The sequence below is a fragment of the Acinetobacter sp. WU_MDCI_Abxc222 genome (assembly GCF_025514755.1).
GTDB classification, from domain to species: Bacteria; Pseudomonadota; Gammaproteobacteria; order Pseudomonadales; family Moraxellaceae; genus Acinetobacter; species Acinetobacter geminorum.
Map to the genome: position 1 here is coordinate 1 of NZ_JAHPVG010000001.1, position 230686 is coordinate 230686.

Sequence of the window (230686 nt, forward strand, 5' to 3'; positions counted from 1 at the left end):
ACCAATTCTAACTTAACCATTGACCCAAAAGTTTATAGTTTAAAAGCGGTGGGTGATATTGAACTTGTTTCTAAAACTGGCACTTTAACTTTAAAAGGCTATGGAGGAACAACTGGTAATGGATCGGAACAATTTGTTAAGTTGGATACAGCAAATGGCGGTATCAATTTAGAAGGTGCTAAAGTTGATATTCAAGGTTCACAGTTAATTGCACAAAAAGATATTAAGATCGTTTCAAGTAAAGATGATGTGTTAGTTGATGGAGTAAAAAATAGTCTAGAAAATATTAGAAGTTTAAAATATAAAGAAGACTTTATAAAAGAATTATATAGTTTAAGAGCAGTATTGGAAAAAGAAGAAATTAATTTGGTAAATAAACCCCGTTATAATGAATATAAAAATGAACTAGATGAAATTCTTAAAGGTAGAAAAAAAATCGAAGAAATGATGAAATATTCATTGACTAGGTCGGTAGGTCAAAAATTATTACAGGAATCAATAAAAAAACAAAATCAACTTGAAGAAAAATATCCAGAAATTAATGGATTATCAAATAAAATAAAATTATCAATTAAAGATGTTGAAGATAATTTAAAATATTTTGAAGAAGAAGTTGAGGGTTCTGAACATTCAGAAGTTGGTTTTAGTGTCTTATCAGGAAATATAAATATTACTTCTGCTAAAGGTTTATCTATTAGTGGTGGAAATATTTCTGCTCAATCGGGGCAGGTTAATTTAGAAGCAAGTGGAGTTTTATCTGAACAGTATAAATCTTCAATTAGTACTGGGGCTAATCAGCCACTAAAATCATTAAATGCAAGTATTATTATTGATGGTCATACAGATTTTTATGAGAAAGGTACTGAAGGTGAAGGGAATTATAGTTTCCGAACACTAGTCAGTCCTACCATTATTAATGGTGATAAAGGAGTTAATATAAGAACGGTGGGTAAAACCAAAGATGATAACTTGGTTTTACAAGCTACTGGTATTACTTCAAAAAATGGTGACGTAAAAATAGAATCAAATAAAAGTATTTTATTTGATGCAGCTATTGAGCAAAGCTATGATCTGACTACGACTACTGAAAAGAAAAAATCATGGGGTGGTTTAAAGAAAAAGTATATTACGACTGTTTCAGAAAATAATGACACCAATGCAGCTTCAGTTGATATTTCTGCAAAGAATATTTCTATTGAGACAAAGAAATTAGATCCATCTGTAGATGCTAAGACACCAGATAATAATATTGATATTTACTCTGGGCGCTTTACTGCCGAGGGCGGAACAATTTCGATTAAATCTGGCGGGAATCTTAACTTTTACACTGTGGAAGAATCTTCTAGCAGTACAGTAGATGTTACAAAGAAAACCTCATATTCTAAACTTATCTCACTTTTGGGCTCATCAAAAACTACTACTAATACAACACGAACTCAGATTAGTGAATTACCTGCAAATTTAAAAGCAGATTATATTAATACGCAAGCAGTTGATAAGACGAAGCTTGTTGGAACAGAGTTTGAATATTTAAAAGGTGCAACGATTGAAACTGGAGGAACACTTGAATTAATAGCCGCTAAGACATCTATTACAGAGCTCTTAAAAAAAGAAAAAAGCTCATTAGCTTGGCAGGCTATGCAGGATAAAGGTTCTATTACTGAAACTGCTCAATTACCGAGTTTTAACGGCCCAGTTTTACCTACCTTTAAAGCAGCAGGTGGTTTGAGTGTACAAGTTCCAATAAGTGAAAAAGATGCTAATAAAGTTGAATTGAGGGATGAAATTCTAAAACTGGCTAATCAGCCAGGAAATACATATCTTAAAGAATTAGTTAACCGAAAAGATGTTGATTGGCAAACAGTTTTATTAACCCAAAAAGATTGGGACTATAAATCACAAGGTTTAACAGGTGCTGGGGCAGCAATTATTGCAATTATTGTTGCCGTTTTAACTTATGGAGCAGGAACAGCATTGATTGGGACTACTGCCGCAGCTGGTGCAGGAACGACCACAGCAGCAGTGGGGACAACAACTGTAGCTGCAGCTGGAGGAGGAACAATTACAACATTTGGAGGGATGACTTTAGCAACTACTACTGCGGCGGGAGTAACGACTTATACCACCACAGGAATAATGGTTAATGCGGCTTTAACTTCTATAGCAACTCAAGCCTCTATCGGCTTAGTAAATAATCAGGGAAATGTTACACAGACACTAAAAGATTTGGGTTCTAAAGATACAGTTAGGAATTTAGCAACAGCCGTGGTGACAGCTGGATTGTTAGATAAAGTTGGTGGTACAGCCACAATGGAGTCTTTGAAAGCTTTAGGTAATACACCTGACGTATTAATGAATCTCGCAGCAAAAACAGCAACGGCAATTATTGAAACAACAATCAGGACAGGAATAAATTCAACTATTACAGGGGAAAGCTTCTCAGATGGTTTAGAGGATTTACTTTATCAGTCATTGGGGACAGCTATTCAAGGAACGATGGCTAATCAGATTCATTTGAACAAAGAAATTATTTCTGATGGATTAATGAAAAATATTTTAAGCCAAGTTGCTCATGCTACAGCAGGTTGTACTGGGGCTGTAATTGGAGGTGGTGAATGTGTTGCTGGTGCAATTGGCGCTGCAGTTGGAGAAAGTGTTGCAGAATATATGAAACAATATTCTAGTGATCAAAAATTAATAACTAATATTAGTAATGCAATGGCTGTTACGATAGCGGCAGCAACAGGATATGATACTGCTATTGCACAGCAAGCCTCAGAAACAGCTGTTACTAATAATGCTTTTTGGGTGCCATTAATTGCTGCAGTAATGATTGCAGATAGAGCTTATAGTGCATACCAAATTTATAGAGATGTACAAGACGTTGTTGATGGTAAAAAATCTTTAGAACAATTAGCTATTGAAAAAGGTACGGCTTATGTTGAGCGTGCCATTCTTGGAAACTTAACAAGTAAAGGTTTGGGAATTGTTTCGGAAGGGGGCAAGAAAGTTATTAAACGTGTGACGTATATTGCACCTGAAAAAGAAATTACAGAGCTTTTTACAAAGACAAACTCAAGAAATACGTTAACAATTGCAGGGTTAGACATTAAAAAAGGCTACAATCCTGTAAATAGTCAGACAACTGTTATATTGGATAGCCAAAAATTAACATCTAATAATATTAAAGAGTATGCGCAGCAATTAGCTGGTACAGTTCCTCTTAAAGCGGTAGGAAATGGTGAAAAACAAATTTATATGGCAAATTTAAGTAATGGCCAACAAATCATTCTGAGAAATATTTCAAGTTCTGCTGCAGCTACAAAGGCTCGATGGACCTTGGAAATAAAAAATAATCCAAGTTTGAAAAGTATTTCAAGTAAGGATAAATATGAAATTAAATTTAGATAAGTGGGCATATCATGAATAATTTTGAATTTAATGATGATCAAATTGACTATATGTTAAATTTTCAAGAAGCCAAATATCATCATTTAGGATGGCTGTGGGATGCAATTGACAGCTTGGAACGAAATATCGGTTTGCCAGTAAGTTTAATAAATAATTTTGCTTTGAAAAAAGAATTTTTTTTCAATATGTTGAGGAAGTTACTTTTAGAAAATAAACTAAAATTAGCTAGAAACAATAAAATACTAGATGATGAAATTTCAGGAGTTTTATCTGAATTTAGCTTAATTTTTCCTATATCCGAAGAGTCTTGTGAGGATATTGGTGGTGTACATGTATGGTTTATGCTTAACAGTGAAGAATATTGCCCTTTTTGGCCAGTTTGGGTAGATAGAGATGAAAAGGGTAATGAAAAATTGTGGTGGGCAGAATAAAAGTAGGCCCTTGTTAAGAGAAAAATTTCTTTTATTGACAAATTTTAATCTTATTAATCTCTGTATTGAATGCGGTATTCCTAAAAAATGAGATACTTGGTTTTATTTGTAAATAAGAATTCATGTATTTTATTGTTTACTAAAATGAATCAAGTATAGAGAAATAAGAGACCATTAATTGGTCTCTTTTTTTTAATTATCAACAATCCGCTTCTCAAGCATCTCCATAAAGGTTTTTAAAATAATATTATGATTTTTGCCCTTGTGAGTAATTAAACAAATAGGTGTGCTGTAATGCATTTTCTCCTTTGAAACAGCTTGCATAACCCCATCTTCAACCCATTTTTTTGCATAGTGGTCGGGTAAAAAACCCAAGAATTTTCCAGTTAAAATCAGAAATGCGATGCCTTCACGGTCACTTGCTGTCGCTTTACAGTCTAAAAGCTGATGCAACTTTGCCGCTTCTGGTGTGATGGCATAATTAGGAAGGATTGCTTGCCATGTTTTTAACTCATCTAGATTCATGTTGCTGCAATGGCTAAACAAGGGATGATTTTTGCCACAATATAAAAATGAACTTTCACTATATAAATCGAAATAGTCTAGACCAGACAAAGGCGTAACAAGTGGAATAACGCCTGCGTGCAAACGGTTATCGAGTACACGGCATTCAATATCTGACAGAGTACTCATACTGATATTAATAATAACCTCGGCATGTTCCTCTGCAAGTTGGGTCAACGTATTGGTGATATAGCCTCTTGGCATCGTCACAAGGTTGTTAATAATTCCGATATTAAACTCACCCTTAAGACGGTTATGCATTTGGTTAACTTTAGAACGGAAGTCTTCAATCGCTGCTGTGAGTACTTCGATATATTCTAAAATTTCCCGTCCTTCGTCGGTGAGGGCAAATCCAGCACGACCACGTTGACATAGTCGAATGCCCAGACGATTTTCTAAATCACTCATATGCAAACTGATTGCAGAACGGCTAATACCTAAAATACTTTCGGCAGATGTAAAGCTATGACAGTCACAAACCGTTTTAAATATTTTGAGTAATTTAATATCAAAATCAGTGACTTGATTTAATTTTTTAGGTTTCATTTAGTTTTGTTTTTTTAAATCTAAACTCAAGATAATTTGAATTTATCAAACTTATCTCGCTATGTACACTCAAACCATAATTTGAAAATAAACAGGAATGGTTATGTTTGATACGGATAAATTCAGCGACTCTGAGCATACTTTGGATGCGGCTCAACCTAATAATAATATGCACATAAATTATCAAGCACACTGGATGCCTTTCTCAGCAAATCGAAACTTTGCTAAAGATCCGCGCATGATTGTGGGCGCAAAAGGATCATACCTAATTGATGATTCGGGCCGTGAAATTTATGACTCACTCTCAGGCCTATGGACTTGTGGTGCTGGTCATACGCTTCCTGAAATTCAACAAGCGGTAAGTGCACAATTAGGTCAGCTTGACTACTCACCAGCTTTTCAGTTTGGTCATCCGTTGTCTTTTAAGTTGGCAGATAAAATTGTTCAGCATATGCCTGAAAAATTACAACATGTTTTCTTTACCAACTCGGGGTCAGAGTCGGCAGATACCGCGATCAAAATGGCACGTGCGTATTGGCGTATTAAAGGTAAACCGAGTAAAACCAAATTGATCGGTCGTGCGCGTGGCTATCATGGTGTAAACGTTGCGGGGACAAGCCTAGGCGGTATTGGTGGCAACCGTAAAATGTTTGGTCAGCTTATGGATGTAGATCATTTACCGCATACCTTGCAGCCGAATTTAACTTTTACTAAAGGCTGTCCAGAAACAGGTGGGGTAGAGCTTGCCAATGAAATGCTTAAGTTAATTGAACTACACGATGCTTCAAATATTGCAGCCGTAATTGTTGAACCTATTTCTGGTTCGGCGGGTTGTATTGTACCTCCAACGGGCTATTTACAACGTTTAAGAGAGATCTGTGATCAGCATGACATCTTGTTAATTTTTGATGAGGTGATTACAGGTTTTGGGCGTTTAGGAACGTGGACAGGGGCAGAATACTTTGGGGTAACACCAGATATTTTGAACTTTGCGAAACAGGTGACCAATGGTGCCATACCTTTAGGTGGCGTGGTGGCAAGCCATGAAATTTACTCTGCCTTTATGCAACAAGACTTGCCGGAACATGCCATTGAATTTACTCACGGTTATACCTATTCGGCGCATCCAGTCGCTTGTGCGGCTGCTTTAGCTGCGCTTGAAGTTTTAGAAAAGAAAAACCTGTTAGCTCAATCTGCGGCGTTAGCACCAACTTTTGAAAAAATGCTGCATGGCTTAAAAGGCGCACCGCACATTTTAGATATTCGTAATTGTGGTTTGATTGGTGCGTTGCAGTTAGCTCCGCGTGATGGCGATGCCACAATCCGAGGCTTCGAGATTGGTATGAAACTTTGGAAAGAAGGATTCTATGTTCGCTTTGGAGGAGACACGCTTCAGTTCGGTCCAATGTTTAACAGTACAGAAGCAGATATAGACCGCTTATTGAATGCCGTTGGCGATGCACTTTATCAAGTGAATTAAGGCTTATAGATATTTTAAGAGCATCGGTAGTGTCTATAGATGCTCAAAAAACTAAATGGAAAATACAGTTTGATCTAAAAACTAATTGTAGTAAGGAGTAACAACAATGACAAATGGCCTAGAAGATTTTAGCTATGAAGAAGTTTCAACTGAAAATAGTACGCATAGTGAACAAGCCAAAAAAGTGCTAGGGCATTTCATTCAAGGAAGAATTGTATCTAAAACGGCAAGAAAACAGCCAGTTTACAATCCTGCGACGGGTGAAATTAGTAAAGAAGTCGAAATTGCAGATGCTCAAACGGTAAATGAAGCAGTTCAGGTAGCCGAGCAAGCATTTCCTGCATGGCGCGATACACCAGTCATTAAACGTGCGCGTGTCATGTTTAAGTTCAAACAATTATTAGAGCAAAATGCCGAAAAGATTTGCGCTTTGATTGGACAAGAGCACGGTAAAATTTCTCATGATGCTCAAGGCGAATTACAACGTGGTATTGAAAATGTTGAATATGCTTGTGGCGCACCAGAGCTTTTAAAAGGGGAATATTCAAAAAATGTCGGTCCAGATATCGACTCATGGAGCGAGTTCCAACCGTTAGGTGTTGTGGCTGGCATTACACCGTTTAACTTCCCAGCCATGGTGGCTTTATGGATGTTCCCAATGGCACTGGTCTGCGGTAACTGCTTTATTTTAAAACCTTCTGAAAAAGCGCCTTCTGTGGTTTTATACCTTGCAGAATTATTAAAACAAGCGGGTTTACCTGACGGCGTGTTTAATGTGGTCAATGGTGACAAAGAAGCGGTAGATGCCTTATTGCATCATCCTCGTATTCAGGCGGTTAGCTTTGTGGGTTCAACACCAATTGCTGAATATATTTACCGTACTGCAACTTCAACAGGTAAACGTTGCCAAGCATTAGGCGGTGCAAAAAACCACGCGATTATTATGCCTGATGCCGATATTGATAACGTAGTCACTTCATTGTTAGGCGCAGCTTTTGGTTCTTCAGGTGAACGTTGTATGGCATTGTCAGTAGCAGTAGCCATTGGTGATGAAGTTGCCGATGTCGTGATTGATAAGCTGACTCAAGAAATGAAAAAGTTGAAGTTTGGTAACTATGCAGATGCAAGCAATGATTTTGGCCCACTGATTACTCAAGCACATAAAGACAAGGTACAAGCCTATATTCAAAGTGCAGAACAGCAAGGCGCAAAAATTGTGGTAGATGGCCGTGATGTAAAACTAGCAGGCTATGAAAAAGGCTTCTTTGTTGGGCCAACTTTAATTGATCAAGTCACACCAAACATGACCAGCTACCAGCAAGAGATTTTTGGTCCTGTGTTGCAAGTTATGCGTGTGAATACTATGCAAGAAGCCATGCAACTCATTAATGACCATGAATATGGTAATGGTACTTGTATCTATACCCGTGATGGGGAAGCAGCACGCTATTTTAGTAGCCATATTCAAGTTGGTATGGTCGGTATTAATGTACCTTTACCGGTACCTGTTGCTTACCATAGCTTTGGTGGTTGGAAGCGTTCATTATTCGGTGATTTACATGCGTATGGTCCAGATGGCGTCCGTTTTTACACACGCCGTAAAACCATTACGCAACGTTGGCCATCTGCTCAGGTCCGTGAAGCAAAACAATTTTCAATGCCAACTTTAAATTAATTATTGCAACAAGGGGAAAACATTAAGTTTTCCCTTTTTCATTACCGTAGGATTTTAAACATGTAATAGATTGTTTTTATAGATATATTTTTAAGGATTGAAATATGAATAATGATACAACAAAAAAATTAGGCGAAGGACTTTCAAATCGCCATATCACAATGATTAGTATTGGCGGTGTTATTGGTGCAGGATTATTTGTCGGTTCATCTTCTGCAATTGCTAAGGCCGGCCCCGCGGTGATTCTTGCATACCTGATTACCAGCATTATGGTATTTCTGGTGATGCGAATGTTGGGTGAAATGGCCGTTTTAGAGCCGGATACTGGCTCATTTTCTACATATGCCCGTAAAGCGATTGGCCCTTGGGCAGGCTTTACGATTGGTTGGTTATATTGGTGGTTTTGGGTGCTTGCGATTCCGGTAGAAGCGATTGCAGGTGCTGAAATTTTACATTCATGGTTTCCAAACGTTTCAGTTTCTATCTATGCGTTCTGTTTTATTGTGTTCTTAAGTTTGGCTAACTTTTTTAGTACCAAAAGTTTTGGTGAGTTTGAGTTCTGGTTTTCTTTGGTCAAAGTGGTGGCCATTATCGGTTTCATTATTATTGGTATTTTGGCAATTTCAGGTATTTGGCCTTTAGCTAAAAATGTTAGCGGTGTTGCCAATTTATACAATAATGCTGGTTTTATGCCGCACGGTATGGGAGGCATTTTATCGGCAATTTTAATTACGGCATTTTCATTCTTTGGTGTAGAAATTGTCTCAATTGCCGCAGCAGAATCATCAAACCCTAAACAGAAAATTAGACGTGCTACCAACTTGGTGCTGTACCGTATTATTCTTTTCTTTGTGGTTTCAATGTTCATTGCCGTTTCACTTGTCGATTGGCGTTCACCGGACTTACAGAAATATGGGACATTCCAATACGTTTTAATGAGCTTGAACGTACCGGGCACTAAACTCATCATTGATACAGTTGTATTTATTGCTGTTGCGAGTTGTATGAATGCCGCAATTTATACGTCCTCCCGTATGCTATTTCGTTTGGGTACTCGTAGTGAAGCCCCACAAGCCGTAACTAAAATCAATTATGCGGGTGTACCTGCAATTGCAGTATTTTCTTCAACTTTTATTGGTTTAGTGTGTTGTATTATCAATTACGTATTCCCCGGAAAAGTATTTGGCTTATTGCTTTCAAGTACAGGGTCAATTGCTTTATTGGTGTACTTAGTTATTGCGTTCTCACAACTACGTTTAAGACATAAGCTCGAGGCAGCTGGAGCGGAAATACCATTTAAAATGTGGTTATTCCCGTGGCTTACTTGGTTTGTGATTATTATTATTTTAAGTGTGTTGGCTTATATGTTCTTCTCGCCGGCCTATAGTTATGAAACGACTTTATCTTTAGGGGTAACTTCGCTTGTGGTTGTTTGTGGGTTGTTCGTCACGCGAAAGCGTAAAGCAACCAGATCGGTTGCCATGAATTTAGATTAATTAAAAAAGAGTTTATAAAGACTTTGTGTAGTGAAATCTTATTCATCTATGCAAAGTCTTTTTGTTTTTATTAGATTTTTAATAATGTCTGTTAAATTTTCTATTCAGAAAAAAGTTCAAAACATACTCTTCTTAACCATTGGTTGCTTGGTGTTTGATGAACTCGCGCATGCCAATGCTGCTTTACGCTATAAGTCGGAAAATGATAAGGAGGTTCTAAAACTTTTAGACCCCCTCTGACTAAAAGCACCTGACTTAAATAATGAGGAATAGTCGCAATCGCGTCTGTGTCTTGAACAACCAAGCCAACTCCTAAATAGCTTGGCAAACGAACCAGAATATTTCGGCTTACTCCCAATTTTTGTAGCTCATGCTCCAGCACGTAGTGCCCGCCCGTTGCAAAAATATCGACATGTAGCTCTTGGCGAAATTCTTGATCTGAAAGCGTTGTACCTGTAAGTCTCGGGTGTTCTTTACTAGCAATGCAAACATAACGTTGTTGGAAAAGCGTTTGTTGATAAAAACCTGCTTCAAGCTGAGGCAAAAAACCAATGGCTAAATCAATCTCTCCATTTGACATCATTACTGGTGTATTGGCATCAATGGGGACAATTTCTAGGCGAATATTGGGGGCATGGGCACGTAAATAATTGATCAGTTTAGGTAATAAAACCAGATGGCTAATATCAGTCATGCTGATTTTAAATTGATAATTTGAAGTCTGTGGATCAAATTCAATATTGTAGTTTTGAACCAGTTTTAGTCGGTTCAGAATTTCTACAATCAGCGGATATATTTGTTTAGATAACTCAGTAGGTTGCATTTTATTTTCAATACGGACAAAAAGTGGGTCCTGAAAATGCTCACGTAATTTATTTAACGCAATACTTAAAGTTGGTTGTCCAATTTCAAGCTGTTCGGCAGCTTTAGACACACTGCTATGTTTATAAATTTCAAAGAAAATTTGCAAAAGCCGAGTATCAAGATCAAACACTTTTATATCCTTGTATTGATTTTATCAATACAGACTATTGTTTTTTGTGCATGGATTCAACAATTTTCGATTGTTACATTGATGATCAAGGAAGAATAGGCCGTAAAAGTACAACGCATTCTTGTACCAATTGGCCGTAAATAGAGGATCTGAAATGGAACAGTTAGCAACGTTAGATGACTTGCCGAAACGTTATCGTGGTCAACTTGAAGAATCAAATTTAGTCCCTTTATGGCCAAGTTTACGTAATGTATTACCTCCGCATAAACCGATGCCGCAGACCGTAGCAACCGCATGGTATTTTCAGAATATTAAACCTTTATTGCTCGAAGCCGGTGAGTTAACACCAATTGAAAAAGCTGAACGCCGTGTATTGGTTTTAGCAAATCCTGGACATGGTCTGGAAAATATGAAAGCCAGTTCGGTGATGTATCTTGGCATGCAGCTTTTGTTGCCAAAAGAGTGGGCACCATCACATCGACATACCCCAAATGCAGTGCGCCTGATTGTTGAAGGTGAAGGTGCGTATACGACTGTTGAAGGTCAAAAATGCATGATGGAGCATGGAGATTTAATCCTTACTCCATCAGGACTTTGGCATGAACATGGACATGATGGCGATGAGCCTGTGATCTGGTTAGATGTACTGGATTTACCTTTGGTTTATTACATGGAGGCTTCTTATGTACAACCGGGTGAAATTCAAAAAGTGACCAGTGCCGGAAATGCCCATTATTATGGTACTGGCATTGTGCCAACTGCACATTTCACCCGTGAAAATACCTCGTATCCGATCATGCGTTACTCTTGGAAAGAAACCAAAAAAGTTTTGCATGCGCTTGCAGATGATAAAAACCATCAAGCCCCAATTCAGGTGACTTACATTAATCCTGAAACTGGTGATGACTGCCAAAATATTATTGGTTACTCAGCTTTAATGCTCAGACCAAATGAAACTTTACAGCTCCAACCGCGCTCTACTGCCCAAATTTTTCATGTGATTGACGGTCAGCTCCAAGTCAAAATTGATCAGAAAGATTTCAATTTAAATAAAGCTGATACGGCATGTGCACCATGTTTTTCTCATATTGATTTAATCAATACCTCAGATCAACCATGTTATTTGTTTATTGCAGATGAAGCACCCTTACAACGGAAACTGGGTTTGTACTCTGTGCGTGAGCGCCAGTAAATAGAATATTTTATAAGGATATAAATCATGTCAAATACTCAACAACCGATATTAATTGCTGGTGGCGGCATTGGTGGGTTTGCAGCTGCACTCGCTTTAGCAAAACAAGGTTTTAAGGTACAAGTTTTTGAACAAGCCCCTGAAATTGGTGAAATCGGTGCTGGAATTCAATTAGGTCCGAACGCATTTCATGCCTTTGATGCGCTGGGAATTGGTGAAATTGCTCGCAGTAAAGCGGTCTATACCGACTATATGGTCATGCATGATGCGATTGATGAATATCAGGTCGGCAAAATTCCAACCGATGAAAAATTCCGTGAACGTTTTGGTAACCCATATGCGGTGATTCACCGTGCCGATATTCATGGTTCATTAGTGGAAGGTGCTAAAAAATACGGCAACTTGGAAATTATCACTAATTGTCATATTCAAAAAGTTGACCAAGGTGATGCTGGCGTAACGATTACTGATCAAAACGGTACGCAATATCATGGTCAGGCACTTATCGGTGCTGACGGTGTTAAATCCGTTGTGCGTGATACCTATGTGGGTGACCCAGCATTGGTTACAGGTCATGTGGTTTACCGTGCTGTTGTACCTGAAAGCGAGTTTCCTGAAGATTTGAAATGGAATGCAGCCAGTATTTGGGTTGGGCCAAATTGCCATCTTGTGCATTATCCACTGCGCGGTGGAAAGGAATATAACGTTGTAGTGACGTTCCATAGCCGTGAGCAAGAACAGTGGGGGGTAACCGATGGTTCTAAAGAAGAAGTGCTGTCTTATTTTAAAGGAATTTGCCCGAAAGCTCGCCAATTGATTGAGTTACCTAAAAGCTGGCGCCGCTGGGCAACTGCAGACCGTGAACCGATTGAAACATGGACTTTTGGCCGTGTGACATTACTTGGTGATGCAGCACATCCAACCACGCAATATATGGCGCAGGGTGCATGTATGGCGATGGAAGACGCCGTAACTTTAGGTGAAGCGTTACGTGTTACCGACCATGACATATTAAAAGCTTTTGATATTTATCAAAAAGCACGTGTGGCACGTACAGCACGCATTGTTTTGTCTTCACGTGAAATGGGCAAAATTTACCATGCCAAAGGTGTGCAACGCTTGGTTCGCAACGATTTGTGGCGTGGACGTCCTACTGAACGTTTTTATGATGCAATGGAATGGTTATATGGCTGGAATGTCAATAACTGCCTTGATGCAGTGAAAAACTATCAAGGGAATGTGGCATGAAACTTTATAGCTTTTTCCGTAGTGGCACATCACATCGAACCCGTATTGTGTTGAACCTAAAGGGTTTGGCTTACGAAGCGACTTATATCTCGCTCGCTAAAAATGAACACCATAAAGCTGCTTTTAAAGCTTTAAATCCGCAAGGGTTTGTACCAGTACTTGAAACTGAATCGGGAAACTTGTTGCAAAGTCCAGCCATTATCGAATGGCTAGAAGAACAATATCCCGAACCTGCTTTATTACCTACAGATGCATTGGGTCGTGAAAAAGTCCGTGCCATTGCTGCTTTAGTTGGTTGCGATGTTCATCCCTTAAATAACAAGCGTGTTCTTGAATATTTACGCCAGAACTTAGGGCTAGATGATGCACAAATCAACGCATGGTGTGCCAAGTGGATTCAGGATGGGTTTACGGCTTTGGAGCATATTTTGGAACAAGACCAGAATCGTGAAAAGTTCTGCTATGGCAAGCAACCGACCATTGCAGATGCCTATTTAGTTCCACAAGTTGTTTCTGCTGAGCGTTTTAAAGTCGATTTATCGGCTTATCCAAACATTAATGAAATTTACCAACATTGCATGACTTTAGAAACATTTCAAAAAGCAGCACCTGAACAGCAGGCCGATGCATTTTAAGTCGTGATTAACTTAATAGAAGGAATTTACATATGTCTTTTATTTTTGAACCAATGACCACTGCGGGTCTATTTATTCACGGCTCAGAGCATAAATTTCCAGTACGCCGTGTGTATTGCGTTGGCCGTAACTACGCTGCTCATGCTCGTGAAATGGGTTTTGACCCAGACCGTGAACCACCATTTTTCTTTTGTAAGCCAAATGATCTTGAGTCGGTTGTTCCGGTAAATACAGATGCGGTCGATATTCCATATCCTTCTGAAACTTCAAATTTTCATTATGAAATCGAGTTGGTCGTTGCAATTGGTAAAGGTGCCAAAAATATATCGGTTGAGGAGGCAGTGAACTATATCTATGGCTATGCCGTTGGTTTAGATATGACACGCCGTGATTTACAGATGGCAATGCGTGAAAAAGGTCGACCATGGGAAGTCGGTAAGGCTTTTGATTTTTCTGCACCAGTTGGCCCAATTCATCCGATTACTCAAACGGGTGAAATCAATAATGCCGATATCCATTTAACGGTAAATGGTAAAACCGAACAGCACAGCGATGTCAGTCATCTGATTTGGTCTGTGGCCGAAACGATTGCCAATTTGTCTACGCTATTTGAACTAAAAGCAGGTGATTTGATTTTTACAGGAACTCCAGAAGGCGTGGGTGCGGTAGTGAAAGGTGATGTTATGCGTGCAGACATTACTGGACTGACTGGAATTACGGTGAATGTGAAATAAATCAAATTGATCTGATTTATTGAAATAGGTGCTCAACCTAAATAAAAAATACAGTTGGGCACCTTTGCTAAGGATTGCATATACGCCAATGTATTGGCTAAAGGAGCTCTCATGTCTCAAAATTCTATAGACGTACAAAGTTTCATTGATGAAATACCGCTATCGTCTTTGCAAAAATTAATCATGTGGTTGTGTTTTTTGATTGTTGCGATTGATGGGTTTGATACCGCAGCAGTTGGATTTATTGCACCTGCTTTAAAGGCAGAATGGGGGTTGCAAGCAACCGATTTAGCACCTTTATTTGGCGCTGGCTTATTTGGACTGATGGCAGGTGCACTCATTTTTGGGCCATTATCCGATAAATTAGGCCGCAAACCGATTTTGATTGGTTCGGTGATTATGTTTGGAATTGCCAGTGTTTTTGCCTCTTTTTCAGCAGATTTACAAACCCTAATTATTTGGAGATTTCTCACTGGTTTGGGTCTAGGTGGGGCTTTACCCAATGCAATTACTCTAACGTCTGAATATGCGCCTACATCTCGTCGCTCTAATCTTGTAACTATGATGTTCTGTGGCTTTACCATTGGTTCTGCTCTTGGTGGTATTTTTTCGGCTCAGCTACTTCCCCATATCGGTTGGCATGGTATTTTGCTTATTGGGGGCGTATTGCCTTTAGCGACTGTACCTTTCTTATATTTTTTATTACCTGAATCTATTCGATTTTTAGTGCTTAAAAAGAAGGGCACTGAGAAAATTGAAAAGATTATTCACCGTATCGCACCGCATTTAAATAGCACTCCTACATTGGTTCCAACAGTCAATGAAGTCGAAAAATCAAGTTTGAAAGATTTGTTTAATAAAGGCTTTGCTCTAGGCACTTTTTTGATTTGGTTTACCTTTTTTATGAGCCTTCTCATTATTTATATGATTTCAAGTTGGATGCCTACTTTACTGACCAATGAGGGCTTTAATTTATCCAATGCGTCATGGCTGACTTCAATTTTCCAAATAGGGGGAACGATTGGTGCCATTGTCTTAGGTCTGCTAATGGATAAGATGGATGCAACCAAAATTTTAAGTACGGCTTATGTTTTTGGTGGTTTTTTCCTGATTTGTTTAGGGTTTGGAATTGAACAGGCAAATACGGCTTTATTGATGTTTGCCATGTTTGGGGTAGGTGCAGGAATTAGTGGTTCGCAAGTGGGAGCAAACGCTTTTGCATCTAGTTTTTATCCAACACATTGTCGTGCAACAGGGGTAAGTTGGGCCAATGCTGTAGGACGCTCAGGGTCGATTGTGGGATCAATTATGGGTGGCTGGTTAATGTCATTAAATCTCTCCAGTTTTGAAATTTTAAGTATTTTAGCGATACCTGCATTTTGTGCCGCGGTTTCGTTGTTGCTCATTAAACGTTTAAAGAAAAATCAGTCACAAGTTTTAGTCGCTTCAAATTGAGAGAAGGCTATCCCAACGAACAAATATATGTCTGTGCCAAAGGATGGCACAGACAATAATTAAAGGATGATTTGTTTCATGAAATATTTAAAAACACCATATTTAAAGTTTTCTACTCTTTTCTTTATCTGTAGCGGTCATTCATTGTTGTGGGCAGCAGATACCACGCAACAAAGCGAAGATGAATGGAAATTCACGCTAAAGAATGCCTATATCAACCGTAATTTTGATAATGATGCACTCAAAGATACTGGCAGTTGGTCTCAGGCAGCGTCATTATTTTATAAATCGAAAATGCATGACACCCCACTGCAAATTGTAGACAAACCCATTACGATTGGTGCCGATGCTTCTGTTCAATACGCTGTGCGCTTAAGTTCAGACAAATATGTTGCGGACACGGTTTTGCCTTTTAATAAGGAAACACAATCTCAAGCATCCGACTTCTTAAAATACGGCGCCACTTTAAAGCTAGGTTATGACAAAACCCTTTTAAGCGTCGGTGAACTCTGGTTAGACTTACCAGTAACGGCTGTGGATGCCAGCCGACAACTACTTGCCTCATATTGGGGAACCAATGTTAAGTCGCAACTTTCAGATCAGCTTTATGCTGAAATTGGTCGGGTTGAAAAAGTCTCTCCACGAAATGAGGAAGACTTTAAAAAGTTTTCTTTCACATCAAATGGAATCACTAAAGAATCCGATGGATTGAATTATATTGACCTACGCTATCAATTTACGCCGTCTTTAAAGGGCGAATATTATTTTGGTAATTTAGAAGATCTCTACAACAAACACTATGTTGGACTTGAGCATAATTGGAAACAACCTAATTTTGCGCTTACGTCTAAGTTTAAATACTTCAATGCAAAAGATGATGGCAATACTTTTGATATTGATGCGCAAAACATTGGGGTGCTAGAGACTCTTAATGTAAAAAACCACACCTTTGGTTTAGGTTATCAACAAATTATGGGTGAGTCGGCTTACCCCTTACCAGATGGTTTTTTACCAGAGACCTATTTCATTAACTGGAATGCAACAGGTTTCTTTAAAGAAGATGAAAAGTCTTATCATGTCATGTATGGCTACGACTTTAAAGATTATGTGCTGGGCTTAAATGCGATGGTGAAATATGTTTATGGCCATGACTTTAAAGCAGCAAATGGTGAGAAAAACCACGAGACTGAGTCGAATGTGATTTTAAACTATGCATTTCAACAGCCGTTCTTAAAAGGCGTGGCCCTGCAATACATTCGTATTGATTACAACGTTAAACATGGCAATGACTTTGGTGAAGATCGCCTGTTTGTAAACTACACCAAAAAGTTTTAAAGACTTTTTAACACTCATCATTAAAAAAGAGACCATAAATGGTCTCTTTTTTCTCTCATATTCCAAGGTTTAGACGAACTATTTAGTCGTATCAATAGAGACTAAAACCGATAAACCTGGGCGTAATAATTTAACGTCTTTTTGATTTTCAATAAGCTTAATTCGTAAAGGAAGGCGCTGAACAATCTTGGTAAAGTTACCAGTCGCGTTAGTCGCCGAGATCGGAGAAAAAAATGCGCCAGTAGAAGGAGAAAAGCTGTCTACCACACCTTTTAATTCAACGTTATAAGCATCTACATAGACATTAACTGGTTGTCCAATCTTGATCTTTTTTAATTCAATTTCACGGAAGTTGGCTTCAACATAAACCTGATCTAAAGGAACAACCACCATGAGTGGATTACCAGCACTCACAAAGTTACCTACATTAGCTGACTTTTGACCAATCATTCCGTCAATAGGTGCACGAACCTCTGTATAGCTCAAATTCAGTTTTGCTTTATCAAGCGCCGCTTGGGCTTGTTTAAGGGCTGCTTGTTTGGCTTGTACCTGAATCTTGTATTGGTTGAGCTGAAACTGTGCATCAATCACTTTTTCTTTACTGCTGTCTAAGTCAGCATATTGTTCAGTCAAAGTAGTCTTAGATTGCTGTGTAATTAATCTAGATTCCGCTCCAAGTGCCTGTAGTTGCTCATAACGCGCCGTATTATCTTTTGTGAGTTTAATTCCAGCTTCTACTTTTCTCAGCTGTGCTTCAGTTTCTCGAATAACAGTGGGTTGTCTATCCACTGCGAGCATTGCTTCACTCAGGTCAGCTTGTGCTTTTGCATAATTAGATTCAGCTTCAGCCAAAGCAGCTTGATAATCACGTGCATCAATCCTTGCTAAAAGTTGGCCTTTTTTTACGGTCTGATGATCTTTAATATAAATTTCCTCAATATTGCCAGATACCTTAGGGGCAATAGTTGAATACTCTACATCTACACGTGCATCGTCTGTTTCAACAACCGAAGAGGGTAAAAATATAAGTTTTAAAACCCATAAAATAGATGCTAAGACAATAATAAGCGCAATAGCCATAACCCAATGCTTTTTGAGAAATTGCACCTTGGTTAACTTGGGTGGTTCGGTATGGGTGGTGTCTTGGGCTTCGAGAGTACTCATAAAGATTTTCCTGAGTTATGACTATTCATTAACTTAATGAGAGCAATACGTGGCGGATAAGTTCGAACTGGCAAAATCAACATCACGATGAATAAAATAGCGGTAAGGCCAGCTAAGATGAGATATTGATCGCTAATAACTAAAACTGATTGTTGCGCTTGAATCGCAGAATTTAGGGCAGATAAACCACCTGAAACACGATCTGCACCATTTGCAGTGAGCACAGGTGGAGTAAGTGGGTTAATAACAGGGCCTTGAATATTTTGGAAAACATGTTGAGCAGTATTTTCAATCAGCCGTGTTGAATGATATTCACCGCGAACTCGATTGACCCAGTCCAAAATACACACACCCAGTACACCGCTAATAGCACGCGGGGTATTAATCATAGGAGATGCATAAATTGCCATGGTTGGGTGAACACTGTTTGTACCCATCATTAAGAGCGAGAGCACGACACAGGTTTGTCCCAGACATGAGATTGCATGCCAAAAATAAAATTGGTCTTGATTCCATGTGGTATCAAGTTGACTTGCACCTAGGCAACCCGCAATGACCAGAAGTAAACCAAACCCGTGTACATATCGGCTATCCACCCAAGCTTGATTTAAAAGCTTCACAACAATAGGAATATAGATAAATTGCAATGCCGCAATTTGTAAGCCAATCCACATGGTCTGAGTGGGTTTATAGCCATGCACAGCACTTAAGTAATTCAGTGGTAATGTGCTGGTGGACATACCAATAATGACAAAGCAAAAGAGAGCAATAACAGCATAAGCAAAATTTCTGATTTCGAGCATTTGCGGTTTAATGAGTGCTGAAGGATAGCGCCATTCATGTATGAAAAACCAAGGTAAAGTAATCGCACTGATTAAGGCCAATACACAAATTAATTGGGAATGGAACCAATCTAAATGATTTCCATGCAACAACATGGTGCTCAGGCTCGCTAAGCTAATAATTGCTAAAATGGCACCCATCCAATCGTAAGTTTTTATTCTTGAATAATTAAGAGGATCTTGGGGAATCCCAAAATACACCAGTGCAGCGCTTAGCGCACAAAAAGGAATGGTTTGGAAAAATATCATTTTCCAGCCAATTACATCTAAATAAAAAGCTGAGAGTGCAGCACTTAAGTTGGGAAAGAACGTCGCAGTTAATGCATAGCAGGCGAGACCCCATAGCCGAATGTCAGGTCCTAAAAATCTAAGCGCACAGGCCATGAGCAAAGGAATGGTTAAACCATTGGCGAGCCCTTGTAAGCCACGCAATAGATAAAAGATTTCGATATTTGGACTAAAAGGAATTAAAACGCTAGAAACAAGGCAAAGTCCTATGGCAAAAAGAAGAACTCTGCGCATAGAAAAAATGACTGCCCAACTCGTAGACAGGATCATTCCAATAATCATTGCACTTGCGTAAATACTGTTAACCCAATAACCCGAGTCGACACTAATGCCCATTGCACCTCGAATGTCGACTAAAGTAATGCTGGTAATTCGGTTATTAAATTCAACAGTCATTGCAGCAAATATTGCACCTGCTAAACCGATGAGTGGCTTTGTATTCATCTTTTACCTTAAATCTTAAACATCAATTCATTGCACGGAGTAGATATTTACTGTACTGTACCGATCGGTACTCTACTCTTTAATTAAATTTCCGTCAATTCTCGATTTTGAACTTTTCGATGGGTTACACTTAGAACGAAATCGCTAAAATTTTTATAAGGTCAATATGTCTGGTTTAACGAAAGCTCATGAAAAAGATCGAAAAATTCTGGATGCAGCAACAAAGTTTTTTTTGATCCACGGCTTTAGTGGCACAACGACAGACATGATTCAAAAGGAAGCGGGGGTTTCAAAAGCTACCATGTATGGTTGCTATAAAAATAAAGAAGCGATGTTTGCAGCGGTGATTGAACGTCAATGTACCAACATGCAAAAACAAATTATTTTAGTTGAGACAAAAGCTGACAATTTACGCTCAGCACTAACTGAAATTGGGAAGACCTATCTGTGTTTTATATTATCGCATTCAGGTTTGGCTTTTTTTAGGGTCTGTATTGCAGAAGCTGTAAGATTCCCTGAGTTATCTGAAAAATTCTTTGAATTGGGTCCAAAGCGTCTGGCAAATATCATTGCAGGATATCTAGAAAAATCCGTTAGACAGGGCGAAATTGAATTAAGCTCTTCTTCAGAAGTTGCTGCGAATATATTTTTATCGTTATTAAGAAGTGATGCTCATCTAAAATGTTTGACGCATCCTGATTATTTAATATCAGAGAATGAAATTAGTACTTGGGTTGAGTATGCGGTTGATTTATTTTTAAAAAATATAAATATTAAAAAAAGTATTTAAAATCACTCTAGGACAAAAAGATCCAAGTGCTGTGAATATTATTCCTCAGTTAAAAACTGATAAATAGAAAAGCCCTCAATATTCAGGGTGTCTCTTATATATTCTTAATATCTACTGACGGAGAAACCCCAAAAAAACGTTTATATTCTCTGGAAAATTGCGACAAACTTTCATAACCGACTTGCATACTGGTAGATGAAATATCATATTCTTCGGTCATTAATAAACGCCGTGCTTCGGTCAACCTCATTCTCTTTTGATATTGTAGGGGACTCATTGAGGTTATATCCCTAAAATGTTGATGAAAACTTGATGCGCTCATCCCCATTGTGCTTGCCAGTTCTTCAACACTAAATGATTTTGCAAAATTTGTTTTCAGCCATTCAATCGCCTTCACAATTCGATGACCTGTAGTGCCTGCCGCTACAATACGTTTAAGTCGATCGCCTTGTGGGCTCATCAATAAACGATAAAAAATTTCCTTAATAATAAGAGGACACAAGATGGGAATGTCTTGTGGCTTATCTAGTAGTTTTATTAACCGTATAAACGCATCATTTAGCTCTGAATTGACTACTCCAACCGCCATTCCTTTTTTCTCAGTATTTACATCTTTAAAAGGAATATGCGCCTCAAGCATGATTTGGGCGAGTACATACGGGTCTAGGCGTAACACGATTGAAAGATAAGGTCGTTCAACTGAAGCTTCAAGAACCTGAGCAATTACAGGCAAATCAATTGCAGTAAAAAGGAAATGGTTAGAGTCGTAAGTATAGGTTTCTTCGCTAAGAATCACCTGTTTTTTCCCTTGAGCAATCATACATAGACTGGCATCCATCATGCTGCTACTTGGTTGGGCCAATGTCTCTGCACGATATAAAGTCAGTCCCATAATAGGTGTTTCGAATGTACCTTTTTCTCGGGTCCATTGATCGACAAGTTGAGCTAATTCTTGATTACTGTCTAGAGACCTATTCGCCATTCAGATTCTACCGATTACCCTCTGTGTTTTTATTGTAGGCATTTCAAATAAGAAAAATAGTGAGAAGTACAACAATTCGGAGGATTAGGCAAATCTGTGAGAGGAATAGAACAACACTCTACAACTTTCATTTTTATACTGAGGAACATGGCAAAAAACTGATTGATTCAATTTTGCTGGATCACCGTTTCCAAAAACGTATTCATGGGTTTTCAAAATCAATAGCCATTAATGAATATCCAGTGAAGGAATCATTTCTATTTAAACATTAAACACGAGAGAAAAAATATGACAACTGAAGTTTTAGGTTATGCTGCGCTGTCATCAGAAACTCCTTTAGTTCCGTTTAAATTTGAACGTAGAACCCCACGTGAAGATGATGTTGTTATTCAAATTGAATATTGTGGTGTTTGCCATTCCGATCTACACCAAGCTAAAAATGATTGGGGATTTAGTGCTTATCCATTAGTTCCGGGCCATGAAATTGTCGGGCGTGTCACCTCAATTGGCCCTAAAGTCACAAAGTATAAAGTGGGGGATTTAGTGGGCATTGGCTGTATGGTCGACTCATGCCGTATTTGTTCTGCTTGTCATTCAGGGTTAGAGCAATATTGTGAAGAAGGTAACATCCAGACTTATGGCGGCGTAGATCGCCATGACCAACGCCCAACTTATGGTGGATATTCACAAAGCATTACCTGTAGCCAAGATTTTGTATTAAAAGTACCTGAAAATCTGGATGCTCAAGCTGTGCCACCACTGCTTTGTGCTGGCATTACCACTTGGTCGCCGCTGCGTCACTGGAATGTTGGCAAGGGTAGTAAAGTCGCTGTAGTGGGGTTAGGTGGTTTAGGGCACATGGCAATTAAACTTGCCAATGCTCTAGGCGCTGAAGTGACATTATTTACCCGCTCAGCAAACAAAGAACAGGATGCAAAACAACTTGGCGCACATCATGTTGTGTTATCAACAGATGACGCTCAAATGAAATCAGTATTAAATCAATTTGATCTAATCGTTGATACTGTGCCTTATGACCATGATTTAAAGCCTTATATTCCAACTTTAGCTTTAAATGGAACCATTGTGTTAGTTGGATACTTAGGTGAAATCAGTGCAAATTCAGTACCTATGATTTTAGGAAGAAAATCAATTGCAGGGTCGGTCATTGGTGGAATTAATGAAACACAAGAGCTCCTCGATTTTTGTGGTGAGCATAATATTGTTTCCGAAGTTGAGATGATTGATATGAAAAATATTAACGGAGCTTTTGAGCGTATGTTAAAGAGCGATGTGAAGTATCGTTTTGTGATTGATATGAAAACATTATCGGAAGATTAATTTAGAGCTTATTTCGGCGGTTGTGCATACTGTTAGTATGCACAACATATGAGGTGAGAACGAATACGGGTGTTATGATTTAGACGGGATGTATTTACGCATAGTAAAGATAAACAGCGTAAATAAAATACTAAAACCAAAAACAGGTAAGCTGAGACCTAACACGAGTCCCCCCAATATTAACGATGTTTTTTGTGAGCCAGTTGCGCGGTTCCAAATTAATAGGCTTTGACCAACGAAGTGAGTTGTCATGAGTTTTAAATTCGAGTTTTTAAACGCAGCCCTATATGCATAAATAATCATAATACACAGTAGAAAGGCATAAAGTGCCAGTACCAATTGATTTATCCAGCCAAATAAAACCCCAATATGCGCATCAACTCCCCAACGAGTGAGTTTTGCCACTAACGAGTAGTCTTTAAACGCAAGTTGATCGATGACTTTGTGTTGTTCCATATCAATGGCGATACTGTCTGCTTGAGTTGGCCATTTACGCTGAATTTCGGCTACAGTCCAAGCTTGATTTCCACTAGTCGGTGGTTTGATTTGTATCTGTGCTGCATCAATACCATGTGCTCTGGCGATTGAAAGAGCAGTATCGTACTCACTTGAGACAATATTTAAATTAAGATTTTCACTATGAGGCATTTCGTGATGTTCATGGTGCATCACTGTAGGTAAATTATCTGTTTGAAGGGAAGTTGCTAATGTTGGTGTTTGCCAGTTAAACCACTGACGAGCAACTCGAATATTATCTCCAGCCCACTCAGACCATGTAAGACCCGTAATGGCAATTAATAATAAAAGTGGAAATAAAGTTAAACCCAACGTGCTATGCCATCTTAATAATCTATTTTTTTGTGTTTGCCTGATTTTAAGATTTTGACGGCGCTTCCACCAATTATAAAGTCCGGTTAAAATCAAAATTGCTAACCAGCTTGCAGCAAGTTCACTATAAAAACGCCCCCATTTTCCTAGTAATAAATTGCTATGTAACTGATCGAGCGTAGTTCGAAATGGCAGAACCCCACTGGTACCATAAACCGCTAGATGACCTTTGGCTTTAAGTGTAAAAGGATCAATAAAAACAGCTTCACTTGTAAAATCGTGGATAGGGTCTGAAAAAATTACACGTGTTGTCTGATCAGAGCTAGGAGTTGGCCTAACTTCAATTACCTGTGCAGACTTAGGCATTACTTGCTTTGCAGCCTCAATTTGCTGGCTCAGCTTATGTGGTGTTTGATTCAGTGGCTCAACATATAGAACATCTTTGTAAATTGCTTGTTCAAGTTGTGGCGTGATGGCATAGAGTAAACCAGTGATTGCTGCGAACAAGATAAATGGTGCAATAAAAATACCGGCATAAATATGAATTAAGCGGTAAAGACTACGCCAGAAAGATGATTGGGTCAGCATCGGAAGATAATGTCTATCAGATTTTGGGCTGGATTATAACGAGTTATTTATTTTAATGTTGATTGAGTGGTAACCACTATTAAATTATTTGATTAGCCACCTTGTAAACTTTTTGGCCTAATAATTAAATAGTTTTTATTACTTGGTAAATTTGGCGTTTTTTTTGCTTACTCTTTAATATCTTAGCTATCTCATTTAATTTGACAGCTGTATTACCCATGATTCAAACTGTCTTGCTCACTTATGGTGTTTTTTCACATGAAAAATGCACCAAATAGGCACATCTTCTTATTATGCACTGTATTTGTGCAAGGCATGCCGTAATGAAGTTATTCACTTCATTACTCACTTTACTAATTCTATGTGGATGTTCTTCATCTGAACAAAGTGGTAAAGCGCAAGAAAAGTTAGCAGCCCATTCGATATGTGTCTTTGATAGTACAAATACAAAAGTCTGTGTAGCCAAACCCGCCCAAAGAATTGTTTCTTTGTTTGAGTCGGGTTTAGATGGCTTATATATGCTAGGGCAAGGTCATAAAGTGATTGGCATACCAGCCGAAGTATACATCCAGCCTTTATTATTTAATGCCTATTCAAAAATAGATAAGCGTATCGCCAATAAGCAGCTTGCGACGCCTTCACAAGGGGCAAATGCAACCAATATTGAAAGTCTTGTGTTGTTAAAACCTGATCTGGTGATTGTAGGGAGCGGGCAGACTCAAACAATTGAACTGTTACGGCAGTTCGGCATTGCTGTATATGTGATGGAGTCCAGTACCTACCAGCAAGTAAAAGAAGAACTTTCTGAAATTGCTATTCTGAGCGGTGCCCAAAAGCGAGCTCAAGAAATTTTAAATTTCTCTGATGAAATTGTGGCGGAGGTCGCAGCCAAAACTGCACGTCAGCCAAATAAACAATCGATTTACTATGCTTGGTCTGGTGGCCGAATTTTTTCTACCTCGGGACGTCAGTCGATTACCAATGATTTTATTGAGCTGGCGGGGGCGTACAACATTGTTAAGACCAATACGAATCAACCCAATGTAAATCCCGAGACTTTAATTGAATGGAACCCCGACAATATTGTGCTTTGGAACACCAACCCCCAACTAATTTATGAACGAAAAGAATTACAGGGTTTAAGCGCTGTGCAAAACCGAAAGGTATTTAATTTGAGTCCTGCATTTATATATAACCCACACACCATCAAAATTATTATTACGGCGATTTATTTGAATCATAGTATTTATCCCGAAAACTCCGATTTACCTGTAAGTGCTTTACAACAGCGCATTTTAACTAAGTTGTATGGTGAGCACCTTGCAAAAACGTTGGTGCAATAAATATGGAAAAACTGAAATATTATTGGTTTTACCCTTTACCTTTCCTCATGATTTTTATCTCGCTGCTTATTGGGCCAACTCAGACCTTGAGTGCATGGGACTATACGCTGTGGGGTGTACAAGCAGTTTTTGGTACACCTTATTTTGATGCAGAACAATTTAGGCTGATGCAAAACATTCTGGTAAATGTCAGATTACCCAGAATTTTACTGACCTTTATGGTGGGAGCTGCATTAGCAACCGCAGGTAATGGCTTGCAGGCCTTGTTTCGTAATCCATTGGTCGATTCTTATGTGCTTGGTATTTCATCTGGTGCGGCGTTTGGTGCAGCTTTAGCACTTTCTTTAAGTTGGCTTTCGCCAAATCTATCCGCCTTTGTTTTTGGCGTTTGTGCTGTTGGCTTAACGTATCTATTTGCACATCAAAAACATGAAAGCCAGACGTCTTTAGTGATGGTAATTTTATCGGGCATGATTGTTTCGGGGCTGTTTTTGGCAGGTCTTACGGTTATTCAATACCTAAGCGATCCATTTAAACTGCAAGCCATTGTGCAATGGACCATGGGCAACTTACATCAGGCGTCTTGGCAAAAGGTCCAATATGCCGTGCTACCGATCTGTATTGGCCTTGCCGGATTATTTGCTATGCGTTGGCGATTAAACTTAATGGCACTTGGTGCTGAAGAAGCGCAGGCTGTGGGTGTTAACCCAAGATGGGAACAACTGCTTTTAATTGCTCTAGTCACAGTATGTACGTCAACTTCTGTAGCCGCTGCAGGCATTATTAGTCTATATGGGCTCTTTATGCCGCATATTGTGAGAATGTTGGTTGGGCCAGATCACCGCTATAGTATTCCTGCCAATATGGTGTTGGGCGGTAGTTTTTTACTGTTGATTGATAACTTTTCTCGGGTTTTACTTACGTTTGAAATACCGATTGGTATTTTTACCATGCTACTTGGCGCGCCATTTTTCTTATTATTAATGAAAACTCAGAGGACTCATTGGGCATGATTCAAATTGATCAGTTAAATTATGCCTATGGGCATAAACAGGTTCTTAAAAATATTCATCTGGAGTTTCCTGAAAATCAGTTTTCCGTCATTTTAGGACGTAATGGCTGCGGAAAATCGACACTTTTTAAGCTGATGGCGGGTCTAGAACCCGTAAAAGATGGATTAATCCGTTACTCTGGAAAACCATTATCGGACTTTAAAGGTAAAGATCGGGCTGCATTGCTCGGCTTTTTACCGCAGTTTCATAAAACCGTATTTCCATTTCTGGTTAAAGATGTAGTGATTACAGGGCGTGCCGCTTTCAGCAGATATAGGCCTTCAAAGTCAGATTGGGAAAGAGTAGACCAAGCTTTGCTTGATTTAGACATCGAGCATTTGCGTGACCGTCCTTATACCGAGTTATCGGGTGGCGAAAGACAATTGGTCATGATTGCCCGTATTTTAGTGCAAGCCCCAAAAGTCATTTTGCTCGATGAGCCAACCAATCATCTCGATGTTTATTACCAGTCTTATTTAATGAAAAAGTTGCGTCAGTTATCGCGGCAAAATTTTACGGTGATTGCGATTATGCATGATCCCAATTTAGCTTTTTTATTTGCAGATCATCTGTTTTTTATGCGCCAACACGAAGTGGTTAAGCCTGAGTCAAAAACACGAATAACTGATCCAAAGTTTTTAAAAAGTGTCTACGATGTTGAGTTTCATGAAGCCATGATTCAAGACAAAACGATTGTGATACCTGATCATTCTTGGCTATGAATATGTTGAATTATCAAGTAGTGGGCAAAGTAGACTATGAGTCTGCGGTAGAGTTTGCACTTTATACAAGACAGTTGTTATTCCCAGAAATCTATCATGGGCAAGTTCCCAAAGATTTACAAAATTTTGAGCAACATTATGTCCATGACCCATTGGGCTGCTTTATTACGGTAAAAGATCAAAACCGCATTATTGGCACCATTGCATATCGAGCTTATGACCATCGTTTTGATTTAAATTTGCCGATTAATACGGTTGAGGTCGTTAAGTTATTTGTATTGCCTGAATACCGACGTAAGGGCATCGCGACCCAGCTATGTGACATATTGTTTAGCCATGCCAAAAACCATGCTATTACTAGTTTGTATTTGCATACCCATCCATTTTTGCCAGCGGCTGAAGAATTTTGGCGGCTCCAAGGCTTTGATTTGATTAAACGTGAGTGGATTGAGACCTATGACACCATTCACATGAGTAAATCTTTATAGTGCTTTATCATGCGCATGAAATCTTTTTTGAAAATGGGTAGGCGGATAACCCATAATTTTACTGAACATTGCGGTAAAAGCTGCCGAGTGTTCATAGCCCAAGCTAAAAGCAATTTCAGTAATTGAGATATTTGCTTTTAACGCATTTAAAGCATAGATGATGCAGACTCGATTACGCCAAGCCTGAAAGGACATGCCAGTTTCAGACTTAAACCAGCGGTGAAAAGTCCGTTCACTTTTATTGTGTTCATGTGCCCAATCTTTAGGACTACTATGAATATCAGGATGCTGCATAAACTCGGCACATTGTTTAGATAGTAAGGTGTTGTGAGGCAATGGAATAAATAGAGGTAGGGCTAGTGCAGCTTCTAACTCATATAACAATAAATCGATAAGAGCGCCGTCACGTCCTGAATGCTGGTAGTCAACAGGTAGCTGATTAGCCTGAATGAGCAGTTGATGAAGTAACGGTGATACTTGTACGACTTCGCAGTAGTTTGCCTGTCTTGGGGCATTACTCACTTCTATATACAAACTATAAGTACTGACTTTAGATAGCCATACCCGATGTGGTTTGCCAGCGGGTATCCATACACCGCTGTACGGTAACACGAGCCACTGTCCATCTTCAGTTTCAACTTTCATCAAGCCTTCGGGTGCATATAAGAACTGGGCACGACGATGGCTATGCGTATCTAATAAGGTATCAGCTGGATAGTCTGATCCTAATGCTAGAACTGCTTGTGGTAGATGGTCTACGTCGTTAACTGGAATATTACGCATATTTTTTTGGCTTAAACAAATAAAAAGATGGCTTTTCTACGTTAGTTTGCCATAGAGCTATTTTATATCATGCCTCTATAAACGTGAGGAAGATAACGATGCTATATGAGCTATTTTTATTTGGACTACTTTCGGGAGTCACCACTTGGTTATTTGGCTTTGGCGGTGGTTTTGTTGCTGTGCCTTTGCTTTACACCGTCATTCTTCAAAAGTGGAGCAACGAAAGTAATGTCGGCATACATGCCATGCAAATCGCCGTAGCCACATCTGCATTTGTCATGTTGTGCTCGGCAAGTTTTGCAACCTTTCGGCACTATCGTTCTGGGCCGATAGATTGGCAAAAGATCCGTTTTTTATGGGGTGGGATCGCACTGGGTGGAGTTGTCGGTGCGGTAATGGCTTCATTGTTTAATGGAAACTGGCTTCGCTGGATATTTATGGGTTATGTGTTCATAACCATTATAGATTGTTATTACCGACCAGGGTTTATGGTGGCATCAGCGCAAAAGCAAAACTATGCTCAAAACAGTGAACTCATTAAAGGTGGAATTATTGGCTGGGTTGCAGCACTTTTAGGTGTTGGAGGAAGCGTAATGACAGTTCCTTTATTACGGCGGCGGGGTAGTTCTATGGCAGAGGCCGCGGCTATGGCAAATATTCTCACCTTACCTTTGACTTTAACCGCAACGCTTACCTATTGTTTATTGTCACTTTGGCAATCTGAATGGACCCCCAACGGATTCATTGGTCTGATCTGGTTTGAAGCTGCATTATTCTTGGTTGTGGGAACATGGATCGGGCTATATTTTTCAGAAAAATTTATTTCAAAACTACCGGATTTATGGCGAGCAAAATTATATCCGCTACTTTTAATCATGGTTCTACTTGTAATGATTTTTGTAAATTAAATATTTATTTTAACAACTTAAATAATGAATTTAATTAAAAACTGAATATCTGATCGCTCTAAAACTGCAAATTTTATGTCTTAAAGGGCTTTGAAAAAAGTTTAAAAATTAGACTTGCAATATATAGTGGCTTTGTGCCACTATATATTCATCGAAGGTCATCAGACAAAAAGAGGATGATATGGCTATCCAGCTTTTAGATGCGGCAAGAAATGCAATTCCAGTGAAATTCACGCAGTTTTCTGGTGGCGAGCGTCATGTTCAAATTGATGAGAAAACATTGAATTCACTATCTGGCAAGGTATTGATCCGTGCAAAGATGGCCTCAAGTCACGATGTGATGGACTATTTGTTACTTGAAAATATATTGCTGACTCAGGGTTTAACCATTGACCTAGAAGTTCCATATTTTCCATATGCACGTCAGGACCGTATTTGTGCAGTAGGCCAAGCGTTCTCGCTTGATGTGATGACGAAGTTACTCAACATCAATGCAGAAAAAAAAGCGGGCAAACAAGGCAAGATCACTGTTTGGGACTGTCATAGTGAAGTAACGGCAGCCTTACTCGCTGCCAATACTTCTTTTAGCGAAGTTGTAAACATCAGTTCAGTCGACATCATCGCAAAGAGTGAAGCGCTAAGCACATTGTTAAAAGATGAAAAAACAGTGCTGGTTTGCCCAGACAAAGGCGCAAAAGCGCGTACACAAATGGTTGCAGATGCTTTTAATCGCGAGCGCAAACAACCCATCACTATTGTTCAGTGTGATAAAAAACGTGATCCAGTGACTGGCAAAATTTTAGGTACGTATGTACATGCGACTGATTTATCAGGTCTAACAGCGGTCATTACCGATGACATTTGTGATGGCGGTGCAACCTTTATTGGTATTGCCAAAGAACTTCGTCGCCTTAATTGTCACAAGGTCGTTCTATATGTGACCCACGGTATTTTTAGTAAAAGTATAGAGGTTTTTGATGGATTGCTTGACCAACTGTTTACCTCGGACAGCTTTCCACAACAACCATCAGACAAAATTTCAGTAATTGCTTTTGCAGCAAAATAAAGAGAATAAAGATGACTATTAAACTTAATCCATTAAACGCTATCGATTTTTATAAAGCTGATCACAGACGTCAGTATCCAGCAGACACAGAGTACGTGTACGCCAACTTTACGCCGCGTTCATCTCGACTCGCAAAAATGTTGCCTGACTTTGACAATAAAGTTGTGTTCTTTGGGCTTCAGGGTTTTATCAAACATTTTTTAATCGATACGTGGAATGAAGGCTTTTTCAAGCAACCTAAAGACAAGGTGGTGGCAGCATATAAACGCCGTATGGATAGTTCATTAGGTGAAGGTGCTGTACCTGTTGATCACATTGAAGCATTACACGACTTGGGCTATTTACCATTACGCATTAAAGCATTGCCAGAAGGTAGCCGCGTCAATATGCGTGTACCTGTGCTTACCGTAATTAATACCGACCCGCGTTTCTTTTGGTTAACGAACTATATTGAAACGGTGTTAAGTGCTGAACTTTGGAAAAGCTGTACTACGGCCACAATTGCCTATGAATACAAACGTTTATTAACACAATATGCCGTAAAAACTGGCGCACCACTCGATTTTGTACCTGTACAAGGACACGATTTTAGTAGCCGTGGTATGAGTGGAATTTATGATGCTGCACAATCTGGCGTTGGCCACTTAACCAGTTTTATTGGAACAGACTCGGTTGCTTCAATTGACTATGCAGAAGAATATTACAATGCCACAGGGGTGATTGGGGTATCTGTACCAGCGACCGAACACAGTGTGATGTGTATGGGCACAGAAGACAGTGAGCTAGAAACATTTAAGCGTTTAATTTGCGAACTTTATCCGTCGGGTGTTGTCAGTGTCGTGTCTGATACTTGGGACTTTTGGCGAGTGATTACCGAGTTTACGGTGGCTTTAAAACCTGAAATTTTGGCAAGACAACCGAATGCTTTAGGTTTAGCTAAATTGGTTTTCCGTCCTGACTCTGGTGACCCTGTCAAAATTATTTGTGGTGACCCAGATGCCGAAGTCGGCAGCCCAGCTTACAAAGGCGCGGTTGAATGTTTATGGGAAGTATTTGGTGGTACAACGACAGACCAAGGCTATAAAGTACTGAATGAACGTGTCGGTTTAATTTATGGTGACTCGATTACTCTAGAGCGTGCGCAGCGAATTTTAGAAGGGTTAGAAACCAAAGGTTTTGCTTCAAACAACTTAGTATTTGGGATCGGCAGCTTTACTTATAATTACTTAACTCGCGATACTTTTGGGTTTGCTGTGAAAGCAACTTGGGGACAAGTGAATGGGGTAGGCCGTGAGTTGTTTAAAGACCCAATTACTGACTCAGGTGTGAAAAAATCTGCGAAAGGTCTGTTACGCATCGAAGAAAGTGAAAATGGCTTTACCTTGTTTGATCAGCAAACAGCCGAGCAAGAACAAGGCGGAGCACTAAAAACCGTCTTTGAAAATGGTAAACTTCAATATGAGTGTACTTTGGATCAAATTCGTGAGCGTTTATCCATCGCATAACTGAGTTTAGATGAGCCGTTGCATGAATATCGGCTCATCATTTTTATTGAGAGGCTGGACGTGACTATTCAAACTGAACAAGAATTCCTTGCCAGTTATGATCGCCGAGATTATGACGCACCTTTACTCACTGTCGATATGGCTATTTTCTCGGTATTTAATGGTCAGTTGCAAGTATTACTCATTAAGCGGCCCAACTTTCCAGCCAAAGACCAATGGGCTTTACCGGGTGGTTTTGCCGATTTAAAGCACGATCAAGATTTGATGGCTACGGCTTATCGTAAGCTGGTCGAAAAAACAGGAATTAGTTCACCTTACTTGGAACAAGTTGCTTCTGTCGGTAACGCGAAACGCGACCCGCGTGGCTGGGCTGTGACGATTTTGTATTTTGCATTAATCGATTTTAATGCCTATCAACACCAAGCTTTGGCTGAGTACAGCGAATGGGTGCCTGTAGCAAAAGCACAAGATTTAGCATTGGCGTTTGATCATAATGAATTGCTCAGCTTAGCTTTAGAGCGTTTAACCAGTAAAACTCGCTATACCGCTTTGCCAGCTAGTCTCATGCCCGAGTTATTTACACTGACCGAGCTACAGACTATTTATGAAATTATTCTTGGGCAATCGTTAGATAAAAAAGCGTTTAGGCGCCGTATGATAGAAGCGGGTGCAGTTGAAGAAACTAACCAAAGTAAAATTGTAGGCAAACGACCAGCTCAGCTTTATCGCTATGCACTCGATTCTTTCGATTTTATATTTCCTCGCTCACTCGAATTACCCAGAAATAAAGAGGGTGAAGATAAGCAAAACAATGAGCTTTCTGACTAGCGCATCTTGATGCACTTTGATTTATAATGCCGCGCTTATGATTGATGTCATGTTTTGATCAGCACTTTGCCTATGTCACACGTTTCTCCCTGCTTCCAACAAAATCAGTTTTTTGTGTTGGTGGAATATCTCACTTCACTGCATGAAATTTATCCTGTGAAACATGAGTTTGCAGGATATCCGGCTGCAATGACATTGGCAGATCGCGTACATTCAGATCATGATATTGCGCCGCTTGAAGCCAGCAAAAGTTACCCTGACTCAATAGAGAAAGTCTTACACTTTTCAGGTAAGGCCCGAGACATACAAGACTTTGAGCGCTTTTTAGAACAAGCTCAAGCAGCTAATATTCAAAACTTGTTGTTGCTTACAGGCGACAAACTCAAAGAACACCATAATGGTCGAGATGGGCAGCCGCGTAGTCGTTACTTAGAGTCTGTAAACGCAGTAATGGCTGCCAAGCAACATGGTGGGTTTCGTAGTGGGGTTGCTTTTAATCCATTTAAATATGTCGAAGCTGAGCGTGATGCACAGTACTTAAAACTGCATAAGAAGATTAAAGCAGGTGCAGACTTTATCATTACGCAATTGGGCTATGACATTGAAGCCTTAAAGCAAGCCAAATCATTTTTAACAAAGCATGCTTATTCGCAGCAAATACTGGCTTGTGTCATGCCACTGACTTTGGGCCGTGCCAATTTTATGGTGAAGCATAAAGTCGCGGGTATTGTGATTACCCCACATATGTTAAAAGTCTTGGCAGATGAAAAACAGGCAGGAAATACAGACCGCGTTTATTTACGCTGTGCTTTACAGATTTTGATGTGTAAACACTTGGGGTTTTCAGGCATTCACTTATCTGCTTGCCATAAGCCAGAAGAGCAAATGCTGCTTGAAAGCTACATCGAGCAATACAGACATCTTAACCTTAAGGCCTTAGAAGAGCTTTGGAATTCACTTTGGCAAGTCACGACAGGCAAAGAGTTTTCACCTGAAATTTCTCATTTTTCGCGTCAGCCATCATCTAAACAATTAATTAAATATCGTCAACTGCATGTTATGCATGAAGCAATGTTTGGATCAAAAATTGCCAAGGGGCTTGGACGCTTTATTTTTAAAGCATCTTTTTGGGAAAATGCTTTGATCGCCAAACTCTTACTTAAAACGGAAGTGCTGAGTAAACATACCCTAGTGGGCTGTGAAAGCTGTGGTCAGTGTCGATTAAGCGATACTTTATATATTTGCCCTGAAACGTGTCCAAAAGGTTTAGCCAACGGGCCTTGTGGCGGTACAACTTTAGACCGCTGTGAATTTGGTGACCGTGAGTGCATTCACTCCGTCAAAGCAAGACTTGCAAAAACAGTTGAACAAACTGAAGTGTTAAAAGAAAAACTCATTCCAACCGTACCTCTTGAAGTGCGTGGCACGAGTTCTTGGAAAAATTGGTATTTAGCGACAGAGGCATAAGTTGTATAACGTCCCTGATTTGATTTTGTTAAAAAATCAAATGGGAGGCTAAAACACGGCGATAATTTAAAAATAACAATTGTTTGTCTTAATTGTGTCCAATCAAGATGACTACTGAGGAGTATACTTAAAGCAAATCTTTTGCGTTAAAAGGAAAGTTGTCTCAATGAAAAAGTTGGTTGTTGTACTTACTGTAATTGTTGTTTTAACTGGATGCGTTTACGACCCTGTTAATTACGACAAAATACACGACCAAGAGTTCCAAGACCACCTCAGGCAAAACGGTTAGTAATGAAAAAACCCACTCAATGAGTGGGTTTTACAATGCTGCAAAGAATCTTTGTGATGAACTCATGCATTACCACTTTGCAGACAGGTTGTAACGTATGTGGTAAATATTAAACACGTGAACAGATAGATTTCTGAAATTCAGGGTCGCTGGTTCGATGCTCGCCGAATGCACCGTACCAATTGAGTGACAAAACAGATTCATACCTTCGCTGAAAAACTCTCACATTACTTTTGCGATGAGTCGATTGAAGAGGTACGTGGGAAAAATAAAATACTGTGTGAAATTACGGATGATGAGGCAAGAGCAGTGCAGCGGCTTATATTAGATGTAATTAACAATACAGATTCGGAAGCTCTACTCGAGTGGTTGGATGTCACCATATGCCGCTACTTCCAGAGACATTCTTGGTCAAAATTACAAACACCAGAAAGAACTGTTATGGAAGCAAAATATGGTATTCGATGTGGGCTTGCTGTATTTCGCTATCGTTATCCATTTATAAAATGTAATAAAGGTCATATTTAAAATAATTTACTAGTCGGTTTAAAATAAACCAATTGGTAAATTTAAAATATCATTTTTGGTGGTTTTAAAACATGGTATTGCTATTTAAATAATCATACTTATTTTATATTAATGAAATTAATTATTTAGATTGTCTTAATTGTTTTGTGTAAGTCTCTATTATTTAATAATAAAAGTTGTCGGTTTTGAAAATCGGGAATATTATGTAAGAGCAGGATAATAATAAATGGAATAAGCTCATGAATAAAAAAATTGTAACAGTAATACTATCGCTTTTAATTACCCACCCAACTACTGCTTTTTCTAAAAATACGAAATGGCCGTGGAAAGATAAGCAGACTATATGTTCGCAAGACAATTCTTCCTGTACTGCAAAAGAGGCTTTTAGTACTTTATCTACCGCTACAGAATATTGCGTAAACCTATATCAGGAGTTCGATAAACATACAGTAAGAGGGAAAAAATATTCCGGAATAATTGGATTCATTGGAACTATTTTCGGGGTTGCGGGTGCAACAACAACTGGTACGGCTAGCACATGGTTTTCAGGACTATCAGGTACTAGTAATGCCTTTCAGGCAAGTACAAATGACATTATGGTGACGAGTGTAACTCAAGCTAGCTTAACTAGCATTCAGGAGATGGTCTATATCTATAACGTGGCGATCCAGCAGCAAATCGAGAAAAAAAATTATGACACTGCAGTTATGACTGCAATGAATATGGCCAGCCAGTGTAGGTTTGCCCCAAGTGTTGTTAGTCAAAGAATGTTAGAAGCGGTAAAGCAAACTTATCCAATGCCTGATGCTCTACGTCCAGCTGCAGATCTTGCAAAACCAGGAGCTCAACCAGGGATAAACCCTGCTGAACAAAAAGAGCCATCCAAAACCATTTTAAAAGATTCTCAACTCCCACCAAGTTTAGGTATTCAAAATAAGTAATACCTACTTTGAAATAGTTTTGAGGAGAGTAAAAATGAAAACATTAAGATTAGGTTCAACTGGTAATCAAGTGAGTAAATGGCAATATTTCCTTAGAGGGCAGGGATATCATTTAGATGTCACGGGAGAATTTGATGAATTAACTGATATTGCTACTAAAAAATTTCAGGGAAAGAATAAGCTTTATATTGATGGAATTGTAGGAAACCAGACTTTTGGTAAGGCAGCTATGCTGGGGTTTCCTATTATTGATGTAAATGATGATTATAATCCAGAATTTCCTAATAAACCTGATTTCAAACCAATTACAGGAACCAAGCTTAGACAGGAAATGTTTGGTCCGCTTGAGTTTGAGCCTGCTCCGACAAAATCTAATCCTGAAGGTTTAAAGATCACTAATAATTTTAGAAATAAAATAGTCCTAGTTGAGATACCCCAATTAATTGGAATTAAAGGTGCACCGAACACAGGTATTATTTACGTTCACATGAAAGTTAAAGATCAGATACAAGAACTTTGGGCAGAGTGGGAAAGGCTGGGGCTTTTAGATCGTATTTTGACTTTTGACGGCGTCTTTAATGCAAGATTTATACGCGGTAAAGCTAAGGAGCAAATATTATCAAATCATGCTTTTGGGACAGCTTTTGATATTAATGCAGCATGGAATCCATATGGAGCAATACCAGCCACAGCAGACCAGAAAGGTTGTGTATATGATCTAGTTAGAATAGCTCATCAATATGGTATGTATTGGGGTGGACACTTTAAGAAACCAGATGGAATGCATTTTGAGATAGCTCAAATACTCTAGTTTAAATTTTATAAATATGAAAAGAGAAGGCTATCAAAATAGCCTTCTTATATTAAGAATTGATTGCAAAAGTTGTACTATTGGATATTTTTCATTGGATCAAATATATCAATATGATCAATGCTTTGTTCAACAGGAATTTTAAATGCTACAAAATAGGGTAACTTCTCTTTATTCTCATATGCTTTTTGATTTAGTGATTTAATCTCATCATTAACTTTGCCGCCCGGGAATTCATACTTATTCGATAAATAGGGATACTTATGCTCACCTTTAAGGGCACATAAAACTTTATCCTGGTGCTGGATGACTGCGGCAACGACTTCTAGAGATTTCATAAGCATTTATAAATAGCTATCTAATAACTATTCTTCATCAAGAAATTAGTGACTATATTTTAGCTCTAAAGGCGTCAATTTATAGTTGAGTCGATATTTAATTCTTAAGGCTTTCGCTACCTTAATGGCATCTAAGACTTCAGTATCTGCTCCAGGATCTTTGACTCCTACAATTTGAGCTTCAACTATAGGTTGATAGGTATCATTTCTTACCCCAGAAGCAATTTGATAGTTTGAGGTCACAAGAGTACCTTGATTCATTTTAGGAATTTTGAAGTAGCGAAAATCGTTTTGCATGACTAACTCCGCACCACGTAGAACTACAAAATCTCTTGCTTGTTCTGGTAAACTACCACGGTCACCTTTATAGCTGACATAGAAGGAGTCTTTACTCACTTGTCCTTCTCTGAAATGTGACATGACCGCACCAGGATTATAAGCGGGAGGAATTAAAACAGCACAGCCTGATAAAGATAATAAAAGGACGGATAGGAAGATTTTATTCATCTATGGAATTCTCTTTATTTGAGTTGATGAAGAGAGTTATTTTTTATCTTCGTAAGTAATTCCTGATTAGTATATCGAAAGCTGATAAATACGTGTTAACGTTTTTGAATCTTTAAGCCTATTTGAACCTTTACATGGTAAATGTTTTTTCCTTCATAGTGGGCGAAGTGTAAATAAAGATCATATAAGATATTTAAAAGTTCATCGAAAGGTGGGCTTTTTATATAATGAACATATAAAAACTAGAAAATTAATATTTTTACGAACAAAATATAGCTATTACCTACCAAATCAAAAAATAGATATGTTATAGAAAAGGATGGGGTTGGTACTAAGCTCAAAGGAAACACTTAACCGATCTTCTTAAAATTCGATGGATTTCGTTATATAGGTAAACGATGACCGCACTTTTAGAAAAGGATTTCAGTCCATCTGAGTTTACATTGTTTTCTGAAATATTATGGAAACTTGGCTCAGGGAAAGGGCACTACAATTTACGTGAAAATATCCTTGCTGATATTGCCATCTTATTACGGGCTGATTTCGCGGCATCTTACATTTGGGATTCAACCAATAACTTATCGAGAGAAGGCGTAATATGGAAAATCGACCCAAAAGCCATGAAGGACTATGAGTGTGTTTGGCAATTTGATGATCCGATTACGGCACAGCTTCGCAAACGTCAAAAACCAACATTTGTAAACGAAGTCATGCCTCTTACTGACCTTAAAAAAACAAGTTATTACAATGAGTTTTTGAGAGCCTATGGTTTATATCACGGCATAAATATTTATTTTGTCCGAAATGGTATAGATATTGGTGATTTACGAATTTGGCGTGCGCAAGATGCGGACATGTTTGGTGAACGTGAAAAAAGAATATTAAATTTACTTGAACCTTATTTTACTCAAGCCTTACCCATTGATTTATCTACACAATATGGTCTGACTCCACGAGAACAAGAAATAGTTCGTTTGGTATCTAAGGGTTTAAGTGACAAACATGTGGCAAATTTACTTGGTATCAGCTTTACCACATTAAGAACTCATCTGAATAACTCTATGAGAAAAATAGGCTGCAATAATCGCACTGAAATGGCTTTACTCATTCAACATTAAAACAAAAACAATCCTCAATTTTAAGGATGCGAATGAATAAGCAATTTGTACTAAGTTCTTAAAATCACAACTTAAATGGATTTTAAGTCACCATGTCAAATGCAGTTGAAAAAAATAATTGGATTGAGTTACAGGGTTTAGCAAATGCTTCAGTTGATGTCATTACTCAATTGATTCATGAAAGAAAAATATCTTGTGAAGAGCTTGTGCATCATTACTTCGATTCTATTGAAAAACAACAGTCTTTAAATGCTTTTATTAGCACTGATAAAGCCTCAGCAATTCAACAAGCTCAATATTGGGATAAATACCTGCTTAGAGGAAAACCATGTCCGGCTTTGATGGGCATTTTAATTGCGGTTAAAGATAACATTCATGTTGCAGGTTTCTCAAATAGTGCAGGTACGCCAGCTTTAGTTGATTTTAAGCCTCAAAGCTCCGCGCCGATTATTCAAAAACTTATTGATCACGGCGCGATTATTGTTGGTAAAACCAATATGCACGAATTGGCGTTTGGGGTAACAGGTTATAATACTGCTATGCATATCGAAGGCGTTGTCGGTACACGAAATGCCGTAAATCCATTGCATATCGCTGGCGGGTCTTCGTCAGGTAGTGCTGTGGCCGTAGCAGCGGGAATGGTTCCAATTTCGATTGGAACAGATACGGGTGCTTCAATACGTTTGCCAAGTGCGTTAAATGGTTGTGTCGGCTTTCGTCCCACGGTAGGACGATATTCACAAGACAGTATGACCCCAATTTCACATACGCGGGATACTGCTGGCCCTATTGCACATACAGTATCTGACATTATCTTAATTGATCAGCTTATTACTCAAGAGCCAAAGAAAGAACCATTACAGCCTCATCAAATTAGGCTCGGTATCCATCCATATTTTTGGAATCATTTAGATGAAGACGTTCATAAACAGGCGCAAATTGCGCTTGGGGTGTTAAAAGATGCGGGAGTCGAAATTATTCCTGTCGAGATGCCGAATTTAGAACAACTCAATCACGCTATTTCATTTCCAGTGGTTGTCTATGAAGGCAAATATGACCTTATTCAATATTTAAAACTTCATCATATAGACCTCGACTTAGAGACTGTAGTTGATCAAATCTCAAGCCCAGATGTTCAGGCAATTTTTAAACAGAATATTCTTCCTCAATTAATTCAAGATCACACGGGTCAACTTGTTCCAGTTTTACCTTTCTATGAAAAGGCTATTAGGGAAGCTCGTCCACAATTGCTTGAACTCTACCAAAACACATTTAAAGCGCATAACTTACATGCTTTATTATTTCCGACATCACCTATTGTTGCGCCGCTCGCAAACGAACAAGCCAATTCAATTGAGAATTTCCAAACACTAATTCGAAATACAGACCCCGGCAGTAATATCGGATTACCTGGGCTGAGTTTACCTATTGGAAAAGGAGTGAAATCGAAACTACCAATTGGGTTGGAAATCGATGGTTTACCTCATCAGGATAGTGAAATACTTGCGATTGGAGTAACTTTAGAAGAAATTTTTAGTGATTTAAATCAGTAAAAAATGATCCGTAAATTGTCTAATTCCTAAATAAAAAAGAGTTAAAAGTAACTCTTTTTTAACATTAATTTTGTTTTTTAATAATATTTGGTTTCTTAGGTGTATGTTGGGTTGGGGCTGGGGGATTCTATATTATTTTACTTAATATAATTAATCAAAAGTTGTCGGAATAGTCTTTTAATAAGCGCTTTTTACTATTTTGAATAAGCCAGAATATTTATATTTTATCCTTCTATTAATATTATAAAATTTATCTATAACTATTTAGTAGTTACATAGATCTTTAAATAATTCTACTTAATTAATACAAATAGAAAGTTAACCTTTAATATTAGTGAAATAAATCTCTTTATATGTAAGATTTTTTTAAATAACTCAAACTGTGGTAATTATTTGAATTTTAATGGTAATTTTTATATATTTGAGCTGTTTTTATAAGCAATTATTTGAAAAAATATAAAATTACATAATTTTTAAACATAGTTTATATAACTTGCTTTATTGACATAAATAGAAAAAATATCTGGCAAAGAGGTCAATGATATTTAATTCACTTAAGAACCATAATTTGCACCAAATTTTACGATGTCACGATTCATTGAATAAAACCAAGTGAAAAGTTACGTAAAAAAGAAATCAATAGTTTTATTGACTTAAATAAAAAATCGAATATTACAAATAAGCGGAATGAATATGGATAACGTAGCTCAGCTAGAAACTGATACTAATTTCCAAAGTCGAAAGAAAATAACTTGGGGTGTTTTTAGTGTCCTGCTGTTATTTTTAGTTGCTGGTATTTTATATTATTTTTTTGTATATCGATTCTATCAATCTACGGATAATGCTTATGTGCAAGCCGATGTCACTTGGGTGATGCCAAAGATTTCAGGCGAGGTGATGGAGTTATTAATTAACGATAATCAAGTAGTAAAAAAAGGGGAAACTTTAGCAGTATTAGATCACCGTGATTATCAAGCTCGTTATGATCAGGCTCATTCAGTAGTCAGCTTGAAAGAAGCTGCACTGGGTGTACAGCAACAAAATGAAAAGTCTGCCAAGTCTTCAATTATTGAAGCTCATAGTGGCGTAGTGGCAGCACAAGCTGATTTAACTCGTTTAAGAAAAGAGTTTGAGCGTTATCAAGATTTATTAAAAGATGGGGTGATTACCCGACAAAACTTTGAAGGGATTCAGTCTCAATATTTAACGGCTCAAGCTCAACTCAGCAAAGCGCAAGCCGCCGTAAATGCGGCAGAAGCTCAGTTGGGGAGTTTACAAGCCAGTCGAGCGCAGCTTCTAGCAGATATTCAAAGTGCCAATGCAAACTTAAACCTGTATCAGGTCGATTTGGCTTCATCAAAAGTGGTCAGTCCTGTAAACGGTAAGATCGGTAGTCTTGCAATCCAGAAAGGTTCACGTGTTTCTCCGCAAACCCGCTTAATGGCGATCATTCCTGAAAATAGTTTGTATGTACAAGCGAACTTCAAAGAAACCCAAATTGAAAAAATGCATATTGGTCAGAAAGTTAAATTAAAACTTGATGCCTACCCAAGCCTGACCTATACCGGAAAAATTGAAAGCTTTTCACCTGCTTCAGGCGCAACTTTTTCACTCATGCCACCAGACAATGCCACAGGCAACTTTAACAAGGTTGTTCAGCGTATTCCTGTGCGTATTGCCATAGATTCAAGCCCACATATTGATTTGATAAAACCCGGAATGTCGGTGAGTGCCACCGTTGACCTAAGAACTTAATAATAAAATTTTAGGTAATAACCAATGAATAAGCACCTTGAGGCCGAGTGGAGATTCCCAGCAAAAACTGCATGGGCAATTTTTGCTGCCATGATTTTTGGCAACTTCATGGCGATTCTTGATATTCAGATTGTGGCGAGTTCTCTAAACGAAGTTCAAGCTGGGATGAGTGCAAGTCGTTATGAAGTCACTTGGGTGCAAACGGTTTATTTAATTGCCGAAATTATTGCAATTCCAATGTCGAGTATTGTCTCACGGGTGCTTTCAACACGGGTGTATTACACCATCTGTGCAATTGGGTTTACGGTCAGTTCTTTACTTTGTGCCTTGGCATGGAACTTAGAAAGTTTATTAGTATTCCGTGGCATACAAGGTTTTATGGGCGGCGGCATGATTCCGACTTCCATGACCGCATTGTATCTACTTTTCCCTGAACCAAAACGTTCATTGCCTTTGGTGATGTTTGGCATGATCAGCACTTTGGGTCCGGCCATTGGCCCAACCATTGGCGGTTGGCTCACTAATAACTTTTCGTGGCACTGGATGTTCCTGATCAATATTATTCCGGGCATCATCATTGCTACGGTCATTTACTCAGGCCCCAATATCGACCGTGCAAACTATTCACTCATCAAAAGTATGGACTGGTTTAGTTTGGTCGGTATGGCCATGTTTTTGGGTGGGCTTGAATATTTCCTTGATGAAGGCGCACGGCATGACTGGCTTGCAGACACAGGCGTTCGGATTGCGTTTATGATCTGCATTGTGGGCGGCATGATTTTCTTCTCTAGAAGTTTTACCCAGCCTAAGCCTTTGCTCGATTTATCCGTATTTAAAAATAAAAATTTTACCTTAAGTGCTATCACGACTTTTGTGATTGGCATGGCGCTCTATGGCTTGGGTTACATGATTCCCGTGTTTCTTGGGCAAGTCCGTGAAATGAACAGTAGCCAGATTGGTCACGTCATGATGGTGACTGGCGTTGTCATGTTCTGTTTTGCACCGTTTCTTGCATGGCTGATTCCTAATTTTGATACCCGAAAAACCGTATTTGTTGGAATGATTTTGGCTGGATTTGGCGTTTGGCTTAATTCACACCTCAGCATTCATAGCGATTACGACTTTATGTTTTGGCCGCAAATTTACCGCGGTATTGGCCTCATGATTTGCCTGATTGTGGTGTCGCATTTAGCCATGAGTACTTTGCCGCTGAGTAAAGTGGCTGATGCCAGCGGTATTTATAACCTGATGCGTAATATTGGCGGCGCGGTTGGACTGGCTCTCATTAACTCATCGTTAGATTGGCTTACTGCGCTTCATGTCACCCAGATTAATCAGGGGATGACACCGCAAAACTGGATTTTTACAGAAAGACTCGACCAACTCACGGCGCAATATCAGGAAGTCGGTGCAAATGCTCAGCAAATCGCGCTGAGTGTGATTTATCGCGACATTCATTTTCAGGCACTGACCTCTAGCTTTAATGATCTATTACGCATGCTCGCAATCATTATGTTTGTGACCGCATTTTTAACCATCTTTATGGATCGGGGGAAGAAAATGAATATGTAGATATTAAAAAATAAAGGCAGCTTTCAAAGAATGAAAAACAATAGGGCATATCAAAACGTATCCCTTCATAGAAAAAGAACATTGATCTGAGTTTTCTAAAATCGGTTGATGAGATCGGGGAACTCACAAATTAGAGGTGGAAGGTTAAAGGATTATGATTAATACAACGTATAAACTAATTTCAAAATTGAACCTGAAAAACACGACTTATGGTCAATATTTTGAAAAAGAGCAAATCGATACTGAGCGATTAAAAGTGATGTATTCCATTTACGAACAGTATTATGAAAATACGAGATTTTCTATTTTCGTAGATGATTTCCAAAATAAAAGCGGTGCGATCTTAATTTTTGATTCGGAAACAAATGAGATTGTCGGTTTCTCGACTGTGGTGGTGCAGCATTTCTACTTAAACGGTAAAGACTACACCGTGTTATTTAGCGGTGATACGGTCATTTTGAAGAAGTTTTGGGGTACGCGTAGTCTGCAAAGTACCATGCTAAAACTGATGATTAAGCTTCGAATCAAATATCCATTTAACGAACTCTATTGGCTCCTCATTTCTAAAGGTTATAAAACCTACTTACTGCTCGCCAATAACTACTATGTCTATTACCCAAATATTAAAGACGAAAACCAACATCTTTCCGAAGTTGTTGAGCACTACTGTGAAAAATTCTTTGGTGAATACTACGACCGCGAAGCGGGCCTTTTAAATTTTGGTGATGACTATCAGCCACTAAAAGGCGAAGTCGCACCGATTACTGCCGAAATGCGAGAAAAGAACCCAAATATTCATTTCTTTGAACAAAAAAATCCGACATGGAAAGCTGGCACAGAACTACCGTGTATTGGTCGTCTTGGATGGAAAGACATAGCCCGTTTCCCTGTGAAACTAATGACTAAACCGACCAGTAAAGGAAAGTTTGAAGCATGCGTAACCCATAAAACAAAACGTAGAGAGGCCATCCAATGAAAACTAATGAATGGCTAACTTTGGGTTCACATCTGATTCTAAAAAAATGGTGTGATGCATCTGACCGTAATTTTCAAAAAAAATTTAATGCCTTAGAGACCACGCAACGTCAAATTTTGCATTCGATATTACAGACTTCTACGTTTGCTAAAGATAAAAAGGTCCAAAATTATGAGCAGTTTGTAAAAGCATTTCCTGCAACACGTTACGGTGCATGGCGAGAAGATATTCAGCGTTACCGTGAACAAAAGCTTTCACTCTCTAGCAGTAAGCTCGTTCGTTTTCAGCCGACCAGTGGTTCGAGTGAACAAATCAAGTTTATTCCATATACCAAGCTGTTTTTAGATGAGCTTGACCATGCAATTGCGCCGTGGATGGCGAGTTTATACCGTAAATGTCCACAGCTCAGTTCGGGTACACATTACTGGTCGGTGTCATGGTTGCCTGAAAGCCAGCGTGAAGTTTTAAAAGACAAAAACCTAAATGACGATAGTGCGCTACTTGGTGTAGGTAAACGTATATTGTCTAAGTTTACCCAAGCGGTTCCAAGTAATGTTGCTTTTGCTGCAAATGCTGACGATGCACTGTTTGCCACCATTTGCTATTTGGTCGCAAACCGTAACTTAGCCATGATTTCAGTGTGGAGTCCAACTTTTGCGTTGCAATTGCTGGAACGTTTGGAGTCACTAAACCAAGACGTGATTGAGGTTTTACAAAGTGGTTCATGGGGTAACCGTGAGGCTTCATTAAAGGAAGTCACTGCACCGCATAGCCCTGAAAGTGCTCAAGCCTTAATTGCAAGTTCAAACGGCACACAGATTGATTTTAAAAAGCTCTGGCCAAAGTTAAGTCTGGTGTCGAGTTGGGACACCGCAGGTTCAAAAGCTTGGGCCGAAAAATTAAAAGAGAAATTACCCAGTGTTCAGTTTGAAGGTAAAGGATTATGGGCGACGGAAGGTGTAGTGACCATTCCCTATAATGACCAATACCCACTCGCATACCAAAGTCACTTCTATGAATTTGAATATTTAGAAGGCGATAAACAAGGGCAAATCATTCCGTCGTGGCAGCTTAAACAAGGTGATGTGGTCAGCCCGCTCATTACTTCGGGTAATGGCTTACTTCGCTACTGTTTGGATGATTGCTTAAAAGTGACTGGCTTTATAGAGCAAATTCCATGTTTTGAGTTCCAAGGCCGCCGTTTTGGTGTAGATCTGGTTGGTGAGAAACTTGCACCTGAAACTGCTCAGCAATTACTGTCTCAGTTAAACGAAACCGAGTCAAAAGCGATTTCTTTACTGGCGATTGATACCCAACAACAAGTTAAACCATTTTATTGCGTGCTTTTTGAAGGTGAAATTCATCACAGCATTAGCAATGAATATATCGATAGTATTTTGCGTCAAAACTTCCACTATGAACTTGCACGAAACTTGGGGCAGCTCGACCAACCTCAAATTCGTCAGGCCAATAATGGTTGGAATGCCTATAAAAAACTGGTCATGTTTGATGGCATTATCGAAGGCAATATCAAGCCTGAGCCACTCAAAAAAGTCACCCTCAATAGTTTGGAACAACTATGAAAGGGATGAAGCCATTTAACTCTCGGTTTTTAACACTTCGACACGCCTTGTATCTAGGCGTGTTGTTGGTGTCGAACACACATGCCATGACTTTAGACGAGGCTTTATATGCCAGTTTAAGGCATGAAAGTCAGCTTGAAGTGAGCCGTTTAAGTGTGAATCAGTCCACCGCTATGCTTGAGCAAGCTAAACAGCGTGATGGACTTAAAGTCAATTTAGTCGGCCAACTTGACTATGAAAGAATAGATACGCCTTCACACGTCCTATTTCCAACCGAAGGAAACCGTAAAGGCCGAAGTTTGCAATTGCAGGCAGATTATCCGATTTATACGTCTGGACGACACCGTTTAGGAATAGATGTTGCCGAAAGTCAGCTTTCTGCACAAAACCAAGGTTTATCAGATCAACGGTCGGAAACCATTTTAAATACCGTGATGGTTTATACCGACGTATTAAAAAAGAAAGCCATTTTAGAACTCAGACAAAAGACTATGGCAAACCTGCAACGGTCTTTATATGAGTCAAAGCGCCGTTTCGACGTGGGTATGATTACCCGTGCAGACTTAGCTCAGGTTTTGGCGCAAGTCGCACAAGGCCAAGCCGATATTACACAGGCCCAATCTAACCTGACCGTAAGTGAAGCGCAGTTTTACCAAGTAACGGGTGTAACGCCTGAAAATCTTGTTGCCATTAAACAGCTACCCGCTATTCCCGCGAGCTTGGATGAAATTTTGGCGCAAACAAAGAACCATCCAGCTCTAATGCGTAGTAAATACGAAAAGCAGGCCGCAGAGAAACAATACGCCTTAACTAAACGCGAACTCTGGCCAACGGTGATGCTCACTAGCCGCGCCGGAAAGCAAGATGAGGCAAGCTATATTGGTTCGGAAAGTAATAACTATATGGTCGGGGTGCAGCTCAATGTACCGCTCTATGATGATGGTTTAAATCGCGCTAACGTCAAAAAAGCACAGGCCGATATTGATTTGGCTCACCAAAAAACACGAAGTCTTGAACTGGATTTGAATAAGCGTACCCGTACGACCTATGCGCAGCTGCAAACCATTCGACAAAATAAAGAAGCATTGGCAAATGCCATAGAGGCTGCGTCTATTGCCTTTGTCTACACACGTAAAGAGTTTGATGTTGGCACCAAAACGACATTTGATTTGCTTAATACAGAGCAAAAGCTACTCGATGTACAAACCCAAAAAACCGTAAATGATCAAGACGAAGTGGTGTTTGTCTATCAGCTACTCGACCAAATGGGACGTTTAAATAGTTTGGTTCCCACACAGACCGCACAACAGGTGAATAATGAATAGAATAAATCCACCACTTGCTGACAATACCCTGATTACCCGTGAAGCGACTTTGGCAGATGATCAGGCTTTGCGAGACTTAATCGCCGTACCCATGACCACCAAAGGCATACAAATTAGCTTTCAGCGTGAACCGAGTTATTTTAGAGCGTCTGATATTGTCTATCGGCATAAATTGCATGTGGTGATTGAAGACCTAGAGAGTCAAAAAAATGTCGCTTGTTATAGCAATGGTTACCGCCCATGTTATGTCGATCGAAACATTCAAAACTTACGCTATGCGGGTGATTTACGGGTAGATCACAACTACCGTGGTAAATCACTGGTTAAGGTTTTAGCAAAGCATGTAAAACAAACCATGCATGAACCGAACTATAGCCAAATGATTATATTTGATGATAACCATGCCGCACGCGCCGCTATACAAACGGGCAAAACGGGAATGCCCGATTATTATGATGAGGGTCTTATCGAGACATTAAGCCTGACTGACTTAGGCTCAAAAAGAAAAATCACGGCTTTTTTAAAGCAAGTTGATAAACAGAGTGATCTTCAAGAGATCCGTAGTTGTGTCGCCGAAGCTCAGCATGTAGAAGCCATGAACCAATTTATTAGCGACATGGCAGAGTTTTATAACTTTATACCTGCCTATAACTTTGAAGAACTGGCTCAAGGTCATCGGTATTTTTCAGGAATAAAACTCTCGGACTTTTCACTTTATTTTAAGGGTGAAAAGCTGGTAGGCATGTTTGGCTTGTGGGATCAGCACAGTATTAAGCAAACCAAGATTCTAAATTATAGTTCCGCTATAGGCGTGCTTAGACCCGTTTATAACTTGCTGACTCCAATTACTAAAGGCATGCGATTGCCTAAACTCGGTGACTCGATTCAGTACCATGTGCTGCATACACTTATGTGCCATCCACAAGATTTGGCTTTACACCATAAAATGCTCGAAGATGCCTATAACAAGTCAAAACAGCAGGGCGTTGGTGTGGTGAGCTTTACGCTTTCACATAAAGACCCGCGCTATCAGTTAAACCAGTTTTATAAAGGTGAACGCTTAACGGGTATGCATGGTTTTATTAGTTATGAAGGCGACCCACGACCACATTTTGATAAAAACTTGATTCCATACTTAGAGGTTGGACGTATTTAATTTAAAGCTTGAAGTGATACTTTTAATGAGGCCCACGAGAGTGGGTTTTGTCATTTTGAATATGAGTGATGAAGTTGAAGATCAGTTTATAAAAGAAAATATTGCAATAATTTATAATATAATTATTTAATTTTTAATGGAAAAGTATTTTAATTTTTATTGATGCGTAGTCACTAAACGTACATATAGCGCAACTACTATACAAATCGAAATTTAAGAACATGGTAGTTAAGTGATGAAAAAAAGTTTATTGGGCGGCCTTATTCTGTCTTTGTGTACAACTCCAGCTTTTGCATTAAATATTTTATTGGTTAACGATGACGGTCTAACCAGCAATGTCAAAGCGCTTTATGATGAATTAAAAGCAAATGGTCATAACGTGCTTGTGTCTGTACCTTGTTCACCACAAAGTGGTCGCGGTGGTGCAATTGTCATGTACAGCTCGACAACGATTTCTGCGGATAACGATAAGCAAATTGCGGCTGAAAATGGTTGTCACAATGGCGCAGCACCCATTGGCGCACCTGCGGCTGGAACCTTTACCAAAGCGGGTTATACCAATGGCGACTGGAACTACGCGCATGGCACACCAGTCATGGCAACAGTTTATGGACTGGATGTGGTTGCACCAAAACGCTGGGGTAAAGCGCCAGACCTAGTTTTATCTGGCCCGAATGAAGGCCAAAATGTCGGAAAGGTCGTTGTACACTCTGGCACGATTGGCAATGTACAGTTTTCGGCAGGACGCGGCATTCCATCTATTGCCTTAAGCGCCGATACCAACACGGTAGATGATAAAACGTTAAACAACCCTAACTCTGCAATTGTGGCAAAACAAACCATAGTGTTATTAAAAGAATTACAAGCTAAGGCGGGTAAGGGCCAATTGTTGCCAAAAGGCATCACGCTAAATGTGAATTTCCCTAAAAATTTAACAACCAGCACACCGTTTGCTTTCTCAAAAATTGGGACCTATGACTTATATAAATTGAAGTTCCAAGTGACGAAAGACAATAAAGGTAACAATCAATTTGGTCTAGGAATAGACGCGGCACCATCGGCACCAACTGCCGCGCAAATGTCGGATGAAAGCGCCGTAATGCAAAGCAAAATTGCTGTGACTGCAATGCAAGTTGCTTACGATCAGCGACCAGCAGCTCAAGAATGGCTCAAAATTCGTTTAAAAAGCTTATTTAACAAGTAAGGAGAAAGACCATGAAACGTTGTTTGTTGGTTTTACTTCTTGGGCTTGGCTTGGCGGCTTGTAATGACAATGATCATGATGACCAAGTCTCGACTGAAAAACCTGCCTTAGCTCCGAGCTTAGACGTCGGTACTTATATTATTAGTACCGAAACTGATGAAGAGTTGCCTATGGCGGGTAAATACTATTCTGGCGCAGATGGTTCTAAATTATTGGTTTTAGATGATGACGAAAACCGTGCCAAGGTTGTGATGAGCTATGATGCAAAGACTAAAGCTTGGCAGAGCAATCAGTCTAACCAAGCGATGACCGTTGAATTGGCGCATTATGAAAAAATTGATGATCAGAAAATTACGCTAAATCAATTGGTCGGTAGCTATGATTTATCTTTTCCAGATGGAACAACGGTAAATGCCGAGGTGAATGCACAAGGCAAAATTGTCTCGAAAGACCCAAATTGTGTGTTTACAGGTGTTATTACTGAAAGTGCTTTAGCGAACACTGCAAATTATCAACTGACCGATAACAAGTGTGATGCGCTAAAAAATAACTCGAAAGGCTATGTTGTGGTAGATGAAGACTTAGAACCTATGAGTTTTAGACTTGTATCTGACACGGTTGCCTCAAAAGACATTTGGGCATTTGCACAATCTTAAAAATAAAAAGGCAACGGATTCATTTCGTTGTCTTTTACCCCAACCTATCTTGCGCCGTTGAAACAGCTAACATGGTTTGAAGATAATAATCTACACGTGATTGATTATTTTCTTTATGTGAGTTGTGCGCATTAAAGGCTGCGTCATGAAGTTTCACAACTCGAGCAATTGGATTTAAACCACAACGAATTAAATATTCTTCGCGCGTTTCACTTTCTCGTTTAGTTAATGCATCAACGGCATCACGGACTTCTTTTCCGAATAAACTTTCGATTTTGGCTAGGGTAAGAGGTGTGTCCTCAACGCTATCGTGTAGAAGGGCTGTAATAATATAGACTTCTGAAAATTGGTGTTCAATTAATGAATTGACCACACCTTTAATATGGTAATCAAAGTAATCATGATGACCATACTTTTGACCTTGATGTGATTCTTTTGATAATTTCTCTGCGAGTTCAACTTGATTTTGAGTCATTTTTTGCTCTTATTACTTTAAGTATATGACACGACCTAATTTGTGAGATGGGACGCTTAAGTCATAATTTTATACTGGATAGCGACTCTTAAAAACATCCCTTAATAACAGTAGTGTCTCTTTTTATTTATTCATTTTTAGTTGAGTTAGGACAATTCAGACTTTAAGTTTTTGAAATTTTAAACTTTAACTTAATGATATAAGGGTAGATTAAAAATATTACTTAAGAATTTCCTTAATTATGTAATTAAATGAAAAACAATAATTATTTAAATAATTTCTAGCCAATTTCACATTGACACTTCAAATATTGGAGATTACCATTTGCGGGCTGGCCTACATTGCCAGGCAGTTTTGACAGACTGCTATACGACCGCATCAGGATTATTTCTTCTGAGGAATAGTCTTATGTGTAAGCTCCTCGTTCCCTCCCGTAGCGGTAGGACGGGAGAGGGACACCCTCGGGTGTGCTGGCGTCGTACCAGTCTGTCAACCCTTTCTCGTTCTGCCACCATAATTCTAATGTCTTGGCAGAACTTCCTATATAAGGAGTTGGCTTTGCACATCCATAATTTCTTGGCAACCATTGCCAAAAGCTATAACAACACAGCTTAAAACATTTAATGCAGCTTGATCGCCGTAAGGCTTTTTCAGGCTTTAGCTCGTTATTACTTAAAACTTAGACAATTAAAACTTGAGATGTGCTGCGCACAGTCTTCATCGCTTTGCTATGCCTTTTTTCTCCCAAAAGGCAGCGGTTTTTATATCTCATTTATATACAACAATAATTTTTATAACGGTAAAAATATGCCAAAAATAGTTCTCCCAACACGTGCAGTACAAGTCGTAAATAAATCAATTGAGTTATTTCACTACAATGGGTTTCATCTGGTCGGCATCGACAGACTTGTGAAAGAGTGTGAAGTGACCAAAGCGACTTTTTATAACTACTTTCACTCTAAAGAACGGTTGATTGAAATCTGCCTGATTGTGCAAAAAGAGCGCCTAAAAGAAAAAGTGGTTTCAGTGGTTGAATATGATCGCAGCACCAACGCAGCCGATAAACTCAAAAAACTCTATCTTTTACACACAGACCTAGATGGGCTGTATTACTTATTATTTAAAGCTATTTTTGAAACAAAACTGACTCATTCAAAAGCGTACATAACCGCCGTGCGATATAGAACTTGGCTTACCAACGAAATCTATAGCCTGCTTAGAGCATTTAACGCCGATGTTTCTTTTACTGATGCCAAACTCTTTCTATATATGATCGAAGGCGCAATTATTCAGCGTTTAAGTTTGAGTGAGGTTGATGAGAGGGTGGTTGAGGTGTTTTTGAGGGGGATGTCGGCAACTAAAATTTAAGCTGTAGAGTACCTTTTAGGTATTTTTGATATAACACTGTATAAAACTTAAAAAGGTAGAAAGACTAAGTTCTCTGATTAGCAAGCTCTACTTAGGAGCCCAAATAATACAGTAACTTATGGTTTACCCCACAAACACCCCAAGCTGGGGTATATTTAATTAAATGCTTTATGATAAATAGGGGATGTAATGTATAGTAAAAACAATGTCTTGCTTCCAAGCAAATCAGCATATTCATTAGAAGAAGCATGTAAAGAATTGAATTTATTTTTCAATCGAGATGATATAGATATTAGATATATATTAGATTTAGTTCATCAAGGGCATATTTGGATGCATGCAAAATTTAGTAAGAATAATTATCTTTTTGCCCTCCCTATGGAGTGGGAATTAGATGAAAATTTTAATAATGAAAATGAAAAGAGAATAGAAGAAATACTTTTTTTTAATAGAATGCTTAATTATCAAAACATTTATAATAAAATGGGGGATTATGATCTATATCTTAAGTTAACTTTAGAGACAGCATTCGATTTGCTTAATAATAAAATTATTATAAAACCATTAATATTAGATATTTATGATCCGTGTGAATATTTTTACCTTTATGATAATTATCTTAAAATTGATTCTGGATATTATTTGGAGTTTAAAAAATATCCTAAAGGGCTTGAAAGAGATGATTATTTTGATACGGTTCTTATAAATCATTCAGAAAAAGAAATTATTAAAAAAATGTCTTTTTTTGAGATATATGATGAAATTTATAATGGTACAGAATTTGCCGATCTATACTACGAGTTTCCTGAGGTAATGGAGATTGTAGAAATACAAAATAGGCATGCAACTGATAGAATAGATAAATTTAAGTGGAAAAAAGGATGGGAAAAGTATTACTGGTACGGCGATAAACAGTTAGAGGATTTTGAAATGGAATATAATTTAGAAGATATTTATATTCTAAAAGAAGACATGGATTTTTTAAAAAGAGGTGAAAGTAGAAAAATTAGGGAAAGGAAAGATTATATGTCACCTCATATTAGAAAGCAGTATGAAAAATTAGATGTAAGATCAAATTATACTAGTAAAAATAGCATTTCTAATAAGTCAATAAATAAAATTATCTATGCTTTGGCTAATATGGCAAATATAGACATCTCCCAACCTCAAGCTGCTTTTTCTCAATTACAATTATATTGTGAAAAAAATAACTTGGAATTACCAAATAAGGATACATGTGGCAAGGCTTTTAAAGATGCTAAGTACTATTTTGATAATTTTAATTCTAAATAGACTCTAAATAGAACAATGCTAAAAAGACTTTACACATACTAGCCTCATCCCCACGATGAGGCTTTTTTATGAGTATTACAGTTTTAAAAAATGATTCATTAACAAATTACTTTTCTGATGACGCGGTAGCAATAGGGCAAATTCAACTGATCGATCCAATGCAATTACTAGCAGATCCAAATCTTTTACGTAATGCTTTACTGACTTATTCAGAAAAAGTGATTGAGCTAGAGCACAAAGTTGAAGTTATGCAACCTACAATGGAAGCATTTGACCGTATTGCTAGAGCCGAGGGAAGTATGTGCCTAACTGATGCTGCTAAAGCTCTACAACAAGAGCCGCAAAAATTTAATAAGTGGCTTCACATGAATGACTGGATTTATAAACGTAATGGCAGCAAACATTGGGTTGCCTATCAAGAGAAAATTAAAGCGGGATATTTAGAACATAAAGTAACGGATATCCAGTTGCCTGATGGAACGATCAAAATCACAGAGCAGGTGAGAGTAACACCAAAGGGATTAACCAAGCTTTCAAAGCTTCTAGGAAACAACAATGCATAATTTAGGCAATAAAAAAGCCCTCTCAGTTCTTGGCGGAATCAAAGGGCTTTGGATTGCTAACACAAGGAGTACTAACAGTGAACAGTATGGTACAAGGGTTTGGGAAAAATCAAGTCTACGATGCCAGTAATGTTGCTGAAGGTCATGGTTTACTAACGAAATATATAGCCAACTTAGAATGCTTAAGTCAGATGCTTCTATTTAAGTTAAAGCTATTTAAAAAGCCCTGAATATTCGGGGCTTTTATAACAATGATCTATTCACATACTTCTACAAAGTTTCGGGCAGTTTTATCTTTACTGTCGCGTAACTTAATAATTTTTTGTCTTTCACTGTATAGGCTGTGAACATCATTTAAGGTTTCATCCTTAAGTTGGCTTTTGTATGGACCTTCAACTTTATTTACGTAGTTTTCCATGAATACCGTCATCCAACATATTGTGTTGAGGTCACCATAGTCATAACCGTTTTTATCTAAGCCTTGAATCCAGTCTGGATATTCTTCATTTAAAAGGCTCCGTGCTGTTTCTAACTTAACATAGGAATTATTAAACAAAGAGTTTTTCAAAGCAGGCTCGTTGTTCACATTCTTATTCGCTTCAATGATCAATCTATAATTGTCAGTAGCATAATTTTTCAGATCTACTTTCACATAGTTATCAATGTCTTCTTTATCTGTCGAAGCCTTACAAGAAGTCAGGAATAAGCAGGAAACTAGCAATATTGGTATTAATGTAATTTTCATAGTGAGAAGTTATTAGGTGGAGAGTAGAGGTACTTCTGAATATATAATGAAACAAGTGCTGTATAGTTTTATGTATCAGAGCGTACAGTCCATACGATCAATAATAATATGATTTAAAAAGATAGGCATAGGTTCTTTAAAAGAAATTTTTATGTCATTCTCTTTAGAGGTTAAATATTTATTCGAGTGACTTTATGAGGATGGTCGGTAAAAATGAAGTCATTCCTTATATATGACTCCTTGATAAAAAGATATGTTTTATTAACTGTAGGGCTAATTGTTATTGCCTTTATGATAGCTATCTTTTTTAAAGGGGAACTTGAAATTGATTTTGCGATTGGAGCTGTTTGCGGCTATTTAAATATTTTTCTATTGTTAAAGAATTATAGATTTCCACTTATTCATGAGATTAAAGAAGATAGTGACGATCTTGTTATGTATGCAAGGGTTAGTCTTCTTATTTTTTTTGTTTTGATAGAATTTGGCTTTTTGCTTGTCGCATTATTTTAAATTTTTATGAATGTATGAGTAAGAATGAATTAGAAATGATTAGAATTTTGCTCTTAATTAAATAAACACAGATATCTCGACAACATCTGGGAACTACAACGGCACCGCGATTTATTATAAAAAGCTCGTTTGATTACCACTAAAACGTATCTATTTGGAAAGCTCCCCCCAATTGAGAAACTTTCCAATATTTGGCTTAAAGATGTTTTTGAAAGAATGGAATAATTTTTTCTAAAGCTTGAGCAACAGACTCAGGTTGGTCATATAAGTCATAGTGGCTAGCGCCTTTAACCACAAAAAGGTTCTTATCTTTAGAAGCCGCTTTGCTATATAGCTTATAACCATCGCGATAAGAACCGAATCCACCCACTATATCACCAATCACAATTTGCAAGGGTTGAGTGAGTAAGTGTTCTGCCAAATGAAACGCATCAAACCCAACAGCAGCCGCTAAACCTGAAAAGCGAAGTTTATTTGGTGAACCTTCTGCCTGACCGCGCGGAGTTTTGTAGTAATCTACAGCTTCTTTAATATCAATATCATGAATGCCAGCTTGCACACGCTCTTGTTGTGAGTTTGGAATGTACTGGGTAATAAACGGTTCGGCACCACGCGCTTCCGCAGTACGCTGTGCTGCAATGGCTTCTAAAGTTTTAATGGCAGCTTCAGGTGTTTGGTCGCCTTCACGCATTAAACGACCATAGTTTGCTGCAACCACAGTTGCGACTGCTTTAAAACGGCGTTCAGTCATAGCAGCATTAACAGCATAACCACCGCCACCACATACGCCTAATACACCAATACGGTTTTCATCAACATAAGCAAGCGTTGTTAAATAGTCGGCTGCACAGCGGAAATCTTCTACACGTGTTGCAGGGTCTTCAAGAAAACGAGGTTCGCCACCGCTAGCACCTTGATACGATGCATCAAATGCTAAAGTGATAAACCCAGCTTCAGTGAGTTTTTCACCATAGATTGCGCCTGCAGTTTGCTCTTTACAACTACTAATTGGATGCGCACATACAATTGCTGCATATGTTTTGTTTTCATCGAAATCTTTTGGAAAACGAATAGTTGCAGAAACATCGATATTTTTATTTTTGAAAGTTACAGTTTTCATCATCTTCTCTCCGAAAGAAGAACTAGGTCGATGAAATTAATATAACCCTAGTGATTTATTATGATAATCCACTATAATCAGATAGCACTTATATTGAATACTTATAAATAATGAAAGAAAATTTAAATGATTTGCATACTTTTATGGTCGTTGCTCAAGAGCGAAGCTTTACCCGTGCAGCCGCAAAACTCAGAACGTCACAGTCAGCCATTAGCCAAACACTCCGTAATTTAGAAGACCGAATTGGCATAAAACTATTATCAAGAACTACCAGAAGTGTCGCACCGACAGAAGCAGGTGAATATCTACTGAATTTGCTTCAACCTGCAATAGAAGAAATAGAAAATGGCATAAATCAAATTAGTGCTTTAAAAAATGATCCAGCAGGAACATTACGTATTAGTGCAGATGAATATGGAATACAAAGTGTTTTATGGCCAGCAGTTGAAAAAGTCATACAACAATTTCCAAAAATAACAGTAGAGATCATATCTGATTATGGTCTTGTCGATATTGTAGAAGGGCGTTTTGATGCAGGACTTAGAAGAGGTGGTTTAGTTTCTAAAGACATGATCGCTTTACAGGTGAGTAAGCCAATACAAATGCTAACTGTTGCAACCAAAGAGTTTTTAGCTCGTTATGGTCACCCAAAGCATCCAAAAGATTTAGTGGAATACCAGTGCATTAATTTAAGATTACCCACACATGGTGAATTCTACCGTTGGCAATTTACCAAACAAGGTAAAACACAAACAATTACTGTTAATGCTAAAGTTATTTTTACAACCTTATCTCCAGTGCTTCAAGCAGTAAGGAGCGGTGTAGGAATCGCTTATCTACCTATTGATATGGTTCAGCCTTATATTGAAAGTGGTGAACTGGAAGAAACGCTGAAGGACTGGCGACATAGCTATGAACCATATCACTTATATTATCCGCATAGACGTGAGCAAGCACCTTTATTAAATATCTTAATCGATGCGTTAAAAGAAAATTTTAATAAAAAATAGCTGCTCATTAAATAAACATGGGTATTTCAGAACATCCGTGTAAGAAAATTGGTTTAAGCTAATGATGAAAGAAGAAGTTTGCTTAATTTATTCATCATTTAACGCGCATTCAAAATTACTTGGGTTTTCTTTACATCTTACTTTTTTCAAAAAATTCATCATTTTAGGGTCGTAGATACCTGCTTTGGTTAGCTGTATACGAGCCTCGCGCATCATTTTCATATAATTTACTTGTTCATTTTTAGGAATATCCATCCAATATTTTGAAGGAATATCACTTTCATATTTAGCAATAATGCCAAATGTTCTATTTAATTGGCTGGCTACCCAAGTTCGCGACTTTTGCCCAAAACCTGCTGGAAACTGGTCTTTACGAATAATAAAGTTTGCTGAAATTTGAGTTAAAGGAAAACGAACGATTGCTCCTTTTTCACCTAAACCTTTGTATAGCTCAAAAGGTTTAAATGCCACAATAGGAGCAGGGACAATATCAATTTCATGGTTATTAAACTTCGCACCTGCATTGGTGACATCTACCGATACTGCCTGACCTCCAACATGTTGCACAAGCTTTGGTTGGGCTTCATCATATTTAAATACTCCAATTTTCTTACCGGCAGCTTTAGCGAGAGTATTTATACTTCTATCATTTACAAACAAATATGCAGGGCCAATAGTCCCTAAACCTGCAATTTCGTAAGGGCCTACCACCATATTTTTGGCGGCCATGGGTGATGACAACAGCTTATAGGCATTAATTGCCGTTTTCATATTTGTTAATGCACCAACTGCATCTAAAGATCCTGTATATTTATTAAATTGACGGCCACGTAAACCGCTAATAATAGCGCCATCACATTTTCCAACTTTTAAATCTTCAGCCGCAACGCGTTCATCAACATATGCTTTTAAAGATAGATCAGCTCCCCAATTTTTTGCTTCAAGTGCATAATCTTTGGCTAAAGCGAAAGCGTCTCCCGATTTACCAATTGGGTCAAACACACAGACGACTTGTTGTTTGGCATAAATAGTTGTTGTTAAACATGTGCTTGTAATCAATAAAATAGTTTTAAAACGATCCATATCTAATTATCCATTATTTAAATTATAAAAATTATTTTATAAATCTTGGTTAGGTTAGATATGGCATTTCAATAAAAATTTAAAGAGAAAAAGTCAAAAGACAGCTTCGAATCAGCAAGTCATTATGAAAAAACTTATAATTTATAAATAAAGCCCTTAAATAGAGAGTTTTTATAATGTTTGAAAAACTACTCAAAACTTAGAGCTCTTAAAAACCGTTACCTCCCACAGAAAAAGTGAGTAACATTAAACACTAGAATACTTATTACGCATCAAAACTATGAAGAAAAATACAAAGCTTGATCAAGATACGCTATTTATTAAATTGCTATTTAAATCTACATCGGAAGTGACAGATGAGGAAATTGAGTACTATCGAAAGTATCCCGATCAAATTGACCAAGTCACTGCACCTCTCAATATTCATAAAATATTCTTGTGGGCTGGTGCACTATTGGGAGTTGTCATAGTTGCCATAGCTAAATTCCTTAAATTTTCAGGCTCATTAGATTTTTTGTCGGAGGGAATGCTAGAGTTTGTTATAGATATTATTTATGAAACGGGTATTGCTTTAATTGGCGCAGCGGTTACAGCTTATATGTTGGGTGTCCTATTAAATAAACAACAAGAAAATGCCACAAAATGGCGAGAAGAAATTCGTAGAAGGATAAAAGAGGGGGAGGAAAAATTTCAAAAGTAAAATTATTCTTAATTCTCCATAGGAATTTTTATGGTGAAAATACTTCTTGAACCTTGATTGCTATATTGAATAGTACCTTTTAGTGCCACAATAATTGCATGTACAACAGCAAGTCCTAAACCTGTACCACCAAATTCTTTATTTCTTGATTCTTCTAATCTAAAAAAGGGTTTAAATAAATCATCTTGAAACTCGGTTGCAATGCCGGGGCCTTCGTCCTCAATTTTTAATATCCAGTTTTGTGATACCAGTTCCGATGAAATTTTAAGTTTGCCCGCATTTGAATAGCGAATAGCATTATCAATTAAAGCAATCAAAACTTGCTTAATACGACGGCGGTCACTAAAAACAGGAGTCGTAGTAAGATTAAGTTCTGGTACGAGGTTAGCTTGTTCCAAGCGATCTTCAAATGCTTTAAGAACCTTTTCAACTACGGGCTTGGAGTCAAATAACTCATAATTTAATCTGAGTTGCTGGTTCTCTACTAAACTTAATGTTCGTAAGTCCTCAACCAAATGAGATAAGCCTTCAACCTGACTTAGAAGGCTTTTAAATAGAGCTTCATCTGGTTTAAAAACGCCGTCGATTATGCCTTGTAAACGACCTTGCAAAATCGTGATGGGGGTTCTTAACTCATGTGCTATGGCGGCATTCCATACTTGTGCATTTTGAACAGAAACTTCTAACTTCTGGGCCATGTCATTAAAGTTATACAAAAGCTCTGACATTTCGGCGGAGTGTATTCTGTTGTCGTAAGCTCTAGCCGAGAGATCACCTTGACTAATTTTTTTTGCTGCTTCAGCTAAAAAGTTAATCGGTACAATAAAACGTTTTGCGAGGTGCATGCCGATCACTAATGAAATCATACAGCCACTGAAAATAACAGTAGCCAACCAAATCCAATCTACAAAATGAAAAGTGGTCCAATCTTCTTGAAGTGAGCTTAAAGAAATCCAGCCTTTTTCAATCGCATAGTTATAAATGACATAACCCAATACAACGGAAAAAAGCGTAACGCTTAAATTAACAATACTTAGGGCAATAAAGAGCTGTTTGCTAATTCCTAACTTACTTTTCATAGAATATTCCCTAGCGATCTTTTTAATATTATTTAGGCATCATCTTTTGCAGCTAGTGGATTATCGAGTCTATATCCTACGCCACGCACATTAATTAACATTTGAAGTATTCCTTGTTCCTCCAATTTCTTTCTAAGCTTGCTCACATGGCTATCTACGGTTCGTTCTAGTGCATCACTATCACTCATGCAATGATTCATGAGCTCACCACGTGTAAATACCTTGTGGGGCTGGTCAATCATGAAGGAAATAATTTTATATTCAGTCAGCGTCAGATTAAGCAATATTTTTTTATTTTCGGATTGAAGATAAACACTATGTGTGTCTGTATCAATTTCAATGTTTTTGTAGATTTTATTTTTAGTGGATGCTTTGTTTGCAAATTGAGTTCTTCTTAGCACTGCCTGAACTCTAGCAACGACTTCATTTGGGTTAAAAGGCTTAACCACAAAGTCATCTGCACCTATACGTAATGCCATAACCTTATCAATATCTTGATCTAGCGCCGTCAGCATAATCACGGGAGTTTGAGCTTTCTGACGTATTTTATTTAACACGTCCCAGCCGTTGAGCTCGGGTAATTTAATATCAAGTAAGATTAAATCGATAGGTTGGCTCGCGTGCAATTCAATTGCTTGCTTTCCATTCATGGCACGAATAACCGTCATTCCTTCACGTTTTAAATAATTTTCAATAATGTCGCCAATGTCATAGTCATCTTCCACAACGAGGATAACTTTATGTTGGTAATCAAAAGAAAAAGAATAATCAAACATAGAAAATCTGGCTATACAGAATGCTTCAACTCATCATACGCTAAATTATCGGTATTTCTCCACACTTACTCCACACTTTAGTGATTATCCCTACACACTCATCAAAAATAATGTCAGCATCAAAAACTCACTAGGTTTGGACAGTATGCAAAAGCATCTTTTATTTCCTTTATTTTTATCTATTGGGCTGGTATTACAGGGGTGTGGTTCAAAAGAAGCGGCTCAAGCTGAACCACCACCAGCTAAAGTCAGTGTCTTAAGTATTCAACCGCAATCGGTTAATTTCAGTGAAAATCTTCCTGCACGGGTACAGGCGTTCCGTACGGCTGAAATACGTCCGCAAGTCGGAGGGATTATTGAAAGGGTTTTATTTAAGCAAGGTAGTGAAGTTAGAGCAGGGCAAGCTCTATATAAAATTAACTCAGAAACTTTTGAGGCAGATGTAAATAGCAATAGAGCTTCACTCAATAAAGCTGAAGCTGAGGTGGCACGATTAAAAGTGCAATTAGAGCGTTATGAGCAGCTTTTACCAAGTAATGCGATTAGCAAGCAGGAAGTAAGTAATGCTCAAGCTCAATATCGTCAGGCCCAAGCTGATGTTGCTCAAATGAAAGCATTGCTGGCTAGACAAAATTTGAATTTGCAATATGCAACTGTTCGGGCACCAATCTCAGGTCGTATTGGGCAGTCTTTTGTCACTGAAGGTGCATTGGTTGGTCAAGGCGATACCAATACCATGGCCACAATCCAACAGATTGATAAAGTCTACGTCGATGTAAAGCAATCGATTAGTGAGTATGAGCGTCTACAAGCTGCTTTAAAAAGTGGTGAGTTATCTGCAAACGGTGAGAAAACTGTCCGTATTTCTAATAGCCACGGACAGCCTTATAACGTCACAGCAAAAATGTTATTTGAAGACATTAATGTTGACCCGGAAACAGGTGATGTCACGTTCCGTATTGAAGTAAACAATACCGAGAGAAAACTACTTCCGGGTATGTATGTACGAGTCAATATTGATCGAGCTTCTATCCCACAAGCTTTATTAGTTCCAGCTCAAGCCATTCAACGCAATATTAATGGTGAGCCTCAGGTATATGTCATCAACGCTAAAGGGTCAGCTGATGTTCGTCCTATTGAAATCGGACAGCAGTATGAACAGTACTATATTGCCAATAAAGGCTTGAAGGTGGGTGACAAAGTCGTTGTTGAGGGTATTGATCGTATTAAGCCAAATCAAAAATTGGCATTGGCAGCATGGAAAGCTCCAGCAGTGGTCAGTCATGCTTCAAGTGTAGAAAAGAAAGCTTCTATAACTGAGGGGGCGCAACCATGATGTCACAATTTTTTATTCGTCGTCCCGTTTTTGCTTGGGTTATTGCGATCTTCATTATTATATTTGGATTGCTAAGTATTCCTAAATTGCCAATTGCACGTTTTCCAAGTGTAGCTCCTCCACAGGTGAATATCAGTGCGGTTTATCCCGGCGCTACAGCTAAAACCATTAACGATAGCGTTGTTACTTTAATTGAACGCGAATTATCGGGTGTAAAAAATCTACTCTACTATAGCGCGACAACAGATACTTCCGGTACAGCACAAATTACTGCCACCTTTAAACCGGGCACAGATGTGGAAATGGCTCAGGTTGATGTCCAGAATAAAATCAAGGCTGTCGAAGCTCGCTTGCCACAAGTTGTACGTCAGCAAGGCTTACAGGTTGAAGCTTCATCGTCCGGATTTTTAATGCTGGTCGGGATTAACTCTCCAAATAATCAATATTCCGAAGTTGATTTAAGTGATTATCTAGTCCGAAATGTTGTAGAAGAGCTAAAACGTGTTGAAGGTGTAGGGAAGGTTCAATCTTTCGGTGCCGAGAAAGCTATGCGTATTTGGGTCGACCCGAATAAGCTTGTTTCTTATGGTTTATCGATTAGTGATGTGAATAATGCAATTCGTGAAAATAATGTCGAAATTGCACCCGGTCGACTTGGTGATTTACCAGCTGAGAAAGGTCAGCTCATTACTATTCCGTTGTCTGCACAAGGGCAATTGTCTAGTCTCGAGCAATTTAAAAATATCAGCTTAAAAAGCAAAACTAACGGTAGCGTAATTCGATTATCTGATGTTGCTACTGTAGAAATAGGTTCACAAGCATATAACTTTGCCATTTTGGAAAATGGTAAACCTGCTACTGCGGCAGCAATTCAGTTAAGCCCTGGAGCGAATGCCGTGAAAACTGCCGAGGGTGTTCGAGCAAAAATTGAAGAATTAAAATTAAATTTACCTGAAGGCATGGAGTTTAGTATTCCTTATGACACGGCGCCGTTTGTCAAAATTTCAATTGAAAAGGTAATTCATACATTACTTGAAGCCATGGTTCTGGTTTTCATTGTGATGTATCTATTTTTACACAATGTCCGTTATACGCTTATTCCTGCAATTGTGGCACCTATTGCTTTACTCGGTACTTTTACCGTGATGCTGCTTGCTGGCTTTTCAATTAACGTACTCACCATGTTCGGTATGGTGCTTGCCATCGGGATTATTGTCGACGATGCGATTGTTGTCGTTGAAAACGTAGAAAGGATTATGGCGACTGAAGGATTATCTCCTAAAGACGCAACGTCTAAAGCAATGAAAGAGATTACCAGCCCGATTATCGGTATTACGCTGGTATTGGCTGCAGTGTTTTTACCTATGGCATTTGCGAGTGGTTCTGTAGGGGTAATCTATAAACAGTTTACCTTGACCATGTCGGTATCTATTTTATTTTCAGCGCTATTGGCACTCATTTTAACACCAGCACTTTGCGCGACGATTTTAAAGCCAATCGATGGGCATCATCAGAAAAAAGGCTTCTTTGCATGGTTTGATCGTAGTTTCGATAAAGTCACTAAAAAGTATGAGTTGATGCTGCTTAAAATCATCAAACATACTGTTCCTATGATGGTGATTTTTTTAGTGATTACCGGTATTACGTTTGCCGGAATGAAATTCTGGCCAACCGCATTTATGCCAGAGGAAGATCAAGGCTGGTTCTTGACCTCGTTCCAGTTGCCTTCAGATGCAACCGCAGAGCGTACCCGAAATGTAGTCAATCAATTTGAAAACAATTTGAAAGACAATCCCGATGTAAAAAGTAATACCACCATTTTGGGATGGGGTTTTAGTGGTGCAGGACAAAACGTAGCTGTGGCTTTTACGACACTTAAAGACTTTAACGAGCGGACTAGCTCTGCATCTAAGATGACAAGCGCCGTTAATACCTCAATGGCAAACAGTACGGAAGGTGAAACTATGGCCGTATTACCACCTGCTATTGATGAGTTGGGTACTTTTTCAGGCTTCAGTTTACGTTTACAAGACCGTGCTAACTTAGGTATGCCTGCTTTACTGGCTGCTCAAGATGAACTTATGGCAATGGCAGCCAAAAATAAGAAGTTCTATATGGTTTGGAATGAAGGGCTACCACAAGGTGACAATATTTCTTTAAAAATTGACCGCGAAAAGCTTAGTGCGCTCGGTGTTAAGTTTTCTGATGTTTCAGACATCATTTCTACATCGATGGGTTCAATGTATATCAATGACTTCCCTAATCAAGGGCGTATGCAACAAGTGATTGTACAAGTTGAGGCTAAATCACGTATGCAACTCAAAGATATCTTGAACTTAAAAGTGATGGGTTCGAGTGGTCAATTAGTTTCGTTATCAGAAGTAGTAACACCTCAATGGAATAAAGCACCGCAACAATATAATCGTTATAACGGACGACCATCTTTGAGTATTGCTGGTATTCCTAACTTCGATACGTCATCGGGTGAAGCAATGCGTGAAATGGAACAACTGATTGCGAAATTACCGAAAGGTATTGGCTACGAGTGGACAGGTATTTCCTTACAGGAAAAACAGTCTGAATCACAAATGACCTTTTTACTTGGTTTATCAATGCTCGTTGTTTTCCTCGTATTGGCTGCACTCTATGAAAGCTGGGCAATTCCACTTTCTGTGATGCTGGTTGTGCCACTCGGTATTTTTGGAGCAATCATTGCCATTATGTCTAGAGGGTTAATGAATGATGTGTTCTTCAAAATCGGGCTAATTACCATTATTGGTCTATCGGCAAAGAATGCAATTTTGATTGTTGAATTTGCGAAAATGCTAAAAGAAGAAGGCATGAGTTTGATTGAAGCCACTGTTGCCGCAGCCAAACTTCGCTTACGACCAATCCTAATGACTTCTCTTGCATTTACGTGTGGTGTAATTCCTTTGGTTATTGCAACAGGTGCAAGTTCAGAAACTCAACATGCTTTAGGTACAGGGGTTTTTGGTGGCATGATTTCAGCAACCATTTTGGCTATTTTCTTTGTTCCCGTGTTTTTTATCTTCATTTTGGGTGCAGTAGAAAAGCTATTTTCCTCTAAGAAAAAAATCTCATCCTAAGTTCAATGCATCAGGGGAATACTTAATTTTCTCTGATGCTTCATATGCTCAAAATTTACTTTATTTGGAGAATACTATGTCTAAATCGGCAATCGTATCTCGTGGACTCATTCTTTCTACACTCTCAGTCACTTTAGTTGCATGTGTCAATATGCAAGCGCCACAGCCTGCAATCACATCTCATATTCCTCAAAATTTTAGTCAAAATCATTCTGGAAAAACGATTGCAGAAAAAAGTTATAAAGAGTTTATTTCTGATCCGAAATTATTACAGGTCATTGAAATCAGTTTAAATAACAATCGTGATTTACGTACTGCTACGCTCAATATTGAACGTGTACAGCAAGAATACCAAATCACTAAAAATAACCAGTTACCTACTATCGGTGTAATGGGCAGTGCAGTACGGCAAGTGAACCCATCTATTAATCCTAATAACCCAGCTTCAACATTTCAGGTGGGTTTAGGAATGACTGCATATGAACTAGACTTTTGGGGCCGTGTACAAAATTTAAAAGATGCGGCATTAAATAATTATCTGGCAACACAAAGTGCGAGCGAAGCAGTTCAAATTAGTTTAATCAGCAATATCACACAAGTTTGGTTAAATTATGCCTTTGCTCAAGCTAATTTAAACCTTGCAGAGCAGACTTTAAAAGCTCAACTTGATTCTTATCATCTTAATAAAAAGCGCTTTGATGTCGGTATTGATAGTGAAGTTCCATTAAAACAAGCGCAAATTTCGGTAGAGACTGCTCGAAATGATGTTGCAACTTATAAAACTCAAATCCAACAGGCAAAAAATTTACTGGATTTGTTAGCAGGTTATCCTGTTCCGCAGAATTTACTTCCGGATCATTCTATTCAAAATATTACCATTGAGAAAAACTTTGCAGCAGGTTTGCCAAGTGATTTATTAAATCATCGACCAGATCTTAAAGTTGCCGAATATGAGTTGCGTGCAGCTGGGGCCAATATTGGGGCTGCGAAAGCACGTATGTTTCCGACTATAAGCCTTACTGGTTCTACAGGGTATGCATCGACTGAACTTAAAGATTTATTTAAAACTGGTAATTTTGCATGGTCAATTGGACCTAGTATCGATCTACCAATTTTTGATTGGGGAACAAGAAAAACGAATATTAAAATTGCAGAAACTGACCAGAAAATTGCGTTAGCTAAATATGAAAAAGCCATTCAATCAGCTTTCCGTGAAGTTAATGATGCGCTTGCTACACATGCACATATTGGTGAACGATTAGATGCTCAACGTCGTTTAGTTTCAGCCACATCTGCAACATATAAACTATCGATGGCATGTTACAGAGCGGGCGTTGATAGTTATTTTACGGTTTTAGATGCCCAACGTTCTGCTTATGCAGCACAGCAGGGTTTACTTGCACTTGAGCAAATGAAACTAAATAACCAGATTGAACTCTATAAAGCTTTAGGGGGAGGAATATCTAAAGGCTAATATAATTTCATTTCGATCTTAAAAAATAAGCTGCTGGATGTTTCCCAATCAGCTTATTTTTTGCTTTAGATGATGAAATATTGTTATGAAATCATGTTATCTAACTCGAGGATGAGCTAAGGCCTTGATTAAAAAATTAATTTTATCATCTAAAATTTTTGTTTGCCACGGTTCATTATAGAAATCAAAATGATCAATCGGATATTCAAGTAATTTAACTTCTCCATTTGCCAAGCGTGCTGATTTGCGAGCAGCCTCAGGTGGAGTGACTTGGTCATTTGAACCCACTTGTACCAATAACGGGCACTTTATTTGATGGGCGAAATTAATTGGCCGATTTCTTGCAACTTCTAAAGCGGTTCGCGCACATACTTCATTTCTCCACGTTGGTCCCGCCATTGCTTTATATGAGACCTCCGAGCCAGGTGTACTAATGATTGCCGCCGTGCCAGGTTGCCCCACGATTGGAATAAGATGCGCTTTTTGGCCTAAAAGTGAATAAGCTAAATCTTTTAGACCATGAGCCACTGCAACGGTTAATTGTTTTATACCACCATAACGACAGATTTGTGAGAGAGCAGCTAAACCATCTGTAGCTGGGTTCATAGAGATGACTGCAGATACTTTCTGATCTTGGGCCGCAGCAACCAAAACGTGTCCTCCAGAATATGACGTCCCCCAAAGCGCTATACGGTTTCGGTCAATATATGGCAAACTTCGTACTGCTGCGATTGCTGCATGATAATCTTCACGTTGATTTTTATATGAAACGTTTTGTCTTGGAAAACCGCCAGATTCTCCAAAACTACGATAATCAAAGATAAATGTATCAAAACCTGCTTTATTGAAAGGCTCTGCGAAATTTAATAAACCAGTATCTTTTGTGCCTCCGAAGCCATTTGCCATGATCACGCATGGTCGTCCTCTAGAGTTCATATATTTATCGGATGTGGCAGGAATATACCACGCTGAGCATGTAATACCTTTACTGATAAATTTAATATTTTCCATAATATTTTGCCCAATGTATTTAGTCTCTTATTTAGGCTCCAGATCTGATAAATAAGAGACTAATATGTTGATTACATGATTAAGCTTTGACTAGCAACTCTTCTGAAGAGTGTTCTGTAACGACAGTCAACTTTGTCTTGGGAACCAATGCAGTGAACTTTAATTCCTTATCAAACACAGGTCCTTTATTGAGCCGCTCAAAGTCAACCTTATAATCATGTTGTAGTGTCCAAGGACCTTCAGTTCCTGCCATTGGGAATTGTGCCAAACCACGCTGAACATAACCCGGGCTCAAATCAACAAAAGGAACCCGTTTCATGGTTTTATTGTGAATAACCGGTGTAAATGTTCCGTATTTATTCTCATCCATATAGTCAAGCAGACGACAGAAATGTTGCCATACCAGATCTACTTTTAAGGTCCATGCAATATTGGTATAACCAAATGCAAAGACAAAATTAGGTATATCTGACAGCATCATAGATTTAAATATTGTCGTGTCTGGATAATTAATTTTCTTACCGTCAATGGCGAGCTGAATCTTGCTAAATGCCAGCATATTTAAGCCGGTTGCGGTAATAATAATATCTGCTTCTAGTACTTTTCCTGACTTCAGCAATATGCCTTCTTTGATAAAACGGTCAATATGATCTGTCACTACTGATGCTTTACCAGATGAAATCGCTTTAAACATATCTCCATCTGGTACAACACATAAACGTTCATCCCAAGGATTATATTTGGGTGAAAAGTGCGTTGAGACATCAAAATCTTTAGGTAATCTGCGCCGTACATCTGCAATGAGTAGATGACGCATCACCTTTGGAAAGCGGTGGCATAGTTTGTAAATCCCGCGGCTAATTGCAATATTTTTACGTCGAATAATTTCATACGCACGCTGTGGTGATAAAACTGTATTTAAAGCAACTGCAATAGGATCGACACTCGGCATAGCGACCACATAGCCAGGTGATCTTTGAAGCATAGTAATATGCTCAACATCTTTTGCCATAGCTGGGATTAGTGTCACTGCTGTAGCACCACTACCAATGACGACTACTTTTTTGCCAGAATAATCTAGATTTTCTGGCCAGTGTTGAGGATGGACAATTTGACCTTGGAAATCTTCTGTGCCCTTAAAATCAGGGGTATATGCATTATTATAGTCATAATAACCTGTACCCATGAGTAAGAAGCGAGAACGCAAAGTGATTAAACTCTTTTGATCTTTTTGTTTAACTTTGACGATCCAAATACCTTCAGCTGATGAAAATTCTGCACTGGTTACATAGCTGCCAAATTGAATATGCTGATCAATGCCGTTTTCTTTAACTGTTTCCTGCAAATAATCACAGATCATTTGCGCACTACCGAAAGTCTTTTTTTGAGTCCAGGGTTTAAAGCCAAAAGCAAAAGACTGCATATCTGAATCTGAGCGGATTCCGGGATAGCGAAATAGGCTCCAAGTCCCGCCAATATCATCACGACCTTCAAGTATGATAAAGGTTGAATTGGGTCTATATTTCTTTAAATGGTAAGCGGCACTGATACCAGCAATCCCTGCACCAATAATAAGAACATCTGCATCTAAAGATTGAAAACTCGCTTTTCTATTCATGATATTCATCCTGCTAATTTTTGAGCTAATGCATGTATGATGCTTGCAGCAGTTTCAATACCAGACTCTAGAGCACCTTCAATACCGCCCATGCTCATTGTTGCAATATCTCCTCCTGCGAAATAGATATTCCCATGAGGTTTACGCATGAATGGAGCCGCATCCGTCAAATGCCCAGGACGATAGTGTACCCATGTCCCTTGTGCATAAGGATCTTTTGTCCAGTTATGTGATACGACGTCAAGCACTTCAATATCGGGCTTAAACATCTGTAAAGCTTTTTGAACAGCTTCAATATCATTGGTATCTATTGTTGACTCGTCTGAAATAAAACAGACTAAAATTGAGTCATCTCCATGTTCATATTCAACGCGAACGGTATTAATCGGGTTTTGCTCAACTGGAGCAAATGCAACAAAGGGTTCGAATTTACCACGTGCCAATACCCATAATTTAGCTGTCTGCATGGGGTGCTTTGCGTCAATCATGTCTTGAACAGGTTTTTTTACGTCTGGTGTAATTTTGACGTCAGCTATAACATTCAAAGGAAGGGCAACCAGTGCTTTTTTTGCTATGATCTTTTCGCCAGATTGCGTGGTAATAACAACTTGCTCACCGTGATCATCTATGTTTGTAACTGGTGTGGAAAGCCGTAATTCAGCACTTGAATCATTATGAATAGCTCTTACTAGTTTTTGCGTTCCACCGGCAATTGGCCAAGAGCCTGCTACTTCAAAGAACGCCCCCCAGTTTCCAAAATAGGTAGCTGCCCAGAATAAGAGCTGTGCGATTCCTTGCTCATCCCAAGAGTGAACAAGTGTTGATAACAAGCCGTCTAAAACGTCACGTTCATAAGTTGATAAATTTAAGGCATCAAGACGATCTCTTAATGTTTGTCGTTCAAGATCACTGGTATCAATAACAGAGATATCATATGGAAGAGGGAACCATTGACGAGCGTCATTAAAGAAAGCTGTTAATAAGGGTTCAATAAGAGTTGCATATTCAACTTGTGTACCGGTGTGTAATTTGCCATCAGCAAACCAAACTACTTTATCAACCTCTGTAGGAGGATTTAATCCAATACTATAGCGCTGTAATTCTCTCCAGATATAAGACTGTGTCCAGTGTGCATAAGCACCTCCAAATTCAACTTGTCGGCCAAATGCTTCACCTGTATAGGTTCGACCACCAATACGGTCACGTGCCTCTAATAAAATAACCTTATGACCTGCATTACTTAAATCCCGTGCTGCAACGACACCTGCACATCCTGCTCCAATTACAGCAACATCATAAATATTTTTACTCATAGTACACACTCCACAATCTCGTCGCGCGGTGTACCTACACGTTCGAGAGCAGTGTAGAAAGCTTCTGGCTCAGCCCAATCTTCTGGGGCGAAACTTCCGCTACGTTTACCTGTTTCATCGAGCGCTAATACCATGAATGCAGCACAAGCTGTTCCTGTAATTGCAGCCATATCACGCATTAAATAGGAGTCTTCACCTGATTTGGCAGTTCTACGGATTGCAACTGCTGGTCTTCCATTTTTAGTTCCATACACTCGAGCGAGTAAACCGCCTTTATATGTATAGGTTTGACCTATAGCAGATTTTGTCAAAAACTCGACCATTGCAGAGAACGAGGATTCTTTACGTTTAACTTGGCCAATCATGCCACTGATTGCAGCTTTCCAGCCTTTGGCTGAACCTAATTTGTTATTAAGTAGATCTTCAAGGAAGTCCACACCTTCTTTTACTGTCATTTCACCATTATGAACAGCTAAGCCAACACCACGTCCTAGTCCATTAAATGGAGCAGGGTGTAAACCACCTAAACAACGGATACGTTGAGCAGTTGGATATTTGCGTGGCAAAGTAACTGGTTCTGGATGGGCTGTTTCATACATTAATATTTCACCCAATCCACCTCCCATAGGTGCAGTGCCTGTTTCTACAAAAGTCTCGTGATTGACACGTTTGCCATTTTCCCAAGTAAGACAATCACCCGCCGTGATATGTAAGAAATGTTCAAGTACGGCACGACCAATACCAGGGCGTTCGTCACCAACCATCCAGCAACAGTCAATGTTTTCAACAGTATCAAGTTCATTTGCCGCATCTACCACTAACACATTTGCCATGCCTGGAGAGGCACCACAACCTACATAGATCGGAATACCGGCTTCTTTTGCTTTTTCATGCAAAGATAATGCATGTTCGGTACTTTCAACGTCATCATCAAAATCTAAATAAGGAACTTTTGCTTCAAGACATGCTTCAATCACAGGAGCTGAAGTTCGAATGTATGGACCCGCTCCAAGTACGACTAAATCAGCACCTTTAACTACGGCTTGTAGATTTTCTTTGTCATACAAATCTAAGAGTTGTGTCGTTGCTAGGCCTTTAGGGAGTTTTTCGACAAGATTTGAAAGTAACTCTGGACGGATGTCACATAGTACAAGTTCCCAATCACCTTCGGCTTTAGCAAAACGTTCGATCGCTAAACGACACATTTCACCTGCTGCACCAATGAATACAATACGGCGACTCATATAAATTCTCCTTAGAACCAGCAACCCATGCCGATTACGATTTTATTTATTTCCATAGTTCCAAAAATCCCTGAAACGAATGCTAATGACGCCTCACTTTGTTGAAATTTGCGAGTAAAAGGGAAACGCCGTTAATTATTTTTAAAACAATAATTACACAATGTCAATGACACAGCGTAATTATTAAATTGCAATTAAATTCAGGAACTTATATTTCTTGTAAATTTAAAAATATGTCATTAAAAATTATTTTTATTTATTAAAATCAAATGGTTGAATAGAGATTGTTAAATATATGGAACACTTTTAAATCTTAAATTTTTGAAAAATATTTTTTAGAATAGGAGCTTGGTTTTTTCATTGACTTGCTTGTTTAGGGGAGAAGGATTGTTCTACACTTACATTGTGTCAATAAAATAATTGGTAATCATGACTGTTAATCGCCGACGTCCTAAACACGACCCGAAAGAATCTGAACGGGAAATCTTAAATGCTGCAGAAAAATTTTTAAGTGAACGTCCATTTCGTGAACTAAACGTAGATGAAGTGATGAAGCTTACTGGACTTAAGCGTCCTGCTTTTTATGTACACTTTAGGGATAAATATGATTTAGCTTTACGTGTTGTTCAGGACATTGGTCAGGAATTATTTACATTAGCCAATCATTGGTTAAAGGGAAATAATTTTCCTGAAGATTCTCTTCACGCATTAAAAGGCATAGTCAATGTTTATCAGAAGCATGGTGCTGTTTTACGGGCTTTATCAGATGCAGCAGGAGCAGATGAGCGGGTTGAGCAAATTTATCGATCTTTAATACAAGATTTTATTACAGCTACAGCACGCCATATATGTGAAGAACAGGAAAATGGGCGTATTAGAATAGAACTGAATGTGGATGAAACTGCTCGTGCATTAGTATGGCTAGAAGAACGCTATTTATCAGAAGCATTTGGCCGTGAACCTCAAGCTGACCCCATAGTTGTTGTACAAGTTTTGCATAATATTTGGATTTCGACTCTGTATGGAAATAATCCTAATTTAAAGAGTTAGGACAATATTTTTAAATTTTCCTTTATAAAAATAATTAATTTTAGACGATCCAGTTCAATTTTTTGAAACTGGATGAGCAGATTTTACAAATTAAAGTTCTCTTTTTGTGAAATAAATAACTGAAAAATATAATTATATTTTTATTTAAAATTAACATGGTTATAATTACATTAAGTCATTGACACAATGTAATTGTAAATGCAGTATATATTTTGCTCACACCGAGAATGGTGAGGAAATGAGCCATATCTAACGAGTAGGAATAATAAAGGTCGTTATAGATAAATTTAGAATATTGGGAATTATAATGGACAAATTTACATGCATGGATTTTGCATTTTCAAAACAAATTATAGCTTTTAAAAATGATTTAAATTCAAGTAATTTTTTGTTTTTAAATAGAATTTACTTTAAAAGCTTATGTGTTTTTATAAGTGCATTTGGTTCATTTGCCAGTACTATGGTTCACGGTTCAGCCTTGGAACAATCGGGCCAATCTATATTGCCATTTCTAGAAAATGGGAATTATGCAGAAGCCAATTTATTTGCAGTCGATTCATCTGTTTCAGGCGTAGTCAACGATAGAGCAGATCTTGTAAGAAATAATCAAAGTCGAGATACAGGTGACATTGCAGAAAGTACGCAATTTTATACTGCTACTATAAAGCTACAACTCACAGATCGTTTAAATTTTGGTGTGCTATATGATCAACCTTTTTCAGCTGACATCAAATATCCTTCACGTTCTAATAATAGTTACTTTGATAATGACATTAGCCATGAGGGAACCTCAGTAAAAGCTGATACACAAAATTTAAGTCTAATATTTGGATATTGTCCATATCAGCATTTTCAAGTTTATGGTGGACCTGTTTATCAAACAGTAAAAGCGAATGTAGCGCTTAGAGGTAATGCATATACACAGGCTTTTAATGGCTATAATGCTAACTTTAAACAACAAGGTGAAGTTGGTTGGTTGTTAGGAGCAAGTTATCAAATTCCTGATATTGCATTGAAAGCAGCAGTCACATATCGGTCCAAAATCAATTATAAACTTCAAGTAGATGAAAGTATTTTTGGTGAGCCATTAAAACTCGTTGAAAATGAGAAAACTAAATTAGAGACTCCAGCATCATTAAATTTTGATTTTCAAACAGGTATTTCTGACCAATCACTTGTTTATATGAATTTAAGATGGGTCAATTGGAAAGATTTCGAGACTCGTCCACCGCAATATGGAGCTCTTTCTGAGATTTTAATGAAAGAAGCAACTGGTGGCGAATACACTCAAGGTTTTAAGCTCGATTCTTATCAAGATGATCAATATAGTGCAACTTTAGGAATAGCCCATCAATTTAGAGAGAAATGGAGCACCTCGACAGATGTAAGTTGGGATTCAGGTACGGGTGATCCAGCTTCAACACTGGGGCCTATAAAAGGTTCATGGTCGCTTGGTTTGAGTATTCAATTCAACCCAGCTAAAAACTACTTTATAGCTGGTGGTATAAAATATTATTGGCTAGGCGATACCAAAACTGAGGATGGGACTTATTACTTGCCAATTGAAGGAATTAAGCCATTCGCAGAACAGGCAGATTTTAAAGACAATCATGCAATCGGGTATGGCATGAAATTTGGATACCGTTTTTAAAAAGGGTTACCATAAAAGCCTTATGCAATTGCAATAATCAATACGGTATAAGGCTCTTACATTTATTAAACGTACCTAAGATACACTTAGCCAAGCTATGATTATTCCGGTGAAGGTGAAGTTTACTAACAATATAAAGAGTAGCGCGAAGCCTTGGTCATGATAAGGTTTCCAAATCTTTTATTTAACATAATATACATTATACGAAGTGTTTTATTATTAACACTTTGATTGATAAAGACTTTTAGATATTAACCTTAGTCACTTTATCAACCTCTTTCTTAAATGCATGTTCAATTTGCTGCTCACTAAGCGTATTCGCATTGAAATCTAACGCCACTAAGACAGCCTTTGGCTGTTTGCCCGTGAAATCCCAATCAAAGATCATTGCAGCCTCGGCTGGCAATTTCTGTCCAATGTAATCGTTAAAGAATTGTGCACCTTGGATCTTATAGTCAGTCGATTTAAAACCGATTGCGCCTTGTTCTTTTTCTTTGTCTGAATAATCTTGAAGTACGGTAACAACCGTAGACGAATATTTAATTTCTTTACCAGTTGCCTGATCCTTGAAATCACCCGCAGCTTTGCGGATGCCTGTAACTGTCATAATTGGATGTTGTGTATTGTTCATTTGCTCACCTTTAAGCTACTGATTTAAATTGCGATACTGGTGGCTCATACCACTCAGGCAATTGTTGTGAAAAGTCGATTTCTACGAGCTTCATAAATGGAATGACGTTTTTAGCCTTGTTGTCATGCAAGTTCTGCAAAAATGCTTTTGAAAAGCCACAATCGCAAAGTTCAGATAAATGTCTATAAAACGTAGGTTTAGGAAGCATTTCTGCTAGCTTCTCTAAGCCATGTTCACGCACTAAACAGTACGTAGAATAAATATTTCGAATACGTGTTTGAGAAACCTTACCGCTATTGGTAACGACAACTGGCGAGTTAGATATGGCTTCCAAGACACTTTCATCATTAATCAATTTCACAGTTTGACCTCTCATGGCATCAAATATTCCGTGCGTTGCTTTAGTCCAAAGTGTTTGAAGTAAATCAGGATTTGCCTTTTGAAATGCTATAAGTTCATAAAGGTTCGTTGGTACTCCATTACGTTCAAGCCAACGTTTTTTTAAACGTGATTCAAAACGTAAAAGCCCGACCGTCCAGTTAATTAACCGTGAGTCAGACATGACATCGACAACTCTTTGAGCTGACTTGTCATTCTTCTTTGCCAGTTGCTTAAGTTCTTCAAACTGGGAAAGAAATTCATCATGCTTTAAATAGCATTTATGGTTTACAAGTCTGGACGTCTGGCCACCCCAATACACAGAGCTATCAAACCGCTTATTGGAAAGTCTAGTTTGACCGCTACTGACATTAGCCAGAAAGTCCAGAATCTTTTTAGCCGTTGTCTGATCTGACAACTTAGCCGAGTAAGTCACATCAATATGTGAAACCCAAGCACGATTCCAATCGAGCATACGGGTAAGAACTGGATAAGCCATGTGTAAGAAGCCGATCATTTCATCAGCACCCTGCTCTATATCATCCGAACCAAAAACGTTATGACCTTGCAATAACTTTGCAGGTGAAGCCTTAATTTGTACGTAAGGCTCATAACTAGCATCGAAAAATACTTTCATTGCCATACCCGTGTAATGAGTTGGCACACTTTCAAATGGATGAAATAAAGCAGCAGCAGAAATTGAACCATCGTCATTTTTATGAACTGATCGTGACGCAAGTGGAATTTCTATGGTGTGGAGATCGATATCTACAAAAAAATAACGCCCTTCCGCATCTACTGAGTAGAAGCTGGATTCAAATGGCGCATTTATGCAAATATGATCTAGCATGGGCTAATTACGCATGTATACAAATAACATTGAGCAGAATTTAATACAATTACACATGAATAGCAAGCACATATAACACATATACAAGTAATATTGTATGCAAGTTAATAACCCTAAAATGTGATCAAAATGGCAGTAACAGTACGTTTAAATGACAAAGAGCAAGAATCTCTTAGAAAGAAGTGTGTAGAGCTCAATAAAATTCTGATCAATAAAAATCTACAGCCCATTAAAGATAGTGAGCTTGTACATATAATTCTTGATCAAGCTATCGATAATGTTGAGATATCAGCAAACGGAAAAGTAGTTGTAAGAAACTCGAAAGACCTCTAAAAATTCCGAAATATCGGAATAGAGTCCACCATTAGAAGTACAAAAAGACGTATAAAATTCTCAAATTTGAGACTAGAGTCCACCATTAGAAGACGTGGACTCCCCGCCTCGGCTTCAAATTCGCATAATGCAGATTGATGTTAAAAAGCCCCGTGAGACTAACAATGTTCTCACTGGGGCTTAGTAACATAATCTGGACATCACATTATGCGAACTTTCAGACATTAATTTTACTGTTTAAATATGCAGCAATAAGACCTCGAGGTGAGGCGAAAATTAAGGGATATATTGATCATCATCTTGTTGATATTTAATCTCGCGAAGAGTTTTTAGAGCAAATTGTATATAGCAAACTACAGCAAGAAGAAAATACAAAAACAGGCCAAAATTATCTTTAATAAATTGCCAAATAAACATCATATAACCCCTTGTCAGAGTGTCTAGACTACGCCTTGAGACACTCAAAAAATACGTTAAATCAATTGTTATACGCGATGTGTCTCAATTCCCCTGAAGACACTCTTTTATTAAGACTACGTTACATCAAATAGACGGTTTTTGTAATCAAAGAGAAGAAATTTAAATTAAGCCTTGCTGTTTTGCAGCCTCGTACTTAGCGATAATTTCAGCCTCTTTATATCGAGATGGGTAATCAGATTGTTGTAGTTGCTGTGGCAATTGCTGTGCCTGCTGTGGTTGCAAAAAACCTTGTGATTGCTGCTTAAAGTAGTTGTATGGACGATCATTATCTTCAATCAGTTTTGCACAGTCTGACTGGCTCACATCATGCAAAATTGTGCCCTGTTCAGTGTAAGCAACATATCTACCTTTTTGCTTCATACAGCCCGCAAATACAGGCTTAGACGTCACTTGATATTCAATCTTTGAAGTATCCATTTCATACGGTCTATTTGGATTGTACTTGACTGCAATTGTCTCCATCCGAACATCATTTTGTTTCTGGAGTTGCTGATTTCTGACTTCTGGATTCTTCAAATCAGCACATTGTTCTGGTGTTAAAGTACCGCACTCAGCTTCATATTTTAATTTGTCAGCCATAGATATTGACTTGTCATCAGCAACTTTAGGACCTGCGGTTAATTTGCTAAATGCATCTTCTTCTTGACCTGTCATTTGCTTAAATGCATGACCAAAGTTTTGAAAAATAGGTATTTTCATAAAACCAATTACGACAATTGCAAAAATTAAAATAAACAAAAGTGAGTAGAAAAAAACTTTGGGAGGAATCCTGAATTTCATGGATGTATGAGAAGAAGCACTGACATACATTCGTTGATATTTCTTTTTATAAACCAACAGGAAATAATCAACATACTTCTTCGGATCACGCAAAGAATCTGCTGCATCACGTGGGCGACTAATGTATTTATCAAACACATAGATACCACAAGCCTGTGGGTTTTGAGGTGGTCTTTTAACGAAATACAACTTATCGATTAACTGTCTAAGTGAATAGTTAAAGTCCTCAGCATCTTGGGTAATTAGCCATACATCCTTATCAGTATGACGAACCTTAGACATTTCTTTAATGATCGGGTCTTCACATACTTTTCGGCCATCCCAGTTGTACGGAGGATGGTCACGGATTTCATCAATATAATGAATCGATCCCATAGGTGTTTTACGCCAATCGAGGCTAGGAAACGGCAGAACACCCTGAATTTTTAATCCATTAATATTTGAGTAAATCTGTCTAACTGGAAGCAAGGCCGTTAATGCAATGCCTTCATCTTTAGTAATTTGCTCGATGTATTTGTTATAAAAAAAGTAATATTCAAAGTATTCAGGGAATTGTTCTGCATCTTCGAGACAATCAAAATATTCGTAGTTTGAGGTTTTCTCAAACTTCTGATTACCAATTTCATAGGTATACGTGAAATCTCGATTTAATAAATCACGTTCCTCTAATAGCTTTCTATTTTCTTCAAAAATAGGTGCATTCTTTTTTAGATTATCTAAATTTTTCTGCTGCTCTTCATACATACGAACTACAGCAAAATATGATTTCCCCTGACCAGGCTTTGCAACGATAGCGTATAACATTATTGTAGTTTCCTAATCGATAATTTGCCCGCGTTCATTGTTATGCGTATTGATACAGCAGACAAAATATAACTAATAGCAACATCAACCCCCGCAAGATCAATTAAATAAAATAGACCTGAAAGTTGCTGAAATTGATTATTTACATAGTTAAGTAAAATTGAAAAAACTGACTGTGAAAGTGCAAATGAAACAATCCCCAAACCTGCACCAGCCAATAATTTTTTAAATGCTGTAGATAAGAATTTCTCACCTACATACATCAATAAAAAGACTAATCCTCTAATCATTGCTAGCACCTCGATAGTGACCAGTAACAATAAAGAATGCCGATAACATGCCAACAAAAATAACCCACGGACGGACTAAAGTTGCGCCATAACAAAATGTCTCATAGCTAAATTGAATCGTATGGGTTTGTATAAGAGTAAAAGTAATCTGCATTGCAGGAGGACAAGTACCAGTAGCATTAATAAGATTTCCATCAAAATTGGTGTCAATTTCGTTTTGAATTACGTTTATCTTTCCGTCTTCTGGATTTGAATTGTCAGCAACGCTCAACCATTCTTTAATACCTTTGAGATGGCCATTTGTTTCTGTTAAATCAACATTTGTTACGCTACCACCGCCAACAGGCTTATTATTAATAGCATTTACTACATCATTTAGCTTGTTAGCAGTCGAATTAGTGTTTGCATCAACCGCACCCTTAACAGCGCTTGTATTCGCATCTACAGCAGTTTTAACCGTAGTTGCATTGGCATCTACAGCAGCCTTAATCTTGTCACCATTCGCGTTAACAGCAGAAGTAGTATCTTTGATTGAAGTATTAACAGTGTCTAACTTTTGGTTAACCGTATCTAACTTAGCATTCGTTCCATCGATCTTTTTAGCAATGTAATTAAGTGAGTTTACTAACTCATTTTTAAGCCATGTCAGTTTGTTATTCACTGCATTTACAGCATCTAAAATAGCCCGCAAAATTGGTCCACTTGTATCTGGAGGAGATGGCGGTGGTGAAGATGCTGGTGGTGGATCGTTCGGATCAGGTGGAGGCGGATCTTCGGGGTCTGGTGGTTGATCAATTGGGTCTGTAGGCGGTGGATTACTATTTTTCACACAGATTTGTTTACCGTTAAAGTTACCCGGAACATAGTTTGAGCCACAACCAGTCGGAGGCATATCACAATACGTAGCGTTATTAGAACAACCAGATTGGATTGGAGGTGGTGGTGTACCCTCAGGGCAATAAATTGAACCGTCAGCCATACGATTACAACCATCATCAGGAGGCTGATAACATCCCCCGTATGGGTCTTTAGGGTCACATGATGATTTAGAAAATTCAGGAGTACACGATGGTGATGGAATACTACTAACAGACGCCAAAATAATAAGTTGCTTTTCACCTAATGAAGTTACAACAGGATTAAGCTTGTTAGCAGCATCATATACGCAGTAAGTACCATCGGCATTAGCTTTACAAACACGAAGCGGAATTGGTGTATTAGCTTCAAAATATGTGGCAACAGGAGAGCCAGAATTAGGGCAAGTAACAGGAGGAACTGTGTCATTTGTATAAACATTAAAATCCCACGGTCCACCATGATTATTAGCTGCATAAACTAAGCATAAGTAAAGCTGATCACTTCGCTTGGTCAATGTATGTGAGTAAGTAGTATTTTGGTTCGGATAAGAAGAAGATACATAGGCCTGAGCTAAAGAACAAACAGCATCAGCAGTAGAACCAGTTTTTATAGTGCCATTAACATTAGCTTCCCATGTGACAGCAAAAGCTTGAACGGAAAATAAACTTATAATTATAAAAATCAAATATTTTAGATGTCTCATTTAAATAATCCCCAATTACTTAAATAAGATAAAACCGCTAACAATGAATAGCAGTAATACGAAGTATGGAAAGATTTCTGACATGGGCTTACCCCTACAAAAAAACAGCTAGCTGCGGGCCCTCGCTTCGCTGTTTTTTCGTAGCTGGTAGCCCACAATCAATTAGAATGCTCGAATGAGCGCTTTAATACCTTTAGCTGCGAGCGGAACCATAATCCAAGCTGCACCAATAGTCGCAACAGCAGCAAGAACAACACCAATAAAAGTGATGATGTCGCCTGTATCAATTGTTGGCATAGTTACGGCTGCATTAGCTCCAGACATCGCCAAAGCAGAACCTAGAGCAACAGGTGCATACTTTGCAGATGTACGGAAACGTTGGAACCATGTTTTTTTATGAGCTTCTTGTTGAATCACCTCAACATTTTGTAAAGCCATAAGTTTTCTCCCTATCTTAAAGTTCTAATAAAGTCCGCTAATAATCGATATGACTTAGCGACTACACAAACCGCCCAAAAACCCCCACCCAAAATTAAGGCTTCATCGAGAGTTAAAGGCGGAAGAATGGACTGATTGATCAGCACCCATTCAAGGCACACTTGCAACCCGTTAGCGTCAGGTTGAGATAATTGGCTACAAACGTGCATTACTGACATATCTTTTTGACCTAATCGATGTGTTTATCACGCATTTTTAGATACATGTTTTTCATGAAGTTGATAGTAAAAATGCATGTTGTCAGCACCCCAATTATGAAAAAGATCCAAACGAGATAAAGCATCTTTACCTCTCCCCCAAATAGGTTACCGACCTGCGATTAACGCCCCCAAAAGTCGGAAAATTCGTTATTTACACTTGTAAAAATGGATGCAGTAAGATGAGTGTTTTGTAAACTCTCTACCGCACTTCTTGCATTTATAAACGTATTCTGCCATAGTTAAATTAACCTAAGTTGTTGATTTAATTGACATATTATACATTATACGAAGTGTTTTATTATTAACACTTTGATTGATAAAGACTTTTAGATATTAACCTTAGTCACTTTATCAACCTCTTTCTTAAATGCATGTTCAATTTGCTGCTCACTAAGCGTATTCGCATTGAAATCTAACGCCACTAAGACAGCCTTTGGCTGTTTGCCCGTGAAATCCCAATCAAAGATCATTGCAGCCTCGGCTGGCAATTTCTGTCCAATGTAATCGTTAAAGAATTGTGCACCTTGGATCTTATAGTCAGTCGATTTAAAACCGATTGCGCCTTGTTCTTTTTCTTTGTCTGAATAATCTTGAAGTACGGTAACAACCGTAGACGAATATTTAATTTCTTTACCAGTTGCCTGATCCTTGAAATCACCCGCAGCTTTGCGGATGCCTGTAACTGTCATAATTGGATGTTGTGTATTGTTCATTTGCTCACCTTTAAGCTACTGATTTAAATTGCGATACTGGTGGCTCATACCACTCAGGCAATTGTTGTGAAAAGTCGATTTCTACGAGCTTCATAAATGGAATGACGTTTTTAGCCTTGTTGTCATGCAAGTTCTGCAAAAATGCTTTTGAAAAGCCACAATCGCAAAGTTCAGATAAATGTCTATAAAACGTAGGTTTAGGAAGCATTTCTGCTAGCTTCTCTAAGCCATGTTCACGCACTAAACAGTACGTAGAATAAATATTTCGAATACGTGTTTGAGAAACCTTACCGCTATTGGTAACGACAACTGGCGAGTTAGATATGGCTTCCAAGACACTTTCATCATTAATCAATTTCACAGTTTGACCTCTCATGGCATCAAATATTCCGTGCGTTGCTTTAGTCCAAAGTGTTTGAAGTAAATCAGGATTTGCCTTTTGAAATGCTATAAGTTCATAAAGGTTCGTTGGTACTCCATTACGTTCAAGCCAACGTTTTTTTAAACGTGATTCAAAACGTAAAAGCCCGACCGTCCAGTTAATTAACCGTGAGTCAGACATGACATCGACAACTCTTTGAGCTGACTTGTCATTCTTCTTTGCCAGTTGCTTAAGTTCTTCAAACTGGGAAAGAAATTCATCATGCTTTAAATAGCATTTATGGTTTACAAGTCTGGACGTCTGGCCACCCCAATACACAGAGCTATCAAACCGCTTATTGGAAAGTCTAGTTTGACCGCTACTGACATTAGCCAGAAAGTCCAGAATCTTTTTAGCCGTTGTCTGATCTGACAACTTAGCCGAGTAAGTCACATCAATATGTGAAACCCAAGCACGATTCCAATCGAGCATACGGGTAAGAACTGGATAAGCCATGTGTAAGAAGCCGATCATTTCATCAGCACCCTGCTCTATATCATCCGAACCAAAAACGTTATGACCTTGCAATAACTTTGCAGGTGAAGCCTTAATTTGTACGTAAGGCTCATAACTAGCATCGAAAAATACTTTCATTGCCATACCCGTGTAATGAGTTGGCACACTTTCAAATGGATGAAATAAAGCAGCAGCAGAAATTGAACCATCGTCATTTTTATGAACTGATCGTGACGCAAGTGGAATTTCTATGGTGTGGAGATCGATATCTACAAAAAAATAACGCCCTTCCGCATCTACTGAGTAGAAGCTGGATTCAAATGGCGCATTTATGCAAATATGATCTAGCATGGGCTAATTACGCATGTATACAAATAACATTGAGCAGAATTTAATACAATTACACATGAATAGCAAGCACATATAACACATATACAAGTAATATTGTATGCAAGTTAATAACCCTAAAATGTGATCAAAATGGCAGTAACAGTACGTTTAAATGACAAAGAGCAAGAATCTCTTAGAAAGAAGTGTGTAGAGCTCAATAAAATTCTGATCAATAAAAATCTACAGCCCATTAAAGATAGTGAGCTTGTACATATAATTCTTGATCAAGCTATCGATAATGTTGAGATATCAGCAAACGGAAAAGTAGTTGTAAGAAACTCGAAAGACCTCTAAAAATTCCGAAATATCGGAATAGAGTCCACCATTAGAAGTACAAAAAGACGTATAAAATTCTCAAATTTGAGACTAGAGTCCACCATTAGAAGACGTGGACTCCCCGCCTCGGCTTCAAATTCGCATAATGCAGATTGATGTTAAAAAGCCCCGTGAGACTAACAATGTTCTCACTGGGGCTTAGTAACATAATCTGGACATCACATTATACGAACAATTATATAATTCAATATTGACCCGTAGCTTGGTAGCTATCCTTCATTTGTTTGTAGTGCTTATTTCTCTTTCTAGCTATTGTGGTACGTTTTAGCTATGTGGAATGAATCTTTATTCTAATTAAATTCAGCACTAGCATCTTCTGACGTTGCTATTGATGCATAATAAATAGTATTCATAAAATCTAATTAAATAGAAATTATGATTAGGTTTGGCTAATAATCGCTTGTTTGATTTTATTGAACTTTTCCCTACCTAAATCCAAAGGAATCTACGAATTATATTTCGTTAGTTCATTTTCCTAAAATATTTAAAGTGTATGCTAAATTCTAATTTATTAGGTCTTATATGCTCAGGTCCGTAATATAAAGCAAATTTAATTACACATTAGCTTAATAATGTATACCTAATCACATTTTCATTAAAATCCATATTTTATTTCTCAGTAATAATTTTGAAACATAAATTATAAATTAAACAAATAAATTAAATTTTTATTAAATATTTAATTATATATCATTTAATTATTCTATGTTTTGTTGTTATCTATTTTTTAAAAATTAATTAAATATCAATGATTTGTATTAATAATTTAATTTTTAATTAATTACATGGATTAATATGGTTTAAGAATTTTAACTATTACATTATTTAAAATCGTTAATGTGATTTATATCACGTGAAAATTAATAATTTTTATTATTTTAAGCTTAATAATTGTTTTTAAATTAAAAATAATGTATCAATTATATATAAGCTATTTTATAAATAGGTATATAAAATGAAAAATAATATATTTAAACTTCTTGTTTTGATGGTGCTTTCCACTTCCCCACTATTCTGTTATGCAAGTAACACTATAATGATAAGAGGAAATATTGTTGAAGATACGTGTTCAAGAGAACATAGTGAGATAGAATGTGTTGATGTAAATAATTTAAATATTAAACTTGATAGTGAATATTTAAATAAAGATAGTCTTTTTAAATTAGCTCAACACACTGAGAAAATGGACACTAGTATTGAAAGTATAGGTTCGAATCACAAGGTTGTACTTATCAATTATCACTAACTTATAACTAGAATATTTGAGCTTATTTCATTAGTAAGCTTGGATAAGAGAGTGATTTATCGAATTCATCGCACATTTTGATGAATTGACGATTGGATCACTCTTTCTTATTAAAAATGACTATTCGTCTATTTTTTCTGTATACATATACATAATTTATTCTATATAATTGTATTCTAAGAGTTTAAGCTTATTTTTCACATAAATTGTTTAATTCTTTTCAATTTGCATAGTGTTCTTATGTAACTTGCTTTTTTACATAGTATCTTTCTTCCATAAAATAAAAAAACTTTTATAAACAACTGCATAGGTTGTAAATACTAGCCCTACATTCAAAATAAATAGCGCGGCACAATTAAAATTATGAAAAAATAATGTGATGTAGTTTGCATTTTGTTTAAGAAGTGTTAATATCGCCGCATTACTTTTCAAGATGTCAAACACTGGAAAAGTAAGGAAATAAACTTTTATCCAGACTTTTGAGAAAACACTATGAAAAAACTTGCTTTGATTGCTGCTCTTTCGGTTGTAGGGATTGCTAATGCTCAAGCTGCTGATGGTACAATTACAATTAATGGTTTAGTTACAGACAAAACTTGTGACATCGTTACCCCTGCTGGTAAAGACTTCACAGTTACTCTTCCAACTGTTTCTAAACAAACTTTAGCTGTTGCTGGGGATGTTGCTGGTCGTACTCCTTTCCAAATCAACTTAGCTAACTGTTCACAAGGTAAAGTAGCTACTTACTTCGAACCAGGTGCAACTGTTGACTTTAATACTGGTCGCTTACTTAACCAAGACGCTACTGGTGCTAAAAACGTTAACGTTCAACTTTTAGGTAGCAACAACAACTTCATCCCAGTACTTGCTGCGGGTGCAAACGGTGCTCAAGCTAACTCTCAATGGGTTGACGTAGCTGATGGCGCAGGTGCTGACCTTAACTACTACGCTGAATACTATGCAACTGGCGCTTCTACTGCTGGTAAAGTAACTACTTCTGTTCAATACACAATTATCTATCAATAATTAATTGATAGCGGGGTTTCTATGTCCGCATGGAAACCCTGTTTTGTGTAACGCTTTCCTGAATCTTTCTTGGTTGAGAACTCGAAAATGAAATTGAACAGTTATAATTTTTTGTTAGGTTTAGCATTTGCTTCAGCAGTTATTGCACCTGCTACTCAAGCAGAAATTGTAATTCATGGCACTCGTGTAATTTACCCGTCAGATGCTAGAGAAGTTACGCTACAAGTTAGCAATAACGGTTCAAAGCCAGCACTTGTCCAAGCTTGGATTGACGAAGGTGACCCAAAAAGTACACCGGACCAATCAAAAGTTCCTTTTATGATTGCTCCTCCTATTTCTCGTGTTGAAGCAACGAAAAGTCAGACTCTTCGTATTACAGCTTTACCAAATGCTTCTCAGTTAAATCAGAAGCAAGAAACAGTTCTGTGGTTGAATATTTTAGATATTCCACCAAGACCTACTTCAAAAAGTGAAGATACGACACCTGATAATTTCTTACAACTTGCAATTCGTTCACGCATTAAATTCTTCTATCGTCCTTCATCGATTAAAGAAGATGCGAATTTAGCATCAGATAAGCTTCAATGGATTAAATCTGGTCAAAATTTAACGGTAAAAAATCCTACCCCTTTTCATATCACAATGACTTCTGTTTACCAAAAGGCAGGTGATAAAAAGGTTGATTTATTACCTCAGGGGCTAATGATTAAGCCTTTCTCTGAAGCGTCAGTTCAGCTTAAGAATGGCAACCTTCAAGATATGAGTTTTATTAACGTCAATGACTATGGTGGTCGCGTTGAGCACCCGATAAAACTTCAGTAATCAGATTTATCTTTTTAATAAATTTAAGCACCTATATGTGTAGGCGGACTTAGCTATGCCAAAAAAAAGGCAAGAATCTTATAAATTATTAAAACGCCATATTTGTTACTACTTGGCTTCTGGTGTTGTCACAATGACAATGCCTGTATTCGTGCATGCTGAAGAAACAACTACGAGTGCTCCAGTAGAGGCTGAATTTGATTCTGCTTTTTTAATTGGGGATGCTCAGAAAGTTGATATTTCTCGTTTTAAATATGGAAACCCTGTTTTACCAGGCGAGTATAACGTTGACGTATATGTAAATGGTCAATGGTTTGGCAAACGTCGTATGGTCTTTAAAGCATTAGACCCTAATAAAAATGCAGTAACCTGTTTCACAGGAACAAACCTACTTGAGTACGGCGTTAAACAAGACATTTTGTCTAAACATACTGCCCTTCAAAAAGAAAATAATAGTTGTTATAAAATTGAAGAGTGGGTTGAAAATGCATTCTATGAGTTTGATACCTCTCGTTTACGTGTAGATATTTCTATTCCGCAAGTTGCTTTGCAAAAAAATGCGCAAGGTTATGTCGACCCAAGCGTATGGGATCGTGGTATCAATGCTGGTTTTCTGTCTTATAGTGGTAGTGCTTATAAAACATTTAATCAGTCGAATGATCAAAGTGAAACAACAAACGCATTTATGGGCGTTACGGCTGGTTTAAATATTGCTGGTTGGCAATTACGTCATAATGGCCAGTGGCAATGGCAAGATACACCTGCTGAAAATCAATCTAAATCAGATTATCAAGAAACAAGTACATACTTACAAAGAGCCTTCCCTAAATACCGTGGTGTTTTAACGCTAGGTGATAGTTTTACAAACGGCGAAGTATTTGACTCTATTGGTTATCGTGGTATCGATTTCTCAAGTGATGACCGAATGCTACCAAATAGTATGTTAGGTTACGCCCCGCGTATTCGTGGTAACGCAAAAACCAATGCAAAAGTTGAAGTTCGTCAACAAGGCCAACTTATCTATCAAACAACTGTTGCACCAGGTAATTTTGAGATTAATGACCTTTACCCTACTGGTTTTGGCGGGGAAATTGAAGTTTCTATTATTGAAGCAAATGGCCAAGTACAAAAATTTTCGGTTCCATATGCTTCAGTTGTACAAATGTTGCGTCCAGGTGTAAACCGTTACTCTTTGACTGTAGGTCAATTCCGAGATCAAGATATCGACCTTAACCCTTGGGTAGTTCAGGGTAAATACCAACAAGGTATTAACAACTACCTAACAGGTTATACGGGCATACAAGCTACAGAAAATTATGCTGCTGTATTGTTAGGTGCTGCTTTTGCTACACCAATTGGTGCTGTTGCATTAGATGTGACGCACTCAGAAGCTGACTTTGAAAAACAGTCATCACAATCTGGGCAAAGTTTCCGTTTAAGTTATAGTAAGTTAATTTCTCCGACTAACACAAACTTAACCCTTGCTGCATATCGTTACTCGACAGAAAACTTCTATAAATTACGTGATGCTCTACTTATTCGCGATTTAGAAGAAAAAGGTGTAAACACTTATGCGGCTGCGGGCCACCAGCGTAGTGAATTCCAAATTACTTTAAACCAAGGACTTCCTGAAGGTTGGGGTAACTTCTATGTAGTGGGTTCGTGGGTTGACTATTGGAACCGTAGCGAAAGTACTAAGCAGTACCAAATTGGTTATAGCAATAACTACCATGGTTTAACTTATGGTTTATCTGCCATTAACCGTAAGGTTGAGTACGGTTCAAATGATGCGACGCATGATACTGAATATTTAATGACGCTTTCATTCCCGATTAACTTTAAGAAGAATTCAGTCAACGTCAACGTTACTGCTTCTGAAGACAGCCGTACTGTTGGTGCAAGTGGGATGGTTGGCGATCGCTTTAGTTATGGTGCCTCTGTTTCGCATCAAGACTATGCAAACCCAACGTTTAACGCTAATGGTCGTTATCGTACGAACTATACAACTGTTGGCGGCTCTTATAGTATTGCTGACTCTTACCAACAAGCAATGGTTAGCTTAAGTGGTAGTGTGGTTGCACATTCAGATGGTATTTTATTTGGACCTGAGCAAGGCCAAACAATGGTACTTGTACATGCACCTGATGCAGCTGGGGCAAAAGTGAATAATACCGTTGGTTTAAGTGTAAATAAGGCTGGTTATGCGGTTATCCCGTATGTAACACCTTACCGCCTAAATGATATTACGCTTGACCCACAAGAGATGTCGAGCCAAGTAGAATTAGAAGAAACAAGTCAACGTATCGCACCTTTTGCTGGTGCAATTGCGAAAGTAGATTTTACGACCAAGACAGGTTATGCAGTCTACATTAATAGTAAAACTGCTGATGGCAACAGTTTACCATTTGGAGCTCAAGTCTTTAATCAAAAAGATGAAGCTGTAGGTATTGTTGCGCAAGGTAGTATGATTTACTTACGTACCCCACTTGCTCAAGATAGTCTCTATGTAAAATGGGGCGACGAAAGCAATGAGCGTTGTTCGGTTGAGTATAACATCAGTAATCAGTTGCAAAATAAGCAACAAAGCATGGTAATGACTGAGGCTGTCTGCAAATGAAAAAATTACTCTTAAACAGTGCATTAGTTGCAGTAGGTTTTTGTATTAATACGGCGACTCAAGCTGCGTGTTCAACTAGTTCGGGCTTCAAAACAATTGATGTTCCTATGAGAGTTGGACGAGTTGTAGTTCGACCAAGCGACCCTGTGGGTAAAGTTTTAGTTAAATCACTTTTTGAGATCAGACCAGATTCTTATACCTACTATACCTGTAGTCTTTCGGATATGTTGACGGCACAGTTATTACAAAATTACCCAATTAGTTCACTTGGGGATAGCATCTATTCAACAAATATCCCAGGAATTGGTATTCGTCTCTATCGTGAAGCATTTAATGCTGGAAATTTCTCTGGTTACTACCCTTATACTCGTCGTGTCCCAAGCAGTCGCTTTTATCTTGCAGAAGGCTATTTCGTTGTAGAAATTGTGAAAACAGCTGAAAATACTGGAGCCGGAACTTTAGTTCCTGGTGTTTATAGTAGTTATTATGCTGGAAACCGAAGTGATCGTCCATTTTTAACCAGTACCGTATATGGTAACGCAATTACTATCGCTTCGTCTTCTTGTGAATGGCGTGGTGCTATTAATAAACAGGTACAACTGCCAACGGTTACAAAGGCAGGGTTTAAAGGTGTTGGTTCAACTCAAGGAGACCAATCCTTCGAACTAAATATTCTGTGTAATGGCGGTATAAACCCAACGGGTTATGAAGAAAAAAACCTTATTAGCTTGAGTTTTGATTATCAACAAGACGGTACTAATACTCAAGTTTTAAAAAATCTTGAACCAAATGCAACTAAAGCAAATGGTGTTGGAGTTCAACTTGTATGGAATTATCAAAATAAGAATCAGGTTATTGGCGTAGGTAATAAACTAGAATTGGGAACCGTACAATCAAATCAAACCATTCAATATGATGTTCCTTTAACAGCTCGATACTATCAAACTGCAGCAAATGTTACGCCTGGTAAAGTTCGTGCAATGGCCACTGTAACTATTGAATATGATTAATCATATTCAATAGTTTATAAACATAATAATTTTAAATATTAATAATAAATTTTAATTTATCAATACGTTATAAAAAGTTAATACTTAATTTGATAGGAATATTTATGAAAAAAATAGGTATGGTTACTCTTAGTGCAGTGACATTATGTTGGGCCATGTATGAAGTGTCTTCTGATAATACCAATACAGTAACGCATAGCGAATCTAACCAAAAAGTCGCATCTCAAAACTTTTCATCAACTGCAAAGAATGAAAAATTAGCGTCTCAAATCCTCTTGGCTCAAACGAATTCCCTTAATTCCTCTGCCCCAGTCTGCCAATACAATTTTGATGCAACTCAAGAAGATTATGATCTTTGGAATAATGAACACTCTGATTATTGGTCTATGAAAAAATTCCCATTGATAATTGGCCAAAAATTTAGTCTTAAAGTGGATCAGCCTATACCAGAAAATGAATATGGTATTGTAGAGTATGTAGCTAAAAGTAAAGCTAGTCTTCATTCATCCAATAACATTGGAGATTTCATATTACCTCACACAGGTATTATTGCATTTGAAATAGAGCTTAAGCTTCCAATCTCAGCTATTGGAAACTCATCATTTGGTAATTCTGCTTATTACTTCTCTGCCATTGGTTTTAATGGCGTAACAAATAATGGCTATACAGTTAGATCCAACTATTGGTTTGATATGGGCACTTATGATCCAGATTTTGGTGAGAATCCTGCTAAATTAAGCTATAATATAGCTTACCGGCTTAGAGATAATAGCGGACCCGACCATCCATACTATAAAGGTCAGAAGCTGGCAAATAATGCAAATGGATACCAAAGATTAGGTGTCTATATTAATCAGAACATTAAGCAAGTTGGCTTTATTATAAATGGTGTTGATCAGGGATATAAATCTACTTTACCCGCTCCACTTGAGAATATAAGCTTTTCTGCTTCAAGTGCTATATCCATAGATGCTGAACAATTATTTGGACAAGAGTTGTCTAGTGAACTCATTACTGACCGTAATGCATTACAGTTTAACTATCCTCAGGGCACAACAGACATGTGTGGTAATGCTATTTAAGATATAAAACTATAAGTGGTAAAAAAGGGCTGAATCACAGCCCTTTTTTTCTTTTATTTAGAAATGAATGACAGTACGAATTGATTTACCTTCGTGCATTAAATCAAAAGCGGTATTAATGTCTTGTAGAGGCATTGTATGCGTTACAAAAGGTTCAAGTTGAATCTCACCTTTCATAGCATCTTCGACCATTTTAGGAAGTTGTGAGCGGCCTTTTACCCCACCAAAAGCAGTACCTAACCATTTACGGCCTGTCACTAGCTGGAATGGACGAGTCGAAATTTCTTGACCTGCACCAGCAACACCAATAATAACGGATTGTCCCCAACCACGATGTGCACACTCTAGAGCCGAACGCATAACCTTGACGTTACCAATACATTCAAATGAATGATCTACGCCCCAACCTGTCATTTCTACAATCACTTGCTGAATAGGTTGGTCATAATCTTTTGGATTTAAGAAATCGGTAGCACCAAACTGTTTAGCAAGTTCAAATTTATCTGGGTTTGTATCTACGACAATAATGCGTCCTGCTTTCGCTTGGCGTGCACCTTGTACAACAGCTAAACCAATACCGCCTAAACCAAATACGGCAACAGAATCACCTTCTTGTACTTTTGCTGTGTTATGCACGGCGCCAATACCAGTTGTCACACCACATCCAAGTAAACAAACTTGTTCGTGATTCGCTTCAGGATTGATTTTAGCCAAAGAGACTTCTGCAACTACCGTATATTCACTAAAGGTTGAACAACCCATGTAATGGTAAATCGGTTCGCCGTTATATGAAAAACGTGTGGTTCCATCCGGCATTACACCTTTACCTTGAGTAGCACGTACCGCAACACATAAGTTGGTTTTTCCAGATTTACAGAATAAACACTCTTTACATTCAGCCGTATAAAGTGGAATCACATGGTCACCAGGTTTAACGCTTGTTACACCCTCACCCACTTCAACCACAACACCTGCGCCTTCATGACCTAAGATGGCAGGAAAAACACCCTCTGGGTCATCGCCAGATAATGTAAAAGCATCGGTATGACATACCCCTGTATGGGTAATTTTTATTAAAACTTCACCCGCTTGAGGTGGTGCAACATCAACTTCAACAATTTCTAAAGGTTTTCCTGGGGCAAAGGCGACAGCTGCACGAGATTTCATCTTTGGGTTTCCTTTAAATCATTCGGTATTTATAGTCGAGCAAAATAGATTATATATCTCTAATACAAGAGCTTAATTTTGCTTAAATTAAAATTGGCTTTCATGACAATCCATCACAGCATAGCCAGTCAGATACATCTAAGCAAGCCTACATTTAAAAAAGAAGAAAACCTCTTACTTGAAGAGGTTTCTTATCAAATCATTATCTTATAAGCAGCTTTTTTTAGTTATAGGTAAATATCTGGTGGATATGGTGTGTTATCACTAATTGGAGAATAAAGCGTATTTTCAACAAAGAAGCCATTTGGAGCTTGAGTGGTATCAATCGTAATTGAATCATACATAACTTGTGGATATGCCCAGATAAATTGCTTCATTAACCCTAAAGAAACATTGTTTTTCATGTCACCAAAAATTCGTTGCCAAATGGGTGTTCGATATGGCTTGGTTTTATCAAAACCATAGATATAAGCAATAGAGGCATCGGGAACAAAACCAGATAAATAAATGACTTTATTGGCAGGATAGCCTAACCCTTGTATAGGTATTTGGGAAACTGCCTGATGTGCCAAGTCTAAGCGAGCTTCTAGCAACCAGTCATAAGCTTCTGTCATCATGTAATCAAAATTAGGATATGAATAATGTTGGCTTGGATAGTTAATATAAGTAGCTAATGTCTGAATTGGGGACTGAATGGAAGGAAAGAAAATAAGAGGACTAACTTTGGCAGTAGAATATTTTGCTTTGATCACGGTACGAATATTTTGACAGGTTTGACCTAATTTATTTCTAAGCCATGTTTTAAACTCATCATATGGCGTTCCTGTTTTATTCATTGCCTCATAAATAGTACCCAAATCTGGTGCATATAATCCTGTATCCGCATTAAAAGCCAATTTTGTTGGGTAGTCATACACACAAGGTAGATTGGTGTCAGTGTTATACCACCACCAAGGTTCACCAATCTGCATATTTACATCGCATCCACCCCCTACCATTGTATCTGCAAACTCAATAAAGACTTTATGTAGATATGCCAAAGCATTCTGATGATTTAAACTAAAAAAATAGCTCGGTGGTTGGTAACCTGTTTTACCTAAATTACTGTTCCAGTCACGCTGTGCCCAATATTCATTGGCGCCCAAGGAATACATTTCAAAGCTGACCCCAAAAATGGGTTGCAAACTGGCGCTATGTAAAGCTTGAGCATATTTCTCATGCCATTTACGAGTGCATGAGTTAACGACCGCCTCGCCTGTCACCAACGTATCAGGTATCTGCCATTTATTAATATCGCTTTTCCATGTCATTTCCGGATAATGCGACATTCCACAATAGTGGTTAACGAAACCCTGGTATCCCAAAGCGACCATATTGTTGACTAGGCGTTGCGGGTTTAAGTCATAGTGGTCATCATAGCTGGTGCAGATGCCATAATTGTGCTGTGGCACAACTACACGGCTCAAATTTAACTTTGCATTTGTTCCAGTTACAACGGAGTTAGTGAGGCGAATGTAGCCATCTTTTGGTTGACTTAAAGGTATAGCGGTTTGACCATTATAGTCACTGGTAAAGCCAGAAAATGAGATTCGCTGAATATTGGTTACCGGAAAGCTATCTGTAGCAGAGAAGCCTGCTTTTACTGTATCCCAATTAATACGAATATGCGCCGTTCGCGAGGAAGGATTATTTGCGTAATTAAATAGAACAACATATGCAATTTTATTTACGCCATTTTCATTATAGTACACCGTTAAAGTGGGCGTTAAACTTGGATTGTTAAGCACTGGCATCGTGGCAGATAACTCAATATCGAAGTCCCAAACCACCCCTGCATAGCTATATTTGGTTTGATACGCTAAAAATTTATGATCTTTAGTGTCATAAGAATCCCAAGTAATTCCTACCAAATCATTTGTCATACGTGATCTAAAAGATGCTTCAAAACCATTTCCATAGTTCGTAATGGCGAAAGACATCGTTTGCGGGCCGTCTATTCTCCAATAAATAGGGCTAAACCGATCAATAAGTGTATTCTGAGTGATTGGGCGAGGTGATGTATTAGTATTATTTTGTACATTTTGTGAGTTAGTTATCATGTCTACATTCTCTTAATGTATTAAGAGGTTTTATATTAAATAATAATTCCTATTTTATTGTTCAGATAAGTAACAATGACGTTTAAATTATTTACAATTTATATTTATCATAAAGTTCAAAATAAAATTAAACATGAAATCTTAATATTATCCTAAAATATTTTTACATTGAGGAGTTAATAAATGACAGCTTTTATACAGCCTATAAATTTTAAAGTTTTGTTTTTATTTACTCCTCTTATATTTGCATTATCAGGTTGTACAGAAACTTTATATTCCAACACAATGTCAACTGCAAAGACCTTTTCGGAAAGTAACGCTTATCCAGAGATCGACACAGTATTAGGAGAAAAGTTACAGCCTAATGAAGAACTAATAGCCCATCACATAGCTCAAGTCATTGAAAAGTCGATTCGTGAACAATATACGGCAGGAAATGCTTTACGTGATGCACATCCTAAGGCGCATGGTTGTGTTCGTGCCGATTTTCATGTCTCAAAAAATATACCAGCTCAGTTTGCTAAAGGAATGTTTATTCCAGATCAAAATTATCAAGCATGGATTCGCTTTTCAAATGCTTCTAATGACGCCTCTAGTGCCGACATAGACAAAGATGCACGCGGAATAGCAATAAAAATTTTAGGTGTATCAGGACAGAAAATTTTAGAAAGTGAAAAACAAGCAACCACGCAAGATTTTATTATGATTAATCATCCGGTCTTTTTTGTGAATGATGCTAAACGATATCTTTCTTTTATGAATGATGTGAATAGCCATAATATGATCAGAAAATTTCATATTCCATTTGCATTAGGTGTTAAAGGAACTATGAATGCACTCGGAGCACGTAATTCACAAATCGCAAACCCACTCTATGCGCGTTACTGGTCTATGGTTCCCTATCAATTAGGGCTAGGTAATGACCGAAAAGCGGTTAAATATTCAGTTCGTGCTTGTTCAATGCAGCCAAATAATCTACCTAAAAATCCTAGTCATGATTTCTTAAGAGAAGCTTTAAAGAATACTTTGCAAAATACCGATGCCTGTATGGAGTTTCTTATTCAGCCACGTACTTCAAGTCAAATGGTGGTAGAAGATGCAATGACAGAATGGGATGAAAATAAAGCTCCTTTTTATCAAGTGGCGACTATTCACATACCAAAGCAAGACTTTGATACACCAGAACAAAACAACTTCTGCGAAAATTTATCTTTTACACCGTGGCATGCTTTACCTGAGCATAAGCCATTAGGCGCAGTAAATAGAATGCGTAAAGTCATTTATGAAAATATAAGCAGAGTTCGACATGATATGAATTCAGCCACTAGACAAGAACCTTAGATGCTTTACCTATTACGATTTGGTGATTGAAAATAAGTTTAAATATGATTGTTCTCAAATACTCTTGCCTGAGCATAAGCTTTCTTTAATGAATACCTTTGCTTGTATCTATAGTGATGCGATCAATAAAGTCTGCCAGCCATAAAATAAAATCATCTTCGCTTTTATGCTTCGGAATCAAGCTCATATCTAATCTAATAGGTAGTTCATTTTTTACACTAACAATAGAACCTTCGAAGTTGACAAAGTTATATAAAAACTTTAGCTCAGTACCTGCAATAGCTTTTTTGATTTCCATAAGGAGGTTATTTAAGTTTTTAAAGTGGTTGTTTGAATAATTACTCTTAATATTTTTATTAATTTTTTCTGCTAATAGTAAGTATTTTGGCATTTTTATCTCCCTATTAATTCTTTATAAAATATGAGTATAGTTTGAAAGTTATAAAAATAAGTTTTTAATTTTTATTAAATTGTTTCTGTATTTTTAATTTTAATTGATAATTTATGTGTAATATAACTATTTATTTTTTTGAAGTGTGATTTATTTTTGGTTTTTATTCTTGATTAAATTGGTTGGTATTTAGCTTTTACTAAAACACTCGAATTTTAAATTTATGTTCAATGTGCTTAATATTTTAATTTGCTAAGGCTGTTTAATATTTACTTGAGACTAAAAGATAATTAAATTTTTTGTAAGAATAAGGTGGGCTAAATTAAAAAACCGCCCCAGTAGGCGGATGCTGAATTTACAGCGAGATATAGAAGTGTAGTGGACGATCACTTCTATATTTTTTATATACTTATTTTTCTTCTTTTATAATTTTAGTAAAAGCATCTGACTTGAAATAATTAATGATCATCTCTCCATCATCCCCTGTAGAAGATGATACTTTGAGGGGTTCTTCATAAGTAAACTTAAAATCTGGAGGAATAAATTTTGAGATTGGTGGAAGCTTTGCCTCACCTCCTGTTGTGATTCTTTCAATAAAACCCGCAAGCCAAAGAATATATTCATCTTTATTTTTATATTTTGGCATCAGGCTCATGTCTAACTTTATGGCACATTCTTCTAATGGCTTGGTTAAGCATTCTTCAAAATCTATAAAATTATATTTAAGTTTAAACTTGGTTCCTTTAATTTCGTTACGGATTGCACCAACTAAATGATTTAAGTTCTCTGCTGAGCTTTCTGAAAATAAATTTTTGTCCTCAATTTTTTTATACACATTCTCAGCGATGATTAAATATTGTGGCATCTCTATTTTCTCCCTTTTATAGTTAAGCTACTCACTCAGCCTTTTAAGGAAGTATGATAGATATCATGTTTTCTAATGTAATTGTTGTACTGCCAATTGTAATTAATGTGTTTTTGTGAAAGCTGCAAGCATAACTATCCGAAAAAATTCAGGATAATGCAAACTAAGTCTCATTTTGTAGATGGAAACTACTTTAACCAAAAAATATTTTTAGTTCATCCAAAGTTGGAAGTTGATTATAAGATTCATCAGCCGCAATTGTATTGGCCCAATTTGACTTTGAAACAATGCAAAAGTTAAGTTTTTTTAGTACGGTAAACTCTTGATCTAAAAGACCTAAAGGGATCCACATAAACTGAGTGCTACCTACTAAGTTAGGTACTGGTGATCCACATTGGCTGCAAAATGAAGATGTGAAGCCTGTTTCTTTTTTATAAGTGCGGACAAGTTCTAAACCTGACAACCACTCAAATTTATCTTTGCTTACTAATGTTGCTGCATTTGCCCCCGTTCCGGTTTGTTTACGGCAAAGACTACAGTGGCAGTGATAGACTGTGTTTATTTCATTAGTAATTGAAAATTTAACTTCATTGCATAGACAAGACCCTATATGACTCATCTCAAGCATCCTTAGAAAAATAATATTAAATATAGCATTAGGTTTAATATGGTTAAATTTAACTTTATATTTTTAAATGGATATGTTTTCTTAGAGCCTCCTATAAATATTATGGAATTGCTGGCGTTGAGGCTTGGCTGATAGTACTTGTAGAGTTTAATATGAATTTTGACATATAAATTGAATATAAAAATGCTGTGATGTGTTTATCTTGGATGCGACTTCAAAGCTTACATGATTAATCAACTCTATCAGCATTACAGTAGTATGGCATTAGATGCTTGGGGCTTTAAAAATACACCATCGTATAAAGGTACATACGACCCTGATGAGAATGATACAGTGACGAATAGCTTTAATTGGTTGAATGATGAGCAAGCTACAAAAAAAACAGAACAAGGACTGACTGCTTTTGTGGCATTAGATGATGCCTTTATCAGTATCGCTTCTCGTATGTATCTCATTAGAAATGCAAAAGAAAAAATCGATTTACAATATTATATTTGGACAAATGATTTTGTTGGAAACTTAATGCTGCACGAGTTACTAACGGCGGCAGATCGTGGTGTAAAAGTTCGGTTACTCATTGACGATCAGAATGGAGTAAAACTTGATGGTGTTCTAAGAAGTCTTCTACACCATCCTAACTTTGAAATTCGATTATTCAATCCCTACAAGTTTAGATATTTAAGAATTTTAGACTATATTTTCCGGTTCAAGAAAGTGAACCATCGCATGCATAATAAATTAATTATTGCAGATGGTGTGATTGCCGTAACGGGTGGTCGAAATATTAGTAGTGAATATTTTGACGCAAGTAGTAAGTTTCAGTTTACAGATCTAGATATTTTATTTTATGGGCATACGGTACAACATGCACAGTCTGTCTTTAATGATTTTTGGCAAAGTGATTTAAGCCAAAATGCTACTGAGCTGGTGGGTACATGTGCCATACATCACTTACAATCGTTACGGCAGCACTACCATGATTTAATTCATGAAAGTGAAAATCATACTCAAACCGAAGATAAGCTTTACGATGCTCAAAGCTATTTAAAAGAACTTTTAGAGCACTACCCAATCCAGTGGTCAAAAGCGCACTTTGTTGCAGATTCGCCTAAAAAAATATTAGGGCTAGCCTCCAAAGAAGAGATGCTCTATGGCCAAGTCATGAAGATTATGGGGGAACCAAAGCAGCATATCGAATTGGCTTCAGCTTATTTTGTTCCTACACAACAAGGCACTTACTACTTAAAACAACTCAAGGTACAAGGTGTTAAAGTCAGAGTTTTAACCAATTCTTTTGCTGCAAATGATGTGGCGATTGTGCATGCTTTTTATAGTCAATATCGAGTTGAAATGCTTAAAAGCGGAGTGGAACTATTTGAGTTTAAGCCATTTTTAGAACGCAGACGCAGAACATGGTATGAAGTGGTGACTGGAAGTGTAATCCCTGCAAAAGGTAAAAATAAATCGAGCTTGCATGCCAAATTTTTTGATGTAGATGGAAAAGTGTTTATTGGTTCGTTTAACTTCGATCCACGTTCAACTTACTTAAATACTGAGGTCGGTCTTGTTATTGAGTCGAGTCAATTACAAGCTCAAATTTCAGTCATGCTTGATCAACATTTACCTCAAGTCGCCTATCAACTTAAGTTAAATAGTGAAGGCAAGATTGTTTGGTTAGACTATCAATCGAATGGAAAAGTGGTTGAATACGAAAAAGACCCAGATACGAGTCTTTTCCAACGTACCATGATTAAGGCAGTTTCATATTTGCCGGTTGAATGGATGATGTGAGAGTAATTTGGTTTTATTTATAGAATACCAATCTCTTTAAAGAACTTTTGATAAGCCTCTGCTTTTTTCTCTAGTGCTAATGGATAGGCTCTAGAAGAAGATGGTAGACGGTATAAATCAATATTTCGTTCAGCAAAGTAAGTAGACGTAGAAGTTCCTATAAGAGGTTTTTCGGTGTGTTCTGGTAAAACTGAAATTAAAGTGTCAGTCGCTTTATCGCCAGTGGTCATAATGGTCTGACAAAGTGGTATCTGTTGTAGCAAAGTAGCAAGATCTGTCGGTGTTACTATTTCAAGAAATTTATCTGCGGCATTACCCTTCAATCGCTTAATTTGATAAGCCGTGTCAAAGATTGCAATACCAGTTTCAATTAAGAAACTTCGAATACGTTCTTCATTAAAATTTTTTTGGTTTTCGCTTAAAAAATAGTTTTTATCTTGTAAAAAGATCAAACCAAAAATACGCCACATGTCATTTTGGAAGTTTGGATAGTAAAAATCCATTTTCCATTTATTACGTGGTGGTGGAAAACTACCCAACATTAATAAACGGGCATTTGGGGGTAAAAATGGTTCAAGTGGATGAGTTTCTATCTCAATTAACATAAAAAATCAGTACATAGTTAAAAACTTCATAAATAAATTAACCTATTCGAAGGCTAATCACGAGTTAAGAAATGCAATTTCTCTCAATTAAATCATATATGTCAGAAAATTAGCTTTCAGTTAATGCATTGAGGCGAAATGTATCTATATTTCGCCTCTATCACTTAGAAATATAAAAGCTTACTTGCTGGCTACGAACCATTAGGAATTAAGGACTTTAAAGACTTTGCCTGTTCTTGGATGAGCAAAGCTATTATCCTGATCTAAATTAATGACCTTATCTGAAATTACAATTTTAGAAAGTGGTAACCAATTCTGCTCTACTGCAGCATCAACAAAGTTTTTTTCATAAATATTTTCATAAATTTGTTCAACAACGATTTCCATACCACACATACTTTTAGCATTCACTTCTTTTAAAATATGGCGTTTTGACATATTAGTCTCCTTTTTTATTATTCGCATCGATAATAATAAAGGCTCGACTGATACATTATGTAAATTTTAACAATCAAAGTGTTTTTTTTGTTTTAATCATACTTTTGTAATAATTAAATGAATAGTTGAGTGATTATTTAATTTAAATATTATCTCTAAGCTAATCTAATTCAAAATAATTATGGCTTTTTATTCTTAATAAAAATAAAAGGGTTCATGGCCTGAACCCTAATTTTATTTAGACCTAAACGTGTACTGCATTATCAAGTGAACCATCATCTTTGTCTTTAGCAGAGTCTTTACTAATCACTGAATCAGTATCGTTATCTCTGTTAAAACTCTTACTGTTCTTTTGCTTTTTCTTGTACATACACATCCCAATCGCAATACCTGTTCCTAAGACTATAATTGACTTTAACATTTTGCACCTCTTCGATTAACGGAGTAACTTTTGAGAAATTAACTTAAATTATTAGCACAAAATTTGTTATTTAAGGGCTTTCATTTGCTCCGGTTTTGTAATGTGTTTAATTTTTATGTTAATTGAATAATCTTATAATCCGTAAAAATAACTTTTGATACAAAGCAAAAAGCCTATTCTGTTTTATGAATAGGCTTTTTGCTGTATTTCAGGATTAAGCAGTATTATGAATTGCTTTAAGCAATCTTATTATCTTTAAATACACTACAAATGTATTTAATGCTGAACTTTTAGTCAAGATAGGATTGAGTGATTTTACTAATAATTGGTAATTCTTGTGATGATCATCACATTATATTATTGGGATAAGAAAAAACCCATTTCTACTTCTCATGAAGAAATGGGTGATGTGAAAACCACAAAAGACCTGAAATACCAAATGTTCTTACATTCAGTAAGGTTGAGTGTAGTGAATATACCGAATGGTTGACAATTAAACTATTTGTATTTTTTTTAGTCATTTCGGCCAATAAAAAAACAGTTATGATTCTGTAGATTAACTCTGTTTAGTCATTCATTATTGACCAAAAATTCTATAAAGTATCCTCACCCAATTATTAAGACATATATTTTCAATCAGTGTTTTAGAATAACCACGCTGTTGCATACGATCAATTAAGCGATGTAGGCCAGACACATCTTCAAGTTCTGTACCAATGAGTGCACCGTCAAAATCAGAACCAAAGCCCACATGTTCTTCGCCCAAATGATCCATTAAATATTCTAAATGTTCCAAAATTACATCTATGGATGTATCTGCATTTCGTTGTCCATCCGATCGTAAAAAAGCGACATCGAAATTAACCCCGACCATCCCTTTACTTTCTCGAATTGCTTTGAGTTGTGGGTCAGTTAAATTACGGGCTTGAGGGCATAAAGCATGTACATTAGAATGGGTTGCTACAATTGGCTGCTGCAATATTTTTACAGTATCCCAAAAAGCTTGTTCATTCATATGTGAAACATCAATCACCATTTTTTTATCAGCACAGCGCTTTACAAAATCTTTGCCATCACTCGTGAGACCTGCTCCTGTGTCGGGTGAGTGAGGAAACGTAGCATTTAAACCATGTCCAAAACGAGTAGGTCTATTCCAGAGGGGACCAATACTACGTATGCCTCTTTCATAAAATACATCGAGTAAATCAGGATTGTGTTGTAAAGCTTCTGCACCTTCCATATGCAATACAATTGCTAGCTTTTGCTCTGCTAAACAATCCTGAATATTTTGAACCGAGGTACAGATTTTAATATTTTTAGAATACTGAGTAAGTTGGTGAGCTAAATCGAGTTGTTCTAAACAAATTTGTTCAATTTGCTGTTGCGTAAAATCAGAAGCATTCGGATCAAATAATTTATTGGGATGATGCTGCTTAACATAGTTGTATGGGGGTAAAAAAATCGCAAACATTCCCCCCATAAAACCAGCTTCTTGACAGCGTTTTAAGTCCAGATGGCCTGATAGGCGTTCATGAACAAAAGCATGTACAGGATCTGGATGATCACTTAGCCATAAGCGTGTTAATGCATCATTATGTCCATCAAAAACTGGAATATGGCTAGGCTTCATGAGTATTCCTTCCTACTTGCTATATATCTGTAATCGTGTGGACTGGAATATTTTGTATGGTGCTTAAAGATTTAGAGTTTCTACTATTACGGAATACTAAATTTTGCAAAGGTGCAGCCAATTGACTTTCTGCCCGTGCTTGTTCAATCATTTGATGATACGGCGATTTCCCACATACAGGATCGGCATTAGCTGCATCTCCAGTCAACATATAGGCCTGACACCGACATCCACCAAAATCTCGGTCTTTATCAGGGCAACTACGGCAACCTTCTGGCATCCATGCATCACCACGAAAATGATTGAATCCAGTTGACTTGTACCATATATCTGACAATTTATGTTCGCGGACATTTGGAAACGAAATTGGCAATTGTCGTGCTGCATGGCAAGGTAGCGCCATACCATCTGGAGCAACTGTAAAGAAGATTTTACCCCAACCATTCATACAGGCTTTCGGTCGCTCTTCATAATAATCAGGCACTACAAAAATGAGTTTGCAAGGATGATTTTGCGCTTTTAATTTTTCTCGATATTCATTGGTAATCCGTTCAGCTCGTGTCAGTTGCTCTCGTGTGGGTAATAAACCTTGGCGGTTTAAAAAAGCCCAGCCGTAAAACTGACAAATTGCCAACTCGACTGTATCAGCATTCAGCTCAAGGCAAAGTTCAATAATTTGTTCAATCTGGTCAATGTTATGTCGATGAATAACAAAGTTAAGCACCATCGGATAATCGTATTTCTTAACCAGTCGACACATTTCATACTTTTGTTCAAAAGCATGCTTTGAACCTGCCAATGCATCATTCACCACAGGATCGCTAGCTTGAAAGCTCACTTGAATGTGGTCTAGGCCCGCTTGTTTTAGATCAGCAATGCGTTGTTCGGTAAGGCCCATACCGGAGGTAATTAAGTTGGTATAAAACCCGTGCTGATGAGCATGTACAACGAGTTGTTCTAAATCCTGACGTACTAGCGGTTCACCACCAGAAAAACCAAGTTGAACAGCACCCATCTGACGCGCCTGATCAAAAACGTCAAACCACTCTTGGGTGGTTAGCTCATTTTTATGCTGAGCATAGTCTAATGGGTTTGAGCAATATGGGCATTGTAGCGGACAACGATAAGTGAGTTCCGCTAATAACCATAAAGGTAGGCCAACACCTTCTGTCATACTAAATCAATCCAGTGTTGCTGCTTTGCGACCAGCATGTAATCCACTACATCTTGATCTATCTCAGCAATATCACCAAATTTTTGCTTTAACTGGGCAATAATTGCAGAAACATTTTGCTGCCCATCAATATATTGTCCGATTGCCCCTGCACTTTCATTTAACTTGATCATGCCTTCAGGATATAAAATCACAAAACCATTTTGAGCTGGCTCGAACTGAAAACGGTAACCTTGTCGCCAGGTTGGTACAAGATTTAAATCAAACTGCTCTTTATTCATTTAAATAGTCCTTTGTGCCAAACTCGTTTGCTTGTCACGCTGTGATACGGTGCTTCATTGTGAACATGTGCAAGTGTTAAAGCATCTAAAATGCTCCATAAAATATCCAGCTTAAACTGTAATATTTCCAGCATTCGTTCTTGTTGCTCAAAAGTTGTAAATGAATCAAGCGTAATTGTTAAACCATGTTCAACATCACGGCGTGCCTGACTTAAACGGGAACGAAAGTACTCATAGCCTTTATCATCAATCCATGGATAGTGCTGTGGCCATGAATCAAGTCGTGACTGATGAATTTGTGGGGCAAAAAGTTCAGTTAAAGAGCTGCTTGCTGCTTCACGCCATGAAGCACGACGTGCAAAATTTACATAGGCATCTACCGCAAAGCGTACACCAGGTAAAACTAACTCTTCGGAAATAACCTCTTCACGACTCAAGCCCACAGCTTCGGCTAACCGTAACCATGCTTCTCGACCACCTCCATCAGGATATTCACCATCTTGATCGATCATGCGTTGAATCCATTCTTGACGAACTCGTTGATCAGGGCAATTTGCCATAATCGCCGCATCTTTAAGCGGAATATTAATTTGATAGTAATAGCGGTTTGCAACCCAAGCCTGAATTTGTTGCTGGGTGGCTTTACCTTCATACATCATCACGTGAAATGGGTGATAAATATGATAATACTGGCCTTTATCGATAATGGCTTGTTTAAATTGTTCGGTTGTTAAAGCTTCAGGTGTTTGAGTCATGTTTCACCTTAGAGTTCAATTTGCATGCCATCATAGGCAACTTCTACACCATTTGCTTTAAGCTCAGCAAACTGGCTAGAGTTTTCATTTAAAATTGGATTGGTATTGTTAATATGAATTAGCACTTTTTTAGGTGTACTCAGCTGGTTTAAATAAGACAGTGAACCACCCTCGCCACTAATATATAAATGCCCCATTTCACGGCCAGTTTTAGTTCCAACCCCTGTTTGCTGCATTTCATCGTCTGTCCAAAGCGTACCATCAATCATGACGCAGTTTGAACTCTGCATAATCTGCATGATTTGATCATCAATTTTTCCAAGACCCGGTGCATAAAACAACTGCTTTTGTGTTTTATGATCTTTGATAATTAAAGCAATATTGTCGCCATCATGTGGGTCATGTCGATGTGGTGAATATGGCGGCGCAGCACTTTTAATAATTAAAGGCACAAACTCTAAATTTTCGAAACCATCAATTTTAAAGGCTTGTTTAGGATTAATTTGGTTGTATTGAAGACCACCATTCCAGTGTTTGAGCATATTAAAAACTGGAAAACCACTCGTTAAATCTTGATGGACCATTTCTGTACACCATACATTCATTGGGCAACCTTCACGTAAGGTTAAAAGCCCAGTCGTATGGTCTAACTGACTGTCCATTAAAATAACGCTTGTTATTCCTGTATCACGCAATTTACGCGCTGGTTGAGCTGCTTTAAATTCGAAGAGTTGCTGACGGATATCAGGTGATGCGTTTAATAAAACCCAATCTGTTCCATTTTCAGAAACAGCAATTGATGATTGAGTACGGGGTTTGGCTTGGATTGTGCCTGTGCGCACACCATGACAATTCGGGCAATTACAATTCCACTGCGGGAATCCGCCTCCAGCAGCTGAACCTAAAACATAAATATACATAAAATTAATATCTTATTAGAAAGAGATAAGCCCTAGAACAAGACTAGGGCTTATGACATATTTGAATGAAGCTGATTAACGTGCTTCAAAGTACATAGTAACTTCAAAACCAATGCGTAAATCAGTAAAAGCTGGTTTAGTCCATTGCATAAATTATCTCCGGTTCATATTAATCTTATGAAATGAATCACTTGATTAAGATTTATAAGGCAATTAAAAATTTATTCTAAATAAAAAAATTGGGTTTGTAGACCACCCCTAGCTAAGATATTGTTCGATAATTGTGTTTTTTGTCCAAATTTTAATATTCCGAACATAGTTGCTTATTGGGTGTTTCATCAAATATTCATACTAAAAGCGTATTTTTTATCCGTCTTAATTGATCAAATGATAAAAAAATGAAAAATTTAACAATACTTTTTAAAGTAACAACACTTTCTCTGGCTGTAGCGTTATTGGCGGGATGTAATGACGATGATGATAATGACACAGCACCACCTGCCCAAAGAAGCAATCAAACCGTAAATATTTTAGCTTTTAATGACTTTCATGGAAATCTTGAGCCCCCTAAGCGTTATATCGAGGCACCAAATCCAAATGATGCTGCTCAATCTGTTCGTATTCCTGTCGGTGGAGTGAGTTACTTTGCAGATGCGATTAAAAAACTTAAAGCAGAAAATCCAAATAATGCTGTAGTTTCGGCGGGTGATTTAATTAGTGCCTCTCCTCTCACTTCTTCTTTATTTTTAGATGAACCAACTATTGAAGTCATGAATGATATTCAAATTGATTTTAATGCTGTGGGTAACCATGAATTTGACCGTGGTACAGATGAATTACGCCGTTTAAAAAACGGTGGATGTCAGCAATATACCAGCACTGTCCCTTGTCAAATTAATAAAAACTTTAGTGGTGCAAAATTTGATTTCCTTGCTGCTAACGTAGCAATGAAAAATGACGCTAGTAAAACAATCTTTCCTGCATATAAAGTCAAAACTTATGGTGGAATTCCAGTCGCATTTATTGGTTTAACCCTTAAAGCGACGCCAAGTATTGTTTCTGCGGCGGGTATTAAAGACGTTGAGTTTCGTGATGAAGCTGATACGGTAAATGCCTTGATTCCTGAGTTACAAAAACAAGGCATTGAAGCAATTGTTGTTGTGGTACATGAAGGCGCAGCGCCGAGTACTAAGTTTAATGAAAAAACTTGTGATGGTTTAAGTGGTCCAATTTTAGGAATTTTGGATAAGCTTAATCCAGCAGTTGATATTGTTGTTTCAGGTCACACACATCAATCTTATATTTGTGACTATGCTACAAAAAATCCGGCAAAACCATTCTTGCTTACCTCAGCTGGACAATATGGCACGCTCATTACTGACATTAAGGTTGAACTTGATGGTAAAACCGGTGATGTGATTAAAAAGGATGCTAAACAGGTTCCTGTACAAAGTGAAGCCTACACATCTGGGACAACCACTGTAAGCCTTACAGATCTCTATCAAAAATTTAGTAAAACGCCAAGCATTGAAGCCATTTTAGATAAATACCGCCAAGCTGTGACTACCATTTCAAGTCGTGTGGTTGGAACTGCAACAGCAGTAATAAGTCGTACTCAAGTCGAAAGTGGTGAAAGTCCGCTAGGTATTATGATTGCCGATGCTCAGCAAGCGGCTGCCTTAAAAGCAAGTAATCAAGGCTCTGATTTTACGCTAATGAATCCAGGCGGTGTGCGTGCTGATCTACTTATTAATAGTAGCAACCAGATTACCTTTGGCGATGTTTTTGCGGTTCAACCATTTGGTAACTCTATTGTGACATTGAGCTTAACTGGCAAACAGATTAGAGATGTGCTTGAACAACAATGGTCTGGTGCAAATGCAAATTCGCCTAGAATTTTACAGCCATCTAAAGAGTTGAGTTATCAATATGCGACAAATACATCTGTTTTACCAAGAGCAAGTAACATCATGATTGCTGGTTCACCGTTGGTTGACACAAAAGTGTATCGCGTGACGGTAAATAGCTTCTTGGCAGATGGTGGTGACAACTTTACGGTATTAAAAGAAGGCCAAAACCGTGTAGGTGGTGGTCAAGATATTGATGCTCTGGAAACTTATGTTGCGGAAAACTCAAAGAATTCCCCATTAACTATTCCAGCTACGACTCGAATTAAAGTCATCAAATAGCAAATTTAATAAAAAGGGACAGTTTAGGCTGTCCTTTTTTCTATCTAAACTTTTTATTCTGTATAGAGATTAAGTTCAATGCTACTGATATTAGTCCCTGTATTTGCAAAAATAACATCTATGACTTCATGCAGTAGTTCTTTCACTTTTTCATGTTCATAGCTAGTTGCTTCTGCGGTTTTTAGACAAATCAAGTTACAGCTCATTTTATCTTTTCTAAGCTTATAAATACTCTTGCTTTTCCCTAGGAATACTCTTTTGATGAGTTTACGGTTTTCAAATTCCGACAAGATTCGATAAATCGTTCCTAGCGTTATTTTATGTTCATTTTTAATTTGCGCATAAATGCTCACCGCGCTTAAGCCTTGTGGATTTTGATTTAAAATTTCAAAAACCTGTATTCTCGATTTTTTTATTGGTAGTCCATTTAATAATGATTTTGAAGTTGCCGTCATGATTAATTAGCCTTAATGTTGAAAAGTATAGAAATTCTTAAAATTATTTTGTCTATACTGCTTTGAAAATTATGGAAATGATTTGATGTATAAATCAGAGCTTATCGCCCTATAAATAAGCTTTGATCTGATTATAAGATTATGAATAATTTAAGATTATTTCTACCCCACTACCTACATGTACGCGCTTGGCGAATAAAAGCATTCTTGAGCTGAACAATATTGCGACGCTCTTCATTAAGTCATTTTTCGACCTCATTCCATATAATGATTAACAGATGATAAATATTATCATTTGTGTTTAGGGGTGTATCATATACTTATGAGTTTTAATATTCAATATTAAGTAATTATCAAATACATAATGATAACCATTATTATTACTAAATAAGTATTCATTTCCACCCATATAAAAAGCAAATCGATGATCTGCTTTTTATATTTTAAATAGAATAAGTTAAATGACTATTATGCTAAAGATAGTGCATCTTGTTCTTGTATCCATGCATGAATCACTTGTTGTGTTGTCATGACTTGAGCGCATCGTGTACTAGCATATTTCAATGCCATATCGTGCTCTTCGCGGCTAAAGTCAGCTAGTGCATCACCACATAAGAATGGTTGGATATTTAGCATAAAAGCTTCAGCAGCACTCATAAGACAACCAATATGTGCATATACCCCGCAGATAATCAGTTGATCGCGACCAGATTCTCGCATGAGTTGTTCGAGAGGTGAAAATTTAAAAACACTATATCTCCACTTGGTAAGAACCGTATCATTTTTTTGAGGTGAAATTTTTGGAAAAATCTGCGTAAAGCTCGGCTCGTTTTTTAAACCAGGTCCCCAAAAATCAGTTAATAACTGTCGATGTTCAGGTGATTGATTGCCCGGTTGTGCTGTATAAACAACGGGAATATTAGACTGATGAGCGGCATCAATTAATGCTTTGGTGTTTTTAATGAGTTCTGGAATAGGTTCTTGAGTCAAGTCATAGAAATCTAAAAAATATTGCTGCATATCATGAACCAATAAAACAGCTCGATTGGTATGCAATGGCCAATTTGTTTTGTTGGGAGTAAATTCATGCGCTTGGGGCATACTGTAACTTGCAATCTTTGGAATACTCATTAGTATTTTCCTTTTCTATCTTTCAAAATATTTTTAATTTCAGATGGTTGTTGTGCGGAAGTAATCTTTAGACCCCAAGTGTAGCTCCCCCATCTACCACTATTTCTTGCATCGTAATTTGGGCGGCTTGGTCCGAAAGTAAAAAGCTCACGGTATTGGCAATATCATCTGGTTGCGCGAGTTTTCTTAAAGGAATACCTGTTCGGTACTGACTCAAATCACCATCAATTACTGCAGGTGGAGGTGTATTATCAGTCCAGAGTTGTTGCTGCATTTGAGTGAGAGTAGATCCAGGTGAAACGATATTCAGCCTGACTTGATAAGGTGCGATTTCAAGTGCCAAATTGCGACAAAAATGACTCAGTGCAGCCTTAGTGGTGGCGTACATACCAAGTTGCATACGTGGCATACGCGCACTATTTGAACTAATAGTGACAATGCTACCCCGCCTTTTTGCACAAAAATGTTTAGCAACTTGTTGACTAATCGCAATAGGTGCCATGACATTGACCGCAAAAAGTGTTTCCCAATCTTCCGTTTTGGCTTCAAGCATGGAGCGCATAATTAATACTCCTGCTGCATTTACTAACCCCGTAATTTCGTATCTTTCTAAAAGCTCTGAAATTAAAGTTTGCGTTTCTTGCTGATGGGTAATGTCTTGTGAGATACCCTGCCATTGTGAAGATTGATCTGGCGTTATTGTTTTGCAGATATCCCATTGTTTAGGATTTTCTTGTCGGTCAATACCAATAACATGATAGCCCTGATCTAGTAGTTGCTTGGCAATAGCCGCTCCTATCCCTCTTGCAGCACCTGTGACCACGATGGTAGAGCGCATGTGGATACTCCAATTTATATTATAAAGAAATCTATAAATATAATTGCAAATAATTATCATTCTTATCAAGAGCAAATTAAGATAAAAGATTAATTTATGATCGTATACAAATGAGTTACAGCTTAGGATTGTGAATTAAAATATTGTTTTATATTGATTTTATTAAATTTAAAGGTCAAGAATATTTTATTATTAATAATCATTTTCAATAAGGCAGGTTTTGATTTATTCGGCTAAAATCAAATTTATGGTTTATCAAACCTAGTAACTTTTTAGAGTTCAATCTCCCGCAGGCCCAGAATGAGTTCTCTATAACTCCGACTCTTGTAAGTTTGGAAATGCATAAAAAAAATGAAAAATTATAAAATCCACATAGTTTCGGTCAGTTGTTTAATCTCTTGAATATCATGACTCACATAAATCATCGGAATTTTTAGTTCCTCTTTTACCTTTTGAAAAAAAGGAATAATTTCAGCTTTATGGTTCGCATCTAATGCTGATAATGGCTCATCAAGCAGTAACAGCTTAGGTGAATATAACAATGCTCGACCTAGTGCCACGCGCTGTTTTTCACCACCTGAGAGTTTGATGGGCATGCGTTGTAATAAATGACCTAACTTTAATAATTCAATAATGTAATCTGCTTCAAAGTGACGTTCTTGTTGAGACAGGTGCTTAAGACCAAACAATAAATTTTGCTTTACCGTTTTATGTGGAAAAAGTTGAGCATCTTGAAAAACCAATCCAACATGCCTCTTTTGCGTGTTTAAATTAATTTTTTGATCTGAATCAAACCATGTTTGGTTTTGTATTTTAATTAGTCCACTACGCGGAGTGTTCAGCCCTGCAATGGCATGTAAAATCGATGTTTTACCTGAACCTGATGCACCAAATAATCCAATAACAGAAGCATCTGACTGAAAACTAGGTTCAATATGAAATTGGCCCATTTGTAGCTGAAAACGGCAATCAATCAACATAACCTTACCGTCCTAAACGCTTCTTTTGATAACGATGAAACCACTGTGCAAACCATAGCGCTAAAAAAGCCACACTTAACGATAAAACAATAAGCCGTTGAATAGCAGCCTCAGTATCGGGTTGTTGCATTAGGCTATACATGGCCAAAGGTAAAGTACGTGTTTCATTTGAAATATTACCCACAAAGGTAATGGTGGCACCAAACTCACCTAAACTGCGGCAAAAACATAAAATAGCACCAATTAAAATACCACTGCTAGCAAGAGGTAAAGTGACATGAAAAAATGCCCCTAAAGATGAAGCACCTAATGTCTTTGCTGCCATTTCTAAACGCTGATCGACCAGTTCAATCGCTAGTCGAATAGATTGTACCAATAGCGGAAAACCCATCACTGCCGAAGCAAGAACTGCGCCTTTCCAGTTAAATGCAAAATCAATTCCGAGTGGCGCCAAATATTGCCCAATAATTCCGCGATTGCCAAAAACTTGCAAAAGTAAATAACCTGGTACAACTGGTGGAAGTACCAAAGGTAAAAATACCAATGTTTCAATGAATGATTTACCCCAGAACTCTTTACGTGCTAGAAACCATCCCACACAAATTGCAGGAATAAGACTGACCACAAGACAACTCGCTGCCACTTTACAAGAAAGTTGTAGCACGCTGAGCTCTTCTGGGGTTAAAGAAAACATCATGGCTTGACTGGAGCTAGCACACTAAAGCCATATTTTTTAAAAACTGCTTTGGCTTGATTGCTTTGTAAAAATTGATAGAACTTCATTGAGTTCGGATTCTTTTTAATTATCCCTACGGGATAAATAATTGGTGAATGCGTATTTTCTGGAAATACACCAACTACCGTTACATCTTTACTAATCGCTGCATCGGTTGCATAGACAATGCCAACCTGACATTCACCTCGCGCAACAAAGTTTAGTGCTGCTCGAACATCTTCTGTTTCGACTAACTTTGACTCAATACGACTCCACCAACCTAAATTGATAAAAGCTTGTTTAGAATATTTGCCTACAGGCACACTTTTAGTGTCGCCTGTACAAATCTTGCCTCTAAACACTTTGTTTGGGTCGGTGGTTTTATCTAGTTTTACATTTAGTGACTGCCCTTTAGGGGTAATTAGAACCAAACGGTTACCTAATAAATTTATACGGTTATTTGCTGCAACTATTTTTTTATTTTGCAGATAATCCATCCACTGGGTATCTGCTGAAATAAAAATATCTGCGGGTGCCCCAGCTTCAATTTGTTTCGCTAAGGTTGATGAACCCGCATATGAAGTTTTTACTTCTACTTTATTTTGTTTTTCGTAAATTTTTTCTAAATCGTTAATCGCATTCGTTAAGCTCGCTGCTGCATAAACGGTAACCGATTCAGCCTTAGTGGGAACATTAAAGACCAATCCTATGCTGAGCACCGAACAGGCTAAAGCCAACTTTTTTATCTTCGTATCACTTACCATTATGCTTTACCTTTTTGTCGTTTTTTTGCAGCGATATATACCCAAGAATATAGCGATAACCATAGACGATGAAAAGTAGAAATTATTTATAAAGATGGATATTTTTTCTGAACAACTGAAAACTATTGGTAGATAAAACTGATTCGCGCTTAAATTCTTTGATTTATAAAGTATTCCTCATCTTATTTCTTTAAATAGCTACTCATAATTTGATAATCATGTTCTAAAGCTTGTCGAGCATTGATTTCCATTTGACGGTAATGCTGTAAGACTTTCTGGCCCAAAGCTGTGACGGCGGCCCCACCGCCATGTGTTCCGCCTGTTTGAGTTTCTACTAAAGCTGTTTCAAAGCACTGATTCATGGTGTCGACCAACTGCCATGCACGGCGGTAGCTCATATTCATCGATTTTGCAGCTTGTGAGATCGAACCCGTTTTCTCAATTGCTTCAAGTAAATCTGCTTTACCCGGACCAAATGCGATGTTTTGCTCTAAAAGAATTCTAATTTGTAATTTTAAGTTTTGTTCTTTCATAGACTTAGTTCACAAAAGTTTATTTTATGCTCGCTAACATTATAGGGAAGTTTAACAAGCTAAGACATATACAAATTTAAATCTCGATTAGCTCTTAAAAAGAGTCTTATTAAAAAATCAAAACTGCACAAAGTGGATAAAGATCTGGAAAAAACGGATAGAGGCTCAGGCCTAATCGCGGTTCAATCAGTTAAAAGCTGATTGATTGGAGGATTGAGCAATGACCTCATCTAATTTAAAACAATGGAATGATTTTATAGATGGATGTATCGACTTCCGTCCTAACGATGGCGTGTTTCGTATTGCACGAAATATGTTTACCGAGCCTGAGCTGTTTGACTTGGAAATGGAACTCATTTTTGAAAAGGTTTGGATTTATGCATGTCACGAAAGTGAGATTCCAAACAATCATGATTTCCTAACAGTTCAAATTGGTCGTCAACCGATGATTGTAAGCCGTGATGGTAAAGGCGAACTACATGCGATGGTGAATGCTTGTGAACACCGCGGTGCGACCTTAACACGCATTGCTAAAGGCAATCAGTCTACATTTACCTGTCCCTTCCATGCTTGGTGCTATAAGTCAGATGGTCGTTTGGTGAAAGTCAAAGCACCTAGCGAATATTGTGAAGATTTTGATAAATCAAGCCGTGGCTTAAAACAAGGTCGTATTGCCAGCTACCGTGGTTTCGTATTTGTCAGCCTTGATACTCAAGCAACAGATTCTCTTGAAGACTTTTTGGGCGATGCAAAACTGTTCCTTGATTTAATGGTTAACCAGTCGCCAACAGGTGAACTCGAAGTATTACAGGGCAAGTCATCTTATACCTTTGCTGGTAACTGGAAGCTACAAAATGAAAATGGCTTAGATGGCTACCATGTCAGCACTGTTCACTATAACTATGTCTCTACAGTTCAACACCGCCAACAAGTAAATGCATCAAAAGGTGAAGAACTCGATACGCTTGACTACAGCAAGTTAGGTGCCGGTGACTCAGAAACTGACGATGGTTGGTTCAGCTTCAAAAATGGCCATAGCGTATTGTTTAGTGATATGCCGAATCCAACAGTTCGTCCGGGTTACAGCACAGTTATGCCGTATATGGTCGAAAAATATGGCGACAAATATGCTGAGTGGGCAATGCATCGTTTAAGAAACTTAAACTTGTACCCTAGCCTATTCTTTATGGACCAAATTAGTTCTCAGCTTCGTATTGTTCGCCCTGTGGCATGGAATAAAACTGAAGTCATTAGTCAATGTATTGGCGTTAAAGGTGAATCTGGTGAAGCGCGCCGTAACCGTATTCGCCAGTTCGAAGATTTCTTTAACGTATCGGGCCTTGGTACACCGGACGATTTAGTTGAATTCCGTGAACAGCAAAAAGGTTTTCAGGCACGGCTGGAACGTTGGAGCGATATTTCGCGTGGTTGTCAATCTTGGGAATATGGCGCGACCAAAAACTCACAAGACTTAGGCATTCAACCCGTCATTACTGGCCGTGAGTTTACCCATGAAGGACTCTATGTAAATCAACATGGACACTGGCAACGTCTAATGCTCGATGGCTTAAATAAGAAAGCGCTGAAAATGCAGGATATTACTTTCGAAAACAATGCTGTAATGGATGAGGTGTAACCATGTCACAAGAACTATATTTTGCTGTATCTCAGTTTTTGTACAAAAAAGCAGAGCTTTGTGATGCTTATGACTGGGATGCCTATCTAGAGCTTTACGATGAAGATAGTGAATATCATATTCCACAGTGGATTGATGACCATAACTATGTTCAAGATCCAAATCAGGGTTTGTCTTATATTTATTATGCAGACCGTACAGGACTTGAAGACCGTGTATTCCGTATTCGTACAGGAAAAGCTGCTTCTGCAACACCGTTACCACGTACGTTACACAACATGAATAACATTCGAGTTAAAACACTGGAAGATGGATTAATTGAAGCAAAAGTTGCATGGCAAACGCTTTATAACCGTCAAGGTTTAGAAGGCTGTTTTTACGGACATGCTACTTATCTTTTACGTCAAACAGCAGATGGTTTCCGCATTCGTCGTCAGCACAGCATTTTGCTTAATGACAAAATTGATTCCGTTTTAGACTTCTATCACGTTTAAGGGGAATGAAAATGGGACATTCAGTTGCACTTAATTTTGCCGATGGCAAAACCTTTTTCATTTCGGTAAATAACGACGAATTGCTGCTTGATGCAGCAGTTCGCCAAGGAATTAACCTACCACTAGACTGCCGTGAAGGTGTTTGTGGTACCTGTCAGGGTCAATGTGAAACTGGTATTTATGAACAAGAATATGTTGATGAAGATGCATTAAGTGAGCGTGATTTGGCCGAGCGAAAAATGTTAGCCTGCCAAACACGAGTGAAATCAGATGCAGCTTTTTATTTCGATCACGATTCAGCAATTTGCAATGCTGGTGATACCTTAAAAATTGAAACCAAAGTGACTGCTGTTGAGCTGGTTTCTGAAACAACAGCAATCTTACATCTTGATGCGAGCAGTCATGCTGAACAGCTTCAGTTTTTGCCGGGTCAATATGCTCGTTTGCAAATTCCAGATACTGAAGATTGGCGCTCATATTCATTTGCAAATAGACCAAATGCAACCAATCAATTGCAATTCTTGATTCGTCTCTTGCCTGATGGCGTGATGAGTAATTATTTGCGTGATCGTTGTCAGGTTGGACAGACCCTACTCATCGAAGCGCCGCTTGGTAGTTTCTACTTACGTGAAGTAGAACGTCCACTGGTTTTTGTGGCGGGTGGAACAGGTTTATCAGCTTTCTTGGGGATGCTTGATAACTTGGTGGATCAAGCAAACTCACCTGCAGTTCAGTTGTACTACGGCGTAAATAATGAAACTGACTTGTGTGAACAACAACGTTTACATGCCTATGCTGAACAGCTACCAAACTTTAGTTATCACCCGATTGTGACTAAAGCAACCGAAGCTTGGCAAGGCAAAGCAGGCTATATTCATGAGCACTTGAATAAAGATCAACTGGCCGAGCAGGCTTTTGATATGTATTTATGTGGCCCACCACCAATGATTGAAGCCGTTAAAAACTGGTTGGATGAGCAAGCTCTGCAAAACTACCGTATTTACAGCGAGAAGTTTTTACAGAGCAGTACCTCACGTTAAAAGTATAAATAATTTAAAAGCCACTGAAACCTAAAATAATTCAATATACTCTTATAATGGGTATATTGAATTTTTGCATTTAAATTAAAAGTTTTTATATATCAATAATATAAAACAATAAATTCCGACAAAATAAATTGACCAGTTCGCTTGGATTTGTTATAAATTTTGATAGATCTTAAGGAATAAGATCATGATGAGATTAACTTATAGCACCTTTTATATTCCCCTATTCTATTTCTCGAATTTACTAAATTGATGGACAAAATCCGAATTAAAAATTTGAGAAAATCACATTAATTAGCGGTTAAATTGGTCTGTATTTTGCTTATATCTCATTGTAATTTGCGAGTAACTTAATTTTTTAAGTACCGTATTTACTTGCTGTACAGCGAAGTTTTAAAGCTTTTACAACACAGGTAAATACAGGAGTGAGCCAAAAGGGATATATATGAACCAAGCCAACTCCCCCGAACTCAGTGGACGTCATTTTCAAAATGAGTCTATCTTTACTAATCATAATTTAGTGTTTGATCACCACGATTTAAGCGAAACCTGCCGAAATGTAGGGCAAATTTTTAAACCGCATAATCTTAAAATTTCTCATCAGAAGCGAGATTTCAGTGCAACCATGCACCATGTTAAAACAGGCGCATTGTCTATTAGTCGCTTGGAATATGGCGCGGATGTCATTATTGAACCAGATCATCTGGATAACTTTTACTTAATTCAAATTCCAACTCAAGGCTACGCAGAAATCGAGTTTGGTTCACAAAAGTTTATTTCTTATTCTCAAGTTGCTTCTCTTATTTCTCCTCAGCAATCTTTACGTATGTGCTGGCATGCAAACTCACCACAGCTCATTCTAAAAGTTTCAAAGGATGATTTTACGTACCATTGCCGTCAGCACATTGCTGATTCAGAAAACAACTTACTCATTTTTGACCCCAAATTAGACTTTTCTACACAAAGTGGAGCCTATTTTTTACAGCTCGTTAGAACATTGATGGATGCTTTAGCATGTGATCAGCACCCGCTTCATCATCCTTTAGCTTTTAAACAATTTGAGTCAAATTTGTTTAATGCACTCATTTATGGTCAACCCAATAATGCATTGCATAAGCTTGAACAATATAAAGAAAAAATAGTCTCTCCTTATTTTGTGAAGCGTACAGAAGCCTACATTAAAGAACATTTACATGAGCCGCTTAATGTCGAAATTTTAGCTGAACATGCAGGCGTGAGCGTAAGAACCTTATTTACTGGTTTTAAAAATTATTTGGGAACCACCCCAATGTCTTATCTTAAAGACTTACGTTTTGAACAGGCTCATTTAGAGCTGATGCACAATGAAAATCTATCGGTTACTGATGTTGCTTTTAAATGGGGATTTACTCACTTAGGTCGTTTTTCTCAAGAGTACAAACGCCGTTATGGTGAGTTACCTTCGTCTACTCGCCGTTCTGGTCACAGTGAAAGCTCAGGCTTAATTACTTCAATTTTTTCGTAAACTAAAAATAGATAAAGCCTTTTATATCAATAAATATAAAAGGCTTTTTTTATGACTTAGAAATGATGAACATAACGAACTTGTAATCGTGTTCCTTCTGGTCGGTTTTCAGCATCTTGCTCAAAATAAGCATTTGCAACCAAGTGATCATTTTTAGAAAAACTATACATCGCCCCCGGACCAATTGCCCAGACTTGCTCACGTCGACCTTTAACTTTTTCACCATCGACTTCGGTGTCAGTGATTTGTTTTAGCCAATAGCCATTTAGTCCTAAACGGAACTGTTCGGTAATGGCATAGTCTGTTGCGAAGTTTGCATGAATTGCTTGCCCTGCCTGCATATCATTTGCTCCAGCAAAGGCATAGCTTGGGTCATCATTTTTAAAGTTATAGAGGTAATGGATACGTGTTGAAGCTGTCCATTTGGGATTAAACCAATATGTTGCAGCCCAATAAGGATCAAATGAAACAGCGTTATTACCTGGATTGATATCTTTTTGCTCGTCATATTCCCCAGTAGGTAAATTCACCTGAAACTCAAAACGATGTACAAACTTCGGTCCTTGTGCACCCATGACTGGATCGAACTGAATAAAAGGTCCGATCATAATGTCCCCAAAGCCGCTTTGGGCCTTAATGGCAGCATTATTCAAGCCATCATCCATGTCCATTTTACTGACAAAAGGAATTAAAAAATTCATGCCTAGACTAGCTTTATCTTTTACTCGGACATTCGATAAATAACTAATCTGCTCAACCAGTACTTGATAATTTAAATCTGTTTTAGGTAGACCTAACTTGTGTCCATTGGTATCGACTAGTTTGTTGCTATCATAATTTTGAAAATAGGTTTGAGCATACCAACCGGGCCCTGCGGGTAATCCGCCATCGAGAAAGCTGGTCATGCCTAAGTTTACGGTCGGTAAATCATAGGCATGTGTAACCAAGGGCAAACCCAACAATGTCCCTGCTAAAAATCCATGCTTAATTAAAGTGCTTTTCATCTTCTTATTTCCTATAAAAAATCACGACCGGATTGATCGTGATTGTGGTCAATTAATGCGCTAATTCTGGATGCTCTGCAGCAATCCGATACTTTCCTGCGTGGAATACCAATGGTTCACCTTGGCGTTGTTGGTACTGTTCAATTTGGCCAATAAAAATCAGGTGATCTCCGCCTTCATACTGATTTACATTGCGGCAAACCAAGGTTGCGAGTGCATCAGTCAAAATTGGAACGCCAGCATTGCATTGTTGATGGGCAATGCCTGCAAATTTATCTTCGGCACCTCGAGCAAAATGCCCCGAAAGCTGATGATGCTCCTGTGCCAACATGTGAATGGCAAAATATTCAGCTTCTACAAAATCAGACAAACTTGGCGCCGTCTTTGAAAGACTCCACAAAATTAATGGCGGATCTAACGACAGTGATGAAAATGAATTGGCTGTCATTCCTATTTTCCGACCATCTTTACCACAAGTTGTAATCACGGTAACGCCAGTTGCAAACTGTCCAAGTAAATTACGGATTTCTCTTGGGTTTTCAGCACTAATCGCTTGTAAAGCTAAAGTTTCAATTGTGTCCATTTTTCATATCTCCCTTTGACTATGACCTAGGCTACTTTTGCTGCAGTTTTTGAGGCCAAGAATGCTTGAGCCTGATCTGCATCAAACCACCAAGGGGCAAAAGAGCGCGGGTCATCAAAGTTATTGGCCATAATTGAAGCAATGCTCTGGTTTTGGCTTGCAGCTGCTAATAGATCAACAACATGAGGCTCTGGTGGTAACAACAAGCTATTGGTCCAAGCCACGACTTTTTCTGCATAAGCCCAATAGCGTTCAAAAGTTTGAACCATCCATTGTTCACTAAAGTTTTGATTATCATTGGCTAAAATGGCATCGAAATAGATCTTGCTACACTTAGCCGCATTGTTTGAGCCTTGACCAGTAATCGGATCATTGACCACTAAGGTATCTGCCATGCCAAAAATCTTCTTGCCAGACGGTAAGGTTAAAACGGGTTTGCGTACTGTAGGTGGGAAACGCCCTGCTAAATATCCACCAGCATCGGTTAACTCAACATTTGCGCAGCGTTCATATTCCCAAGGCACAAATTTCTTGAGTAAGTCGAGACTGCATTGCAGGTGCTGTTCGGGTGTTTTGACATCTTGCCAGCAGTCCATTGACCCATTTGCAATACCTTCAAATACCATGATGTCGCAAGGTCCATTGATGGTCAGTGCCGGAAAAGAAAAGTACTCACCGACTTCTGGAATAATGTTAAAAGTCACACGTGAATAAGGTGAAATTGGCTTCATGTTCTTGACATAGGTCAAAGCCAAAGCACGCTGCGGTTTATCAAAAACACTTCGTACATCATCACGTTCAAATTGTTTAACAACTTCGCCTTTACCAGCCGCGAGTAATACAAGCTCGTAGTCGTTTGCGAGTTGTTCTAACTCTTCTATTCCAACATCCTGAATTACTAATCGACCACCACGGCGTTCAAACTCTTCCATCCAATATGGCATTTTGACGCGTTGATCGACCGATTGAGCGTAGCGCTCAAGACGAGCACTCCATTCAAATGCTTTACCACCATTTTCAGGATTAACTAAAGCTAGCCCAATGCCTTCAACCGCTGGACATTGTTCTTCCCAGAAATTTAATCCCAAGTCACGTTCAGTTTGTAAAGCGGTATGAAACATACACTGGCTTGACATGACTTTACCTTGACGGATTTCATCGGCAGTTCGGTTGGTGATCATTGTCACGTCGTAACCCGTATCTAATAAACCCAAACCAAGCTGTAAACCAGACTGTCCTGCTCCAACAATTGCAATACGGCGCATAATCTTCTCCATAATTTTCTAAATGTGCTTTTAAAACGCTGTGCTATTCGGCTAAACGCGGAATAGAGGGCTGTGATCCTTCAGGGCCCATCACTGAATAGCCACCATCGACCGCGTAATCTGCTCCGGTGACAAAACTCGCAGCAGGTGACAATAAAAACAAAACAACATTGGCGACTTCTTCTGGATGACCCAATCGGCCTAGTAAGTGATAGTCGGCTGCCACGCTATCGGCTTTTTCACGGTTATTGCCACTGACTTCTGCAATGACACGAGACCATGTCCAACCCGGAGAAACCGAATTGACGCGAATATCATCGGCAGCAAAATCCATTGACATGCTTTGTGTGAGTTGACGTATTGCAGCTTTGGAAACTGGATATAACCAGCGTCCTGTTTGCGCCACTTTGGCTGAAATGGAAGTAAAGTTAACAATTGAACCTTGCTGCTTTTTTAGGTCATTGTATAAAGCACGGCTCAGCTCAACTGTAGAGACCAAATTAATATCGAGTGCTTGTAACCAGTCCTGACGTGAAGATTTAAAACCATCATCTAAATAGGTACATGCTAAATTCACCAAGTAACTCACTTCACCTAAATGTTGGTGAATATCCGCCACAGCTTGTTGAATGGCTGCATCACTGGTTAAATCGGTTTGAATAAACATCACATCATGATTAAAGCTTTCTGCAATTGCCTTGCCTTTGGCATCGATATCTAAGATAGCGACATGAGCACCAGCACATACCAAAGCTTGTACAACAGCTTTACCAATGAGTGTTGCGCCGCCGCTCACCACAGCGACTTTTCCTTTTAAATTTATATTCATTGCAGATTCTCCTTAATTGACTGGCTTGCCTTCACTACTTGACCAAGATGGCATCAAAGTATTTGAAGGAAGATCTTCATCAAGAAGTTTTCGAGCGGTCTCTACACCTGCAACTGGCAAACCTTTCGGGTCTAATAAACCAATTTGAACGAGCACCGACGCTTGGTCCCAATAAATATGCTCATGACACAGCTTTGAACCTCGAAACTGAATCACACCCAACATTGGAATCTCGACAGATTTGCCAGTCGGTTTTACACCCGGTAATAACCAGTCAATTTCGGCATCGTGGGTAAAGCTCATAATGAACTCATCGACCACTTGCGTTGAACCAACGGTACGAGAGATCGAAGTGATCTTCATATCTTTCGGGTTTTGATGAACAAAGTGATATTGATAAAAACGGGCAAGCTGGCTTTGACCCACACCACCAGTCAAGGTTGGGATATGGTTGACATACGGTTCTGCGACCATCGTTGCCATAGTTGCTGGCACGTCACGCGTATCGAACTCATGTCGAATATGTTCTTCCCACAAGGCAACTAGGTCATATTTCGGTCCAATCGTTTCATGTAGCGCGGTTACTGTACGCTCGTGGGCAAAGCGTGCTGAAGGTTTGTGGTAATGATTGCTTTTTGGGCGTGCAAAAGCATGATCAACACCTTCATAAACATAAGCTTGTACATTTGAATATTGGTTAGCTGCATCGACAATCGCTTGTCTCACATCTGGCGGTGTAAATTGGTCTAGTTCTGCAATATGTAAAACCAAACGTCCTTTTACGTTAGCTAACTCATCTAATGCTTTTTCGATGCCTACACCGTAATAACCTACGGCACATGCCACGTCAGAAAGTCGGCAGCCTGCTAGATAAGCAAGCTTTCCACCTAAACAATAGCCCACCACGCCGAGGCCAGTAGAAGTGTCACATTCTGGTCGAGTCTTTAAAAAAGATAAGCTGTCTTGAATATCTTCAACACCTAGGTTTTCATCATATTGCTGATAAAGTTCAAAAGCTTTTTGAAAATCTTCTGGTGTATAACTCAGTTCAATATTAGGTGCTACACGCCAAAATAAATCAGGAACTAAAACGGTATAGCCTTCTTCTGCAAGAAATTCTGCTTTTTCTCGCATGGCGGCATTCACTCCAAAGATTTCCTGACAAAGCAGCACTCCAGGTCCTTTTCCTGTTTCTGGTGTCGCTAAATACGCACTGAACTGCTTTCCAGATGCAGTTTTAATTTGAATGGTTTGACCAGCCATAGTGTCAACTCCTAACATTGTTATGGCTTTATCTTCTATCCGAATTTTTTTTTAGACTGTCCAAAAGCTGCAAGCACTATCCAATCTCTGCGCAATTATCAAAATCAATCAAACTGAATAAAAAATTAAAAACAAAGAAACACCTATATTTCAAAACCTTAAATTAAAAATGAAATGAATGTTTTTTATCTAATTTGGAAAAAATGGATGAAGATTAGGACTTATTGGATAGTGACAATTGGCTAAAAATAGTTCAATCAAGTCATGTAATTCGTTTGATTACATAAAAAAAGCCCAGTCATTTTCTAAATTAAGGCGTTTATTTATGCATCGACCATGGCCAATTTATGGACAACAAAAAACGTTAATGCTCATCAATATTTTATGTTGTAGTGCATTTTCTACTCAGGCTTATTCAGCGGATGAAGAATGGAAATTTACATCAAAAAATGCATATATAGACAGAAACTATGACAATCCAGATGTAAAGGACACAGGTAGCTGGTCACAATCAGTTTCTCTATTTTACAACTCAAGTATGCATGATACGCCGTTAGAAATTGGTGGAACCCCAATTCAAATTGGCGCAAATGCTTCAGCACAATATGCAGTTCGTTTAAGCCAAGATAAACATGTTGCAGATACGGTATTGCCTTTTGATAAAACCACGCAGTCCCAAGCACCTGATTATCTAAAATATGGTGCGACCTTAAAATTAGGCTATAACAAGATGCTACTAAGCATTGGTGAACTATGGCTGGATTTACCCGTAACCACTGTAGATGCAAGTCGACAACTCCTGACGTCTTATTGGGGAACTAATCTTAAGAGCCAGCTAAACGACAAACTTTTTGCTGAAATTGGCCGCATTGAAAAAGTATCTCCGCGAAATGAAGAAGACTTTCACAGATTTTCTTTTACTTCAAAAGGTGTGACTGGCTACTCCGATGGACTTAATTATATAGATCTGCGTTATCAATTTACGCCTACATTGAAGGGTGAATATTACTTTGGAAATATGGAGGATTTATATAACAAACATTATGTCGGCATTGACCACCTATGGAAAAACGCTAATTTTTCAGTTAATTCAAAATTCAAATATTTCAATGCCAAAGATAATGGACACCTTTTTGACATCGATGCGCAAAATGTAGGTTTATTAGAAACGCTCAAAATAAAAAATCACAGCTTTGGTGTGGGTTATCAACAAATTATTGGCGAGTCTGCCTACCCACTACCTGATGGTTTCTTGCCTGAAACTTATTTCATTAACTGGAATACGACTGGTTTCTTCAAACAAGATGAAAAGTCTTATCACTTCATTTATGGCTATGACTTTAAAGATCATGTGCCGGGCCTAAATACCACTTTGAAGTATGTATACGGCGATCACTTCAAAACAGCAGATGGCTTAAAAAACAAAGAAAGTGAAGCAAACGTTATTGTCAATTATGCCCTTCAACAGCCTTTTCTCAAAGGTTTAGCTCTTCAGTACATCTTCATCAATTACGACGTTAAGCATGGAAATGATTTCTCAGAAAACCGTTTCTTCGTCAATTACAGCAAAAAATTTTAATGAATAAGGAATACATATGAAAACGATAGATGCAAACACGATTATCAATCGCGAAAAACTGTCTCCATTACAGTGGATGGTTTTTATCCTAGGCTTTTTTGTCTTCTTCTGTGATGGTCTAGATACAGGAATTATTGGTTTTGTTGCTCCAGCATTGCTCGATGATTGGGGAATTACCAAGCCTCAGCTTGCTCCAGTTTTAAGTGCTGCTTTAGTCGGTATGTCGATTGGTGCAATTATTTCTGGGCCTCTGTCCGATAAGTTTGGCCGCAAAGGCGTTATTGTTTTTACAAGCCTTTTATTTTCCATATTTACGATTTTGTGTAGCTTTGCTAATTCAACTCAAGACTTAATGATTTATCGCTTTATTACAGGTGTTGGTTTAGGTGCAGCCATGCCAAACATCAGTACGATTGTTTCTGAGTATATGCCCGTAAAACGTAAAGCATTCCTTACAGGCCTTGCTGGCTGTGGTTTTATGCTGGGTATTTCTTGTGGCGGTGTCCTGTCAGCTTATCTGTTAGAAAGCTATGGCTGGGCCAAAGTGATTATTATTGGCGGAAGCATTCCCCTAATTTTAGTGGTTGCTTTGTTGTTTAAATTACCTGAATCAACTCAATACTTAATCACACGTCATCAACAAGACAAAGCACAGCGTATATTAGAGAATATTCAAGGTCATTCTTTTCAAGAGCCGGTAAAACTTGTTTTAACTCAAGCTGAAACTGCATCAGATGAAAATCCGGTTAAAGTGGTTTTAGGAAAATATCTGTGGGGTTCAAGCATGCTTTGGCTTTGCTGCTTTACCAGTCTTTTGGTGTTCTATCTTTTAACAAGCTGGATGCCAACGATTTTAAAAACAGCAGGTTTTAGTACTCAACAGTTTAGTTTAATTGCTGCGATTTTCCCTTTTGGTGGTGTGATTGGCGCAACCATTATGGGGTGGTATATGGATAAACTGAATCCAACCACAGTCATTAAATATTCATATCTGATTGCCTTCGGCCTATTCATTGTTGCAGGTCTAGTAAGCTCAAATATTTTCTTATTAGGTCTTACTATTTTCTTAATTGGTGCATTACTCGCAGGCGCTCAATCTTCATTACTGCCACTTGCCGCTATGTTCTATCCAGCAGTGTGTCGTGCAGTTGGTGTTTCATGGATGCATGGTATTGGTCGTATCGGTGCAATTTTAGGCGCTTTCTTTGGCTCGCTCATTTTCACTTTTAACTTAAGCTTAAGCGGTATTTTCTTTATTCTCGCACTACCAACCTTCGTCTCATTTATCGCACTTAGCCTGAAAGTGATTTATGAGAAATCTAAAAACAAACAAGTGTTAAAGCTAGAAGAAAGTCTATAAATATCAATCGATAAATAAAAAACTGATTTAGGCAACTAAATCAGTTTTTTTAATGGGAAAATTAAATATCAGAAAATTTTGCCTTTGGTCTCACTTGGATTTTCACCAAACTCTTCACGATATTCTTGAGAAAAACGACTTAAATGGTTAAAGCCCCAGTCATAGGCAAGCTTTGAAATAGAAACCTTTCTATCTGCACCTGTTGTGCTCAGGATTTTGTAAATTTGTTGTAGGCGATATTTTTTCAAATACGACATTGGACTAGTGCCATAGTATTGTTGAAATTCATCATACAATTTTGATTTTGAAACCCCAGCCAGACGCTGCAAGTCTTCTGCACAGATTTCTTCATGTGCATGTTCAATAATAAAATTACGAACCTTACGGATATAAGCAGGCTCATCCTGATGTGAAAGTGACTTTAAAGCTTCAGAATAGTTGTTTTCTTGAGACAACAATAACGCTTTAATTACAAAATTTTCATAGTCTTCAGATAACATCTGCAAACCATAAAAATTACTATATTGCGATTTTAGCTGTAAAAAATTCTGAATATTTTTCCACCACGCACCAATAAGTTGCTCAGAGTCTAAGTGCATTTCAGGATTAAAAATAATGGGAGCTTCTATAGGTTTATTCAGTAGATCTGCAAGAACAATCTGCATACTTCGCTCAGGAATAACCACCTGAAATTTTCTGCAATCTTTATCGATAATCAAATCTTGCTGATCGTTATTAGAAACAATAAGGCCCCTGTTTTCATCAGATTGATAATGAGCGCCACGAATATTAAGAGCTTGTCGACCTTGTATAGGTAAACTAATGCTATACGCTTTTAAATTTGAGATGTTGATGGCAACGTTTGCACCATAACTGATTGTACCGATCGCCATTTTTTTATTAGGCAAACGCATTCCGTCATAGTGAAAATCGAGAGTGTCTTTGTAAATTGTGTCTAGACGGTGTTCACCACAAATTGTGGACATCAAATTCTGCGCAAATTCAGCTTTGCGTGAATAATGATTGAGTTCCATCTGTTGGCTGAGTGATATCATATCCTTTTCACCTAGCTAAATAACTTATTGCTTAAAAAGCAACTTGTATGCCAATTAATATCCTTTAATTGACGAGTTTTCCTGAAAAATATCGAATCAAGAAAGAGAGTAAAGATTACTTTCTCATACTCTATTAAATTTTAAAAATAGAAATAAGTTAAATACCTTTAAAGTATAATTTCATACCTTAACGAATTTATTTTATTAGATTTTTTATAAGCAAATAGAGTAGAGATAAATCATTATTTTGAACAGCAGACTATCGTAAATTTTTAACGAATAAAAAACCGCCTATTTTAAATAAGCGGCTTTTATAAAATACTTAAATTATTGGGCGGTGTAACCACCATCCATAACAACAGCTTGGCCTGTTACCCCACCTGCTTTGCTACTCGCAAGGAAAATCGCATAGTCAGCAATTTCTTCAACAGATAGCAAACGCTTTTGAGGAACCATTGCCAAAATTACATCTTCAAGTGCGCTGTCTAAACTCACATTACGGGTTTTAGCCAAATCTGCAATTTGACCACGGACCAATGGTGTATCTACATACCCCGGACATAAAGCATTTACCGTAATACCATCACGTGCACATTCCAAAGCTGCAACTTTTGTTAGGCCAATTACGCCGTGTTTAGCACTGTTATAACCTGCCTTTCCAGCGAAACCAATCAAGCCATTAATTGAAGCCATATTAATAATACGGCCATATTTTTGAGCTTTCATAATTGGAAGAACATGTTTAATCCCAATAAATGCCCCCGTTAACATGACCTGAACTAGCTTTTGAAATACAGCAGTTGGAAACTCTTCAATAGGCGCAACATGTTGGAACCCAGCATTATTAATTAAAATATCAACTGTACCAAAGGTCTTTTGAGTGAGCTCAATGGCTTGTTCATAAGCATCTTCATCGGTCACATCACATGGTGCAGATAATGCATCAAAACCTTGCTCTTTAAGTGAGTTCGCCGTTTCTTGACACTTTTCAGCATTCATATCAGAAATAACAACTTTGGCACCTTCTTGAGCAAATTTCTTAGCAATCTCTAGACCGATACCACTTGCAGAACCTGTAATAAAAGCGACCTTACCGTCTAAAAGTTTCGTCATTTATTTACTCCTTAATACTTATAACGTGCTGACTTAAACAATACCCGTTACGGTAAAGACCGTAATCACCACAAATACCGCTACCGTTTTAATTACCGTAACTGCAAAAATATCTTTATACGACTGTTTATGGGTTAAACCCGTAACAGCGAGTAAAGTGATAACAGCACCATTATGCGGTAAGGTATCCATACCACCCGATGCCATTGCAACCACACGGTGCATGACTTCTGGTGGAATACCTGCGGCTAAAATCGCGGCGTTATATTGTTCAGCCATCGCACTTAAAGCGATACTCATACCACCAGAAGCGGAACCGGTAATACCTGCTAAAACGGTTGTGGTCACAGCCCCATTCACTAAAGGATTTGTAAAGGTACTGCTCATTGCATGGCTAATCAGAGCAAAGCCTGGTAATGACGCAATGATTGCACCGAAACCATACTCAGAAGCTGTATTCATCACCGCTAAAAGTGAACCACCAATACTGGCATTAATACCTTCTTTGAAGTTCGTCACTACACGCTGATAATCAAATAAAATTGCAGAAATAATCCCGACAATAAGCGCAAGGCCCACCGCCCAGATTGCACCAGTTTTTGTAACATCTACGGTGTAATCAGCAAGACCAACTGCGGCAAAATCAAAACCATTTGGATACCACTCCTTGATTGCTTTAGACAAATATTTGTTCATTACTGCAACAAGAATGAGGGGTACAAATGCTAAAAACTGACGAGCCGTACTTCCATTATTTTGCAAGTTCATATCGGCTTCAATTTCTTGAGACGGCGTATTGTCTACACCAAAACCAGAGTAGCCCTCACCAGCTTTTACAGCTGCACGGCGACGCCATTCCAAGTAAGCCAAACCCATGCATAGAACAAAAATTGCACCAATAATTCCTAGAAATGGTGCAGCATAAATATTAGTACCAAAGAATGTGGTTGGAATTACGTTTTGGATTTGTGGTGTACCCGGCAATGCATCCATGGTAAATGTAAATGCACCAAGCGCGATGGTTCCCGGAATTAAACGTTTTGGAATATTCGCTTGTCTAAAAAGCTGGTTTGCAAAAGGATAAATGGCAAATACAGCAACAAATAAACTTACACCGCTATATGTTAAAATTGCACCTAACAATACAACGGTTAAAATTGCTTTTTTTGCTCCAATCCATCTCACAATGGTTCGTGCAATAGACTCAGCAATTCCTGACATTTCAACAACTTTACCGAAAATTGCCCCGAGTAAAAATACAAGAAAGTAATCTTTAATAAAGTTCACCATTTTGGGCATAAATACACCCGAATAAAACGGTAAGACATTGGCTGGGTTAATGAGTAAAACAGCAAGTAAGGCACAAATTGGTGCCATGAGAATGACAGAAAAGCCCTTGTAAGCTGTATACATTAACAGCCCAAGTGAAAGTAGAATTACAAATAATTCCCACATATATTCTTTCTCCCTAAAGAATAGATATTAGGTTCAATAAAATTACCAAAAGATATTTAAGTTATCCCAAACCTATAATGATAAAAATCACAATATCTATGGATGGCAATAGGTAAATGAGCTTAAAAATAAAATATCACTAAAATATTTAAAAACAATGTAATTTATTTAAATTTTAAAATATACATAAAATACAAATATTTAAGTTGGTCTACTGGTAAAATTTTATTGTTTAAAAGCTATTATTGTTTGATAAAACTTATTAATTATTGAGTAAATTAAATTAATATCCACACATTATTTAATAAAGACAATTAAACAATATATTTTTTAAATTAATTTAATAAATGTACTTCATATTATTCTTTAGAAATATTACGCAGATAATTTTTAATTTTTATGTGAATAAAGCAATTTGAATCTTAATCATCAAAAGATTAGAACAGGAATATAGAGTCGTGTTTTTTAATAATCTCATCTTTACTCAAAAACGGCGTTTGGTTTATCAAAAGTAAAGAAAAAAGCTTATATGAAAATACAACTCTTAGCTTGTTTAATGACTATGAATGTTATCTTGCATGGAAAAGCCTATGATAGCTAATAACAAAGAGGCCTCTATAACTCTTTGACACACTTTAATGAAGCTGCCTTTAAGTCATTATCGGCTTCGTAGATCATATTTGAAGTAGAGGCACTTAAAATTGTTCTCGCTTCGAGTATATCTTTGTTAAGTAACCTAACTTCTAGAACCATACCATTTTGAATGTAAATCATATTATTTGCATACTTAGCTTTGTTTAATACAATATGGCCGCTAGTATCTTCACAAAGTATCCCATTACCATCTGAGTCAAGTCTTATTGTTGATATACTAGGGTCGATGGAAAACGTCCATATACCTGATACCGAAGGTATTGATGGTTGTATTTCACTAAATTTATTATTAATGATTTGAGTTGTTGGGGTTACACACCCACCCAATAAAACTGTCGACACTAAATAAATAATCTTTTTCATAAAATTATCCATTTTAATAATTTGTAAAATTTAACACTTCAGAAAGTTGAAAACTACCTAAACTTAATTTAATTTTTTGAAAAAATAGCATTTATTTAATTTAGATTATTCAATAGAATAACAATGTAAAATCTTGATAAGAAAACAAAATATGATGTGGATTAAATTTATATTGTACCCTTTGGGGATGTTTATACTATGGCAAATTATTTTCATAATTACGCAACTCTCTTTAACATATCTAAATATGCCACAAGTCCTTGTAGCTATACTTTCATTGATCATAAATTGCGGTATGCAAATTTTGATTGGTTATAAAATTCCTCAATTAGTACCGAAATATAAATTTGCAGTGAGTACTACATACATCATCCTCTTTACCTTTTTGTTAGCAATCTATTCAACAACTATTTTATTAGAAGGCTTAAAAGTTGCTCCTCAAGCAATCTGGTTAGGTCATTTATTTTTTCATTTAGTTGGAATGGCTCTATATTTTGCTAATAACACAGATGAGTTCTGTTGGAAAAATTTACTGAAGTAGCTCATCGTATTGCTCTTTATTTCTTTTTCTTAATTTTTTAAAAAAACATCATATTAAACAAATTTTCGTATAAATTACCCTTCTAAGTGAGCTGGGTAATCTAAAGGAAAGAAATGACGCTTAAACAATTAAAAGCTTTTTTAGCCCTTGCGCGTACACTTAACTATGCCAATGCTTCTTTAGAGCTACATCTCAGCCAGTCTGCTTTAAGTCTCACCATCAAAAGCCTAGAAGAAGAATTAGGCGGTAAATTATTTAATCGTAATACACGCCGAGTTGAGCTTACACAGGAAGGCAAATCTCTCATTCCCTATGCTAAAAAGTTACTCGCCAATTGGGATGAAATGGAGAACGACGTTAAACAACGCTTTAAACTCAATCGAGGAACATTAAGTATTGCTTCAATGCCCTTTGTGACTCATGCAATTTTGCCTGAGGTGATTCATCAATTTTTAGAGCTTCATCCCAATCTTAACTTTTCAATTCACGATATCCCTAACGAGACCATTATAGAAAAAGTACAAGATGGTATTTTCGAGCTTGGCATCTGCTTTGAACCAGATCTTACCGAGGGCTTAGAGTTTAGCCCTTTGTTTGAAGAAGATTTCTTGGCTCTATTACCTAAGACTCACCCACTTGCTCAATCATCTTCTATTACATGGTCCGAGCTTTGTTCAAATCCATTCGTGACATTGCAAAAACCTTCAATTGTTCGATATTTAGTTGAACAAAATTGTTTGAGAAATAATATAACGCTCGATTTAAAAGTTGAATGTCATCAAATTTCATCACTATCAAGTTTTGTGGCTTATGGGATTGGGGTAAGCGCAATTCCACGGCACTTTGCTAAGCATATTGATAAAGAACATAACGTATTGATTGAATTAAGGGATGAATCTATTCATAAGACTGTAGGAATTGTTTATAAAAAGAACTTTGAAATTTCAAATATTTCGACTCAATTTATTGAGGCTTTGGTGCAATATAAATTTTAAAAAATTAAAGACTGCATTTTAGGATGTGCTAAGCATACGCTTAAGCCAAGTTTATTAATTATTATAACTTTCAATACATTAATGCAAATTCATGAAGATTTTAGCATTCTATACATCTAATTTTTTGTAGTTAATTTGATAGCATTCATTGAATATACTCATTAATCCTTTAAAAAAATTAACTTCTATAACACAAAATGTGATGCTAAAACTAAGATTACTAAGGGATATAGGATAACAATAGAATGAATAAAGTTTATGCCAATGCAGAGGCAGCACTGAAAGACGTAATTGCAGATAATCAAACACTCGCTGTAGGCGGTTTTGGTTTGTGTGGAATTCCGGAAAAACTAATTGTTGCAGTTAAGCAAAGTGGTGTGACTGGTCTCACATGTATTTCAAATAACGCAGGTGTAGATGATTTTGGTTTAGGTATTTTGCTTCAAACCAAACAGATCAAAAAAATGATCTCTTCTTATGTTGGTGAAAACAAAGAGTTCGAGCGTCAATATTTAAACGGTGAACTTGATGTAGAACTTACACCACAAGGTACTTTAGCAGAAAAGCTACGTGCTGGCGGTGCTGGAATTCCTGCATTTTATACTCAAACAGGCGTCGGTACACTCATTGCAGAAGGTAAAGAAGAACGTACCTTTAATGGCAAAAACTACATTTTAGAAGAATCTTTAACAGCAGATGTTGCGCTTGTTAAAGCGTTTAAGGCGGACAAGGCTGGTAACTTAGTATTCCGTAAAACTGCTCAAAATTTTAACCCTGAATGTGCGATGGCTGGAAAAATTACAATCGCCGAAGTTGAACAGGTTGTTGAAATTGGTGAATTAGATCCGGATGAAATCCATTTAGCGGGTATTTATGTAAACCGCATTGTACTTAATGCGTCACCTGAAAAACGCATTGAGCACAAAACTTTAAGCACGGAGGCAGTATAAAATGGCTTGGTCACGCAATGAAATGGCACAACGTGCTGCAAAAGAACTTGAAGACGGTTTTTATGTCAATTTAGGTATTGGCTTACCTACTCTCGTTGCTAATTATATTCCTGAAAATATTAATGTTTGGCTTCAATCTGAGAATGGCCTATTAGGTATTGGTGAATTCCCGACTGAAGAAACTGTCGATGCCGATTTAATTAACGCCGGTAAACAAACGGTTACAGCTCGCCCTGGTGCTGCTTTTTTCTCAAGTTCAGAATCTTTTGCCATGATCCGTGGTGGTCATGTCAATATTGCAATTTTAGGCGCAATGGAAGTTTCTGAAAATGGTGACTTAGCGAACTGGATGATTCCGGGTAAAAAAGTCAAAGGTATGGGCGGCGCAATGGACTTGGTTGTTGGTGTCCAAAAAGTTGTAGTGCTTATGGAACACTGTGCAAAAGATGGTACGCCAAAGATCGTGAAAAACTGTAGTCTACCTTTAACAGGTAAAGGTGTGGTTCACCGCGTCATTACTGACTTAGGCGTAATGGATATTACCCCGCAAGGCTTAGAGCTGATTGAACTTGCTAAAGATGTCACGCTTGAACAGATTCAAGCTGCTACAGGTGTCGAGTTTTATAAAACCTTAGTTGCGTAAATTCTAATTTTTAGTTAGCCAGATAAGACTTAAGTTACAAAGTTAGCTTAAGTCTTAGCCCTTTAAAGCACCGGATGTGCTGTTTATAAATAAGAACGAGAAGGATTTTTTCAGCTATGGAAAAACAACAAGGAATTTTTGAAAGATTTGCCCTTCGGATTAGTGACTGGTCTGAAAAATGGTTTCCTGATTCATATATTTTTGCATTACTTGGCGTCATTATCGTGTCAGTTGCCTCTTTAGGTATTGGTGCACCTATTCACGATGTCGCGACTTCCTTCGGTAACGGTTTCTGGAGTCTTATTCCCTTTACCCTGCAAATGACGATGCTCATTATTGTGGGTTATGTCGTTTCTGTATCTAAGCCCGTAAAGTTCCTAATCCAAAAAATGGCACGTATTCCAAATTCTGGACGTGGTGCTATTGTTTTAGTTGCAACTGTCAGCTTGTTAATTTCATTAGTCAATTGGGCAGTAAGTACGATTCTTACTGCACTTTTAGTGATTGCATTAGCAAAACGTAAAGAGCTGAACATGGATTACCGTGCAGCAGCGGCGGCGGCAATTATTGGTATGGGAGCAACTTGGGCACTTGGAATTAGCTCTTCGGCAGCACAGCTTCAAGCGAATAAAACTAGTTTACCTGAGTCAATTTATAACCTAACAGGGGTTATTCCATTTACCGAAACGATTTTCCTTTGGCAATCAATTGCGATGACTATTATTTTGGTCATTGTTTCAATCGTCATTGCATATTTTTCAGCTCCAAAAGGCAATAATGTTAAAACGATTGATAGTTTTGATGTGCAGTTTGAAGAAGACAAGCCACATGAGGAAAAATCTAATCGTCCGGGCGATTGGTTAGAAAACTCGCCTATCTTAACGATTATTGTGGTCGCATTAGGGTTAATCTGGATGTTTTTTGAGTTTTCAAAAAGTAATCCAATCATTGCTATTTCAAGTTTAAACACCTACAACTTTGTGTTTTTAATGCTTGGTTTAGCGTTACATGGCACACCACGAAACTTCTTAAATGCTGTTTCAAAGGCAGTTCCAGCTGTATCAGGAATCTTAATTCAGTTTCCCCTTTACGGAAGCATCGCTTTTATTATGACGCAAGCTTTAAACAGTCAAGATTTATCGCTGTCGCATTATATAGCTGAGTTTTTCGTTTCAATCGCCTCAAAAGAAACCTTTGCAATCGTGATGGGGATTTACTCTGCGATTCTGGGGTTTTTTGTACCGTCTGGCGGTGGAAAATGGATTATTGAAGCCCCATATGTCATGCAAGCAGCAAATGATTTGAAAGTTCATTTAGGCTGGTCTGTACAAATTTATAATGCAGCCGAAGCTTTACCGAACTTGATCAATCCATTCTTTATGCTTCCAATGTTAGGCATTCTAAAACTAAAAGCAAAAGATGTGATTGGTTTTACAGTCACTCAGCTCGTTGTGCATTTCCCGTTAGTTTTATTTTTATTATGGTTCTTTGGAAGAACACTTAGCTACACTCCACCTACTTTTTAATTTACTGGCGCCTTTAGTTTCGGCTAAAGGCAAATTTAGCAAATACATCAATAAGAGATATTAAGATGAGTTCAATTGTTATAGTTTCAGGTAGCCGTACTGCAATGGGCGGTTTTCAAGGCAGCCTATCGGCTTTAACTGCACCAGAACTTGGCGCGGCTGTTATCCGTGAATCGATCCAACGTGCAGGTGTTGCACCTGAACAAGTAGATGAAGTTATTTTTGGTTGTGTATTGAGTGCAGGTATTGGTCAAGGCCCTGCTCGTCAGGCGATGCGTAAAGCTGGTGTACCCGATCATGTCGGCGCGGTCACCATTAATAAACTATGTGGCTCTGCAATGAAAGCAGTGTTAATGGCATCAGATACTCTAAAAGCAGGCAGTGCCAATATTATTGTAGCTGGAGGTATGGAATCTATGACCAATGCGCCTTATATTTTACCTAAAGCTCGCGGTGGTTACCGTATGGGTCACGGCGAAATTAAGGACCATATGTTTTTAGATGGTCTTGAAGATGCTGAAACAGGCCGCTTAATGGGTTCTTTTGCTCAAGACATGGCAAATACTAAAGGCTTTACCCGTGAGCAAATGGATAACTTTGCGATTTCTTCATTGAAAAAAGCGCAAACTGCCATTACCGAAGGTTACTTCAAAGAAGAAATTGTTCCTGTTGAAGTCAAAACACGTAAGGGTGTCGAAGTTATCGATCAAGATGAGCAACCATTAAAAGCCAATCTTGAGAAAATTCCGACTTTACGTCCTGCTTTTAGCAAGGACGGGACAATTACAGCTGCAAACTCAAGCTCAATTTCTGATGGTGCTGCTGCTTTAGTACTCACCACTGAAGAATATGCTCAAAGTCATGGTTTAAATACTTTGGCAAAAATTGTTGCAACTTCTACTCACTCACAACATCCAAGCGAATTTACCATTGCTCCAATTAGTGCAATTCAAAAAGTACTTGAGCGCGCTGGCTGGTCTGTTGATGAAGTAGATGCTTGGGAAATTAATGAAGCTTTTGCAATGGTCGCAATGGCACCAATTCATGAACTCGGCATTGATGAGGCAAAAGTAAACGTCCATGGCGGCGCTTGTGCTTTAGGCCATCCAATTGGCGCAACTGGCTCAAGAATTATTCTTTCTCTTATCTATGCTTTAAAACGCCTTGGTAAGAAGAAAGGTGTTGCTGCATTATGTATTGGTGGTGGTGAAGCTACAGCTGTTGCAATTGAAATCTAAAAATTAAATCGCGCAGAAGATGTAAGAGTTTTTCTTACATCTTCTTTTTCTAGACTTTAAAAAGTTCATAACAGGTTTGACGGAACCATTTATGGCTACTTTTATGATGGCAAGACATATGCCAATGTTGTTTAACATCATAAGTTGGAAAGTCTAGAGGTGCCGGTAAAATCTGTAAATTTTCTCTCACCAATAAGACTTGGCTTAAATAATAAGGCACCGTTGCGATCGCATCTGTTTCTTGAACGACTAATCCCACTCCAAGATAGCTCGGTAATCGAATTAAGATATTTCGATCCAATCCTTTGTTCTGTAATTCATTTTTAATATGGTAGTGTCCGATTCCCGCATCAATATCGATATGATACTCGCGCATGTAATCATCTAAAGTAAAATTATTTGGGTCTAAACGAGGATGACTCTTAGAGCTAATCACCACATAGTGCTGTTTAAAAAACTTTTGTTGATAAAAGCCTTCTTCTAACTGCGGTAAAAAGCCAATTGCAAGATCAATCTCACCATTTGCCATTTGATAGCTAGTTTCTGGTGTAATCGGCCGAATATTCAAGCGAATTAAAGGAGCTTTTTCTTTTAAATAGTTGGTTAGTTGCGGTAATAAAACCAGATGAGATACATCTGTCATCGCAATTGTAAAAAGCTGATCTGAAGTTAGCGGATCAAAGTTCACACTAAAGTTATTAATGCTTTCTACTTTATCAATAACTTCACTAATGAGTGGAAAAATCTCCTTTGCTAATTCGGTTGGGATCATCTCATTCCCAACACGAATAAAAAGTGGATCATTAAAATGCTGACGGATTTTGTTCAGTCCATTACTAACACTCGGTTGTGTAAGGCCAATAGCATCAGCAGCCATTGAAACACTTTTAAACCGATAAATATGATAAAAAATATTTAGTAATCTACTATCTAGATCAAACAAAATTGTCTCCGTCTGGATCAAATAATCCATTCAAAAGGAATGAAATCATGTACAGCATATATAAAAATGCCCACTAAATTTCTGAATTATTGATATATGGTCTAAATTAACAAAGAATCTAGACCATGAGCAATGCTTTATAAAGCCTTTCATCACAAAGACAAAGGTATGAGTTATTTAATTGATTACTTTGTATGTAAATATCTTGAAGACATCACATATCATTATGAATTTTAATCATGCTGAGTTTGGAAGCCCTTCCAGATTTGCTGAACAGATTTGTTATCACTCAAATTATTTTTAAAAATATAAATATCCTGTGGCAGACAATATTCGTTATGGTCCAACATAACCAATTTTCCGGTAGCGAGATCTTCCTCTACATTAATTTTTGGAATCCATGCCACACCTAAACCTTGTAATACAAGCTCTTTCAAGTTGGTGGCGTTGTCAGTTTCATATAAGGTTTTATAGATCAGTTTACCTTCAATCAATTGATCGACCAATTTGCGTAAATAAGCATGTTTACTATAAGCAAGTAATGAAAAGTTACTCTGAATTGTATGCTTAGGCGTATGGTCCGCCTCGGTAGCTGACACAGGAACAATTTCTGTTTCGGCGATCTTGATACCACTTAAAATATCATCACCAACTCGATTAATATTAGATCGATCTGCATAACAAATCATAAAATCGCAGGCTCCTTCTTTTAAAAGAGATAAGCCTTCTCCACTATTCGTTGCGACAATTTCGATTTTTAAATCACGCATAAATGTTGGGAATTTCTTTAAAAAAGTGGTCAAAAAACCCGATGCTAATGAATGAACAACACAGAAACGAATCGTAGATTCGGTTTCATTTTTGATATTTTTAATCAGCTTGGCTGTTTCTTCTACCTGCTTCTCAATATTTTTAGACATCACCAGCATAATTCGTCCGATGTCTGTAAATTCAATATTATTTTTATTATTTCGAATAATAACTTCAGCTCCAATCATCTCTTCTATTTGCTGAATTCTACGCGTAAACGCGGATTGACTAATAAATCGTTTTTCGGCTGCTTTTGAAATAGAACGCTCACGCTCTAGTGTTAAAAGGTCTTCTACCCAACGTACTTCTAAGTTCATTTTATGCATTCCCTTTTTATATTTATGTCCTTAATTTGTCTGGTTGGGAAGCTGAATAAATAGCTGAATCGATGAATAAAAATTATAAAACATGGGAGTACCTGCAAAAATGCGATGGAGGATTGGCAAAGCCAAACAATAAAAATAAGTATTGAATAATTCTGACATAGAAACGAGCGTAAGAGAATAAAAGACTTTGATTTAACTCAATAACTCAAACAAATTTAAAATTATTATTCTAAAAATTATTTTAAATCAAATAGTAAGATTAATATAACTCAAGTAAATAACCAACTCCCCCTTAATAAAAAACAGAAATAATCACAAGATTTGCCCCAGTTTTATTTTTAATAAAAAAAGTCCGTACCTTGGGGAAGAATACGGACTGTAAAACAGAAAAATTAATATCTTGTTTATTTCAGGAATTAAGCTCTCTGACTCAATAAATTCATTTAAATCAGAAGACATGCTTGCAGTATAGCTCAATCCAAAAAACCTGACTATTCTACTAAAGTATTTAACTTAAAACTGAATACAGATGAGTTTCTAGTATTCACCAATGAGATAATATAGCTTCCTTGAAATTTCAACCATCATATTAGAAGTATATTGAGTAATTTCAAAAACTTGCTTTTTCTGTGGATTGAACACCATATTGTCCTTTTCATCACTAAAAAAGATATAAGTGGTGTATTTATCCATGTGGTGAATATGCTCTTTTAAGCTTAATTTTTCCCCAGAATTGGGATCATAGGCGATAAACTTCATTCTCATGAGTTTTGTCTCTATACATACAGTCTTTTACCTAAACCTTAAAAAAGTCTAAGTAAAACAATATTTTGATGAAAGATATAAAAGATTAACCTAAGAGCTGTAGCTACTTATAAGATATGGGTACAATACTATTGGCCTTATTTACAGAGGTTTCAGCAGAAGCGATAGATTGCTCTGCTTCTTTAAGCAGACGAGAAGTTTTAGACTCACTTTTCTCTTCACCATGGAAAAGTACATAGTATGTAAAACTTCCCAAGATAATTAATGCGGCTGTGACTTTTAACATAAACTTAAAACTAAGATTTTTTCATATTATAGTTGTTTTTATGTGAAATGCATCACGTTTTTATATAAATTTGTTAGATAAGCTACACTTTAAAAGCTAATAATAAAGATAATTAAGTTGATATTTCACTTAAATTAATCAGTCTTAAATTTTGTAATAAGTTGCTTTTCAAAAATTAGATGACATTTCAATGTATCAAGCAATTTTTTAATTAACCTTATTTTAATATTAAGATATTAATTTAAATAATAAAATTTAAGTTAAATTAATAGTTGTAAGTGAAATCTCCTCGTTAGTTCTCTATAAAATTAAAAATTTGATATGCAAAAAATGCATAATTAACTTGATAAATGCATTAGAAGTGAAGCATTTCGAAATCTAATATGAATTATCTTCTTTACTAATTCGAAGTTTAATGATGAACGCTGAAATTACCACCCGTATTGAGAAGGATCTTATTGGTTATAGAGAGATCAATAATAACGACTACTACGGAGTTCAAACATTACGTGCTTTAGAAAACTTTAATTTAACTCAAAGCAAGGTCGGAAATTTCCCTCACCTTATTAAAGCTTTAGCAATGGTAAAGCTTGCTTGCGCTGAAGCGAACTATAATCTTAAAAGCTTAGATCAGACTAAATTTGAAGCAATTGAATACAGCTGTAATCAGCTGATTCGCGGTAATTTTCATGATCAGTTTCCGATAGATATGATGCAAGGTGGTGCTGGTACTTCAACAAATATGAATGCAAATGAAGTATTAGCAAACGTCGCTTTAGAATATATGGGACATGCAAAAGGCCAATATCAGTATTTGCATCCTAATAACGACATTAACATGTCACAGTCAACAAATGACGTATACCCTACTGCGATTCGCTTAGGTTTGTTATTAAGCTTAGATGAACTAAATCTTCCTTTTAACAATTTAATCTTAAGTTTCCGCAATAAATCTCAAGAATTTGCTCACATCCTAAAAATGGGCCGTACGCAGTTACAAGATGCGGTTCCTATGACATTAGGTCAAGAGTTTGGTGCTTTTGCAGTAACTTTACAAAAAGACCTTGAGCAAATTAATACGCTTATTCCAAATGTTTTAGCGTATATGAACCTTGGTGGTACGGCGATTGGTACGGGAATTACTACTGAATATAGTTACCGTGAACTCGCTATTCAAGCACTTGCAAAAATTTCTGGTAAGAAAATTAAGTCTGCCCCTGATCTAATCGAAGCAACTTCAGATATGGGCGACTTTGTTCTTTTATCTGGTTTATTAAAGCGTACCGCGACTAAACTTTCAAAAATTGCCAATGACTTACGTTTACTTTCAAGTGGTCCACGTACTGGCATTAATGAAATTAATTTAGAAGCTCGCCAACCGGGTAGCTCGATCATGCCGGGTAAAGTAAACCCTGTTATTCCTGAAGCGATGAACCTTGCTTGCTTCCAAATTATTGCAAATGACTTGGCTGTAACTTTAGCTGCTGAAGCTGGCCAATTACAGTTAAACGCAATGGAACCACTTATTGCATTCAAACTGTTTGAATCAATGGACTTACTTGGTAAAGCAATGGCAATGTTCCAAAGTAAGTGTATTGATACAATTACGGCGAACCCTGAGCATTGTAAAGCTTTGGTTGAAAACTCGATTGGTATCGTGACTGCACTTAACCCATATCTAGGTTATGAAACTACAACTCGTATTGCTAAAACAGCAAACGAAACTGGACAAAGCGTATTGGCTTTAGTTCAAAATGAAGGTTTATTATCAGCACAAGTGCTTGATGATATCTTGTCGATTAATAATATGGTTAAACCAAAAATGTCGGCTTAATTCCTGAAATAAAAAAGGAGCTTTAAAAGCTCCTTTTTTATTTGTTCCATAACAACTATTAAAAGCTAAAAGTTGTAGAAAATTGAGCTGTGCGAGGATTACCTAAGAACAGATAGTCATCTCCCATAAATGCGCCTACATCACGCCAATATTTCTTATTAAATAAGTTATCAATATTGAATCTAAAAGTTGTGTCATGCCCAGCAAAATTTGTTTTATAGGCAGCACCAACATTAAAAACGCTATATCCGCCTACTTTTGCAGTTCCCTCTTTGTTTGCATATTTACCGCTACTGTATTGCATGCCACTGAGTAATCTTAATCCTTCAACTGAAGGTACTTTATAAGATAACTGTGCAGTTGCGCGTACTTTCGGTACATTTTGAGTTTGATGACCTTTGTAGCTGTCACTATCAATATCAACTAGACGAGATTTAGTATAGGTAATACCTGAACTTACATCGAGTGTATCGGTTAAGGCACCTGTTAAACCTAATTCAATACCTTGGTTATGTTGTTCGCCTTGTGAAACAAAATCGAAAGTTCCTTCTGCATTTAATTTGCTGTATTGATTGTCTTGTTTTAAATCGAAAACTGCTGCCGTTAATAAGAAGTTTCGAATTTGTTGCTTAATACCAACTTCATATTGTTCAGATTTTTTCGGTGATAAAACTTCTAGAGCATTATTAGCAAACCAAGGTGCTTCACCACCATCTGATAATCCTTTGGCATATGAAGCATAAAGATTCGTCTTAGCAGTTGGGCTATACATGAGAGCTAATTGCGGTAAGAACTTATTTAAATCGGTGTCTCGGCTTTGCTGCCCATCTGACTTATAAGCTTGCTCATCAAGATGAATAAGTTTCCCACCCAATAAAGTTGACCACTGATCGTTAAATTGAACTCGGTCAGATAGAGTAAATGCAGTCTGATCGCTTTCTAGGGCTTTAAAGCGATTGCCTAATTTTTCAGGTGGCATTTTAAAATCTGATGAATCAGTATAAATATTGCCAATTTCATTCTCAATAAGTTGATTACTCGGATCATAACGCTTCAGGTTTTTACGTGTATTTTGCAATTCAAAAGCTACCTGATGCTGAATATTGCCAGTATTGAATTGACCCTCTAACCCAGCAGAAAACTGATTAGTTATACGTGTGTCATCTGGGCTACGATAGTCATAAAGATCATAGTTTCCATCTTTGTCAAATACTGCAAGTGGATTACCCGATGAATAATAACTTCCATAAGGAAACACAATATAATCATCAATCACAACACGGCTTTGCGATGCACTTAAGCTAGCATTCCATTGATCATTAAATGCATATTGATATTTCAAACTTGCATTTACACTGTTATTTACAACCGGTTTACTCCAAGACTGATACCCTAATAAACGGTCTTGATCTACATTTGTTGGTACTTCTTGCCCATCAAGCAGTTGATAGCCTGGTACTGAGCGTTGGCTTTGATGTTGCGCTTCAATATTAAACAGTAGTTTAGAGCGATCATTAATTTTCCAGTCTAAAGTAACTGAACCAAACTCTCGTTTACCATTTGCGTGATCAACATTTGGATGGATGCTTTCATGGGCTAAATTGATTCGATAACCAAAACTATTATTAACAAAGCCGCCAACATCTGTTGCCAGTGTATAGCCGCCTTCTGAATTTGCATCTACAGTAATGTTTTTAACATAGGCTGGTCTTTTGGTTACATAGTTAACCACACCACCCGGCGTCGACATTCCAGATTGAATTGCAGAAATGCCTTTTAAGATTTCAACTTGTTCTTTATTTTCTAAAGCCACGTTTTGTTCGCCACGTATATTATGGCCATTAATGAGATAACTTGAGCCTAAATCAAGCGCAAAACCACGTGCTACAAAATTTGGATAGTAGCCAATCGCAGCATAGCCATCCCCTAAAGAAGAATCGTTTTTAATAACATCAGTTAAAGTTTTTGCGTGTTGGTCTGCTATACGCTCAGAGGTAATGGTTGTAATAGATGCAGGAACTTTCTTTACATCACTAGTTTGAAAACCAGATAAATTAACTTTTTTAGACGTATATAGTGCATCATTATTTTGTGTAGCATTCACAGTAATAGTTGGGAGCTGCGAAACCTCCGCTTCATTTGCATAGACGACAGATGTTATGAGTGCAATAGATGAAGCCAATGCTGTTTTAGAGCATGTCATGAAGTGAAGATTTATCGAACGTCTTTCCATTGAATAACTACCTGCCATACCGTGCATAATTCTAAAGCGCTAGAAATGAGTGCGGAGTCTATTTTTAGCCACGCAAGAATACAGCTACATATATTGAGAAACAATACATTCTGTACTTTTTCGATTAAGTGTATTTGACACAAATTTTATAAACTTATCATTATATAAATTTCATTTATTTTATTAGGAATTGACGCTATAACTTTTTAAGTATTACCAAATATTCAAAATAAACTTAAGCTCGAAATGAAACTTAAAAGGAGAAATAAAATAGAAAAGTACCGTTGTAAATTAGCTCACTGATTTTAAATAGAATTAATTATTAAGTTAAATGAAAGGAAGTGTTCGATCATTGGTAAAATTATCTTTAAATCGAACAAAAGGACGTAATCTTACTAGAAACGAATTTTAAAATTAGAAAAAATGAATGGTTAGGAATTTAAGGAAGTGCTCAGGATTGAGTGATATTTAAAGTTTCATTCTATTTTCTATCCAGCATATCTAAAAATTCCTCATTTTTGTCTGCAAAATGATGGAAGAAATATGACATACACTCAGGAAGAAAAACGTAGCAGAATACGTGGGATTGTAGGCGCAGCCTCTGGTAATTTAGTTGAATGGTTCGACTTTTATATCTATGCAGTATTTGCTGCCTACTTTACACAAGCTCTAACTGCACCAGATATGGATAGTACGACTAAATCTATCTATGTGTGGGGCGTATTCGCTGCAAGCTTTTTTATGCGTCCTATTGGTAGTTGGGTATTTGGACGAATTGCAGACCGGCATGGTCGAAAAAAGTCGATGGTCATCTCAATTTGTCTGATGGCTTTGAGTTCTTTTCTATTTGCAGCCCTACCTACTTATGACCAAGTTGGCTTATTTGCCCCTTTTCTTTTACTGGTAGTGCGCTTACTTCAAGGCTTATCGGTTGGTGGTGAATATGGTGCAGTAGCAACATATATGAGTGAATTAGGCTTAAAAGGTCAACGTGGTTTTTACTCGTCTTTCCAATATGTCACCCTCTCTGGTGGTCAGTTACTCGCAAGCTTACTTGGTGTAATTTTATTAACGTTCTTAAGTGAACAACAATTACATGATGGTGGATGGCGTATTCCGTTTGTTATTGGTGGTATTGCAGCAATTTTTTCTTTGCTTGCACGTAGTCGCTTAGAAGAAACGCTTTCTCATCAAGACAGCGAACGAAAAGAGTCTGGTAGCTTAAGAGAACTCTTTAAGAAACATTGGAAAACCTTTTTATTGGTGGTTGGATACACTTCTGCTGGTTCATTAACGTTTTATGTAGAGACTGTTTATTCAAAAACCTATTTAACCAATTTAGGAATGGATGGAAAAACCGTTGGTTATATCATGACCTTCGCCCTATTTGTCTATATGTGTGCTCAACCTGTATTTGGTGCAATTTCCGACCGTATTGGGCGACGCTCTTCAATGTTGGCCTTTAGCTTATTGTCTGCGATTTTTATATACCCAGTCATGGTGATCGGGATGCGTGCCTATATTGATTCGCCGATCATTATTACCTTGCTACTTATTTTTATGATGATGTTACTCAGTTTCTATACATCTATCAGTGGCTTGGTAAAAGCTGAAATGTTCCCACCTCATGTACGAGCTTTAGGCGTAGGATTTTCTTATGCGGTAGGTAATGCGCTGTTTGGTGGTTCTGCACCTTCAGTTGCCTTACAGTTCAAAGCTGCCGGAATTGAAAATACCTTCTTTATATATGTCATTGTCATGCTGATTATCTGTTTCTTATGTAGCCTTGCGCTTCCGAAAAAACCAGATTATTTAGAACATGATCATTAAAGAACGCCAGATAGATATTCTTCTAAAGATTTTTTAGAAGAATATCTTTTTAAAACAATAAGAAATTCATTTTTATTCTATATGTTATTGCTATACGGTACATCTAACTTATTCAATTAACTACAAATTAGTAGTTTTCAGTATTCTTGATTTGTCTGAATCAATTTTTTTGATGGCTTTCACCTACACAAATGATTGATGGATTGGCCTGAGGTTAAATTGGCTATGACTTTCTTTTAGTTATTTGCTGATTGAATTGACTCCCTAAAATCAAAATCTCTTTAAGGCCGAACAGTCATATTACTGTTCGGCTGTTTATATATTAACCTGCTAACTGTGCGATTTGCGCAGCTGCATTATCTAAGGCAGCTTGACGTGCTTCTGGGCCGAAAGCGATCCCTTCCGCACGCACAAAAGTAATATCAGTAACACCAATAAAATTGAAAAACGCTTTGATATAAGTTTCTTGATAGTCTAAAACTTCGGCTGGTGAACCTTCTGAATACACACCACCACGCGAAGAAGCAATAATGACACGTTTACCTTCTACTAAACCTTGAGGGCCGTTTTCCGTATAACGGAATGTTTTCCCGGCAACAGATAGGCGGTCAAGCCACGCTTTTAACTGTGATGGAAAACTAAAGTTATACATAGGTGCGCCAATTACAACGATATCTGACGATAAGAACTCATCCAAATATTGGGTGTTTTGTGCAACACGTTGCTGCGCTGTTTCATTATTAGGTTCAATTCCTTGCCATGCCAAAAACTCAGCATCAGACAAATGAGGAATGGGTTCTAAAGCAAAATCGTGATGAATAATTTCTGCATTTGGATAAGCTGTGCTGAGCTTTCCAACAACAGATGAGGTGAGTTGGCGGCTAACAGACTGCTCACCTAAAATACTTGTGTCAATTTGAAGTAGTTTCATCGTTTATACCCATAGTATAAAATTGTTACTTGAACTAATTATGTTACTACTATTATTCTTATGCACAAGAAGGCACATTTAGGGAACCAAGTAATATGACTGTAACCATACCTCATGATATCCAGAGTTCAGATTGTCAAAGAGTCAGTCAAGTGTTGGCTAGGGTTGGTGAAAAATGGAGCATCCTCATCGTAATGACACTTGCATCACGCCCACATCGTTTTTCTGAAATAAAGAGAAATATCAATGGAATATCCCAGCGTATGCTTACCTTATGCTTGCGTGGTTTAGAAAGAGATGGATTAGTTAAACGTACAGTTTATCCTGTAGTTCCACCTCATGTTGAATATGAATTAACTCCACTAGGCCATTCACTTACAGAACCTGTAATTGCTTTAGGCCAATGGGCGCAGCAGCATATTGCTGATATTGATGCAGCAAGAGCTGCCTTTGATGCAGCTCAAGAGAAACCAATTACATTAGACACTTAACGTAACTGCGAAGGACTCATGCCATAAAACTGTTTAAAGCGATGACTTAAATGGCTTGCTGAGCTAAACCCACATACTAGCGCAATATCTTGCAAAGAAAGCTGAGATGACTGAATTAGCCCCTTTGCCTTAGTTAAGCGTCTTTGCATGACATATTGGTGAGGCGCCATATTCATTGACTGTTTAAACATATGGGCAAAATGATATTCGCTTAAATTCACAACATTTGCTAAGTCAGACAAAGTCAGTGCTTGGTCTAGATGCCCTTCAATCCAGTCTTGAATATATTTGAGTTTATGAGGCGCCAGCCCACCTTTAATGACGGGTTGCTGCCACTTCACGTTGCTATATCTTCGAATTAAGTGATTCAACAATAAACTTGCTGTTGTACTCATTTGCAAATGATTTGAAGAATCTTTCCAATCACAATCTAGCAAGAAGAATTGATATAACGCTCGAATCCGTTCATCGTCATTAAACACAACTTCGTTTAGTTCAATTTGATTGGGTTCTTTGTCCCATATTTTTTCGGCAACATCACGCAAATGTTGGTCAGTATAATACAAGTGAACGAATTTAAGCCCACCTCGGATATCCCAAGTCGACTCCTGATGTTCAGGCAATAAGCAAAAACGACCCGGCCCGCCACCATTTTTCCAGCCCGCAGGTGTTTTTTGATAGCTTTCATAGCCATCTTGAATATAAAGACTTAAAGTGTGGTGATCGCTACAGACACTTACACGATCTTGCTGATTAGACCAAAATGCAAGTTGCATATTTTCATCAAGCACCACAGTTTCGTGAAGCTTGGCTTTAGATTGCTGTAGCTGTTCTAAAGTTTGATAGGCCATGCAAAATTAAAACGAATATCATTGAGCTTAAGTTAACCATATTCAGCAAAATTCAGCTAGTTCAGTCATATAAAAAACGCAAGATCTTGCATGTACAACACAAGAATATATACGTGAAAAATGAAGCATTCCTAGATACTTAAGCTTGGTAATCGAGGATGAAGTTATGAATATTTTACTCTATGTTGCGGTGGTGTTGATTTGGGGAACAACATGGATTGGAATTGCCGTTCAGGGCCATTATGCAGCACCCGTTGTCGCAATTTTATGGCGTTTTGCCATTTCAGCCCTATTACTTTGGGTTGTTTTACTATTTTCAGGAAAATTGCAGCGAATTGCTTTAAAAGATCATTTGTTTTGTATGCTACAAGGTCTTTGTGTTTTCGGCCTAAACTTTATTTGTTTTTATACCGCAGTTAAATATGTAAACAGCGGTTTAGAGTCCGTTATTTTTTCGATGGCCGTTTTCTTTAATGCTATTAATGCGCTTATCTTTTTTAAGCAAAAACCATCACCAAATTTTACCCCAGCTGCAATTTTAGGACTCATAGGTATTGTTTTACTGTTCTGGCATGACCTGATTAATAGTCAGTTTAATGCACAGTTACTAATGGGTATCGGTCTATGTGCAATAGGCACTTACGGTTTTTCTTTAGGTAATATGATTAGTGTTAGACATCAAAAACGTGGCCTAAATATCTTTTCAACAAACTGTTATGCAATGACCTATGGTGCATTGGTGATGTTAAGTCTAGCGTTATTTACTGGCCAAGATTTAATGCCTCCAATGAATTTCCCATTTTTAAGCTCGGTACTTTACTTGGCTATATTTGGTACTGTTATTGGGTTCTCTGCTTATTTTTCTCTGGTTGGACGTATTGGTGCAGCCAAAGCAGCATATAGCACGTTGCTCTTCCCTTTAGTTGCTTTAACAGTTTCTACTTTCTTTGAAGGATATGTATGGACTTTAAATGCTGTCTTTGGAATTTTATTAATCTTACTCGGTAACTACTTAATGTTTAGTAAGTTTGAAATTGGAAAGAAGTTATTTAATAGTCAAAAAAGTTGTGAGAAGCAGGCATAATAGCCTGCTTTTTTATAAATCATGATTAATTTTAGCAGCCCATTTTTATCATCAACTCAAAATCTTTTAAAGCCGCGGCTGCTGTAGCTAAAGGCGCAGATGCTCCTCCACTTACAACAAGCTCACCCATTTCTTGCGTTAACACCCGAATGCATTTATTAGAACCTTGCAGATGAGCAAAAGGGTGATTTATCGGAACTAAACGTAACTCAACACCAGTTTGAATTTGCTGATTTTTCAGATGAATAAAACCAACCAGACGAGGAATTAAATCTTCTTTTTTCCAATCACGGATATGATCGGCTGTGACATGACTGATTCCTTGTCTTGGAATATCTTGAATTTTTATATCAGCTCCTAAAACAGTATTGGCTAATATCGTAATTTTGGCAGCAGTATCCCATCCATCTACATCGAAAGAACTGTCAGGTTCCGCAATACCTTTTACTTGAGCTTTTTCAAGAGATTCTGCAAACGCACATTCATGTTGCAACATATCATTTAAAATAAAATTTGTGGTGCCCGTAAAAACACCTTCAACTTCTAAAATTTGGCAGCCAGCTAGGTTATATTCAAACAAATCCACAGTTGGTAAGGCCGCAGCTGTCGCACCGCTAAAAAATAATTTTTTCTTGTGTTGATGTGCCAAGTTAATTAATTTTTTGCCTTCTACTACTAAAGCACCTTTCGATACTGCAATCGCATTCATGCTATGTGTTAAAGCATAATCTAAATAAAATAGGCCCTTTCCACCTGTCACATAGTCACTTGGGCCTGTCTCGATAATGACCTCCGCCTGAACCTGTTCTAAAAACTTTTGCTCAGTTAAACCTGCATGATATTGTGTTTTATCTAACCACTTTGCAGCTTGTAAACCTTCTTGATCAATTAAACCTGATGATGAGTTGCAGACACCCACTAAACGGGCATCAATTTGATATTTTTGTTTATAGTAAACAGATCGATTTAAAAGAAGCTCTGCAATTTGTTGCCCAATCCGTCCAAAACCACAAATTGCCACATTAATTCGCTTCATTTCATTTTCTCAAAAATTTAAATGGTTTAAATCAATTTTCCAAAGATGGTTTTAACATCTTGTCTTTGGAAAATTGCTAATTATAGAGATGGTAAAAATACTATATCTCTTAGATATTTGTTAGATTAACAATCTTAATTACCATATAAATTGCGACAGCAAAAACCATTAAAGCAAAGACTTTTTGTACAATTGCAGACGGAATAAAACGAATAGCTTGGCGTCCTAACAACATACCGAATGCACATGCGATTGCGAACGCACTAGTGATTGCTACTGGATAGTGAAAACCCTCTGCAATATGCATAACAATACTTATGCCACTAATGAGAAAAATAATCATAAGTGAGGTTGCAACAATGCTATGCATATCCAAATTTGTGACTTTTCTAAGCGCTGGCACAATTACAAAGCCGCCACCAACACCGAGCATGCCAGTTAAAAGCCCCGCAATAATCCCGATGCTCGCAAGAACGCTTCCCGTTTTAAAATTCCAGATAAAGCGTCCCGTACTTGGATTGACCTGACACGGCGGGTTATGAAAGTCTGATACTCGATTACTAATGAGTCGATAACCCACTGTAAACATGACTAAGCTAAACATTAACATGAGCCAGACAGGTGAAATCATGTTAGCTATTAAAATGCCGATATGTGCCATAGGAGCACCAATTAAAGCAATCCAAATAGCAGCACGATAACGAACTATCTTTTTAAATAAGCCTTCAATGGTTCCAATGAGTGTAGATAGCGCAACTGCCAATAACCCAATCGGTGCAGCTTGCGCCACGCTCCAGCCTTGACTGGTCATTAGCGCAGGTACGGCAAGAATACCGCCACCCGCACCAGTAAGACCAAGTAAAAAGCCAATCACAATGCCTTCAACGACAAGTAGTAACATATCAAAAGCCTAAAATTTCATATACATCGTTTGCAGTAGACTGCTGGTTAATGAGTGAGTTGATCTCGTCTTCTTGCGAAGCTTTAACCGCTTCTCAGGGCAAAGCGTTGCTTTACTTATCCTATTCCACTCGAGCACAGCTCTCGTCTTCTTGCGAAGCTTTAGTCGCTTCTCAGGACAAAGCGGTGCTTTGTTTATCCTCTTAACTCGAACATAGTTCTCGTCTTGCGCTCGGGTAAAGATTATTAATCTTTACTTATCCTCGCTCAGGTTTGACCATCCACTCACGGCCTTTGAGCATGCCTTGCCAATAAATCGGCGGTAAAATCCGCTCTTTAAGCAGCCAAGCCAAACGGGAAGGTTTTTGCCCATCAATTACCCATTTTGGAAAACTTGGAAGTAATTTGCCGCCGTAGCCAAACTCAGCCAGAACGATTTTTCCTCGTTCTACCGTAAGTGGACATGAGCCATAGCCGTTGTACTCGCAGAAGTTTTGCTCACCGTTCAGTTGTGCGAGAACATTTACAGCAACGATCGGAGCTTGTGCCCGTGCCGCAGCAGCAGTTTTGGCATTAGGCGCATTCATCACATCACCTAAAGCAAAAATATTGGCATGCTGGGTGTGTTGTAAGGTTTGAGGATTCACACTCACCCAGCCTGCATCATCAGTGAGTGTACTTGCACGAATAAAATCAGGCGCTTGTTGCGGTGGAACAACATGCAACATATCGAAATCAGTTTCGATCAATGCTGCATTTGCATCATTCACCACCTTAAACCATGCTTTTTTTGCAGGCCCATCTACTTTGACAAGTTGATGGTTAAAGTGTAGTTCTGAACCATATTTTTCGACGTATTGCATTAGTGCAGGTACATATTCCTTCACACCAAATAAAACAGCACCAGTGTTATAAAAATGAATAGTGATATCTTTGAGTTTGCCTTGCTTTAACCAGTAGTCAGCTGAAAGATACATTGCTTTTTGTGGAGCACCCGCACATTTAATCGGCATAGGTGGTTGGGTAAAGATTGCCTTTCCACCGTTTAGCTGTTGCACCAGTTCCCATGTATACGGCGCCAAGTCATATCTATAGTTAGACGTCACCCCATTTTTACCTAAGGTTTCGACTAAACCTTCAATGCCATGCCAATTCAGTTTTAAACCCGGACAAACAACCAAAGCTTTATATTGTATGGGTTGGCATCCTTCCAAAATAACCTGATTATGCTCAGGGTCGAATCCAGCAACAGCTGCTTTCATCCATTTCACTTTTGAAGGAATCACACTTACCATTGACCGTGCGGTTACTTGTGGTTTGAAAATACCCCCACCAACCATGGTCCAGCCCGGTTGATAATAATGTGTATCTGCCGGATCAATAATGACAATATCTAAATGAGGTTCACGACATAAAAGACTAGACGCTACAGAAATTCCTGCTGCTCCAGCGCCCACAATCACAACGCTATAACAAGGAATAGTGGCTGGTTCATGGTCACGTTTTAAAATACGTGGCACCAAGCCTTTCAAATTGAACCCAAGCTTATTACCCGATTCAACTAACAATGTTGCATCTTTTGGGGCAATTTCAGCCAAAGCCCATAAACTGATTGCACGCATACCAGTACGGCAATACGCTAAAACAGGTTTTTGGGCATTCTGATAAAGCTTTTTAAACTCAGCAACTTGTTGATCGGTAATTTTGCCACTGGTAACCGGTTGATAGATTACGTTTAGGCCATATTGTTGAGCTGCTTCTTCAATTTCAATTACATTCGGTTGGTCTGCACCTTCTCCATCTGGACGGTTACATATCAGTGTTTTTATTCCTTGGCCTGCAATTTTTGCGACATCATCGGCAGTAATCTGGCCCGCAACATAAAATTCTTGATTAACTCGTTTAAGTTCCATATTGCCACCTTATAATTGTGAAATTGAGCCGCAAGCCTGATTGGCAGGAAGTGCTTTATCGATTTGTTTTGGATATGGCAGATTTAAGTTATTCATTAATTCAATAAAATCTTCGCGCGAGCGATTCTGACCGAGACGTGAATTATTTAAGCGTTCATAACCAATTGTTGAAGACAGACGACCTTTATAATCGTGTCCCGGATACACAATAGTGTCGTCAGGTAGGCTGAAAAGTTGTTTGTGAATACTGTCATAAAGTGTACCTGCATTACCTTGCTGAAAGTCAGTTCGACCGCATCCATCAATTAATAATGCATCACCAGTGAAAATCATGTTTCCTACCAAATAACTCGTACAAGCATTCGTATGACCTGGTGTGTAACGCGCTTCAATACTGAGGTTGCCAACTTTAAGCATGCAACCATCAGTAATTAAAATATCTCCGCAATTTACATCTGAGTTTCGATGTAAAACCGATTTGCAATGAAAACGTTCACGAAGTAAATTTGCAGCAGTAATATGGTCTGCATGAACATGGGTATCTAAGGTATAGATGAGCGTAAATTGATACCGCTCTAATTCTTTTGTATAAATCTCTATATCTGATGCAACTGGGTCAATTAAAACAGCCTCTTGTGTTTCTTTACACCCAAGCATATATGTATAAGTCGAACTTTCCTGCTCAAAAAACTGCTTAAAGAACATGATTTATACCCTAATAATTTATTTCTTTCCTATATTTTGCAAATAAGATGCCAATTATTTAAAATTAAATAATAAATATAAAAATCAACTATTTAAAATAATAAGTAAAATTAAAGTTAAAAAACAAACGCAGCTTGATGTTCCTTTGAAACTCAAGTATGTTTCAATGAAACGAATGTGAAACGTATGAAATGGCAAAGTTAAATTTTCAGTCAGAACAAGATTTTTTTATTTTATTTGAGCAATTAAAAGCTTTATTCCCAAATGCGAGTCTGTTTTTAGCAGATACAACGACTCAAGCAATTCACTATAAATTTAATACAGATGACATTTCTGTTGAGAGCATGGCAGCGCTTATTCAAGATCATCATAATCAGTATCTTGAAATTAATACTCCTAAAATGAGAAAGCGATTTATCTATCAAGAGCATGATATTTACATTGCCGAGCATCGGATTATCGGGAAACTACATATTTTACAACCCGTTAGCATAGAGAATGATATTGCCGATCAAGTAGAGCTAACAGAACAATTGCAAGACTTGGCTAAAGTTTTCAATAGTTGTTCACCAGAAATGGCCCGTATGTTTTCAATCATTCAAAGAGTGGCTATTACTGAGTTTCCAGTGCTCGTACGCGGTGAATCTGGTAGCGGTAAAGAACTTGTGGCTCAAGCCATTCATGATTATAGCCAACGTAAAAATAAGGTTTTTGTGGCAATTAACTGTGCTGCCCTTAATGCCAATATTCTAGAAAGTGAGCTGTTTGGACATGTGAAAGGTGCTTTTACGGGAGCAATTCGTGACCATAAAGGCGTGTTTGAACGTGCTGCTGGCGGAACGTTGTTTCTGGATGAAATTGCCGAGATTCCTTTAGAACTTCAAGCTAAATTATTACGAGTGTTAGAAACAGGTGAATTTACTCCTGTAGGTGGTGAAAAACCGATTCAAGCCAATGTCCGCATTATTACCGCAACACATAAAGCTTTACGCGAAGAGGCTAAGGCTGGGCGTTTCCGTCACGATTTGCTTTACCGCTTGCGTGTGATTCCAATTTTTATACCACCACTCAGAGAGCGGAAAGTCGATATTCCACTTATTGTCGATCAGATTTTAAAAGAAAGCTCCACTCAACTCGACACCATGCCTCGTCATGTCAATCAAAAAGCCATGCAAGTTCTTTTAAATTATGACTGGCCAGGAAATGTTCGTGAGCTTAAAAACACCCTACTTTATGCGTTAACCATGGCAAATGGTAAGGATGAAATTGAAGTCGAAGACTTACCCAATGAGCTTTTAAATGCAGATGATTACGTTAAATTGCCTGAGACAAATACAGAACTTACCCCTGAAAATGTACAAGCCGCTTTAGAAAAATATAACCATAACTTAAATATGGTCGCGAATATTTTTGGAATTAGCCGTACTACCCTTTGGCGATATAGACAAAAGCATAAGCTTTAGTTAGGTATTTAGCTCGTCTAAGGCGTATCATATTGCACTTGGTTAGGTTCATTAGTTCAAAGGCTTTATATGATTGTTCGTGATAAAAGCAATGTATTTAAACTTTTATTTGCTTGGAAAGGAACAATTTTACCGAAGGTTTTGCCTGCACTGAGTTTTGTTGTCCTTATTTCAGCATGTGTGGTCTGGCTCTCTTATTATCATTGGATTCAAATCCCTACCGTACCCGCGATTGGATTTACAATATTTGGTGTGATTCTTTCGATTTGTACGGGTTTTAGAAATAATGCGTGTTATGACCGATGGTGGGAAGGCCGCAAACTTTGGGGTGCTTTAATTGCCAATGCCAGACATATTGTTAGAGACAGCCATATTCTAACCAATGAACAACGTGAACATTTAATTCATCAGGTCTTAATTTTTAGTAATTTATTGCGTGATCGTTTACGTCAACAAACAGTCGAACCCACAAAATTTCTTGAGCATGCCTATTTAAATAACTCTTCACTTAATTATTTAAATGAGCATATTAATGCACCACAGTTTGTACTCGAAAATATTCAAAAAGATTTAGTTAAAATACTAAAAGACGGCGAAATTAGTGACATTATCTATAGCACGCTAAATAGGCATATTGTTGAGCTAGGCAATATTCAAGCAGGTTGTGACCGTATTGCTGGCACGCCTTTGCCCTATTCATATTCAGTACTTTTACACCGTGCCGTTTATTGTTTCTGTTTCATATTACCGTTTAGCCTTGAAACAGCTCTAGGTATTTGGACACCGCTTATTGTCGGCTTAATTGCTTATATGTTTTTAGGTTTAGATGCCCTAAGTGCTCAAATTGAAGAACCTTTTGGCTTGCAAGAAAATGATTTACCGCTCGATTCTATTGTGCGTTTGATTGAACGTGAGTCTCTAAGCTCTTTAGGGCAGCCATTACCCCCTATTATTGAAGCTCAAAACAACAATTTACTTTAATAAAAAAAGAGCGAATCATCGCTCTTTTTTTATAGGTTTAAGTGGCTATTTATGGATGTACAATAATCTTAACGGCTGACTCATTGTTATGAATTAAGGTTTCAAAACCTTGTGAAATCAAATCATCAAGTTGAATACGCTGCGTAATAAAAGGTTCCAGATTTATTTTACCTTCTTCGACCAGTTTAATGGTTTCTTGATGGTCATTTACATAGGCAATTGTGCCTCGTACATCAAGCTCTTTCATTACCACACTGTGCACATTAATTGATGCTGGGTGACTCCAAATCGAAACAATAACAATAACGCCTGTTGGTTTCACTGCCGCAACCAAAGTATCTAATACCTTGTTAACGCTACTACATTCAAACGCGACATCGACACCATCACCATTAGTGATTTTCATGACCTCAGAAACAACATCAACTTCTGACGGGTCTAAAATATAATCTGCAACACCCGACTCTTTGGCTTTTTCTTTACGTTTTGCACTTAGTTCGGTAATGATGACTTTAAGACCTTTCGCTTTTAAAATTGCCGAAAGCAATAAACCAATTGGCCCCGCACCGCCAACCAGTGCAATATCACCTGCCTTTGCACCACTACGTACGAAAGCATGATGCCCTACCGATAACGGTTCAATTAAGGCTGCCTGATCCAGTGGAATTTTATTGGAAATTGGATGCACCCAACGGCGTTTAACTGCAATTTTTTCCGACAAACCACCGCCACGACCGCCTAAACCAATAAAGTTCATATTTTTGGAAAGATGATAATTATCGCCCGGTCCAGTTGGTACATCATCGGCCACAATATAAGGCTCTACGACCACATGCTGACCAATTTCAATATCATCAACACCTTCACCTACGGCATAGACCACACCTGAAAATTCATGTCCCATGGTAATCGGCGCAGATTCACCTGAAATAGGATGCGGATGTCCACACGGTGGAATAAAAATTGGCCCTTCCATAAACTCATGCAAATCTGTACCACAAATTCCACACCAAGCCACCTTAATACCTACAGTACCGGGAGTGACTTCTGGTTCAGGGATATCTTCAATACGAATATCGCCTCTGTCATAAAAACGTGCTGCTTTCATTATTATCTCCCTCAAATCACGATGTTGTTTTAGCGATAGACTATTCCACCGTCCGTTAAAATGGATTGACCTGTAATATAGTCTGAATCTTCACTTGCCAGAAAAGCAACTAATGCGGCTACATCGTCTGGTGTTTGGGCTCTACCTAAAGCAATGCCTTCCACATACTTTTTATAAGTTTCACCAATTGCTGCACCGGTAATTTCAGCAAAACGTTTATCGATTTCAACCCACATGTCCGTTCCGACAATTCCGGGGCAATATCCATTTACGGTAATACCGTGACTGGCATATTCTTTTGCCGCAGCTTGGGTAAGTGCTCGTACTGCAAATTTGGTTGCCGAGTAAATACCGAGTAAAGCAAAGCCATCATGGCCTGCAATTGAGCAAGCATTAATGATTTTACCTTTATGTTGGCGTTGCTTAAATTTTGCAGCAGCGGCCTGTATTCCCCACAGCACTCCACCAATATTGATATCAACAATTTTTTGAAATTCATCCGGTGTGATATCAGCAATCGCTTGAACTTGTGCAATTCCAGCGTTATTAATCATGACATCAAACCCGCCAAGTGTCTGCTCAGCATGATTTATAGCAGCATACACTTGCTCGCGGTCACTTACATCAGCAATAAATGTGCTCACATTTACACCTAAAGCCTGAATTTCCTGCTGCACATCGTTCAGTCGATCTTGTTTCATATCAACTAATGTAATATGTGCTCCTTCTTGCGCCAAGCGCAGGGCAATCCCACGGCCAATGCCTTGGGCTGCCCCAGTCACTAAAGCGACTTTATTTTTTAATCCCTTAACCATGTTCAACTCCTGTAAATGTAGAATTTCTACATATGAATCGCTCGTTGCATTGAAGCCAAAATGGATTCATGCATGGCTTCGGATAATGTTGGATGCGGGAAAATCACTTGAGCTAAACTTTCATCAGTTGCTTCTAGATATTTGGCAATCGCAAATCCTTGGATATGTTCGGTCACTTCATGACCTACCATATGTGCACCAAGTAATTCACCCGTTTCTGCATGTACCACCGTTTTAACGAAACCTGACGCATCTCCAATTGCTAAAGCTTTACCATTTGCAGTTAAAGAAAACTTGCCAATTCGTATAGGTAGATTCTTAGCTTTTGCTGCATTTTCTGTTAGACCAATACTCGCCACTTGTGGATGCGTAAAAATACAACTGGGTATCTGGCTACGGTCAAGTGAATGTACATTCGCTACACCAGCAATTGTTTCGACACATATCATGGCTTCATGGCTTGCTTTATGGGCAAGACATGGTGCTCCAGCAACATCCCCAATGGCATAAAGTCCTGCTACATTGGTTTTACAATAGTCATCAATTGCCACAAAACCTTGTGGATTGAGTTCTACACCTAAACGTTCTAGTCCTAACCCTGTGGTATTCGGCTGTACACCAATTGCCGAAAGCACACGGTCGAAAATAATCGTTTGAACGTTATTTGCCGTTTCAATTACACAGTGGACTTGATCATTTTCAATTTGAATACTTTGAACGACAGCATCGGTTAAGACTTTCATTCCTTTTTGTTCAAATTGCTTTCTGACAAATTGAGCAACTTCTGCATCTTCAGTCGGTAAAATCTGTTTGGCTAAATCAATAAGCGTGACCTGACAGCCCAAGTCTTGATAAAGGCTAGCAAACTCACTACCAATTGCACCTGAGCCAACAACCAGTAAGCTTTTTGGTAACTGCTCTGGTACAAGCGCTTCTTTATAGCTCCAGACATATGTTCCATCGACAGGAAGCTGAGGAACATGTCGAGCTTTAGCTCCAGTTGCCAAAATAATATGGGGTGCACTCAAAGCCTGACTGTTACCTTGAGCATCGGTCACTTCAAGTTTTTCTTTAGCCGTAAGTTGAGCACGGCCATTAAACACTGTCACCTGATTCTTCTTAAGCAAGTAATCGATGCCTTGTACTAACTGAGCTGATACTTGGCGGCTATGTTGCACAAGCTTTTGTATATCAAAATCGAGTTGAGATACCTGAAAACCAAACTGTCCAGCATGTTTAAACTGGGTTGCAAGCTCTGCCCCTGCAAGCAAAGCTTTGGTTGGAATACAGCCCCAATTTAGACAAATTCCGCCTAAATGTTGCTCTTCTACAATTGCGGTTTTTAATCCGAGCTGGGCTGCACGAATTGCAGCCACATACCCACCCGGTCCCGCGCCAATCACAATTAAATCAAATTGAGTTTCTGACATGCGGGTTCTCCTACACCAAAATTAAAGCAGGGTTTTCAACAAACTGCTTAAAGCTGGCCAAGAATTTCGCCCCAACTGCACCATCAATGACTCGGTGATCGCATGACAACGTCGCTGTAATAATCTCACGAACCACTACATTTCCATTTTCAACAACAGCGCGAGATTCAGAAGCGCCTAATGCCATAATTGCACCTTGCGGTGGATTAATAATGGCATCGAACTGTTTAATGCCTAACATTCCTAAATTTGAAATGCTAAAGCTGCCGCCCTGAAACTCATCAGGTTGTAACTTGCCAGTCTTGGCACGCGTTGCCAAATCACGCATGTCATCGGAAATCTGTGCTAAAGACTTCTGATTTGCTGCTTTTACAATCGGTGTAATTAAACCGTTTGGAATAGCCACGGCCACCGAAATATCCGCTTGGGAGAACTGTAAAATTGATTGAGTCGCCTCATCAAATTGAACATTCACCTCCGGCACTTTAATCAGCGCCGCTGCCGCTGCCTTAATTAGCATGTCATTAATAGAAAGTTTCACTTGTGGAACAGTCTCATTAATCTGCTTACGTAGTTTTTGCAAAGCTTCTACGTTTAGATCGACCACTAAGCGGAAATGCGGTGCATTACGTTTTGCAGCCTGTAACCGTGAAGCAATCGCTTTACGCATACCATTCATAGTAACCGTAGTAACAGTCGATTGTGGTTGAGCAGCACATTGCACAAGTTGTTCATTTACCGACGTTGGGTTATTACGATAGTAAACCGCTTCAACATCTTCTTTACAGACCCGACCACGAGTACCTGAAACGCGGCAGTCATTTAGGTTAATGCCCCATTGTTTTGCTAAACGGCGTGCTACAGGTGTCGCTGAAACTCCGCTATCATCAGCACTAGATTTAACCACTTTAGCTTGAGTTTGCTGCTTAACATCAGGCCACTGACCTCCAGCAGCCTGTACAGCTTTCTGGATGTCTTGAACACTAATACGTCCTTCACGACCAGAACCTGTGACTTTTGCCAAGTTCACATTGTGCTTTTCTGCAAGCTTCAAGGCATGCGGCGTTGCAAACAACTCATTAGATGTTTGATAACCTTGTAATGACTCTGGTACAGCGTAGTCATCTTTCGCTACCTTTATAGGATTTGATGAGCTAACTGCTACAGTCTGTGGTTGTTCTGCTTTTTCAGCAACAGGTGCAGATGTTTCCGTTTTACTTTGCTCCGAAGGTGCTTGAGCTGCTGAACCACCTATTGAGGCAAGAAACTCTTCAATTTCTGCATCAGAAACTTTACTATCAGCACATATGGCAATAAGGCCACCGACGGGTAAAGTATCACCGTCTTTTGCTAAAATTTTACGGAGTGTTCCAGCAAAAGGCGCTTCTAACACATTGACGATTTTTGTGGTTTCAATTTCACAAATTTCATCGCCTTTATTAAAGCTATCACCTTCTTTAATCAACCATTGGGCGATCGTGCCTTCTTCCATGGATAATCCCCATTTCGGGATCTCCAGCGTTTTAATTTCGCTCATTCTAAGCCTCCAATGTTTTTCGCACAGCTTGCTCAATACGCTCTACACTTGGAATCCATTCTTTTTCTAAAACTGGAGAGAATGGAACAGGCGTATGGGGTGGCGTTACGAGTTCAACAGGTGCTTTCAAATAGTGGAAACCTTTTTGGGCAATCAGTGCAGCCACATCATGACCAAAGCCACAGCGTGCCGCTGATTCATCCACAATAACCACACGCCCAGTTGATGCAACAGACTCTAAAATTCCTTCTTCATCTAGAGGTGAAATTGTGCGAGGGTCTACCACTTCAACCGAAATACCATCTTTTGCCAGTTTGTCCGCTACTTCATTAGCGCGATGTACCATCAAACCTAAAGCAATAATGGTCACGTCTGTCCCTTCACGGGTGTAATTTGCTACACCAAAAGGAATGGTATAGGCATCATCTGGAACTTCACCTTTAATGTCATAAAGCATTTTATGTTCACAGAACACTACAGGGTCATCATCACGAATAGCCTGAATTAACAGCCCTTTTACATCATATGGGCTAGATGGAACTACAACTTTTAAGCCAGGAACGGCTGCAAATACGTTATACGGTGACTGAGAATGCTGAGCTGCCGCAGAGAAACCTGCACCAATCATGCCACGTACAACCATGGGTGCTTTTGCTTTTCCACCGAACATATAACGGAATTTAGCGGCTTGGTTATAGAGCATGTCATGACACACGCCATAGAAATCCATAAACATTAAATCGGCAACAGGACGTAAACCTGTTGCTGCAGCACCAGCGGCCATACCGATAATTGCAGACTCGGTAATTGGCGTATCAATAACACGTTCCGAACCAAATTCTGTCCATAAACCTTTGGTTACGCCCAATACACCACCGAAACCTTCTAACTGGTTTTCTTCAGTGTTTTTACCGCCGTGCCCACCGCGAACATCTTCACCAACAACAAATACGGTTGGATCACGGCGCATTTCTGATTCAATGGCTTCTTTAATTGCATTACGAAAACTTTTATTTGGCATCTTTACTATTCCTTTAGTAAGAGACATAGACGTCAGTAAGGAGTTGTTCTGGTTTTGGGTATGCCGCAGCACGGGCTTTAGCAACGGCGTCATCAACATTTGCTTTTGAAGCTGCATCAATCTTGTCTAGTTTGGCTTCATCAATTTTGCCTTTGACTTTCACGCGGAAAATTTTTAAAGGATCTTTATTTTCTTTAATGAACTCGACTTCTTCCTTAGAACGAATCAAGCCAGGGTCACCTTCGAAGTGGCCATAAAAACGGTTTGTAATGGTTTCAATAACACTCGGACCTTCACCACGACGTGCACGTTCAATGGCAGTTTGAGCGGCTTCATAGACGGCAAAGAAGTCTGTACCGTCAACTTTAACCGCAGGCAAACCAAAACCTGCCGCACGACCTGCAATGTCTTTGCTTCCTACTGCGTAATCATGACCAGTACCTTCGCCAAAGCCGTTATTTTCAAAAACGAAAATTACTGGAAGTTTAAGGACAACAGCCATGTTCATCGCTTCAAAAGTAAGGCCTTGGTTTGAGCCACCGTCACCTGTAAAAGACAGTCCGACGCCACCAGTCTTTAAGGTTTTTGCTGTCAACGCTGCACCAATTGCTAAAGGAGGTCCACCACCCACAATCCCGTTGGCACCGAGCATACCTTTATCTAAATCGGCAATATGCATAGAACCGCCTTTTCCGCGGCATAGTCCGTCATCTTTACCGAAAATTTCCAGCATCATGGCGTGAATGTCACAGCCTTTTGCAATACAGTGTCCATGTCCACGGTGTGTTGAAGTGATATAGTCTTTGTCGGTTAAATTTTCGCAAATCCCGACTGCTACAGCTTCTTCACCACTGTATAAGTGAATAAAGCCAGGAATATCACCATTGGTATTTTCTTCGTGAAGTCGATCCTCAAATTCACGAATATCGCGCATGCGTTTATATGCTGCGAGTAATTGCTCTTCCGTTAATTGCATATCCTTTTCCTTTATTATCTTGATTTTAAAAATTCAACCAAGTTTCAAGCGAAAATCTAATTCGCTATAAATAATTAAACTCAAAATTAATAATCAATCTATTAGACTAAAAATTTTTTAATTAAAATATATGTAATTATTTTTTAAATTTCAAAAACTTAATTATCAAAAATAATTTTAAAAAATTTTCATAATTTTCATTAAGTTATAAAACAAACCTTTAACCAACCTTTTTTAATTTATAATACTAGCTGTGTACTACGCTCATTAATAAAATCCATACCCTCTATTTAAGTTATAAGGATTTTTATTATATAGAGTCTAGTTAAAAATTATTTAATATAAAATGGAATTGTTAATATGGATTTTAAAAGACAAGTAGAAACTGGTATTAAATTAAGAGGAGCGGATAAAGTTGCTCGCATTCCGATTAAAATTTTACCTACAGAAGAGTTACCGACTAAACCGGATTGGATTAGAGCCAAAATAACCGATTTTGAAGAAATTAAACGCATAAAAAATTTGCTACGCCAACAGAAGTTACACAGTGTTTGCGAAGAAGCGGCGTGTCCAAATTTGCCGGAATGTTTTGGTGGAGGTACGGCAACATTTATGATTATGGGCGATATCTGTACTCGTCGCTGCCCATTTTGTGATGTCGCCCATGGTCGTCCAAAACCGCTAGATGAAGATGAACCTAAGCATTTGGCAGAAACAGTCGCAAATCTAAACTTAAAATATGTCGTGATTACCTCTGTAGACCGCGACGATCTACATGATGGTGGTGCTGCACATTTTGTAAAGTGTATTGAAGAAATTAGAAAACATTGTCCAGAAACATTGATTGAGATTTTAGTACCAGATTTTCGCGGTCGTTTAGAGACAGCCCTTTCAACTCTAAGCTTATCTCCTCCAGATGTGTTTAACCATAATATTGAGACGGTTCCTCGTTTATATAAAGCGATGCGCCCCGGTTCAGATTATCAACATTCGCTTGAGTTACTTAAACGCTTTAAAGCATATTGTCCCGATATCAAAACCAAGTCTGGCCTGATGGTTGGATTAGGAGAAATAGAGGCTGAAGTGCTTGCTCTACTCAACGATTTAAAAGACTATCAAGTCGATCTTGTCACGATTGGTCAATATCTTCAGCCTTCAAAATCACATGCGCCTATTCATCGGTTTGTAAATTTACAAGAATTTGAACGATATACCCGACACGGTAAGCGATTAGGTTTTAAAAATATTTGGAGTGCACCTATGGTTCGTTCTAGCTATTTTGCTGATCGACAATATTTCGGAGAAGAAGTGCCAAAGCCTTTCAGCCGACAAGATGTCTTATCTTAATGATTAGGCAATTAACAAAACTTATCCAATAGGATAATGGTCAAGACTTATAAAATTATTTAAGGTAAGGAGATAACTAGGAAATAGTCACAATAAGAAAGTTATAACTGTTGAGCGGCTACGGATACGCCATTTCAATGATAAAGGAATTTCGATATGGATATGTCAGAACAATTATCATCGCCTTTAATAGACACTACTCCGTCCTTATTTCGGCCAAAGTCCTCATCTCATTCTACACAATTAGGGAAAAAGCCGTCACTTGACCTTGAAGCAGCACCTTTATTTGATCTGGGTGAGGAATGGGAACATTCATTATTTGGTCGTTCGATTCATGAATGCCACCGCAACTTAATGCATATTGCCGAAGATGCCGATATGGCCATTGGGGTGACCGACCCACATGGCACTCTACTTTGGACATGGAGTAGTCACCCTATGCGCTCATCGGCTGAGCAAGTACACTTTGTTGAGGGTGGTCAGTGGTCTACTCAGGCAGTAGGTCAAAATGCGATTGGTTTAGCACTAAATACACATTCTGCAAGCTGTGTTTACTCACACGAAAACCAGATGAATAGTGTCAGAGATTGGGTCTGTTATGCAGCACCGATTACAGATGCGAATACAGGTCAGTTTTATGGAATTATGAATTTATCGACCAAATATCAAAAGCATAATTCACTTGGAGTTTTAGCAGTAGAGCGTTGTGCTGACATTGTTAAGCAAGCAATTCAGCTTCATCAGAAAAATATCTTATATATTAAAGCCTTCGGCACTCCTAAAGTTCAATATAACCAACACAGCCTTACATTGACTCAACGCCAAATTGAAATTCTGTGCATTCTAACCCTTTGTCCCGAAGGGATTAATCTTGAAGAACTTCACTATGCTTTATATGGTGATCGGCCTGTAAGTACCACCACCTTAAAAGCAGAACTTTCTCAACTCAGAAACTTAATACCTGATGTTATCGAGTCACGACCATATAGACTTAACTGCGAAATTCAATGTGATTTTTTAATGGCTGAACAAGCATTAAACCTAGGTTTTACATCAACTACGCTTACACTTTATAGAGGAAGTTTCTTGGCCAAATCAGAAAGTCCTTTTTTATGCGCATGGAGAGATTGTTTTGACGCTCGTTTGAGCCATGTGATTTATCAAATTGAAGATATTGATCAATTATTGCGAGTAGTCAGTCGTGTACCAGACCGTGTAGATGCTGTGGAACGTTTACTTGAATTATTACCCGAAGAAACACCTTATCGAACTAAACTCTTAAAGTTGCTCGAATAAAATAAAAGGGAGAATATCCATACGATATCCTCCCTTTTTTAAGATAAGATCAAGCAGAGGCTTTAAGCTGTACCTTATAGCAATCGTCTAAAGCTAACTCATAATACCTCAGCCCTTCTTCAGCAGCATGAAATGCTTTTTGCTGCCAGTCAGGACGATCATTGCATAAGCGCTTAATCAGTTCCATGGCTTCATATGGATGAAGATCATCATAATGTGCATGTGCACGTAACCAAGCTAAAGAACGCTTATCAATCGTTACTTCAGGATGATCAGTATAAGTATGAATCCCTTTATACACCTGAATAGACCAATCTCCAGTTGCCCATTCAATCGCCAAATTTGTTGCAGCCAGACATTCTGCCAAATTCCCTCGATGACTCATATTCCATAGAAAATGGTTTACCGCGTTCATAGCAACTGGTGGACGTACATGGTCAAGTTCTTCAACTGTTAAGCCAAAACCTCCAGCCCAATCTCGATACCATTTTAAGTGTCGCTCTTCTACCTTAATATTTTGGATTAACCAATCTCGTGCTTCTGTAACTCCCGGTTCAGAAAACCCAGTCGCTTTCCCCAGTGCTCCAGCCATATAGGACGGGAAGTGGGCAACTAATGGATAGAAATTAAGTAAAGCATAACGAAAACTATCTAGGCTCAATCCCCCATTGGCCATTTCCGTAAAAAATGGATGTTTGCTCACCCGTTCTTTCGCTGGTAACAGGTCGTCCCAGAACCGTTGTGACCATTCATTATGCGGTGTAATTTCTAAATTCATTCCATATTGATTTAGAGCAGTCATTGCTAATTTTCCTATTTATATGACAGCAATCATCTGTGTTTCACGCTATAAGTCTATCCGAAAATGATAAAGATACAATCGTTAATCGACCATTTGTAACTTTTTTCGATGGATTGAAGAGCTTTAGATAATCATTACGCTAATCATTGAAATGTCGTGATTTTTATCACATTTAACACTGATAAAAATCATTACTTTTTTAAAAAAACTGTATTATTATTTTGAATAAACCACACATTATATAATCAATATTTTTAGATGGAACTTTACTTAAAATAAGTCTCATTTTATGACAACTTCCAATATAGAGAGCATTAATTATGAAGTTGCAAGGTTCCAATATATTGGGACAAGAACAAATAGATTTATTAACCACACGAGGATTAAATTTCGTATGGTTTCCAAAACAGCTTGAAACGATTTATCGTTTTCAATACCAAAACGGTGCTGCCTATGAGTTTCGCTATAGGGCACCTATTATTTTAATATTATATATATTTTTAAGCTTTGGTATATACCAAGTTTTACCAACTGAGCAAGTTTTACCCTGGTTTAGTTATTATTCTTGGGTAGGTGTAATTGTTCTTATTGCTTGGATTTTATCATTTATTAAAAAATTAAATCAGTATTTTGATTATTATGTAGGGATTGGTTCAGCTTTAGCAGTAGCAATTACTTTTATTTTAATTAACGTTATTGAAAATGGACAAGATAATGTCCTTTTTCATGCTGCAATGATGTATGCAATCGTCATTATTTACGGTGCAGTAGGTATGCGTTTCTATACCGCCATATTTGCTGGATGGATGGGCGGATTGGTTGGAATTTTAGTAAGTAACTACTTGAATGGCGTGATTGACTGGACCTTTTTAAACCGTACTTATACTTTCAGTAGTTTTTTAGGGATGACCCTTGCCTACGCAACTGATCGTCAACATCGAGAAAATTATCTACAAAACTGTATGATTGAGCTGAATCGTATTGAGCTTATGCAACAAGCACAGCAGTTATCCTTACTTTCACAGCAAGATGCGCTCACGGGTTTAGCTAACCGACGTTATCTAGATGAAACTCTTGATAATGAATGGCGCCGTGCATTACGACATGAAACACCACTCACCATTATGATGGTCGATATCGATTATTTTAAAGCATACAATGATACGCTAGGACATCTCAAAGGTGATGAATGCTTAAAAGAAATCGCAATTGCTATTTCTTCTATTGCTGCTCGTAGTGGCGATTTAGTTGCTCGTTATGGTGGTGAAGAGTTTTTATTACTATTCCCTATGACGAATGCTCAGCAAGCTTTGATACAAGTCGAGCGCTTAATGAGTGCGATTAAAAAGATTGCGATTAAGCATCCATGTAGTGATGTTTCACCACATGTCACTATTAGCGTAGGTGTCGCGACCACAACTCCCCGTCTAAATGATTCAATTTCCGCTTTTGTTGCACGAGCTGATCATGCTTTATATAAAGCAAAAACTAATGGACGTAATCAATATAAAATTGCTGTAAACGAAGAACAAATTGTAGATTTAACTTAAAGTTAAATTACTTTGTAATACTACTCGTTTGTCTTCTTTTTTTATAGCTCCTTTCAAATTAATATGACAAGCAATCTATAATTAGCTTTTCCATCCATGGTAAAAGCTAAAATATAATTTAGAGCCAATAATCGAATTCTTTTTTAATTTATCTTCAATTTAAAGCCTAAAATAAATTTCATAAAAGCAATGAATCAAATTATAAATTTATCTAGATTCACAAAACACTTTACCTTTAAACACTGAAATTTTTTTAAATAAATTAACAAATATATTTGCTAATATAAAAGCATTACAATTTATTAGAGTTATCTTTTTAACTTTCTCCACAATTTATTTATAAAATAAAATAATAGATTTTGGCCTATCTTTTTTTGTCTAACTGAGGTTGCTTCAGTTTTAAATGGTAGTATGGAAACAACATTTTCATGTATCGTTTCATAGTTTGGATAAGCTTCTTTTTTAATAATCTCTATTGTTCTTTGTATCTCATCTACAGATAAGTTTAAGAACCTCTTAATTTCTTGTGCTGTTTTTGATTCAATAGATAATAAATTACAAACTCTAGTTACGTTAACAATCTGCTCGGCATGAATATTTTTAAAGTTTGGATAACAAACGAGTTTATATAAAATTTTTGTTTCAGAAGAATTTCTATAAGCTATATTTTTATGATTAACTATGCGCTCTTGGTAAGTCTTCTGGAAATATTCATTATTTTCAATTTCTAATAAAATTTTTAAAAGCTCCTGATATCTTAATGGTCTCTTTAACCCATATTGATAACCTTTTAAAAGGTCCGGGTTATTACTCAATACAATTTTAATTTTTTTAGGAATAATAACATTAGTATAGCCACTGTCTAAATCAATAATATGTATATCTGGATCATTATCACTATATATCCAGTTTCCAGATAGCTCAGATGACAAGGATAAGTCATAAATAACTCTTATCATTGCCTGTAAATTTTTAGGCAATAGCTTATCTTTTGACATACAGCCAATTCTATATGTACATTGATTCATTGATATTTCCCCAATTTCAATGATGACTTTAAAAAGTATTTGTTAAAGTAATAAAATTTAAAATGTAAAAAGTCATATAAAACTAATTTTACTAAAATCAGTTTTAAGAAATAATATAGATATCTGATGTACTAAGTAAATTAATAAAGCTTTAATTTTCAAGTCCAAAAGATAAATATATTCAAAAATAAATCGCCGGTATTATATTTATATAGAGATTATAAGACAAGAAAATAATTTAAAATTTAATAGATCATAATCTAATAAAAAATTAAAGCCCCATATTTAACTTAAATTTGGGGCTTTATTTACTATAGTCATAAATTATGACTAGGGTTCAATCGGAGCAAATGGAGGAACAACATCTGCATTTTGAGCACGATGACGTAAAAAATGATCCATTAAGACAATTGCTAACATTGCTTCAGCAATTGGAGTTGCTCGAACACCTACACACGGATCATGACGGCCTTTAGTTAACACATCAGTATCTTCACGATTTAAATTAATCGTTTTACCTGGTGTTGTAATGCTTGCAGTAGGTTTTAATGCAATGGCGACTCGAATCGTCTGACCACTTGAAATACCACCTAAAATACCACCCGCATGATTTGCTAAGAAACCATGACTAGTTAGCTCATCACGTGTTTCGTGACCAAACTGACCCGCTACAGCAAAACCATCACCAATTTCAACACCTTTAACTGCATTAATGCTCATCATCGCATGTGCAATGTCAGCATCTAGGCGGTCAAAAACAGGTTCCCCCCAACCTACAGGAACTTTCTCAGCTAAAATTTCTAGCTTAGCCCCGCAGCTTGTACCTTGTTCACGTAAAGATGTAACCAATGCTTCAAAACGAGGAACAGCATCTACGTCACCACAAAAAAATGGATTATTTGGGACTTCATCCCAATCCAGTTTTTGAGCAACTTCATTACCAATTTGTGTGACATGACCGCGAATCAATACACCAAACTTTTCTGCTAAATATTTCTTTGCAATTGCACCAGCTGCAACACGCATAGCAGTTTCACGAGCACTTGAACGTCCGCCACCACGGTAATCACGGAAACCGTACTTTTGTGTATAGGTATAATCTGCGTGACCGGGTCTAAAAGTTTGCGCAATATTGCCATAATCTTTCGATTTTTGGTCAGTATTACGAATGAGTAAACCGATTGATGTGCCGGTAGTCTTTCCCTCAAATACACCTGAAATAATTTCAACCTGATCAGGCTCTTTGCGTTGTGTCGCAAATTTTGATGTACCTGGTTTACGACGGTCTAGATCTTTTTGTAGATCTTCTTCGGTTAATGCAATACCTGGAGGCACACCATCAACAATTGCCATCAAACCAACACCATGAGACTCACCACATGTCGTTACACGAAAGAGTTGTCCAATACTGTTCCCTGCCATATGTACAACTCCTTATGCTTGTTGCTGTTCAAATAGTTTTCTATAACGACGACATTGTTCTGCAGTTAAAGCAAAAATGCCAGAACCACCTTTTTGGAAAGTAAGCCAGTTGAAATCAATGGTATTGAAGTTTTGGCGCATAGCCCATTCAGAGTTACCCACTTCAATTACAATTAAACCATCTTCAGTTAAGTAATCTGCGGCTTGAGCAAGCATTTTACGCACAAGATCTAAACCATCTTGGCCTGCTGCCAATGCAAGCTCAGGTTCATGTAAAAACTCTTCCGGTAAGTCAGCCATGTCTTCAGCATCAACATATGGAGGGTTACTTACAATCAAATCATACTGGTTTTCAGCTGGAATTTTGGCAAATAGGTCTGATTCAAGTAAAGCAACTTGATATTGTTTATTATGGTGTTCAACATTAATCGATGCTACTTCTAAAGCTTCTTTCGAGATGTCCGTTGCATCTACTTCAGCATCTGGATATGCATAAGCTAAAGCTACAGCAATACAACCAGAACCTGTACACATATCTAAAATACGTTGTGGAGTTTTAGGTTTTGCATTTTCTGGCAGGTTGTTAAGTGCTTCACGCATTTGACCATTTTCATCCAAGCAATATGGTGCAAAACGTTGTTCAATTAATTCTGCAATTGGTGAACGCGGAATAAGTACACGCTCGTCCACATAAAATGGCTTATTAAAGAAGTAAGCTAAATTTAATAAATATGAAGTCGGAATACGGTCATTAATACGACGTTCTAACAAACTTAAGAATTCTGCTTTTTCACTTGGCAAAAGCTTAGCATCTAAAATCTCTGAGTCTGCTGACCATTCAAGAGATAAGGTTTGTAAAACTAATGCAGAACTTTCTGCAAAATAATCTTCAGTACCTTGTCCTAAATGTGCATCATGTTGACGTAATGCTGATACCCCAAAACGAATAAAATCTCGAATTGTAGATAAATTTTCAGCAGCTTCCTGTAAATGTTCAGGGCTAATCGTCGGTCGCTCCACTTAGGCGTCTCCAAAGGCAAATTTTGCAAAGTGACTATTCTACTGAGTGAGACAAAGCAACGCAACGCTTTGCCTTGTGAAGCAGTGTTTTACACACCTATCTCTAACAATCACAGCTTGAAATCAGAATACTTTGTTTTAATTAAGAAATAATGAACTTTTAAGAAAGGATAGATTTAGTCTATGAAATAAAAAGCGGTCTTTGAAGTTCGACCGCTTTTTGTGTTTAGTCGGTTTAAAGCTTAAGCTTTTCTGCCACATAATCCGAATCTTTATCTCCACGGCCAGAAAGATTAACCACAATCATGGTTTCTTTCGGCAGCTTTGGTGCTTCACGCATTGCCCAAGCCACAGCATGTGAGCTTTCAAGCGCAGGAACAATTCCCTCAACACGCGATAAGGTCATAAAAGCATCCAAACATTCTTGGTCAGTTGCAGTGTTATATTCCACACGACCTAAATCTTTTAAGAAACTATGCTGTGGCCCAACACCCGGATAGTCCAATCCTGAAGCAATAGAATGCACTGGCAATGGTTCACCAGCTTCATTTTCAAGCACGTAACACGCCATACCATGAATTTGGCTTGGCTTACCTAAAGTTAAAGTTGCCGAATGCATGTGAGTTTCTAAACCATGTCCTGCTGGTTCAACCCCAACCAACTTCACATCCGAATCATTTAAAAATGCTGTAAACGCACCGATTGCATTTGAACCGCCACCAACACATGCGACAACATAATCCGGATTTTTCCCAAAACGATGATGTGTCTGCTCTTTAATTTCATTGCCAATAATCGATTGAAAATCTCGAACCATTTTTGGAAATGGATGTGGACCAACCACAGAACCTATCGCATAAATAAAGTTTTTAGGATCTTTTAAATATTCTTCAAAAGCACTATCAACTGCATCTTTTAAGGTTGCTGTACCACGTGTTACTGAAACTAAATGAGCGCCCAAAATTTTCATTTTAACGACATTTGGATGCTCTTTTTCAATATCTACTTGACCCATGTGAATTTCACATGGAATACCAACTAAAGCACAAGCTGTTGCTAGAGCGACACCATGCTGTCCTGCACCAGTCTCAGCAATGACTTTCTTTTTACCCATATATTTAGCAAGTAGAGCCTCACCTAAACAGTGATTGATCTTATGAGCACCCGTATGATTTAAGTCTTCACGTTTTAAATAAATTTGCGCACCGCCTAACTGATCAGAAAGACGTTTTGCATGAAATAAAGGACTTGGACGACCTACATAATTCGAAAAGAGGTCCGATAATTCATTTTGAAATTCAGGTGTATGGCGAATTTCTTCATAAGCAACATTAATTTCATCCATTGCTTCTTTTAAATGTGGAGGAATAAATTGACCTCCATACTCACCAAAAAATCCCTGTTCATTTGGTAAAGCAATACCATTAATTTGATGTTGCATATCATCCCTCTTTTTTAAATTATTAAACTTATCAAGCCTATCGAGAAAGGTAACGCGTCAAATCCTCAATGCCTTTTAGGGTCATTGGATACATATGGTTTTCAAAAATCTCTTTAATCCAACCAATTGTTTGAGTGTAATGCCAATACCCTTCTGTTTCAGGGTTCAACCATGCTGTTTTATCAAAATGCTGACGTAGGCGACGCAACCAAACTTCACCTGCTTCATCATTCATATATTCAACCGAGCCACCTACCGATTTCAACTCATACGGTGCCATACTGGCATCACCCACCACAATTACACGATAGTCGCGTCCGTAAGTATGGAACAGATCCCACGTATTCATGCGCGTTGCTGTTCTTCGGTAGTTATCTTTCCAAACATAGTCATAAAGACAGTTATGAAAATAAAAGTATTCGAGTGTCTTAAACTCACTTTTAGCAGCACTAAAGAGTTTTTCGCATTGAGCAATATGAGCATCCATCGAACCGCCCACATCGAACAACATCAGCACTTTTATTCGGTTTCTACGCTCAGGTACCATCTGAACATCCAAAATACCTTGTTTGGCTGTTTCACGAATAGTTCCGTCAACATCTAACTCTTCAGCTGCACCTTGGCGAGCAAATTTGCGTAAACGTCGTAAAGCAATTTGCATCTGGCGAGTACCAAGAACTTGATCATCATCTAAATTTTGATATTTCCGCTGTTCCCAGACTTTAACTGCCGAACGTTTACGGCCCGGTCCACCAATTCGCACACCTTCTGGATGGTCACCAAAAGCACCAAAAGGTGAAGTTCCACCTGTGCCAACCATACGGTTACCACCTTGGTGTTTCTTATGCTGCTCGCGTAAACGCTCTTCCAGCATTTTCATTAGTTCTTCTAAAGAACCCGCTTTTTGGAGTTCAGCTCTTTGCTCTGGAGTTAAATGTTTTTCGAGAAGTTCTAAATCGAACCAGTCTTTTGGTAATTTATGAACTTGTTTAAGCAACTCATCGATATCAAAAGTTTCAATGCCATCAAAGTAATCTTTCATAGCACGGTCAAACTTATCAAAAAAGCGCTCATCTTTAACTAAAATAGTTTTAGCAAGTTGATAGAACTCATCTTGGTCAGCAAAAACCAAGCCTTCACTCACTGCACGATTTAAGTCAATGAGTTCACGCGTGGTAACTGGAACACCATATTTACGTAAGGTGTAAAATAACCGCACAAACATGGGTTATTCCCTCCTTTAACGTCGCGACATGAAAGCCAAGCGTTCGAGAAGTTGTACATCTTGCTCGTTTTTGATGAGAGCACCATATAAAGGTGGAATAGCTTTAGATGTATCTCGATTACGTAATACATCTTCAGGCATATCATCTGCCATGAGTAAGCTTAACCAATCAATCAACTCAGAGGTTGATGGTGGTTTCTTTAAATTAGGAATTTCACGTAGTTTAAAGAAAACTTGTAAAGCTTCGTTTACCAATGTTGCAGAGATATTTGGGAAATGAACCGCAATGATTTCTCGCATTGTGGCTTCATCTGGAAACTCAATATAGTGGAAGAAGCAACGGCGCAAGAAAGCATCTGGTAATTCTTTTTCATTATTTGAAGTAATAATTACAATTGGGCGTTGCGTTGCCGTAATTGTTTCATTCGTTTCATAAACATAAAAAGACATTTTATCGAGTTCATGCAATAAGTCATTTGGAAACTCAATATCGGCCTTATCAATTTCATCAATTAATAATACGCAACGCTCTTCACTGGTGAAAGCTTCCCACAGTTTACCGGGTTTAATGTAGTTCTTAATATCGTAAACTCGGTCATCGCCTAACTGGCTGTCTCTTAAACGAGAAACTGCATCATATTCATACAACCCTTGCTGCGCTTTAGTTGTAGATTTGATATGCCAAGTAATCAGTTTTAAACCCAAACTTTGTGCTACTTGTTCAGCAAGTAAAGTTTTACCCGTGCCTGGTTCACCCTTAATCAGTAAAGGCTTTTGCAAAGCACGAGCTGCTTTTACAGCAAGCTTAAGACTATCAGTCGCAATATATTGATCTGTACCGGTAAAATGTTGGGTATCAGCAGACATGTAAAGACCTTATTTTTCTATTTCAATGGTTAGATGGAACGCATGTTTTTGTTTGTTGAATATTTTGACCAACAATATCCAATCACCAAACCTAGACCAACTACAAACAGAATTAAAGATAAATTTGACCAAATTAACGGACTGTCTTTAGTTAAAACACCAAAAAGGAGTCCAAAAATAGCAGGTGCTACAGATGCATTCGGTCCTTCAGATACTGTTGGTGTAACTAAAATAGCAAATACAATCAGCCAGCTAATTGCACCCAAAGTAGTAGGAAGACGGCGCATTAATCGCCACCAACACCACAAAGCAATAATAGCGCCTATTCCATAAGCTGCTAAAGCAATAACACCTTCAGGAATAACATCCAAAAAAGAAAATAATTGATTCATTATTCCAGTTTGATCTTCATGCACCACGTAAGCCCTCTGGTTCAACTGCATTCGGGTTAATTAACCCTTCTGGCGGCATCTGAATAAAGAAACCTTTTGTTTGTAATGAGTCTAAAACATGTAAAACATTAACACGCGCCAATTTACGTGTTGGAGCTAACTCTAAATGCATGACAAACGTTGCACGACCAAACGCTTGTAAAACAGCTTCAGGAACATTTTCAAACGGATCAGCTTGCTCCGCATTGTCAGGATAGTTTGGACGAGCAATATACATGTACATTTCATCTTTTTTGCTCGATCTATAAATATCACAGTGCATTTCAAATCAACTCTTGAACTAAGGACAGCATACATGAAAAAAAACGACTCACACACGCAGGTTTGTTTACGCATCAGTCGTTTTTTTAATTCTTGAGAAATATTAACCTACAACAATGATTAAGGTCGATAATAACTTTGTTCCTGTTAAAAACAAGGTTCCATATAAAATTAATAAATATTTGATTTTAAATAATTAAACATAATTTTCAACTTTAATAAAATAAAACAATTTTTAGGAAAAAAGAAAAAATGTTCGTTACTGAGTACTTTTTGTGATCTATCTTTAACAATTTCACGATTTAATTCTATGAAATTTATCATATTACAATCAGGTATTACCTTTTTAAATTCACATTTGAGTAAAATTTCTAAGCACTTAATACACATTGGGAGACATTACTTAACTGGTTTAAATTTTCAACATGTTTAAATATTAAGTATCTTGTTCATAGATATGGAGGATGAAATTATGCCTCGTGGTGATAAAACTGCTTATACAGCCAAGCAAAAACGTCAGGCCAAACATATTGTTGAGAGTGAAGTAGATAGAGGCCATTCTCAAGAAGAAGCCGAACGAATTGCATGGTCTACCGTCAATAAACAAGATGGTGGCGGTAAGAAAAAGTCCCATTAATATATAAAAATAAATACTTCTTTAGCCCAAACTAAAGAAGTGTTTTTTATTTAAGGACGTGTTAATTTTTTTCTAGAAGACGCGAGAGCTTTTTATATAGTCATCGCTTACTTGATTTAAGGCAGTCAAAATAGCGCTATCATCTTGACTTAATAAAGCCTCATTAAGACTTTCCATATAAGCGATGAGTTGAGTTTTAGAGGTATGAGCAAATTCGGTCGTTACAGCTTCATCTTCATATAAGATTACATAACTACGTGCGAAACCATAAATTAGGTAAACTGCTACTTTTTCTTTTGTATCTTGAGATTCTTTAAGAGACTATTCACAAGCATTTTTAAAGCTTTAAATGCGTCTGTACCAGTAGATTGATTTTTGAAAGATAAAAGTATTGTTTGGAAGTTCATATCCATATCCCACTCAAAAAGTAAAGCTACAGAAGAAGATAGAACCTGTCAAATAAAATTCTGATTAATATAAATTTAATTGTAAATAGATTTATATTTAACTTCTTTTAGATCACGATAAATCATGCAATAAAAAACCACTCTTTTTTAAGAGTGGTTTAGTTAAAACAATCATTCATTAGAAGCTTATTTCAATTGTGATCGTAGTACCGGAGTGCTCAATATCAGTTGACACATTAAAACCTCTGCTTCTAAGCTCCTCTTCAACCAGTGTAAGATGATCAGGACTTATAGCATCAACAGGAAACCAGAAAGTTGCTTTTCGCTTTCCCTCTTTAGATTCAGACTCCGTCCCAGTTAAAATTTTTTCCAATATGACGTCTTGATTTATTTTAAAGTTTTTAGCGTTTTGACGAGCTTGTTCAGCATTAAATTTGTTAAGCATATTTATCTCTCTAATTATTAATCTATATAATTTTATAGCATAAAAAGACGTTATAAGTTTTAGTGTTGTGTAGTTACCCCATCAAATATAGAAGTTTATTGAGTAAATAAATTTTCTACCCATTCGATAAATTTTCTGGCATTTCTATTTTTAAAATCTTGCTTATTTGGAATATAGTAACACAGCTCTGATTGAATGGGTTTAGTTTTAAACTCCTGTAAAAGATTCGCCTTAACAAACCTATGGGTAAGTGTAGTAGAACAAAATACTAATCCATTGGCAGATAAAGCCTCGTGGATCCCAAAAATTTCCTGATCAAATTTCTTAATTATAAGCCTCTTTGGGTTCCATTCATTTTCCTCAAGCCAAGTCTCTAGTGGTGGACTTGGTAATGCCTTATTTTTCCATTCTGTCGTAAATAAAGTTATTGGTTCACTAGAACATTTAAGCAGATCAAGTTTAGATGAACCAAACACATTAAAAGACTCATATTTAACGATATCTTGAGATTGGACCAAAGATACGTCGCCATATCGAATAGGTAAGGTATATAAGTGATTATCTAAAGTTTCACCTGTAGAAAACTCAACTGATATATCGGGATGCGATTGATAAAACTCACTTATTGAAGGAATTAACAGCATTGCAGCTAGTGAAGAAGTGCTAGCGACTCTCACTACGCTTCCATTTACTGTTATTTCATCTAGTGCATCTTCAATTTTACGAAATCCTTCAGAAATTGCTCCAGCAAGTCTTTTCCCTGTCGTTGTAAGCGTTATTTTCCTTACCTGTCGATGAAATAAATCAACATTTAATCTGCTTTCTAGATTCGCAATATGATGTGAAATTGCAGTCGGTGTTAGCGAAAGCTCTTCAGCAGCCAACTTAAAACTACCCAATCGAGCGGCTGATTCAAATGCTTTAAGTGCTTGCAAAGAAACTTGCATGCTTCCTCCCCATTTAAATTTATAGATGAACTAAAATCATCTATAAATGTAATTTTCTCGTTTGTCTACTTATGTTTTAAGACTCAAAATAAATTAAATCCTAACTTTTTCGGAATTAATGATGAGTAAAATATTACATATAGATGCTAGCGTCAGATCTGCAATTAACCCTAACCCAAATCATAATTCTATTTCAAAAAATATTGCTAATCGGTTGATCAACTCATGGAAACAACAACTGCCTATAGATGAATATATTTATCGTGATGTAGGAATGAATCCACCACCCTTTATTAATCAAGACTGGATTGATGCTGTGTTCACACCTGATAATAAAAGAACTGAAGCTCAGCGCAATGTTTTATCTATATCAGATCAATTAATAGCTGAAGTCTCGAACTCAGATATTCTTGTAATTTCTTCGCCTATGTACAATTACGGTATGCCTGCCCAACTGAAAGCATGGTTTGATCAAATTATTCGGATCAATAAAACCTTTGATTTTGACCTCGCTCGGGGAGACTTTCCCTTACAGCCTCTGTTATCTAGAAAAATTTTAATTATTATCACTTCCAGCGGTGAATTTGGGTTTGAGAAAGATGGAATTCGACATGATATGAGCCATCTTGTGCCACATATTCGTACATTGAGTAAATATTTAGGCGTAGAAAAAATTTACGAAATTACTTCTGAGTATCAAGAGTTTGGAGATCATAGGCATATAAAATCATTAGAAAATGCTTTTCAAAAAGCTGAAGAAGTTGTGTCCGAACTTGCTCATTCATTTGCGTAAAATCTAGAGGAATAAATACTTAAATTTAAAATAAGTTAAATCAGTAAAAATAAAAAAGCCTACCCTATTGGGTAGGCTTTTCATTTCTGCACCGAAACAAATTTATAGTTATATATTATATAAGTTGAAATTGTTTTTCTTAAATCCAAGAATATACAGACCTGTATGTTTAATCAATTGAATTTTTCTCACGATATAAGTTAATTTAATTCATTATTGAATTTTCAAATTATATTTACTTTATTACATTATTTTATGAATTTTATCAGACTAAATAATTATTTAGATAATCTACAAAAAAATCTTATTTTTATATACTTAAATATTAAAATTAACTCCTTTTTTAAATAAAAACTAATTAAAAACTTAACACAACGATTATTCTTTATTTAAAAGGCTCATCACATGATGAGCCTCTAAATTTCTAATTATCTATTCATTTTAAATAGATAAACTTTGTTTTTCTTCTTGAAACAACTGGATTAATGGTTGAGTTAATAACTCGTAACGCCATCCTAACAGATAGTCAGGTAAATCCTGTTCATCCCCTTGAGATAGAACATGTTGATGAATGGCATTTAACCATTTTTTTCTCAGCAACACTTCTTTAGGAATAGAAGTCTCATTTATTGCATGAGCAAGTACCATATCCATTTTATTTAAAGTTTCTTTAGACGTAACCTTAAATGGTTTTGCAATCTTTGATGGCCATTTGCTTTCGACTGGTAAATCTTTAAGAAGTTCTAAAATCGTTTTGCCGTACTCGCGAACTACATTCGGACGAATATCTTTCACTTGCGAAAGTTGAAAACTATTACGCGGGTTCTTTTCAACCATATCAATCATGGTTGAATTTCTAAGAATAAAACTGCGTGGCTGATTCGTTGCTTTCACAATGTATTCACGCCACTCGCTTAAATTTTGCAACTGCATTAACTGACGACGTGAATGACGATAATTTCCCACATCGGTATATAGTAATTCGGTCGGTGTTTCACTAATGATTTCTTTAGTTAGACTACTACAGTCCTCAAGAACATAGTTATAAAGCCTTTTCTGCTTAAGCTGTTCTTGAATATGACTAGCTAACTTCATTAGATACAAAACATCGTTAGCAGCATAACAAAGTTGCTGAGGCGATAAAGGTCTAGCCAACCAATCAGATCTGGTTTGATCTTTTTCAATATCAATATCAAGACAAAGTTTTAAAGCACCTTGGTAACTCACTTGCAGACCATGACCTAAAAAAGACAGACCTACTTGAGTATCAAACACATTAAGCAAATCTTCTTGATCAGCGTAATGATAGATTAAATCAATATCTTCTCCACATGCATGAAAAATATTTTGCTGCGCGAGGAAAATCTTTTTCCAAAACTGACTTAGATCTAATGAAACACCATCCAACAGATAGACATCACCATTTACATTGACTTGGCATACTCCAAGTTTAGGCCAGAGTGTGTCAACCTTAATAAATTCTGTATCAAGTCCATATATTGAACATTGATCCATTTTTTGAAGAACATCAACCAATTCGGTTTGCTGTTGGATAAACTGAAACATGCTTTCTCAAGTATTGCAAAGAGTGCTTTAAACTCTGGTATATATAACATAGAAGCAGAAAAATGCCACTTAAACCTTTATGAATACTCTATTTTTGAACAATTTTTCGAAAATAGATAATTTTTTGATCTTTTATTTGTACTTTTTAAATTTATCTCCAAATGTTCTTTATTTAAAATTTATAAGATCTTTTTCATGCTTATATTCATATTTTGTTTAAAATATCTTTAATAATAAAATACAAAATAATATTTATGTTTAATAACTGAATTCAATTAATAAATTTAATCAAATTGATAGTACATTCATTAATGAAATAAGCATCGAAATGCTTATTTCATTCTCATGCGATTATGTACTGCCTGACTTAAAGTATGGCTATCTACGTATTCGAGTTCACCACCCTGAGGTACACCTTGAGCAATACGCGTCATTTGTATTGGTAAATGTTTAGTCGCCTCTACCAAATAATGGGCTGTCGCTTGTCCTTCTACAGTCGCATTAGTTGCCAAAATGACTTCTTCAATAGTACCTTGGCTTAGACGCTGAATTAGGTAAGGAATACCAATTTCTTCTGGACCAATACCATCTAATGGAGAAAGATGACCACCTAAAACATGGTATTTTCCACGAAAGCTACCGCTTTGTTCAATCGCCATCACATCAGCTGGTGATTCAACTACACACAATAACTGATCATCTCGGTCAGTTGAGGCGCAAATATCACAAACTTCATTTTCAGTCAAAGAATGGCAGACACTACATTCATGTATATAACTTGAAGCCTCATGTAAAGCATGAGCTAATGCAAATGCCCCTTCTCGATTTTTCATCAAAAGATGTAAAGCCATACGTTGAGCCGACTTCGGACCAACGCTTGGCAATATACGTAAAGCTTGAACGAGTTGTTCAAATCTATCGCTAAACACTGAATTTCCTTAGAACATGCCCGCTAAGCCAGGTGGTAAACCCATACCAGAATTTGCTTTTTGCATTTTTTCTTCAGAAATCACTTCTGCTTGACGTACAGCATCATTTACTGCAGCAGCAATTAAGTCTTCAATCATGTCTGGTTCATCTTGAAGTAATTCTGGATTAATTTCGATACGTTTTACGATATAACGGCCAGTCATTGTGACTTTAACCAAACCACCGCCCGCTTCAGCGTGTACTTCAGTTTGAGCAAGCTCTTCTTTAGCCTTTTTTATATTTGATTCCATATCTTTTTGCATGCGCTGCGCTTGCTGCATAAGCATATTGATATTCATAAACCTAACTCCGTATCTCTATCAAATATTTCAAGTATTATTGATAGTCACATAACACTGCAAAACTTAAACTCTTTCTACTCCCCATATAGATCATCAAGATTATTGAGGTTAGTACGTTTAAATCAAAATTAATCCGTAATTCTGACACAATAAATCAATGTTTTCTATTGGTATCTATGAAACTATTTTCTATGGTCAATCGACTAAAAGCGTTTATATAGAAAACTTTTGATGAGTAGAAAAAAGTAAAATTTAGAAAAGTTACTGGGCAGCCTGTAGACTTTTATTGTTTGGTTTATATTCACTTAAAGGAACATTCTTGAAAGAAGTATTGGCTTTTTCTATTGAAAGATCAGCGTCTTGAACGGATTTGTTTGCATCATTAATTAATAATACAGTTTCACTCATCTGTGTTGGTTCATCTTTTTGAGCAAATACTCTATATCCAACTAGACCAATTGCCCCTATCGCAACTAAAATAATTATTGGTTTAAGCATGACTAAAGACTCTCTTTGTTATTTTTATTAAATTTAGAGCTTTTATACGTTGAAATTTTAGACTGTTTTATAACAAAACGTAGACTTTTTATTGCTATTGTTGCTTATAAGTAACAAAAAAAGCCACATTAAAATGAATGTGACTTTTCCATAACAAACATAACTTAATTAGATTAAATCTAACCCACGTGAGATATCACCAATAATGTCATTAATATCTTCTAGCCCCACAGAAACACGAATTAGACCTTCTTGAATACCAGCAGCTTCTTTTGCTTCAACAGAAAGTTTGCCATGAGTTGTGGTTGCTGGGTGGGTAATCGTCGATTTCACATCACCTAGATTACCTGTAATCGAGATAAACTTAGTATTATCAATAACCTTCCAAGCACCTTCACGCTCGCCTTTAACAACGAAGGATACAATACCGCCAAAGCCATTTTGCTGTTTAGCAGCAAGTTCATGACCTTCATGAGCTGGTAAACCTGCGTAGTAAACCTTCTCTACCTTTTCATGACTAGATAACCATTCTGCAAGAATTTGAGCACTCTCACAGTGTGCTTTCATACGTAAACGTAAAGTTTCTAGACCTTTTAAGAAAACCCATGCATTAAATGGGCTCATTGATGGTCCAAGCGTACGAACAACACCGAAAACTTCTTCTAACAACTGATGATTACCAACAACAGCACCACCTAATGCACGGCCTTGGCCATCTAAGTATTTAGTCGCAGAGTAAATCACAAGATCCGCACCAAACTTTAGTGGTTGCTGTAAAACAGGTGTACAGAAACTGTTATCAACCGCAAGTAATGCGCCATTCGCATGGGCGATATCTGCTAGAGCTTGTATATCTGCAATCTCAGCTAGAGGGTTAGACGGTGACTCAACAAAGAAAAGTTTGGTTTCAGGACGTACAGCATTTTTCCATTCGTCTAAATCACACAAATCAACAAATGTAATGTCTACACCAAACTTGGCAATATATTTTTCAAATAAGGCAACAACTGAACCAAAAACTGCTCTTGAGCAAATAACATGATCACCCGCTTTTAGATATGCCATAGCAACTGACAAAATCGCGCCCATTCCCGAGCTTGTCGCTACAGCTCGTTCAGCACCATCTAAAGCTGCTAAACGTTTTTCGAACATCGATACAGTCGGATTAGTAAAACGAGAATAGATATTTCCTTGAACCTGACCAGAAAATTTTGCAGCCGCTTCAGCAGCGTTTTCATATACAAATGATGAAGTCAAAAAAATCGGTTCGCCATGCTCACCTTCAAAACTACGAGTATGTCCGGTACGAATGGCTAAAGTATCAAGTTGGTATTCTAAATCATCAGACTGGTTCATTAAATGTTCGCCTTTACTGGTCATGTACTAAAAAACTATCATCATTTTGAGTGTCTAGGGTATTTAAGGTCAAGGTAAACCTTAAAATTATCGCTTAGACTTTATTCAACTTTAGTAAATAGTTGGTAAAAGCAAGATGAAACGCTTAAAGTCCCTTGTCTCTGAACAAAGTCAAATCAAGCACCTCTCTACCCGACTATTTCGCCCTCAAACATTAGTGTTGTCACAAAGCACTCCTTATGAAGTGATTGGTGAATTCAATCAAACTCGTATTCGTTATTACGCAGCTACTCAAAAACAATTTAAAGAACCGTTAGTATTTGTTGCACCACTCGCTATTAATATGGCGATATATGATTTATATCCATATCGCTCTCTTATTAAATACTTCCAAAATGCAGGTTTTGACGTATATCTTGTGGATTGGGGCCGCTTAAATTTTAAAGATAGACATCTTAATTTTTTATCATTTATTGAAGGGTTTATTCCTCAAGCAATACAACTTGTCCGAGCACATTCAGGAAGTGAACAAATCTCGCTTCATGGCTGGAGTATGGCTGGCATATTTGTCACTTTATATACCGCTTTAAATCAACCCAATTATGTTAAAAACCTTATCGTACTTGGTAGTCCAATAGATAGTTATGCTTCTGGTTATATTGGAAAACTCTACCGAGCCATAAACAACGCGATTGGTCGCAATAAAAAAATTCAAGACCGTATTTACTCTGGACTACCAAAACGTTTGATTCATAGTCCTGGAATTTTAAACTCTTTAGGTTTCAAAATTCTTGATCCTAAAGGCTGGTTTGATGGACATATTCAACTACTAAAGAATCTTGATGACCTACAATTTGTGCAAGAGCATGCCACTTTAAGTAACTTTTTAAATAATATGATTGATTATCCGGGCGGAATTAATCAGGACATGTTGTTCAATGTTTGGTTGCAAAATCCATTGAAGCGCGGCTTTATCCAGTTAAAAGATAAAAAAATAGAATTAAAAAATATCCACTGTTCTCTGTTAGTTGGCGCGGGTCGTAGCGATCAGTTAGTAACTGCTGATGCTGCTCACCCATTAAGCCAATTAACTAGTAGCAAAGACGTTACGTTTACTCTTATTCCTGGCGGACATTTGGGCCTCATGTCGAGTCAGGCAAGTGCTCTGGAGTTTTGGCCCCAACTGGCAAAATGGCTATCCGAACGTTCAACGCAAATTTAATGATAAAAGTCATGATTCAATTCGTTGCATTTACTGGTTTAGGAGTAATTGATACCGTATAGCTGCGCATTGACCAATAATACTATTATTTTCATAGCTACTTACTGGCTTGTCTTAATAGTTTAAAAGTACTTAATTTAAATATAAAAAAACCGTTCAAATGGGCGGTTTATAAAATATAAGTCAATGAAATATATTTACTAAGAGTACTCAACTATTCTATTAAGTCATCTCATTTATGACTCAAATCTTTTTATATAAAAAGCATCTTAAGCACTTCAATTTTATTATTTTTTAAGATGTAGGAACTTTATTATTTTTTTTATAATCGGATGATTTAAAGTAATTTATAATCATTTGTGCACTTCTTTCAGAAGAAGCTTTTGCCTGCTCCATTTTTGTCACATAAGGATTGGTAACCATACAACTTGGCAATAAACTATTTGTAAGTGGTGGAAACTTTTCCCTTCCCCCTAAAGTAATTTTTTCGATAAAACCAGCCAACCACATAATGTATTCTCCTTTATTCTTATAGGTTGGCATTAAGCTGATATCGAGTTTAACTCTACATTCTTTTGCAGGCTTATTTAAACACTCTTCAAAATCAATAAAATTATATTTTAGTTGATACGGCGTACCTCTTATTTCTTGTCTGATAATACTAACTAAGCCATTCAAATGCTCAACAATATTATCAGAAGAATGCTTTTCCTCTTCAAACTTTTTATAAACTTTTTCAGCAATAATTAAAAATTGTGGCATCCTCTATTCCTTTAGTATTTAGTCTAAATGAATGACTAAGTCCTTTAAGAAAGTATGATGGATATACTATTACTATATGTAAGGTTATAAGGCTAGAAAGTAACTACCAGATCAATTGTGAAAGTGCCATGACAAATCGATCACAAAAATAAAATATAGTGTAATATTTGTATCATTCTAAATCGCTTATTTTCCATGATTAGAAATAACTTTAAATAAAAAAAGCCCATTTCATTTTGAGAAATAGGCTATAAAAACAAAAACTATCAAACGCAGCAATTAAGGACACTATAATAGAAGCTAAAATATGTAAAATCAATACATCTTTCATTTAAAACATAATAATTATCACATTTCATACTTTTGATAATGTTATTAATAACTGGTTTTTTCATTGTCCAAATTGCATGCTGAAAGGCTTCTATGCAGTAAACAAAATCCTGAGCCTTTCCATCAAATTTTAGATCATTACAACAAAACACAAGTATTTTATATAGGCCAACACTGTGAGTCATAAGGGGCTAGATAAGAATCAGATTATTGAAAAATATATAAATAACCACTTAAGCTTATGTTTTATTTGATGTTTTTAAATTATTGATATTTAATAACTTTATTCATCCTCTGAACAAATTCTAAACCAAAATGACACTTGAGTAATTAATAGTCATTGAAATATTGGTAATAAACCGTATATTGAGTACAGGTTCATACCTTTAACTGAGGAAAAGCTCATGAATAAATTTATGGTTGCAGTCTTTACTGGCATGGTAAGCATTGCTAGTGTAGGTGTACAAGCTGCAACACCTGAGCAAGAATGTCAGAAATTGCAAGACGATTACAATTTGATTTATGCATCAAAAGGCTTTTGTTTTAAAGATCCTGATGCAAAAGAAAAATATGGTAATGAAAACTGTCATACGACAAAACCAAAGTTTTCTGACAAAGAGCAACAACGTCTAGACGCTATTAAAGAACGTCAAAAAGAATTGAAATGTAAATGATTTTAAAGGAATAATACATGGCATATGATGATCAAAATATCTTCGCAAAAATTTTACGTGGAGAACTTCCAGCGATAAAAGTATATGAAGATGATCAAGTTCTAGCTTTTATGGATATTATGCCTCAAGCCGATGGTCATACATTAGTTATTCCAAAAACGCCTGCTGTAACACTGCTAGACTTACCTGCTGAAGCAGCTGCATATACCATACAAATTGTTCAGAAAATTGCTAAGGCAATGGAAAAAGCGCTCAATTTGGAAGGTATTGTATTGATGCAACTTTCTGGAGCAGCAGCAGGACAAACTGTTCCACATGTTCATTTTCACCTAATTCCAACAAATGTGCATCATCTTGGACGCCATGCTGTTGAATTAGGAGATCAAGAAAAAATTAAAGAATTAGCTGAAAAAATTAAAGCAGCTCTTTGATTTTTAAATGGTTAAAGCGGAGTTTAGACTCCGCTTTTTTTCGTCTAAAAACTATAAAAAATGCAAAGAAACTAATTTATTACTAAATTTTAAACGTCATAAAACTGTCATTTATTCTTCACTTCTCTGTCACAAAATTTGTCGATACTGCATAGCAAGTTGGTGAGCTTTTGTAACTTTTTGTACATCAGTCAACTACAAAATAAATAGTTAGCTAGGCATACGCCATTTTTAAATACTTTTGGAGAAATCTCAATGAAGAAATTGCTACTCGCTGCCGCAGTTGCAACTTTGAGCATAAACGCGGTGCAAGCAGCGCCAACTTTGTATGGCAAACTAAATGTTTCTATTAACCAAGTTGATAATAAAAATTTCGATGGAAAAAGTGACGTTACCGAAATTAACTCAAACTCTTCTCGTATTGGGGTAAAAGGCGAAGAGAAATTAACTGACAAATTATCTGCTGTTTATTTAGCTGAATGGGCAATTTCTACTGATGGTTCAGGTTCTGATACTGACCTTAGTGCTCGTAACCGTTTTATCGGTTTAAAAACTGAAGGTGTTGGTACATTAAAAGTAGGTAAGTATGATTCTTACTTCAAAACTGCTGCTGGTGGTAACCAAGACATCTTTAATGACGATACACGTTTAGATATTACTAATATCATGTACGGTGAAAACCGTTTAGACAACGTGATCGGTTTTGAATTAGACCCTAAGTTATTAGCAGGTTTAACATTCAATATCATGGCTCAAACTGGTGAAAGCACCTCTGATAATAAACAAGGTGAAACTGGTAAAGACAGCAAAAACGATAGCTTTGACTCTGTGTCAACTGCGCTTGGCTACGAAAACAAAGACCTTGGTTTAGCAATTGCTGCAGCTGGTGACTTTGGTATTAAAGGTAAATATGCTGCTTACGGTCTGAAAGATGTCTATACAGATGCTTACCGTGTAACTGGTTCTTATGACATTGCTAAATCAGGTTTTGTAATTGGCGCTTTATGGCAACATGCTGAACCTACTGATGACTTGACTGCTTATAAAACGTCAAAAACTACGCGTGTAGATGGCGTTGATAAAACTACAGATACCTATACAAACTACAAAGGTTTAGAAGAAGAAGCATATGCAGTAACAGCTGCTTATAAAATTCCAAACACTAAACTTAAAGTGAAAGCAGAATATGCTTCTGCTGAAACACAAGTAAGCGGTAAACAAGATCGTAAAATTGACTTATACGGTTTAGGTCTTGATTACCAAATCAACAAACAAGCTCGCTTCTACGGTATCGTTGCTCAACAAAAACGCGACTGGATTAAAGAAGACGACAAACAAACTGTTGTAGGTACTGGTATCGAATATAACTTCTAATGAGTTAAGTTTGATTCAAATCTAAAATAAAAGGGCTAACGCCCTTTTATTTTATTATTCAGTTTTAAAAAGCCGATATTTTTATATCGGCTTTTTTTACTTTGTAGCTTACTTTAAGAAACCACTTACCAGATTCATAACGTTTTGAATATCTTGGTTGGCTTCTTGATGGTCAGTACTATCACCTTGAGGTGTTAACGAGTCAATGACTTGAGGTAAGACGGAAGCAATTGCACCATAAACTTGTTCTTTTGGCGCTTGAGCTTGAGCAGCAACTTGTTCAATGTCAGCCGGATTAAATAAACTCTGCAATTGTTGAGTTGGAATTTCGCTATTAGTTTGATTTGGGTCAACCCAACTTTGAACTTGGCTACCTAAACCAGCACCTTTTAGCTTTTCCAAAGCAGCCTGCAAACCGCCTTGTTGCTGTACCCAGCCCAAAATTAAAGGCACAACTGCAATTAATAAACTTTGAACGCCGCCACCTGCTTGAGGTGTATTATTATTTCCAGTCACTTGACCTAATACAGAACCTAATACTCCTCCAAGACCACCTTGAGTGCCAGAAGAAGGATTACCCCCCATTTGTCCTAGTACTGAACCTAAAATTCCACCTAAACCGCCTTGACCTGATGCTTGCTGATTTCCACCTAAAGCCTGTTTAGCTAAAACTTCTACAATGTTGCTTAAATTTGTCATGAGTAACTCTTATGTATGGTTTATACATGAGCATACGCGGATTCTTGTTAAGACAGCAAAAGCCAAATTGTTAAATTTTGAAAGAGATTTAAAGCCCTTTTACCAGCGGAATTTATTCCAGTTTTCCGGGTTTGCCCAGAACTTTGAATTAAACCAATCCGGTACATGTTTATAGGTCAAGATGTTAAATTGCCATAAGGCGAAATCACTATCATGTGAAGTTTTATCAATCAGTTGCGTAAAACCTAAAGAACGTAATAATTGCTCATGACTGCGCTTGCTCACGACAACAATACGTTTTGCTAATAAATCTCTTAGCTTTACTAATAATTGGGATTTTTGCACATCGCTAATGTTTTGCATTTCATCAGTATCAAACAATACAAAACCCAAATCATAACGCTGGGTAAAAGGCAGACTTAAAAGCTCAGTTACGGTAAAATAGTGCCATTGAATTGCGTTATTCTGGTCAATTTTCTGGCCAATACAAAGTGCAGTATGAATGGGCTGTTCATTTGATAAATCGTCTAGCATAGAAGTGATGACATTTTGTTCAGCCATAACTGCAACCCTTAATTGAAAGATGTGAGTTTAAACTTTATGGAACTACAAGGCATTTGCCATAAAATGCATGCAGGCCTAAAAGATGCTAGTGTAACTGATCAACAGACAACCAAGGCAAATGTTGAATACAAATTTGTATTAGACCGTTCAGAAATTGATCTTCCTTTTAATTTAGGACAAGAACTAGAAATCGAATGGACAGGTAATATTTATTGCACCTCTTGTGGCGTTAAAACACCCAAGTCTTATTCTCAAGGTCACTGCTTTAAATGTTTTAAAACCAAAGCAGAATGTGACCTTTGCATTATGAAACCTGAAACATGTCACTATCATTTAGGTACGTGTCGTGAAGATGACTTTGCCCATAGCGTTTGTTTCCAACCACATATTGTATATTTGGCAAATTCAAGTGCTTTAAAAGTGGGTATTACTCGTGTTAGCCATATGCCAGGTCGTTGGTTAGATCAAGGTGCAACTCAAGCCTTACCTATTTTAAAAGTTGGATCACGCCGTTTATCTGGTCAGCTTGAAACTATGTTTGGTTCTTTAATTGCTGATAAAACTGACTGGCGCAAACTCCTCAAGGGTGAAGCTGAACCTTTAAATATGGTTGAACAGCGTGATCAGTTAATTGAAGAGTTTGCACCTAAAATTCAATCTATTCGTGAAGAATTTAGTCAAAACCTTGAATTTAACGAAACGGTTGAGCTATTAGAAAGTGAATTGCCACGTGAGTTTGTTTATCCAGTTGAACAATATCCTGAAAAAATTAAATCTCTAAACCTCGATAAAACACCGAAAATTCGCGGTGTATTACAAGGTATTAAAGGTCAATATCTAATTTTTGATATCGGTGTTATCAATATTCGTAAATATACGGGTTACGAGCTGATTGTACGTGCTTAAGTAGATTTAAAAAGCCCCTAAAAATGGGGCTTTTTTTACTTTCCAAATACTTTTAGGATTGCTTGGACTGGATCTTCTGTATTTCCAGAAATAAGCTGTTTATGCATGGTTAAATGTTGCATCACTTGAATTTGAGCAGTTTCCACATTCATCAATTTTTCTATTTCAGCTGCTAAATTTTCAGGTGTTGCATCGCCTTGAATCAGCTCCTCAATCACTTTTTTACCCGCAATAATATTAGGCAAAGAATAATAAGGAATTTTTACCAAGAATTTAGCAATTAAATAAGTTAACCAGTGCAATTTATAGAAAGTAACCATCGGTCGATGCATCAGCATTGCTTCTAATGTTGCAGTCCCAGAAGCTAAAGCAATGATATCACTTGCATTCATGACCATACGACCAATTTTTGATTCACTATCAGTATTTTCTAAAATATGAATTTTTACTTTTAACTGCGGCGCTAATTGTTCAACACCCTGCTCAATCTGTTGTTTACGAGCATCATTAATTGCCGGAATTAAAAATTGAATATCAGGATATTTGGTATGCAAAATATTGGCAGCTCCCAACAGCATAGGAAGAAGTCGCTCTACTTCACCTTTGCGGCTACCAGGCAATAAGGCAATATGCTTCTGATTTTCATCAATACCCAATTGTTGTTTGGCAATTTGAATTGGGTTCTCAAGTGGTAATTGTTTTGCTAACGGATGTCCTACAAATGCTGCTGGAACTTCATATCGTTCATAGAAGACTTTTTCAAAAGGAAATAAGCAAAGTACTAAATCTATACTTTGTTTGATGCCATGAACTCGGCCTTGACGCCACGCCCAAACTGAAGGACTTACATATTGAACAGTTTTTATGGGAAGATTCTTTTCTTTAATACTTTTAGAAAGTCTGAGATTAAAGTCTGGCGCATCAATACCAATAAAAATATCAACCGGATGTTGAGTCCATTGGTTAATTAAACCATCACGTACAGCGAATAGTTTTTTTAAGTCTTTTAAGACCTCAACAATCCCCATCACAGATAGAGTTTCCATTGGGTAATAACTGTTAAAACCTTCATCAATCATTTGAGGACCACCGATTCCCTCAAATTCGGCATCGATTCCCTGTTCTCGAAAACTACGCATAAGTTTCACACCAAGCGTATCTCCAGAAACTTCCCCAACTACAATGCCTATTTTAAGTTTTCGGTTTGCCAAGGCGATTTACCCAAGAATTTGAAATAATGCATTCTAGCATAGAGGTTTCCCAATCTTGAACTCGAAAGAAATCTAGGTATTAAAAGTAAGCAAGGAGTCTTACTATCTAAAATTGCATTCATCCAACACCTTTTAATCTAAATTAACAATGCAATTTGAATTGTAGCTTACATTTACAAACAATAAAATAAATGAGAATTATTTACATTATCTTTAATCTTATGAATATCCCACCTCGACCATTTAAGCTTACCGTAATCGCCTGCGCGATTTGTTATGCAAACCTCTCTTATGCTCAAAACTCAGAGGTACAAGCTTTACAGACGATTCAAGTTAAAGCATCAAATGCTGAACAGTCTTCTGAACAAACCAAAGCATATAATGTTAAGAACTCGAGTAGCGCAACCAAGCTTGATATTGAGGCTAAAGAAACTCCTCAAACCATTAACGTCGTTACTCGTCAGCAAATAGAAGATTTTGGTCTTACTAGTACTCGCGATGTTTTAAAAAACACCCCTGGTGTAACCGTCTCTAATCAAGAAACCGAGCGAACTACTTATATGGCTCGTGGCTTTGAGATTTCAAATATTTTGACTGACGGCGTGGGCTTTCCCCTCTCAGGTTATAACTACAACAACACTAACCCTGATACCTACTTTTACGATCGTGTAGAAGTGGTTAAAGGAGCTGACTCTTTAACTAATGCCTTTGGCGATCCGAGTGCAACCATCAATAATATTCGAAAACGTCCAACCCAAGAATTCCAAGCAAGTGGCGGCCTAAGTTATGGCTCTTGGGATACGCAGCGTTATGAAGCTGATGTTTCTGGTGCGATTATACCAAGTGGAAAAGTACGTGGCCGTATTATGGGCTATGAGCAAACCGGTGATTCTTACATTGACCGATATTCTTCAGAAAAAAATGGTTTCGCAGGTATTGTTGAAGCTGATTTAACAGATAGTACTTTACTCACCGTAGGCTATAGCCAAGAACAAAATAAACCCAATGCAAACAACTGGGGTTCGCTGCCTTTGTTAGATGCCAATGGTAAGCAGATTTCATATGATCGCTCATATAATCCAAACCCTGACTGGGCGCACTGGGATAATGAGACACAAAATGCTTTTGTTGAATTAAAACAAAAAATTAATGACCTATGGACGGCTAAACTGACTTATAACTATCTTGATACCAAGCATAATAGTCGTCTTCTTTATTATTATGGATATCCCAAAGCTGATGGTTCTGATGTTGCTTTAACAGCTTGGGGAGGACAAGAACATCAAGAAAAACATGCTGTCGATTTTAATCTTGAAGGGAGCTATAAGCTTTTTAACCAAGAACATGAGGCAACTTTAGGCTACAGCTACGTACGTAACCATCAGCAAGATAAACAATCTTCAGGTTTTATTAACGATGCTAATATTTTGAATGATTACTCTCAAGGATATTTACGCCAGCTCACGACAAATTGGGCAAGCTGGACACCGCAATCTATAACTTGGTCAGATTTTACAGAAGCTGCAAACTATAAACAGAATATTAACTCCATCTATGCTGCGACGCGCTTACATCTTAATAAAGATTTAAAACTTTTACTTGGTGCAAACTATGTACAGGCTGAAAGTAAAGGTGAAAGTTATGGTTCTCCAATGTCATATAGTGAAAGTAAAGTCTCACCATATGTTGGACTAACCTATAACTTTACACCTGAATATACAGGTTATATGAGTTACACCTCAATTTTCCGTCCTCAAACTGGTATTGATAAAAATACCAATCAAGCTTTAAAACCTATTGATGGTAAAAGCTATGAAATGGGCGTAAAAAGTTCATGGCTAGATGACCGTTTAACAGGAACACTTTCAGTATTTAAAACTGAACAAAATAATTACCCTTTACGCAGCTCTGATGGAAATCCACTTAACCGCAAAGTACCCACGAGTGATTTAGAGTCACAAGGTGTAGAGGTCGGTCTATCAGGTCAAATTACTGATAACGTAAATCTTTCTTTCGGCTATGCTCAATTTAGTATTAAAGATACTAAAAATGGTGGTGAGGCGAGAACATACAATCCAAACCAGACACTTAACTTGCTAACTACCTACACTCCGCCAGTTTTACCTAAGCTAAAAGTTGGTGCAGGTTTACAATGGCAAGATGGAATAAAGTTATATGATTCAAATGTAAACAGTACGATCAAACAAGATGCATATGCTTTAGTCAATTTAATGGCGAGCTATGAAGTCAATGATCATATTACGCTTCAAGCAAATGGTAATAATATTTTTGACAAGAAATATTTAAATAGTTTCCCAGATGGGCAAGCTTTTTATGGAGCTCCAGCCAACTATACAGTTGCTGTAAAGTTTAAATATTAATACCGTAGCCAATCCCAATTTAGGGATTGGCTTTACTTATTATTCTTTGTTTATGTGCCAATAAAGATGTCCAAAACTGTAAATCTCCCTATGTCATATCGTATAAAAATTTTCTATCGATTCTTGTTAGTTTTCGGTATGGGCTTTGCCTGTATGGCATATTTAAGTCTTGGACTCACCAGAATTTTCCTTTTGAATCTGGACAAAGCTGAGGCTATCTATCTCTCAGCATTTATAGCGATTTTATTTTACGTAGTCTTTGTGATTGTTGGGTTCTGCATACAATCATTATTGCGACTGACCATTCTATCAATCGCGCTATTAGCCCTTTTCTTTATTGTGACACGGACGGTAGGTTATGCATAAAGGTATACGTCAATCTATGGCATGGCTACACTCATGGACTGGCTTAATTTTTGGATGGCTTGTGTTTGCCATTTTCTTAATGGGAAGTTTGTCCTACTACCGCCATGAAATTAATTTATGGATGCAACCGGCGCTTGCGCAATATGAAGTAAAGCAAGATATTGCTATTAAAACAGCCTATCAATATTTACAAAAAAACGCTCCAGACGCCAAATCTTGGTATTTAACTGTTGCAACACCAGAAAGTCCGGTCAACACCATGTATTGGGAAAAAGCTGACGGCGGTTATGGCAATACCACACTTGATGCTAACACGGGAAAAGAGCTTCAACTTTCGGCGACCTTAGGCGGCGATTTTTTTTACCGCTTCCATTACCAACTTTTTGGAGTTCCAATAATAATTGGGCGATTAGTCGTATGTCTTGCCGCATTTATTATGCTGATTGCTTTGGTGTCAGGCATTATTACTCATAAAAAAATATTCACTGACTTTTTTACTTTACGTACATTTAAGTCTCAGCGTTCATGGTTAGACTTTCATAATATTTCTTCAGTCGTTGCTCTGCCCTTCTTTTTAACCATTACATTTACAGGCTTAGCTATTTTCTTTTATTTATATCTGCCTTGGGGAATGCAAAAGCTTTACCCTGAAAACCCGTATCAATATTTTACCGAAATCCGCACAAAGACTATGCTTGAGAATCAATCGATTCAACCTGCTCAAAACTTAGCTATTGAGAAGCTGCTGAGCCAGGTTCAACAAAGTTGGGGCAAACAACCTTTATCAACAATGAGTGTGAAAAATCCAAATACGAACCAAGCTCAAATTACATTTATTCAAAAAGAAGACCGCACTATTACTCGAAATCAGCCTCAAATTACATTAAATGCTTCAACTGGCAAAGTTTTAGAAGACACACGTAATAATAGTCCTATTGCAACGTTAAATGCGGGTGTCTATGGGCTACATATGGCAACATTTGCTCAGCCTGTACTTCGTTTAGGATTCTTTTTCTCTGGCATTCTTGGCTGTGTAATGATTGCCTCTGGTTTGTTACTTTGGAGTCTTAAACGCCAAATTCAAAATAAAAATAGTCAGTTTCATTTCGGACACTATTTAGTTGACCGTTTAAATGTTACAGCGTTTGTTGGCTTACCTTGTGCAACTGTCGCCTATTTAAGCGCCAATCGATTGTTTACAGTTACGTCAACCACGATCAATCATGAAGTTTATAGCTTTTTCTTAGTTTGGTTAATCAGCTTGATCATTGCTTTATTCACTAAAAAGCAGCATTTGTGGCGAACTCAACTTTGCGTTTTTATTATGCTCAGTATTGCACTTCCCATCTTAAATCTAAGTTACTTACTTAAACATGAGTATGTTCAAAGCCTCAGAGATTATTGGACCTTTGGACGTGTAGATGTATTTTTGTGGATCTTTGCAGCATTAGCCATTTTTATATTCTGCAAAATTCAACCTATCCAGCATAAAGCTGTCGCAAAAATTCAAAAAAAGCTGAATAAACTAAATACTGAGGTGAGCTCATGATTCTTATAGCGTTCATCTTAATTTTATTAGGTATGTACTTGTTATTTATGGCGAGCGAAAAATATCGATCGCCGAAATCGACAGGTCATTTCAAATCGTTAGCTCAAAAGTATTACCGGCACTTCAAAATAGCCGCATTTATATTATTTGGTTTGTGTGCATTTATTCTTATTCAACAATATAAATTTTCAATTGGTTTTGTCAGTTGGTGGATCTTTGCAACGCCATTAACTTTTCTTCTTATACTTTTAATTAATCCACTAAAGTCATCAAAATAATCATTTTCTTAAAAAAATGATGAAAAATAGTACAAGCTAAGCAAAATTTTCGTTGCTTAGCTGTTTTTTGCATAAGTAAATCATTATTCATGACAACTGTTTATCTCTAAAAGGAATAAGATATCTGCGTTTCGTGATAAGTGGCGATAAAGATGTCTGGTGCTTTTGAATTTATCTTAGCGGGTATGTTAGTTGGTTTCTGTGTAGGGATTACAGGAGTTGGTGGTGGATCATTAATGACACCAATTTTAATTGGTCTTTTTAGAATTGAACCACATATCGCGATTGGTACCGATTTACTTTATGCTGCAATCTCAAAATTTTGTGGATCAATGGTTCACGCTAGAAAACTCAATATTGTCTGGCCAATTGTTTTATGGTTGGCTGTAGGTAGTATTCCTGCATCTTTCGGTACCGCATGGGTACTTGAGCATTATTTAAGTCAGTCAACACACTATAAAGCTGTATTAACTATGGTACTAGGCTTTATGTTGACCTTAACTGGTGTTTCCATCATTTTCCGTACTCGTATTGAGAAATTCTTTAATAAATTCAGAAATAAAGAAGTCGCTCAAACTGAAAATGAACAGTTGGCAATCCATAAAAAACGTAGCTTTATCGTGATTATGGGCATCATTTTAGGTGTATTCGTAACCCTTTCATCTGTTGGTGCGGGTGCATTCGGGATCATGGCACTTGTGATTATGTTCCCGAACTTGCCTATGATCCGAATTATTGGGTCGGATGTTGTACATGCAGTATTACTTACCTTAGTAGCTGGCCTTGGGCACATGAGTGCTGGTAACGTCGACTTTACCCTTCTGATGTGGTTATTGGTGGGTTCGATTCCAGCAATTATTATTGGAACATTAATTAGCTCTCGTATGCCTGAACGTTTAATCCGAAAAATTCTAGGGATTACCCTATTTGCCCTCGGTGTTAACTTTATGGTTCATCCAGTCAAAGCAAAACCGAAAGCACCTGTGGTACAACAACAAGCAGTAGTTGCCGAAAAAACAGGCAACTCGACTGAAAGATAGTAAAATCAATAGGATTTTTCCAATCTGAAATACCATGAGATGTAGTATTTTCATAATTATTTCATGGTATATTCAGTACACAAAACAACCTTTAGTATGATCGAACCAGTGACAGCAATGACTACACATTCAAATTCCGTTTCAAAGCCAGATATCGACGACGTTAATATTAAAAGCATTCAAACTCTTGTAACACCAAATGAGCTTAAGTCAGAACTTCCTTTATCTGATGTTGCTTCGCAAACTGTTCTAAAAGGCCGCGAAACTATTCGTAATATTTTAGATGGTTCAGATAAACGTTTGTTTGTTGTTATTGGTCCTTGCTCTATTCACGACCCAAAAGCTGCTCACGAATATGCTGATCGCTTAAAAGCGCTAAGCGAAAAGGTTAAAGATACTCTATATCTAGTTATGCGTGTTTATTTTGAAAAACCACGTACAACAATTGGTTGGAAAGGCCTAATCAATGACCCTGATATGAATGACTCATTTAATATCGAAAAAGGTTTACGTATTGGCCGTAAACTCTTGCTTGAGTTAAATGAAAAAGGTTTGCCATGTGCAACTGAAGCACTCGACCCTAACTCTCCACAGTACTACCAAGACTTAATTTCATGGTCTGCAATTGGCGCACGTACAACCGAGAGCCAAACTCACCGTGAAATGTCTTCTGGTCTATCTTCACCAGTTGGTTTTAAAAATGGTACAGATGGTGGTTTAACTGTTGCAACCAATGCGATGCAATCTGTTAAATATGGTCATAGTTTCTTGGGTCTAAACGAAGACGGCCAAGTTTCAATTATTAATACAAATGGTAACCCTTATGCACACGTTGTATTACGTGGTGGTAACGGTAAACCAAACTATGATGCAGGCTCGGTTGCAGAAGCAGAAAATGCTTTAGCAAAAGCTAAAGTGAGCAACAAAATCATGATTGATGCGAGCCATGCTAATTCAAATAAAGACCCGTACTTACAACCACTTGTTCTTAAAAATATTACTGAACAAATTTTAGATGGTAATAAGTCAATCGTAGGTATTATGGTTGAGAGTCATCTAAAAGGTGGACGCCAAGATATTCCAGATAATCTTTGTGATTTAGAATATGGTAAATCAGTAACTGATGGTTGTATCGATTGGGAAACTACTGAAAAGACCTTGCTTGAAATGCATGAAGCTTTAAAAGATGTTTTACCAAACCGCTAATTCATCTTTTTAAGATTGAAAATTAAGCCCTCATTTTTTTGAGGGCTTTTTTATTTTTGGATGGATCTCAAAATTAAACTAAATAAAAATAACTCAAAACAAAAGCAAAAAGCAGCACGGTTTCACTAATCTCAATTGCTGCACCAACAGTATCCCCCGTAATACCACCAATTCTTTTTACAAACAGATGTCTTAAATAAATGAGACTTATTAAAAAACTAATGATGGCAATAAGCCCTTGCAACTCCCAATACAAAGGTAATAGTAGAACTAACCCAGTGATTATCCATGAGGCTGTTTTAGGTAAGTGATCAGTCAAAGAACGCCCTAAACCTTTTTCACGTACATATGGTGTAGTTAAGAATAAAATAGATGGCACCACACGCCCAAGGATAGGAACAAAGACTAAAAATAACGTTTGATGCTGTTCAATCAATACATAAACCAATGCGAGTTTAAGCAAACATATGATAACTAAGCTGAGGACTCCAATTGGGCCACAACTTGGATCCTTCATGATTTGTAAAGTACGTAGTTTGTCTCCAAAACCACCTATCCATGCATCGGCCGTATCTGCTAGCCCATCTAAATGCAGCCCACCTGTTAGCCAAATCCATAAAGTCATGATGATAGTTGCAAGCAAAATAACAGGTAATTTGGCAAAAAGACAGGCAACAATAAAAAGTATGCCGCCAATAATCAGACCGACTAGAGGATAAAACAAAATAGCTCGACCATTTTGTTGCGCCGTTGGTATAGTCTTTAACTCAATAGGCAGAACAGTTAAAAATTGCAATGCTATCCAAAAAGGTGTCATATCCAAGTCTCTAACTGATTTATATCTAAAAACAAATTGAATTATGAAGAAATAAAAATGGTAATAGCAATCCCTATTCCCATTAAAGACTTCAAAAACTGAAAATCTATTGCATTTGATAGCACTGTTTCAATTTCATGTAGTCGTAGTAAAAACTGGTTGGTGTGTAACGTGCATAATCACATGCAGATTTAAATAAAGTTTCCTTTTCGTTATAAAGCATTTTTACCAAAGTAGAGCCTTGGCTATTTTGATAAATATCCCACTGTACATTTGCCGCCATAGGTGAAACTACTTCACCACGCCATGTACTTGTTGAATAGTTATAAGTCTGGCGTAGTAGTAAAGGCTGCATCATATTATGCAAATCTAGGCTGGTTGCCAAAGGAATAATAATTTCAGCATGGGCAAAACGTAAAACGGCTTTGTAAGGTTGGGCTTTATTCACCACAGCATCAACTTGTTGGAACAGGTCCTGTTTGAGTCCTTGAGCAATTTTACTTGTGACCTGATTTGACTCTGTGAAACTTGGACCTTTTTCGTAAAAATCATTTGCATCATTAAATTCAGCATAAAATTTTGCAGCATCTAACGGCATATATTTATCAAAATTAATACCTTTCAACTCATCTTTCATCCCACCAGAAATTGAATAGAGCTCATAAATATAAGCTGCAGCATCAACAGCGCTGGCAATTGTATTTTTGCCCTTACCTTTTTCTGTAATTTGCTCACCTTTAGGTGAAGTGACTGTAAAAGATCCGGTGTTGCTAAAACTATAACCTGTTGTACCAAGTTTTTTAATAAAGTCTGCTTTAAAAATCGGGCTGAGCACTGTTTGAGCTGTTTTTTCAGCCTCGGTATTTTTCGATAACTCATCTAACTTTTGTGCTAAATCTTTATTATTTTCTTCAAAATCTTGATAGGCCTGGCTAGCATCATAAATTTTTTGTTGGCTAACACTCAGGGGTTGAGCTAAGTCTTCGTCTGCATTCAAACTATGAAAATAGAGTTTGAAACGATCAACGCCACCATCTTCAACACTTGGCACGCTTTCACTCGATAAATTGGTATAAGACAATGGAATAATTTTATCTTTCAGTGGCGGTCGTTGTTTGATGAGTTCAGCAGTGAAGAATTTTGCACTATCTACCGCACGATCTACTCCAGAACTTTGTACCAATATAGATGCTTGCGAATTTAAAAGAGTTGGTAAGCGTTGTAATAATCGGTCTGCAATGCCACGGTGTTCTAAAATACCTGTCATGGTTTCATTCCCATAACCGTACTGGCGGATCCCTTCCACGCCATAACCTAATAAGATATTTGCCTTCATCATGGCTTTTAAATCAACACCTAATTGCTCACCTAATGGTGTTAAGGCATTTTCTGATTTTGCCTGTTTCCATAAATTATAAAGTGCCAAATCATATTTCAGACTTGAGAGGCCTCTTGAACCGTGACGCGCCACTAGCTCTGTAAAAACTGGCTGGAATCCATTCGGTGCTTGTTCATAGTTTTTTATTTCTTGTTGAGGTTGGTAAGGTGTTTTTGTTTGATAATATTTTGATTGGTTTGTAGATGGTGCAGTTTGAGCTTCTTGATCATCATTATTGTTACACGCTATGAGTAATAGTGATGCGGCGAGCATAGTTGTTTTAAATAAAATATTCATAAGTCAGATGAGTAATTAATAAGAAATGCCAATAGCTTAGTTTTTAGGAGTGACAGTTCTATTACATAGACTTAAATATCTTCATAAAAATAACAACTTACAAGTATATAAAAATATAAAACTACTATCTTAACTTAAAAGTTAATTGACCATCTGTTTCAGAAAATTCGAGTGAATATAATTTTCCAAGCTCTGCTGGCATTTTAAGTAAGTCATCTAGAGGTTGTTGTTTAGCTAAACAAGCCAATAGCTTAATTACACCGCCGTGGGTAACAACCAATCCATGTTGCCAGTTTTGTTTTTGCATCTCTACAAGTAGTTCCTGAAAGCCTTTAAGAACCCTTGTTTGAAATTGCATTAATGTTTCTGCACGCGGTGGACAATATTGACTCGGTTTTTGCCAAAAATTTGCCAGTAATTCGGGTGAAGTTTCATAAATTTGCTGAGTTGAGACACCTTCCCACTCACCAAAATACATTTCTTTTAAGTCATGGTTTAAAAGTAAAGGTAGCTGAGTTGTCTTTGCAAGTTGCTCAGCAAAACAAACACAACGTTTTAATGTTGAACTTATAATGACATCCCATGACTGATTTGTAACTTGCTCAATGGTTGACTGCATTTGCTGCCAACCTTTTGCCGTTAACTCATCATCCAAATGTCCACGTAAAATATGGCTATACTGACTTTCGCCATGTCTGAGCAAATCAATTCTGAATTTACCCAATTTTATCCCCGCTTACAGCAGCTTGAGCAAATGTAGCCATCTGGTTGTGTAATACACATGCCATTTTAACTAATGCCAAAGCAGCGCCAGCCCCACTACCTTCACCTAAACGCAAATTCATTTTTAAAATCGGCTCAGCATTGAGTTCTTGTAAAATACGTCGGTGTCCATATTCTGCCGATTGATGGCCAAAAAGCATCCAGTCACGCACGTTAGAATTCATTCGTACTGCGCATAAAGCAGCGACCGAACTAATAAAACCATCGACAATGATAGGTAAGCCCACCTGCGCACAGCGAATGTAAGCACCGATAATTGCTGCAATTTCCAAACCACCCACAACACATAGTGTTTTGAATACATCACCAACAACATGTTTATGGTGAAGTTCAATTGCCTTTTCAATTACTTCAATTTTATGTCTTAACTGATCGGCACCAATTCCTGTACCAACTCCAGTTAATTGTTCGGCAGTATCATTTAATAAAAGACATGCTAAGGCAGAAGCAGAACAGGTATTTCCTATCCCCATTTCACCCGCAATATAAATATCTGCACCTTTAGATTTGGCCGTGTCTACGCTGTTTTTACCTAACTCTAAAGCAGCACGACATTCATCTGCATTCATTGCGGCTTGTTTGGCAAAATTTGCAGTGCCGGCACGAATACAATGACGTTCAACTCCGGTGTATTCGTATGCTTCACCTACGGTACCGCAATCAATCACTTGCAAATGAGCTTGATGATATTTAGCAAGTACACTAATTGCTGCACCACCAGTCGTGAAGTTTTGTAGCATTTGACGGGTAACGGCTTGAGGATATGCAGAAATATTTTCTTCAACCACGCCATGATCTCCAGCAAAAACTGTAATCCATGGATGGCTAACTTGCGGATGTACATTTGATTGCAAACTAGCAAGTTTGACTGCTATCAGTTCTAGATCACCTAAAGCTCCAGTAGGTTTAGTGAGTTGATGTTGATGTTGCTCAGCTTGTTGTTTTGTGTCCAAATCAGGTTGCTGTACAGTCTCTAACCACCAGTTCATTTTATTTCTCACCTTTTAAAATCATTGGAAAACCAGCCACACAAAACATAACCTTATCTGCAATTTGTCCTAGAGCTTGATGCAGTCTGCCTGCTTCATCGACAAATCGACGACTAATCTCACCGAGTGGGACAACGCCTAAACCAGTTTCATTACTTACTAAAATAATTTCTGACTGAAGCGTGGGTAAAACTTTTAATAGTTGCTCACATTCAAATTGTTGAACGTTTTGATCTTCTAAAAGTAACAAATTGGTTAGCCAAAGTGTTAAACAATCCACCAAAATAATTTGATTAGGGCGATCAATTTTTTGTAGAGCATTTGCTAAATATAATGGTTCTTCAACCAAAGACCAGTGAGCAGGACGTTGATTTTGATGGTGTTCAATTCGACTTTGCATTTCTGGGTCAAGCGCTTGCGCCGTAGCAACATAAGTCACAGCTAATTGCGTATTTATTGCTGTTTGTTCAGCCAGTCGGCTTTTGCCAGAACGGGCTCCACCCAAAATCAGTTGCAACATGAATCACCTAAGAACAAATGCTGAGATGGATATAACTTACCTTGTAAAGTTTGAGCTTGATAATAACCAAATGTTAAATGCTCGACTTTAAGATCAAATTCAGCGTGTTTGTATTGTACAGGTAATTGAGAAATTTTATGTAAAATCAAATCACTACTATAGTATTTTTTATACAACCCCAATGTAATGTGCGGACAATACTCTAAAGCCGCAATTTCATTAGAAACTAGGCTAAGTTTTTGGCGTATCTGAGATAAGATATTTTCGGTGTCTCGTATTTCTACAAATAAAGCACTACTAAAACTATCTACTGAACTAATTTTTAAATGAAACGGAGCAAAATCTTCTTTTCTTAAGATTTCTCTTTGCTGCTTAAATTCACCAAAACTAAAGTCATCACTATAAATTTTAGTTTCATGAATTAAGAATCCACATATAAATAATGTGACATGATATTGACGGCTATTGGGTTCTAATAAGAATTCTGAAAAATGCGCACGCAATTGATCTAGATAATGAACTAATTTCCGATCATTAATTTCTAGATACCATAAAGCGTAATTTTGACGCCCAAGGTGCCACTCAGGATAATCACGTATAGATGTTGGCACCATGAACCTCGAGGGTTTTATCAGCACAACTTTAATTCAAAATCATTCAATTTTTGTATTAAAGCATGTTTGCCTTTCAGTTGTAGAGCATTAATTACTTAAAAGAATTTAGGCATGTTGAGCACTCGTATTTTTTGAATTGGTAATTTTCATGTTTAAAGGCTGTTTGCTTTGTTCAGAAAATAAATATTGAACTAATTGTGTTAACTCAACTTCAAGTTGCCCTTTTTGAGCGGCACTCATATCCAGTTTTTGAACTTGGTCGTGTAAATGTTTAATTGCATCAGTCTCTTCGATTTCTAAAAATTGAATCGCATAGGCATAACCTAGCGCAGCACCTTTTAAAAGGTTTTTATAAGGTAAATCATGAGCGATATTCACCCCAATTGATGCAATTACTCTTTCATTATGAGTTAATTTGCGAAGTGGATCTCTTGCCACTCTTTTACAAGGATCTTTAAAAGCATATTCACATGAGTCTAGAAAGCTTTGTGCCATGCGGTCCAAATCCTTCGCATAATTAGGCAATACGATTGCAAGCCCTTGTTTTACTTCTGTAATTAAGTTTTCTGCAAATGCTTTAACTGAATGATCTCCCATGGCAACACCAATAGAAACATGATCCAGTAAAGATGCATACCAAGCAAGCATGGCATGTACGCCGTTCCATAGTCGATTTTTGATTAATTGAATGTCTGTAATCTGATTAACCAAGACAACTTGACGCAACTTTTCGAGTAAAGGGCTGCCTTTTTCTACATAAATTGGCATATCCGTTTCGCTATGAAACAGAATTAGGTCCATGCTTTGTAATATATGTCCTGGCTGGAAATTACGGCGCATGTTATCGACATATAAAGAAGCCTGATTTTGCTGATCTTGAGTCAGTTTATTACAGTCTTCAATTTCGATTTGTTCGTCGTGTTCCACATCTTCTAAATGCTGTTCAAGAAAATTATGCTTAATACGAAGTTGACGATATAAATTCTGATTAGATAATTTTGAAACCATGCGGTTTACAACGGTGTCGCAAAAGTAATGTTCTTTTAAAATATGCTCAGTCACATCTTCATCATTAGTCAACTCTAGCAGAGCTTCTCTAAGATGTTTCATAACTAAATATTTCGCGCCGACTTTATTTAAAATAATTAGAAAAGTTAGTGGTTCAATACATGTTTCAAGTGATGAGTTAAAACGTGCATATAGCCCTTTTGCAATTATTTTTGCCTCAACTTCGATGGCCTGTTCAGGTAAACAAAGTGCAATTAAGCTTGAATGAGTATACATCTCTAACATTTGTTGTTCATTTTCAGAATCAACAATGGTCATATTCTCAATACGCTCATCATAAGAAAATTGTCCATAGCGAATGCTATATGTTCCAAATGCATTCACGGCTTCTCGAAAAAGACTATTTCTTGTAGAAGCAATAATTCTTTTTGGTTTTGTATATCCATCCCAATGTGACAAGATTTGCGCTATGTAACCACCGCCAATCGCACCGAAACCATGTATTCCAACTGTTAATTGGTTGGGACTTTGTGGAAAAGGTTCCTGCATTTCCGGCATGTCCATAACAGGGATAAATTGATCGAGATCGGTTAAAAAGTCATACATCTGATCATAATAAAAATGTGCTTTTTCCAGCATTTCATCATTTGGTTCTTTAATATCTTTTAATAAAATCGTTAAACCTTTTGAAGTGTGAGCTGAAGTTAAACCATTTTCAGAATCTTCAAACATAAGACATTGGTTGGCATCCAAGTGAAGTTGACTAGCAGCTTTTAAAAAGATTTCTGGATGCGGCTTGCCTTGCTCTACTTCATCACCACAGGTAATCACATCAAAAAATTTATAAACATTCGCATTAATTAAATATTCTTCGGCAATTGCCCTACGGCTTGAAGTCGCAACAGCCATTCTTAAACCAGATTTTCGTAAACGTTCTAAAACTTGAACTAAACCCTTTTTGATAGGTACGCCGTGTTTTCGAATATATTCGAGTTCCATCTCATCAGCTTTTTTTCGAATTTCTTTATATGGAACATTTACTCCATATAGACGTTGCGCCAATTGCTCAGCAGTAGTTGCACTTAAACCTAAACATTGCATTAAATATTCGTGTGAAAACTCCTGTCCAATGAGTTCCTGAGATGCTTGTTGCAATGTTTGAAACCGCAATCTCTCAGTATCAAACATTGTCCCATCCATATCGAAGATAGCTCCGTGAACAGGTTTTCCATGAAAAATAAGCACGTTTTTACCTCTTTTTTGATCATGTTTTATTCAGGGTATACAAAAAATGGCTAAAAAGTCAGAATGTTAATAAATGAAACATTAGTGGTTATTTTTTAATCAAAAATATAATCGATCTGTTACTGAGTCAAGTTAAACATCCAAAAGAGTTGAAATATATAAATAATTATGAAATCAACTTTAACTACAAAAGCAGCAGGCCATCCTCACCTGCTGCTTTTGATTAGTTCTTTTTGTTGCGCTGATAATGTTTATTTTTCTTTGTTCCATTTACCGCTAGTTGAACCTGCCTATTTTTATAATGTCCTGCAGGCGCTCACATACCAGAAATCAACTCATATTTTCAACACCATTGTTATTGGAGTCTCTGGTATAACTTTAAATCGCCTAAAACTTAGCATTACAGTAGTAGACGTTAATCTTAATTACTAGAACGTTTCTCAACTTTCAATATAGATAATGATAATCATTTGCATTTAATAATGCAAGTTTATTTTATTATTTTTTTAAATTTATTAAGGAATACCTATGATTTATAAATATTCCCTATCTCACTTCATATTAATAATTAAATGTATAACTGATGCCGTAAGTACGTCCTGCAGCTGGAATACTTTCTACAAGACCGTATACTTTTTCTGCTTGTTGACTATAGACAGTTCGATAGTCTCTATTCCAAACATTATATACACCAAAATCTATACGTCCTTTCCAAGCTGGAAAATGTGCCAAAACATCCATCGTGCTATAGCCTTTAATTTTTACAGCTGAAAGTGAGCCATCTTTTACTGCTTCATTTGTACCTTTTATAGCAAGCATTTGCACACGAGCGCCATAACCCTCATTGCTACTCCATTCAGCAAAAACCGTACCTTTGATTGGTGAGACTTGAAAAGCATTCAACTCTTTCCATTTACCATCAGTATCTTTGTATTGACCACGCGTATAACCCAGTGTTCCCCCAACTTTAAACTCTTCCATAAATGGATAGGTCGCCGTTAGTTCAGCACCATAAACACGTTGGTCTTTGTCCATAACTTCAGCAACAGTTTCTTTATTACTGTTCTTGTAGAATTGAACAACTTTGTCTGAGGTATTATAGAAACCTGTTATACCTAGATTTAGACTCTGCTCTCCTTGTAAACGCCAGCCTAATTCATAGCTGTTTACACTAATAGGTTGGATATTAGCGGTTGATATATTAAATGCATCACGCATCATCCGTTGTACATCTGGAAAACTAAAACCTTGAGAAAAATTAGCAAATATTTGCTGCTCATCTGTTAATTTATATATCGCTCCCAAATTGAATAAAACAGCATCGTCATTTACAGATCCGCTTGGTTGTATCCCATTTTTAGTCGAGTACTGTTCTGTTTCAGCTTTGATATATTGGTAACGAGTACCAGCTTGGACATTCATACGGTCTGTTAAAGCGTAATCACCTTGTAGAAAAACGCCAGCGCTTTGAATTGTTGTATTTGGACCGGCATCGGAAGTTTTACCTGTAGGTTTATAGGTCAAACCTGTATTAAATGCTGTGAAATGCTCGTAGTGTTGATGATCTTTTTCATGTTCATAATCTAAGCCATAAGTTAGATTAAGATCACGATTCATAATATTTAAATCACTTTGTACCGTTGAGCGCAAACCAGCAACTTCGATTTCAGATTGAGATTGTTTTGCTTCTGTACCTTCTCCTCCTAAAAAGACTGGAAAGAAACGAGCATCTTCTTTACGGTAATATCCTTCTAAATTTAAGACCTGACCTAAAATATCTTTATTTTGGTATTGAGTGTTGAATGCATAGCGCTCTGTAAAAGGCTGATTAGATATTTCTAAACCCTTTTTCCCAATATATGAGTTAGGCGTCCCTCCATAAATATAATTTTTCCCATAATCAGGACCATAACTCGTATCTTGTTCATCTTTATAATATTGCGCACCCAAACTTAGTGATTGGTTATCAGTTAAATCTATATTTATACGACTATTAATATCAATTGTATCAGTATCAGGACGGCTACCTTGCATAGGTGCTATAGCAATACGATCACCATGGCTATCGAACTGAGATCCGCGACTAGTGAAATTAGCCCCTAAGAAACCATTTACATTATCTTTATTAAATGAAATAGATTGGCCAATTTCATAAGCTAGACTATCATTCCGAAATGTATCGGAAGACGTAATACCAAGTTTAGTTTCAAAACTTACTGGTTTAGTCGAATCAGCACGTTTCGTAATAATATTAATAATCCCGCCGGTAGAACCTGATCCATAAATACTTGTAGCTCCTGAAAGAACTTCAATACGTTCAATCATGCCTGGACTAATACTATTTAGCTGCCGAGCAACATCGCGTGAGCCATTTTGCGATACGCCGTCAATCATAATCATGACATCACGACCACGCATTGTTTGCCCATAGTTGGTAGTCGTTCCACTACTCACCCCGAGTGATGGAACCAACTGAGCCAGTATATCCGCAATTTTTCGTCCAGCAGTTGCCTGTTGTTCAATTTGCTGCTTTTCAATCGTTTGAACTGTACCGGCAATTTCAGCAATATTTTTGGGCGTCCTTGTCGCCGTCACTATAATTTTTTGCAATTGAGCTACAGGCTTTTGTGTCGGTTGATTATTAAGGATTTCCTTTTCAATATTTGTATTTGCATAACCGTGCTGCGCAAATACTGCTGCTAGAGCAATACAACAAGGTTTTAATTTAAAATACTGTGATTCAGCACACATCAGATGATTTGAGTTAGCCCCAACCTTTTTGTATTGATTCATTTTCCCTTTCTCCAAACCCAAAAGTTATTAGATAGTTATAAGGCTCGGAATAATACTAAATATAAATAATAATGAGAATTGTTTTTATTAAAATAACTTGATTTAATACTACCTATCTTAAAATTAGTTAATTTAATGAGATAAGAAAAAGATTTATTTTACTCATCAAGCACATCAACAAATTGAGCGTTTAAGAGTTGTGCTAAATCTTTAGGATTTAAGCCAATATCTAGTCCCCGTTTCCCTCCACTCACATAAATCTTGCTGAACTCTTGTGCAGATGCATCAATAACGGTTTTTAAGCGTTTCTTTTGACCTAACGGACTAATTCCTCCGACCAAATACCCTGTTAAACGTTCGGCATCTTTAGGATTAGCCATCTGTAATTTTTTACAGCCAAACGCCGTAGCAACTTTTTTTAAATTTAATTGATGATTAACTGGCAATACTGCAACAAAAAAATTCTTATCGTCACTTACCATTAAGGTTTTGAATACTTCCCTTACATCTAAATTTAGTTTTTCAGCTGCTTCTAATCCAAAACTTTTGGCATTTGAATCATGTTCATATTCATGAATAGAAAATTCAATTTTATTACTTTTTAACAGTCTACATGCAGGAGTCATAATAGGTTGTGTTATAGATGAAATTGTTTCGATTATAGTTTTTTTAGAAAATTTTTAAAATTTGCTTAGGCTATTTACAAGAGTTACATAAAAATTCAAACAGCAACTGAAGAAAAGATAATCTCAACTTGATATTCATGGCTCGACTCCATATATTTTATTTAGATTTGAAGTCTGAGCTGACAATTTTATGAGTTATAAACACAACAATCTGATGGCGATGCGTCACCGTTTTTGGGATGAATCTTCAGATTCTGTATTAAACGAAAAGCAATTTTTACAGCAGACATTAATTGAACAAGGTATTTTTAATAACGCAACTCTTGATGATGTTAAGTATTTTTTCTATACCCTACCTAGCATCATTATTGTAAAAGCTCATGCACTTGGTTTTATGCATGATTCAGTCAAGCAAATGTTATTACAACATATTCAGACCAATCGCCTTCATTTGATGCAAAAATCTGAATTGAAGATCCAATTTAAAATGTAATCTAAGTTTTTGTGCAAGATCAGTTTTTACCCTAGTTCTACTCACCTGAACGCTGTAAATTTCTTAGATTTTAAAATTGCTTAGGCTATTTTAAAGTTAATGAAATAAAGATAGCCAATTAGACTGATCATTCAGTCCGAGAGAACTATTTTAATACGCTCAAAACATGTAATATTCGTTACAATTTTAGATCACCAGCGTTTGGCTGCATGATGCGCATAGGATTCTATTTTCATGTCAAATCAGAAAGATAAGCTTAAGAGTTTAAAAACTTCTTCCATGGATCGACGCTTATCAATCGCGAAAGCTTCTTTACTTGCAGGAACACGTTGGGCAACTGCAAGTGCCTCTTCTTTATTTTCTAATGAGGAAGAAAAAGAAAAGAAACGCAAAAAAGCGATGAGCGAGCAAGCTAATTATCTGGTTTCTGAAATAGGTAAACTTAAGGGTTCTATTGTTAAGATTGGTCAAATGATGGCTCTTTATGGTGAACACTTTTTACCAGAAGAGATTACACAAGCATTAAATACTCTAAATAACCAAACTGTTGCCTTAGATTGGCCTGCAATTAAGCCACATCTGCAGGATCAACTTGGCGCTAAGTTAAATGATTTAACAATTGATCATGAGCCAATTGGTACGGCCTCTCTCGCACAAGTACATCGTGCAACACGTAAATCAGATGGCTTAGAGCTAGTTTTAAAAATTCAATATCCTGGCGTTGCAAATGCAATTGACTCAGATATGAGTCTTTTTAAAAACATGCTTAAACTAACACGTATGGTGCCACAAACCCGTGAATTTGATCAGTGGTTTGATGAAGTACGTGAAATGATGCATCGCGAAGTTGACTATGATGTAGAAGCTGCGACTACCCGTCGTTTCGGTGAACGCTTAAAAGACGACGAGCGCTATATTGTTCCTACGATTGTAGATGAGTATTGCACAAATCAAGTGCTCTGCATGACTTTCGAACGTGGTGTGCCAATTAACAGCCCTGTTATGTTGTCATTACCTCAAGAACGTCGCAATCAACTCGGTGAAGCATCATTGGAGATTGCGGTTCGTGAAATTTTTGAATGGGGCGAAATGCAGACTGACCCTAACTTTGGTAATTACCTTGTCCGTTTGGGGAATGGTCAAGACATTCAGGACAAAATTGTATTATTAGATTTTGGTGCCATTCGCCAGTTTGATGAACACTTACTAACAGTTGCACGTCAACTCATTCAGGCTGGTTATCAACATAATAAAGATGCTATGGTGAAAGCCATGACTGGTTACGAGTTTTTTGATGCAATGCCTGAAAGTATTAAACCGGGTATGGCTGATGTCTTTTTACTTGCAACAGAAGCATTCAGCACTCCTGCAAATAACCCAGATATGCCCGCTGGTCTTATGGATGAACATGAACGTTATGACTGGAAGAAAAGTCAGCTTCATAGCCGTGTTATGCAACAAGCTAGTAAATCAATGGCATCACGTTATTTTTCGGTCCCACCAAAAGAGTTTATGTTTATTAGCCGTAAATTCATTGGAGCTTACACATTTATGACGGTTATTGATGCAAAAACCAATGTGCGACGTATGATTCGTAACTTTGCTTGATTTAATGCAGACTAGAATGATTCCATGTCATTCTAGTCAATCCTTCTCGACTCACCCAATATTAAAACTTTTTTAAACAAATAAAATCAAGAACTTATAATTTTATTATTTTCTATTTGCCATTTATCTACTCATTTTTCTAATGTCAGTAGCGACATAGTTTTTTAATATAAGGCGTGTCAGCATAAAACAATAACGACATGTTAGGACAATATAATCATGACAAGTATGATCAATAAAGCTCAGGGTTTGGGTTTATCGCTGATCACAAGATTGGCTGGAAGCGATGTACTTGATCAACTCAAGTTGCGTAAATTTGTTGAGAAATCTCTTTATCAAGGTTCAAAAGCAGGTTTTAGAGCATTAACTCAGACTCAAAAAGCATTTAAGCCCAAGCAAATTTCTCAACAACGTTTGCCTCGCCAGCAAAAAAATTTATTTGATTTAAGTCTAACTGAAGAACAACAAATGACTGCTGAGGCAATGACTCAATTTGCTCAAGAAGTTTTATTAGGGTTGGCTCATGATGCTGATCAGAATGCTCAGTTTCCTGAAAGTCTTTGGCAATATGTTGAAGATTTAGGACTTAACTACTATGCACTTCCAGAGGCATTAGGTGGTGTTGCGACTGAACAAAATATTGTTAGTAACTTATTAATTGCTGAAAAACTAGCTGAAGGTGATTTTAGCCTTACAGCAGGATTACTCAGTACATTTAGCGTTATCAATGCAATCACACGTTGGGGTTCAGCCGAAGTTCAGTCGATGTATCTAGCATGTTTTGCGGAAGACTCAGACATTACAGCAACCTTTGCAGTTCAAGAGGCAACTCCAGCATTTAATCCTTATGCTTTAAAAACAAAAGCATCACTTGAAAATGATCAATTTCTTATTAATGGCGAAAAAACATTAGTGATTTTAGGTGATTTAGCTGACGTATTTTTAGTAAGTGCAGACTTTAACGGTAAACCAGATATATTTGTCGTGCAGAGCAACGAAACTATTTCTATTAAAAACACTCCAGCCATGGGGCTTAAAGCGACTGAAACAGCAACACTTCACTTTAATCACACACCTGCTCTACGATTAGGTGCAACAGATTTTGATTACACTGCTTTTTTAGATTTGGGCAACTTAATGTGGTGTGCAATGGCGGTAGGTACATGTGAAGCTGTAAAAGCTTACTGTATTAAATATGCCAATGAACGAACTGCGTTCGGCGAGCCAATTTCTCATCGACAAAGTGTCGCGTTCATGATTGCAGATATGGCAATTGAAATAGATACAATGCGTATGTTGGTTTTAAATGCCGCGAGCCTTGCTGAGTCAGGCAAACCATTTCACCGTGAAGCTTACTTAGCACAGATACTTTGTGCTGAAAAATCCATGAAAATTGGTACAGATGGTGTACAAATTCTTGGTGGACATGGCTTCACGAAAGAACATCCAGTTGAACGTTGGTACCGCGATTTACGGGCTACTGCAATTTTACAATCTGGCTTACATGCTTAAATGATCAATCAGAGGATACTTTAATGAATTTACAAAATCCTAAAAAATTCAAAATGATGATTGATCAAGCACATGATGTTGCGATCAATGTTTTACGCCCTATTTCTCGCAAATATGATAAAGCTGAGCATGCATATCCAAAAGAACTTGATATGCTTGCCTCCCTCATTGATGGTATGAATGAAGGTGGTGAAGGAATTAATGCTGGAGCTGCGGGTGCTGGAAAACGCGGTGATACCGACAATGAAGGTATTCGTAACGGAACCAACATGTCGACCGCTCTTGGAATTATTGAGATGTGTTATGGCGATACAGGCTTATTACTGAGTATGCCTCGTCAGGGTCTTGGAAACTCAGCTATTGCTGCTGTTGCAAATGATGAGCAATTAGAGCGGTTCAACGGAACATGGGCAGCAATGGCAATTACTGAACCAGGATGCGGCTCTGACTCTGCCGCGATCCGCACCACTGCAACCAAGGATGGTAATGACTACATTCTAAATGGTGAAAAGATTTTTGTGACCTCTGGTGAACGTGCTGATTCTGTTGTTGTTTGGGCCACGCTTGATCGTAAACTTGGGCGAGCAGCTATTAAATCATTTGTCGTACCCAAAGGTACGCCTGGAATGAAGGTTGAGCGCCTTGAACATAAATTAGGAATTAAAGCATCAGATACGGCTGTGATTAGTTTTATTGACTGTCGTGTACCTGCAGAGAACCTTTTGGGTAATGCTGAAGTAGATGTCGCTAAAGGTTTTGCTGGAGTAATGGAAACTTTTGACAATACTCGTCCTTTGGTCGCAGCAATGGCAATCGGTTGCGCTAAAGCTTCACTAGAACGTATTAAAGAGATCTTTAAAGATCAGCTTGACCCTGACTATTCTACCCCCTATCTGCATGCTTCTAATCTTGCAGCACAAATCTATCGCATGGAGGCTGAATGGGAAGCTGCTCGTCTGCTTATGTTAAAAGCAACATGGATGGCGGATAACAAAAAACCAAACTCTAAAGAAGCTTCTATTGCAAAAGCAAAAGCGGGTCGTGTTGGTAACGAGATCACTTTAAAATGTGTCGAGTTAGCAGCAAGTGTTGGCTATAATGAAGATGAGTTACTTGAAAAATGGGCACGTGATTCAAAAATCCTTGATATTTTTGAAGGTACTCAGCAGATTCAACAATTGATTATTGCACGTCGTGAGCTTGGCAAATCATCGAGTGAGTTAAAATAATAGCTAAAGGGAGTTTCAAAGCTCCCTTTATTTTCTATATAAGTCAAAATTTAAAAAGCCCTCTAGTCAAAATACTAAAGGGCTTTTACTTTTAAGAAATGAACTTTCTATTTATTCAGTAGATGTTGATTCTAATGATTTATCAACCACACCAAATTTCTTAAAAATTTTTGCGCGTCGTTTTGGTGAAATATTTGCTTTGTTCAAATCACCTTTATAGTGATCAAAAACTCGTTTATCCATCATTTTGAACCACAACGAAGGAATTAACGCAGGCAGTAACATACTTGCATAACCACTTGGTAATTCTGGCGCCTCATCAAAATGACGTAATGCTTGGAATGGGCGAGTCGGATAAGCATGATGATCTGAATGACGTTGCAATTGGTACAAGAATAAGTTTGTTACAACGTTGTTATTATTCCAGCTATGCTCTGGCATTGTACGTTCATATTGACCATTTTCTTTTTTCTGACGTAGTAAACCATAATGTTCAATGTAGTTAATAATTTCAAAAAGACTAATGCCGTAAAATGCTTGTGTCGCTAAATATGGAATTGTGCTTTTACCAAAAATTCCCACCATAGAAGCATGGAAAGCAGCGCTCATTCCCCAGCCCTGTAATAATTCATTATCTGCTGACCAGAACTCTTTTCCTTTACGTTTTAAACGATTTTTCTCGATCTCAATTGCAGACTTAAAAGAACCTACAACTGTACGGGGCCAGAACTCATAAAATGTTTCACCCATTCGTGAAGAAGCCGGATCTTCAGGAGTTGCTGCACGTTTATGGTGTCCATAAGGATGTTCGATACGGAAATGGTTATAACCAGTAGGAACCAAAGCAAGATGAGATAAAATATGATCAATACGATCATGTTTGTGGCTTAATTCATGGGCAGTATTAATCGCAATACCATTAATCGCCCCCATCGAAACACCGAGCAAAATTTTATCAATAAATGACGTGCTTTTACGGCTTGCTAAATAACATGCATAAACATTTGCAGCATATTGCAGGGGAATAAAACTCTTCACGAGACGTGAGTAATATGGATCTTTTTCAAGGAGTTTAATTTCTTCATCAGTTGGATTACGTGCATCCTTCCCAATAATCGTATCAATAGCTGGAATCACCACATGTAATAATAGTGGACCACCTAAAGCGAAAACTTTTTTTAATGGGCGTGGACCAAAATGGTAACCAGCTAAAATACCTAAACCAATTACAGGTAGAGCCGGACTAATCATCCATAAATAGCGCTTACGATCTATCTCACGCATAGACGCTGGCACTGGCATAAGTTCTTGCTGAACATTTACTGGTGCATTCATAGTCATATTTCCTTTTTCTATATATCTATATAGTTAAAGAAATACTAATTACTTAACAGTAGTAACCGTCCAAAAAACCTATTTCAAAGTCTTTGGCATTTTCTTCCACTTTTTTGTCCTAAAAACACATGTTGATCTATTCTTATAGCTCACTATAATTTTAATAAAATAATGATTGATCATATAAACATGGATGCACTAAGTAAGTTTTTTGATGATATTCACCTTAATAAGTCTGAATACATCTATTTAAAAGCTCAAGGAGAATGGGCTTTTAAAACACAAGATCAATCTGCTTTACTTGCCTATATTGTTTTAACCGGTTCAGTATATATTCAACTTAATGCTTCAGAAAAAATAATTGCGACAGCAGGAGATATTATTTTAATACCTTCTGGAAAAGCACATAATGCCACTGACTCAAAATCAACAGCGAATAAACTAGTAGATTCAATAGATATTACTTCGTTTTTTAACGGTCATAGACAAGACGCGATTGAGTTTGGCACCTCCTCTCAAGATACAACCTTGTTGCTCTGTTTGCGCTGTCAGATTGATACTCATATGGCAGGCCCTTTGATTAATGCATTGCCTTCGATTATGCATATTCAGCACGAAAATCAAACCAACCCACCCGAATGGCTACAAATTGGGCTTTATTTTTTAGCAATTGAAACTCAAAAAATCAGGCCGGGACATGACAAAATTATTGATCATTTAGTCAGTATTCTTCTCATTGAATGCATTCGTGATCATGTTCAACAAATGACAGATCAACAAAACTGGCTAAGTGCATTAACCCACCCTGAATTGAGTAATGCCCTATCTGCTATTCACAGCCAACCAGAAGTTGCTTGGACAGTTGAGTCTTTAGCAGAACAATGCTGTATGTCACGTTCCAAATTTGCAAATCTATTTAATAGTATTATTGGGGAACCACCTCTCACTTATTTGCAACATTACCGTTTCCGCTTAGCTAGCCAATATCTACGCACAAGTAATTTTTCAATTCAGCAAATATCAAACAAAGTCGGCTATTCATCCGAGACTGCTTTTAGTCAGGCTTTTAAAAGAATTTTTGATTTATCACCTAAACAATATCGACAGCAATATATCGAACATCATCTCGATTAATAGAAAATAAAAAAAGCGCCGAAGCGCTTTTTTTATTTGATCAAATTATTATTTAATTTTTGCATGTGATTTTAAATATTGGCTGTAATCTTCCAATATTTGTTGACCACGTGATTGGCGATAAAGTTGTTTTAACTGTTGTAACTGATCGGCAGGAATGGCATTTACAGCTGATGAATTTACATTTGAAACTGCAACTACTACAAGCTCATTTGGTAAGTTTGCTGTTGTAACAGACCACATACCTGGTTTAGGTGTAGCTAAGCTAAATGCAGCACGTTCAATTTCACGTTTTAAACCTTGTGAGCGAGTAAACACACCAGCTGACTCAAATGCGACTTTGTTTTTAGCAACCACTTGGTCTGCAGGTTGAGTTTTAAACTCAGTCAACATAGTAGCAATTTTTGCTTGAGCAGCCTTACGCGCTTTTTCATCGATAACTTTGGCTTTCGCTTCATTCATCGCTTGCGCTAATGGTTTTACACCAGCTGCGTGGTAATCACGTACTTTAACCCATAACGTATCACCATTCGCTAACTGAATATTAGAGGAAGTATTACGGTCACCATTCTTCACATCATCATTAAATAATTTAATTTTGACGCTTGGATCACTTAAATATGGATTTTGAGTAGCTAAAGTTACACCATTTAATGATTCAACTTTTGTACCTTTTACTTCTTGAACAACAGCTTCTAAAGAATCATTGCCAACAATCGTTTCATTCAAACTATTTACGGTATCTGAATAAACGGTCGCAACTTTATTCTTCTCAACCTCAGCAGTTAAACGAGCCTTCTCAGCTTCAAATGAAGGGATTTGGTTAGCTTGAGTTTCTGCTTCAATAATATGATAACCATATTGTGTTTTTACTGGCTGTGAAACTTGTCCATTTTTCAAACTTAAAACAGTTTTATCAAATGCATCCGAGAAAACACCTGGTGCATATGCTTCAACTAAGCCGCCTTTTGCTTTTGAACTAGGATCTTCAGAGAACTGTGCCGCAGCTTGTGCAAATGAAAGACCACCCTGAATTTTCGCATAAACTTCTTTTGCCAGTTTTTGAGCCGCTGCATCATCACGAGCATCAGTAGTAATTAAAATATGCTTCACAGTTCGCTTAGCATCTTTTTTCTGAGTTTCAACAAACTTAGCATATGCTTGCTGAAGTTCAGCCTCAGTTGCAGGGGCTGGTTTCGCTATCATTGAAGGAGACAATACAACATAATCAACATCAACCGAAGCCTGTTGCTTAAACTCACCTTGATGCTTGTTATAATAATCTGTAGCTTCTTGATTAGAAGCAGTTAAACCTGTTTTGTAAGCATCTAATTTAATGCTAGCTAAATGTAATGTACGTTGTTCAGTTTGCAAATTCGCAATTTGCATGAGATCAACTTTGCTTACTAATGAGTAGTCAGTAAATGTTGATGTTAACATTTTCAAAGCATGATCTTGACGTAGGCTTGATATCAACCCCTGACTCGTCATGCCAATCGAACGTAAGTAGTTTTCATAAAGTTTTTGTGAAAATTGACCATTCTCTTGCAAACTAGGCTGTTGAGCTAACATTTGCTCAATTTGAGCATCACTCAGAGAGATACCTAATTTTTCAGCTTGCTGTATCAATAAATTACGTGACACTAAAATATCAAGTGCCTTAGCCTGAATGACAGGCAAATTGAGTAAACTCTCATCCCCTTTAACAGCAGCTAAATATTGTTCTTTGTAAGACTGAGTTAAAGTTTCAAGGTCTTTTTTAGATATTTCTTGGCCATTTACTGTCTTAGCAACATCAGCCTTGTTTCCCCTATTAAAATATCCTTCAATACCTACAAGTGCTAAAGGGGTCAAAAACAAAATTAGAAGGACTTTGCCGAGCCAACCCTTAATGACTGTACGAAACGATTCCATAAGTATTCCAATATTTTATTTCGAGGAGAATTTTAACTGAAAAACCACAATCAATGAATGAGCAATATTGGTCAATTCAGATATTTAATAAAAAACGCGCCTATTCTGGCGCGTTTATTCATCTTAAAAGATTAAGCTACTGAATCTTTAAGACCTTTACCAGCTTTAAAGCTAGGTACTTTTGTTGCTTTAATTTGAAGCTCTTCGCCAGTTTTTGGGTTACGACCAGTACGTGCAGCACGTTCTTTAACACTGAAAGTACCAAAACCAACTAAAGTTACTGTGTCACCTTTTTTAAGTGCTTCAGTAATTGACGCAATTGTCGCATCGAGTGCCTTGCCTGCATCAGTCTTAGATACTCCCCCTTTTTCAGCAATTGCATCGATTAATTCTGATTTATTCATGAATAAAACATCCTCTTAATATCGTTTGTTTAAGGTCCAAGGCTATAGTTTAAAAGGCCATGACGCCTTTATAGCAATGCTTTAGGGGAAAACGCAATACTAGAGCAGGGCTTTTAGCAAAAATAAATGCTAAAAAACTGTTATATATTTGCTAAATCCCAACATTTTTTTACTTTTTATTCAATTTTGCTTTCAACTGTTGATTTTCTTCTATTAAAGCATCCACCTTAATATGCAGTTGTACAAGCAACTGTTCGATATGTTGTAAATCCTTCGGTGTCACCAATCCAATACGATTTAAAGAGTGATTAACACTCGTATCAAGAATCTTTTCTACTCTGTCTTTTGTTTCAGATACAGACTCTTTTGCTTTTTCTGTGACCTTACCGACAGTATTGTCTGCTAAGTCTCCAGTTTTTGATTCTAGCTCCTCACCTACTTTAACTAAGGAATCAAACAGCTTATTTCCTTCTTCTTCCGCACGAGAAAAAGCGCCTAATCCAGCTAACCAAATTTGCTTAGTATACTTCCTAAAATCCAAAGCTGATTTTCTTGAACTTTTTGATTTTAATTTATTTTTTTCTTCCGACTCTTCTATCTGGGTATCTATATTTGCATTATCCATTAATCTAAACTCCTAATCAGATGAGAGAAATGATGACTGATTTGACCACAAAATATTTCTATAATATCAAAGTAAAGACTTGATCCATTTACAAAACTGTTCTACAAAGCAAATAAGTCATGTAAATATATTTAACACGACATTGTGTTAAGTTTGGGATAGGATGTCCCATTCTTCAGTTAATTGCTATTTCTAAGGATAAACTTTTATGAGTGAAACGCAACAAAGACAAAAACATCCGCGTCTGTTGCTAAATATTGTTCTAATTATCTTAGAAACTTTTTTTTCATTTATTCTCACCCACGATGGTGCCCTTCGCTTGCAAGCGAAAAAGTTTATTTTGAACAAAACAACGATTCGTATTAATAGCTATTTACCTTTCTTTGACTTCTATGTTCAATTTACAGAAAAAGGCTTGTTATTCGATATTCACTCTTTTGATAGACGTATTGATCTTGAGATCAATAGTACGCTTATTGATCTAATTAAAATTTTCGGATTTTCTAATCAACGCAGTCTAAAAAATATGCGTATTGATGGTGATGAGGAAACGAAAAAGGAACTTTTAGATTTAATTTCTCATTTGACTCTTCCAAAATTGCTAGTTGACTGGAAGCAGTGGTTTAACACTCCAGATGATGAAGCTGAAACTCTTGCTTCACGTAAACGAATCGCCCCATTACTTGAGAAAATTGATCAACAAAGATCAGAGATCAACTCCCTTCACGTGGAAATTAAACAATATCAAAATCGAATTAATCGCTTACAACGACGTCAACGAAATATTAACTTCTCCTTTGGTATAATTAGCCTAATATTTATTGTTTATTTCATATATAATTTGTGGGTTGCCTAATTTATTTTTCTATTTTGTTCCAGCACTTGAATTAAAAATAAAAAAACTTGACTATTTTAGTCGGGATTCATAAAATCCTATTATCTAGTCTTAACATGTGTATCGAATCATGCGCCTTACAACTCGCGGTCGCTACGCAGTGACTGCTCTACTTGATTTAGCTTTGCAGCCAACTGAACAAACGATCACGCTCGCCGAAATTGCCGCACGCCAATCCATTTCAGTTGCTTATTTAGAACAGTTATTCGCAAAACTTAAGCGTCATGGGTTAGTTTCTAGTGTTCGTGGTGCAAATGGTGGTTACCATTTGGCTCGAAATGCTGATGAAATTACTGTGTTAGAAATTATTGAAGCTGTAAATGAAACGGTTGATGCAACACGTTGTGACCATAAAGGTAACTGCCAAAATGGTGCAATGTGTCTCACTCATGATTTATGGCAAGAACTCTCTCATCATATTGCCGACTATTTAGCAAAAATCTCTCTTGCCGACCTCATTAGCCGAGACAACGTTCAAACTGTTGCATTACGCCAAAATGTGACTGGCACAGATTCAGCTCTTTTATCGGGTACAGGTATTTGATATGAAACGTCCAATTTATCTTGATTACGCAGCAACCACTCCAGTAGATCCGCAAGTTGCAGAACGTATGATGGAGTGTTTAACTTTCGACGGTACCTTTGGTAATGCTGCGTCTCGTTCACACGCTTATGGCTGGCAGGCAGAAGAAAAAGTTGAATATGCACGTGAGCAAGTAGCAAATTTAATTAAAGCTGATCCACGTGAAATCGTTTGGACTTCTGGTGCAACTGAATCAGATAACCTTGCCCTTAAAGGTGTAGCTCAATTCTATGCATCTAAAGGCAAACATATCATTACAAGTAAAATTGAACACAAAGCTGTTTTAGATCCTTGTCGTGAATTAGAAGAACAAGGCTTTGAAATTACTTATTTAGAGCCAGAACCACAAACAGGTTTAATTACTCCTGAAATGGTTAAGGCTGCCCTTCGCCCAGATACTATTCTTGTTTCTCTTATGATGGTAAACAATGAAATTGGTACAGTTACAGATGTAGCGGCGATTGGTGAATTAACACGTGCCAACAAAACATTTTTCCACGTAGATGCAGCGCAAGCAGCTGGTAAAGTTGATATCGACTTATCTACTATGAAAATTGATCTTATGAGTTTCTCTGCTCATAAAATTTATGGTCCAAAAGGTATCGGCGCATTATATGTACGTCGTAGCCCACGTGTTCGCCTAAAAGCACAAATCCATGGTGGTGGTCATGAACGTGGTATGCGTTCTGGTACTTTGGCTACTCACCAAATCGTTGGTATGGGTGAAGCTTTTGAGATTGCAGGCAAAACAATGCATGCAGAACAAGAGCGTCTCCGTAAACTTCGTGACAAACTTTGGAACGGTTTACAAGACCTTGAACAAGTGTTCTTAAATGGTCACCCAACTCAAAACGTTGCAAACTATTTAAATGTTAGCTTCAACTTTGTTGAAGGTGAATCTTTAATGATGTCGCTTAAAGATGCTGCAGTATCAAGTGGTTCTGCTTGTACTTCTGCAACTTTAGAGCCTTCATATGTTCTTCGTGCATTAGGTTTATCTGATGAGCTAGCACACAGCTCAATCCGCTTTAGTTTTGGCAAATACACAACTGAAGAAGACATTGACCACGTGCTTACAATTACCAAAGCCGCTGTTGAGAAATTACGTGAACTTTCTCCGCTTTGGGATATGTACAAAGAAGGTATCGATCTTTCTACAGTTGAATGGGCAGAACACTAATTATTGAAATTAGTGTTTTAACCCTCATATTAATATTAGGCTGACCCCGAGGTTTGGAGAAGCGAAATGGCTTATAGCGAAAAGGTAATTGATCATTACGAAAACCCACGTAATGTTGGTGTTTTAGATAAAAACTCTGAAAATGTTGGTACAGGCATGGTGGGTGCACCTGCATGTGGCGACGTGATGCGTTTACAAATTCAGGTAAATGATAGTGGTGTGATTGAAGAAGCACGCTTCAAAACTTATGGTTGTGGTTCTGCAATTGCATCAAGCTCACTTGTAACTGAATGGTTAAAAGGTAAGACTCTTGATGAAGCTCAAGCGATCAAAAATATTGATATCGCAACTGAGCTTGCTCTTCCTCCAGTAAAAGTTCACTGCTCTGTACTAGCTGAAGATGCAATTAAAGCTGCGATTGATGATTACCGCAGTAAAAAATCTAAAGCTTAATTTGTTACCATTGTAAACGTTGGAGTTTTCATGATTCATTTAACTGAAAATGCTGCGACTCATATTAACAATTACCTTAAAAATCGAGGTAAGGGTGAAGGCATTCGCGTGGGTGTGAAAACTTCTGGTTGTTCTGGGTTGGCTTATGTTCTCGAATTTGTTGATTCTGTCGATGAACATGACCAAGTTTTCGAACAATTTGGCGTTAAGGTTTTTGTAGATCCAAAAAGTCTTGTCTATTTAGAAGGCTTAGAAATGGATTACGTAAAGAATGGCCTTAACGAAGGGTTCGAATTTAACAATCCCAACAAAAAAGGTGAATGTGGTTGCGGTGAGTCTTTCACTGTATAACTCCCTCTTCTCCTTCCATCCTTTCATTAAAACAGTGACTTTTTATAGCACTGTTTTAATGTATTTAATTAATGTGGACCTCCTTTCTAATGAATCATTTTGAGTTGTTCAATTTACCCGTAGAACTCGATATCGATTTGGCAAGCTTAAAATCTAGTTTCTTAAGTTTGCAACAGCAATATCACCCAGATAAAGCAGAAGATAAAGATCAGGCATTGATCAAATCAAGTGAAATCAATCAAGCTTTTAAAGTACTTTCGCAAGTAGATAGCCGTGCTGCTTATCTATTAGCGTTAAAAAAGCAAGATCATCACCTCGATCAATCCATTAGTGATTTTGAGTTCCTACAATCAGCTCTAGAGCTTCGTGAGCAACTTGATGAAGCAACTTCACAAGAGCATTTAAGTACTCTTAAGCAAGAAGTTTTTCAATGGATTGAGGGCTTAGTTCGCGAATTTAAAATTGACTACTCAGATGAAGATTGGGGCGAAGCTCGAGATACTGTACGTAAATTACGTTTCTTTCAGCGCGTTCTTAACGATATTGAAAAAGCAGAAGATCAACTGTTGGATGATGAAGACAACTTTGATTTAGATGATGATTTTTAATTTGCTTTTTCCAATTTATATTCAAAGGATTTAACTCATGGCACTTTTGCAAATTGCTGAACCGGGTCAATCCAGTGCCCCACATGAACACCGCATTGCGATTGGTATCGACCTAGGAACAACACATTCTTTAGTTGCGACAGTGTTATCAGGCAAACCAAAAGTCCTTAACGACGAAAAAGAAAGAAGACTTCTTCCTTCTATTGTGCATTATGGAAATGATGTCACTCATTATGGTGAAGAAGCGAAACCTTTCATTATTGCTGATCCAAAAAATACAATTGTTTCTGTAAAGCGTTTTATGGGACGCTCAAAAGCAGATATCAAATTTCAACACCCGTATGAATTAGTGGGTTCTGAAAATGAGATGCCAGCTTTCGAGACACGTTCTGGCCGCAAAACACCTGTTGAAATTTCAGCTGAAATTTTAAAACAACTAAAAGAACGTGCTGAATCAAGCTTACAAAACCCAGTAAATGGAGCGGTAATTACTGTTCCAGCCTATTTTGATGAAGCACAACGTCAAGCAACACGCGATGCTGCACAGCTGGCTGGTTTGAATGTATTACGCCTATTAAATGAGCCAACTGCTGCTGCTGTGGCTTATGGTTTAGATCAAGAAACAAATTTAGCTACAGATCATAACTATGTGATTTATGATCTAGGTGGTGGTACTTTCGACGTATCAATCCTACGTTTTTCACAAGGTGTCTTTGAAGTATTAGCTACAGGTGGTCATACTGCTTTAGGTGGTGATGATTTAGATCGTCTCATTGTTAAGTGGGCTAAAAAACAATTAAATATTGATACGCTAAGTGATGAGAGCTATGCAATATTTATTGTTGCTGCTCGCCAAGCGAAAGAACAACTTTCTACACAAGAATCAGTTCAATTAAAACTAGTTGAAAATGTACTAACACTTGATCGCTCAACCTTTGAGAGCATTATTCAAGTTGCTTTAGACAAAACAATCAGTGTTTGCAAACGTGTTTTACGTGATGCAAAACTTGAATTATCAGATATTCAAAATGTTGTTTTAGTTGGTGGTTCTACCCGTTCGTATGCTGTTCAGCAAGCAGTTCGTAATGTGTTTAACCAAGAACCACTTTGCACGATTAATCCTGATGAAGTAGTAGCAATTGGTGCTTCTATTACAGCAAATCAATTAATTGGAAACAGCCAAGACGGTTCGCTACTTTTAGATGTTACTCCTCTTTCCCTTGGCTTAGAAACCATGGGTGGATTAGTAGAGCGTCTTATTTCTCGTAATACAGCTATTCCGGTTGCTCGCCGCCAAGAGTTTACTACTTATCAAGATGGCCAAACTGCCATGCTGATTCATGTAGTTCAAGGTGAAAGAGATTTAGTCGAACACTGTCGATCGTTAGGAAGATTCGTTCTTCATGGCATTCCTCCAATGACTGCTGGTCAAGCACGTATTGAAGTTACCTTTCAGGTAGATGCAGACGGCTTGCTTACCGTTTCAGCTCGTGAAACAACTTCAGGTGTACAAGCTCAAATTGATATTAAACCATCTTATGGTTTATCAGAGTCTGACACTGAACGCTTATTAATTGAAGGTTTCCAACACGCAGAAGAAGACAAAAATCTGCGTCATTTAAAAGAAACCAAAGTTGAAGCTCAACGTGAGCTTGAAGCATTAGAACAAGCTTTGAAAGTTGATGCTGATTTACTCAATGCTGAGCAGCTCGAAGCACTTAAAACCGCTGAAAATATGCTTAAAGTACAACTTGATGGCAATGATATTCAAGCGATTGAAAAATCTGTAGAACAACTTAAAGTACATAGTGATGCTTTTGCTGCACTACGTATGAATCGACATATTGACCACGCCTTAAAAGGTACAAAACTTGAAGATTGGTCAAATTCAAACTAAAGGTATAGGTGATCAATATGCCCCGCATTAAAGTACTTCCTCACGCTCAATTTTGTCCTGAAGGTGCAGAATTTGAAGTTGAACAGAATGCAAATCTTTGCCAAAGTTTGCTGGATCGAGGAATTAAAATCGAACATGCATGTGACATGTCATGCGCTTGTACAACATGCCACGTAGTAGTTCGTAAAGGTTTTGATAGCCTAGAAGAAATGGATGATGTTGAAGCAGATCTTTTAGATCGAGCTTGGGGTCTTGAACCAGATTCTCGCCTTTCATGCCAAGTAAAAGTTGTGGATGAAGATTTAGAAATTGAGATTCCTAAATATACAATTAACCATGCTTCAGAAAATCATTAATCGTGTTAATAAAAAAGCTGCTTTAAAAGCAGCTTTTTTTATATTTTATAAACTCTAAACTTAATCTTGTTGGTCTATTTCTAAAGGCTTAACTTCATCTTCAAGTCTTAACTGCGCTATACCTTGAGTATTCACTAAAGTTTGTTGAACTTTAATTCGTTGAATCATTTTCTCAAGCACTTCTACTAATTCAGGATATTCATAGTTTTGTACTTCTTCTAAGTTAAGCACCAAGTGAAAGCCTTTATATTCGTAATCAAACCATTGCTGATGATCTGATTTATTGCCTGTATATTTCTCCATCACTTGCCATGTCTTTACCGCACCTTGAATACCTTTTAGATAAATCGGTGTCTTGGGAGCACACAGGAAATCACTTTTAATTAATTGATAAGTATCGTCTGAAATTAAGATTTCATCTATTTCAGCAGCATATTGCAGACGAGCCGCTAAATTCACATCACGACCCACAATCGTATAAGCCATACGATGGGTTGCCCCATAATTTCCTACGTGGCAATAACCTGTACTAATACCCATTCGGATATGCAATGCTGAGTAACCCATTTTTTTCCAGCGCTCGCGCAGCAGTTTCATTTGCTGACGCATAGCTATTGCCATTTCTACACATGCTTTGGCATCTTGCTCCACACCTTGTGAATTCGGATCACCAAAAAATATGAGGATGGCATCTCCCATAAATTTATCGACTGTAGCTTCATACTGTTTAGCAATTTCAGTCATATGACTTAAATAATCATTAAGCAAGAATGCTAAATCATCTGGAATTAAAGTTTCTGATAACTCTGTAAATCCCTGAATATCAGAAAAAAACACCGTCATTTTTTTACGCTTATACTCAATCTTTGCTTCAGCCTCACCACGCATAATAGATTGCCATAACTGTAATGGCGCATAACGGCTTAGTTGATTAGCAAAAGCAATATAGCGGGTCATTTGGTCATAGTAATGTTGACGCTGCTGACTGATTTTTTTAACCCAACGATGCTGGTAGTAGTTTCCGATAGTAATAAACATAACCAAGCCAAGAAGTGTAATTACAGTCAACTCTTGGCTAGTAGGCTCAAAATATGTATAAAAACCAAATAAAAAGAAAGTACTTAAATAAAAAATAATCGCGCCTAACAAACTCGTCAAACAAATGACTGCGAAAGAAATACGACTATTAATTGCTGAATAAAACAAGGCAAAAAGTGCAATAAATGTAGGCACTAAATTAAGATGCAGACCAGCCAATGTAACTGCTACAACAATTGCATCGATTGCAAAGAAAACACTTTTTTGAGTTTTTTTATCGAATTGGTACTGAAGCCAATGTTCTAACTTCGAACTAATAAAAAGCAGAAATAGAAAAAAAGGTGGAACATAGATCTGATAATTTGTATTAGGTGAGGTAAAAGCATAGATCACTAAAATTAATGACAGAATTGAATATCCCATCAAGCGATGAAAATATGCAAACTGCTTAGGCTCTCTATCGATAAACCTCTCTAATTGCACCCTATCCTCCACACCTCAATGTAGCCACATTCATATAAATGTGGCATTGCATTGATTTAGTCCATGCGCCAATCAAATGGCATATCACCTTGACCACGTAACGCAAGCATAAGAGTTTGACGCATATGAGCCAGCACATCATTTGTATAAGGAACCGCAGGTGTACCCCATACTGGTTTAGGCCATGCAACATCATTCTGATAACGTACCACATGATGGAAATGCAATTGAGGCACCACATTTCCCAAAGCGGCAACATTCATTTTATCAGCGCGGAATACACGAGATAGCTGGCTAGATAACCAACTTGATTCACGTAAAAACTGTTCTTGGTCAGCTTGGCTCAACTCATATAATTCTGTGATTCCCGGCACACGAGGGATTAAAATCAGCCAAGGGAATTGCATATCATTCATTAAACGACATGTTGAAAGCGGGAAATCGCCTACAAAAAAAGTATCTTGAGCAAGTTGTGGATGCAAACTAAACATATCTTTTATAAATGACAATAAACAATAATGGCTAATACTATCACATCAGTTTTGATGTGAGTATTGCTAGTGTCTGGTTTGATTACAAATAACAATGATTTTATGCACTTATTACCCCAACAGACCGAGAAATCGTGCATAAAACTCTGTTATCAACATACAAAGAATTTATATGGAATGGAAATCACTTTAAAACACTATTTAAGCATGTAATTCATTCAATAATTTCGCTAATAAATCATTAATAAATTGGATCCGTTTTTCCTGTTCTTCAAGCTGAACCATAACCTTTAAACGTTGACCACCTTCCATACGATAATAGGTTGGATGCTTTTGCATGAGTTGAATAATACTAATGGCCTGAACAGGTGTATCAGGCGAGAATTCAATATTGCCACCTTGCGTATTAATATCGATCTTAGTAATCCCTAGATGTTCAGCTTTCAGTCGAATTTGGTGAACACTAAATAAGTGTTTAACTGATTGCGGTGGAACTCCAAAACGGTCAATAAGCTCCATACGGATATTGTCGAGCTTTTCTTGGGTATCTGTATTACTAATACGCTTATAGAATAATAAACGCTGATGCACGTCACCTAGATACTCATCTGGAATTAGTGCAGGAATGTGTAAATTAATTTCTGCAGTTAATGATAAAGGCGCATCAAAATTCGGTGTTTTACCTTGCTGAATCGCTTTAGTAGCTTTTTCCAGCATTTCCATATATAGGCTATATCCAATTGCCTGCATTGAGCCACTTTGCTGCTCACCTAAAAGCTCACCTGCGCCTCGAATTTCTAAATCTTCTGTAGCCAGCATAAAACCAGCACCAAGAGTTGAAGCACGTTGAATTGCATCTAGACGTTTTTCAGCATCACCTTTTAAATGCTTTATCGAAGGAACCAATAAATAGGCATAGGCTTGGTGGTGTGAACGTCCTACACGGCCACGTAATTGGTGTAGTTGAGCTAAACCTAGTTTGTCGGCCCTTTCTATCAAAATAGTGTTGGCATTTGGAACATCGATTCCTGTTTCGATAATTGTTGAGCATACCAATACATTGTATTCTTTGTGATAGAACTGTTGCATGACTTGCTCAAGTTCTCTTTCCCTCATTTGTCCGTGTGCAACAGCTACACGAGCTTCAGGGACAAGCACACGAATATTTTCAGCTGCTCTCTCAATCGTATCAACTTCATTGTGCAAGAAATATACTTGTCCACCACGCAGTAACTCACGCAAGATCGCTTCTTTAATAGACGCTTCAGTATGTTCTTGTACAAAGGTTTTAACAGCTAAACGACGGGCTGGTGGTGTAGCAATGATAGATAAATCACGCATTCCCGAAAAAGCCATATTAAGCGTACGAGGAATTGGTGTAGCTGTAAGCGTTAACATATCTACATCTGCACGTAATGCTTTAATACGCTCTTTATCACGCACCCCAAAACGGTGCTCTTCGTCGACCACCATTAAGCCTAAATCTTTAAACTGCACATTTTCTTGTAAAAGTTTATGGGTACCCACCACAATATCGACT

General features: G+C 37.4%; 216 protein-coding genes and 3 pseudogenes (1 of these 219 cut by a window edge). 105 read left to right on the plus strand and 114 right to left on the minus strand.

Going from position 1 to position 230686, the window contains the following annotated elements; translation table 11 throughout:
* Positions 1 to 3411 (plus strand): DUF637 domain-containing protein (locus tag KTJ10_RS00005; RefSeq protein WP_262441017.1); only part of this gene is annotated, 3411 nt, incomplete at its 5' end.
* 11 nt (positions 3412 to 3422) lie between these two features.
* On the plus strand, positions 3423 to 3842 hold the full coding sequence (locus tag KTJ10_RS00010) for a DUF596 domain-containing protein (protein WP_199976959.1): 420 nt from the start codon (positions 3423 to 3425) through the stop codon (positions 3840 to 3842).
* 192 nt (positions 3843 to 4034) lie between these two features.
* Here KTJ10_RS00010 and KTJ10_RS00015 read toward each other — a convergent pair whose 3' ends face one another.
* Positions 4035 to 4952, minus strand: coding sequence for a LysR family transcriptional regulator (locus KTJ10_RS00015; RefSeq protein WP_262441018.1), 918 nt, complete (start codon positions 4950 to 4952; stop codon positions 4035 to 4037).
* A 97-nt stretch (positions 4953 to 5049) separates the two neighbouring features.
* On the opposite strand from KTJ10_RS00015, the gene KTJ10_RS00020 reads away from it, so the two are divergent.
* From KTJ10_RS00020 to KTJ10_RS00030, 3 genes are all read left to right on the plus strand, one after another.
* Positions 5050 to 6432 carry an aspartate aminotransferase family protein gene (locus KTJ10_RS00020; protein ID WP_262441019.1) on the plus strand — a complete coding sequence of 461 codons (1383 nt, stop codon included), beginning with the start codon at positions 5050 to 5052 and terminating at the stop codon, positions 6430 to 6432.
* Between the two features lie 106 nt (positions 6433 to 6538).
* Positions 6539 to 8107, plus strand: a complete 1569-nt coding sequence (locus tag KTJ10_RS00025) for a CoA-acylating methylmalonate-semialdehyde dehydrogenase (RefSeq protein WP_262441020.1) — start codon at positions 6539 to 6541, stop codon at positions 8105 to 8107.
* Positions 8108 to 8211: 104 nt separating this feature from the next.
* Positions 8212 to 9603, plus strand: coding sequence for an amino acid permease (locus KTJ10_RS00030; protein WP_262441021.1), 1392 nt, complete (start codon positions 8212 to 8214; stop codon positions 9601 to 9603).
* Positions 9604 to 9703: 100 nt separating this feature from the next.
* Here KTJ10_RS00030 and KTJ10_RS00035 read toward each other — a convergent pair whose 3' ends face one another.
* Positions 9704 to 10597, minus strand: a complete 894-nt coding sequence (locus KTJ10_RS00035; protein WP_262441022.1) for a LysR family transcriptional regulator — start codon at positions 10595 to 10597, stop codon at positions 9704 to 9706.
* Between the two features lie 154 nt (positions 10598 to 10751).
* On the opposite strand from KTJ10_RS00035, the gene KTJ10_RS00040 reads away from it, so the two are divergent.
* The 6 genes from KTJ10_RS00040 (at position 10752) to KTJ10_RS00065 (ending at position 17196) form a co-directional block, all read left to right on the plus strand.
* Positions 10752 to 11789 carry a cupin domain-containing protein gene (locus KTJ10_RS00040; protein ID WP_199993318.1) on the plus strand — a complete coding sequence of 346 codons (1038 nt, stop codon included), beginning with the start codon at positions 10752 to 10754 and terminating at the stop codon, positions 11787 to 11789.
* 27 nt (positions 11790 to 11816) lie between these two features.
* A complete protein-coding gene (locus KTJ10_RS00045) occupies positions 11817 to 13037 on the plus strand; it encodes a 3-hydroxybenzoate 6-monooxygenase (protein WP_262441023.1) in 1221 nt (406 codons plus the stop codon).
* Positions 13034 to 13672, plus strand: a complete 639-nt coding sequence (maiA, locus tag KTJ10_RS00050) for a maleylacetoacetate isomerase (RefSeq protein WP_262441024.1) — start codon at positions 13034 to 13036, stop codon at positions 13670 to 13672. Before KTJ10_RS00045 ends, maiA begins: the two co-directional genes overlap by 4 nt.
* 32 nt (positions 13673 to 13704) lie before the next feature.
* Positions 13705 to 14406: a fumarylacetoacetate hydrolase family protein gene (locus tag KTJ10_RS00055; protein WP_262441025.1), complete on the plus strand. Its 702-nt coding sequence runs from the start codon at positions 13705 to 13707 to the stop codon at positions 14404 to 14406.
* A 111-nt stretch (positions 14407 to 14517) separates the two neighbouring features.
* The gene (locus tag KTJ10_RS00060) at positions 14518 to 15861 is read left to right on the plus strand and encodes an MFS transporter (RefSeq protein ID WP_199993312.1); all 1344 of its coding nucleotides are present in this window, start codon (positions 14518 to 14520) and stop codon (positions 15859 to 15861) included.
* A 66-nt stretch (positions 15862 to 15927) separates the two neighbouring features.
* Positions 15928 to 17196 carry an OprD family outer membrane porin gene (locus tag KTJ10_RS00065; protein WP_410468391.1) on the plus strand — a complete coding sequence of 423 codons (1269 nt, stop codon included), beginning with the start codon at positions 15928 to 15930 and terminating at the stop codon, positions 17194 to 17196.
* A gap of 78 nt (positions 17197 to 17274) precedes the next feature.
* Here KTJ10_RS00065 and KTJ10_RS00070 read toward each other — a convergent pair whose 3' ends face one another.
* Positions 17275 to 18360: an HlyD family secretion protein gene (locus KTJ10_RS00070; RefSeq protein WP_262441027.1), complete on the minus strand. Its 1086-nt coding sequence runs from the start codon at positions 18358 to 18360 to the stop codon at positions 17275 to 17277.
* Positions 18357 to 19934, minus strand: a complete 1578-nt coding sequence (locus KTJ10_RS00075) for an MFS transporter (RefSeq protein ID WP_262441028.1) — start codon at positions 19932 to 19934, stop codon at positions 18357 to 18359. The genes KTJ10_RS00070 and KTJ10_RS00075 overlap by 4 nt, the downstream gene beginning before the upstream one ends.
* A gap of 166 nt (positions 19935 to 20100) precedes the next feature.
* Between KTJ10_RS00075 and KTJ10_RS00080 the strand changes: the two genes are divergently transcribed.
* Entirely contained in the window at positions 20101 to 20724 is a 624-nt protein-coding gene (locus tag KTJ10_RS00080) for a TetR/AcrR family transcriptional regulator (RefSeq protein ID WP_262441029.1), read from the plus strand.
* A 94-nt stretch (positions 20725 to 20818) separates the two neighbouring features.
* On the opposite strand, the gene KTJ10_RS00085 is transcribed toward KTJ10_RS00080, so the two are convergent.
* Positions 20819 to 21706, minus strand: a complete 888-nt coding sequence (locus tag KTJ10_RS00085; RefSeq protein ID WP_130119227.1) for an AraC family transcriptional regulator — start codon at positions 21704 to 21706, stop codon at positions 20819 to 20821.
* Positions 21707 to 21994: 288 nt separating this feature from the next.
* On the opposite strand from KTJ10_RS00085, the gene KTJ10_RS00090 reads away from it, so the two are divergent.
* Positions 21995 to 23047: an NAD(P)-dependent alcohol dehydrogenase gene (locus KTJ10_RS00090; RefSeq protein WP_262441030.1), complete on the plus strand. Its 1053-nt coding sequence runs from the start codon at positions 21995 to 21997 to the stop codon at positions 23045 to 23047.
* A gap of 72 nt (positions 23048 to 23119) precedes the next feature.
* Here KTJ10_RS00090 and KTJ10_RS00095 read toward each other — a convergent pair whose 3' ends face one another.
* The gene (locus KTJ10_RS00095) at positions 23120 to 24463 is read right to left on the minus strand and encodes a PepSY-associated TM helix domain-containing protein (RefSeq protein ID WP_262441031.1); all 1344 of its coding nucleotides are present in this window, start codon (positions 24461 to 24463) and stop codon (positions 23120 to 23122) included.
* Positions 24464 to 24786: 323 nt separating this feature from the next.
* Between KTJ10_RS00095 and KTJ10_RS00100 the strand changes: the two genes are divergently transcribed.
* From KTJ10_RS00100 to KTJ10_RS00115, 4 genes are read left to right on the plus strand one after another with little or no spacing between them, the layout of a single operon-like run.
* Positions 24787 to 25806 (plus strand): ABC transporter substrate-binding protein, encoded by a 1020-nt coding sequence (locus tag KTJ10_RS00100; RefSeq protein ID WP_262441032.1) that lies wholly within the window; start codon positions 24787 to 24789, stop codon positions 25804 to 25806.
* 2 nt (positions 25807 to 25808) lie between these two features.
* Positions 25809 to 26819: a FecCD family ABC transporter permease gene (locus tag KTJ10_RS00105; RefSeq protein WP_081404125.1), complete on the plus strand. Its 1011-nt coding sequence runs from the start codon at positions 25809 to 25811 to the stop codon at positions 26817 to 26819.
* Complete coding sequence (locus KTJ10_RS00110; RefSeq protein WP_000614440.1) at positions 26816 to 27580, plus strand: ABC transporter ATP-binding protein; 765 nt, start codon at positions 26816 to 26818, stop codon at positions 27578 to 27580. The genes KTJ10_RS00105 and KTJ10_RS00110 overlap by 4 nt, the downstream gene beginning before the upstream one ends.
* A complete protein-coding gene (locus KTJ10_RS00115; RefSeq protein ID WP_032062972.1) occupies positions 27577 to 28068 on the plus strand; it encodes a GNAT family N-acetyltransferase in 492 nt (163 codons plus the stop codon). The genes KTJ10_RS00110 and KTJ10_RS00115 overlap by 4 nt, the downstream gene beginning before the upstream one ends.
* On the opposite strand, the gene KTJ10_RS00120 is transcribed toward KTJ10_RS00115, so the two are convergent.
* Positions 28063 to 28851: an AraC family transcriptional regulator gene (locus KTJ10_RS00120; RefSeq protein WP_032062973.1), complete on the minus strand. Its 789-nt coding sequence runs from the start codon at positions 28849 to 28851 to the stop codon at positions 28063 to 28065. The genes KTJ10_RS00115 and KTJ10_RS00120 overlap by 6 nt on opposite strands.
* Before the next feature lie 98 nt (positions 28852 to 28949).
* Here KTJ10_RS00120 and KTJ10_RS00125 point away from each other — a divergent pair, with 98 nt between their 5' ends.
* The 9 genes and pseudogenes from KTJ10_RS00125 to KTJ10_RS00165 all read left to right on the plus strand — a co-directional run bounded on the left by KTJ10_RS00125 (position 28950) and on the right by KTJ10_RS00165 (position 37194).
* A complete protein-coding gene (locus KTJ10_RS00125) occupies positions 28950 to 29759 on the plus strand; it encodes a sulfite exporter TauE/SafE family protein (RefSeq protein WP_262441033.1) in 810 nt (269 codons plus the stop codon).
* A gap of 181 nt (positions 29760 to 29940) precedes the next feature.
* The gene (locus KTJ10_RS00130) at positions 29941 to 30825 is read left to right on the plus strand and encodes a phosphoribosyltransferase family protein (RefSeq protein ID WP_262441034.1); all 885 of its coding nucleotides are present in this window, start codon (positions 29941 to 29943) and stop codon (positions 30823 to 30825) included.
* Positions 30826 to 30836: 11 nt separating this feature from the next.
* Positions 30837 to 32330, plus strand: coding sequence for a nicotinate phosphoribosyltransferase (locus KTJ10_RS00135; RefSeq protein WP_262441035.1), 1494 nt, complete (start codon positions 30837 to 30839; stop codon positions 32328 to 32330).
* Between the two features lie 60 nt (positions 32331 to 32390).
* Positions 32391 to 33158 carry an NUDIX hydrolase gene (locus KTJ10_RS00140; protein WP_262441036.1) on the plus strand — a complete coding sequence of 256 codons (768 nt, stop codon included), beginning with the start codon at positions 32391 to 32393 and terminating at the stop codon, positions 33156 to 33158.
* 72 nt (positions 33159 to 33230) lie between these two features.
* On the plus strand, positions 33231 to 34625 hold the full coding sequence (locus KTJ10_RS00145) for a methylenetetrahydrofolate reductase C-terminal domain-containing protein (RefSeq protein ID WP_262441037.1): 1395 nt from the start codon (positions 33231 to 33233) through the stop codon (positions 34623 to 34625).
* Positions 34626 to 34791: 166 nt separating this feature from the next.
* Positions 34792 to 34914 carry a hypothetical protein gene (locus tag KTJ10_RS00150; protein WP_262441038.1) on the plus strand — a complete coding sequence of 41 codons (123 nt, stop codon included), beginning with the start codon at positions 34792 to 34794 and terminating at the stop codon, positions 34912 to 34914.
* Positions 34915 to 34945: 31 nt separating this feature from the next.
* Positions 34946 to 35139 (plus strand): annotated as a pseudogene (locus KTJ10_RS00155) (helix-turn-helix domain-containing protein); the annotation flags it as partial.
* Between the two features lie 542 nt (positions 35140 to 35681).
* Positions 35682 to 36383, plus strand: a complete 702-nt coding sequence (locus tag KTJ10_RS00160) for a hypothetical protein (protein ID WP_262441039.1) — start codon at positions 35682 to 35684, stop codon at positions 36381 to 36383.
* A gap of 34 nt (positions 36384 to 36417) precedes the next feature.
* Complete coding sequence (locus KTJ10_RS00165; RefSeq protein WP_262441040.1) at positions 36418 to 37194, plus strand: M15 family metallopeptidase; 777 nt, start codon at positions 36418 to 36420, stop codon at positions 37192 to 37194.
* A gap of 77 nt (positions 37195 to 37271) precedes the next feature.
* Here the strand turns inward: KTJ10_RS00165 and KTJ10_RS00170 are convergent, their stop codons facing one another.
* Together KTJ10_RS00170 and KTJ10_RS00175 are read right to left on the minus strand one after the other, a co-directional pair.
* Positions 37272 to 37538, minus strand: coding sequence for a hypothetical protein (locus KTJ10_RS00170; RefSeq protein WP_262441041.1), 267 nt, complete (start codon positions 37536 to 37538; stop codon positions 37272 to 37274).
* Positions 37539 to 37577: 39 nt separating this feature from the next.
* Positions 37578 to 38039 carry a CC0125/CC1285 family lipoprotein gene (locus tag KTJ10_RS00175; RefSeq protein WP_410468392.1) on the minus strand — a complete coding sequence of 154 codons (462 nt, stop codon included), beginning with the start codon at positions 38037 to 38039 and terminating at the stop codon, positions 37578 to 37580.
* A 398-nt stretch (positions 38040 to 38437) separates the two neighbouring features.
* Here KTJ10_RS00175 and KTJ10_RS00180 point away from each other — a divergent pair, with 398 nt between their 5' ends.
* From KTJ10_RS00180 to KTJ10_RS00225, 10 genes are all read left to right on the plus strand, one after another.
* A complete protein-coding gene (locus KTJ10_RS00180; RefSeq protein ID WP_262441043.1) occupies positions 38438 to 39157 on the plus strand; it encodes a response regulator transcription factor in 720 nt (239 codons plus the stop codon).
* A gap of 92 nt (positions 39158 to 39249) precedes the next feature.
* On the plus strand, positions 39250 to 40710 hold the full coding sequence (iaaH, locus tag KTJ10_RS00185; protein WP_262441044.1) for an indoleacetamide hydrolase: 1461 nt from the start codon (positions 39250 to 39252) through the stop codon (positions 40708 to 40710).
* A 693-nt stretch (positions 40711 to 41403) separates the two neighbouring features.
* Positions 41404 to 42465 (plus strand): HlyD family secretion protein, encoded by a 1062-nt coding sequence (locus KTJ10_RS00190; protein ID WP_262441045.1) that lies wholly within the window; start codon positions 41404 to 41406, stop codon positions 42463 to 42465.
* A gap of 24 nt (positions 42466 to 42489) precedes the next feature.
* Positions 42490 to 44037 carry a DHA2 family efflux MFS transporter permease subunit gene (locus tag KTJ10_RS00195; protein WP_262441046.1) on the plus strand — a complete coding sequence of 516 codons (1548 nt, stop codon included), beginning with the start codon at positions 42490 to 42492 and terminating at the stop codon, positions 44035 to 44037.
* A 187-nt stretch (positions 44038 to 44224) separates the two neighbouring features.
* On the plus strand, positions 44225 to 45013 hold the full coding sequence (locus KTJ10_RS00200; RefSeq protein ID WP_171071499.1) for a hypothetical protein: 789 nt from the start codon (positions 44225 to 44227) through the stop codon (positions 45011 to 45013).
* Positions 45010 to 46596 carry a GH3 auxin-responsive promoter family protein gene (locus tag KTJ10_RS00205; protein ID WP_262441047.1) on the plus strand — a complete coding sequence of 529 codons (1587 nt, stop codon included), beginning with the start codon at positions 45010 to 45012 and terminating at the stop codon, positions 46594 to 46596. The genes KTJ10_RS00200 and KTJ10_RS00205 overlap by 4 nt, the downstream gene beginning before the upstream one ends.
* Positions 46593 to 47921, plus strand: a complete 1329-nt coding sequence (locus KTJ10_RS00210) for a TolC family protein (RefSeq protein WP_262441048.1) — start codon at positions 46593 to 46595, stop codon at positions 47919 to 47921. The genes KTJ10_RS00205 and KTJ10_RS00210 overlap by 4 nt, the downstream gene beginning before the upstream one ends.
* The gene (locus KTJ10_RS00215; protein WP_262441049.1) at positions 47914 to 49077 is read left to right on the plus strand and encodes a hypothetical protein; all 1164 of its coding nucleotides are present in this window, start codon (positions 47914 to 47916) and stop codon (positions 49075 to 49077) included. Before KTJ10_RS00210 ends, KTJ10_RS00215 begins: the two co-directional genes overlap by 8 nt.
* Positions 49078 to 49309: 232 nt before the next feature.
* Entirely contained in the window at positions 49310 to 50281 is a 972-nt protein-coding gene (locus KTJ10_RS00220) for a 5'/3'-nucleotidase SurE (protein WP_262441050.1), read from the plus strand.
* Between the two features lie 11 nt (positions 50282 to 50292).
* Positions 50293 to 50937, plus strand: a complete 645-nt coding sequence (locus KTJ10_RS00225; RefSeq protein WP_262441051.1) for a hypothetical protein — start codon at positions 50293 to 50295, stop codon at positions 50935 to 50937.
* Positions 50938 to 50971: 34 nt separating this feature from the next.
* On the opposite strand, the gene KTJ10_RS00230 is transcribed toward KTJ10_RS00225, so the two are convergent.
* Positions 50972 to 51412: an HD domain-containing protein gene (locus KTJ10_RS00230; protein WP_262441052.1), complete on the minus strand. Its 441-nt coding sequence runs from the start codon at positions 51410 to 51412 to the stop codon at positions 50972 to 50974.
* A gap of 807 nt (positions 51413 to 52219) precedes the next feature.
* Between KTJ10_RS00230 and KTJ10_RS00235 the strand changes: the two genes are divergently transcribed.
* From KTJ10_RS00235 to KTJ10_RS00245, 3 genes are all read left to right on the plus strand, one after another.
* On the plus strand, positions 52220 to 52780 hold the full coding sequence (locus tag KTJ10_RS00235) for a TetR/AcrR family transcriptional regulator (RefSeq protein ID WP_262441053.1): 561 nt from the start codon (positions 52220 to 52222) through the stop codon (positions 52778 to 52780).
* Positions 52781 to 52969: 189 nt separating this feature from the next.
* Positions 52970 to 54073 (plus strand): hypothetical protein, encoded by a 1104-nt coding sequence (locus KTJ10_RS00240; RefSeq protein ID WP_262441054.1) that lies wholly within the window; start codon positions 52970 to 52972, stop codon positions 54071 to 54073.
* Positions 54074 to 54141: 68 nt separating this feature from the next.
* The gene (locus KTJ10_RS00245) at positions 54142 to 54636 is read left to right on the plus strand and encodes a phage antirepressor KilAC domain-containing protein (protein WP_262441055.1); all 495 of its coding nucleotides are present in this window, start codon (positions 54142 to 54144) and stop codon (positions 54634 to 54636) included.
* Between the two features lie 256 nt (positions 54637 to 54892).
* Here the strand turns inward: KTJ10_RS00245 and KTJ10_RS00250 are convergent, their stop codons facing one another.
* Positions 54893 to 55381 (minus strand): hypothetical protein, encoded by a 489-nt coding sequence (locus KTJ10_RS00250; protein WP_262441056.1) that lies wholly within the window; start codon positions 55379 to 55381, stop codon positions 54893 to 54895.
* Positions 55382 to 55594: 213 nt separating this feature from the next.
* On the opposite strand from KTJ10_RS00250, the gene KTJ10_RS00255 reads away from it, so the two are divergent.
* Entirely contained in the window at positions 55595 to 55891 is a 297-nt protein-coding gene (locus tag KTJ10_RS00255) for a hypothetical protein (protein WP_262441057.1), read from the plus strand.
* Positions 55892 to 56087: 196 nt separating this feature from the next.
* Here the strand turns inward: KTJ10_RS00255 and KTJ10_RS00260 are convergent, their stop codons facing one another.
* Positions 56088 to 57011, minus strand: a complete 924-nt coding sequence (locus tag KTJ10_RS00260) for an alpha/beta hydrolase (RefSeq protein ID WP_262441413.1) — start codon at positions 57009 to 57011, stop codon at positions 56088 to 56090.
* Positions 57012 to 57121: 110 nt separating this feature from the next.
* On the opposite strand from KTJ10_RS00260, the gene KTJ10_RS00265 reads away from it, so the two are divergent.
* The gene (locus KTJ10_RS00265) at positions 57122 to 58021 is read left to right on the plus strand and encodes a LysR family transcriptional regulator (protein ID WP_032006203.1); all 900 of its coding nucleotides are present in this window, start codon (positions 57122 to 57124) and stop codon (positions 58019 to 58021) included.
* A gap of 87 nt (positions 58022 to 58108) precedes the next feature.
* Here KTJ10_RS00265 and adeT1 read toward each other — a convergent pair whose 3' ends face one another.
* A complete protein-coding gene (gene adeT1, locus KTJ10_RS00270; protein WP_262441058.1) occupies positions 58109 to 59104 on the minus strand; it encodes a putative multidrug efflux protein AdeT1 in 996 nt (331 codons plus the stop codon).
* A gap of 280 nt (positions 59105 to 59384) precedes the next feature.
* On the opposite strand from adeT1, the gene KTJ10_RS00275 reads away from it, so the two are divergent.
* Positions 59385 to 59804 carry a hypothetical protein gene (locus tag KTJ10_RS00275; RefSeq protein ID WP_262441059.1) on the plus strand — a complete coding sequence of 140 codons (420 nt, stop codon included), beginning with the start codon at positions 59385 to 59387 and terminating at the stop codon, positions 59802 to 59804.
* Positions 59805 to 59812: 8 nt separating this feature from the next.
* On the opposite strand, the gene adeS is transcribed toward KTJ10_RS00275, so the two are convergent.
* The gene (gene adeS / locus KTJ10_RS00280; RefSeq protein WP_262441060.1) at positions 59813 to 60883 is read right to left on the minus strand and encodes a two-component sensor histidine kinase AdeS; all 1071 of its coding nucleotides are present in this window, start codon (positions 60881 to 60883) and stop codon (positions 59813 to 59815) included.
* 32 nt (positions 60884 to 60915) lie between these two features.
* A complete protein-coding gene (gene adeR, locus KTJ10_RS00285; RefSeq protein ID WP_262441061.1) occupies positions 60916 to 61659 on the minus strand; it encodes an efflux system response regulator transcription factor AdeR in 744 nt (247 codons plus the stop codon).
* A gap of 145 nt (positions 61660 to 61804) precedes the next feature.
* On the opposite strand from adeR, the gene KTJ10_RS00290 reads away from it, so the two are divergent.
* From KTJ10_RS00290 to adeC, 3 genes are all read left to right on the plus strand, one after another.
* A complete protein-coding gene (locus KTJ10_RS00290) occupies positions 61805 to 62995 on the plus strand; it encodes an efflux RND transporter periplasmic adaptor subunit (RefSeq protein WP_262441062.1) in 1191 nt (396 codons plus the stop codon).
* Positions 62992 to 66102, plus strand: a complete 3111-nt coding sequence (gene adeB / locus KTJ10_RS00295) for a multidrug efflux RND transporter permease subunit AdeB (RefSeq protein ID WP_262441063.1) — start codon at positions 62992 to 62994, stop codon at positions 66100 to 66102. The genes KTJ10_RS00290 and adeB overlap by 4 nt, the downstream gene beginning before the upstream one ends.
* 76 nt (positions 66103 to 66178) lie before the next feature.
* On the plus strand, positions 66179 to 67576 hold the full coding sequence (adeC, locus tag KTJ10_RS00300; protein ID WP_262441064.1) for a multidrug efflux RND transporter outer membrane channel subunit AdeC: 1398 nt from the start codon (positions 66179 to 66181) through the stop codon (positions 67574 to 67576).
* 96 nt (positions 67577 to 67672) lie between these two features.
* Here adeC and KTJ10_RS00305 read toward each other — a convergent pair whose 3' ends face one another.
* The 4 genes from KTJ10_RS00305 to KTJ10_RS00320 all read right to left on the minus strand — a co-directional run bounded on the left by KTJ10_RS00305 (position 67673) and on the right by KTJ10_RS00320 (position 72762).
* Entirely contained in the window at positions 67673 to 68587 is a 915-nt protein-coding gene (locus KTJ10_RS00305; RefSeq protein WP_262441065.1) for an alpha/beta hydrolase, read from the minus strand.
* Positions 68588 to 68666: 79 nt separating this feature from the next.
* On the minus strand, positions 68667 to 70205 hold the full coding sequence (locus KTJ10_RS00310; RefSeq protein WP_262441066.1) for a flavin-containing monooxygenase: 1539 nt from the start codon (positions 70203 to 70205) through the stop codon (positions 68667 to 68669).
* A 5-nt stretch (positions 70206 to 70210) separates the two neighbouring features.
* Complete coding sequence (locus KTJ10_RS00315) at positions 70211 to 71518, minus strand: flavin monoamine oxidase family protein (protein WP_262441067.1); 1308 nt, start codon at positions 71516 to 71518, stop codon at positions 70211 to 70213.
* The gene (locus KTJ10_RS00320; protein WP_262441068.1) at positions 71515 to 72762 is read right to left on the minus strand and encodes a saccharopine dehydrogenase family protein; all 1248 of its coding nucleotides are present in this window, start codon (positions 72760 to 72762) and stop codon (positions 71515 to 71517) included. Before KTJ10_RS00320 ends, KTJ10_RS00315 begins: the two co-directional genes overlap by 4 nt.
* A 429-nt stretch (positions 72763 to 73191) precedes the next feature.
* Here KTJ10_RS00320 and KTJ10_RS00325 point away from each other — a divergent pair, with 429 nt between their 5' ends.
* Positions 73192 to 73812 carry a TetR/AcrR family transcriptional regulator gene (locus KTJ10_RS00325; protein WP_262441069.1) on the plus strand — a complete coding sequence of 207 codons (621 nt, stop codon included), beginning with the start codon at positions 73192 to 73194 and terminating at the stop codon, positions 73810 to 73812.
* A 460-nt stretch (positions 73813 to 74272) separates the two neighbouring features.
* A complete protein-coding gene (locus tag KTJ10_RS00330; RefSeq protein ID WP_262441070.1) occupies positions 74273 to 75463 on the plus strand; it encodes an outer membrane protein transport protein in 1191 nt (396 codons plus the stop codon).
* A gap of 244 nt (positions 75464 to 75707) precedes the next feature.
* On the opposite strand, the gene KTJ10_RS00335 is transcribed toward KTJ10_RS00330, so the two are convergent.
* Positions 75708 to 76094 carry a hypothetical protein gene (locus tag KTJ10_RS00335; protein WP_262441071.1) on the minus strand — a complete coding sequence of 129 codons (387 nt, stop codon included), beginning with the start codon at positions 76092 to 76094 and terminating at the stop codon, positions 75708 to 75710.
* A 10-nt stretch (positions 76095 to 76104) separates the two neighbouring features.
* Complete coding sequence (locus KTJ10_RS00340) at positions 76105 to 77322, minus strand: phage/plasmid replication protein, II/X family (protein WP_262441072.1); 1218 nt, start codon at positions 77320 to 77322, stop codon at positions 76105 to 76107.
* Between the two features lie 129 nt (positions 77323 to 77451).
* Here KTJ10_RS00340 and KTJ10_RS00345 point away from each other — a divergent pair, with 129 nt between their 5' ends.
* Positions 77452 to 77655: a hypothetical protein gene (locus tag KTJ10_RS00345; RefSeq protein ID WP_000301760.1), complete on the plus strand. Its 204-nt coding sequence runs from the start codon at positions 77452 to 77454 to the stop codon at positions 77653 to 77655.
* A 579-nt stretch (positions 77656 to 78234) separates the two neighbouring features.
* Here KTJ10_RS00345 and KTJ10_RS00350 read toward each other — a convergent pair.
* From KTJ10_RS00350 to KTJ10_RS00380, 7 genes are all read right to left on the minus strand, one after another.
* Complete coding sequence (locus KTJ10_RS00350) at positions 78235 to 79719, minus strand: zonular occludens toxin domain-containing protein (protein WP_262441073.1); 1485 nt, start codon at positions 79717 to 79719, stop codon at positions 78235 to 78237.
* A complete protein-coding gene (locus KTJ10_RS00355) occupies positions 79719 to 80009 on the minus strand; it encodes a DUF2523 domain-containing protein (RefSeq protein ID WP_262441074.1) in 291 nt (96 codons plus the stop codon). Before KTJ10_RS00355 ends, KTJ10_RS00350 begins: the two co-directional genes overlap by 1 nt.
* The gene (locus KTJ10_RS00360) at positions 80002 to 81570 is read right to left on the minus strand and encodes a virulence factor TspB C-terminal domain-related protein (protein WP_262441075.1); all 1569 of its coding nucleotides are present in this window, start codon (positions 81568 to 81570) and stop codon (positions 80002 to 80004) included. The genes KTJ10_RS00355 and KTJ10_RS00360 overlap by 8 nt, the downstream gene beginning before the upstream one ends.
* 162 nt (positions 81571 to 81732) lie before the next feature.
* Complete coding sequence (locus KTJ10_RS00365; RefSeq protein ID WP_072617914.1) at positions 81733 to 82008, minus strand: major capsid protein; 276 nt, start codon at positions 82006 to 82008, stop codon at positions 81733 to 81735.
* A gap of 11 nt (positions 82009 to 82019) precedes the next feature.
* On the minus strand, positions 82020 to 82226 hold the full coding sequence (locus tag KTJ10_RS00370; protein WP_072617915.1) for a hypothetical protein: 207 nt from the start codon (positions 82224 to 82226) through the stop codon (positions 82020 to 82022).
* Between the two features lie 368 nt (positions 82227 to 82594).
* Positions 82595 to 82981 carry a hypothetical protein gene (locus KTJ10_RS00375; protein WP_262441071.1) on the minus strand — a complete coding sequence of 129 codons (387 nt, stop codon included), beginning with the start codon at positions 82979 to 82981 and terminating at the stop codon, positions 82595 to 82597.
* Positions 82982 to 82991: 10 nt separating this feature from the next.
* Entirely contained in the window at positions 82992 to 84209 is a 1218-nt protein-coding gene (locus KTJ10_RS00380; RefSeq protein WP_262441072.1) for a phage/plasmid replication protein, II/X family, read from the minus strand.
* A gap of 129 nt (positions 84210 to 84338) precedes the next feature.
* Between KTJ10_RS00380 and KTJ10_RS00385 the strand changes: the two genes are divergently transcribed.
* From KTJ10_RS00385 to KTJ10_RS00415, 7 genes are all read left to right on the plus strand, one after another.
* Positions 84339 to 84542: a hypothetical protein gene (locus KTJ10_RS00385; protein WP_000301760.1), complete on the plus strand. Its 204-nt coding sequence runs from the start codon at positions 84339 to 84341 to the stop codon at positions 84540 to 84542.
* 997 nt (positions 84543 to 85539) lie between these two features.
* Positions 85540 to 85830 (plus strand): hypothetical protein, encoded by a 291-nt coding sequence (locus KTJ10_RS00390; protein ID WP_086264689.1) that lies wholly within the window; start codon positions 85540 to 85542, stop codon positions 85828 to 85830.
* 492 nt (positions 85831 to 86322) lie between these two features.
* Positions 86323 to 86856: a fimbrial protein gene (locus KTJ10_RS00395; RefSeq protein ID WP_002113678.1), complete on the plus strand. Its 534-nt coding sequence runs from the start codon at positions 86323 to 86325 to the stop codon at positions 86854 to 86856.
* A gap of 87 nt (positions 86857 to 86943) precedes the next feature.
* The gene (locus KTJ10_RS00400; protein ID WP_017398844.1) at positions 86944 to 87678 is read left to right on the plus strand and encodes a molecular chaperone; all 735 of its coding nucleotides are present in this window, start codon (positions 86944 to 86946) and stop codon (positions 87676 to 87678) included.
* A gap of 55 nt (positions 87679 to 87733) precedes the next feature.
* Positions 87734 to 90295 (plus strand): fimbria/pilus outer membrane usher protein, encoded by a 2562-nt coding sequence (locus KTJ10_RS00405; RefSeq protein ID WP_262441076.1) that lies wholly within the window; start codon positions 87734 to 87736, stop codon positions 90293 to 90295.
* The gene (locus KTJ10_RS00410; RefSeq protein WP_064784179.1) at positions 90292 to 91305 is read left to right on the plus strand and encodes a fimbrial protein; all 1014 of its coding nucleotides are present in this window, start codon (positions 90292 to 90294) and stop codon (positions 91303 to 91305) included. Before KTJ10_RS00405 ends, KTJ10_RS00410 begins: the two co-directional genes overlap by 4 nt.
* A gap of 104 nt (positions 91306 to 91409) precedes the next feature.
* Entirely contained in the window at positions 91410 to 92387 is a 978-nt protein-coding gene (locus KTJ10_RS00415) for a DUF4882 domain-containing protein (protein WP_262441077.1), read from the plus strand.
* 57 nt (positions 92388 to 92444) lie between these two features.
* Here KTJ10_RS00415 and KTJ10_RS00420 read toward each other — a convergent pair whose 3' ends face one another.
* A complete protein-coding gene (locus tag KTJ10_RS00420; RefSeq protein ID WP_002113559.1) occupies positions 92445 to 93554 on the minus strand; it encodes an S-(hydroxymethyl)glutathione dehydrogenase/class III alcohol dehydrogenase in 1110 nt (369 codons plus the stop codon).
* A 227-nt stretch (positions 93555 to 93781) separates the two neighbouring features.
* Positions 93782 to 95653, minus strand: a complete 1872-nt coding sequence (locus KTJ10_RS00425) for a phage capsid protein (RefSeq protein WP_262441078.1) — start codon at positions 95651 to 95653, stop codon at positions 93782 to 93784.
* A 183-nt stretch (positions 95654 to 95836) separates the two neighbouring features.
* Here KTJ10_RS00425 and KTJ10_RS00430 point away from each other — a divergent pair, with 183 nt between their 5' ends.
* Positions 95837 to 96994 carry a catalase family protein gene (locus KTJ10_RS00430; RefSeq protein WP_262441079.1) on the plus strand — a complete coding sequence of 386 codons (1158 nt, stop codon included), beginning with the start codon at positions 95837 to 95839 and terminating at the stop codon, positions 96992 to 96994.
* 85 nt (positions 96995 to 97079) lie between these two features.
* Here the strand turns inward: KTJ10_RS00430 and KTJ10_RS00435 are convergent, their stop codons facing one another.
* From KTJ10_RS00435 to KTJ10_RS00445, 3 genes are all read right to left on the minus strand, one after another.
* Positions 97080 to 97385 carry a hypothetical protein gene (locus tag KTJ10_RS00435; protein ID WP_199976868.1) on the minus strand — a complete coding sequence of 102 codons (306 nt, stop codon included), beginning with the start codon at positions 97383 to 97385 and terminating at the stop codon, positions 97080 to 97082.
* A gap of 409 nt (positions 97386 to 97794) precedes the next feature.
* Positions 97795 to 98250: a hypothetical protein gene (locus KTJ10_RS00440; RefSeq protein ID WP_086264682.1), complete on the minus strand. Its 456-nt coding sequence runs from the start codon at positions 98248 to 98250 to the stop codon at positions 97795 to 97797.
* A 193-nt stretch (positions 98251 to 98443) separates the two neighbouring features.
* Positions 98444 to 98878 carry a GFA family protein gene (locus KTJ10_RS00445; protein ID WP_199976867.1) on the minus strand — a complete coding sequence of 145 codons (435 nt, stop codon included), beginning with the start codon at positions 98876 to 98878 and terminating at the stop codon, positions 98444 to 98446.
* Positions 98879 to 99103: 225 nt separating this feature from the next.
* Between KTJ10_RS00445 and KTJ10_RS00450 the strand changes: the two genes are divergently transcribed.
* A complete protein-coding gene (locus tag KTJ10_RS00450) occupies positions 99104 to 100669 on the plus strand; it encodes a phospholipase D family protein (protein WP_086264680.1) in 1566 nt (521 codons plus the stop codon).
* A 17-nt stretch (positions 100670 to 100686) separates the two neighbouring features.
* Here the strand turns inward: KTJ10_RS00450 and KTJ10_RS00455 are convergent, their stop codons facing one another.
* The 9 genes from KTJ10_RS00455 to pqqA all read right to left on the minus strand — a co-directional run bounded on the left by KTJ10_RS00455 (position 100687) and on the right by pqqA (position 107043).
* A complete protein-coding gene (locus tag KTJ10_RS00455; protein ID WP_262441080.1) occupies positions 100687 to 101274 on the minus strand; it encodes a uracil-DNA glycosylase family protein in 588 nt (195 codons plus the stop codon).
* A gap of 201 nt (positions 101275 to 101475) precedes the next feature.
* Positions 101476 to 101712: a hypothetical protein gene (locus tag KTJ10_RS00460; RefSeq protein WP_262441081.1), complete on the minus strand. Its 237-nt coding sequence runs from the start codon at positions 101710 to 101712 to the stop codon at positions 101476 to 101478.
* Between the two features lie 244 nt (positions 101713 to 101956).
* Entirely contained in the window at positions 101957 to 102133 is a 177-nt protein-coding gene (locus KTJ10_RS00465) for a hypothetical protein (RefSeq protein ID WP_086264677.1), read from the minus strand.
* 577 nt (positions 102134 to 102710) lie between these two features.
* Complete coding sequence (locus KTJ10_RS00470; protein ID WP_262441082.1) at positions 102711 to 103763, minus strand: dipeptidase; 1053 nt, start codon at positions 103761 to 103763, stop codon at positions 102711 to 102713.
* Positions 103764 to 103782: 19 nt separating this feature from the next.
* Positions 103783 to 104937 (minus strand): pyrroloquinoline quinone biosynthesis protein PqqE, encoded by a 1155-nt coding sequence (gene pqqE, locus KTJ10_RS00475; RefSeq protein WP_262441083.1) that lies wholly within the window; start codon positions 104935 to 104937, stop codon positions 103783 to 103785.
* Positions 104934 to 105218, minus strand: a complete 285-nt coding sequence (gene pqqD / locus KTJ10_RS00480) for a pyrroloquinoline quinone biosynthesis peptide chaperone PqqD (RefSeq protein ID WP_004792407.1) — start codon at positions 105216 to 105218, stop codon at positions 104934 to 104936. The genes pqqE and pqqD overlap by 4 nt, the downstream gene beginning before the upstream one ends.
* The gene (gene pqqC, locus KTJ10_RS00485) at positions 105215 to 105973 is read right to left on the minus strand and encodes a pyrroloquinoline-quinone synthase PqqC (RefSeq protein WP_130172663.1); all 759 of its coding nucleotides are present in this window, start codon (positions 105971 to 105973) and stop codon (positions 105215 to 105217) included. The genes pqqD and pqqC overlap by 4 nt, the downstream gene beginning before the upstream one ends.
* 8 nt (positions 105974 to 105981) lie before the next feature.
* Positions 105982 to 106893, minus strand: a complete 912-nt coding sequence (gene pqqB / locus KTJ10_RS00490; RefSeq protein WP_044103724.1) for a pyrroloquinoline quinone biosynthesis protein PqqB — start codon at positions 106891 to 106893, stop codon at positions 105982 to 105984.
* 75 nt (positions 106894 to 106968) lie between these two features.
* Positions 106969 to 107043 (minus strand): pyrroloquinoline quinone precursor peptide PqqA, encoded by a 75-nt coding sequence (pqqA, locus tag KTJ10_RS00495; protein WP_001982218.1) that lies wholly within the window; start codon positions 107041 to 107043, stop codon positions 106969 to 106971.
* Positions 107044 to 107291: 248 nt separating this feature from the next.
* Here pqqA and KTJ10_RS00500 point away from each other — a divergent pair, with 248 nt between their 5' ends.
* Positions 107292 to 109082, plus strand: a complete 1791-nt coding sequence (locus KTJ10_RS00500) for a bifunctional metallophosphatase/5'-nucleotidase (protein ID WP_262441084.1) — start codon at positions 107292 to 107294, stop codon at positions 109080 to 109082.
* A 53-nt stretch (positions 109083 to 109135) separates the two neighbouring features.
* Here the strand turns inward: KTJ10_RS00500 and KTJ10_RS00505 are convergent, their stop codons facing one another.
* From KTJ10_RS00505 to KTJ10_RS00535, 7 genes are all read right to left on the minus strand, one after another.
* Complete coding sequence (locus KTJ10_RS00505; RefSeq protein WP_004792413.1) at positions 109136 to 109537, minus strand: transcriptional repressor; 402 nt, start codon at positions 109535 to 109537, stop codon at positions 109136 to 109138.
* A gap of 468 nt (positions 109538 to 110005) precedes the next feature.
* On the minus strand, positions 110006 to 110668 hold the full coding sequence (locus KTJ10_RS00510) for an isochorismatase family protein (RefSeq protein WP_262441085.1): 663 nt from the start codon (positions 110666 to 110668) through the stop codon (positions 110006 to 110008).
* 67 nt (positions 110669 to 110735) lie between these two features.
* Positions 110736 to 111506: an SDR family oxidoreductase gene (locus KTJ10_RS00515; protein ID WP_262441086.1), complete on the minus strand. Its 771-nt coding sequence runs from the start codon at positions 111504 to 111506 to the stop codon at positions 110736 to 110738.
* A 359-nt stretch (positions 111507 to 111865) separates the two neighbouring features.
* Positions 111866 to 112486, minus strand: a complete 621-nt coding sequence (locus KTJ10_RS00520) for an ATP-binding cassette domain-containing protein (protein ID WP_199976851.1) — start codon at positions 112484 to 112486, stop codon at positions 111866 to 111868.
* A 4-nt stretch (positions 112487 to 112490) separates the two neighbouring features.
* Complete coding sequence (gene modB, locus KTJ10_RS00525; protein ID WP_262441087.1) at positions 112491 to 113183, minus strand: molybdate ABC transporter permease subunit; 693 nt, start codon at positions 113181 to 113183, stop codon at positions 112491 to 112493.
* Positions 113180 to 113965, minus strand: coding sequence for a molybdate ABC transporter substrate-binding protein (modA, locus tag KTJ10_RS00530; RefSeq protein WP_262441088.1), 786 nt, complete (start codon positions 113963 to 113965; stop codon positions 113180 to 113182). Before modA ends, modB begins: the two co-directional genes overlap by 4 nt.
* 182 nt (positions 113966 to 114147) lie before the next feature.
* Positions 114148 to 114498 carry a winged helix-turn-helix domain-containing protein gene (locus tag KTJ10_RS00535; protein WP_068565815.1) on the minus strand — a complete coding sequence of 117 codons (351 nt, stop codon included), beginning with the start codon at positions 114496 to 114498 and terminating at the stop codon, positions 114148 to 114150.
* Positions 114499 to 114718: 220 nt separating this feature from the next.
* On the opposite strand from KTJ10_RS00535, the gene antA reads away from it, so the two are divergent.
* From antA to KTJ10_RS00555, 4 genes are all read left to right on the plus strand, one after another.
* Positions 114719 to 116134 carry an anthranilate 1,2-dioxygenase large subunit gene (gene antA, locus KTJ10_RS00540; RefSeq protein ID WP_262441089.1) on the plus strand — a complete coding sequence of 472 codons (1416 nt, stop codon included), beginning with the start codon at positions 114719 to 114721 and terminating at the stop codon, positions 116132 to 116134.
* Between the two features lie 2 nt (positions 116135 to 116136).
* Positions 116137 to 116628 carry an anthranilate 1,2-dioxygenase small subunit gene (gene antB / locus KTJ10_RS00545; protein WP_202744111.1) on the plus strand — a complete coding sequence of 164 codons (492 nt, stop codon included), beginning with the start codon at positions 116137 to 116139 and terminating at the stop codon, positions 116626 to 116628.
* A gap of 5 nt (positions 116629 to 116633) precedes the next feature.
* Positions 116634 to 117668 carry an anthranilate 1,2-dioxygenase electron transfer component AntC gene (antC, locus tag KTJ10_RS00550; protein ID WP_262441090.1) on the plus strand — a complete coding sequence of 345 codons (1035 nt, stop codon included), beginning with the start codon at positions 116634 to 116636 and terminating at the stop codon, positions 117666 to 117668.
* A 451-nt stretch (positions 117669 to 118119) separates the two neighbouring features.
* Positions 118120 to 119178 (plus strand): AraC family transcriptional regulator, encoded by a 1059-nt coding sequence (locus KTJ10_RS00555; protein ID WP_262441091.1) that lies wholly within the window; start codon positions 118120 to 118122, stop codon positions 119176 to 119178.
* 56 nt (positions 119179 to 119234) lie between these two features.
* On the opposite strand, the gene KTJ10_RS00560 is transcribed toward KTJ10_RS00555, so the two are convergent.
* From KTJ10_RS00560 to KTJ10_RS00580, 5 genes are read right to left on the minus strand one after another with little or no spacing between them, the layout of a single operon-like run.
* A complete protein-coding gene (locus KTJ10_RS00560; protein WP_262441092.1) occupies positions 119235 to 120182 on the minus strand; it encodes a transporter in 948 nt (315 codons plus the stop codon).
* Between the two features lie 52 nt (positions 120183 to 120234).
* Positions 120235 to 120765 carry a flavin reductase family protein gene (locus tag KTJ10_RS00565; RefSeq protein ID WP_262441093.1) on the minus strand — a complete coding sequence of 177 codons (531 nt, stop codon included), beginning with the start codon at positions 120763 to 120765 and terminating at the stop codon, positions 120235 to 120237.
* Positions 120766 to 120791: 26 nt separating this feature from the next.
* Positions 120792 to 122030, minus strand: coding sequence for a styrene monooxygenase/indole monooxygenase family protein (locus tag KTJ10_RS00570; RefSeq protein WP_262441094.1), 1239 nt, complete (start codon positions 122028 to 122030; stop codon positions 120792 to 120794).
* A gap of 43 nt (positions 122031 to 122073) precedes the next feature.
* Positions 122074 to 122859, minus strand: coding sequence for an SDR family oxidoreductase (locus KTJ10_RS00575; RefSeq protein ID WP_262441095.1), 786 nt, complete (start codon positions 122857 to 122859; stop codon positions 122074 to 122076).
* A 12-nt stretch (positions 122860 to 122871) separates the two neighbouring features.
* Entirely contained in the window at positions 122872 to 124122 is a 1251-nt protein-coding gene (locus tag KTJ10_RS00580) for a dienelactone hydrolase family protein (protein WP_262441096.1), read from the minus strand.
* A gap of 367 nt (positions 124123 to 124489) precedes the next feature.
* On the opposite strand from KTJ10_RS00580, the gene KTJ10_RS00585 reads away from it, so the two are divergent.
* Both KTJ10_RS00585 and KTJ10_RS00590 read left to right on the plus strand, forming a co-directional pair.
* A complete protein-coding gene (locus tag KTJ10_RS00585; protein WP_410468410.1) occupies positions 124490 to 125701 on the plus strand; it encodes an OprD family outer membrane porin in 1212 nt (403 codons plus the stop codon).
* A gap of 16 nt (positions 125702 to 125717) precedes the next feature.
* Positions 125718 to 127061, plus strand: a complete 1344-nt coding sequence (locus tag KTJ10_RS00590) for an MFS transporter (RefSeq protein ID WP_262441098.1) — start codon at positions 125718 to 125720, stop codon at positions 127059 to 127061.
* Positions 127062 to 127129: 68 nt separating this feature from the next.
* Here the strand turns inward: KTJ10_RS00590 and KTJ10_RS00595 are convergent, their stop codons facing one another.
* The 5 genes and pseudogenes from KTJ10_RS00595 to KTJ10_RS00615 all read right to left on the minus strand — a co-directional run bounded on the left by KTJ10_RS00595 (position 127130) and on the right by KTJ10_RS00615 (position 131701).
* Positions 127130 to 128116: an AraC family transcriptional regulator gene (locus KTJ10_RS00595; RefSeq protein ID WP_069036033.1), complete on the minus strand. Its 987-nt coding sequence runs from the start codon at positions 128114 to 128116 to the stop codon at positions 127130 to 127132.
* 327 nt (positions 128117 to 128443) lie between these two features.
* The gene (locus KTJ10_RS00600; RefSeq protein WP_170248557.1) at positions 128444 to 129229 is read right to left on the minus strand and encodes a 3-hydroxybutyrate dehydrogenase; all 786 of its coding nucleotides are present in this window, start codon (positions 129227 to 129229) and stop codon (positions 128444 to 128446) included.
* Between the two features lie 33 nt (positions 129230 to 129262).
* Entirely contained in the window at positions 129263 to 130684 is a 1422-nt protein-coding gene (locus tag KTJ10_RS00605; RefSeq protein ID WP_262441099.1) for a GntP family permease, read from the minus strand.
* A gap of 397 nt (positions 130685 to 131081) precedes the next feature.
* Positions 131082 to 131193, minus strand: a pseudogene (locus KTJ10_RS00610) (hypothetical protein).
* A gap of 106 nt (positions 131194 to 131299) precedes the next feature.
* Positions 131300 to 131701 carry a J517_1871 family lipoprotein gene (locus tag KTJ10_RS00615; protein ID WP_262441100.1) on the minus strand — a complete coding sequence of 134 codons (402 nt, stop codon included), beginning with the start codon at positions 131699 to 131701 and terminating at the stop codon, positions 131300 to 131302.
* 151 nt (positions 131702 to 131852) lie between these two features.
* Here KTJ10_RS00615 and KTJ10_RS00620 point away from each other — a divergent pair, with 151 nt between their 5' ends.
* The 6 genes from KTJ10_RS00620 to KTJ10_RS00645 all read left to right on the plus strand — a co-directional run bounded on the left by KTJ10_RS00620 (position 131853) and on the right by KTJ10_RS00645 (position 137594).
* Positions 131853 to 132242 carry a hypothetical protein gene (locus KTJ10_RS00620; protein ID WP_262441101.1) on the plus strand — a complete coding sequence of 130 codons (390 nt, stop codon included), beginning with the start codon at positions 131853 to 131855 and terminating at the stop codon, positions 132240 to 132242.
* Positions 132243 to 132355: 113 nt separating this feature from the next.
* The gene (locus KTJ10_RS00625) at positions 132356 to 133237 is read left to right on the plus strand and encodes a LysR family transcriptional regulator (RefSeq protein ID WP_262441102.1); all 882 of its coding nucleotides are present in this window, start codon (positions 132356 to 132358) and stop codon (positions 133235 to 133237) included.
* 245 nt (positions 133238 to 133482) lie between these two features.
* Complete coding sequence (locus KTJ10_RS00630) at positions 133483 to 134187, plus strand: CoA transferase subunit A (protein WP_199976827.1); 705 nt, start codon at positions 133483 to 133485, stop codon at positions 134185 to 134187.
* Between the two features lies 1 nt (position 134188).
* Complete coding sequence (locus KTJ10_RS00635) at positions 134189 to 134830, plus strand: CoA transferase subunit B (protein WP_182003517.1); 642 nt, start codon at positions 134189 to 134191, stop codon at positions 134828 to 134830.
* A gap of 116 nt (positions 134831 to 134946) precedes the next feature.
* The gene (locus tag KTJ10_RS00640) at positions 134947 to 136356 is read left to right on the plus strand and encodes a short-chain fatty acid transporter (RefSeq protein WP_262441103.1); all 1410 of its coding nucleotides are present in this window, start codon (positions 134947 to 134949) and stop codon (positions 136354 to 136356) included.
* Positions 136357 to 136421: 65 nt separating this feature from the next.
* The gene (locus KTJ10_RS00645; RefSeq protein WP_174756113.1) at positions 136422 to 137594 is read left to right on the plus strand and encodes a thiolase family protein; all 1173 of its coding nucleotides are present in this window, start codon (positions 136422 to 136424) and stop codon (positions 137592 to 137594) included.
* Positions 137595 to 137643: 49 nt separating this feature from the next.
* Here the strand turns inward: KTJ10_RS00645 and KTJ10_RS00650 are convergent, their stop codons facing one another.
* The 4 genes from KTJ10_RS00650 to KTJ10_RS00665 form a co-directional block, all read right to left on the minus strand.
* Complete coding sequence (locus KTJ10_RS00650; protein WP_003651675.1) at positions 137644 to 138537, minus strand: LysR family transcriptional regulator; 894 nt, start codon at positions 138535 to 138537, stop codon at positions 137644 to 137646.
* Positions 138538 to 138770: 233 nt separating this feature from the next.
* Positions 138771 to 139664 (minus strand): LysR substrate-binding domain-containing protein, encoded by an 894-nt coding sequence (locus tag KTJ10_RS00655; RefSeq protein ID WP_002113716.1) that lies wholly within the window; start codon positions 139662 to 139664, stop codon positions 138771 to 138773.
* A 546-nt stretch (positions 139665 to 140210) separates the two neighbouring features.
* Positions 140211 to 140432 (minus strand): hypothetical protein, encoded by a 222-nt coding sequence (locus KTJ10_RS00660; protein WP_079284332.1) that lies wholly within the window; start codon positions 140430 to 140432, stop codon positions 140211 to 140213.
* Positions 140433 to 140541: 109 nt separating this feature from the next.
* Positions 140542 to 140724, minus strand: a complete 183-nt coding sequence (locus KTJ10_RS00665; protein WP_002113649.1) for a hypothetical protein — start codon at positions 140722 to 140724, stop codon at positions 140542 to 140544.
* A 415-nt stretch (positions 140725 to 141139) separates the two neighbouring features.
* On the opposite strand from KTJ10_RS00665, the gene KTJ10_RS00670 reads away from it, so the two are divergent.
* Entirely contained in the window at positions 141140 to 142558 is a 1419-nt protein-coding gene (locus KTJ10_RS00670; RefSeq protein ID WP_017399577.1) for an aspartate ammonia-lyase, read from the plus strand.
* Between the two features lie 58 nt (positions 142559 to 142616).
* Here KTJ10_RS00670 and KTJ10_RS00675 read toward each other — a convergent pair whose 3' ends face one another.
* Positions 142617 to 144818: a TonB-dependent siderophore receptor gene (locus KTJ10_RS00675; RefSeq protein WP_262441104.1), complete on the minus strand. Its 2202-nt coding sequence runs from the start codon at positions 144816 to 144818 to the stop codon at positions 142617 to 142619.
* A 516-nt stretch (positions 144819 to 145334) separates the two neighbouring features.
* Between KTJ10_RS00675 and KTJ10_RS00680 the strand changes: the two genes are divergently transcribed.
* Positions 145335 to 146621, plus strand: a complete 1287-nt coding sequence (locus tag KTJ10_RS00680) for an MFS transporter (protein WP_060465671.1) — start codon at positions 145335 to 145337, stop codon at positions 146619 to 146621.
* A gap of 322 nt (positions 146622 to 146943) precedes the next feature.
* Here the strand turns inward: KTJ10_RS00680 and KTJ10_RS00685 are convergent, their stop codons facing one another.
* Positions 146944 to 147552 carry an FMN-dependent NADH-azoreductase gene (locus KTJ10_RS00685; RefSeq protein ID WP_199976818.1) on the minus strand — a complete coding sequence of 203 codons (609 nt, stop codon included), beginning with the start codon at positions 147550 to 147552 and terminating at the stop codon, positions 146944 to 146946.
* A 95-nt stretch (positions 147553 to 147647) separates the two neighbouring features.
* Between KTJ10_RS00685 and KTJ10_RS00690 the strand changes: the two genes are divergently transcribed.
* Positions 147648 to 148043, plus strand: coding sequence for a winged helix-turn-helix transcriptional regulator (locus KTJ10_RS00690; protein ID WP_086264635.1), 396 nt, complete (start codon positions 147648 to 147650; stop codon positions 148041 to 148043).
* Here the strand turns inward: KTJ10_RS00690 and KTJ10_RS00695 are convergent.
* Entirely contained in the window at positions 148040 to 148894 is an 855-nt protein-coding gene (locus KTJ10_RS00695) for a helix-turn-helix domain-containing protein (protein ID WP_086264634.1), read from the minus strand. The two genes, KTJ10_RS00690 and KTJ10_RS00695, sit on opposite strands and share 4 nt — an antisense overlap.
* Positions 148895 to 149060: 166 nt before the next feature.
* Here KTJ10_RS00695 and KTJ10_RS00700 point away from each other — a divergent pair, with 166 nt between their 5' ends.
* Complete coding sequence (locus KTJ10_RS00700; RefSeq protein ID WP_262441105.1) at positions 149061 to 149978, plus strand: DMT family transporter; 918 nt, start codon at positions 149061 to 149063, stop codon at positions 149976 to 149978.
* 31 nt (positions 149979 to 150009) lie between these two features.
* Here KTJ10_RS00700 and KTJ10_RS00705 read toward each other — a convergent pair whose 3' ends face one another.
* The 4 genes from KTJ10_RS00705 to KTJ10_RS00725 form a co-directional block, all read right to left on the minus strand.
* Positions 150010 to 151014, minus strand: coding sequence for a homoserine dehydrogenase (locus KTJ10_RS00705; RefSeq protein ID WP_262441106.1), 1005 nt, complete (start codon positions 151012 to 151014; stop codon positions 150010 to 150012).
* A 109-nt stretch (positions 151015 to 151123) separates the two neighbouring features.
* Positions 151124 to 151915 (minus strand): sulfite exporter TauE/SafE family protein, encoded by a 792-nt coding sequence (locus KTJ10_RS00710; protein ID WP_262441107.1) that lies wholly within the window; start codon positions 151913 to 151915, stop codon positions 151124 to 151126.
* Between the two features lie 256 nt (positions 151916 to 152171).
* Positions 152172 to 153827: a TIGR01244 family sulfur transferase gene (locus KTJ10_RS00715; RefSeq protein WP_410468393.1), complete on the minus strand. Its 1656-nt coding sequence runs from the start codon at positions 153825 to 153827 to the stop codon at positions 152172 to 152174.
* 9 nt (positions 153828 to 153836) lie between these two features.
* Positions 153837 to 154532, minus strand: coding sequence for an MBL fold metallo-hydrolase (locus KTJ10_RS00725; protein WP_262441108.1), 696 nt, complete (start codon positions 154530 to 154532; stop codon positions 153837 to 153839).
* Positions 154533 to 154723: 191 nt separating this feature from the next.
* Between KTJ10_RS00725 and KTJ10_RS00730 the strand changes: the two genes are divergently transcribed.
* Positions 154724 to 155995 carry a sigma-54 interaction domain-containing protein gene (locus KTJ10_RS00730; RefSeq protein WP_262441109.1) on the plus strand — a complete coding sequence of 424 codons (1272 nt, stop codon included), beginning with the start codon at positions 154724 to 154726 and terminating at the stop codon, positions 155993 to 155995.
* A gap of 69 nt (positions 155996 to 156064) precedes the next feature.
* On the plus strand, positions 156065 to 156976 hold the full coding sequence (locus tag KTJ10_RS00735) for a bestrophin family protein (protein ID WP_262441110.1): 912 nt from the start codon (positions 156065 to 156067) through the stop codon (positions 156974 to 156976).
* 49 nt (positions 156977 to 157025) lie between these two features.
* On the opposite strand, the gene KTJ10_RS00740 is transcribed toward KTJ10_RS00735, so the two are convergent.
* From KTJ10_RS00740 to KTJ10_RS00765, 6 genes are read right to left on the minus strand one after another with little or no spacing between them, the layout of a single operon-like run.
* Entirely contained in the window at positions 157026 to 158084 is a 1059-nt protein-coding gene (locus KTJ10_RS00740) for a 2,3-butanediol dehydrogenase (protein WP_000642313.1), read from the minus strand.
* Positions 158085 to 158113: 29 nt separating this feature from the next.
* Entirely contained in the window at positions 158114 to 158899 is a 786-nt protein-coding gene (locus KTJ10_RS00745; RefSeq protein ID WP_262441111.1) for an acetoin reductase, read from the minus strand.
* 26 nt (positions 158900 to 158925) lie between these two features.
* Positions 158926 to 160329 carry a dihydrolipoyl dehydrogenase gene (lpdA, locus tag KTJ10_RS00750; RefSeq protein WP_262441112.1) on the minus strand — a complete coding sequence of 468 codons (1404 nt, stop codon included), beginning with the start codon at positions 160327 to 160329 and terminating at the stop codon, positions 158926 to 158928.
* Between the two features lie 10 nt (positions 160330 to 160339).
* On the minus strand, positions 160340 to 161866 hold the full coding sequence (locus tag KTJ10_RS00755; RefSeq protein WP_262441113.1) for a 2-oxo acid dehydrogenase subunit E2: 1527 nt from the start codon (positions 161864 to 161866) through the stop codon (positions 160340 to 160342).
* A 1-nt stretch (position 161867) separates the two neighbouring features.
* A complete protein-coding gene (locus KTJ10_RS00760; protein ID WP_001133053.1) occupies positions 161868 to 162887 on the minus strand; it encodes an alpha-ketoacid dehydrogenase subunit beta in 1020 nt (339 codons plus the stop codon).
* A gap of 13 nt (positions 162888 to 162900) precedes the next feature.
* The gene (locus tag KTJ10_RS00765) at positions 162901 to 163863 is read right to left on the minus strand and encodes a thiamine pyrophosphate-dependent dehydrogenase E1 component subunit alpha (RefSeq protein ID WP_262441114.1); all 963 of its coding nucleotides are present in this window, start codon (positions 163861 to 163863) and stop codon (positions 162901 to 162903) included.
* A gap of 360 nt (positions 163864 to 164223) precedes the next feature.
* Between KTJ10_RS00765 and lipA the strand changes: the two genes are divergently transcribed.
* Both lipA and KTJ10_RS00775 read left to right on the plus strand, forming a co-directional pair.
* Complete coding sequence (lipA, locus tag KTJ10_RS00770; RefSeq protein WP_262441115.1) at positions 164224 to 165210, plus strand: lipoyl synthase; 987 nt, start codon at positions 164224 to 164226, stop codon at positions 165208 to 165210.
* Between the two features lie 156 nt (positions 165211 to 165366).
* Positions 165367 to 166506 carry a transcriptional regulator gene (locus tag KTJ10_RS00775; protein WP_262441116.1) on the plus strand — a complete coding sequence of 380 codons (1140 nt, stop codon included), beginning with the start codon at positions 165367 to 165369 and terminating at the stop codon, positions 166504 to 166506.
* A 49-nt stretch (positions 166507 to 166555) separates the two neighbouring features.
* Here KTJ10_RS00775 and KTJ10_RS00780 read toward each other — a convergent pair whose 3' ends face one another.
* Complete coding sequence (locus tag KTJ10_RS00780) at positions 166556 to 167308, minus strand: TenA family transcriptional regulator (RefSeq protein WP_151283167.1); 753 nt, start codon at positions 167306 to 167308, stop codon at positions 166556 to 166558.
* Between the two features lie 320 nt (positions 167309 to 167628).
* Here KTJ10_RS00780 and KTJ10_RS00785 point away from each other — a divergent pair, with 320 nt between their 5' ends.
* A complete protein-coding gene (locus KTJ10_RS00785; protein WP_086264619.1) occupies positions 167629 to 168858 on the plus strand; it encodes a GGDEF domain-containing protein in 1230 nt (409 codons plus the stop codon).
* Positions 168859 to 169166: 308 nt separating this feature from the next.
* Here KTJ10_RS00785 and KTJ10_RS00790 read toward each other — a convergent pair whose 3' ends face one another.
* The 8 genes from KTJ10_RS00790 to KTJ10_RS00825 all read right to left on the minus strand — a co-directional run bounded on the left by KTJ10_RS00790 (position 169167) and on the right by KTJ10_RS00825 (position 176575).
* Entirely contained in the window at positions 169167 to 169886 is a 720-nt protein-coding gene (locus KTJ10_RS00790; protein ID WP_262441117.1) for a hypothetical protein, read from the minus strand.
* Positions 169887 to 170216: 330 nt separating this feature from the next.
* Positions 170217 to 171308 carry a chorismate synthase gene (aroC, locus tag KTJ10_RS00795; RefSeq protein WP_262441118.1) on the minus strand — a complete coding sequence of 364 codons (1092 nt, stop codon included), beginning with the start codon at positions 171306 to 171308 and terminating at the stop codon, positions 170217 to 170219.
* Between the two features lie 12 nt (positions 171309 to 171320).
* Positions 171321 to 172328 carry a 50S ribosomal protein L3 N(5)-glutamine methyltransferase gene (gene prmB, locus KTJ10_RS00800; RefSeq protein ID WP_002113580.1) on the minus strand — a complete coding sequence of 336 codons (1008 nt, stop codon included), beginning with the start codon at positions 172326 to 172328 and terminating at the stop codon, positions 171321 to 171323.
* Between the two features lie 235 nt (positions 172329 to 172563).
* On the minus strand, positions 172564 to 173769 hold the full coding sequence (gene trpB / locus KTJ10_RS00805; RefSeq protein WP_262441119.1) for a tryptophan synthase subunit beta: 1206 nt from the start codon (positions 173767 to 173769) through the stop codon (positions 172564 to 172566).
* A 37-nt stretch (positions 173770 to 173806) separates the two neighbouring features.
* The gene (locus KTJ10_RS00810) at positions 173807 to 174994 is read right to left on the minus strand and encodes a vWA domain-containing protein (RefSeq protein WP_130172708.1); all 1188 of its coding nucleotides are present in this window, start codon (positions 174992 to 174994) and stop codon (positions 173807 to 173809) included.
* Between the two features lie 15 nt (positions 174995 to 175009).
* Entirely contained in the window at positions 175010 to 175861 is an 852-nt protein-coding gene (locus tag KTJ10_RS00815) for an AAA family ATPase (protein WP_002113662.1), read from the minus strand.
* 29 nt (positions 175862 to 175890) lie between these two features.
* A complete protein-coding gene (locus tag KTJ10_RS00820) occupies positions 175891 to 176277 on the minus strand; it encodes a hypothetical protein (protein WP_032062312.1) in 387 nt (128 codons plus the stop codon).
* A complete protein-coding gene (locus KTJ10_RS00825) occupies positions 176270 to 176575 on the minus strand; it encodes a YcgL domain-containing protein (RefSeq protein WP_032062314.1) in 306 nt (101 codons plus the stop codon). The genes KTJ10_RS00820 and KTJ10_RS00825 overlap by 8 nt, the downstream gene beginning before the upstream one ends.
* A 471-nt stretch (positions 176576 to 177046) precedes the next feature.
* On the opposite strand from KTJ10_RS00825, the gene KTJ10_RS00830 reads away from it, so the two are divergent.
* A complete protein-coding gene (locus KTJ10_RS00830; RefSeq protein WP_002113596.1) occupies positions 177047 to 177211 on the plus strand; it encodes a hypothetical protein in 165 nt (54 codons plus the stop codon).
* A gap of 72 nt (positions 177212 to 177283) precedes the next feature.
* Here the strand turns inward: KTJ10_RS00830 and KTJ10_RS00835 are convergent.
* From KTJ10_RS00835 to KTJ10_RS00845, 3 genes and pseudogenes are all read right to left on the minus strand, one after another.
* Positions 177284 to 177618 (minus strand): annotated as a pseudogene (locus KTJ10_RS00835) (hypothetical protein).
* Between the two features lie 178 nt (positions 177619 to 177796).
* The gene (locus tag KTJ10_RS00840; protein WP_238517322.1) at positions 177797 to 178063 is read right to left on the minus strand and encodes a hypothetical protein; all 267 of its coding nucleotides are present in this window, start codon (positions 178061 to 178063) and stop codon (positions 177797 to 177799) included.
* A gap of 95 nt (positions 178064 to 178158) precedes the next feature.
* Positions 178159 to 179010, minus strand: a complete 852-nt coding sequence (locus KTJ10_RS00845) for a LysR family transcriptional regulator (RefSeq protein WP_262441120.1) — start codon at positions 179008 to 179010, stop codon at positions 178159 to 178161.
* Positions 179011 to 179128: 118 nt separating this feature from the next.
* Here KTJ10_RS00845 and KTJ10_RS00850 point away from each other — a divergent pair, with 118 nt between their 5' ends.
* Positions 179129 to 179803 (plus strand): FMN-dependent NADH-azoreductase, encoded by a 675-nt coding sequence (locus KTJ10_RS00850; RefSeq protein ID WP_262441121.1) that lies wholly within the window; start codon positions 179129 to 179131, stop codon positions 179801 to 179803.
* Positions 179804 to 180244: 441 nt separating this feature from the next.
* On the opposite strand, the gene KTJ10_RS00855 is transcribed toward KTJ10_RS00850, so the two are convergent.
* The 5 genes from KTJ10_RS00855 to KTJ10_RS00875 form a co-directional block, all read right to left on the minus strand.
* Positions 180245 to 181369, minus strand: a complete 1125-nt coding sequence (locus tag KTJ10_RS00855) for a ribonuclease D (RefSeq protein WP_262441122.1) — start codon at positions 181367 to 181369, stop codon at positions 180245 to 180247.
* A gap of 332 nt (positions 181370 to 181701) precedes the next feature.
* Positions 181702 to 182298 (minus strand): recombination mediator RecR, encoded by a 597-nt coding sequence (recR, locus tag KTJ10_RS00860; RefSeq protein WP_130119142.1) that lies wholly within the window; start codon positions 182296 to 182298, stop codon positions 181702 to 181704.
* 9 nt (positions 182299 to 182307) lie between these two features.
* Positions 182308 to 182637 carry a YbaB/EbfC family nucleoid-associated protein gene (locus tag KTJ10_RS00865; RefSeq protein WP_002113538.1) on the minus strand — a complete coding sequence of 110 codons (330 nt, stop codon included), beginning with the start codon at positions 182635 to 182637 and terminating at the stop codon, positions 182308 to 182310.
* Positions 182638 to 182901: 264 nt separating this feature from the next.
* Positions 182902 to 183138, minus strand: a complete 237-nt coding sequence (locus KTJ10_RS00870) for a hypothetical protein (protein ID WP_086264608.1) — start codon at positions 183136 to 183138, stop codon at positions 182902 to 182904.
* Between the two features lie 168 nt (positions 183139 to 183306).
* On the minus strand, positions 183307 to 184494 hold the full coding sequence (locus KTJ10_RS00875; protein WP_197738918.1) for an O-succinylhomoserine sulfhydrylase: 1188 nt from the start codon (positions 184492 to 184494) through the stop codon (positions 183307 to 183309).
* Positions 184495 to 184630: 136 nt separating this feature from the next.
* On the opposite strand from KTJ10_RS00875, the gene KTJ10_RS00880 reads away from it, so the two are divergent.
* Positions 184631 to 185716: an alpha/beta fold hydrolase gene (locus KTJ10_RS00880; protein WP_130119140.1), complete on the plus strand. Its 1086-nt coding sequence runs from the start codon at positions 184631 to 184633 to the stop codon at positions 185714 to 185716.
* Between the two features lie 294 nt (positions 185717 to 186010).
* On the opposite strand, the gene KTJ10_RS00885 is transcribed toward KTJ10_RS00880, so the two are convergent.
* Positions 186011 to 186478: a hypothetical protein gene (locus KTJ10_RS00885; protein ID WP_130119139.1), complete on the minus strand. Its 468-nt coding sequence runs from the start codon at positions 186476 to 186478 to the stop codon at positions 186011 to 186013.
* Between the two features lie 734 nt (positions 186479 to 187212).
* Between KTJ10_RS00885 and KTJ10_RS00890 the strand changes: the two genes are divergently transcribed.
* The 3 genes from KTJ10_RS00890 to KTJ10_RS00900 all read left to right on the plus strand — a co-directional run bounded on the left by KTJ10_RS00890 (position 187213) and on the right by KTJ10_RS00900 (position 189287).
* Entirely contained in the window at positions 187213 to 187482 is a 270-nt protein-coding gene (locus KTJ10_RS00890) for a YARHG domain-containing protein (protein WP_063098761.1), read from the plus strand.
* A gap of 17 nt (positions 187483 to 187499) precedes the next feature.
* The gene (locus tag KTJ10_RS00895) at positions 187500 to 187913 is read left to right on the plus strand and encodes an HIT family protein (RefSeq protein ID WP_005069390.1); all 414 of its coding nucleotides are present in this window, start codon (positions 187500 to 187502) and stop codon (positions 187911 to 187913) included.
* Positions 187914 to 188168: 255 nt separating this feature from the next.
* A complete protein-coding gene (locus KTJ10_RS00900; protein WP_130119138.1) occupies positions 188169 to 189287 on the plus strand; it encodes a porin in 1119 nt (372 codons plus the stop codon).
* Between the two features lie 108 nt (positions 189288 to 189395).
* Here KTJ10_RS00900 and KTJ10_RS00905 read toward each other — a convergent pair whose 3' ends face one another.
* Both KTJ10_RS00905 and KTJ10_RS00910 read right to left on the minus strand, forming a co-directional pair.
* Entirely contained in the window at positions 189396 to 189986 is a 591-nt protein-coding gene (locus KTJ10_RS00905) for a YidB family protein (RefSeq protein WP_130119137.1), read from the minus strand.
* A gap of 99 nt (positions 189987 to 190085) precedes the next feature.
* A complete protein-coding gene (locus KTJ10_RS00910; protein WP_130119136.1) occupies positions 190086 to 190547 on the minus strand; it encodes a DUF6231 family protein in 462 nt (153 codons plus the stop codon).
* Positions 190548 to 190586: 39 nt separating this feature from the next.
* Here KTJ10_RS00910 and KTJ10_RS00915 point away from each other — a divergent pair, with 39 nt between their 5' ends.
* The gene (locus KTJ10_RS00915; protein WP_130119343.1) at positions 190587 to 191456 is read left to right on the plus strand and encodes a DUF2797 domain-containing protein; all 870 of its coding nucleotides are present in this window, start codon (positions 190587 to 190589) and stop codon (positions 191454 to 191456) included.
* Between the two features lie 35 nt (positions 191457 to 191491).
* Here the strand turns inward: KTJ10_RS00915 and lpxB are convergent, their stop codons facing one another.
* Positions 191492 to 192667, minus strand: a complete 1176-nt coding sequence (gene lpxB / locus KTJ10_RS00920) for a lipid-A-disaccharide synthase (protein ID WP_130119135.1) — start codon at positions 192665 to 192667, stop codon at positions 191492 to 191494.
* A gap of 221 nt (positions 192668 to 192888) precedes the next feature.
* On the opposite strand from lpxB, the gene KTJ10_RS00925 reads away from it, so the two are divergent.
* The 4 genes from KTJ10_RS00925 (at position 192889) to KTJ10_RS00940 (ending at position 197241) form a co-directional block, all read left to right on the plus strand.
* Positions 192889 to 195048 carry a TonB-dependent siderophore receptor gene (locus KTJ10_RS00925; RefSeq protein WP_130119134.1) on the plus strand — a complete coding sequence of 720 codons (2160 nt, stop codon included), beginning with the start codon at positions 192889 to 192891 and terminating at the stop codon, positions 195046 to 195048.
* 66 nt (positions 195049 to 195114) lie between these two features.
* Entirely contained in the window at positions 195115 to 195414 is a 300-nt protein-coding gene (locus KTJ10_RS00930) for a hypothetical protein (protein ID WP_213074767.1), read from the plus strand.
* Positions 195407 to 196963, plus strand: a complete 1557-nt coding sequence (locus KTJ10_RS00935) for a PepSY-associated TM helix domain-containing protein (RefSeq protein WP_262441123.1) — start codon at positions 195407 to 195409, stop codon at positions 196961 to 196963. The genes KTJ10_RS00930 and KTJ10_RS00935 overlap by 8 nt, the downstream gene beginning before the upstream one ends.
* Positions 196960 to 197241, plus strand: coding sequence for a hypothetical protein (locus tag KTJ10_RS00940; RefSeq protein WP_033849947.1), 282 nt, complete (start codon positions 196960 to 196962; stop codon positions 197239 to 197241). The genes KTJ10_RS00935 and KTJ10_RS00940 overlap by 4 nt, the downstream gene beginning before the upstream one ends.
* On the opposite strand, the gene KTJ10_RS00945 is transcribed toward KTJ10_RS00940, so the two are convergent.
* A complete protein-coding gene (locus KTJ10_RS00945) occupies positions 197216 to 197332 on the minus strand; it encodes a hypothetical protein (RefSeq protein WP_262441124.1) in 117 nt (38 codons plus the stop codon). The two genes, KTJ10_RS00940 and KTJ10_RS00945, sit on opposite strands and share 26 nt — an antisense overlap.
* Before the next feature lie 61 nt (positions 197333 to 197393).
* On the opposite strand from KTJ10_RS00945, the gene KTJ10_RS00950 reads away from it, so the two are divergent.
* Both KTJ10_RS00950 and KTJ10_RS00955 read left to right on the plus strand, forming a co-directional pair.
* Positions 197394 to 198281, plus strand: a complete 888-nt coding sequence (locus KTJ10_RS00950; RefSeq protein WP_033849945.1) for a sulfite exporter TauE/SafE family protein — start codon at positions 197394 to 197396, stop codon at positions 198279 to 198281.
* A 96-nt stretch (positions 198282 to 198377) separates the two neighbouring features.
* Positions 198378 to 199487: a 3-deoxy-7-phosphoheptulonate synthase gene (locus KTJ10_RS00955; protein WP_017482234.1), complete on the plus strand. Its 1110-nt coding sequence runs from the start codon at positions 198378 to 198380 to the stop codon at positions 199485 to 199487.
* A gap of 73 nt (positions 199488 to 199560) precedes the next feature.
* Here the strand turns inward: KTJ10_RS00955 and KTJ10_RS00960 are convergent, their stop codons facing one another.
* The 9 genes from KTJ10_RS00960 to ybaK all read right to left on the minus strand — a co-directional run bounded on the left by KTJ10_RS00960 (position 199561) and on the right by ybaK (position 210557).
* Positions 199561 to 200304: an adenosylcobinamide-GDP ribazoletransferase gene (locus tag KTJ10_RS00960; RefSeq protein WP_262441125.1), complete on the minus strand. Its 744-nt coding sequence runs from the start codon at positions 200302 to 200304 to the stop codon at positions 199561 to 199563.
* A 106-nt stretch (positions 200305 to 200410) separates the two neighbouring features.
* Positions 200411 to 201979: a histidine-type phosphatase gene (locus tag KTJ10_RS00965; RefSeq protein WP_262441126.1), complete on the minus strand. Its 1569-nt coding sequence runs from the start codon at positions 201977 to 201979 to the stop codon at positions 200411 to 200413.
* A 124-nt stretch (positions 201980 to 202103) separates the two neighbouring features.
* Positions 202104 to 202703 (minus strand): histidine phosphatase family protein, encoded by a 600-nt coding sequence (locus KTJ10_RS00970; protein ID WP_262441127.1) that lies wholly within the window; start codon positions 202701 to 202703, stop codon positions 202104 to 202106.
* On the minus strand, positions 202696 to 203751 hold the full coding sequence (gene cobT, locus KTJ10_RS00975) for a nicotinate-nucleotide--dimethylbenzimidazole phosphoribosyltransferase (protein WP_262441128.1): 1056 nt from the start codon (positions 203749 to 203751) through the stop codon (positions 202696 to 202698). The genes KTJ10_RS00970 and cobT overlap by 8 nt, the downstream gene beginning before the upstream one ends.
* A 1-nt stretch (position 203752) precedes the next feature.
* Positions 203753 to 204271, minus strand: coding sequence for a bifunctional adenosylcobinamide kinase/adenosylcobinamide-phosphate guanylyltransferase (gene cobU, locus KTJ10_RS00980; protein WP_262441129.1), 519 nt, complete (start codon positions 204269 to 204271; stop codon positions 203753 to 203755).
* Positions 204259 to 204885 (minus strand): 2'-5' RNA ligase family protein, encoded by a 627-nt coding sequence (locus KTJ10_RS00985; protein ID WP_262441130.1) that lies wholly within the window; start codon positions 204883 to 204885, stop codon positions 204259 to 204261. Before KTJ10_RS00985 ends, cobU begins: the two co-directional genes overlap by 13 nt.
* 105 nt (positions 204886 to 204990) lie before the next feature.
* Entirely contained in the window at positions 204991 to 207138 is a 2148-nt protein-coding gene (gene mtlD, locus KTJ10_RS00990) for a bifunctional mannitol-1-phosphate dehydrogenase/phosphatase (RefSeq protein WP_262441131.1), read from the minus strand.
* Positions 207139 to 207699: 561 nt separating this feature from the next.
* A complete protein-coding gene (locus tag KTJ10_RS00995; protein ID WP_262441132.1) occupies positions 207700 to 209931 on the minus strand; it encodes a TonB-dependent receptor in 2232 nt (743 codons plus the stop codon).
* Positions 209932 to 210089: 158 nt separating this feature from the next.
* Positions 210090 to 210557, minus strand: a complete 468-nt coding sequence (gene ybaK / locus KTJ10_RS01000) for a Cys-tRNA(Pro) deacylase (protein ID WP_017386867.1) — start codon at positions 210555 to 210557, stop codon at positions 210090 to 210092.
* Between the two features lie 190 nt (positions 210558 to 210747).
* On the opposite strand from ybaK, the gene KTJ10_RS01005 reads away from it, so the two are divergent.
* From KTJ10_RS01005 to KTJ10_RS01020, 4 genes are all read left to right on the plus strand, one after another.
* A complete protein-coding gene (locus KTJ10_RS01005) occupies positions 210748 to 211050 on the plus strand; it encodes a hypothetical protein (RefSeq protein WP_004792622.1) in 303 nt (100 codons plus the stop codon).
* 234 nt (positions 211051 to 211284) lie between these two features.
* Positions 211285 to 212658 carry an ABC1 kinase family protein gene (locus KTJ10_RS01010; protein ID WP_068566230.1) on the plus strand — a complete coding sequence of 458 codons (1374 nt, stop codon included), beginning with the start codon at positions 211285 to 211287 and terminating at the stop codon, positions 212656 to 212658.
* A gap of 228 nt (positions 212659 to 212886) precedes the next feature.
* On the plus strand, positions 212887 to 214170 hold the full coding sequence (locus KTJ10_RS01015; protein WP_262441415.1) for an acyl-CoA dehydrogenase family protein: 1284 nt from the start codon (positions 212887 to 212889) through the stop codon (positions 214168 to 214170).
* 23 nt (positions 214171 to 214193) lie between these two features.
* Complete coding sequence (locus KTJ10_RS01020) at positions 214194 to 215399, plus strand: acyl-CoA dehydrogenase family protein (RefSeq protein ID WP_033849928.1); 1206 nt, start codon at positions 214194 to 214196, stop codon at positions 215397 to 215399.
* A gap of 111 nt (positions 215400 to 215510) precedes the next feature.
* On the opposite strand, the gene KTJ10_RS01025 is transcribed toward KTJ10_RS01020, so the two are convergent.
* Positions 215511 to 216734, minus strand: coding sequence for an alkane 1-monooxygenase (locus tag KTJ10_RS01025; RefSeq protein WP_262441133.1), 1224 nt, complete (start codon positions 216732 to 216734; stop codon positions 215511 to 215513).
* A 171-nt stretch (positions 216735 to 216905) separates the two neighbouring features.
* Between KTJ10_RS01025 and KTJ10_RS01030 the strand changes: the two genes are divergently transcribed.
* Positions 216906 to 217868, plus strand: coding sequence for an AraC family transcriptional regulator (locus KTJ10_RS01030; protein WP_262441134.1), 963 nt, complete (start codon positions 216906 to 216908; stop codon positions 217866 to 217868).
* A 48-nt stretch (positions 217869 to 217916) separates the two neighbouring features.
* Here the strand turns inward: KTJ10_RS01030 and KTJ10_RS01035 are convergent, their stop codons facing one another.
* The 3 genes from KTJ10_RS01035 to KTJ10_RS01045 all read right to left on the minus strand — a co-directional run bounded on the left by KTJ10_RS01035 (position 217917) and on the right by KTJ10_RS01045 (position 220811).
* Positions 217917 to 219782 carry a SurA N-terminal domain-containing protein gene (locus KTJ10_RS01035; protein ID WP_262441135.1) on the minus strand — a complete coding sequence of 622 codons (1866 nt, stop codon included), beginning with the start codon at positions 219780 to 219782 and terminating at the stop codon, positions 217917 to 217919.
* Positions 219783 to 219913: 131 nt separating this feature from the next.
* Positions 219914 to 220186 carry an HU family DNA-binding protein gene (locus tag KTJ10_RS01040; RefSeq protein ID WP_001043034.1) on the minus strand — a complete coding sequence of 91 codons (273 nt, stop codon included), beginning with the start codon at positions 220184 to 220186 and terminating at the stop codon, positions 219914 to 219916.
* Positions 220187 to 220355: 169 nt separating this feature from the next.
* Positions 220356 to 220811 (minus strand): phasin family protein, encoded by a 456-nt coding sequence (locus KTJ10_RS01045; protein WP_086264586.1) that lies wholly within the window; start codon positions 220809 to 220811, stop codon positions 220356 to 220358.
* A gap of 208 nt (positions 220812 to 221019) precedes the next feature.
* On the opposite strand from KTJ10_RS01045, the gene KTJ10_RS01050 reads away from it, so the two are divergent.
* The 8 genes from KTJ10_RS01050 to fdx all read left to right on the plus strand — a co-directional run bounded on the left by KTJ10_RS01050 (position 221020) and on the right by fdx (position 227134).
* Complete coding sequence (locus tag KTJ10_RS01050) at positions 221020 to 221667, plus strand: hypothetical protein (protein ID WP_086264585.1); 648 nt, start codon at positions 221020 to 221022, stop codon at positions 221665 to 221667.
* Positions 221668 to 221776: 109 nt separating this feature from the next.
* A complete protein-coding gene (locus KTJ10_RS01055) occupies positions 221777 to 222250 on the plus strand; it encodes an Rrf2 family transcriptional regulator (protein WP_002117915.1) in 474 nt (157 codons plus the stop codon).
* A 1-nt stretch (position 222251) separates the two neighbouring features.
* Complete coding sequence (locus KTJ10_RS01060) at positions 222252 to 223469, plus strand: IscS subfamily cysteine desulfurase (RefSeq protein ID WP_002117998.1); 1218 nt, start codon at positions 222252 to 222254, stop codon at positions 223467 to 223469.
* Between the two features lie 66 nt (positions 223470 to 223535).
* Positions 223536 to 223922, plus strand: coding sequence for a Fe-S cluster assembly scaffold IscU (gene iscU / locus KTJ10_RS01065; RefSeq protein WP_002117907.1), 387 nt, complete (start codon positions 223536 to 223538; stop codon positions 223920 to 223922).
* Between the two features lie 30 nt (positions 223923 to 223952).
* Positions 223953 to 224273 (plus strand): iron-sulfur cluster assembly protein IscA, encoded by a 321-nt coding sequence (iscA, locus tag KTJ10_RS01070; RefSeq protein ID WP_017386859.1) that lies wholly within the window; start codon positions 223953 to 223955, stop codon positions 224271 to 224273.
* 89 nt (positions 224274 to 224362) lie between these two features.
* Complete coding sequence (hscB, locus tag KTJ10_RS01075) at positions 224363 to 224881, plus strand: Fe-S protein assembly co-chaperone HscB (RefSeq protein ID WP_005076214.1); 519 nt, start codon at positions 224363 to 224365, stop codon at positions 224879 to 224881.
* A 37-nt stretch (positions 224882 to 224918) separates the two neighbouring features.
* Positions 224919 to 226778 carry a Fe-S protein assembly chaperone HscA gene (gene hscA / locus KTJ10_RS01080; RefSeq protein WP_262441136.1) on the plus strand — a complete coding sequence of 620 codons (1860 nt, stop codon included), beginning with the start codon at positions 224919 to 224921 and terminating at the stop codon, positions 226776 to 226778.
* Positions 226779 to 226795: 17 nt separating this feature from the next.
* The gene (gene fdx, locus KTJ10_RS01085) at positions 226796 to 227134 is read left to right on the plus strand and encodes an ISC system 2Fe-2S type ferredoxin (RefSeq protein WP_002117947.1); all 339 of its coding nucleotides are present in this window, start codon (positions 226796 to 226798) and stop codon (positions 227132 to 227134) included.
* A gap of 60 nt (positions 227135 to 227194) precedes the next feature.
* Here fdx and KTJ10_RS01090 read toward each other — a convergent pair whose 3' ends face one another.
* The 3 genes from KTJ10_RS01090 to mfd form a co-directional block, all read right to left on the minus strand.
* On the minus strand, positions 227195 to 228655 hold the full coding sequence (locus KTJ10_RS01090) for an adenylate/guanylate cyclase domain-containing protein (protein WP_086264582.1): 1461 nt from the start codon (positions 228653 to 228655) through the stop codon (positions 227195 to 227197).
* A 56-nt stretch (positions 228656 to 228711) separates the two neighbouring features.
* The gene (locus KTJ10_RS01095; RefSeq protein ID WP_199976750.1) at positions 228712 to 229146 is read right to left on the minus strand and encodes an HIT domain-containing protein; all 435 of its coding nucleotides are present in this window, start codon (positions 229144 to 229146) and stop codon (positions 228712 to 228714) included.
* Between the two features lie 201 nt (positions 229147 to 229347).
* On the minus strand, positions 229348 to 230686 hold the 3' end of the coding sequence (mfd, locus tag KTJ10_RS01100; protein ID WP_262441137.1) for a transcription-repair coupling factor. It continues 2123 nt past the right edge of the window; the window shows 1339 of its 3462 coding nt (coding positions 2124-3462); its start codon lies beyond the right edge, outside the window; its stop codon occupies positions 229348 to 229350.

Coding starts and splice junctions, on each gene's coding strand:
- KTJ10_RS00010 (WP_199976959.1), top strand. CDS start 3,423: ATGAATAATTTTGAATTTAATGATGATCAAATTGACTATATGTTAAAT.
- KTJ10_RS00015 (WP_262441018.1), bottom strand. CDS start 4,952: ATGAAACCTAAAAAATTAAATCAAGTCACTGATTTTGATATTAAATTA.
- KTJ10_RS00020 (WP_262441019.1), top strand. CDS start 5,050: ATGGTTATGTTTGATACGGATAAATTCAGCGACTCTGAGCATACTTTG.
- KTJ10_RS00025 (WP_262441020.1), top strand. CDS start 6,539: ATGACAAATGGCCTAGAAGATTTTAGCTATGAAGAAGTTTCAACTGAA.
- KTJ10_RS00030 (WP_262441021.1), top strand. CDS start 8,212: ATGAATAATGATACAACAAAAAAATTAGGCGAAGGACTTTCAAATCGC.
- KTJ10_RS00040 (WP_199993318.1), top strand. CDS start 10,752: ATGGAACAGTTAGCAACGTTAGATGACTTGCCGAAACGTTATCGTGGT.
- KTJ10_RS00045 (WP_262441023.1), top strand. CDS start 11,817: ATGTCAAATACTCAACAACCGATATTAATTGCTGGTGGCGGCATTGGT.
- maiA (WP_262441024.1), top strand. CDS start 13,034: ATGAAACTTTATAGCTTTTTCCGTAGTGGCACATCACATCGAACCCGT.
- KTJ10_RS00055 (WP_262441025.1), top strand. CDS start 13,705: ATGTCTTTTATTTTTGAACCAATGACCACTGCGGGTCTATTTATTCAC.
- KTJ10_RS00060 (WP_199993312.1), top strand. CDS start 14,518: ATGTCTCAAAATTCTATAGACGTACAAAGTTTCATTGATGAAATACCG.
- KTJ10_RS00065 (WP_410468391.1), top strand. CDS start 15,928: ATGATTTGTTTCATGAAATATTTAAAAACACCATATTTAAAGTTTTCT.
- KTJ10_RS00070 (WP_262441027.1), bottom strand. CDS start 18,360: ATGAGTACTCTCGAAGCCCAAGACACCACCCATACCGAACCACCCAAG.
- KTJ10_RS00075 (WP_262441028.1), bottom strand. CDS start 19,934: ATGAATACAAAGCCACTCATCGGTTTAGCAGGTGCAATATTTGCTGCA.
- KTJ10_RS00080 (WP_262441029.1), top strand. CDS start 20,101: ATGTCTGGTTTAACGAAAGCTCATGAAAAAGATCGAAAAATTCTGGAT.
- KTJ10_RS00085 (WP_130119227.1), bottom strand. CDS start 21,706: ATGGCGAATAGGTCTCTAGACAGTAATCAAGAATTAGCTCAACTTGTC.
- KTJ10_RS00090 (WP_262441030.1), top strand. CDS start 21,995: ATGACAACTGAAGTTTTAGGTTATGCTGCGCTGTCATCAGAAACTCCT.
- KTJ10_RS00095 (WP_262441031.1), bottom strand. CDS start 24,463: ATGCTGACCCAATCATCTTTCTGGCGTAGTCTTTACCGCTTAATTCAT.
- KTJ10_RS00100 (WP_262441032.1), top strand. CDS start 24,787: ATGAAGTTATTCACTTCATTACTCACTTTACTAATTCTATGTGGATGT.
- KTJ10_RS00105 (WP_081404125.1), top strand. CDS start 25,809: ATGGAAAAACTGAAATATTATTGGTTTTACCCTTTACCTTTCCTCATG.
- KTJ10_RS00110 (WP_000614440.1), top strand. CDS start 26,816: ATGATTCAAATTGATCAGTTAAATTATGCCTATGGGCATAAACAGGTT.
- KTJ10_RS00115 (WP_032062972.1), top strand. CDS start 27,577: ATGAATATGTTGAATTATCAAGTAGTGGGCAAAGTAGACTATGAGTCT.
- KTJ10_RS00120 (WP_032062973.1), bottom strand. CDS start 28,851: ATGCGTAATATTCCAGTTAACGACGTAGACCATCTACCACAAGCAGTT.
- KTJ10_RS00125 (WP_262441033.1), top strand. CDS start 28,950: ATGCTATATGAGCTATTTTTATTTGGACTACTTTCGGGAGTCACCACT.
- KTJ10_RS00130 (WP_262441034.1), top strand. CDS start 29,941: ATGGCTATCCAGCTTTTAGATGCGGCAAGAAATGCAATTCCAGTGAAA.
- KTJ10_RS00135 (WP_262441035.1), top strand. CDS start 30,837: ATGACTATTAAACTTAATCCATTAAACGCTATCGATTTTTATAAAGCT.
- KTJ10_RS00145 (WP_262441037.1), top strand. CDS start 33,231: ATGTCACACGTTTCTCCCTGCTTCCAACAAAATCAGTTTTTTGTGTTG.
- KTJ10_RS00150 (WP_262441038.1), top strand. CDS start 34,792: ATGAAAAAGTTGGTTGTTGTACTTACTGTAATTGTTGTTTTAACTGGA.
- KTJ10_RS00160 (WP_262441039.1), top strand. CDS start 35,682: ATGAATAAAAAAATTGTAACAGTAATACTATCGCTTTTAATTACCCAC.
- KTJ10_RS00165 (WP_262441040.1), top strand. CDS start 36,418: ATGAAAACATTAAGATTAGGTTCAACTGGTAATCAAGTGAGTAAATGG.
- KTJ10_RS00170 (WP_262441041.1), bottom strand. CDS start 37,538: ATGCTTATGAAATCTCTAGAAGTCGTTGCCGCAGTCATCCAGCACCAG.
- KTJ10_RS00175 (WP_410468392.1), bottom strand. CDS start 38,039: ATGAATAAAATCTTCCTATCCGTCCTTTTATTATCTTTATCAGGCTGT.
- KTJ10_RS00180 (WP_262441043.1), top strand. CDS start 38,438: ATGACCGCACTTTTAGAAAAGGATTTCAGTCCATCTGAGTTTACATTG.
- iaaH (WP_262441044.1), top strand. CDS start 39,250: ATGTCAAATGCAGTTGAAAAAAATAATTGGATTGAGTTACAGGGTTTA.
- KTJ10_RS00190 (WP_262441045.1), top strand. CDS start 41,404: ATGGATAACGTAGCTCAGCTAGAAACTGATACTAATTTCCAAAGTCGA.
- KTJ10_RS00195 (WP_262441046.1), top strand. CDS start 42,490: ATGAATAAGCACCTTGAGGCCGAGTGGAGATTCCCAGCAAAAACTGCA.
- KTJ10_RS00205 (WP_262441047.1), top strand. CDS start 45,010: ATGAAAACTAATGAATGGCTAACTTTGGGTTCACATCTGATTCTAAAA.
- KTJ10_RS00210 (WP_262441048.1), top strand. CDS start 46,593: ATGAAAGGGATGAAGCCATTTAACTCTCGGTTTTTAACACTTCGACAC.
- KTJ10_RS00215 (WP_262441049.1), top strand. CDS start 47,914: ATGAATAGAATAAATCCACCACTTGCTGACAATACCCTGATTACCCGT.
- KTJ10_RS00225 (WP_262441051.1), top strand. CDS start 50,293: ATGAAACGTTGTTTGTTGGTTTTACTTCTTGGGCTTGGCTTGGCGGCT.
- KTJ10_RS00230 (WP_262441052.1), bottom strand. CDS start 51,412: ATGACTCAAAATCAAGTTGAACTCGCAGAGAAATTATCAAAAGAATCA.
- KTJ10_RS00235 (WP_262441053.1), top strand. CDS start 52,220: ATGCCAAAAATAGTTCTCCCAACACGTGCAGTACAAGTCGTAAATAAA.
- KTJ10_RS00240 (WP_262441054.1), top strand. CDS start 52,970: ATGTATAGTAAAAACAATGTCTTGCTTCCAAGCAAATCAGCATATTCA.
- KTJ10_RS00245 (WP_262441055.1), top strand. CDS start 54,142: ATGAGTATTACAGTTTTAAAAAATGATTCATTAACAAATTACTTTTCT.
- KTJ10_RS00250 (WP_262441056.1), bottom strand. CDS start 55,381: ATGAAAATTACATTAATACCAATATTGCTAGTTTCCTGCTTATTCCTG.
- KTJ10_RS00255 (WP_262441057.1), top strand. CDS start 55,595: ATGAAGTCATTCCTTATATATGACTCCTTGATAAAAAGATATGTTTTA.
- KTJ10_RS00260 (WP_262441413.1), bottom strand. CDS start 57,011: ATGAAAACTGTAACTTTCAAAAATAAAAATATCGATGTTTCTGCAACT.
- KTJ10_RS00265 (WP_032006203.1), top strand. CDS start 57,122: ATGAAAGAAAATTTAAATGATTTGCATACTTTTATGGTCGTTGCTCAA.
- adeT1 (WP_262441058.1), bottom strand. CDS start 59,104: ATGGATCGTTTTAAAACTATTTTATTGATTACAAGCACATGTTTAACA.
- KTJ10_RS00275 (WP_262441059.1), top strand. CDS start 59,385: ATGAAGAAAAATACAAAGCTTGATCAAGATACGCTATTTATTAAATTG.
- adeS (WP_262441060.1), bottom strand. CDS start 60,883: ATGAAAAGTAAGTTAGGAATTAGCAAACAGCTCTTTATTGCCCTAAGT.
- adeR (WP_262441061.1), bottom strand. CDS start 61,659: ATGTTTGATTATTCTTTTTCTTTTGATTACCAACATAAAGTTATCCTC.
- KTJ10_RS00290 (WP_262441062.1), top strand. CDS start 61,805: ATGCAAAAGCATCTTTTATTTCCTTTATTTTTATCTATTGGGCTGGTA.
- adeB (WP_262441063.1), top strand. CDS start 62,992: ATGATGTCACAATTTTTTATTCGTCGTCCCGTTTTTGCTTGGGTTATT.
- adeC (WP_262441064.1), top strand. CDS start 66,179: ATGTCTAAATCGGCAATCGTATCTCGTGGACTCATTCTTTCTACACTC.
- KTJ10_RS00305 (WP_262441065.1), bottom strand. CDS start 68,587: ATGGAAAATATTAAATTTATCAGTAAAGGTATTACATGCTCAGCGTGG.
- KTJ10_RS00310 (WP_262441066.1), bottom strand. CDS start 70,205: ATGAATAGAAAAGCGAGTTTTCAATCTTTAGATGCAGATGTTCTTATT.
- KTJ10_RS00315 (WP_262441067.1), bottom strand. CDS start 71,518: ATGAGTAAAAATATTTATGATGTTGCTGTAATTGGAGCAGGATGTGCA.
- KTJ10_RS00320 (WP_262441068.1), bottom strand. CDS start 72,762: ATGAGTCGCCGTATTGTATTCATTGGTGCAGCAGGTGAAATGTGTCGT.
- KTJ10_RS00325 (WP_262441069.1), top strand. CDS start 73,192: ATGACTGTTAATCGCCGACGTCCTAAACACGACCCGAAAGAATCTGAA.
- KTJ10_RS00330 (WP_262441070.1), top strand. CDS start 74,273: ATGGTTCACGGTTCAGCCTTGGAACAATCGGGCCAATCTATATTGCCA.
- KTJ10_RS00335 (WP_262441071.1), bottom strand. CDS start 76,094: ATGAACAATACACAACATCCAATTATGACAGTTACAGGCATCCGCAAA.
- KTJ10_RS00340 (WP_262441072.1), bottom strand. CDS start 77,322: ATGCTAGATCATATTTGCATAAATGCGCCATTTGAATCCAGCTTCTAC.
- KTJ10_RS00345 (WP_000301760.1), top strand. CDS start 77,452: ATGGCAGTAACAGTACGTTTAAATGACAAAGAGCAAGAATCTCTTAGA.
- KTJ10_RS00350 (WP_262441073.1), bottom strand. CDS start 79,719: ATGTTATACGCTATCGTTGCAAAGCCTGGTCAGGGGAAATCATATTTT.
- KTJ10_RS00355 (WP_262441074.1), bottom strand. CDS start 80,009: ATGATTAGAGGATTAGTCTTTTTATTGATGTATGTAGGTGAGAAATTC.
- KTJ10_RS00360 (WP_262441075.1), bottom strand. CDS start 81,570: ATGAGACATCTAAAATATTTGATTTTTATAATTATAAGTTTATTTTCC.
- KTJ10_RS00365 (WP_072617914.1), bottom strand. CDS start 82,008: ATGGCTTTACAAAATGTTGAGGTGATTCAACAAGAAGCTCATAAAAAA.
- KTJ10_RS00370 (WP_072617915.1), bottom strand. CDS start 82,226: ATGTCAGTAATGCACGTTTGTAGCCAATTATCTCAACCTGACGCTAAC.
- KTJ10_RS00375 (WP_262441071.1), bottom strand. CDS start 82,981: ATGAACAATACACAACATCCAATTATGACAGTTACAGGCATCCGCAAA.
- KTJ10_RS00380 (WP_262441072.1), bottom strand. CDS start 84,209: ATGCTAGATCATATTTGCATAAATGCGCCATTTGAATCCAGCTTCTAC.
- KTJ10_RS00385 (WP_000301760.1), top strand. CDS start 84,339: ATGGCAGTAACAGTACGTTTAAATGACAAAGAGCAAGAATCTCTTAGA.
- KTJ10_RS00390 (WP_086264689.1), top strand. CDS start 85,540: ATGAAAAATAATATATTTAAACTTCTTGTTTTGATGGTGCTTTCCACT.
- KTJ10_RS00395 (WP_002113678.1), top strand. CDS start 86,323: ATGAAAAAACTTGCTTTGATTGCTGCTCTTTCGGTTGTAGGGATTGCT.
- KTJ10_RS00400 (WP_017398844.1), top strand. CDS start 86,944: ATGAAATTGAACAGTTATAATTTTTTGTTAGGTTTAGCATTTGCTTCA.
- KTJ10_RS00405 (WP_262441076.1), top strand. CDS start 87,734: ATGCCAAAAAAAAGGCAAGAATCTTATAAATTATTAAAACGCCATATT.
- KTJ10_RS00410 (WP_064784179.1), top strand. CDS start 90,292: ATGAAAAAATTACTCTTAAACAGTGCATTAGTTGCAGTAGGTTTTTGT.
- KTJ10_RS00415 (WP_262441077.1), top strand. CDS start 91,410: ATGAAAAAAATAGGTATGGTTACTCTTAGTGCAGTGACATTATGTTGG.
- KTJ10_RS00420 (WP_002113559.1), bottom strand. CDS start 93,554: ATGAAATCTCGTGCAGCTGTCGCCTTTGCCCCAGGAAAACCTTTAGAA.
- KTJ10_RS00425 (WP_262441078.1), bottom strand. CDS start 95,653: ATGATAACTAACTCACAAAATGTACAAAATAATACTAATACATCACCT.
- KTJ10_RS00430 (WP_262441079.1), top strand. CDS start 95,837: ATGACAGCTTTTATACAGCCTATAAATTTTAAAGTTTTGTTTTTATTT.
- KTJ10_RS00435 (WP_199976868.1), bottom strand. CDS start 97,385: ATGCCAAAATACTTACTATTAGCAGAAAAAATTAATAAAAATATTAAG.
- KTJ10_RS00440 (WP_086264682.1), bottom strand. CDS start 98,250: ATGCCACAATATTTAATCATCGCTGAGAATGTGTATAAAAAAATTGAG.
- KTJ10_RS00445 (WP_199976867.1), bottom strand. CDS start 98,878: ATGCTTGAGATGAGTCATATAGGGTCTTGTCTATGCAATGAAGTTAAA.
- KTJ10_RS00450 (WP_086264680.1), top strand. CDS start 99,104: ATGATTAATCAACTCTATCAGCATTACAGTAGTATGGCATTAGATGCT.
- KTJ10_RS00455 (WP_262441080.1), bottom strand. CDS start 101,274: ATGTTAATTGAGATAGAAACTCATCCACTTGAACCATTTTTACCCCCA.
- KTJ10_RS00460 (WP_262441081.1), bottom strand. CDS start 101,712: ATGTCAAAACGCCATATTTTAAAAGAAGTGAATGCTAAAAGTATGTGT.
- KTJ10_RS00465 (WP_086264677.1), bottom strand. CDS start 102,133: ATGTTAAAGTCAATTATAGTCTTAGGAACAGGTATTGCGATTGGGATG.
- KTJ10_RS00470 (WP_262441082.1), bottom strand. CDS start 103,763: ATGAAGCCTAGCCATATTCCAGTTTTTGATGGACATAATGATGCATTA.
- pqqE (WP_262441083.1), bottom strand. CDS start 104,937: ATGACAGAAGGTGTTGGCCTACCTTTATGGTTATTAGCGGAACTCACT.
- pqqD (WP_004792407.1), bottom strand. CDS start 105,218: ATGAATAAAGAGCAGTTTGATTTAAATCTTGTACCAACCTGGCGACAA.
- pqqC (WP_130172663.1), bottom strand. CDS start 105,973: ATGACTCAAACACCTGAAGCTTTAACAACCGAACAATTTAAACAAGCC.
- pqqB (WP_044103724.1), bottom strand. CDS start 106,893: ATGTATATTTATGTTTTAGGTTCAGCTGCTGGAGGCGGATTCCCGCAG.
- KTJ10_RS00500 (WP_262441084.1), top strand. CDS start 107,292: ATGAAAAATTTAACAATACTTTTTAAAGTAACAACACTTTCTCTGGCT.
- KTJ10_RS00505 (WP_004792413.1), bottom strand. CDS start 109,537: ATGACGGCAACTTCAAAATCATTATTAAATGGACTACCAATAAAAAAA.
- KTJ10_RS00510 (WP_262441085.1), bottom strand. CDS start 110,668: ATGAGTATTCCAAAGATTGCAAGTTACAGTATGCCCCAAGCGCATGAA.
- KTJ10_RS00515 (WP_262441086.1), bottom strand. CDS start 111,506: ATGCGCTCTACCATCGTGGTCACAGGTGCTGCAAGAGGGATAGGAGCG.
- KTJ10_RS00520 (WP_199976851.1), bottom strand. CDS start 112,486: ATGTTGATTGATTGCCGTTTTCAGCTACAAATGGGCCAATTTCATATT.
- modB (WP_262441087.1), bottom strand. CDS start 113,183: ATGATGTTTTCTTTAACCCCAGAAGAGCTCAGCGTGCTACAACTTTCT.
- modA (WP_262441088.1), bottom strand. CDS start 113,965: ATGGTAAGTGATACGAAGATAAAAAAGTTGGCTTTAGCCTGTTCGGTG.
- KTJ10_RS00535 (WP_068565815.1), bottom strand. CDS start 114,498: ATGAAAGAACAAAACTTAAAATTACAAATTAGAATTCTTTTAGAGCAA.
- antA (WP_262441089.1), top strand. CDS start 114,719: ATGACCTCATCTAATTTAAAACAATGGAATGATTTTATAGATGGATGT.
- antB (WP_202744111.1), top strand. CDS start 116,137: ATGTCACAAGAACTATATTTTGCTGTATCTCAGTTTTTGTACAAAAAA.
- antC (WP_262441090.1), top strand. CDS start 116,634: ATGAAAATGGGACATTCAGTTGCACTTAATTTTGCCGATGGCAAAACC.
- KTJ10_RS00555 (WP_262441091.1), top strand. CDS start 118,120: ATGAACCAAGCCAACTCCCCCGAACTCAGTGGACGTCATTTTCAAAAT.
- KTJ10_RS00560 (WP_262441092.1), bottom strand. CDS start 120,182: ATGAAAAGCACTTTAATTAAGCATGGATTTTTAGCAGGGACATTGTTG.
- KTJ10_RS00565 (WP_262441093.1), bottom strand. CDS start 120,765: ATGGACACAATTGAAACTTTAGCTTTACAAGCGATTAGTGCTGAAAAC.
- KTJ10_RS00570 (WP_262441094.1), bottom strand. CDS start 122,030: ATGCGCCGTATTGCAATTGTTGGAGCAGGACAGTCTGGTTTACAGCTT.
- KTJ10_RS00575 (WP_262441095.1), bottom strand. CDS start 122,859: ATGAATATAAATTTAAAAGGAAAAGTCGCTGTGGTGAGCGGCGGCGCA.
- KTJ10_RS00580 (WP_262441096.1), bottom strand. CDS start 124,122: ATGGCTGGTCAAACCATTCAAATTAAAACTGCATCTGGAAAGCAGTTC.
- KTJ10_RS00585 (WP_410468410.1), top strand. CDS start 124,490: ATGCTCATCAATATTTTATGTTGTAGTGCATTTTCTACTCAGGCTTAT.
- KTJ10_RS00590 (WP_262441098.1), top strand. CDS start 125,718: ATGAAAACGATAGATGCAAACACGATTATCAATCGCGAAAAACTGTCT.
- KTJ10_RS00595 (WP_069036033.1), bottom strand. CDS start 128,116: ATGATATCACTCAGCCAACAGATGGAACTCAATCATTATTCACGCAAA.
- KTJ10_RS00600 (WP_170248557.1), bottom strand. CDS start 129,229: ATGACGAAACTTTTAGACGGTAAGGTCGCTTTTATTACAGGTTCTGCA.
- KTJ10_RS00605 (WP_262441099.1), bottom strand. CDS start 130,684: ATGTGGGAATTATTTGTAATTCTACTTTCACTTGGGCTGTTAATGTAT.
- KTJ10_RS00615 (WP_262441100.1), bottom strand. CDS start 131,701: ATGAAAAAGATTATTTATTTAGTGTCGACAGTTTTATTGGGTGGGTGT.
- KTJ10_RS00620 (WP_262441101.1), top strand. CDS start 131,853: ATGATGTGGATTAAATTTATATTGTACCCTTTGGGGATGTTTATACTA.
- KTJ10_RS00625 (WP_262441102.1), top strand. CDS start 132,356: ATGACGCTTAAACAATTAAAAGCTTTTTTAGCCCTTGCGCGTACACTT.
- KTJ10_RS00630 (WP_199976827.1), top strand. CDS start 133,483: ATGAATAAAGTTTATGCCAATGCAGAGGCAGCACTGAAAGACGTAATT.
- KTJ10_RS00635 (WP_182003517.1), top strand. CDS start 134,189: ATGGCTTGGTCACGCAATGAAATGGCACAACGTGCTGCAAAAGAACTT.
- KTJ10_RS00640 (WP_262441103.1), top strand. CDS start 134,947: ATGGAAAAACAACAAGGAATTTTTGAAAGATTTGCCCTTCGGATTAGT.
- KTJ10_RS00645 (WP_174756113.1), top strand. CDS start 136,422: ATGAGTTCAATTGTTATAGTTTCAGGTAGCCGTACTGCAATGGGCGGT.
- KTJ10_RS00655 (WP_002113716.1), bottom strand. CDS start 139,664: ATGAACTTAGAAGTACGTTGGGTAGAAGACCTTTTAACACTAGAGCGT.
- KTJ10_RS00660 (WP_079284332.1), bottom strand. CDS start 140,432: ATGAAGTTTATCGCCTATGATCCCAATTCTGGGGAAAAATTAAGCTTA.
- KTJ10_RS00665 (WP_002113649.1), bottom strand. CDS start 140,724: ATGTTAAAAGTCACAGCCGCATTAATTATCTTGGGAAGTTTTACATAC.
- KTJ10_RS00670 (WP_017399577.1), top strand. CDS start 141,140: ATGATGAACGCTGAAATTACCACCCGTATTGAGAAGGATCTTATTGGT.
- KTJ10_RS00675 (WP_262441104.1), bottom strand. CDS start 144,818: ATGCACGGTATGGCAGGTAGTTATTCAATGGAAAGACGTTCGATAAAT.
- KTJ10_RS00680 (WP_060465671.1), top strand. CDS start 145,335: ATGACATACACTCAGGAAGAAAAACGTAGCAGAATACGTGGGATTGTA.
- KTJ10_RS00685 (WP_199976818.1), bottom strand. CDS start 147,552: ATGAAACTACTTCAAATTGACACAAGTATTTTAGGTGAGCAGTCTGTT.
- KTJ10_RS00690 (WP_086264635.1), top strand. CDS start 147,648: ATGACTGTAACCATACCTCATGATATCCAGAGTTCAGATTGTCAAAGA.
- KTJ10_RS00695 (WP_086264634.1), bottom strand. CDS start 148,894: ATGGCCTATCAAACTTTAGAACAGCTACAGCAATCTAAAGCCAAGCTT.
- KTJ10_RS00700 (WP_262441105.1), top strand. CDS start 149,061: ATGAATATTTTACTCTATGTTGCGGTGGTGTTGATTTGGGGAACAACA.
- KTJ10_RS00705 (WP_262441106.1), bottom strand. CDS start 151,014: ATGAAGCGAATTAATGTGGCAATTTGTGGTTTTGGACGGATTGGGCAA.
- KTJ10_RS00710 (WP_262441107.1), bottom strand. CDS start 151,915: ATGTTACTACTTGTCGTTGAAGGCATTGTGATTGGCTTTTTACTTGGT.
- KTJ10_RS00715 (WP_410468393.1), bottom strand. CDS start 153,827: ATGGAACTTAAACGAGTTAATCAAGAATTTTATGTTGCGGGCCAGATT.
- KTJ10_RS00725 (WP_262441108.1), bottom strand. CDS start 154,532: ATGTTCTTTAAGCAGTTTTTTGAGCAGGAAAGTTCGACTTATACATAT.
- KTJ10_RS00730 (WP_262441109.1), top strand. CDS start 154,724: ATGGCAAAGTTAAATTTTCAGTCAGAACAAGATTTTTTTATTTTATTT.
- KTJ10_RS00735 (WP_262441110.1), top strand. CDS start 156,065: ATGATTGTTCGTGATAAAAGCAATGTATTTAAACTTTTATTTGCTTGG.
- KTJ10_RS00740 (WP_000642313.1), bottom strand. CDS start 158,084: ATGAAAGCAGCACGTTTTTATGACAGAGGCGATATTCGTATTGAAGAT.
- KTJ10_RS00745 (WP_262441111.1), bottom strand. CDS start 158,899: ATGGTTAAGGGATTAAAAAATAAAGTCGCTTTAGTGACTGGGGCAGCC.
- lpdA (WP_262441112.1), bottom strand. CDS start 160,329: ATGTCAGAAACTCAATTTGATTTAATTGTGATTGGCGCGGGACCGGGT.
- KTJ10_RS00755 (WP_262441113.1), bottom strand. CDS start 161,866: ATGAGCGAAATTAAAACGCTGGAGATCCCGAAATGGGGATTATCCATG.
- KTJ10_RS00760 (WP_001133053.1), bottom strand. CDS start 162,887: ATGCCAAATAAAAGTTTTCGTAATGCAATTAAAGAAGCCATTGAATCA.
- KTJ10_RS00765 (WP_262441114.1), bottom strand. CDS start 163,863: ATGCAATTAACGGAAGAGCAATTACTCGCAGCATATAAACGCATGCGC.
- lipA (WP_262441115.1), top strand. CDS start 164,224: ATGGATTTTAAAAGACAAGTAGAAACTGGTATTAAATTAAGAGGAGCG.
- KTJ10_RS00775 (WP_262441116.1), top strand. CDS start 165,367: ATGGATATGTCAGAACAATTATCATCGCCTTTAATAGACACTACTCCG.
- KTJ10_RS00780 (WP_151283167.1), bottom strand. CDS start 167,308: ATGACTGCTCTAAATCAATATGGAATGAATTTAGAAATTACACCGCAT.
- KTJ10_RS00785 (WP_086264619.1), top strand. CDS start 167,629: ATGAAGTTGCAAGGTTCCAATATATTGGGACAAGAACAAATAGATTTA.
- KTJ10_RS00790 (WP_262441117.1), bottom strand. CDS start 169,886: ATGAATCAATGTACATATAGAATTGGCTGTATGTCAAAAGATAAGCTA.
- aroC (WP_262441118.1), bottom strand. CDS start 171,308: ATGGCAGGGAACAGTATTGGACAACTCTTTCGTGTAACGACATGTGGT.
- trpB (WP_262441119.1), bottom strand. CDS start 173,769: ATGCAACATCAAATTAATGGTATTGCTTTACCAAATGAACAGGGATTT.
- KTJ10_RS00810 (WP_130172708.1), bottom strand. CDS start 174,994: ATGTTTGTGCGGTTATTTTACACCTTACGTAAATATGGTGTTCCAGTT.
- KTJ10_RS00815 (WP_002113662.1), bottom strand. CDS start 175,861: ATGTCTGCTGATACCCAACATTTTACCGGTACAGATCAATATATTGCG.
- KTJ10_RS00825 (WP_032062314.1), bottom strand. CDS start 176,575: ATGCACTGTGATATTTATAGATCGAGCAAAAAAGATGAAATGTACATG.
- KTJ10_RS00830 (WP_002113596.1), top strand. CDS start 177,047: ATGCCTCGTGGTGATAAAACTGCTTATACAGCCAAGCAAAAACGTCAG.
- KTJ10_RS00840 (WP_238517322.1), bottom strand. CDS start 178,063: ATGCTTAACAAATTTAATGCTGAACAAGCTCGTCAAAACGCTAAAAAC.
- KTJ10_RS00845 (WP_262441120.1), bottom strand. CDS start 179,010: ATGCAAGTTTCTTTGCAAGCACTTAAAGCATTTGAATCAGCCGCTCGA.
- KTJ10_RS00850 (WP_262441121.1), top strand. CDS start 179,129: ATGATGAGTAAAATATTACATATAGATGCTAGCGTCAGATCTGCAATT.
- KTJ10_RS00855 (WP_262441122.1), bottom strand. CDS start 181,369: ATGTTTCAGTTTATCCAACAGCAAACCGAATTGGTTGATGTTCTTCAA.
- KTJ10_RS00865 (WP_002113538.1), bottom strand. CDS start 182,637: ATGAATATCAATATGCTTATGCAGCAAGCGCAGCGCATGCAAAAAGAT.
- KTJ10_RS00870 (WP_086264608.1), bottom strand. CDS start 183,138: ATGCTTAAACCAATAATTATTTTAGTTGCGATAGGGGCAATTGGTCTA.
- KTJ10_RS00875 (WP_197738918.1), bottom strand. CDS start 184,494: ATGAACCAGTCTGATGATTTAGAATACCAACTTGATACTTTAGCCATT.
- KTJ10_RS00880 (WP_130119140.1), top strand. CDS start 184,631: ATGAAACGCTTAAAGTCCCTTGTCTCTGAACAAAGTCAAATCAAGCAC.
- KTJ10_RS00885 (WP_130119139.1), bottom strand. CDS start 186,478: ATGCCACAATTTTTAATTATTGCTGAAAAAGTTTATAAAAAGTTTGAA.
- KTJ10_RS00890 (WP_063098761.1), top strand. CDS start 187,213: ATGAATAAATTTATGGTTGCAGTCTTTACTGGCATGGTAAGCATTGCT.
- KTJ10_RS00895 (WP_005069390.1), top strand. CDS start 187,500: ATGGCATATGATGATCAAAATATCTTCGCAAAAATTTTACGTGGAGAA.
- KTJ10_RS00900 (WP_130119138.1), top strand. CDS start 188,169: ATGAAGAAATTGCTACTCGCTGCCGCAGTTGCAACTTTGAGCATAAAC.
- KTJ10_RS00905 (WP_130119137.1), bottom strand. CDS start 189,986: ATGACAAATTTAAGCAACATTGTAGAAGTTTTAGCTAAACAGGCTTTA.
- KTJ10_RS00910 (WP_130119136.1), bottom strand. CDS start 190,547: ATGGCTGAACAAAATGTCATCACTTCTATGCTAGACGATTTATCAAAT.
- KTJ10_RS00915 (WP_130119343.1), top strand. CDS start 190,587: ATGGAACTACAAGGCATTTGCCATAAAATGCATGCAGGCCTAAAAGAT.
- KTJ10_RS00925 (WP_130119134.1), top strand. CDS start 192,889: ATGAATATCCCACCTCGACCATTTAAGCTTACCGTAATCGCCTGCGCG.
- KTJ10_RS00930 (WP_213074767.1), top strand. CDS start 195,115: ATGTCCAAAACTGTAAATCTCCCTATGTCATATCGTATAAAAATTTTC.
- KTJ10_RS00935 (WP_262441123.1), top strand. CDS start 195,407: ATGCATAAAGGTATACGTCAATCTATGGCATGGCTACACTCATGGACT.
- KTJ10_RS00940 (WP_033849947.1), top strand. CDS start 196,960: ATGATTCTTATAGCGTTCATCTTAATTTTATTAGGTATGTACTTGTTA.
- KTJ10_RS00945 (WP_262441124.1), bottom strand. CDS start 197,332: ATGAATAATGATTTACTTATGCAAAAAACAGCTAAGCAACGAAAATTT.
- KTJ10_RS00950 (WP_033849945.1), top strand. CDS start 197,394: ATGTCTGGTGCTTTTGAATTTATCTTAGCGGGTATGTTAGTTGGTTTC.
- KTJ10_RS00955 (WP_017482234.1), top strand. CDS start 198,378: ATGATCGAACCAGTGACAGCAATGACTACACATTCAAATTCCGTTTCA.
- KTJ10_RS00960 (WP_262441125.1), bottom strand. CDS start 200,304: ATGACACCTTTTTGGATAGCATTGCAATTTTTAACTGTTCTGCCTATT.
- KTJ10_RS00965 (WP_262441126.1), bottom strand. CDS start 201,979: ATGAATATTTTATTTAAAACAACTATGCTCGCCGCATCACTATTACTC.
- cobT (WP_262441128.1), bottom strand. CDS start 203,751: ATGAACTGGTGGTTAGAGACTGTACAGCAACCTGATTTGGACACAAAA.
- cobU (WP_262441129.1), bottom strand. CDS start 204,271: ATGTTGCAACTGATTTTGGGTGGAGCCCGTTCTGGCAAAAGCCGACTG.
- KTJ10_RS00985 (WP_262441130.1), bottom strand. CDS start 204,885: ATGGTGCCAACATCTATACGTGATTATCCTGAGTGGCACCTTGGGCGT.
- KTJ10_RS00995 (WP_262441132.1), bottom strand. CDS start 209,931: ATGAATCAATACAAAAAGGTTGGGGCTAACTCAAATCATCTGATGTGT.
- ybaK (WP_017386867.1), bottom strand. CDS start 210,557: ATGACTCCTGCATGTAGACTGTTAAAAAGTAATAAAATTGAATTTTCT.
- KTJ10_RS01005 (WP_004792622.1), top strand. CDS start 210,748: ATGAGTTATAAACACAACAATCTGATGGCGATGCGTCACCGTTTTTGG.
- KTJ10_RS01010 (WP_068566230.1), top strand. CDS start 211,285: ATGTCAAATCAGAAAGATAAGCTTAAGAGTTTAAAAACTTCTTCCATG.
- KTJ10_RS01015 (WP_262441415.1), top strand. CDS start 212,887: ATGATCAATAAAGCTCAGGGTTTGGGTTTATCGCTGATCACAAGATTG.
- KTJ10_RS01020 (WP_033849928.1), top strand. CDS start 214,194: ATGAATTTACAAAATCCTAAAAAATTCAAAATGATGATTGATCAAGCA.
- KTJ10_RS01025 (WP_262441133.1), bottom strand. CDS start 216,734: ATGAATGCACCAGTAAATGTTCAGCAAGAACTTATGCCAGTGCCAGCG.
- KTJ10_RS01030 (WP_262441134.1), top strand. CDS start 216,906: ATGATTGATCATATAAACATGGATGCACTAAGTAAGTTTTTTGATGAT.
- KTJ10_RS01035 (WP_262441135.1), bottom strand. CDS start 219,782: ATGGAATCGTTTCGTACAGTCATTAAGGGTTGGCTCGGCAAAGTCCTT.
- KTJ10_RS01040 (WP_001043034.1), bottom strand. CDS start 220,186: ATGAATAAATCAGAATTAATCGATGCAATTGCTGAAAAAGGGGGAGTA.
- KTJ10_RS01045 (WP_086264586.1), bottom strand. CDS start 220,811: ATGGATAATGCAAATATAGATACCCAGATAGAAGAGTCGGAAGAAAAA.
- KTJ10_RS01050 (WP_086264585.1), top strand. CDS start 221,020: ATGAGTGAAACGCAACAAAGACAAAAACATCCGCGTCTGTTGCTAAAT.
- KTJ10_RS01055 (WP_002117915.1), top strand. CDS start 221,777: ATGCGCCTTACAACTCGCGGTCGCTACGCAGTGACTGCTCTACTTGAT.
- KTJ10_RS01060 (WP_002117998.1), top strand. CDS start 222,252: ATGAAACGTCCAATTTATCTTGATTACGCAGCAACCACTCCAGTAGAT.
- iscU (WP_002117907.1), top strand. CDS start 223,536: ATGGCTTATAGCGAAAAGGTAATTGATCATTACGAAAACCCACGTAAT.
- iscA (WP_017386859.1), top strand. CDS start 223,953: ATGATTCATTTAACTGAAAATGCTGCGACTCATATTAACAATTACCTT.
- hscB (WP_005076214.1), top strand. CDS start 224,363: ATGAATCATTTTGAGTTGTTCAATTTACCCGTAGAACTCGATATCGAT.
- hscA (WP_262441136.1), top strand. CDS start 224,919: ATGGCACTTTTGCAAATTGCTGAACCGGGTCAATCCAGTGCCCCACAT.
- fdx (WP_002117947.1), top strand. CDS start 226,796: ATGCCCCGCATTAAAGTACTTCCTCACGCTCAATTTTGTCCTGAAGGT.
- KTJ10_RS01095 (WP_199976750.1), bottom strand. CDS start 229,146: ATGTTTAGTTTGCATCCACAACTTGCTCAAGATACTTTTTTTGTAGGC.